The sequence below is a fragment of the Paenibacillus sp. FSL R7-0345 genome (assembly GCF_038595055.1).
In the GTDB taxonomy this organism is placed as follows: Bacteria; Bacillota; Bacilli; order Paenibacillales; family Paenibacillaceae; genus Paenibacillus_AQ.
In genome coordinates, this window is sequence record NZ_CP152002.1 from 315,514 (window position 1) to 546,199 (window position 230,686).

199 protein-coding genes, 1 tRNA gene and 5 riboswitches (2 of these 205 running past the window's edge) are annotated in these 230,686 nt (G+C 53.3%); of the genes, 134 read left to right on the plus strand and 66 right to left on the minus strand.

Going from position 1 to position 230,686, the window contains the following annotated elements:
- On the minus strand, nt 1-503 hold the beginning of the coding sequence (locus tag NST84_RS01355) for an SWIM zinc finger family protein (protein WP_342566317.1). Its footprint begins 1,126 nt before the window's first position; the window shows 503 of its 1,629 coding nt (coding positions 1-503); its start codon is at nt 501-503; its stop codon lies beyond the left edge, outside the window.
- A 361-nt stretch (nt 504-864) separates the two neighbouring features.
- Between NST84_RS01355 and NST84_RS01360 the strand changes: the two genes are divergently transcribed.
- The 6 genes from NST84_RS01360 to NST84_RS01385 all read left to right on the plus strand — a co-directional run bounded on the left by NST84_RS01360 (nt 865) and on the right by NST84_RS01385 (nt 7,684).
- The gene (locus NST84_RS01360) at nt 865-3,186 is read left to right on the plus strand and encodes a helix-turn-helix domain-containing protein (RefSeq protein ID WP_342563888.1); all 2,322 of its coding nucleotides are present in this window, start codon (nt 865-867) and stop codon (nt 3,184-3,186) included.
- Between the two features lie 183 nt (nt 3,187-3,369).
- On the plus strand, nt 3,370-4,332 hold the full coding sequence (locus NST84_RS01365) for a tripartite tricarboxylate transporter substrate binding protein (RefSeq protein ID WP_342566318.1): 963 nt from the start codon (nt 3,370-3,372) through the stop codon (nt 4,330-4,332).
- 52 nt (nt 4,333-4,384) lie between these two features.
- Nucleotides 4,385-5,389, plus strand: coding sequence for a 2-keto-3-deoxygluconate transporter (kdgT, locus tag NST84_RS01370; RefSeq protein ID WP_342563889.1), 1,005 nt, complete (start codon nt 4,385-4,387; stop codon nt 5,387-5,389).
- 232 nt (nt 5,390-5,621) lie between these two features.
- Nucleotides 5,622-6,209 (plus strand): Ada metal-binding domain-containing protein, encoded by a 588-nt coding sequence (locus tag NST84_RS01375; RefSeq protein WP_342563890.1) that lies wholly within the window; start codon nt 5,622-5,624, stop codon nt 6,207-6,209.
- The gene (locus tag NST84_RS01380; RefSeq protein ID WP_342563891.1) at nt 6,190-6,798 is read left to right on the plus strand and encodes a methylated-DNA--[protein]-cysteine S-methyltransferase; all 609 of its coding nucleotides are present in this window, start codon (nt 6,190-6,192) and stop codon (nt 6,796-6,798) included. Before NST84_RS01375 ends, NST84_RS01380 begins: the two co-directional genes overlap by 20 nt.
- On the plus strand, nt 6,779-7,684 hold the full coding sequence (locus tag NST84_RS01385; protein ID WP_342563892.1) for a DNA-3-methyladenine glycosylase: 906 nt from the start codon (nt 6,779-6,781) through the stop codon (nt 7,682-7,684). The genes NST84_RS01380 and NST84_RS01385 overlap by 20 nt, the downstream gene beginning before the upstream one ends.
- Before the next feature lie 29 nt (nt 7,685-7,713).
- Here the strand turns inward: NST84_RS01385 and NST84_RS01390 are convergent, their stop codons facing one another.
- The 3 genes from NST84_RS01390 to NST84_RS01400 all read right to left on the minus strand — a co-directional run bounded on the left by NST84_RS01390 (nt 7,714) and on the right by NST84_RS01400 (nt 9,732).
- A complete protein-coding gene (locus tag NST84_RS01390; protein WP_342563893.1) occupies nt 7,714-8,520 on the minus strand; it encodes a hypothetical protein in 807 nt (268 codons plus the stop codon).
- 82 nt (nt 8,521-8,602) lie between these two features.
- Complete coding sequence (locus NST84_RS01395) at nt 8,603-9,196, minus strand: sigma-70 family RNA polymerase sigma factor (RefSeq protein ID WP_342563894.1); 594 nt, start codon at nt 9,194-9,196, stop codon at nt 8,603-8,605.
- Between the two features lie 110 nt (nt 9,197-9,306).
- A complete protein-coding gene (locus NST84_RS01400; RefSeq protein ID WP_342563895.1) occupies nt 9,307-9,732 on the minus strand; it encodes a VOC family protein in 426 nt (141 codons plus the stop codon).
- 116 nt (nt 9,733-9,848) lie between these two features.
- On the opposite strand from NST84_RS01400, the gene NST84_RS01405 reads away from it, so the two are divergent.
- Nucleotides 9,849-10,838: a YafY family protein gene (locus tag NST84_RS01405; RefSeq protein WP_342563896.1), complete on the plus strand. Its 990-nt coding sequence runs from the start codon at nt 9,849-9,851 to the stop codon at nt 10,836-10,838.
- Between the two features lie 56 nt (nt 10,839-10,894).
- Here the strand turns inward: NST84_RS01405 and NST84_RS01410 are convergent, their stop codons facing one another.
- Nucleotides 10,895-12,343: a PLP-dependent aminotransferase family protein gene (locus NST84_RS01410; RefSeq protein WP_342563897.1), complete on the minus strand. Its 1,449-nt coding sequence runs from the start codon at nt 12,341-12,343 to the stop codon at nt 10,895-10,897.
- 103 nt (nt 12,344-12,446) lie between these two features.
- Between NST84_RS01410 and NST84_RS01415 the strand changes: the two genes are divergently transcribed.
- From NST84_RS01415 to clpB, 4 genes are all read left to right on the plus strand, one after another.
- Nucleotides 12,447-13,001 carry a GNAT family protein gene (locus NST84_RS01415; RefSeq protein ID WP_342563898.1) on the plus strand — a complete coding sequence of 185 codons (555 nt, stop codon included), beginning with the start codon at nt 12,447-12,449 and terminating at the stop codon, nt 12,999-13,001.
- A gap of 216 nt (nt 13,002-13,217) precedes the next feature.
- A complete protein-coding gene (locus tag NST84_RS01420) occupies nt 13,218-13,688 on the plus strand; it encodes an Hsp20/alpha crystallin family protein (RefSeq protein WP_342563899.1) in 471 nt (156 codons plus the stop codon).
- Between the two features lie 170 nt (nt 13,689-13,858).
- The gene (locus tag NST84_RS01425; RefSeq protein ID WP_342563900.1) at nt 13,859-14,863 is read left to right on the plus strand and encodes a DnaJ C-terminal domain-containing protein; all 1,005 of its coding nucleotides are present in this window, start codon (nt 13,859-13,861) and stop codon (nt 14,861-14,863) included.
- A gap of 24 nt (nt 14,864-14,887) precedes the next feature.
- Nucleotides 14,888-17,530, plus strand: a complete 2,643-nt coding sequence (clpB, locus tag NST84_RS01430) for an ATP-dependent chaperone ClpB (RefSeq protein ID WP_342563901.1) — start codon at nt 14,888-14,890, stop codon at nt 17,528-17,530.
- Nucleotides 17,531-18,214: 684 nt separating this feature from the next.
- On the opposite strand, the gene NST84_RS01435 is transcribed toward clpB, so the two are convergent.
- A complete protein-coding gene (locus tag NST84_RS01435) occupies nt 18,215-20,065 on the minus strand; it encodes a glycosyltransferase (RefSeq protein ID WP_342563902.1) in 1,851 nt (616 codons plus the stop codon).
- A gap of 223 nt (nt 20,066-20,288) precedes the next feature.
- On the opposite strand from NST84_RS01435, the gene NST84_RS01440 reads away from it, so the two are divergent.
- The 8 genes from NST84_RS01440 (at nt 20,289) to NST84_RS01475 (ending at nt 26,961) form a co-directional block, all read left to right on the plus strand.
- Nucleotides 20,289-20,504 (plus strand): hypothetical protein, encoded by a 216-nt coding sequence (locus NST84_RS01440; protein ID WP_342563903.1) that lies wholly within the window; start codon nt 20,289-20,291, stop codon nt 20,502-20,504.
- Nucleotides 20,501-20,935, plus strand: coding sequence for a peptidylprolyl isomerase (locus NST84_RS01445; protein WP_342563904.1), 435 nt, complete (start codon nt 20,501-20,503; stop codon nt 20,933-20,935). Before NST84_RS01440 ends, NST84_RS01445 begins: the two co-directional genes overlap by 4 nt.
- 130 nt (nt 20,936-21,065) lie before the next feature.
- The gene (locus NST84_RS01450) at nt 21,066-22,679 is read left to right on the plus strand and encodes an ABC transporter substrate-binding protein (RefSeq protein ID WP_342563905.1); all 1,614 of its coding nucleotides are present in this window, start codon (nt 21,066-21,068) and stop codon (nt 22,677-22,679) included.
- An 85-nt stretch (nt 22,680-22,764) separates the two neighbouring features.
- Nucleotides 22,765-23,715, plus strand: coding sequence for an ABC transporter permease (locus tag NST84_RS01455; protein WP_342563906.1), 951 nt, complete (start codon nt 22,765-22,767; stop codon nt 23,713-23,715).
- A 4-nt stretch (nt 23,716-23,719) separates the two neighbouring features.
- Nucleotides 23,720-24,565 (plus strand): ABC transporter permease, encoded by an 846-nt coding sequence (locus NST84_RS01460; protein ID WP_342563907.1) that lies wholly within the window; start codon nt 23,720-23,722, stop codon nt 24,563-24,565.
- A gap of 15 nt (nt 24,566-24,580) precedes the next feature.
- On the plus strand, nt 24,581-25,591 hold the full coding sequence (locus NST84_RS01465) for an ABC transporter ATP-binding protein (RefSeq protein WP_342563908.1): 1,011 nt from the start codon (nt 24,581-24,583) through the stop codon (nt 25,589-25,591).
- On the plus strand, nt 25,588-26,505 hold the full coding sequence (locus tag NST84_RS01470) for an ATP-binding cassette domain-containing protein (protein ID WP_342563909.1): 918 nt from the start codon (nt 25,588-25,590) through the stop codon (nt 26,503-26,505). Before NST84_RS01465 ends, NST84_RS01470 begins: the two co-directional genes overlap by 4 nt.
- A 15-nt stretch (nt 26,506-26,520) precedes the next feature.
- Nucleotides 26,521-26,961, plus strand: coding sequence for a hypothetical protein (locus tag NST84_RS01475; protein WP_342563910.1), 441 nt, complete (start codon nt 26,521-26,523; stop codon nt 26,959-26,961).
- Between the two features lie 150 nt (nt 26,962-27,111).
- Here the strand turns inward: NST84_RS01475 and NST84_RS01480 are convergent, their stop codons facing one another.
- Entirely contained in the window at nt 27,112-27,951 is an 840-nt protein-coding gene (locus NST84_RS01480; RefSeq protein ID WP_342563911.1) for an SDR family oxidoreductase, read from the minus strand.
- Nucleotides 27,952-28,144: 193 nt separating this feature from the next.
- Here NST84_RS01480 and NST84_RS01485 point away from each other — a divergent pair, with 193 nt between their 5' ends.
- On the plus strand, nt 28,145-29,182 hold the full coding sequence (locus tag NST84_RS01485; RefSeq protein ID WP_342563912.1) for an AI-2E family transporter: 1,038 nt from the start codon (nt 28,145-28,147) through the stop codon (nt 29,180-29,182).
- 92 nt (nt 29,183-29,274) lie between these two features.
- Here the strand turns inward: NST84_RS01485 and NST84_RS01490 are convergent, their stop codons facing one another.
- Complete coding sequence (locus NST84_RS01490) at nt 29,275-29,667, minus strand: hypothetical protein (protein ID WP_342563913.1); 393 nt, start codon at nt 29,665-29,667, stop codon at nt 29,275-29,277.
- 259 nt (nt 29,668-29,926) lie between these two features.
- On the opposite strand from NST84_RS01490, the gene NST84_RS01495 reads away from it, so the two are divergent.
- The 3 genes from NST84_RS01495 to NST84_RS01505 all read left to right on the plus strand — a co-directional run bounded on the left by NST84_RS01495 (nt 29,927) and on the right by NST84_RS01505 (nt 33,293).
- Nucleotides 29,927-30,622 carry a response regulator transcription factor gene (locus NST84_RS01495; protein ID WP_342563914.1) on the plus strand — a complete coding sequence of 232 codons (696 nt, stop codon included), beginning with the start codon at nt 29,927-29,929 and terminating at the stop codon, nt 30,620-30,622.
- Complete coding sequence (locus NST84_RS01500) at nt 30,619-32,085, plus strand: HAMP domain-containing sensor histidine kinase (protein WP_342563915.1); 1,467 nt, start codon at nt 30,619-30,621, stop codon at nt 32,083-32,085. The genes NST84_RS01495 and NST84_RS01500 overlap by 4 nt, the downstream gene beginning before the upstream one ends.
- An 86-nt stretch (nt 32,086-32,171) precedes the next feature.
- Nucleotides 32,172-33,293, plus strand: coding sequence for a hypothetical protein (locus NST84_RS01505; RefSeq protein ID WP_342563916.1), 1,122 nt, complete (start codon nt 32,172-32,174; stop codon nt 33,291-33,293).
- 59 nt (nt 33,294-33,352) lie between these two features.
- Here NST84_RS01505 and NST84_RS01510 read toward each other — a convergent pair whose 3' ends face one another.
- Entirely contained in the window at nt 33,353-33,793 is a 441-nt protein-coding gene (locus tag NST84_RS01510) for a DUF6376 family protein (protein WP_342563917.1), read from the minus strand.
- Between the two features lie 394 nt (nt 33,794-34,187).
- Between NST84_RS01510 and NST84_RS01515 the strand changes: the two genes are divergently transcribed.
- The 6 genes from NST84_RS01515 (at nt 34,188) to NST84_RS01540 (ending at nt 39,726) form a co-directional block, all read left to right on the plus strand.
- Entirely contained in the window at nt 34,188-34,733 is a 546-nt protein-coding gene (locus NST84_RS01515) for a MarR family transcriptional regulator (RefSeq protein ID WP_342563918.1), read from the plus strand.
- Nucleotides 34,734-35,235: 502 nt separating this feature from the next.
- Nucleotides 35,236-36,690, plus strand: coding sequence for an aryl-sulfate sulfotransferase (locus tag NST84_RS01520; RefSeq protein WP_342563919.1), 1,455 nt, complete (start codon nt 35,236-35,238; stop codon nt 36,688-36,690).
- A gap of 37 nt (nt 36,691-36,727) precedes the next feature.
- Nucleotides 36,728-37,762 (plus strand): ABC transporter substrate-binding protein, encoded by a 1,035-nt coding sequence (locus tag NST84_RS01525; protein ID WP_342563920.1) that lies wholly within the window; start codon nt 36,728-36,730, stop codon nt 37,760-37,762.
- 59 nt (nt 37,763-37,821) lie between these two features.
- Entirely contained in the window at nt 37,822-38,598 is a 777-nt protein-coding gene (locus NST84_RS01530; RefSeq protein WP_277468903.1) for an ABC transporter ATP-binding protein, read from the plus strand.
- An 18-nt stretch (nt 38,599-38,616) separates the two neighbouring features.
- A complete protein-coding gene (locus tag NST84_RS01535) occupies nt 38,617-39,393 on the plus strand; it encodes an ABC transporter permease (RefSeq protein WP_342566319.1) in 777 nt (258 codons plus the stop codon).
- 96 nt (nt 39,394-39,489) lie between these two features.
- Nucleotides 39,490-39,726: a hypothetical protein gene (locus NST84_RS01540; RefSeq protein WP_039869189.1), complete on the plus strand. Its 237-nt coding sequence runs from the start codon at nt 39,490-39,492 to the stop codon at nt 39,724-39,726.
- Nucleotides 39,727-39,888: 162 nt separating this feature from the next.
- Here the strand turns inward: NST84_RS01540 and NST84_RS01545 are convergent, their stop codons facing one another.
- The 3 genes from NST84_RS01545 to NST84_RS01555 form a co-directional block, all read right to left on the minus strand.
- On the minus strand, nt 39,889-42,228 hold the full coding sequence (locus tag NST84_RS01545; RefSeq protein WP_342563921.1) for a UvrD-helicase domain-containing protein: 2,340 nt from the start codon (nt 42,226-42,228) through the stop codon (nt 39,889-39,891).
- Nucleotides 42,229-42,311: 83 nt separating this feature from the next.
- Complete coding sequence (locus NST84_RS01550; RefSeq protein ID WP_342563922.1) at nt 42,312-42,767, minus strand: Imm30 family immunity protein; 456 nt, start codon at nt 42,765-42,767, stop codon at nt 42,312-42,314.
- A 12-nt stretch (nt 42,768-42,779) separates the two neighbouring features.
- On the minus strand, nt 42,780-43,643 hold the full coding sequence (locus NST84_RS01555) for a Cof-type HAD-IIB family hydrolase (protein WP_342563923.1): 864 nt from the start codon (nt 43,641-43,643) through the stop codon (nt 42,780-42,782).
- Between the two features lie 198 nt (nt 43,644-43,841).
- Between NST84_RS01555 and NST84_RS01560 the strand changes: the two genes are divergently transcribed.
- Nucleotides 43,842-45,083 (plus strand): DUF445 domain-containing protein, encoded by a 1,242-nt coding sequence (locus NST84_RS01560; RefSeq protein WP_342563924.1) that lies wholly within the window; start codon nt 43,842-43,844, stop codon nt 45,081-45,083.
- 113 nt (nt 45,084-45,196) lie between these two features.
- Here the strand turns inward: NST84_RS01560 and NST84_RS01565 are convergent, their stop codons facing one another.
- From NST84_RS01565 to NST84_RS01575, 3 genes are all read right to left on the minus strand, one after another.
- Nucleotides 45,197-45,523: a P-II family nitrogen regulator gene (locus tag NST84_RS01565; protein WP_342563925.1), complete on the minus strand. Its 327-nt coding sequence runs from the start codon at nt 45,521-45,523 to the stop codon at nt 45,197-45,199.
- Between the two features lie 207 nt (nt 45,524-45,730).
- The gene (locus NST84_RS01570) at nt 45,731-46,831 is read right to left on the minus strand and encodes a glycosyltransferase family 4 protein (protein ID WP_342563926.1); all 1,101 of its coding nucleotides are present in this window, start codon (nt 46,829-46,831) and stop codon (nt 45,731-45,733) included.
- Nucleotides 46,832-46,914: 83 nt separating this feature from the next.
- Entirely contained in the window at nt 46,915-47,733 is an 819-nt protein-coding gene (locus NST84_RS01575; protein ID WP_342563927.1) for a hypothetical protein, read from the minus strand.
- Nucleotides 47,734-48,018: 285 nt separating this feature from the next.
- Here NST84_RS01575 and NST84_RS01580 point away from each other — a divergent pair, with 285 nt between their 5' ends.
- The 7 genes from NST84_RS01580 to yfcE all read left to right on the plus strand — a co-directional run bounded on the left by NST84_RS01580 (nt 48,019) and on the right by yfcE (nt 58,126).
- Nucleotides 48,019-51,558, plus strand: a complete 3,540-nt coding sequence (locus NST84_RS01580; RefSeq protein WP_342563928.1) for a PAS domain S-box protein — start codon at nt 48,019-48,021, stop codon at nt 51,556-51,558.
- On the plus strand, nt 51,555-52,175 hold the full coding sequence (locus NST84_RS01585) for a C39 family peptidase (protein WP_342563929.1): 621 nt from the start codon (nt 51,555-51,557) through the stop codon (nt 52,173-52,175). Before NST84_RS01580 ends, NST84_RS01585 begins: the two co-directional genes overlap by 4 nt.
- Nucleotides 52,176-52,301: 126 nt before the next feature.
- Entirely contained in the window at nt 52,302-54,260 is a 1,959-nt protein-coding gene (pulA, locus tag NST84_RS01590; RefSeq protein ID WP_342563930.1) for a type I pullulanase, read from the plus strand.
- 187 nt (nt 54,261-54,447) lie between these two features.
- The gene (locus NST84_RS01595) at nt 54,448-54,774 is read left to right on the plus strand and encodes a PadR family transcriptional regulator (RefSeq protein ID WP_342563931.1); all 327 of its coding nucleotides are present in this window, start codon (nt 54,448-54,450) and stop codon (nt 54,772-54,774) included.
- 4 nt (nt 54,775-54,778) lie between these two features.
- Nucleotides 54,779-55,753, plus strand: coding sequence for a permease prefix domain 1-containing protein (locus NST84_RS01600; protein WP_342563932.1), 975 nt, complete (start codon nt 54,779-54,781; stop codon nt 55,751-55,753).
- Nucleotides 55,754-55,987: 234 nt separating this feature from the next.
- Nucleotides 55,988-57,475, plus strand: coding sequence for a glutamate synthase subunit beta (locus NST84_RS01605; protein WP_342563933.1), 1,488 nt, complete (start codon nt 55,988-55,990; stop codon nt 57,473-57,475).
- 108 nt (nt 57,476-57,583) lie between these two features.
- On the plus strand, nt 57,584-58,126 hold the full coding sequence (yfcE, locus tag NST84_RS01610; protein WP_342563934.1) for a phosphodiesterase: 543 nt from the start codon (nt 57,584-57,586) through the stop codon (nt 58,124-58,126).
- Between the two features lie 196 nt (nt 58,127-58,322).
- On the opposite strand, the gene NST84_RS01615 is transcribed toward yfcE, so the two are convergent.
- The gene (locus NST84_RS01615) at nt 58,323-59,711 is read right to left on the minus strand and encodes a helix-turn-helix transcriptional regulator (RefSeq protein WP_342563935.1); all 1,389 of its coding nucleotides are present in this window, start codon (nt 59,709-59,711) and stop codon (nt 58,323-58,325) included.
- A gap of 216 nt (nt 59,712-59,927) precedes the next feature.
- Between NST84_RS01615 and NST84_RS01620 the strand changes: the two genes are divergently transcribed.
- The 20 genes from NST84_RS01620 (at nt 59,928) to NST84_RS01715 (ending at nt 78,003) form a co-directional block, all read left to right on the plus strand.
- On the plus strand, nt 59,928-60,956 hold the full coding sequence (locus NST84_RS01620) for an agmatine deiminase family protein (protein WP_342563936.1): 1,029 nt from the start codon (nt 59,928-59,930) through the stop codon (nt 60,954-60,956).
- A 26-nt stretch (nt 60,957-60,982) separates the two neighbouring features.
- Nucleotides 60,983-61,858, plus strand: coding sequence for an N-carbamoylputrescine amidase (gene aguB / locus NST84_RS01625; RefSeq protein ID WP_342563937.1), 876 nt, complete (start codon nt 60,983-60,985; stop codon nt 61,856-61,858).
- 228 nt (nt 61,859-62,086) lie between these two features.
- A complete protein-coding gene (locus tag NST84_RS01630) occupies nt 62,087-62,902 on the plus strand; it encodes a transporter substrate-binding domain-containing protein (RefSeq protein WP_342563938.1) in 816 nt (271 codons plus the stop codon).
- Nucleotides 62,903-63,017: 115 nt separating this feature from the next.
- Nucleotides 63,018-63,665 carry an amino acid ABC transporter permease gene (locus NST84_RS01635; protein ID WP_342563939.1) on the plus strand — a complete coding sequence of 216 codons (648 nt, stop codon included), beginning with the start codon at nt 63,018-63,020 and terminating at the stop codon, nt 63,663-63,665.
- Nucleotides 63,666-63,679: 14 nt separating this feature from the next.
- Entirely contained in the window at nt 63,680-64,402 is a 723-nt protein-coding gene (locus NST84_RS01640) for an amino acid ABC transporter ATP-binding protein (protein WP_342566320.1), read from the plus strand.
- Between the two features lie 155 nt (nt 64,403-64,557).
- Nucleotides 64,558-65,004, plus strand: coding sequence for a tellurite resistance TerB family protein (locus tag NST84_RS01645; RefSeq protein WP_342563940.1), 447 nt, complete (start codon nt 64,558-64,560; stop codon nt 65,002-65,004).
- Between the two features lie 123 nt (nt 65,005-65,127).
- Nucleotides 65,128-65,724, plus strand: a complete 597-nt coding sequence (locus tag NST84_RS01650) for a TerD family protein (RefSeq protein WP_342563941.1) — start codon at nt 65,128-65,130, stop codon at nt 65,722-65,724.
- Nucleotides 65,725-65,760: 36 nt separating this feature from the next.
- The gene (locus NST84_RS01655) at nt 65,761-66,336 is read left to right on the plus strand and encodes a TerD family protein (protein WP_342563942.1); all 576 of its coding nucleotides are present in this window, start codon (nt 65,761-65,763) and stop codon (nt 66,334-66,336) included.
- 22 nt (nt 66,337-66,358) lie between these two features.
- Nucleotides 66,359-66,940 (plus strand): TerD family protein, encoded by a 582-nt coding sequence (locus tag NST84_RS01660; RefSeq protein ID WP_342563943.1) that lies wholly within the window; start codon nt 66,359-66,361, stop codon nt 66,938-66,940.
- A gap of 100 nt (nt 66,941-67,040) precedes the next feature.
- Nucleotides 67,041-68,288: a TerD family protein gene (locus NST84_RS01665; protein WP_342563944.1), complete on the plus strand. Its 1,248-nt coding sequence runs from the start codon at nt 67,041-67,043 to the stop codon at nt 68,286-68,288.
- A 28-nt stretch (nt 68,289-68,316) separates the two neighbouring features.
- A complete protein-coding gene (locus tag NST84_RS01670; RefSeq protein WP_342563945.1) occupies nt 68,317-69,060 on the plus strand; it encodes a TerC family protein in 744 nt (247 codons plus the stop codon).
- 216 nt (nt 69,061-69,276) lie between these two features.
- Nucleotides 69,277-70,479, plus strand: a complete 1,203-nt coding sequence (locus tag NST84_RS01675) for an HpcH/HpaI aldolase/citrate lyase family protein (RefSeq protein ID WP_342563946.1) — start codon at nt 69,277-69,279, stop codon at nt 70,477-70,479.
- Nucleotides 70,480-70,555: 76 nt separating this feature from the next.
- A complete protein-coding gene (locus tag NST84_RS01680; protein ID WP_342566321.1) occupies nt 70,556-71,857 on the plus strand; it encodes a phosphoribosyltransferase family protein in 1,302 nt (433 codons plus the stop codon).
- Nucleotides 71,847-73,004 carry a cysteine protease StiP family protein gene (locus tag NST84_RS01685; RefSeq protein WP_342563947.1) on the plus strand — a complete coding sequence of 386 codons (1,158 nt, stop codon included), beginning with the start codon at nt 71,847-71,849 and terminating at the stop codon, nt 73,002-73,004. The genes NST84_RS01680 and NST84_RS01685 overlap by 11 nt, the downstream gene beginning before the upstream one ends.
- Nucleotides 73,001-73,834 (plus strand): HAD family hydrolase, encoded by an 834-nt coding sequence (locus NST84_RS01690; protein ID WP_342563948.1) that lies wholly within the window; start codon nt 73,001-73,003, stop codon nt 73,832-73,834. The genes NST84_RS01685 and NST84_RS01690 overlap by 4 nt, the downstream gene beginning before the upstream one ends.
- Nucleotides 73,831-74,886 carry an ATP-grasp domain-containing protein gene (locus tag NST84_RS01695; protein WP_342563949.1) on the plus strand — a complete coding sequence of 352 codons (1,056 nt, stop codon included), beginning with the start codon at nt 73,831-73,833 and terminating at the stop codon, nt 74,884-74,886. Before NST84_RS01690 ends, NST84_RS01695 begins: the two co-directional genes overlap by 4 nt.
- Before the next feature lie 33 nt (nt 74,887-74,919).
- Complete coding sequence (locus NST84_RS01700; protein ID WP_342563950.1) at nt 74,920-75,627, plus strand: hypothetical protein; 708 nt, start codon at nt 74,920-74,922, stop codon at nt 75,625-75,627.
- Nucleotides 75,628-75,638: 11 nt separating this feature from the next.
- On the plus strand, nt 75,639-76,739 hold the full coding sequence (locus tag NST84_RS01705) for a toxic anion resistance protein (RefSeq protein WP_342563951.1): 1,101 nt from the start codon (nt 75,639-75,641) through the stop codon (nt 76,737-76,739).
- A 244-nt stretch (nt 76,740-76,983) separates the two neighbouring features.
- The gene (locus NST84_RS01710; RefSeq protein WP_342563952.1) at nt 76,984-77,160 is read left to right on the plus strand and encodes a hypothetical protein; all 177 of its coding nucleotides are present in this window, start codon (nt 76,984-76,986) and stop codon (nt 77,158-77,160) included.
- A 45-nt stretch (nt 77,161-77,205) separates the two neighbouring features.
- Complete coding sequence (locus NST84_RS01715) at nt 77,206-78,003, plus strand: formate/nitrite transporter family protein (RefSeq protein ID WP_342563953.1); 798 nt, start codon at nt 77,206-77,208, stop codon at nt 78,001-78,003.
- Between the two features lie 123 nt (nt 78,004-78,126).
- Here NST84_RS01715 and NST84_RS01720 read toward each other — a convergent pair whose 3' ends face one another.
- Together NST84_RS01720 and NST84_RS01725 are read right to left on the minus strand one after the other, a co-directional pair.
- Nucleotides 78,127-80,433 carry a TPM domain-containing protein gene (locus NST84_RS01720; protein ID WP_342563954.1) on the minus strand — a complete coding sequence of 769 codons (2,307 nt, stop codon included), beginning with the start codon at nt 80,431-80,433 and terminating at the stop codon, nt 78,127-78,129.
- 200 nt (nt 80,434-80,633) lie between these two features.
- The gene (locus NST84_RS01725) at nt 80,634-80,777 is read right to left on the minus strand and encodes a hypothetical protein (RefSeq protein WP_167336675.1); all 144 of its coding nucleotides are present in this window, start codon (nt 80,775-80,777) and stop codon (nt 80,634-80,636) included.
- Between the two features lie 291 nt (nt 80,778-81,068).
- Between NST84_RS01725 and NST84_RS01730 the strand changes: the two genes are divergently transcribed.
- Nucleotides 81,069-84,185: an EAL domain-containing protein gene (locus NST84_RS01730; RefSeq protein ID WP_342563955.1), complete on the plus strand. Its 3,117-nt coding sequence runs from the start codon at nt 81,069-81,071 to the stop codon at nt 84,183-84,185.
- A gap of 80 nt (nt 84,186-84,265) precedes the next feature.
- Here NST84_RS01730 and NST84_RS01735 read toward each other — a convergent pair whose 3' ends face one another.
- Nucleotides 84,266-85,246 carry a GGDEF domain-containing protein gene (locus NST84_RS01735; protein ID WP_342563956.1) on the minus strand — a complete coding sequence of 327 codons (981 nt, stop codon included), beginning with the start codon at nt 85,244-85,246 and terminating at the stop codon, nt 84,266-84,268.
- 328 nt (nt 85,247-85,574) lie between these two features.
- Nucleotides 85,575-85,674: riboswitch (purine riboswitch) on the plus strand.
- A gap of 100 nt (nt 85,675-85,774) precedes the next feature.
- On the opposite strand from NST84_RS01735, the gene NST84_RS01740 reads away from it, so the two are divergent.
- Both NST84_RS01740 and NST84_RS01745 read left to right on the plus strand, forming a co-directional pair.
- Entirely contained in the window at nt 85,775-87,217 is a 1,443-nt protein-coding gene (locus NST84_RS01740; RefSeq protein WP_342563957.1) for an NAD(P)/FAD-dependent oxidoreductase, read from the plus strand.
- A gap of 136 nt (nt 87,218-87,353) precedes the next feature.
- A complete protein-coding gene (locus NST84_RS01745; protein WP_342563958.1) occupies nt 87,354-88,871 on the plus strand; it encodes a methyl-accepting chemotaxis protein in 1,518 nt (505 codons plus the stop codon).
- Nucleotides 88,872-89,019: 148 nt separating this feature from the next.
- Here NST84_RS01745 and NST84_RS01750 read toward each other — a convergent pair whose 3' ends face one another.
- Nucleotides 89,020-89,598, minus strand: coding sequence for a nucleotidyltransferase family protein (locus NST84_RS01750; RefSeq protein WP_342563959.1), 579 nt, complete (start codon nt 89,596-89,598; stop codon nt 89,020-89,022).
- A 182-nt stretch (nt 89,599-89,780) separates the two neighbouring features.
- On the opposite strand from NST84_RS01750, the gene NST84_RS01755 reads away from it, so the two are divergent.
- The 5 genes from NST84_RS01755 to NST84_RS01775 all read left to right on the plus strand — a co-directional run bounded on the left by NST84_RS01755 (nt 89,781) and on the right by NST84_RS01775 (nt 95,372).
- Complete coding sequence (locus NST84_RS01755; protein WP_342566322.1) at nt 89,781-91,442, plus strand: sensor histidine kinase; 1,662 nt, start codon at nt 89,781-89,783, stop codon at nt 91,440-91,442.
- The gene (locus tag NST84_RS01760) at nt 91,439-92,167 is read left to right on the plus strand and encodes a LytTR family DNA-binding domain-containing protein (protein WP_342563960.1); all 729 of its coding nucleotides are present in this window, start codon (nt 91,439-91,441) and stop codon (nt 92,165-92,167) included. Before NST84_RS01755 ends, NST84_RS01760 begins: the two co-directional genes overlap by 4 nt.
- A gap of 123 nt (nt 92,168-92,290) precedes the next feature.
- Entirely contained in the window at nt 92,291-93,556 is a 1,266-nt protein-coding gene (locus tag NST84_RS01765; RefSeq protein ID WP_342563961.1) for an OFA family MFS transporter, read from the plus strand.
- A gap of 254 nt (nt 93,557-93,810) precedes the next feature.
- On the plus strand, nt 93,811-94,422 hold the full coding sequence (locus NST84_RS01770; RefSeq protein WP_342563962.1) for a sigma-70 family RNA polymerase sigma factor: 612 nt from the start codon (nt 93,811-93,813) through the stop codon (nt 94,420-94,422).
- Nucleotides 94,383-95,372: a hypothetical protein gene (locus NST84_RS01775; protein WP_342563963.1), complete on the plus strand. Its 990-nt coding sequence runs from the start codon at nt 94,383-94,385 to the stop codon at nt 95,370-95,372. Before NST84_RS01770 ends, NST84_RS01775 begins: the two co-directional genes overlap by 40 nt.
- 446 nt (nt 95,373-95,818) lie before the next feature.
- Here NST84_RS01775 and odhB read toward each other — a convergent pair whose 3' ends face one another.
- Both odhB and NST84_RS01785 read right to left on the minus strand, forming a co-directional pair.
- A complete protein-coding gene (gene odhB / locus NST84_RS01780; RefSeq protein ID WP_342563964.1) occupies nt 95,819-97,099 on the minus strand; it encodes a 2-oxoglutarate dehydrogenase complex dihydrolipoyllysine-residue succinyltransferase in 1,281 nt (426 codons plus the stop codon).
- Nucleotides 97,100-97,154: 55 nt separating this feature from the next.
- On the minus strand, nt 97,155-100,022 hold the full coding sequence (locus NST84_RS01785; RefSeq protein ID WP_342563965.1) for a 2-oxoglutarate dehydrogenase E1 component: 2,868 nt from the start codon (nt 100,020-100,022) through the stop codon (nt 97,155-97,157).
- A 462-nt stretch (nt 100,023-100,484) separates the two neighbouring features.
- Nucleotides 100,485-100,570, plus strand: a riboswitch (cyclic di-GMP riboswitch).
- A 27-nt stretch (nt 100,571-100,597) separates the two neighbouring features.
- On the opposite strand from NST84_RS01785, the gene NST84_RS01790 reads away from it, so the two are divergent.
- Nucleotides 100,598-100,750: an anti-repressor SinI family protein gene (locus NST84_RS01790; RefSeq protein WP_342563966.1), complete on the plus strand. Its 153-nt coding sequence runs from the start codon at nt 100,598-100,600 to the stop codon at nt 100,748-100,750.
- 93 nt (nt 100,751-100,843) lie between these two features.
- Here the strand turns inward: NST84_RS01790 and NST84_RS01795 are convergent, their stop codons facing one another.
- The 10 genes from NST84_RS01795 to NST84_RS01840 form a co-directional block, all read right to left on the minus strand.
- A complete protein-coding gene (locus tag NST84_RS01795) occupies nt 100,844-101,185 on the minus strand; it encodes a helix-turn-helix domain-containing protein (RefSeq protein WP_342563967.1) in 342 nt (113 codons plus the stop codon).
- 150 nt (nt 101,186-101,335) lie between these two features.
- A complete protein-coding gene (locus NST84_RS01800) occupies nt 101,336-101,944 on the minus strand; it encodes a TasA family protein (RefSeq protein ID WP_342563968.1) in 609 nt (202 codons plus the stop codon).
- A 90-nt stretch (nt 101,945-102,034) separates the two neighbouring features.
- Complete coding sequence (locus NST84_RS01805; RefSeq protein WP_342563969.1) at nt 102,035-102,622, minus strand: signal peptidase I; 588 nt, start codon at nt 102,620-102,622, stop codon at nt 102,035-102,037.
- A 1-nt stretch (nt 102,623) separates the two neighbouring features.
- Nucleotides 102,624-103,787 carry a hypothetical protein gene (locus NST84_RS01810; protein WP_342563970.1) on the minus strand — a complete coding sequence of 388 codons (1,164 nt, stop codon included), beginning with the start codon at nt 103,785-103,787 and terminating at the stop codon, nt 102,624-102,626.
- A gap of 356 nt (nt 103,788-104,143) precedes the next feature.
- On the minus strand, nt 104,144-105,118 hold the full coding sequence (locus NST84_RS01815; RefSeq protein ID WP_342566323.1) for an aldo/keto reductase: 975 nt from the start codon (nt 105,116-105,118) through the stop codon (nt 104,144-104,146).
- A 56-nt stretch (nt 105,119-105,174) separates the two neighbouring features.
- On the minus strand, nt 105,175-105,405 hold the full coding sequence (locus NST84_RS01820) for a hypothetical protein (RefSeq protein WP_342563971.1): 231 nt from the start codon (nt 105,403-105,405) through the stop codon (nt 105,175-105,177).
- A gap of 108 nt (nt 105,406-105,513) precedes the next feature.
- A complete protein-coding gene (locus tag NST84_RS01825) occupies nt 105,514-106,068 on the minus strand; it encodes a PadR family transcriptional regulator (RefSeq protein ID WP_342563972.1) in 555 nt (184 codons plus the stop codon).
- A 12-nt stretch (nt 106,069-106,080) separates the two neighbouring features.
- Nucleotides 106,081-107,601: an MDR family MFS transporter gene (locus NST84_RS01830; protein WP_342563973.1), complete on the minus strand. Its 1,521-nt coding sequence runs from the start codon at nt 107,599-107,601 to the stop codon at nt 106,081-106,083.
- Between the two features lie 183 nt (nt 107,602-107,784).
- Complete coding sequence (locus NST84_RS01835) at nt 107,785-109,623, minus strand: diguanylate cyclase (RefSeq protein ID WP_342563974.1); 1,839 nt, start codon at nt 109,621-109,623, stop codon at nt 107,785-107,787.
- 255 nt (nt 109,624-109,878) lie between these two features.
- Entirely contained in the window at nt 109,879-110,466 is a 588-nt protein-coding gene (locus NST84_RS01840) for a DUF5317 domain-containing protein (protein WP_342563975.1), read from the minus strand.
- Between the two features lie 178 nt (nt 110,467-110,644).
- Between NST84_RS01840 and NST84_RS01845 the strand changes: the two genes are divergently transcribed.
- The 9 genes from NST84_RS01845 to NST84_RS01885 all read left to right on the plus strand — a co-directional run bounded on the left by NST84_RS01845 (nt 110,645) and on the right by NST84_RS01885 (nt 119,648).
- Nucleotides 110,645-110,986, plus strand: a complete 342-nt coding sequence (locus NST84_RS01845; protein WP_342563976.1) for a metal-sensitive transcriptional regulator — start codon at nt 110,645-110,647, stop codon at nt 110,984-110,986.
- A 48-nt stretch (nt 110,987-111,034) separates the two neighbouring features.
- Nucleotides 111,035-111,235, plus strand: a complete 201-nt coding sequence (copZ, locus tag NST84_RS01850; protein ID WP_342563977.1) for a copper chaperone CopZ — start codon at nt 111,035-111,037, stop codon at nt 111,233-111,235.
- Nucleotides 111,236-111,351: 116 nt separating this feature from the next.
- Nucleotides 111,352-113,805: a heavy metal translocating P-type ATPase gene (locus NST84_RS01855; protein WP_342563978.1), complete on the plus strand. Its 2,454-nt coding sequence runs from the start codon at nt 111,352-111,354 to the stop codon at nt 113,803-113,805.
- Nucleotides 113,806-113,833: 28 nt separating this feature from the next.
- Complete coding sequence (nfsA, locus tag NST84_RS01860; RefSeq protein ID WP_342563979.1) at nt 113,834-114,610, plus strand: oxygen-insensitive NADPH nitroreductase; 777 nt, start codon at nt 113,834-113,836, stop codon at nt 114,608-114,610.
- 697 nt (nt 114,611-115,307) lie between these two features.
- Nucleotides 115,308-115,544: a hypothetical protein gene (locus NST84_RS01865; RefSeq protein WP_342563980.1), complete on the plus strand. Its 237-nt coding sequence runs from the start codon at nt 115,308-115,310 to the stop codon at nt 115,542-115,544.
- A 704-nt stretch (nt 115,545-116,248) separates the two neighbouring features.
- Nucleotides 116,249-117,163: an ABC transporter ATP-binding protein gene (locus tag NST84_RS01870; RefSeq protein WP_342563981.1), complete on the plus strand. Its 915-nt coding sequence runs from the start codon at nt 116,249-116,251 to the stop codon at nt 117,161-117,163.
- The gene (locus NST84_RS01875; protein ID WP_342563982.1) at nt 117,160-117,903 is read left to right on the plus strand and encodes an ABC transporter permease; all 744 of its coding nucleotides are present in this window, start codon (nt 117,160-117,162) and stop codon (nt 117,901-117,903) included. Before NST84_RS01870 ends, NST84_RS01875 begins: the two co-directional genes overlap by 4 nt.
- 6 nt (nt 117,904-117,909) lie before the next feature.
- On the plus strand, nt 117,910-119,046 hold the full coding sequence (locus tag NST84_RS01880) for a sensor histidine kinase (RefSeq protein WP_342563983.1): 1,137 nt from the start codon (nt 117,910-117,912) through the stop codon (nt 119,044-119,046).
- Nucleotides 119,043-119,648: a response regulator transcription factor gene (locus NST84_RS01885; protein ID WP_342563984.1), complete on the plus strand. Its 606-nt coding sequence runs from the start codon at nt 119,043-119,045 to the stop codon at nt 119,646-119,648. The genes NST84_RS01880 and NST84_RS01885 overlap by 4 nt, the downstream gene beginning before the upstream one ends.
- 192 nt (nt 119,649-119,840) lie before the next feature.
- Here NST84_RS01885 and NST84_RS01890 read toward each other — a convergent pair whose 3' ends face one another.
- The 5 genes from NST84_RS01890 to NST84_RS01910 form a co-directional block, all read right to left on the minus strand.
- Entirely contained in the window at nt 119,841-120,674 is an 834-nt protein-coding gene (locus NST84_RS01890; RefSeq protein WP_342563985.1) for an ABC transporter ATP-binding protein, read from the minus strand.
- A gap of 100 nt (nt 120,675-120,774) precedes the next feature.
- Nucleotides 120,775-121,536 (minus strand): ABC transporter permease, encoded by a 762-nt coding sequence (locus tag NST84_RS01895; protein ID WP_342563986.1) that lies wholly within the window; start codon nt 121,534-121,536, stop codon nt 120,775-120,777.
- Nucleotides 121,533-121,823 (minus strand): thiamine-binding protein, encoded by a 291-nt coding sequence (locus NST84_RS01900; RefSeq protein WP_068723642.1) that lies wholly within the window; start codon nt 121,821-121,823, stop codon nt 121,533-121,535. The genes NST84_RS01895 and NST84_RS01900 overlap by 4 nt, the downstream gene beginning before the upstream one ends.
- A 51-nt stretch (nt 121,824-121,874) precedes the next feature.
- On the minus strand, nt 121,875-122,933 hold the full coding sequence (locus NST84_RS01905; RefSeq protein WP_342563987.1) for an ABC transporter substrate-binding protein: 1,059 nt from the start codon (nt 122,931-122,933) through the stop codon (nt 121,875-121,877).
- Between the two features lie 130 nt (nt 122,934-123,063).
- A riboswitch (TPP riboswitch) is annotated at nt 123,064-123,172 on the minus strand.
- 71 nt (nt 123,173-123,243) lie between these two features.
- Nucleotides 123,244-124,704 carry a hypothetical protein gene (locus tag NST84_RS01910; protein ID WP_342563988.1) on the minus strand — a complete coding sequence of 487 codons (1,461 nt, stop codon included), beginning with the start codon at nt 124,702-124,704 and terminating at the stop codon, nt 123,244-123,246.
- A 171-nt stretch (nt 124,705-124,875) separates the two neighbouring features.
- Here NST84_RS01910 and NST84_RS01915 point away from each other — a divergent pair, with 171 nt between their 5' ends.
- The 8 genes from NST84_RS01915 to NST84_RS01950 all read left to right on the plus strand — a co-directional run bounded on the left by NST84_RS01915 (nt 124,876) and on the right by NST84_RS01950 (nt 131,675).
- Entirely contained in the window at nt 124,876-125,313 is a 438-nt protein-coding gene (locus tag NST84_RS01915) for a pyridoxamine 5'-phosphate oxidase family protein (protein ID WP_342563989.1), read from the plus strand.
- A 178-nt stretch (nt 125,314-125,491) separates the two neighbouring features.
- Nucleotides 125,492-126,529 (plus strand): EAL domain-containing protein, encoded by a 1,038-nt coding sequence (locus tag NST84_RS01920; protein WP_342563990.1) that lies wholly within the window; start codon nt 125,492-125,494, stop codon nt 126,527-126,529.
- A gap of 95 nt (nt 126,530-126,624) precedes the next feature.
- Entirely contained in the window at nt 126,625-127,299 is a 675-nt protein-coding gene (locus NST84_RS01925; RefSeq protein ID WP_342563991.1) for a response regulator transcription factor, read from the plus strand.
- A complete protein-coding gene (locus tag NST84_RS01930) occupies nt 127,296-128,732 on the plus strand; it encodes a HAMP domain-containing sensor histidine kinase (RefSeq protein ID WP_342563992.1) in 1,437 nt (478 codons plus the stop codon). The genes NST84_RS01925 and NST84_RS01930 overlap by 4 nt, the downstream gene beginning before the upstream one ends.
- A 61-nt stretch (nt 128,733-128,793) precedes the next feature.
- Entirely contained in the window at nt 128,794-129,705 is a 912-nt protein-coding gene (locus tag NST84_RS01935; protein WP_342563993.1) for an ABC transporter ATP-binding protein, read from the plus strand.
- The gene (locus NST84_RS01940) at nt 129,702-130,418 is read left to right on the plus strand and encodes an ABC transporter permease (protein WP_342563994.1); all 717 of its coding nucleotides are present in this window, start codon (nt 129,702-129,704) and stop codon (nt 130,416-130,418) included. Before NST84_RS01935 ends, NST84_RS01940 begins: the two co-directional genes overlap by 4 nt.
- 1 nt (nt 130,419) lies before the next feature.
- On the plus strand, nt 130,420-131,160 hold the full coding sequence (locus tag NST84_RS01945) for an ABC transporter permease (protein WP_342563995.1): 741 nt from the start codon (nt 130,420-130,422) through the stop codon (nt 131,158-131,160).
- Nucleotides 131,161-131,309: 149 nt separating this feature from the next.
- Entirely contained in the window at nt 131,310-131,675 is a 366-nt protein-coding gene (locus NST84_RS01950) for a metalloregulator ArsR/SmtB family transcription factor (RefSeq protein ID WP_342563996.1), read from the plus strand.
- Nucleotides 131,676-131,736: 61 nt separating this feature from the next.
- Here NST84_RS01950 and NST84_RS01955 read toward each other — a convergent pair whose 3' ends face one another.
- Nucleotides 131,737-132,729 (minus strand): cation diffusion facilitator family transporter, encoded by a 993-nt coding sequence (locus tag NST84_RS01955; protein ID WP_342563997.1) that lies wholly within the window; start codon nt 132,727-132,729, stop codon nt 131,737-131,739.
- A 677-nt stretch (nt 132,730-133,406) separates the two neighbouring features.
- Between NST84_RS01955 and NST84_RS01960 the strand changes: the two genes are divergently transcribed.
- Both NST84_RS01960 and NST84_RS01965 read left to right on the plus strand, forming a co-directional pair.
- Complete coding sequence (locus NST84_RS01960; protein ID WP_342566324.1) at nt 133,407-135,716, plus strand: heavy metal translocating P-type ATPase; 2,310 nt, start codon at nt 133,407-133,409, stop codon at nt 135,714-135,716.
- 223 nt (nt 135,717-135,939) lie between these two features.
- Entirely contained in the window at nt 135,940-137,934 is a 1,995-nt protein-coding gene (locus NST84_RS01965; protein ID WP_342563998.1) for a methyl-accepting chemotaxis protein, read from the plus strand.
- Nucleotides 137,935-138,009: 75 nt separating this feature from the next.
- On the opposite strand, the gene NST84_RS01970 is transcribed toward NST84_RS01965, so the two are convergent.
- From NST84_RS01970 to NST84_RS01980, 3 genes are all read right to left on the minus strand, one after another.
- On the minus strand, nt 138,010-138,972 hold the full coding sequence (locus NST84_RS01970) for an L-lactate dehydrogenase (protein ID WP_342563999.1): 963 nt from the start codon (nt 138,970-138,972) through the stop codon (nt 138,010-138,012).
- A gap of 330 nt (nt 138,973-139,302) precedes the next feature.
- On the minus strand, nt 139,303-139,809 hold the full coding sequence (locus NST84_RS01975; protein ID WP_342566325.1) for a cytochrome c biogenesis protein CcdC: 507 nt from the start codon (nt 139,807-139,809) through the stop codon (nt 139,303-139,305).
- A gap of 179 nt (nt 139,810-139,988) precedes the next feature.
- Nucleotides 139,989-140,249 carry a GlsB/YeaQ/YmgE family stress response membrane protein gene (locus NST84_RS01980; protein ID WP_342564000.1) on the minus strand — a complete coding sequence of 87 codons (261 nt, stop codon included), beginning with the start codon at nt 140,247-140,249 and terminating at the stop codon, nt 139,989-139,991.
- Nucleotides 140,250-140,531: 282 nt separating this feature from the next.
- On the opposite strand from NST84_RS01980, the gene NST84_RS01985 reads away from it, so the two are divergent.
- Nucleotides 140,532-141,587: a lactonase family protein gene (locus tag NST84_RS01985; RefSeq protein ID WP_342564001.1), complete on the plus strand. Its 1,056-nt coding sequence runs from the start codon at nt 140,532-140,534 to the stop codon at nt 141,585-141,587.
- 73 nt (nt 141,588-141,660) lie between these two features.
- Here the strand turns inward: NST84_RS01985 and NST84_RS01990 are convergent, their stop codons facing one another.
- A complete protein-coding gene (locus NST84_RS01990; protein WP_342564002.1) occupies nt 141,661-143,961 on the minus strand; it encodes an alpha/beta hydrolase in 2,301 nt (766 codons plus the stop codon).
- Between the two features lie 377 nt (nt 143,962-144,338).
- Between NST84_RS01990 and NST84_RS01995 the strand changes: the two genes are divergently transcribed.
- The 4 genes from NST84_RS01995 to NST84_RS02010 all read left to right on the plus strand — a co-directional run bounded on the left by NST84_RS01995 (nt 144,339) and on the right by NST84_RS02010 (nt 147,648).
- Entirely contained in the window at nt 144,339-145,463 is a 1,125-nt protein-coding gene (locus tag NST84_RS01995; RefSeq protein WP_342564003.1) for a sulfate ABC transporter substrate-binding protein, read from the plus strand.
- 140 nt (nt 145,464-145,603) lie between these two features.
- On the plus strand, nt 145,604-146,443 hold the full coding sequence (gene cysT, locus NST84_RS02000; protein ID WP_342564004.1) for a sulfate ABC transporter permease subunit CysT: 840 nt from the start codon (nt 145,604-145,606) through the stop codon (nt 146,441-146,443).
- A 17-nt stretch (nt 146,444-146,460) separates the two neighbouring features.
- Nucleotides 146,461-147,324, plus strand: coding sequence for a sulfate ABC transporter permease subunit CysW (cysW, locus tag NST84_RS02005; protein WP_342564005.1), 864 nt, complete (start codon nt 146,461-146,463; stop codon nt 147,322-147,324).
- A 102-nt stretch (nt 147,325-147,426) separates the two neighbouring features.
- Nucleotides 147,427-147,648: a YezD family protein gene (locus tag NST84_RS02010; RefSeq protein ID WP_342564006.1), complete on the plus strand. Its 222-nt coding sequence runs from the start codon at nt 147,427-147,429 to the stop codon at nt 147,646-147,648.
- A 117-nt stretch (nt 147,649-147,765) separates the two neighbouring features.
- Here NST84_RS02010 and NST84_RS02015 read toward each other — a convergent pair whose 3' ends face one another.
- Nucleotides 147,766-148,074 carry a hypothetical protein gene (locus tag NST84_RS02015; RefSeq protein ID WP_342564007.1) on the minus strand — a complete coding sequence of 103 codons (309 nt, stop codon included), beginning with the start codon at nt 148,072-148,074 and terminating at the stop codon, nt 147,766-147,768.
- Nucleotides 148,075-148,335: 261 nt separating this feature from the next.
- Between NST84_RS02015 and NST84_RS02020 the strand changes: the two genes are divergently transcribed.
- From NST84_RS02020 to NST84_RS02030, 3 genes are all read left to right on the plus strand, one after another.
- Nucleotides 148,336-148,749, plus strand: a complete 414-nt coding sequence (locus NST84_RS02020) for a GNAT family N-acetyltransferase (protein WP_342564008.1) — start codon at nt 148,336-148,338, stop codon at nt 148,747-148,749.
- 79 nt (nt 148,750-148,828) lie between these two features.
- Entirely contained in the window at nt 148,829-149,461 is a 633-nt protein-coding gene (locus NST84_RS02025; RefSeq protein ID WP_342566326.1) for an NAD(P)H-binding protein, read from the plus strand.
- Nucleotides 149,462-149,872: 411 nt separating this feature from the next.
- Nucleotides 149,873-151,732 (plus strand): NAD(P)H-hydrate dehydratase, encoded by a 1,860-nt coding sequence (locus tag NST84_RS02030; protein ID WP_342564009.1) that lies wholly within the window; start codon nt 149,873-149,875, stop codon nt 151,730-151,732.
- Nucleotides 151,733-151,868: 136 nt separating this feature from the next.
- On the opposite strand, the gene NST84_RS02035 is transcribed toward NST84_RS02030, so the two are convergent.
- Both NST84_RS02035 and NST84_RS02040 read right to left on the minus strand, forming a co-directional pair.
- Entirely contained in the window at nt 151,869-152,324 is a 456-nt protein-coding gene (locus NST84_RS02035; protein ID WP_342564010.1) for a hypothetical protein, read from the minus strand.
- Nucleotides 152,325-152,350: 26 nt separating this feature from the next.
- A complete protein-coding gene (locus tag NST84_RS02040) occupies nt 152,351-153,250 on the minus strand; it encodes an SDR family oxidoreductase (RefSeq protein WP_342564011.1) in 900 nt (299 codons plus the stop codon).
- A gap of 156 nt (nt 153,251-153,406) precedes the next feature.
- On the opposite strand from NST84_RS02040, the gene NST84_RS02045 reads away from it, so the two are divergent.
- The 3 genes from NST84_RS02045 to sdaAA all read left to right on the plus strand — a co-directional run bounded on the left by NST84_RS02045 (nt 153,407) and on the right by sdaAA (nt 155,523).
- Nucleotides 153,407-153,823, plus strand: a complete 417-nt coding sequence (locus NST84_RS02045; protein WP_342564012.1) for a GNAT family N-acetyltransferase — start codon at nt 153,407-153,409, stop codon at nt 153,821-153,823.
- A 111-nt stretch (nt 153,824-153,934) separates the two neighbouring features.
- Nucleotides 153,935-154,645, plus strand: a complete 711-nt coding sequence (gene sdaAB / locus NST84_RS02050) for an L-serine ammonia-lyase, iron-sulfur-dependent subunit beta (RefSeq protein WP_342566327.1) — start codon at nt 153,935-153,937, stop codon at nt 154,643-154,645.
- Nucleotides 154,642-155,523, plus strand: a complete 882-nt coding sequence (sdaAA, locus tag NST84_RS02055) for an L-serine ammonia-lyase, iron-sulfur-dependent, subunit alpha (protein ID WP_342564013.1) — start codon at nt 154,642-154,644, stop codon at nt 155,521-155,523. Before sdaAB ends, sdaAA begins: the two co-directional genes overlap by 4 nt.
- A gap of 45 nt (nt 155,524-155,568) precedes the next feature.
- On the opposite strand, the gene NST84_RS02060 is transcribed toward sdaAA, so the two are convergent.
- The gene (locus NST84_RS02060) at nt 155,569-155,871 is read right to left on the minus strand and encodes a hypothetical protein (protein WP_342564014.1); all 303 of its coding nucleotides are present in this window, start codon (nt 155,869-155,871) and stop codon (nt 155,569-155,571) included.
- 167 nt (nt 155,872-156,038) lie between these two features.
- Between NST84_RS02060 and NST84_RS02065 the strand changes: the two genes are divergently transcribed.
- Nucleotides 156,039-156,233, plus strand: coding sequence for a YwbE family protein (locus NST84_RS02065; RefSeq protein WP_039869328.1), 195 nt, complete (start codon nt 156,039-156,041; stop codon nt 156,231-156,233).
- A 195-nt stretch (nt 156,234-156,428) separates the two neighbouring features.
- Here the strand turns inward: NST84_RS02065 and NST84_RS02070 are convergent, their stop codons facing one another.
- Nucleotides 156,429-157,244 carry an HNH endonuclease gene (locus NST84_RS02070; RefSeq protein WP_342564015.1) on the minus strand — a complete coding sequence of 272 codons (816 nt, stop codon included), beginning with the start codon at nt 157,242-157,244 and terminating at the stop codon, nt 156,429-156,431.
- A gap of 199 nt (nt 157,245-157,443) precedes the next feature.
- On the opposite strand from NST84_RS02070, the gene NST84_RS02075 reads away from it, so the two are divergent.
- From NST84_RS02075 to NST84_RS02090, 4 genes are all read left to right on the plus strand, one after another.
- Complete coding sequence (locus NST84_RS02075) at nt 157,444-157,917, plus strand: hypothetical protein (protein WP_342564016.1); 474 nt, start codon at nt 157,444-157,446, stop codon at nt 157,915-157,917.
- 60 nt (nt 157,918-157,977) lie between these two features.
- Complete coding sequence (locus tag NST84_RS02080) at nt 157,978-158,994, plus strand: LacI family DNA-binding transcriptional regulator (protein ID WP_342564017.1); 1,017 nt, start codon at nt 157,978-157,980, stop codon at nt 158,992-158,994.
- Nucleotides 158,995-159,094: 100 nt separating this feature from the next.
- Nucleotides 159,095-160,432: a glycoside hydrolase family 30 protein gene (locus NST84_RS02085; RefSeq protein WP_342564018.1), complete on the plus strand. Its 1,338-nt coding sequence runs from the start codon at nt 159,095-159,097 to the stop codon at nt 160,430-160,432.
- A 31-nt stretch (nt 160,433-160,463) separates the two neighbouring features.
- Nucleotides 160,464-163,907, plus strand: coding sequence for a cellobiose phosphorylase (locus NST84_RS02090; protein WP_342564019.1), 3,444 nt, complete (start codon nt 160,464-160,466; stop codon nt 163,905-163,907).
- Nucleotides 163,908-164,474: 567 nt separating this feature from the next.
- On the opposite strand, the gene NST84_RS02095 is transcribed toward NST84_RS02090, so the two are convergent.
- A complete protein-coding gene (locus NST84_RS02095; protein ID WP_342564020.1) occupies nt 164,475-165,671 on the minus strand; it encodes an IS256 family transposase in 1,197 nt (398 codons plus the stop codon).
- 118 nt (nt 165,672-165,789) lie between these two features.
- Here NST84_RS02095 and NST84_RS02100 point away from each other — a divergent pair, with 118 nt between their 5' ends.
- The 8 genes from NST84_RS02100 to NST84_RS02135 all read left to right on the plus strand — a co-directional run bounded on the left by NST84_RS02100 (nt 165,790) and on the right by NST84_RS02135 (nt 175,346).
- Nucleotides 165,790-165,942 carry a hypothetical protein gene (locus NST84_RS02100; protein ID WP_342564021.1) on the plus strand — a complete coding sequence of 51 codons (153 nt, stop codon included), beginning with the start codon at nt 165,790-165,792 and terminating at the stop codon, nt 165,940-165,942.
- 323 nt (nt 165,943-166,265) lie between these two features.
- Nucleotides 166,266-167,222, plus strand: a complete 957-nt coding sequence (locus tag NST84_RS02105) for an ABC transporter permease subunit (protein ID WP_342566328.1) — start codon at nt 166,266-166,268, stop codon at nt 167,220-167,222.
- A 19-nt stretch (nt 167,223-167,241) separates the two neighbouring features.
- Nucleotides 167,242-168,132: a carbohydrate ABC transporter permease gene (locus NST84_RS02110; RefSeq protein WP_342564022.1), complete on the plus strand. Its 891-nt coding sequence runs from the start codon at nt 167,242-167,244 to the stop codon at nt 168,130-168,132.
- A gap of 111 nt (nt 168,133-168,243) precedes the next feature.
- The gene (locus NST84_RS02115) at nt 168,244-169,944 is read left to right on the plus strand and encodes an extracellular solute-binding protein (protein ID WP_342564023.1); all 1,701 of its coding nucleotides are present in this window, start codon (nt 168,244-168,246) and stop codon (nt 169,942-169,944) included.
- 103 nt (nt 169,945-170,047) lie between these two features.
- Complete coding sequence (locus tag NST84_RS02120) at nt 170,048-171,943, plus strand: histidine kinase (protein ID WP_342564024.1); 1,896 nt, start codon at nt 170,048-170,050, stop codon at nt 171,941-171,943.
- Nucleotides 171,940-173,529 carry a response regulator gene (locus tag NST84_RS02125; RefSeq protein ID WP_342564025.1) on the plus strand — a complete coding sequence of 530 codons (1,590 nt, stop codon included), beginning with the start codon at nt 171,940-171,942 and terminating at the stop codon, nt 173,527-173,529. Before NST84_RS02120 ends, NST84_RS02125 begins: the two co-directional genes overlap by 4 nt.
- A gap of 29 nt (nt 173,530-173,558) precedes the next feature.
- Nucleotides 173,559-174,362, plus strand: coding sequence for an AAC(3) family N-acetyltransferase (locus tag NST84_RS02130; RefSeq protein ID WP_342564026.1), 804 nt, complete (start codon nt 173,559-173,561; stop codon nt 174,360-174,362).
- A 345-nt stretch (nt 174,363-174,707) separates the two neighbouring features.
- Nucleotides 174,708-175,346, plus strand: coding sequence for a histidine phosphatase family protein (locus tag NST84_RS02135; RefSeq protein ID WP_342564027.1), 639 nt, complete (start codon nt 174,708-174,710; stop codon nt 175,344-175,346).
- A gap of 255 nt (nt 175,347-175,601) precedes the next feature.
- Here the strand turns inward: NST84_RS02135 and NST84_RS02140 are convergent, their stop codons facing one another.
- Both NST84_RS02140 and NST84_RS02145 read right to left on the minus strand, forming a co-directional pair.
- Nucleotides 175,602-176,876 carry an MFS transporter gene (locus NST84_RS02140; protein ID WP_342564028.1) on the minus strand — a complete coding sequence of 425 codons (1,275 nt, stop codon included), beginning with the start codon at nt 176,874-176,876 and terminating at the stop codon, nt 175,602-175,604.
- Nucleotides 176,877-176,906: 30 nt separating this feature from the next.
- Nucleotides 176,907-177,812 carry a winged helix-turn-helix domain-containing protein gene (locus tag NST84_RS02145; RefSeq protein WP_342564029.1) on the minus strand — a complete coding sequence of 302 codons (906 nt, stop codon included), beginning with the start codon at nt 177,810-177,812 and terminating at the stop codon, nt 176,907-176,909.
- Nucleotides 177,813-178,036: 224 nt separating this feature from the next.
- Between NST84_RS02145 and NST84_RS02150 the strand changes: the two genes are divergently transcribed.
- Entirely contained in the window at nt 178,037-178,627 is a 591-nt protein-coding gene (locus tag NST84_RS02150) for a sigma-70 family RNA polymerase sigma factor (RefSeq protein ID WP_342564030.1), read from the plus strand.
- Nucleotides 178,602-179,753 carry a DUF4179 domain-containing protein gene (locus NST84_RS02155; RefSeq protein ID WP_342564031.1) on the plus strand — a complete coding sequence of 384 codons (1,152 nt, stop codon included), beginning with the start codon at nt 178,602-178,604 and terminating at the stop codon, nt 179,751-179,753. The genes NST84_RS02150 and NST84_RS02155 overlap by 26 nt, the downstream gene beginning before the upstream one ends.
- A gap of 87 nt (nt 179,754-179,840) precedes the next feature.
- Here the strand turns inward: NST84_RS02155 and NST84_RS02160 are convergent, their stop codons facing one another.
- Both NST84_RS02160 and serS read right to left on the minus strand, forming a co-directional pair.
- Nucleotides 179,841-187,727: a 5'-nucleotidase C-terminal domain-containing protein gene (locus NST84_RS02160; RefSeq protein ID WP_342564032.1), complete on the minus strand. Its 7,887-nt coding sequence runs from the start codon at nt 187,725-187,727 to the stop codon at nt 179,841-179,843.
- 712 nt (nt 187,728-188,439) lie between these two features.
- The gene (gene serS / locus NST84_RS02165; RefSeq protein WP_342564033.1) at nt 188,440-189,726 is read right to left on the minus strand and encodes a serine--tRNA ligase; all 1,287 of its coding nucleotides are present in this window, start codon (nt 189,724-189,726) and stop codon (nt 188,440-188,442) included.
- Between the two features lie 433 nt (nt 189,727-190,159).
- On the opposite strand from serS, the gene ssuE reads away from it, so the two are divergent.
- The gene (gene ssuE, locus NST84_RS02170) at nt 190,160-190,711 is read left to right on the plus strand and encodes an NADPH-dependent FMN reductase (RefSeq protein WP_342564034.1); all 552 of its coding nucleotides are present in this window, start codon (nt 190,160-190,162) and stop codon (nt 190,709-190,711) included.
- Nucleotides 190,712-190,912: 201 nt separating this feature from the next.
- On the opposite strand, the gene nrdG is transcribed toward ssuE, so the two are convergent.
- A complete protein-coding gene (nrdG, locus tag NST84_RS02175) occupies nt 190,913-191,428 on the minus strand; it encodes an anaerobic ribonucleoside-triphosphate reductase activating protein (protein WP_342564035.1) in 516 nt (171 codons plus the stop codon).
- Nucleotides 191,425-193,410 carry an anaerobic ribonucleoside triphosphate reductase gene (locus tag NST84_RS02180; RefSeq protein ID WP_342564036.1) on the minus strand — a complete coding sequence of 662 codons (1,986 nt, stop codon included), beginning with the start codon at nt 193,408-193,410 and terminating at the stop codon, nt 191,425-191,427. Before NST84_RS02180 ends, nrdG begins: the two co-directional genes overlap by 4 nt.
- Nucleotides 193,411-193,689: 279 nt before the next feature.
- Nucleotides 193,690-193,919, minus strand: a riboswitch (cobalamin riboswitch).
- 357 nt (nt 193,920-194,276) lie between these two features.
- On the opposite strand from NST84_RS02180, the gene NST84_RS02185 reads away from it, so the two are divergent.
- Together NST84_RS02185 and NST84_RS02190 are read left to right on the plus strand one after the other, a co-directional pair.
- Nucleotides 194,277-194,579 carry an MTH1187 family thiamine-binding protein gene (locus NST84_RS02185; RefSeq protein ID WP_342564037.1) on the plus strand — a complete coding sequence of 101 codons (303 nt, stop codon included), beginning with the start codon at nt 194,277-194,279 and terminating at the stop codon, nt 194,577-194,579.
- Between the two features lie 92 nt (nt 194,580-194,671).
- A tRNA-Thr gene (locus NST84_RS02190) sits at nt 194,672-194,743 on the plus strand.
- Between the two features lie 99 nt (nt 194,744-194,842).
- Here NST84_RS02190 and NST84_RS02195 read toward each other — a convergent pair.
- Nucleotides 194,843-195,841, minus strand: a complete 999-nt coding sequence (locus NST84_RS02195; protein ID WP_342564038.1) for a VanZ family protein — start codon at nt 195,839-195,841, stop codon at nt 194,843-194,845.
- Between the two features lie 53 nt (nt 195,842-195,894).
- Nucleotides 195,895-196,305, minus strand: coding sequence for a TetR-like C-terminal domain-containing protein (locus tag NST84_RS02200; RefSeq protein WP_342564039.1), 411 nt, complete (start codon nt 196,303-196,305; stop codon nt 195,895-195,897).
- 261 nt (nt 196,306-196,566) lie between these two features.
- On the opposite strand from NST84_RS02200, the gene NST84_RS02205 reads away from it, so the two are divergent.
- The gene (locus NST84_RS02205; protein ID WP_342564040.1) at nt 196,567-197,994 is read left to right on the plus strand and encodes an MDR family MFS transporter; all 1,428 of its coding nucleotides are present in this window, start codon (nt 196,567-196,569) and stop codon (nt 197,992-197,994) included.
- 54 nt (nt 197,995-198,048) lie between these two features.
- On the opposite strand, the gene NST84_RS02210 is transcribed toward NST84_RS02205, so the two are convergent.
- The 5 genes from NST84_RS02210 to nrdI form a co-directional block, all read right to left on the minus strand.
- Nucleotides 198,049-198,267 (minus strand): YuzF family protein, encoded by a 219-nt coding sequence (locus NST84_RS02210; RefSeq protein WP_342566329.1) that lies wholly within the window; start codon nt 198,265-198,267, stop codon nt 198,049-198,051.
- A gap of 156 nt (nt 198,268-198,423) precedes the next feature.
- Nucleotides 198,424-198,621: a DUF6199 family natural product biosynthesis protein gene (locus NST84_RS02215; RefSeq protein ID WP_342564041.1), complete on the minus strand. Its 198-nt coding sequence runs from the start codon at nt 198,619-198,621 to the stop codon at nt 198,424-198,426.
- A 218-nt stretch (nt 198,622-198,839) separates the two neighbouring features.
- Nucleotides 198,840-199,799 carry a class 1b ribonucleoside-diphosphate reductase subunit beta gene (nrdF, locus tag NST84_RS02220; RefSeq protein ID WP_342564042.1) on the minus strand — a complete coding sequence of 320 codons (960 nt, stop codon included), beginning with the start codon at nt 199,797-199,799 and terminating at the stop codon, nt 198,840-198,842.
- Between the two features lie 37 nt (nt 199,800-199,836).
- Nucleotides 199,837-201,921 carry a class 1b ribonucleoside-diphosphate reductase subunit alpha gene (gene nrdE, locus NST84_RS02225; protein ID WP_342564043.1) on the minus strand — a complete coding sequence of 695 codons (2,085 nt, stop codon included), beginning with the start codon at nt 201,919-201,921 and terminating at the stop codon, nt 199,837-199,839.
- Nucleotides 201,908-202,267: a class Ib ribonucleoside-diphosphate reductase assembly flavoprotein NrdI gene (gene nrdI / locus NST84_RS02230; protein ID WP_042172443.1), complete on the minus strand. Its 360-nt coding sequence runs from the start codon at nt 202,265-202,267 to the stop codon at nt 201,908-201,910. The genes nrdE and nrdI overlap by 14 nt, the downstream gene beginning before the upstream one ends.
- Before the next feature lie 402 nt (nt 202,268-202,669).
- On the opposite strand from nrdI, the gene NST84_RS02235 reads away from it, so the two are divergent.
- The 12 genes from NST84_RS02235 to NST84_RS02290 all read left to right on the plus strand — a co-directional run bounded on the left by NST84_RS02235 (nt 202,670) and on the right by NST84_RS02290 (nt 218,748).
- Nucleotides 202,670-204,277, plus strand: a complete 1,608-nt coding sequence (locus tag NST84_RS02235; protein WP_342564044.1) for an alpha/beta hydrolase-fold protein — start codon at nt 202,670-202,672, stop codon at nt 204,275-204,277.
- 1,112 nt (nt 204,278-205,389) lie between these two features.
- Nucleotides 205,390-205,482: riboswitch (cyclic di-GMP riboswitch) on the plus strand.
- Nucleotides 205,483-205,574: 92 nt separating this feature from the next.
- Entirely contained in the window at nt 205,575-207,461 is a 1,887-nt protein-coding gene (locus NST84_RS02240; protein ID WP_342564045.1) for a choice-of-anchor A family protein, read from the plus strand.
- 240 nt (nt 207,462-207,701) lie between these two features.
- Entirely contained in the window at nt 207,702-208,643 is a 942-nt protein-coding gene (locus tag NST84_RS02245; protein WP_342564046.1) for an alpha/beta hydrolase, read from the plus strand.
- Nucleotides 208,644-209,145: 502 nt separating this feature from the next.
- On the plus strand, nt 209,146-210,678 hold the full coding sequence (locus NST84_RS02250; protein WP_342564047.1) for an HD-GYP domain-containing protein: 1,533 nt from the start codon (nt 209,146-209,148) through the stop codon (nt 210,676-210,678).
- 210 nt (nt 210,679-210,888) lie between these two features.
- On the plus strand, nt 210,889-211,272 hold the full coding sequence (locus NST84_RS02255) for a NusG domain II-containing protein (RefSeq protein ID WP_342564048.1): 384 nt from the start codon (nt 210,889-210,891) through the stop codon (nt 211,270-211,272).
- A complete protein-coding gene (locus tag NST84_RS02260) occupies nt 211,256-211,819 on the plus strand; it encodes a Gx transporter family protein (protein ID WP_342564049.1) in 564 nt (187 codons plus the stop codon). The genes NST84_RS02255 and NST84_RS02260 overlap by 17 nt, the downstream gene beginning before the upstream one ends.
- A 19-nt stretch (nt 211,820-211,838) precedes the next feature.
- Nucleotides 211,839-212,702, plus strand: a complete 864-nt coding sequence (locus NST84_RS02265) for an ATP-binding cassette domain-containing protein (protein WP_342564050.1) — start codon at nt 211,839-211,841, stop codon at nt 212,700-212,702.
- Nucleotides 212,678-213,556, plus strand: coding sequence for an energy-coupling factor transporter ATPase (locus tag NST84_RS02270; RefSeq protein ID WP_342564051.1), 879 nt, complete (start codon nt 212,678-212,680; stop codon nt 213,554-213,556). The genes NST84_RS02265 and NST84_RS02270 overlap by 25 nt, the downstream gene beginning before the upstream one ends.
- Nucleotides 213,549-214,340, plus strand: a complete 792-nt coding sequence (locus NST84_RS02275) for an energy-coupling factor transporter transmembrane component T (protein ID WP_342564052.1) — start codon at nt 213,549-213,551, stop codon at nt 214,338-214,340. Before NST84_RS02270 ends, NST84_RS02275 begins: the two co-directional genes overlap by 8 nt.
- An 18-nt stretch (nt 214,341-214,358) precedes the next feature.
- Nucleotides 214,359-216,284 carry a U32 family peptidase gene (locus NST84_RS02280; protein WP_342564053.1) on the plus strand — a complete coding sequence of 642 codons (1,926 nt, stop codon included), beginning with the start codon at nt 214,359-214,361 and terminating at the stop codon, nt 216,282-216,284.
- Nucleotides 216,285-216,514: 230 nt separating this feature from the next.
- Nucleotides 216,515-217,825, plus strand: a complete 1,311-nt coding sequence (locus NST84_RS02285; RefSeq protein ID WP_342564054.1) for an aspartate aminotransferase family protein — start codon at nt 216,515-216,517, stop codon at nt 217,823-217,825.
- Nucleotides 217,826-217,863: 38 nt separating this feature from the next.
- Nucleotides 217,864-218,748 (plus strand): UbiA-like polyprenyltransferase, encoded by an 885-nt coding sequence (locus NST84_RS02290; RefSeq protein ID WP_342564055.1) that lies wholly within the window; start codon nt 217,864-217,866, stop codon nt 218,746-218,748.
- 996 nt (nt 218,749-219,744) lie between these two features.
- On the opposite strand, the gene NST84_RS02295 is transcribed toward NST84_RS02290, so the two are convergent.
- The 4 genes from NST84_RS02295 to NST84_RS02310 form a co-directional block, all read right to left on the minus strand.
- Complete coding sequence (locus tag NST84_RS02295; protein WP_342564056.1) at nt 219,745-220,725, minus strand: polyprenyl synthetase family protein; 981 nt, start codon at nt 220,723-220,725, stop codon at nt 219,745-219,747.
- A gap of 18 nt (nt 220,726-220,743) precedes the next feature.
- Nucleotides 220,744-221,193 carry a hypothetical protein gene (locus tag NST84_RS02300; RefSeq protein WP_342564057.1) on the minus strand — a complete coding sequence of 150 codons (450 nt, stop codon included), beginning with the start codon at nt 221,191-221,193 and terminating at the stop codon, nt 220,744-220,746.
- A 188-nt stretch (nt 221,194-221,381) separates the two neighbouring features.
- Complete coding sequence (locus tag NST84_RS02305) at nt 221,382-223,262, minus strand: FAD-dependent oxidoreductase (protein WP_342564058.1); 1,881 nt, start codon at nt 223,260-223,262, stop codon at nt 221,382-221,384.
- A 50-nt stretch (nt 223,263-223,312) separates the two neighbouring features.
- Nucleotides 223,313-224,221: an FMN-binding protein gene (locus NST84_RS02310; protein ID WP_342564059.1), complete on the minus strand. Its 909-nt coding sequence runs from the start codon at nt 224,219-224,221 to the stop codon at nt 223,313-223,315.
- A gap of 467 nt (nt 224,222-224,688) precedes the next feature.
- Between NST84_RS02310 and NST84_RS02315 the strand changes: the two genes are divergently transcribed.
- The 6 genes from NST84_RS02315 to NST84_RS02340 all read left to right on the plus strand — a co-directional run bounded on the left by NST84_RS02315 (nt 224,689) and on the right by NST84_RS02340 (nt 229,313).
- On the plus strand, nt 224,689-224,892 hold the full coding sequence (locus NST84_RS02315) for a CsbD family protein (RefSeq protein WP_342564060.1): 204 nt from the start codon (nt 224,689-224,691) through the stop codon (nt 224,890-224,892).
- A 54-nt stretch (nt 224,893-224,946) separates the two neighbouring features.
- On the plus strand, nt 224,947-225,213 hold the full coding sequence (locus tag NST84_RS02320) for a hypothetical protein (protein WP_342564061.1): 267 nt from the start codon (nt 224,947-224,949) through the stop codon (nt 225,211-225,213).
- Between the two features lie 141 nt (nt 225,214-225,354).
- The gene (locus NST84_RS02325) at nt 225,355-226,752 is read left to right on the plus strand and encodes an ATP-binding protein (protein WP_342564062.1); all 1,398 of its coding nucleotides are present in this window, start codon (nt 225,355-225,357) and stop codon (nt 226,750-226,752) included.
- Between the two features lie 117 nt (nt 226,753-226,869).
- A complete protein-coding gene (locus NST84_RS02330; RefSeq protein WP_342564063.1) occupies nt 226,870-228,144 on the plus strand; it encodes an MFS transporter in 1,275 nt (424 codons plus the stop codon).
- 41 nt (nt 228,145-228,185) lie between these two features.
- Nucleotides 228,186-228,848 (plus strand): oxidoreductase, encoded by a 663-nt coding sequence (locus tag NST84_RS02335; RefSeq protein WP_342564064.1) that lies wholly within the window; start codon nt 228,186-228,188, stop codon nt 228,846-228,848.
- Nucleotides 228,849-228,932: 84 nt separating this feature from the next.
- Complete coding sequence (locus NST84_RS02340; RefSeq protein WP_342564065.1) at nt 228,933-229,313, plus strand: RidA family protein; 381 nt, start codon at nt 228,933-228,935, stop codon at nt 229,311-229,313.
- 71 nt (nt 229,314-229,384) lie between these two features.
- On the opposite strand, the gene NST84_RS02345 is transcribed toward NST84_RS02340, so the two are convergent.
- A complete protein-coding gene (locus tag NST84_RS02345; RefSeq protein WP_342564066.1) occupies nt 229,385-230,143 on the minus strand; it encodes a tryptophan-rich sensory protein in 759 nt (252 codons plus the stop codon).
- A gap of 199 nt (nt 230,144-230,342) precedes the next feature.
- Between NST84_RS02345 and NST84_RS02350 the strand changes: the two genes are divergently transcribed.
- Nucleotides 230,343-230,686, plus strand: the 5' portion of a protein-coding gene (locus NST84_RS02350) for a TIM-barrel domain-containing protein (RefSeq protein ID WP_342564067.1). 2,104 nt of this gene lie beyond the right edge of the window; only the first 344 of its 2,448 coding nucleotides appear in the window; the start codon lies at nt 230,343-230,345; its stop codon lies beyond the right edge, outside the window.

A 230,686-nucleotide genomic window follows, 5' to 3' on the forward strand; every position in this document is an offset into this window, starting at 1 on the left:
CTGACATACTGGGGGTTGCGCACCGTGTGATCCAGCGGGCCTGCAAGCAGCTGCATATACTCGTGCCACTGGGCTACGGTTGCCCCGGGAATCAGCCCGCTGAGCTTCTTCATCAGGGCGCTGCGGCTCCCCTTATCTGCCGGATCAGCCACGCCGGCCTTGGGACGGCTTGCTGTAGCCTTGGCATTGGCAAGGAGTGCTACAGACCGTCCTTGAGCATGTGCAAAGTGCATAAGCACTGCAGCCATATGCTTGCAGGGTCCGTCTACCGGGCAATCACAATAGCTGCCCGAGAAATGATCGAGACTGATATAGACATGGTATGCTTCTCTGCCCTCAACCAGTGCCCTCATCTTCCGGGGCTCACTGATCGAGAACGTCTGAACGCGGTTCTGTTTAAAATATTGAAATCCCCGTTTCAGGGTCAAATCATCGAAATAATGGGCCGCATCCGAAATGAGCTTTTCCCATTCGGCCTCATCCAGGGCATAATTTGGCTGCATCACAATCGGTCTCCTGTAAGTGAAAATGTGTTGTTCAAAATAAGAAAAAATCTGCTTCTCGCTGTTCTTTGTCTTTCTCTCAGAAACGTGTGCAGCCTCTTTAGGACGTCGTAGCCGTTTCTGCCAGCTTAGCGTTCCCCCATTATACCATCTATGCGAGAGTTGCCTGTTATCTTTCACGTACCTTTTACAGAGTGCCGATATGTGTATTTTTCAATAATAAAAGCAAATCTATGACAATTTAATTTAAATTTTTAGAAAAGACGCCGGATATGACATGCCCCATATTGCAGCACGGCTATCCATGCTACTCTAAGGTTCTGAAACTTAAGGGAACTAGCGGAAGGATGAAGCTGTAAGTATGCTGAGATTCAAACTGAAGTACCTGCTGAACAACAAACAGAACCGGCTGATTCTGTTTCTAACCATAAGTGTCTCACTCTGTATTACACTAATCGGCTTGTTCTCCTACCGGGAATACCGCCAGGCGCTTGATACGGAGCTGAACACGCCGAACGTCGAGCTGCTGCAGATTAATGTGGATGTGACGAACCGGGCGTTCCGGGAGGCGGACAACAAAGCGGTCGACCTCTCCTTTAATCCGGCTGTGCTGGCGTTCCTGTCTGCAGATGCGGATCATGCGGCGGAGGCGGCCGCGCAGCCGCAGAATGTGCTGAAGGCGCTGGTGTCGGAGCCGGACATTCATGCAATCAGCGTCATTAATTTTCAGGAACACTCCGTAGTGTCAAGCCGGTATGGCTACAGGTCCGACTGGGAGGAAGCGCCGGAGCATGACTGGAGCGGATGGCTGGAGGGAATTAAGGAGAAGCCGCTTCTAATTAAAAGAAGGCTGTACACCGGTTCCGATACACAGCTGAGCAATACGGAGCTGCTCTCCCTGGCCCGTCCGGTCGTCCGGAACGGGAACGTTACAGGGGCGGTGCTCATCGATCTTGATTACGATACGCTTTTCTCCAAGATGTACACCCATTTATCCAGCTACCAGTTTGTATACAATCTGGAGGGGGAGCTGATCTATCCCAAGATTAATCTGCCTGTGCCGCTTGAGGATATGAAGGATGTTCTGACGGAGATCGATGTAAGCCCGTTTGCCCATGTCAAAATAAAAGGCCAGGCTTATATGGCCAACCAGGCTTTCTCCAATGTCACCGGCTGGCGCCTCGTTTCGCTGGTTCCGATGGAGCAGCTGCTGAAGAATGTAACGACAGCCCGCAATATGATGCTGTCGCTGTCGCTGATCTCGATAGCTGTCGGCTGCTCTGCGATCTACTATTATAACTTCGCCGCTTTCCGGCCGCTCAAGCGGATCAACCGGCTGCTAAGCCCTGAGCAAAAAGGGGGAGGGCACGGCAATCTCTACGATCTGGAGCCCGTCATAGGCAAGCTGGTCGGCGAGTTCCGGAGCAAATCGCTGGTGGCTGACTGGAGCCTCCCGGAGCTGCGCTCCAAATTCCTCGGGGATCTGATTCTCAGGAATATGGGCAAGCAGGAGACAAAGACGAAATGGGAGCATTATTTTGCCGGCTGGCAGCAGGGGCCTTTCGAGCTGCTGGTTATTTCCATCGACCGCCATTCACAGTGGGCGGCTGCTTATACAGAGGAAGACCAGCAGCTGCTCAAGTATGCGATGAACAATATGGTATCCGAATTCTTCAGTTCATCCTGGCGGACGGTTACGGCATCACCGCGCAAGGATAGCCTGGTTCTGCTGCTTCAGTCCGCCGAAGGGGAGAATGCGCGGAGTCTGTACGAAGATACCCTGAAGCTGGTTGGCATTGTGTCCGATGTGCTGGGTATATCCGTGTCTGCCGGAATCGGTTCACAGGCAGCGCTGATTGGTCAGGCTGCCCGCTCCTATACGGAGGCGGAGGTCGCTTTATCTTACCGTCTGTACGACGGATACGGGCGTGTCCGCCTCTATTCCGGGCTGGAGAACAAGCCTGATGAGAGCAGCACAGCAGCCGATGACACCTGGCAGCAGGAGGTGCTGCAGGCCCTCAAAAGCTCAGACGCCGCTACCGGGAGCCAGCGGGTGCACAGATGGGCATCAGATGTACGCAAGAGAGGTCTTCAGCCGCAAAAAATGATCCGCATGCTGGATGATCTGCTGGAGGAAATTATCCGCATTGCCGCCGCAGGAGGACATGCTTTGCCTCCGGAGCTGGCTGACTATACCATTCACCAGGTGTCTACACTCGATTTGACGGATATTGAAGAGATGCTGTGCCGTATCATTGAGCAGATGGCGCATGCACTGGAAGTGCACCGGCAGTCCAAGGAGTATGTGCTGGTGCAACAGCTGATTACTTATATGGAGGAGCATCTGCAGCATAATATTGGCCTGCAGGATATCGCCGCCCATGTCAATCTGGGGGTCTCCTCGGTCAGCAACCTTTTCAAGGAAGAGACCGGAACGACCCTGTATGACTATTTGACCAACCTTAGAATCGGAAAAGCCTGTGAACTGCTGCAGGGCAGCAGCCTGAAGGTAGCGGAAATTGCTCAGCTTGTCGGCTATCAGAATGAGAACAGCTTTATCCGGGTCTTCCGGAAGAGCAAATCCATTACACCGGGGAAGTACCGGGAGAACAGCAAATCTTCCAATCAGTATGCAGATCTGCCAAAACCGCATGGTTCCGGCATTTCTGACGATTCAAAATAAGATAATACGATTGCTGCATACCCTCTGAATGCTTTAAAGTTCTATTTGAGAAAACTTTCACATCCCCGCACGCTGCGGCTGATGTGCAAAAAAATTCAGGGGGTGGAGGACTGTATACAGACTAAGAAAGAGGGATAGCCGTTGAAACGGACAACAAAGATCGCGTTAGGAATAGCAGCAGTTATGATAGCTGCACTTCTCTTTATCGGAGTTCGCATAACCGGATACCGGGGCGACAATGGCGTCAGTGCCGATTTTCCCGATAAACCGATCACACTGATCGTACCTTATGCTGCCGGCGGGGGAACAGATACAACCGCGCGGGCTTTGGCTAAGGCTGCTGAGAAGGTGCTTGGACAGCCGGTAATCGTACTCAACCGGACAGGCGGCGGAGGTTCCGTCGGACTGATGGAAGGTGCGAATGCTAAGGCTGACGGCTACACGGTCACTTTTTTGCCGGCGGAGCTGACGATTCTGCCGCATCTGGGACTGCTGCCGATTACTTATGAGAAGTTTAAACCGATCGCCCAGACAAATTTTGATCCTTCCGCCATTACCGTAAGAGCCGAAGCGCCATGGCAAACTGTGAATGAATTTCTCGACTTTGCGAAAGCGCATCCAGGCGAATTGAAAATGGGAAACGCAGGAACGGGGAGCATATGGCATTTAGCTGCCGTAACATTGGAACGGGAAACCGGTGTGAAGTTCGCCCATATCCCCTTTGAAGGTGCGGGGCCGGCTGTCTCTGCTTTGATGGACGGCTTTGTCGATGCGGTACCTGTAAGTCCGGCCGAGGTGAAGAAATATGTGGATGAAGGAAAGCTGCGGACACTGGCAGTCAATGCCGACAAGCGCTCAGAAGCGCTGCCTGATGTGCCCACACTGGAGGAACAGACCGGAGTACATGTGAACTTTACCGGTACATGGAGAGGGCTTGCTGTACCTAAAGATACGCCGGATGCCATTTCGGAGCTGCTGGCAGAGGCCTTTATTAAAGGGACGGAAGACCGTAACTTTCGTGAAGCTATGACAATGAACGGGCTTGGACTGCTGGTTAAGGACGGTAAGGCGTTCTCGCGGCAGCTCAAAGAAAGCGATGATTTATTCTCACGGATGATCCCGGAGCTTGGACTGAGCCGTAACTGAGATGAAGGTGCGGCCGGGCAACAACATAAGATGAAGGGTATGATTAATTACTATGAAAATTAAAAAGACGCTCGACCGGATCCCCGGCGGCATGATGCTGGTACCGCTGTTCCTGGGGGCGATTATCCACACGGCCTTCCCTAATGCGGGCGAATATTTCGGCGGTTTCACCAAGGGGCTTATGACCGGTACGGTGCCGATCCTTGCTGTATGGTTCTTTTGTATGGGCGCAGCGATTGACGTGCGGGCGACTGGAACGGTACTGCGCAAATCCGGAACACTGGTATTGACCAAAATTGCTGTGGCCTGGGTTGTGGCCCTGATTGCCATTCAGTTCCTTCCTGAAGGCGGCGTTAAGAACGGCTTCTTCGCCGGCTTGTCAGTGCTCGCTATTATCTCGGCGATGGATATGACCAACGGCGGCTTGTATGCCTCCATTATGCAGCAGTACGGCACCAAAGAAGAATCCGGCGCGTTCGTGCTGATGTCCCTGGAATCCGGCCCGCTCGTAACCATGCTGATCCTCGGCAGTACCGGTGTAGCTGTGTTTGAACCGCATGTATTTGTAGGCGCTGTACTTCCATTCCTGGTCGGCTTCCTGCTGGGTAACCTTGACCACGACCTTCGCGCTTATTTCGGAAAAGCGACACAGACCCTCATTCCGTTCTTTGGCTTCGCACTCGGCAGCTCGATTGACCTTGGCGTCATTCTGGATACAGGCCTGCTGGGTATTCTGCTCGGTCTCACTGTTATTGTGATTACCGGTATTCCGCTGATTCTGGCCGACAAGTACATCGGCGGGGGCAATGGTACAGCAGGACTGGCCGCATCCAGCACCGCCGGAGCAGCTGTCGCGAATCCTATGCTGGTGGCTAACCTCAAGCCGGAATTCCTGCCTGCGGCCGAAACCGCAACAGCGCTTGTAGCCGCATCCGTTATTGTGACCTCCATTCTGGTTCCAATCATTACGGCTTACTATTCCGATTATATGAAGAAGAAGAAACCGCCGGTTGCAGAGGGGCCTTCTGATGTTGGAGTACCGAAAGCTGCTATTTAATTAATTCTTATAACAACGATAATAAAACACTTCATAAAATGAATCTATTTGCTGAACAACCCTCCGTACGCATAATGGCGTGATGCGGAGGGTTCTTTTTGTGCCCGGTTACCCCCTGTTAAAGTTGGTACAGCCGCTTCAGCCTGCACTGTCGTAATCTTGCTCTCCTGTTCCCGAAACCTGCATAAGCGGAAAACAATCGTTTATACTGGCGGTATGAGGTGATGTGATTATGGAGCAGGCATTATTTGAGCGTATTTATGCATCAGTGGTTAACCGCGAGCCGACTTATGACGGCATTTATTATACGGCTGTACTTACGACCCGTATCGTCTGCCGCCCCTCCTGCCGGGCCAGAACACCGAAGGCGGAGAATGTGGAATTTTATACGTCTTTGGAAAAAGCGGCCCGGGCGGGCTTCCGCCCGTGCAAGCGGTGCAAGCCCGAGGAAGGCGGCGTACTCCGCCCGGATGCGGTACTCGCTGCCCGGGCAGATGAGGTGATGGAGGCGCGGCTGGCTGAGAAGCTGACGCTGTCTAAGCTGGCAGAGGCGCTTACTGTCAGCCCGTATCATCTGCAGCGGACGTATAAGCGGGTAAAGGGCTATTCCCCGGCTGTAAAGCTGGACCAGCTGCGGTCGGACAAAGCCTGCAGGCTGCTGGCTCATACGGATACGCCGATTGCTGAGATTAGCAGAAATGCGGGCTTTGCGGGCGCTTCACATTTTGCCGCCTGGTTCACGCGCAGGAACGGCCAGTCACCAACGGATTACCGTAATCAATTTAAGGGAGGGATTGCTCATGAGCGGGATCACGAATAAACCGGGAACAGCCGGAAGCCGGAGGAATGCTGCTGCACAGCTGGTCATCCTCTATCATCATAACGTGACTCTTGGGGGCAGAGCATGGACATTATGGGCCAGCGCTAAGGGACTGATCCGCGTGTCCTATGAACAGGATCAGGGGCAGCTTCCGGCAGGCTGGCTGAATCTCCATGCCCCTTCTGCACGGCTTGAAGAGAATGCAGAAGTATTTGCGGAGATGGGCGTTATCGGTCTGCTGGAACGCTATTTTGCAGGCGAAGCTGTCAGCTTCAGCGGCCTGCCGCTGGACCTGTGGGGAACTGCCTTTCAGCAGGAGGTCTGGAAAGGGCTGCTGCAAGTTCCGCACGGACAGCTTGCTACCTATAAGGAGCTTGCAGTACAGATCGGCCGCCCGCTTGCGGTGCGTGCTGTCGGTGCCGCTAACGGACAGAATCCGGTTCCGGTTATTGTACCGTGCCACCGGGTCATCGGGGCGAACGGCACCCTGACCGGCTACCGGGGCGGGCTGAAGCTGAAGCAGGAGCTGCTGGCGCTGGAGGGAATCACACATGTGGGGGCGAAGGGTCATGAACGATTTGCTTTTTGAGCTGCCGTTGCCGGATTATTTTGATTTAAACGCTTGTCTGGCCTATATGCACAGGTCGCCGCTGGAATGCCTGTTCCGTCCGGACGATGAAGGGGTTAACCGTCTGTTTATTGTAGGGGGAGAGAGGCTCCTGATCCGGCTGACAACGGCGGAGGAACAGCCTCGGCGTCTGCAGGTTACACTGCTGAGCGGGGCTGTTCCGGGAGCGGAGGCCATAGCCTGGCTGGTCCGCTATATCGTGGAATGGTTTGATCTGGACCGCGATCTGGCCCCGTTCTATGAGCTTGCGGGACGGGACCCGCTGCTGCAGCCGCTGACAGTGAGCGAGCAGGGCCTGCGGATTATCGGCATTCCCGATCTGTTCGAGGCCTTGTGCTGGGCCATTCTCGGCCAGCAGGTTAACCTGGCGTTTGCCTACAGGCTCAAGCAGCGGATCACGGCCGAGTATGGCGCTTCACTTGAATATGAAGGACATACGTATTATCATTTTCCCGCACCTGAGGTGTTTCTGACGGTCACTCAGGAGGAGCTGTGCAGCCTGCAGCTGACCCGTAACAAAGCGCGGACGATCCTGGAAGTCGCTGCCCTTATCGCCGGAGACGGTCTAAGCCGGGAAGAACTGCTGGCCCTGCCGTCGCCGGAGGCAGCGGAAGTACGGCTGCTGAAGTTGCGGGGGATCGGCCCCTGGACCTCGCAGTATGTGCGGATGCGCTGCCTGCGCGATACCACTGCCTATCCGGTAGGCGATGTAGGGCTGCAAAACGTGGTCAAATTCCTGACCGGCATGGACCGCAAGCCTACGCCTGCGGAGCTGCTGGAGCTGGCGGTGCCCTGGAAGGGCTGGGAAGCCTATGCGACCTTTTATTTGTGGCGGGCGCTTTATTGAGCTAAGCTCCCGCTGACCGGGTCAGTTGCTTATTTCAGCAGCGGCTCCGCCAGCCGGACCATCTCTTCCTTGCTGAATAACTGCCCGCTCATCTCGTCGAGCTGGTACAGCAGGTATTCTTCCCGGCCGGGAATTTCAGCCGACCATGTAAGAGTATTACCGCCCTTGTATCGGGTGTAGATCAGCTCTGTGCCGCCCGCAGTCAGCTTCTCCGCAGTAAAATCAACCTTTTCATCTACATACATGGTAGGAAGGGCGGCGGTTTTACTGATCTGTACAGTAACTTCCTGCTCTCCTTTCCGGTAGGAAGCGGTCAGGGTGAGCAGTTTGTCTGACAATCCGACCGGCAGCAGGGCATAACCCTTACCCGACTGCTCTGCCTGCTTGCGCAGCTTGTCCGTTATCGCTGCCGCTTCTTCGGGGGCAGGCTTGATCGGCTCATATCGGGCGGAGGCGCTATGGAAGGTATAACCGTCAGGAAGCTGCTCTGCAAGGCCGAGGCCGGTCTCCTGTCCGCCCAGTTTAGCCTGTAGCACAGACCAATCGCCATAGACTACCGGTTTGGAACGTGTATCGGTTACCCCTTCCGGATTATGCGCAGTCACATAAATAATCGCCGCCGTACCGTCCTGGAGCAGCTGCTCCCCAAGCTCTCTGGTGTAATCAAGCCGCTGAATGACTTCCTCCTGCTGTACAGGGAATTCTGCGACCGGCTTTACCTGGTAAGTCAGCTCCCCGTCCTTATTCTTCAGGCTCTGGTAATGCACGGCTGCAAAACCGGAGGAGGCCGTCAGCAGCAGCCCCGCCATAACCAGTACGCCTACTTTATATTTCATGAAAAATCTCTCCTTTGTCTGCTTGGCGGCATATAAACGCTCCATCACCCTGCCGGACACATCCATTTCTGCTGGCGCAGCCTTAAGAAGGATGTCTCTCAATTCCTTTTCGCTGTAAACCGGCATAGCGGTCCTCTCCCTTCGCATTTGCATAGTATTTGCGGAACTTCTCCGCACTCCGTTCATACTTTTTCCGCAGCCGGGCGCTGTTCTGCTGCAGAACCAGGCTGATATCCTGATAGCTCATTTCTTCCACAGAACGCAGGATCAGCAGATTCCGTTCCTCTGCCGACAGCTTGGCCATAGCCCGCTGAACCTTTTCATCCAGATATTTGTCTTCGATCTGCCGGTCTACCGGCCTGTGCTGCGTCTCATCTTGATAGAACAGCTTGAGCGCCTTGCCCAGCTTCCGTTTGCGGAGCACATCGATGCACTGGTTGTAGGCGATTTTGTACAGCCAGGCTCCAAACGGCACTTCCGGATTATACTTGTCCAGAGAGCGGTAGGCCTTGAAAAAAACCTCCTGTGCGCTGTCCTCAGCCTCCGTATATGATCCGAGCATGTGGCAGCAGTACAGGACAATCTGTTTCTGGTATGCGAGAACGATACTCTCAAATCTGCCGGTATCCCCGGCCAGAACCCCGTCCACTGTGCGCTGCAGTTCTGTATTCTCCAAGGCTGTTCACCTCCTTTCAATCTGTACAACGGAGCAGGCAGCGGGAATGTGACATTTTTGCAGAAAAAGAACCCGACAGCCAAAAGGGCTGCCGGGTCTGAATAACAATTTTAGCGCTGCCGCTTCGTGAAAATCTGGAATGTAACGCCGAACTTGTCAGTCACCATGCCATAGGCAGTGCTGAAGTAGGCCGGCCCCAATTCAATGTCCACCTGCCCGCCTTCTTTCAGTACGTTGTACAGCTGCTCTGACGTTTCCGCGTCATTTGTGGAGATACAGAGATTGAGGCCGTTGCCCGTCTGCCGCGTCTGCCCCGGTTCCAGGTCGGCTACGAACATTGTGGTTTCACCGATACGGAGCACGGAGTGGGCAATACGCGCCATATCTTCTTCGGACAGGGGTACATCGTGATCCAGCGGGCCTTCCCCCACAGTCTGCATAAACAGCAGATTTGCGCCAAGACTCTCCTGATAAAATGAAATGGCCTCGCGCGCTGTTCCCTCAAGCATTATAAACGGATTTACTTCTATATTCATATAAAATCGCTCCTTCTTGCGGTAGATTTGCCCGTCCATCCGGGCTATGCTCTTATTGTAGGTTATAATAGTGACAACTATTGTCATAATAAAATAAAAACAACGGAGATCATACCATGTCCAAATCGAAACGGCTGCTCGACCTGATGATGACAGTCAACCGCAAACGTAAATTTACCGTCAGGGAGCTGGCCGATGAATTCGGCGTATCCACCCGGACCATCCTCAGGGATTTGCAGGAGCTGGGTGAGCTCGGCGTGCCGCTTTATTCAGAGGTAGGACCCCACGGGGGCTACCAGGTGCTGAATGAACGGATTCTTCCGCCGATTGCGTTTACGGAGGAGGAGGCGGTGGCGATTTTTTTTGCCAGCCATGCCCTGCGTCATTATGAGTATCTGCCCTTTAAAGAGGCATCGGTTTCAGCATTGCATAAATTCTATCATTATATGCCCGGCGATGTACGTGACCGGATTGATGAAATGAAGAACCGGATTGATTTCGTGACCCCGGCGCGCCAGGCCGAGTTTCCCTTCCTGTCAGTCCTGCTGGAGGCGGCTATAGATCAGAAGGTGCTGCTGATCGGCTATGAATCCAGAGGCGAGCGCAGCCTGCGCCCGGTGCAGCCGGTCGGCATTTATGCCAGCAACGGGCTGTGGTATTGCCCGGCTTATTGCTTTTTGCGCGGGAGTATCCGGGTATTTCGCTGTGACCGGATTGATGCTGTTAAGGAGCAGGCATCAGGTTATGAGCCGCTTGATCTGCGCCGGGTGCATCTGGGGAACAGGCATGAGTATGCGGCAGAGCCGCAGGCGGGCGTACAGCCTGATGGGACGGAAGCACAAAAAAGCCGGACTAAGGTCCGGCTGTACGCAGAGCTGACGGCTGCAGGTATGCAGGCCTGTGAGGCTGAGCTGTGGGCGGCGCCGCTGCTGCACAGCCGTGAGGGCGGGTCCGGCTGGCTGGAGGGGGAGGTTCCGGCGCAGGATCTGCGTTTCTTTGCCCGGTTTTTTACCGGGCTGGGCAATGAGGCGACCGTCCAGGAGCCGCCTGAGCTGGTAAGTGAGCTGAAGGCGATGCTGGAAGAGATGCTGCGAAAATACAGCTGAGCGGCCGGCAGGACCTCATGCTCCTGATTAGGAAGGCGGCAGGCGCTGCGAACTTCTCAGCCCAGCCATACCTCGGCCAGCCGGCGGATGCCTTCGCCGATCCGCTCCTCCGGGATTGCCCCGAAGCCCAGAATGAACTCAGGCGCATCGTTCCTGTGCGCCTCCGCTCCGGATTCACCCCACCACGTATACGACATCGGGGTCACACGGATTCCGGCGGCTGCAGCGGTCTCTGCCAGCCGGCGTGCATCAACGCTGCTGACCAGCCGCAGCAGCAAGTGAAAGCCGGCGCCCTGGCCGCGGACTGCTGCATGATCCCCGAAGTATAACTGAATGGCCTGCAGCAGGGCCTCATGCTTTTTCTGGTAGAGCAGCCGCATCCGCCGCAGATGTCTGGCGAAATGCCCGCGCTCCATAAAAAAATGCAGGGCAATCTGGTTCAGCCGCGAAGCGGAATGCTCAAGGTAGAGCTCCCTTGCGAGATTACGGTAAGCCGGCAGCAGCTTCTCCGGCAGCACCATGTAGTGTACACAGAGAGCCGGGGCAACAGATTGGGCGAAGCTGCCCATGTAGATCACCGGGCTGTTCTCCATAAGACCCTGCAGTGAGGGTACCGGTCTGCCGTGGTACCGGAATTCACCGTCATAATCGTCTTCAATGATATAACCACCCGTAGTTGCGGCCCAGTCCAGCAGGGCATGACGCTTGGCGATGGACATAATCATCCCGCACGGAAACTGGTGGGAGGGAGAAATGTATACAGCTCCTGCACCGCTATCACGCAGCTGTTCTATATCAAGCCCGTCCTCCTGCAGCGGAACTGGGATGATCTCATAGCCGTTTCTTGCAAAAGCAGCCGGCAGCAGATGATAGCCCGGATCTTCAATGCCGAGCCGCCGGTTACTGCCCGGCAGTATGTGGCCCAGCAGCGAGCAGAGCAAATGCTGGTCACCGCCGATTACGACCTGCTCCGGCAGGCAGTGCAGCCCGCGGAACTGCCGCAGATGGGCGGCAATGCTGGCGCGCAGGGCCGGCTCCCCCTGAGGGTCGCCATACTGGAGCAGGTCGGGATTAGCGAGCTGCTCCTGGAAGAGGCTGCGCCAGATTTTGTGGGGAAACAGCGAGAAGTCATTTTTGGAAATGTGAAAATCATAAACGTACTTTTGCGGGTCACGGGGTGTAATCGGCAGGACAGCTTGAATCAGCATCCGGCTTTGGCTTTCGGGCGGGTCAGCAGCAGCTTCTGCCCCGCTAAAATCATGCATTGGCTGAACACTAAATCCGCTGCGCGGCCGGCTGGCGATAAAGCCTTCGGAAACCAGCTGCTGGTAGGCCAGCTCAACGGGAGTGGCGCTGATATACAGCTGTCCGGCCAGGCTGCGGATGGAAGGCAGGCGTGTATCCGCAGGCAGTGTGCCGCCGAGAATCTCTTTTTTGAAATAGTCATACAGCTGTATGTAGTACGGGAGCTTCCCGTCATCGCTAAGCATGGGGTTTATCAGCATCCGTTTCTCCCATCTGTCCTTTGTAATTTACCCGTTTTGTATATTTTATAAAATACAGATATGGAATACCATAGAGCCAGTAAATGAGACAGGGGATGGCATAATGGGAAGACATTCAGGTTTATTGACAGGAGAACGGGTATATCTGCGACCGCTTAACGGAGAAGATGCTGAGCTGTATTATCATATGTTTTTTGGAGAGGAGACACGCCGGCTCACAGGAACGCAGCGGCATATCACTAAAGAGCAGATTTCTGCTTATATTGACCGCAAAGCGGGCGATGACAGTGCAGTGCTGCTGCTCATTTCCCTGAAAGAGAACGACGAGGTTATTGGTGACATTGCCATTCAGGATATGGACCGGGGCAACCGGACTGGCCATCTGCGCCTTGCGATCGGTGAAGAACGTCACCAGAATCAGGGATTCGGGCGGGAAGCGCTGCTGTTAATGCTGGAATACGGCTTCGGTATTTTGAATCTGCACCGGATTGAGCTGGAGGTCTACAGCTTTAACAGCCGTGCTGCCCATCTATATGAGAGCGCTGGTTTTGTGCGTGAGGGCGTGCGGCGGCAGACGCTTTTTTATAACCATGAGTACCATGATGTTGTAATGCTGGGCATGCTGGAAAGTGAATACCGGGAGCGTTATCTGAAATAAAGTCTGTAAATAGGTCAAATAAGGTCAAATAGGTTGAGCGGTAAAAATAACCTTTGAAAAATAAGCCGAAATGCCGGAAATTCCCGGTTTTTCGGTTTTTTTGGGTTTTGAAATGGTGCAGTGGGGGACGCTATAATAAAGCCATAAGAAAGGTCAAACAAAGTCAAAGTAAGTACAAAAAACACAAAACAAAAGTCAATGAGAGGAGAATGGAACATGTTTGATTTGGTCCCTTTTGGAAAACGCAGAGATGATGCATTTGGTGCTTTGGCAAAGTCGTTACATGATGTATTTAATGATGAGTTTTTTGCCCCGATGACCGGCAGCAGCGCCCTGTCTTTCCGGACAGATATCCGCGAGAGTGAGCAGGCTTATCTGATTGAGGCTGAACTGCCGGGCTTTGGTAAGGACGATATCGACATTGATTATGCCAGCCCCTACTTGACGATTAAAGCGGTGCGCAAGGAAGAGAAGAACGAGGAAAATGACAAGCAGCAGGTTGTGCGCCGGGAGCGGCGTTATGGTGAATATGTCCGCCGTTTCTACGTGCAGGATATCAACGGTGATGACATCCGGGCTTCGCTGAAGGACGGGCTGCTGCGGCTTGAAGTGCCTAAGCGGCAAAAAACCGCCGGCAAGCGGATCGAAATCCAGGATCACAGCAATTCCGGAACGGAGCTTCAATAAGCTGTTCAGTCCGGTGGAGTGCTGAAGCTGTATGGGGCGGCTTCACCTGGCTTTATATATAGAAGTCTATACGAAGGCGCATTGTAGTGGGATACCGGCTATGATGCGTCTTTTATGAATACCATAGATGGATAAGATGCAGAGTCTTTTTTTGAAAGGAGAGGATTCTCTTGGCGGCCAAAAATTACTATGATGCGCTTGGCGTAAGCAGGCAGGCAAGCAAACAGGAGATTAAAAAAGCTTACCAGAAGCTTGCAAAGCAGTGGCATCCCGATGTGAACAAGGCCCCGGAGGCGGAGGCCAGGTTTAAGGAGGCCGCGGAAGCCTACGAGGTGCTGGGCAATGAAGAGAAGCGGGCGGCTTATGATGAGGAGCTGCGCTACGGGGCATCCGGGTTCGGCTCAGCCGGGGGCCGGCGGACCGGCGGTCCGTCATCAGGTGGCGGGCAAGGCCCTTTTGGAGCAGGCCGGGAGTCTGCGTTCAGGGCCCGCGGCGCTTCTGCTTCCGGCAGCGGGATCGACGAGGATGAGCTGTTCGGGATGTTTTTTGGCAGCCGGGGAGCGGCGGACCGGGCGGGCTTTGATTTTTTTAGCGGAAGCGGCGGGGGCTTCGGCTTCAGCGGCGGCGGACGCGGTATGGCGCAGGCCCGGCTGGAGATTACGCTGGAACAGGCTTATAAAGGCGGCAACGTGAATGTTCAGGCCGGCGGCCGGGAGGTGGCGGTCAGTATTCCGCCGCGCTCACCGGAGGGAACTGTGATCGGGGTGCCGGGCGCGGCCGGCCAGAGTGAGGAGCTGCTGATCGTTCTGCAGCTTGCTCCGCATGATATTTACGGAATCGAGGACGGGGATCTGCTCGGCACGGTCGAGGTTGCGCCATGGCAGGCAGTGCTTGGCGGGGAAGCCAGAGTGCCGCTACCTGACGGCAGCAGCATTAAGCTGAAGATCCCGGCCGGAACGGCAAGCGGCCATACGCTGCGCATTCCGGGAAAGGGACTGAAGCGGCAGAACGGCACGAACGGCGACATCCTGTTCCGGATGGAGATTGTCATTCCGGCGGGTACGGACGAAGCGGAGAAGGCGCTCTACCGGAAGCTGGCTGAAGCCAGCAGCTTCCAGGCCGGAGTGAAACACGGAAGCAGCGGAAAACGGCGGCAAAAAGCGGCCACGGGCTAAACATAAGAAAGGTGATGAATATATATGGATTTTAACAAGTTAACACAAAGGCTGCAGGAAGCGGTCGCTGCAGCACAATCGCTGGCGGCTGCTGCCGGGCATCAGGAGATTGACAATCTCCATCTGCTCAAGGCGCTGCTCCAGCAGCAGGAGGGACTGCTGCCAAGGCTGCTGCAGAAGCTGAATGTTCCCGCAGCCGAGCTGCTGCGTGGTACAGAAGAGCTGCTGCAGCGGAAGCCGAGCGTCAGCGGGTCGGGCGCAGGCACGATGCGGCGCTACGCATCAGCCTCGCTGATTGAAGTGCTGGAGCAGGCCGAGAAGGAAGCGGCCGCGATGCATGATGAGTTCGTGGCTGTGGAGCACGCCGCACTGGCGATGGTTTCAGACAACGGCAGCGCTAACCGGGAGCTGCGCGGCTTATTTACCAGCCGCGGAATTACACGCGACAAGCTGTTGTCAGTGCTGGCGGAGATCCGCGGCCATCAGCGGGTGACCAGCAGGGAGCCGGAGGCCACCTATGAGGTGCTGGAGAAGTACGGCCGTGATCTGGTCGCCGAGGTGCGCGCCGGCAAAATTGACCCGGTCATCGGACGCGACGGCGAAATCCGCCGGGTGATCCGCATCCTCTCCCGTAAAACGAAGAACAACCCGGTGCTGATCGGGGAGCCGGGGGTCGGGAAGACGGCGATCGTTGAAGGGCTGGCCCACCGGATTGTCCGCCGGGACGTGCCGGAGGGATTGAAGGACAAGACGATTTTTTCACTGGATATGAGCGCGCTGGTTGCCGGTGCCAAGTACCGCGGGGAGTTTGAGGAGCGGCTGCAGGCGGTGCTCAAGGAAATCCGCGAGAGCAACGGCCGGATTCTCCTGTTCATTGATGAGCTGCATACAATCGTAGGCGCAGGGAAGACCGAAGGGGCGATGGACGCCGGTAACATGCTGAAGCCGATGCTGGCCCGCGGAGAGCTGCATTGTATCGGGGCAACCACACTGGATGAATACCGCAAGTATATCGAGAAGGACCCGGCACTGGAGCGCCGCTTCCAGCAGGTGCTGGTCAGCGAGCCGGACGTTGAGGATACCATCTCCATTCTGCGCGGGCTGAAGGAACGGTTCGAGGTACATCACGGGGTCAAAATCCATGACAGCGCCCTGGTTGCCGCCGGTGTGCTGTCGAACCGCTACATTACGGACCGCTTCCTGCCTGATAAGGCGATTGACCTGGTGGACGAAGCCTGCGCGATGATCCGCACCGAGATCGATTCGATGCCGGGCGAGATGGATGAGGTCACCCGCCGCCTGATGCAGATGGAGATTGAAGAAGCGGCGCTTAAGAAGGAAACCGATGATGCCAGCGCGCGGCGGCTGGAGAGTCTGCAGCGTGAGCTGGCAGACCTTAAAGAGAAGCATTTGGGCATGACAGCCAGTTGGGAAAAAGAGAAATCGGCCATCCAGGGCATCCGTGACCTCAAGAAGAAGCTGGAGCAGGCCCGCAAGGAGCTGGTCGACGCCCAGGAGGTTTACGACCTGAACAAGTCGGCCGAGCTCAGCTACGGCATCATCCCCGAGCTGGAGAAGCAGGTGAAGGCTGCTGAGGAAGCAGCGCAGCAGGATCAGGAGACCCGGCTGCTGCGCGAAGCCGTGACCGAGGAGGAGATCGCCGACATCGTGTCCCGCTGGACCGGAGTTCCGGTCAGCAGGCTCGTCGAGGGCGAGCGGGATAAGCTGCTGCGGCTGGAGGAGACGCTGCATGAGCGGGTCGTCGGTCAGGAGGAGGCCGTCTCGCTGGTGGCCGACGCCGTGCTGCGTGCCCGGGCCGGAATCAAGGACCCGAACCGGCCGATCGGCTCGTTCCTGTTCCTCGGGCCGACCGGGGTCGGCAAGACCGAGCTGGCGAAGGCGCTGGCGGTCTCGCTATTCGACCGCGAGGACGGCATGATCCGCATCGACATGTCGGAGTACATGGAGAAGCACAGCGTCTCCCGCCTCGTCGGTGCGCCTCCGGGCTACATCGGCTATGAGGAAGGCGGCCAGCTCACCGAGGCGGTCCGCCGCCAGCCGTATACAGTCGTCCTGCTGGACGAGGTCGAAAAGGCCCATCCGGATGTGTTCAATATCCTGCTGCAGCTGCTTGATGACGGGCGGCTGACCGACTCGCAGGGCCGGATCGTCGATTTCAAGAACACGATCGTTATCATGACCTCGAACATCGGCTCACCGCATCTGATCCAGGGAACCGATGACAACGGTGATCTGACCCAGGCGGTCAAGGACCGTGTAATGAAGGAGCTGAGCGGCCATTTCCGTCCGGAGTTCCTCAACCGCGTGGACGACATCGTCATGTTCAAGCCGCTGACGATGACGGAAATCGGCCAGATTGTCGTCAAGCTGGCCGACGGTCTGCGGCTGCGCCTGGCTGAGCGCGGCGTCGGGCTGCTGCTGAGCGATGCCGCCGTACGATTCATCGCGCAGGAAGGCTTTGACCCGGTCTACGGGGCGAGACCGCTCAAGCGGTTCATCCAGCGCAGTCTGGAGACGCCGGTCGCGCGGGCGCTGATCGCCGGGGAAGCGGCAGAGGGATCGGTGCTGGCTGTCGATGAAACAGACGGCAAGCTGAGTGTGGAGATCCGCCAGCCGGAGCCTGCTGGTGCTGCGGGCAAGGCGTGAGCGGGCAGTATGTGGCTGGCCTGTTTGATCGCGGTGAATATGTGCGGCTGCCCGGCTGGTGAAAGCAGCGGATGTGTGCGGCTACCCTACTAGTGATAGTTGCAGATATGTGAGCTGTCTGGCCGGAGAAAGTGCCGGATGTGTGAGCTGCCCGGCTGGTTTTCGTAGCGAATATACACGATAGCCCGACTGGAGAGCCGCCTCAGGCTGCGGGCCGGGAGCTGGATTAGCGGGATTTTCGCGGCATGGGCTTACTGCCCTGTTTACCGCTGGCGGATAGTTGGGCACTTGGACAAACGGAGGTAGTCAGCATTTCAGCAGTCTCCATATGGAATAGCTGCACTTTGTACAACTAAACAGGCTGGAACCCCGGCTCTTTCAGATATAACTGCACTTCGTGCAGCTATTCCTGGAGTTTTCAGCCCAAAAAGCCCGTTTGCGGATTTTTAATTGCACAAACTGCAATTAAAGGACGCTGCGGGCTTGTTTTGGTTAGGAATAGTTGCACAGAGTACAGTTAATCTGCAGATTAGGATGATCGGCCAGCCGAATTAAGCGATACGTGGCTGACCGCGCCAGTCTCTATAGGGCAAAGTTAGTTTATAAAGCGGCGGATTAGCCTTTGGGGTTTTTTCAGCGCCTCCACCGAGCACCAGCTCACATAGAGCCAAGATCAGTCCAACGTTACTCCACCCAAGGAATCAGCTTAGGCTGCTGATCGAGAATGGACTGATACTGTTCCTTCCAGCCGTACTGTCCATCGGGGTCCAGCAGCATGTAGCGCAGGTATTTATCAAGCCGGTATTCCGGCCTGGACCAGCCCAGATGCTTGAGCCGCAGGTTGCTGAGCTGATGGGGCAGCTCAAAAATATTCTCCGGCAGCCGGCCGCAATGCTGCGGTGAGGTATTCCATACGTAGGTGAACTCCTCGCGGTAACGCAGCAGAAACGGCCGGTAGCTCTGGTGGGACCGCCAATAGTGATCCTCACGGTAATGATTATCGTCCCAGAAATCATACAGCCGGAAGCAGAACAGGTCGCAGGCCTCCTCCTGCAGCAGCAGTTCGATGTCTGTGGCAAACCGCGCCTCAAAAACCTCATCGGCATCGAGGCTTAAAATCCAATCGGGGTTGGTTTTAACGACTTCCTCCCACTGCTGCATCCGCAGATCGGCTTCATTATGGAACCTGGAGACATCATTACGCACCAGATGCAGCGGAATGCCGTGCAGCACCTCACGGCAAATATCCGCCGTGTTGTCGGTGCTGCCGTCATCGATAATGACGGCCTCGTCAATATATTTGCGGTGCTCCTGCAAAACCTGCCGCAGGAAGCGCTGGCTCTCGTTTTTGACAACCATCGTCAGCGTGAGCTTGGGCCGCCGGGCTGCCGCCGTCCCCTCCGGGCGGCTGTCAGCCGGGAGAACCTTGCGCAGGTGTACTTCCGCCTCTGCAGCAGTCCATACCCCGTCAGCCGATCCAACTCCGCCATCCGCCTTGTCCCCGCCACCGTCTGCCGCACCAGCTCCATCATCCGCCTTCTCCCCGCCGCCGTCCGCCGCACCAGCTCCGCTATCCGCCTTGCCCCCGCCTAACGTATCACCGCCGTGGGCTGCACCAGCTCCGCCCTTAGCCGCTTCACGCCCTGCATCTTCCATGCTGTCGCTACCTACAGCCGTCTCACGTCCCGCTTCTTCCACACTGGCCCCGCCCGCCCCAGACTCTGCAGTCGTCTGCCGGACATAAGCCGCGACCTTCGCCAGGTCGCTGTCGCGGTACAGATGCAGCGCCGGGTAGTGGGTGTCCACATACAGCGGGATGCCGAGGGCGGCGGCGCGGATGCAGAAATGGCGGTCCTCGCCCCAGTAGGAGATGTTGCGGATCATATCATAGCTGACCCCGGAGCTGATCGCCCGGCGGCTGATCAGGGTACAGGCGCCAAGGCCGCCGACCTCATAGATTCCCGGCAGCTGCAGCTTGGCCAAAAAGCTGTGAAACCGCTGGTTGATCTCCGCCTGGCTGGGCTTTTCCCCGGGCAGGATCTCCCACTGGTTGTATTCATCATGCATCCAGACCTGCGGCTGCAGAATGGTCCCCGGCTGCCACTGGGTCCAAAAGACCTCTGAGATGATATCCTTTCCCGTCCCGATCAGATGCAGCAGGGTATCCGGGTGGAGGATCAGATCGGAATCGATCAGGAACAGATGATCATAGCCGAAGGCTTCTGCCCGCCGGATCATCAGATTTTTGAACCCGGCTACCTTCCAGACCAGATCAGAGTTCCAGTAATGCGTGGTGTCATTGCGGATATAGGCATCATGAAAGCCGGAGGACTGCAGAAACACCTCACTGCCGGCCGGGGCGAACTGCTGCAATAGCAGGCTGGAGGCGCTGTCCCCGTTGTCATCGATAAAATAAAAATCGAGTGTAATCCCGTCACGCCGCAGGCGCAGCAGCGAGCTCAGGAAATGCTCCAGCACTTGGGGCTTTTGATGAATCGGGCTGCCGATCAGCACCCGGATCTTCGTCTCACTCATAACCTGACACTCCTGTGCAGGGTCATCATAATCGAACATCCCCCTGTATATGCAAATAGATGATATGAAATATATGTATTCAATATATTGAGAGAAGTACTAGACTAAACCAGATTTTTTACAGATGTAAGGAAATTTATGGATTGGTGCTTTGTGAAGGGCTGTTGTACAATACCGCATAGACAGATACAAACCTTGCATATGAAGTGGGAGGAGTGGGGAAATGGAGCAGTCATCACCCCTGAAGGTGGAGCAGCTGATCAAGCTGCTGCTGGCGATGAATCCGCGTGCCGAGGTGTACTGGCATGATGCCGACGGGCAGTACAGGGCGCTTTTGGATGAGGACATAGAAGAGATTTACGCACCGGAGAAGGCAGCCAAGACGATCGTTCAGTTCGGCAGCCCCCGCCAGCCCCGGCAAGTGGAGGATACCCTATGAAGCGGGCGGCAATTACCCTGGAAAAGGGGCAGGTTATCGGGCTGGAGCTTTATGAGCAGGATGCACCCGGGACAGTGGCCAATTTTGAAAAGCTGGCGAACAGCGGTTTTTATAACGGTCTGACCTTTCAGCGGGTAGTCCGGGGATTCGTAGCTCAGGGCGGATGCCCGGATGGTACGGGACGCGGCGGTACAGAGAAGATTCCCTGCGAAACACACAACAATCCGCATAAGCATGTGCGCGGGGCGCTGTCGATGGCGCATTTCGGGCCGAATACAGGCAGCTGCCAGTTTTTTATCTGCTATGATGCCTTTGATTATCTGGACCCGTGGCATACGGTATTTGGCGGTGTGACCGATGGCATGGAGCATGTGGACATGCTCAGGCGCGGGGACGTTATAAGGGAGATCCGCGTATGGGAGAGTGCCTGAAGTCAGCATGCCGTGGGCTTTTGATTTAATTTACATTTATGAAAAAATCAATCATTGTAATTCCGAGTATTCCGATATATAATTCAGAAACAGAAAGTGATATTGCTCACAACATGGAGGAGAGAGAGACATGAAAAGAGGGTTATCTGGAATTGCCGTTTTAATGCTGTTAACATTTTTGATTAGTGCATGCTCCGGCGGAAACAACGCGGCATCGAACAATACAAGCGAGACACTGGCGGCTACTGAAGCAGCTGCCAGCACAGAGCCGAAGGACGGCGGCAGCCTGATTATCGGGGTCGCTTCCGATCCGCAGGTACTTAACCCGAACTACGCAGGTGACCGTGTCAGCCTGACTATTGACCAGGCGCTTTACGCGCCGCTGTTCCAGGTGAACAAAGGCGAGAAAACCTTTTACCTGGCAGAAAGCCTGACCCCTTCGGAAGACAACCTGACTTACACACTGAAGCTGAAGGATGGTCTGACCTGGCATGACGGTGAGAAGCTGACTGCTGATGACGTGGTATTCACGATCGACAGCATTCTGGACGAGAAGCAGAACAGCTTCCTGCGCGCCAACTTCCTGATTAACGACCAGCCGATCACAGCTACCAAGGTCGACGATCTGACTGTTGAGTTCAAGCTTCCGCAGGTTAGCCCGGCGTTCGAAGCCACACTGGTTCAGGTATCCCCGATTCCGAAGCATGTCTTCGAGAACGAAGCCGACATTGAGAAGAGCACCAAGAATGCTGCTCCTGTAGGCTCCGGTCCGTTCAAGTTTAAAGAGTACAAAGCAGGCGAGTACCTGACCCTGGAGCGTTTTGATAACTACTTCGGCGGCAAACCGCATCTGGATTCCGTTACGTACCGTATTGCCAAGGATGCCAACGCGGCTAACCTGGCCCTGCAGAACGGCGAAATCAACGTGCAGTACCTTGATCCTAAAGATGTAGCTACGATTCAAGCGACTAACAATTTCGAAATTCTGCCTTACAGCGAAGGACGTCTGGCTTATCTGATGTTCAATTCGAACAGCGATACCGGCGCCCTTGCCAAAAAAGAAGTCCGTCAGGCACTGTCCCTTGCCCTGAACCGCGACGAGCTGATCCAGACGGCTTACACTTCAAGTGAATATGCGGATCCGGCCCACTCGTTCCTGACCCCGGATGCCCTGTATTTCACAAATGATGTAACAACCTTTGATAATGACACTGCAAAAGCGAAGGAACTCCTGGCAGCTGCCGGCGAAAGCAGCCTGAAGCTGAGATACATTGTACAGAGCGGCAACAAGGCCCAGGAAGCTATCTCCCTGTATGTTCAGCAGAAGCTGAAGGAAATCGGCGTTGAGGTTGAACTGCAGAACATGGATTCCTCCGCATGGGTACAGAAGTTCATCGACCTGACAGCTACTGACTATGAGCTGGCGCTGACCGGCTACATTATGGGTTATGACCCGGATGCTTACCGCATTCTGTTCACTACCGGCGCTTCTTCCAACTACTCGCATTACTCTAATGCTGAAGTTGATAAGCTGTTGAACGAAGGTGCTGGCGAGGCGGACACAACCAAACGCGGCGAAATCTACAAGCAGGTTCAGGAAACCATTGCTGCAGATGCACCGATCTATCCGATCGCTTATACTAAGACTGTTGTGGCTGTATCCAAAAACTACGGCGGCATCGACGAAGCTGTCCTGAAGCCGGTTGTTATTTTCGAAGACCTGTCCAAAATCTATCAAAAATAAGTTCAGTCCAAAATAAGCACGGCGAAAATAAGCTGGACCTCCTCCAGCTTATTTTTTTGCCGATCATGAGCTGGGAGAATTACGTATGAGACAACTCATCGTCCGCAGGCTGGCGCAGACCATTCCGATGCTGTTTTTCGTATCGGTTGTCTGCTTTGCCATGATTAAGCTGGCGCCGGGAGATCCGGTGCTGTCCTTTGTTACACCTAATATGCATGCCGATGACATCGAGCGGATCCGCCATAACCTGGGTTTGGACAAACCGGCCTATATTCAATATTTTATCTGGTTAGGCGAGCTCGTTCAGGGCAATTTCGGCTATTCCCTGGTTAACCACCAGCCGGTGCTGGATCAGATTCTGGAGCGCCTGCCTGCTACAGCAGGCCTGATGGGCAGCGCAATCGCGCTTGCCGTGCTGCTGGCGGTTCCGCTCGGCCTGATTGCCGGAGCAAACCGCAACCGCTGGGTGGATAAGCTGGTCAATCTGATCGCTTACATCGGGATTTCCGTTCCGCTGTTCTGGCTGGCGATTCTGCTGATGTACCTGTTTGCGATCAAGCTGCATCTGCTGCCGAGCATGGGCATGCGTACCATTGGCGTGGAGTCCGCTGTTGACGTGCTGAAGCACGGCATACTGCCCTGCACTGTCCTGGCCTTCGGCTTCCTTGCAACCTATGTCCGCTATATCCGGTCCAGCACAATCGGCCAGCTGAAGGAAGAATATGTGCAGATTCAATATGCCTTCGGATCAAAGAAATCAACGATCCTGTTCCGGCATGTCCTGAAGCATGTTCTGCTGCCGGTGATTACACTGCTCGGTATGTCTATGGGCGACCTGGTAGCCGGAGCGATTGTGACGGAGACGGTCTTTTCCTGGCCGGGTATCGGCTCACTGGGAATGACGGCTGTCCGGGGGATGGATTATCCGGTCATTATGGGCATTACACTGTTCTCATCGCTGATGCTGATCATCGGCAATATGGCCGCGGATATTCTCTACAGCTTTGTAGATCCGCGCATCAAATTAAAGGGGTGACCTCATGAATCGCAGTAAATGGAAAAACTTGCAGTCCGAGCTGTTTACAAACGGTCTGGGTGTCGCCGCGCTCGTTATCTTGGTAGTCTTTACACTGGGGGCGATTTTTGCCTTTCTGTCCGGGTATGATCCGAATGCAATGGACGCAATGAACAGACTTACACCGCCGGGCAGCACCCACTGGTTCGGAACGGATGACTATGGCCGCGATTATCTGGCGCGTGCGCTTTACGGCGGGCGTGTCTCCCTGCTCGTCGGCTTTGCTTCTATGATTGTCGCCACCGTAATTGGTGTAGCCGTAGGGGTCATCAGCGGCTATTTTGGCGGCTGGCTGGATAATCTGCTCATGCGGATGCTGGATATTATCATGTCAATTCCTTCCTTTCTGATTCTGCTGCTGCTAAGTGTGTTCCTTAAGCCTAGCGTCGGCAATATCATCATTATTATTGCCCTGCTGATGTGGATGAGCGTGGCCCGGGTCATCCGGGCGGAGACGCTGACGATCAAGGAACGTGAATATGTGCTGTACGCCAAGGCCTCCGGCCAGAGCGCTTCGGGTATCATTTGGCGGCATATTCTGCCGGGCCTGATTCCGGTAACGATTGTCGGGGCAACGAACAACATCGCTTCAGCCATTATGATGGAATCCTCACTGAGCTTCCTCGGCTTCGGTGTGCAGCCGCCGAACGCCACCTGGGGCAGTATGCTGAACAGCGCGCAGGGCTATATTGCCCAGGCGCCTTATCTGGCGCTGTTCCCGGGGCTGATGATTCTGCTGACAGTGCTGAGCTTTAATGTGCTGGGCGATATTTTACGGGTCGGCTTTGAACCTAAGCTGATCCGGAGATAGGGGAGTGAAGACATCATGAGTGAGCGGCTGCTCTCTGTTGAGGATTTGCAGGTTTCGTTCTCCACCCGTGACGGGGAGAACCAGGCTGTGCGGGGTGTGAGCTTCCATATTAATGCCGGCGAAACTGTCGGGATTGTCGGGGAATCCGGCAGCGGGAAGAGTGTTACAGCCAAAGCGATCATGTCGCTGATTACCCCGCCGGGCCGGATTACCTCCGGCAGGATTCAGTTTCAGGGCAAGGAGCTGACGGGTCTTTCCGAGAAGGAATGGCGGAAGCTGCGCGGCAACCGGATTGCGATGGTCTTTCAGGACCCGATGACCTCGCTGAATCCGGTCAAGAAAATCGGCCAGCAATTAACGGAAGTCATCCGCAGACACCGCGGATTAAATAAAGCGGACGCCAACAAGGAAGCGGCTGAAATGCTGCGGCAGGTAGGCATCCGTGACCCTGAGCAGCGGCTGAACCAGTATCCGCATGAATTCAGCGGCGGGATGCGCCAGCGGGTTATGATCGCAATGGCGCTTTCCTGCCAGCCGGAGCTATTGATCGCTGACGAGCCGACCACGGCGCTGGACGCGACCATTCAGGCGCAGATCCTCGATTTGTTCAAGGAGCTGAAGGGTAAGTCGGATACTGCAGTCGCGCTGATCACCCACGATCTCGGTGTGGTCGCACAGGTCTGCACCCGGGTTGTCGTCATGTACGGCGGACTGGTCATGGAGGAGGGGACGGTCGAAGACATCTTCTACCGCCCGCAGCACCCGTACACACAAGGGCTGCTGCGCTCGATTCCGAAGCGCGGCGGCGGCTCGCGCGAGCGGCTGATCCCGATCGAGGGCACACCGCCCGATCTGCTGAATCCGCCTCCGGGCTGCCCGTTTATGGAGCGTTGCCCGCATGCCTTTGAGCGCTGCAGCCAGCGCCCGCCGGTGACCGGGCTGTCGCCCGGACACCGCTCGATGTGCTGGCTGGCGGCTGGCGTGCAGCCGGCAGCGCCGGCTGTGGAAGGGGGCGTTACACGGTGAGCGAAAGTAAGATATTAGTTGACGTAAATAATCTCAAAAAGCATTTCTCCAAGGGCAAAGACCTGCGCGGACGCGATACATCTGTGCTGAAGGCTGTGGACGGCGTAAGCTTCCAGATCCGCCGCGGAGAGACCTTCGGGCTGGTCGGCGAGTCGGGCAGCGGCAAGTCAACGGTCGGGCGCTGCCTGCTGCGGCTGTACGATTATACGAGCGGTGAAGTATCCTTTGACGGGCAGCCGCTCGGACGCCTGGGCGAGAAGCAGCTGAAGCCTTTCCGCAGACGGATTCAGTCGATTTTCCAAGACCCTTACTCTTCGCTGAATCCCAGTCTGAATGTGCTGGATCTGATCAGCGAGCCGATGAAGATCCATGGCGTATACCAGGGAGACGAGCGTAAGGAAGCGGTAGCCGCGCTGCTGGAAAAGGTGGGCCTGAAGCGGGAGCATCTGTACCGCTATCCCCATGAGTTCAGCGGCGGGCAGCGCCAGCGGATTTCCATTGCCAGAGCGCTGTCGGTAAGGCCCGAGTTCGTCGTCTGTGATGAGCCGATCTCGGCGCTTGACGTCTCCGTTCAGGCCCAGGTGGTCAACATGCTGGAGGATCTGCAGGCCGAGTTCGGGCTGACCTATCTGTTCATCGCCCATGACCTGTCGATGGTCCGGCATATTTCCGACCGGATCGGCGTTATGTACGGCGGGCGGCTGGTTGAGGTAGCGGAGAGCGATGAGCTGTATGACAACCCGCTCCACCCGTACACTAAAGCGCTGCTGTCCTCCATTCTGGAGACAGATCCGCTGAAGGCAACAGAGCGGATTCATCTGGACGGCTTCTCTGTCTCACGGGGCGAGGGCGAAGCAGCACCGCTGCAGGAAGTAAGCCCGGGCCATTTTGTAGCTTACGATTTCAAGGAATAAACAGGAGGTAATGAGATGACGGAATCAGTGAATAAAGTCAAATTATCGCAATGGGATGCCTTGCTGCTTGAATCGTTGCGCGGACAGGGCTGGACGGATGAGCAGCTGCTCGGGATCACATCCGCAGCAGAGCTGCCGGAGGATAACAGCCCGTTTGAATTCGATTATAAGCAGCTGGCTGCTTTTGCGGCAGAGAAGCCTGAGGAGTACCGGAAGGCAGTAACTGAAGGTTATCAGATCAAATACAACACCATCCGCGGCATCCGCAGCTGGATTCTGGTTGCGCTCGGCAAGGAGCCGAAGCTGGAGCTGGAGGAAGGCCGGGAAGCGGTTGAAGCGGAATTGACTGCCGATGACAGAACCCGTGTCGAGCAGGTTCTGTCCTTCGGCTGGTCGATCAGTCCTGCCGATCCGCAGGCGGACGGTATATACCGGATTGAACCGGTCCAAAGATAAATAGCATCATTAACAAACGAACGGCCCTCCGGCATCATGCCGGGGGGCTGTTTATATTACATTTCTGTTGCGGGTACAGGAAACAGGGATAATCACAGCACCACAAGCATGAAATAGACTAAGGGATGGAAGCGGTGCAGTCCCTCATAACTACATATTCAGCTGAATCTTGCGGGTGCTGAGCACACCGTCCAGTCCGGTAGGGTCTGCGCTTACTTTATGAGCCACAAAGGCTTCTGCCCGCTCTGAAGTGCGGATCCGCACCGGCTTGGTCTCCATATGCACCAGCTCCCACATGACTCCGGCTACCGACTCTGCCGTCTGCGGCTCCACATTACGCTGCAGAAAAGCCGCGGTATAGGCATCGATTACCGGCTTATACTCATCCTCCAGAATACCGCCGCTGCCGGCCACTTGACCCATTACCGTATTGGTGAATTCTGTTGCGATTGCCCCGGGTTCAAGCAGGGTTACATCAATGTTGAACTGCGGCTTGTAGTAGGTAGCCAGGCTTTCGAGCAGTCCTTCCACTGCAAACTTGCTGGCACAGTAAATTTCGTTCATCGGCTGGCCGACAAGCCCGCCTACGCTTGAAGTGGCGACGATATGCGCATATCCGCTTCTTTGCAGCAGCGGAAGCGCCGCCCGGATCGTGTGCATCACTCCGTAGACATTGGTGTCGAATACACGCTGAATGTCTTCCGCCGGCGCCTGGCCGAGGGCACGGAGATAGCCGAAGCCGGCGTTTGCGAACAGCACATCCAGTGAGCCCTGCTCCTCCGTAATCCGGTCAATCACGCTCTGGATGCTGGCCGGATCGGTAACCTCCAGCTGCACAAAATACAGATTCTTTTCTCCACGGTACAGCTCCTGGTCGCGCTCCTGATTCCGTGTCCCGGCATAGACAGTCCAGCCTTCCCGGGCGAACCGCAGCGCTGTGGCCAGTCCGATTCCTGAGGATGCACCGGTAATGCAGATGATTTTGCCCATAGTCTTTTTGCCTCCTGAATGTAGGTTGAGAAACAAATTTTTACACATTGTAGCACAATGCGTGTGCAGCTTTCTTAAGTTTACATAAAGACTGCATTTTCGCGTATTTTTGCGGACACCTTATGTTGTAGGATCGTTTTCATTACGGTAGACTATAATGGAGTCTATAGTTGTAAGCGAATGGAGAGGAACAATGGAAGTGTTTAAGCGTTACTACGCAAATTTGACGGTCCGGCGCTTTGGAATTCTCGTGCTGATCGGTCTGCTGCTCTACAGTATCAGAGATATGCTTAATCTGGTGCTGCTGACGTTTTTGATTGCTTATGTGATGAACAGCTTTCAGGTGCTGCTGACAAAGCGCATCAGCAAGTTTATCAAAGTGAACAGCAAGGTCGTTATTGTTGTTCTATACTTGGCGCTGATTGCGATGATCGTGCTTGCCCTGGTTAAATATTTGCCCAAAGTGTTCGAGCAAGTCAAGCAATTAACGACTTATTTATCGAATCTAACTTCTGATGACATCCCGCAAAACCAGATTACCCTGTACCTGTTCGATATGCTCAAGGACCTCAATTACCAGTCCTACCTCAAGGGCGGAATCGATTATGTGTTCAAAATCAGCAACTGGGGTACCACCTTCGTATTATCCACCATTCTGAGCTTTGTTTTCATTCTGGAAAAAGGCCGCATTGTCAGCTTTACTTCCCGCCTGAGAGAGAGCAAGATTTCCTGGTTCTACGTCGAGCTTGAGTATTTCGGCAAAAAATTCATCTCCTCCTTCGGCAAAGTCATTGAGGCGCAGATCCTGATTGCGCTGTTCAATACCGTTTTCACTGTTGTCGGATTATGGATTCTGGGCATGTTCTTTTCACCGTTTCCGTATCTGTTTGCACTTTCGATTATGATTTTCCTGCTCAGCCTGATCCCGGTGGTCGGCTTTGTCATCTCGCTCGTCCCGCTCTGTATTATCGGTTATAATATCGGCGGACTGGAAATGGTCATCTATGTACTGGCCATGATCGCTATCCTGCACTTTATGGAAGGCTATTTCCTTAATCCGAAGCTGATGTCCTCGAAGATGAACCTGCCGATGTTCTACACGTTTGTCGTGCTGCTCTTCTCGGAGCATTACATTGGCGTATGGGGACTGATCCTGGGGATTCCGATCTTCGTCTTTTTCCTGGATATCCTTGAGATTACCCGCGACGAGCCGCCGAAGGTGTTGAAGTAACCAGAAGGAAGCAGCATATATAATAAAAAAGGCAGCCCCCCAAGCAGAAACCTGCCGGCGGGCTGCCTTTTACATATTCATTAACAGAAAGATCAGCCGAAAGTGGTGGTGATGCTTTGTGTTACAAGCTCTCTTAATTCGGCTTTTTGGGCTATGTACTGATCAGCCGTTATGCTGCCGCTGGCCAGACGCAGATCGAGCTGTTCCGTCAGCTGTGCGACCTGCAGGTCAACGACGCTGTCCACATTGCCGCCGTTCTCGGCTGCGATATCCTTCAGGGATTTGCCTTCATAAAGTGACTCATACAGCTCTTCATCGGAGGACTGGTTCAGCGCGTCCAGAAGCGCATCCTTATCAGCCGCAGGGGTCGAAGTGGACCATTTGGCTACCGGAGAGGCCAGGGCGGCGGTTCTGCCCCAGGTTGTTCCTCCAAAAGACATGGCGACAATCATTGTCCCGACAATCATCACTCGTTTTATATTCATGTAAATATCCTCTTTTCATAGTTAATTATATCGGCAGGGGGTTATAGGCTGGGTCGGTTAGGATAAGTATGCTTAAATGCATTATAACCGGGAAAGCTGAGGCTAAGCTTAAGTCCGGTTAAAGATTACCTAAATCTTGGCGGTACGTTTTGGACGGCGTGCCGAACCAAGGTATACTATCAGCAGGAATGCAGAACAGCTATTAAGAGAAGCAGGGCCAGATAGTAAATAAACCATAAGGGTAAGGGGTGAACCGCCCGTGAATAAAAAAGTACTGGTTGTCGACGACGAACAGAGCATTTCCAGCGCAATTGCCTACGCACTCCGGCGGGAGGGCTATGAGGTGGATACGGCAGGTGACGGCGAGGAGGCGCTCTCCAAGGTGCAGACCTTCCGGCCGAACGCCCTGGTGCTGGATGTGATGATGCCGAAGCTGAGCGGCTATGATGTATGCCGGCGGCTGGAGGACCGCGATGATATCGGCATTATCCTGCTGACGGTCAAAAATGATATTGTCGATAAAATCGTCGGCCTGGAGCTGGGCGCAGATGATTATATGACCAAGCCGTTTGAAATCCGCGAGCTGCTGGCCCGGGTAAAGGCGCTGCTGCGCAGGCTGGAAAAGAAGACCGGTGAAGCTCCCGCCGAGCTGCTGGAATACGGGGAGCTGCGCGTTTATCCGGAGCGGCGTTCCGCTGAGCTTAAGAAGGAAGAGCTGGAGCTGACGCCAAAAGAATTCGATCTGCTGCTGCTTCTGCTCTCCCATCCGCAGCGCGTATATATGCGTGAGGAGCTGCTGGAGCAGGTCTGGGAGATGGACTATGCCGGCGGTACCCGCACGGTGGATATCCATATCCAGCGGCTGCGCAAAAAGCTCGGCGAGCCTTACCAGAACATGCTGCAGACCGTGTACGGGGTCGGCTATAAGGCGGTGCCGGCCGGGAGCTACTCATGAGATTCAGCATCAAGCTGAGATTCAGCCTGTTCCTGGGGCTTCTGCTCATTCTGGCGGTCAGCGTGCTGAGCTATTTTGTGCTGCGCGGGGTGGAGCGCAATGAGCAGACCCAGGCCGAGGCTTCGCTCGCCCAGCATGTCAAAACAGTCAACCTGCGGGTAAAGCAGGCCTACTACACCGGCGTGCGCCTTGAGCCGCAGCTGTTCCTGCAGCGGCGCGGCCGCGAGCTGGCCGCCGAGCTGGCCGGCTTTACCGGCCTTGAAGTTACGCTGTACGATGCGGAGGGCGAGCAGGTGGGAACCTCGGCGCAGGGTGTGGCTGCACCGGGCAAACCCGCAACGGCCGATGCGCTGGCATATGCGCTGAAGAACAAGATTGCTTATCAGAGCCAGGGGGATAAGCTGCTGTATCTGGCTCCGCTGCAGGGCCCCGAGGCGCAGATGGGCGTGGTGCAGCTGCAGTATCCGCTGAAGAATGCGCAGGATTTCCAGCGGACGCTCCGCAATCTGTTCCTGACAACCGGTGCTGCCGTGCTGCTGCTCAGCTTCATCGCAGGCTATCTGTATTTCAGCCGCGCGGCGGCCGCGATCCGCCGGCTGAAAAGGGCGGCGGAATCGATCCGCCGCAGCGAATACATCTCCGCCCCGCCGGTAAAGCGCAAGGATGAGCTGGGCGAGCTGGCGGAGGGGATTTATTTTATGAGCCGGGAGATTGAGTCGAGCATTGCCGCCAAGGATGAGGAGCAGCGCAAGCTGCAGCTGGCCGTAACGAAGCTCCAGGCGCTGGAGCAGCAGCAGAAGCAGTATATCGGTAATATCAGCCACGAGTTCAAGACGCCGCTGACCTCAATCAAGGCTTATGTGGACCTGCTCAATATGTATGACGATGATCCCAAACTGCTGTTCGAGGCCAAGACTAATATTGCCAAGGAGACAGAGCGGCTCTATGAGATGGTTGATAAAGTGCTGCAGCTGACTGCGCTGGAAAAATATGATTTTGAATCACAGGCGGAATTGTTCGAGGTCGCCGCAGGACTGCGGGATATTTGCGGGCGGATGAACGGCAAGGCGGAGCGGTTTGGGTTAACGCTTACTCTGGAGGCAGAGCCTGCCCATATCTGGACCGACAAAGAAAGCTTCATGCATATCTTCATCAATCTGATCGACAATGCAATCAAATATAATGTTCCGGGCGGGGCAGTCCGTCTGCACAGTGAGGTGCTTGGGGACCGGGTGAAGATTACGGTCAGCGATACCGGGATCGGCATTCCGCCGGAAGCGCATGACAAAATTTTCGAGCCGTTCTATACGGTCAACCGTGACCGGGCCCGCGCATCAGGCGGTACCGGACTCGGGCTGTCACTGGTGCGTAATCTGGTGGAGAAGCAGGGCGGCAGCATTGTTCTGCTGGAAACGGAGGGTACGGGGTCGGCGTTCCTGCTTTCTTTTCCATTGGTGAAATAAAGTTTACAAGTTGGAAACATCCTGCGGCGGTTTAGAAATAACTTTAGGGTATTCTAGGTGCAACAACATTGTAGGGGGAAGCGATCATGAGCAGACAAGCGGGCGGCAGGCTGGGTAAGGCGGGGCTGGCTTTACTGGGCACAGCTGTTGTGCTGTCGATGACGGCATGCAGTTCAGGAGAGACGGAGGCGCGGCAGGTCGTTGAACAGGCGGGTACCAAGATTACAGTCATGGATAACACCAGTGAATCGGTATATACGAAGCTGCAGCTGGAGGGCATCGACAAGGTGGAAGGCATGCGCAGCATGGACTGGGTAAGCGAGGACGTCATTGTGATGGATAAAGAGAACCGCAGTCTTGCTCCGCAGATGATCGAAGGCACGGAGCAGTACCCGCATAACCTTTATTTGCATAATCTTACTACCGGTGAGGATACTCCGCTGCAGGAGGGGGGCCAGAATTATGGTGCTGCACAGGTGTCTCCCGATAAAAAATATGTTTTTTATAAAGAAACCAATGAGATGATAGGTCCCGGATATATCCTTGGTTTGGAATCCGGCTCTCCAGTCAAGGTGGATGAAGCGCCGTTCCGGGTGGAAGAAGGAGAGTGGGCGGACGACGGTAAGGTTATTTTTCCCGGCATGGATGGGGTTATTTACAAAACGGATGTGCAGGGGGTAAAAGAAACCGTAGTCGATTCCGGTGTACCGTATGTGCATGAGGTGGTTCAGTCGGGCAGTATCCTGTACTATGTGACCGGAGAAGATATGCAGCTGACCGCCTATGACACAGATTCCAGGCAGTCGAAGGTGCTGAAACAAAGTGTGGTATGGGTTGTTCCCTCTCCTGACGGCAGCAAGCTGGCGATTGTGAAGCGGACGAAGCCGGGCGAGATGGTACTGGTGCTCTGTGACAGTGAGGGCAATGAACAGACGGAGCTTGCCTCCGGCCAGCAGGTGTTCGGAACCAGCTGGTCTCCGGACGGCAGCAAGCTGGCTTATTCGTTAACCGCCGAGAACCCGGGAGATGACCCGAACGGGGTATTCATCAGCGAGCTGGAGAGCGGGGAACAGACGCAGCTGCTGGGGGATATTGAAATTGCCGACCAGCTGCGCTGGAGCCCTTCCGGCAAGAAGTTGCTGGCTTCAGCCGCCGTACTTAAGGATAACAAATACGTGTCCACGACTTATGTGATTAAGCTGTCATAGTTAAAAGAAAAGCGCTCCGGCAAAAGCATCTGCTTCTGCCGGAGCGCTTATTTATGCTGTTATTGCGGAACCAGCTGGCTGATTTGCTTCAGCAGACCGTTAATCTGACCGATTGTTTCCGGGATTCCTGTTGATTCGAAGGCGGCTTTGCCTTCTTCGAGATTGGTTGCGGCCTGATCCAGTCCCTGCTGAAGCTTATCGTTATAGCTGACAATGGACTGGTGCAGATCGGCTGCATATTCCGGAACCTGGAGATTGGCGTAATCAGAAATCTGTTCCTTCAAGGTATTGAGACGGTCCGTCAAGGCTTCTCTGGCCTGCGGATCAGCGGCTGCATCTTCAGCCAGCGAATTCATTTCCTGTCCGAATTGCGTTAAGGTCTGCATGTAAGAAGCTGTATCGGAGGTGAATGTAACGGTATCCCCGACCTTCTCGGCCAACCCGCAGCCCGGGACAATCAGCAGAATGAACAGCAGCAGACTTAGTCCGTATTTCTTCATTTGCTTCACTCCTCTTTGGTATCGTTAAGTCAGGCTTACTTTAGTTCATACGTCTTGCCGGCAGAGCGGGTTACGGAAGGCCACATGAAATTACGGTGAAAAAACGATGATTATAAGTTAAGAATGAGAGTTAATTAAATTCTTACTTGACAGGTGGGATTAAAGGGGTATATGATAGCACCAATCCTTCACCACTAATTAAATGAACAGTGAAATAATCACTTGAGCCGATTGGACCGCCAAAGGCTCCCGCAGTACTACCCTATGGAGGGAGTCTGCCGGGAGCCTTTTTTTTGGATATTCGGGGTCCCCGCAAAGTACCTGAGTTAGCTTCCTTGTACAAGCGGCACTTTGTGGGGTTATTTTGTTGGATATAGAGGAAGGCAGGGATGGTATGACAGATGAGCAATGGGAGCAGCTGGAGGAGGCTGACTATCTGTTCCGCAGAATGGTGCGGAGATTCGTTAAGGAGCGCGACCGCGTAAATGTGGAGGGCATTGCCCTGCCGGGCATGCTGATCCTGAACAAGATTATCCGGGACGGGGAGCAGCGGCTGGGCGATCTGGCGGAGCAGCTTGATTTCACTTCCGGTGCGATCACGGCGCTGAGTGATAAGCTTGAAGCCGGCGGATTCACTGTCCGCAGGCGGAAGGAAGATGACCGCAGGACGGTGCTGCTGGATATTACAGCAAAGGGCAGGGAACTGGTTCAGCGCAATAAAAGCGTTGGGGAGCGATGTATCACGCTTCTGTTCGCGGGCTTTACGGAGGAGGAGCTTGCCCAGCAGAGCCGCTTTTTTGAGCGGATTACCCGGAATCTGGAGGGATTCTCGGATACACTGCTGGAGCTGGCCAAACAAAAGGCCGAAGCGCCCCCGCCTCCCGCTCCTGAACAGAAGCCGCGGAGAACACCGCCGGATAATAAGTATTTGAGTTACTGATAACAACGATAAATTGACATGAAAGATAGAGTATATGCTGCAAAACTAAGCGCAGGCTAGAGGGTGTTTTTCCGAAGGCTGCTTGGAGTTTGGAGAGTGTCAGCACAGAAATGTTGATTGGCTAATCAGTGGAAATGGGCGTTGGAGTCGGAATTGGAATTGCTCCATAGGATTGCTTGCCAAGCAAACTAAGTGGAAATATGTCATCTATTTCCCGGCAAACGGTTCTGAATAGGAGTTTAGGTGGGAAAAAGCTACTTAATTCTGCTATTTCCCGGCTTGCGGGAGGTTTGCGGTCTAAATAAGTGCCGATTTTCCACTTAATCCTCACAAATGGTATGAAGCTACGGAATTAAGTAGCGAAAATCCAACTAGATGTTGCTTCTGGAGGCCAATAGGGAGCTTATGCTCACAAAAAACTAAGCACATGCTTCCGAAGCGAGTTTTGTCAGAAGTCCATCCAATGAAGTATACCAAACAAAACTTTTAAGGAGAGATAATCATGGGACACTCAACTATTTACCCGACAGGAGCTACTGTATACAACCCGGCCAAGGCATGGAGCGGTTATACCGTCTATCAGGCAGGCGAGGAAGGGGTCGTGCTGATTGACATGAACGGCAAGGAGGTCCATCTGTGGCAGGGCCTGCTGGGCTTTCCCGCCAAAATCCTCCCAGGCGGCTATGTGCTGGGCAGCACAGGCAGAAGAGACCCGAAATTCGGCATTCAGGACAATGTCGATCTGGTGCAGGTGGACTGGGACGGCAATATAGTCTGGAAGTTTAATGGTTATGAGCACATTGAAGACCCGGGCTATGAGCCGCTGTGGTATGCCCGCCAGCATCATGACTATCAGCGCGAAGGCAATCCGGTAGGCTATTATGCTCCGGGCCTTGACCCGCAGGTGCATAGCGGCAAGACGCTGATCCTGGCTCATAAGAACCTGCATAACCATGAAATCTCCAACAAAGAGCTGCTGGATGACACGATCCTGGAAGTGGACTGGGACGGTAAAATCATCTGGGAGTGGAAGGCCAGCGATCATTTTGCCGAGCTGGGCTTTGACGAGGCGGCGCGCAATGTATTGTTCCGTGATCCGAATACCCGCTCCTTTGGCCATCTGGGCGGCGGCGTAGGCGACTGGCTGCATATCAACTCGGCTTCCTACGTAGGCCCGAACAAATTTTACGATAACGGGGATGAGCGTTTCCACCCGGACAACATCATCTGGGATGCGCGTGAAGCGAACATCATCGCCATTACCGACAGAGCAACCGGAGCTGTTGTTTGGCGGCTCGGACCGGACTACTCTCTGCCTGAACTGAAGCATATCGGCTGGATTATCGGCCAGCATCATGCCCATATCATTCCTAAGGGCCTGCCGGGCGAAGGAAATGTGCTTGTATTCGATAACGGCGGATGGGGCGGGTACGGCCTGCCGAATCCGGCATCGCCTTTTGGCCAGAAGAATGCTGTGCGCGACCACTCACGGATTCTGGAGATTAACCCGGTTACTTTTGAAATCGAGTGGCAATACACCTCGGCAGAGGCCGGCTTCTCCGTCCCTACGGATTCTTACAAATTCTATAGCCCGTATATCAGCTCCGCCCAGCGTTTGCCGAACGGCAACACACTCATTACGGAAGGCTCCAACGGCCGCCTGTTCGAGGTAACCGCAGAGCATGAAATCGTCTGGGAATACGTCTCTCCGTATACAGACCGCCGCAATACCAATATGGTGTACCGTTCTTACCGCGTGCCTTACGCCTGGGTTCCGCAGCTTGCGAAGCCGCAGGAAACAGAGATCGAACCGATTGATGTAACAACCTTCAGAGTACCGGGTGCAGCGCCAAAAGGCTCGGATTCTGTAGTAAGTGTAGCTACCACCCTGCCGTTCGTGGAGGGAGCCGCATGCGTGGCAACATCAGATGAAGGCGTGCTGCAGCGTAAAGGTTAGCCCATAGCCCATTAATATAACGAAGAGGTGAATCGTCTTGAAAAAATCAGGAACCTGGTACGGATCCGTTGTTCTGCTCTTATCCCTTTCCCTTGTTACTATCCTTTCCGGCTGCAGCTCCAAAGGTGATGCGGCCGCGTCCGGAGAGGCAGGCGGCAGCCAGCCTGCAGCCCTGAAGATCAAAATCGCCGACACCAACACCAATCCGGTGTTCCGGGTGGCGGCGGACAAGGGCTTTTTCAAAAATCATAACATTGATGCGGAAATTGTCACCTTTGCCTCACCGGCTGAGGGGGTAAACGCCCTGTTCATCAAACAGGTGGATGTAGCTTACGGCGCGGACTTTCCGGTGCTGAACGCGGTATCCAAGGGCGGGTATTCTATCATTGCTTCAGCGGGGCAGGCCACCGATCAGGCGGCTGCAGCCTGGAAGCTGTACGTAAGGGATGATATCCAGTCGGCGGCTGATCTGAAAGGCAAGAACCTCAGCTTCATCCGCGGCACTTTTATCCCGTACCTGTGGGATGAATACCTGAAGGAGCAGGGCGTTGCGCTGAGTGATGTGACGCTGACCGGACAGGGCGGTTTTGACGAAGCTTTTATTGCCCTGAAGCAGGGGGATATTGATGCAGCCTGGGTTATCGGATCGGCGCTCGTTGACAAGCTGGCGGCTCTTGAGAATGTGCATGAGCTGAGCGATATGTCCAAAACACCGGTACGGCTCGGTATGGGCATCGTGAGCAGTGACGATTTCATTTCAGCTAACCCGGATGGGATCGGCAATTTCCTGGCGGCGGTTGATGAAGCATCGGCCTATGCCCAGGAGCATCCTGAAGAAGTGGCTGACCTCATGTATGACGAAGTGAAGCAGCCCAAGGAAAATACACTGAAGGATCTGCCGCTCAATCCATGGATTATCGGCTTTACTCCCGCTGCTTATGACAGCCTGGCCGGACAGAAGGAATATATGATCAGTGCGGGAATCATCGAGAAGGATTTTGACCTGAAGGCTACGATCCATCTCGGCCCGCTTAAAAAAGTGCTGCCGGATACCGTGACTTACGGAGAGTAAAGAGATCAGTTAAACGAGAATTTTAACCACCCATTTAAAATGTTCAGGAGGTGTCTTGGATGTCTTCACTATCCAACCGTCACGCGATTCAGATCGAGCAGCTCCGTAAAAGCTACAGTGCCCAGACAACAGGGGACGTTCATTACATTATTAAAGACGTCAATCTGGTTATCAAAGGCGGAGAATTCTTCGTGCTGCTCGGTCCGAGCGGCTGCGGCAAATCGACACTGCTTAACATGATCGCCGGGTTTGTCTCCAAATCGGGAGGCAATCTGAAGGTGGACAATGTCGAGATTGACCGGCCGGGCAGAGACCGTGCGGTAGTCTTCCAGCAGGCGGATTCTTCCCTGTTCCCCTGGCTGACGGTCCGGGAGAATGTCGAGTTCGGGCTGCGGATGAAGAAGACACCAAAGGCCGAGCGCAAGGAGATATCAGACCGTTTCATCCAGCTGGTCGGCTTGTCCGGGCATGAAAAGAAGTTCCCGAAGGAGCTGTCGGGCGGCATGAAGCAGCGCGTGCAGCTGGCCCGGGTACTGGCGAATGATCCGGCCATTCTGCTGATGGATGAACCGTTCGGCGCGCTGGATGCGATGACCCGGCGTACCATGCAGAAGGAGCTGGTCAATATCTGGCGGGAGACGCATAAGACGGTTATTTTCGTCACCCATGATATTCAGGAGGCGCTGCTGCTCGGGGAGCGGATCGGCATCATGTCGGTCGGCCCCTCCTCCAACATCACGGATGTTTATGACAATCCGCTGCCTTTTCCGCGGGACGTGGCTTCCCCTGAGTTCTACTCGCTGTATAACAAGATTCAGGGTCATTTTGAAGAATAGATAAGGGTGTGACAGATGATGAAATGGGTGGAGAAAAAATGGGTCTCCGTCACGCTGCTGTGGCTGGCCGCTTTATGCATCTGGCAGCTGGGGGCGCTGATCTACGGTCCTGACGTTATTCCGGGGCCGTGGGCCACGCTGCAGGGCGGCCGCGAGCTGCTTAGTGACGGTACCCTGATGCAGTACATCGGGATCAGCTTTTACCGGGTGCTGGTGGGCTGGGTGCTCGGCAGCCTGCTGGCTGTTCCGGTGGGCCTGATCATCGGCAAAGTGAATATTATCCGGATTTTTGCCGAGCCGTTCCTGAACTTTATCCGCTTTATACCGCCGATTGCCTTCATCACCCTGTTTCTGGTCTGGTTCGGAATCGGGGAGCAGTCCAAGATTGCCCTGATCATGTACGCCACATTTTTTATCGTGGTGCTGAACACCCTAACCGGCGTGATGGCGGTGGAGGAGGACAAAATCCGCTCCGCCCGCAGCATGGGGGCCAGCGAATGGCAGATACTGCTGCATGTCATCGTTCCGGCGACCACGCCGTATATTTTCACGGGTATCCGCCTGGCAATGGGCACTTCCTATATGGCGATTATCGGCGCTGAAATGATCGCTTCAAACGAGGGTGTGGGCTATCTAATCTGGAACTCGCGGCTGTTTTTCCGGACGGACTGGATTTTTGTAGGGCTGTTCTGCCTCGGCTTCATGGGCTTCTTTACGGACCGGCTGTTTAACTGGTTTGGCCGCAAGGTGCTGTACCGGTATGGTGTGGTGAGTGTGGCAGCGCGCAAGCGTTAGCCTTGCTGGCTGCACCGGAGCGGCTTTCAATCCTGCATGCTATAATGTAAGGGCAACAGCACACAGCAAACGGGATTTGAAAGGGGCAGCAGCCTGATGGAAGTAACCGCACAGGAAGTAGCGGAGTGGATGGTCAAGGAGATCCGGTTCACCGGAACCCTGCACCAAACTGCCGCGATTGAATATGTTAAGGCCAACTTCGGCGAGCAGTTTGTGTTTGTGAACGAGAACGGAAACGCCTCGCTGGCCAAGGATGTGAAGAAGGCGTTCCGCAAGCTGCACGGCGGACGGATCGCCTGGGACCGCGATGCTTTTTTGTGGGCCTGGACGTAGCACAGCAAAAAGGACCATTGCCCGGTGCGGGCGATGGTCCTTTTGCTGTATGGGGCCTGTCTGCGGCGGCAGAGATGACGGCGCCTGTGAGTTAGGCCAACCGGCTATGCCGTGCCGCAGGTCGGCAGTCCGGCATGGCACAGACAATGGCCCGCCGATTGCTTATACAGGCACCTCACGGGTGCTCTTCTCCATCGGCGAGCTGCACAGCGGGCAGGGCTTGGAGGCCAGGTGGTCCTCCGCTCCGCCGGCCTTCATCCGGGTCCAGCCCGGACAGCGGGCGCCGGTACAGTTCCAGACGGGAACTGTATGGGTCCGGGCGTTTCCTGCTGCACCGGAGGTGTGCACCCTGGACACTCCGATTCTGCTCACGGAAACAGTAGAAGTCGTGGTGGCAGCAGGTCTGGACGGCGCAACAGCAGAGCGGAAGGCAGACAGCATGAAGCGGGACACCTCTGCCTTCTTGCCCCGGTGTCTGGCCGGAGAGCTGATGAACAGCTCCTCCCGCGCTCTGGTGACGGCGACGTAGGCGAGCCGGCGCTCTTCCTCCAGTGCGGCGGCACCGGAGTCGCTGCCTGCTCTGAAGCTGCCGGCGGCCGGCAATTTGGCAGCCTTGCGGTCCTTCAGCCGGTCGCCCTCGAGCGCCGAGCTATGGGGCAGGATGCCTTCCGAAGCGCCAAGCAGGAAGACAACGGGAAACTCCAGCCCCTTGGATTTGTGGATGGTCATCAGCGCAATCCGGTTGCCCTGCTCCTTTAGTCCGCTCTGGCGGCTTAATTCGTTGCGTTCAGTAATACTGGCAATGAACTCAAGAAAAGCAGGGACGCTGTCAAATCTTTCGGCCGAGGTTTCCAGCTCATCGAGCATTTCTTTCAGGGTCTCGCGGTGCAGGGTAGCCTGATGGCGTTCATTGGCTTCGATGAAGTAGTCATAGAAGCTGGTACGGATGCGGCGGATCGCCTGCAGCGGTGTCAGCACGGCGAGGCCCCGGATCAGCTCCAGCCGCTCGCGCAGCTTGGTGCCCTTGAAATCCTCCATCCCCGGGAGGGAGAGGAGATGAATCAGCGGGCCCTGCTTGGGCTGGACGGCTTCCATCCGCCGGATATGCTCCATGCCGGTTTCCCGGCTCATATACAGGGTCGGCAGGATACTCTCCATTGCGGCAAAATCGCGCCGGTTGAGTGACAGCCGCAGATGATCCAGCACCGGCAGGATCAGCCAGTGCTCGTACAGCAGCTGCCCTTCACCGTAATCGATATACGGAATGTCCCGCAACAGCAGCAGCTCCAGCACGGCCCGGTTGCTGCTGGAGGCCCGGTACAACAGGGTGAAATCGCGGTATTCCCTCTTACCGCTGCCGATTTCACTTAAGATATGCTCTACAATCTGCTCCGCTTCCTCGTCCGCGGTCTGCGGACGCAGATAGCGGGGCTGTGCGCCGCCGTTTCTGGCGGCCTGCAGCGTTTTGGAACGGCGGCGCAGGTTATGGCGGATGATGCCGTTGCCGAGACCGATAATGGCCGGGCCGGAACGGTAGTTGATATCCAGGGTGATTACCTTTGCCCCGGGATAGAGCTTTTCAAATTCCAGAATAAATTCACTGCGCGCACCGTTAAAGGAATAGATCGTCTGGTCATCGTCACCGACAACCATCAGGTTGTTGTGCGGGTAAGCGATCATTTTGACCAGCTCGTATTGCAGTTCGTTTGTATCCTGGAACTCATCGACCATGACGTACTGGAACTTCTGCTGCAGATCCTGCAGCAGATGGGGCTGATCAAGCAGCATTTTATAGGCAATCAGCAGCACATCATCAAAGTCCATTTTGTTATGATCCAGTTTCCACTGCTCATAGCGGGTTAGAATGGCCTTCATTTCCTGCTCGGCGGTGTTCGTTTCGGGAAGCGTAACGGCATCCCTCATATTCATCTTGCAGGAAGACAGCAGGGCCAACAGTGTTTCCGGCGGATAGGCATCCTTGGGCAAGCCCAGCTCCCGCATAATCTGCTTCAGCAGGATGTGCTGGCGGCGTGTCTCGTGAAAGATGTCCTGCCGCAGTCCCTGGCGCCGTAAAAAATAGAGGAAAAACGAGTGGAAGGTACGGGCCTGCAGGCGCGCGGCATCGCCTTCGGCGACACCCGGCAGCACAGCAATCCGCTCGCGCATCTCCGCTGCCGCTTTGCTGGAGAAGGTAAGCAGCAGCATCCGGCTGGGGGAAATCCCCCGCACGGACAATAAATAACCGGTTCTGCAGATCAGCACTGACGTTTTGCCGGAGCCTGCACCAGCCAGCGTCAGCAGCGGTCCTTCATGATGCCGTACCGCTGCAATTTGCGGCGGATTCAGCAGAATTCCGCCCTCCTCAAGCCGGCGGAAATAAGCGGCATCGCCTTCCCCCGGCTTCACCGTTTCACGGCTGGTCCGGGCTGAGGCAATTGCCGCCTGGGGTATACGTTCACCGCTTGCACCGAGCGGTATATTATGAAATAAAAGCTTGTTCATCACAGAATCACCTTCAATATAAGTCCATTAGCCAATCTACAATATAACACCGCCCTCCGCATATAGAAAGGCGGTTTTCCATTTTACTCTATTTTTCCAAGCAGATTGTTGATTTTACGCTCATATTGGCGGGGATGGTTCTCACGAATTTCTTCAAGCAGGAACACAAGTGCCCGCTTCACACGGGGAGACATGCCTTTGGCAATAGCGGTGTATTCCTTTCGGAACAGGCTGTCATCAAGAATCCGCTTATTAAGCACAATTGCCCAGCCGCGGGCAGGTTCAAGCATGTCCGGCAGCGATTCCAGCAGCTGGGTCAGGTACATTTCCATATGGCAGCTCTCGACAAAATGAACGAGGCCGAACATCATTTCCTCATGCTCGGTCTCATCGTCAAACACTTTGAAAATCTGCTGGATTACGGCATCCTCCGTATCACCGGCAAGACCCTCCAGCGCGAGGTCAAACAGCTCGCATTCCATCTCTGTCCGCAACAGCCGGTTGTTGTAGAGCTGGGCAATTCCCGGATACATGTTCATCACGGGCACCGCCTAGTTCTTATCCAGAAGATGCCGGATTCCTTCAGCGACGCCATGCTCCACATTGCTAAACGTAATGAAATCAGCGGTTTCCTTCAGCAGCTCAGCTGCATTGCCCATGGCAATTTTGTAACCGGCCCGCTCGAACATCGGCAGATCGTTGTAGCTGTCACCCATCACGGCCACCTGATCTTCAGGGATACCGTAATGACCGGCCAGCAGCATTACACCTGTTCCTTTGTTGGCATCCTTGTGATTGATTTCAATATTGCTCTCATGGGAAGCTGTGATGATCAGGCCGGGGATGGCAGCGAACCGGGTGGAAGCTTCCTTGAGCACGTCGCGGTTCATAGAGAAGGCCAGCGCCTTATAAATAGGATCATCTTCCCTGTTCCAGATTTCTTCCATGCTCTCCACATAAGTAACGGCGGCCTGCCGGAACTGCTTGGCGACCATCGCCTTCAACAGCCAGCCGAAGCCTTCAGGAATTTCTTCATCTTTAAGTTCCGCCAGCTTTTCCAGCCGTACACGCTTGTCCAGCTCTACATATACATTGTCCTTGGTATAAACCTCATAATAAAGCTCCGGAATTTCGTTCATCCAGCGCAGTACAGGGATAATGTCCTCCTTATCCAGCGGCCGGCTCGCCGCCTGTGAACCGTCCGGCAGAATCAGCAGCGCCCCGTTCATGGCAACCACAGGACAACTGAGGTCAGACAGCCGCAGCTGCCGCTCTGCATCCATATAAGAACGTCCGGTGGCAATCGCCACAATATGGCCCAGACTTTGGGCATGAATAATAGCCTCACGGTTCTCCGGGCTGATATTCCCGTTCTCGTTCAGCAGCGTTCCGTCCATATCAAGTGCAATCAGCATAGTGTTGTTCTCCTTTGTCTGTACATTCTAATCCACGCCTCTGGGACTGTGAAAATCATTTCCTGTATCTTATCATTAATTCTCTGCAAATTAAAAATTCATTTTTCATGAGCTTGCCGGAATTTCCGGAAAGGAGCCCGGCCGTGTTACAATAAAAGGCAGACTAATAATGAACCGCCGAAAAATGGAGGATTAATAATGAAATCCAGGAATTTAGCCACCATATCGCTTGTTATCATGGCATGCGGTTTTCTGATTACGCTGTTCTTGCCGGATAATATACCCTTTGAGCTGCTCCGCGGCGGCTTTGAGGCCGGTCTTGTCGGCGGGATTGCTGACTGGTTCGCCGTGACAGCGCTGTTCCGCCATCCGCTGGGACTCAGGATCCCGCACACTTCACTGCTGCTCAAGAACCGGGACAAGATTGTCCAGTCATTGATCTCTGCTATGGAAAATGAGCTGCTGAACAAGGAGAGCATTGAAAATAAGCTGCGCGGCATCCGTATTGTGAAGCTTGCCGGCGGACTGCTGGGCAAATTTATGTCCAGGAAGAAAGTAAGAGCGGAAATTCTGGAGCAGCTAAGCACCTTTGTGCTGCGCCTGCCTGTGGAACAGGCAGTGCCTTATCTGCAAAAGACTGCAGCGGACTATATCCGTGAAGCCGGGCTTGCTGATGCTGCAGACAAGATTGCGACCAGACTGATGAATGACGGCAAAGATATTGCTGCGCTGGACTATGCGCTGGAGGGTATCTCCGGCTGGACTGCCCGTCCGGAGACGCGTGCCATGCTGGGTAAGCTGGCCAGTGAAAAGCTGGCCGAGGTGAAGCTTGGCGGACTGAAGGGTATGGCTTTTCAGGCTTTTGTCGGCTTCGTGGATGCCGATATGCTCGGAGACATGCTGCAGGGGATGCTGCAGTCCGGTATCCGTGATTTCCGGGAGGCGGATAATCCGTACCGCGAGCAGATCATCCGGGAAATCCGGGTCGCCCTGTTCCAGCTGGTAAATGATGAAACAAAAATTGCCTCCCTCAAGGAATGGGCTGTAAGCGGCGTGCAGGGCGATGAGGCGGCTGTCTTCCTGCAGCAGCAGCTGGAGGTTGTCCGCAGCAAGGCAGTTGCCATGCTGGAGGAGGACCGGAGCAGCGGCGGCCGGAAGCTGTTCGGATTGTATGCCATGCTGGTCCGCCGCATCAGCAAGGAGACAGAGCTTATCCAGAGCTGGGAGGAGCGCATCCGTGCTTCGTTAATTGCGCTGGTGGAGGCCAATCATTACCGTATCGGTGTTCTGGTCAAGGAAAACCTGGATCAGATGGGCGATGACAGCCTGGTAGCCATGCTGGAGGATAAGGTCGGAAAAGATCTGCAGTGGATCCGGGTCAACGGGGCGGTATGCGGATTCGTTGTGGGTCTGGTGCTGACAGTCATTCAGCTAATTTGAGCGGAATAAGCAATAGCAGAAGGGACAGCAGGTACCTGGCGGCAGATGATCCGTCCGTCAGGTACTCAGCTGTCCCTTTAACGTTAATTCCTCTATTTTGAAAATAAGACAGGCTAGAGCAGGTTTTTGCCGTTGCTGATTGTGAAGGCTTCGGTTACAGGCAGTACAAAGATTTTACCATCACCGAAGGAACCATGTTCTCCGGTTCTCGCTGTTCTCATAATAATGCTGATGACATCGTCCTTCTCTTCCTCTTTAATTACGATCATCAGCATTTTTTTGGATATCTGATTGTAATGATTGGTTCCCACCTGGATTCCTTTTTGTTTACCGCGGCCAAGCAGATCCATCTTGCTGATGGAGGGGAAGCCGGCGAGCATCAGCTCTGCCATTACTTCATCTGCCTTTTCCGGTCTAATAATAGCCTTGATCATTAACATAAGAATGCACCCTTTCTACAGCGGATAATTGTTGTAGGGGGTTGCCAGCCTCTTGTTGACGGTACAAGTTAACACAGTCTGTTATTGGCAACGCTTACAGTAACAGTATAATAGCCGCTTCTGGGATTATCCTGCGAGAAGGGTCACAAAATCCGCTATACACATTGTCGCAAGTCAGAGGAGCAGAGCGTTCAGGCGGCTCCCCTGTCAGGAATGAAGCAGTGAATGGTACAGCTTCTCCAAACGATAGGCAGTGTGACGCCATTCAAAAGTGCGCAGAGCATCGCTGCGGCCCTGCAGCCCGATCTTTGCAGCCAGCGCCGGATGGCGGCCGATCTTCAGCAGCAGCCTGGCAAAGGGCAGGGCTTCCCGGTACCTTGCAGCCAGATAGCCATTATGACCGGAACGGATAATCTCCCTGATTCCTCCGTTGTCTGAAGCAATGACCGGCAGGCCGGAGGCCATCGCCTCCACGTTGACCAGCCCGAAAGCTTCGTGCCTCTGAGAGGGGCAGACGAAGCAGTCCACAGCCTGATATAAGCCATGAATCTGCTCATGGGCGATCTTGCCGGGAAAAGAAACAGACACGCCAAGTCTTCTGGCCAGCTGCCTGAGCTGGCGGATATATGCCGGCTTGCCCTGCCCGGCCACTATCAGATGGGCAGGCAGGCGTTTGTTCACATGATACATGGCCCGGATAAGCACCGGTACTCCCTTGCGGGGAATGACTCGGCCCGCGAAGAGTACAGTAAACACATTAGGCAGTCTGTATAGTCTGCGCAGATGCTGCCGCTCCTGCAGCTGCGCGGGCGCGAACCTGGAGAGGTCTGCCCCCAGCGGGATAATGCTGAGCTTTCTGTGTACTCCGGGAAAGCGCCTGGACAGCTTCTCCTGCAGTGACCGGCTGTTGACCGCAATACTGTCGGCGAAGGCCAGGCAGCGTGATGTTCTGTGCTCGGCCGGAACAAAGGTCAGAGAGTGGAGATACAGCAGCACCGGGGTATCAGGGTTTCGCTCTTTTACAGCGGCCATAAGCTGCGGGCGGTTATCAACCTGAATGATGTCGAAGGATTCCTCCTCCAGAAATTTAAGCACGGAAGCACGGTAAAGGCGCGGATTGCCGGAGGCCAGACGGATAATCCGCACCTGCTCCAGCTCGTCAGAGTAAGGGAGCTGGTCTGTTGTCCGGCTAATAACGGTTACTTTATGGCTCACGGCCAGAAGCCTGGCGATATTCCAGATGCAGATTTCTACAGAACCGTCCCCCGGCAGCGGAAACTGTTCCGGTGCAATGATACAGATATGCATAGATCAAGCCCCCCAAGCCGGCTGTCATAAGTCTCTCTATTACCATATGCACTCTGGCAGGCTGAAGACACCCTCCGGCCCAATCAGGAGCCGATCTGTTTGGAAGTTGCTGCAATAACAGCAGCAACCTTTTGTTCCAGTTCAATAATCTTCTGTTTGCTGACAGCTATTTGCTTGTAGCCTGAAACAAGCGAGGTGAGCGACTGTCCGGCAAGTGCCGGATTCTGCTTTCGGATGGCCGTCTTGAAGCTGCTGAAGTCGGCGGTAATCCGCTTGTTCAGGGCCGTGGCTGCGCTTTTCTGGGATTTAATGGATGTCTGCGGACTTTCAATGCCCGAGAGGGTGTTGCGGGCTGCCGTAATCTTCTTTGTACGGACCTCCTTGGCGGCTTTCAGCTTGGCCTCTTTGTCCCTGATATCCTGACGGGCAATCTGAACCGTAATTTTCAGTGCCTCCGCCTGGGTTTTGAGGACTGCATTCAGTGTCTTGTCCTTCAGCCCTTTAACCAGTGTAATCCGGCTGTTGAGGGCGCTGTACTGATCAAAAAGCGGCTGGTAACGCTCTTTGGTGCTGGTGACGGACGCGGCAAGCTTAGCCACGGCAGCCTGGTCAATCTCCGTGATTCGCTTGCGGACTGTAATGAGGGTCTGGGCATTGCCTTCATGCAGGACGCGGATCTGTTCTTCCCGGCTGTCATACTGTGCGGTCAGGACAGACAGCTCACTGTATTGGCTCTTCAGCCTGGTCCGGTCCTGGGCACCGGCGGTTGCCGCAGTCAGATCAAAGGCCGCCTGAATAGACGGGGTCAGCGCAACGGCTGCAGCAGCTGCCGTCCCGGCTGAAGACAATAGGGGGATCATCAGAACCATTACCGCCAGAAAGGTTAGCATACGCTTATACATCTTATTCCTCCTCCTGTCATCACTGTTATCCCAATACAACAAAGAAGCACCCGCAGTAAAGGCAAATAAGCCTTTATTACGGGTGCTTCCGGCGTAATAGGTCAGTAATGTAATATTATTCCACATAATAGAGAGAATATAAGACAATGTCAATATTTAAAATTTAGAATTTTTCCGCAAACCTGCTCTCTACATTTCTTCCGTTGTCCACTTGTCGTATACTGTAGAAAGAGTTGACAGAGAGTCTGCTAGGAGCCGGCTCGTGATGAAGGAGGCCCTGAATAAATGGATTACTTGGCAGAGAATCACAGTATTCTGGATCAAGCATTCATGATGTCCCCGGTAGGAATGGCTCTATGGGCCGTAGAGACGGATAAGTGGATTAAGGTTAATTCCGCGCTGTGCGATATTTTAGGCTGCACTGAAACGGATTTTCTCCAGAACACAGTTTGCGGCAGCCTGATTGCACCGCCTGCGGAGCAGGAGGGGCTGTCATTAAAAGAAACTATAGACCCGCGCTCACTTGCGCCGGGGGCTTCTTCTGTAAAAGAATTAAAATTCTACAGCCGGACAGGCCGCCCCTTATGGCTGTCCCTTACTTTTGTGCGTCCTGAAACCGGACAGGAATCCCCGCATATTATCGTGTATGCAGCGGATATAACGGACCGCAAAATCGCGGACCAGCTCACTGTAGACAGCCGTGATTTATACGATTTATTTATAAAAGATGATCAAAGCATGATTTCCTTTACCCAGCCGGACGGCATCCTGAGCTTTATTTCTCCCTCTTCACTAAAGCTTATCGGCTACAGGCCGGAAGAGATGATCGGCAGGAACCGCCTGGAGTTCTATCATCCCGACGACAGAAGGGAGATGGACCTGTCGGAAGGGCTGCTGGAGAATGCTGCCTATACCCGCCGTCTGCGCCATAAGGACGGGCATTATATCTGGTTTGAAACCTCTTTTCATGCTGTGCGGAATGAAAAAAATGAAATTACCAGAATTATGGGCATTGGCCGGAATGTATCCAGCCGCAAACAGAACGAAGAGGCTCTGGCTGCCGCGCAGAGAGTTGCCCGGATCGGCTCCTGGAGCTGGGATCTCATCAAAGGCAAGCTGGCCTTCTCGGAAGAGGTACAGCGTATGCTGCACTACAGCATCGGTTCAACGGATGTGAGCTACCACTCCTTTGCACAGCTGGTCCATCCTGAGGATCTGGCATCCTTGTATGAGGATGTGGAGCTGGCACTGAACCTGGGAGGGTCCAGTGAAGCCGCCTACAGGCTGATTCTGCCTGACAAGACCAGGCTCGCGGTAAACATACAATCCGATGTGATTTACAGCCCGGAGGGGCAGCCTGTCCGGATAATCGGGATGATGCAGGATATTACCGAAAGGCAGGAGATGGAACGCCAGCTTCGGGAGAGTGAGCGCAATTTCCGCCTGATGTCAGAGAATTCCCTTGACCTGATCTCGCGTCATGCGGTCAAGGACAGCGTGTTTCTCTACTGCTCGCCAGCCAGCCGTACTCTGCTCGGCTATGAGCCTGAGGAAATGATCGGTACCAGCGCCTATGATTACCTGCACCCCGATGATTTGCTGATGATGCAGCAAAAGATGGCGCAAAGCGCAGCGGCCAAATTTATTCCGCCGATTTCCTTCCGGTACCGCCACAAAAACGGCAGCTACGTCTGGTTTGAGACAAACAGCCGCTACATTTTTGATGAACAGGGGCAGATTACAGAGATCATTGCTGTCGGCCGCGATATAACTGAGCGCAAGCAGTTTGAGGCCAGACTGCAGGAGAGCGAGCAGCGTTATAAATCGCTGTTTGAATACAATCCGTCAGCTGTGTACTCCATGAATCTAAAAGGAGAATATTTAACTGCGAATACAATTCTGGAGGAGCTGACCGGCTACTCTCTGGAGGAGCTGATCGGTAATTATTACGGGCCGCTTGTACATGAAAAGGATGTCCAAAGGACGAAGTATCATTTTGATATGGCCCTCCAGGGCGTGCCGCAAAGCTATGATCTGACGCTAATTCATAAATCGGGGAAGCTGGTGGAAATCAATTCGACCAATATTCCGATTATTGTTGACGACAAGGTTGTCGGGGTCTTCGGCATCTCCCGCGATATTACAGAGCGCACCCGTTATACAGAGCAGATCGAGAAGCTGAGCAACGACTATACGCTAATTCTTAATGCGGTGTCCGAAGGCCTCTTCGGCCTTGATACGGAAGGCAGGGTGACTTTTATCAATCCTGCCGGAGCGCAGATGCTGGGCTTTTCCTATGGTGAAATTATGGGACAGCCGTATCTCGAATATATTCAGCAGACCGCGCTGGATGGCATTTATTCACGGCCGGAGGAGTCTCCCCTGATGCAGGCTGTGCGGGCGGGGGAATCGCTGCAGAGCAGTGATGCGGTACTTTGGCGGAAGGACGGGTCAAGCTTTTTGGCTGAGTATCAGGTGACCCCTTTGTTTGATAAGGGCGAGCGTATCGGAGCAGTTGTTGTCTTCCGTGATATTACCGATGAGCAGGAAATCATCCGTGCCAAAGAATCTGCTGAAAAGGCCGATCAGGCCAAATCGGAATTTCTTGCCATTATGAGCCATGAGCTGAGAACCCCGATGAACGGGATTATGGGCATGACCGACCTGCTTGCCGAAACAGAGCTCGATGAGGAGCAGCGCGGGTACGCTACGATCATCAGTGAGAGCAGCGCCTCCCTGCTGTATATTCTGAATGAAATTCTGGATTTCAGTAAAATTGAAGCCGGCAAAATGACGCTCGTCCAGGAGCCGGTCAATCTGGAATGGGTTATGGAAAGTGTCACGGAGCTGTTCCTGCCCAAGGCACGGGAGAAAAACATTGAGATGACCTGCCTGATTGCCCCGGGTGTGCCGGAAATTATTGTAGGGGATGCAGCCCGGCTGCGCCAGGTGCTGGTGAATCTGGTCAGCAACGCAGTCAAGTTTACCGAACAGGGATCTGTTGCTATTGCAGTAACTACGGAATACTGTACCAACCGCCACAGAATGACCCTGAAATTCAGTGTGCAGGATACCGGAATCGGCATTCCACCGGAGAAGCAATCCCTGTTATTCCAGTCCTTCTCCCAGCTGCATCCGGCTATCAACCGCAAATATGGCGGTACCGGGCTTGGTTTATCTATCTGTAAGCGTCTTGTGGAGCTTATGGGAGGAGCTATCGCGGTGGACAGCTCGGAAGGGGAAGGCTCCAATTTCTATTTTACTCTGCCTATGAAGGTTGATTATGAACCGGATAAAGAACCCGTGGAGACGGTGAAGGCGGAAGCGGAGGTTAAGAACCCTCTGAAAGCCGGTACTGCCGGCAGCGCTTCATACGCCTTGCCGGAGCCCGGGGGGACGACGCTGCAGATTTCCGGGGATCTGCCTGAGGTGGAGCCCAAATACGGCCCGCTGCGGATTCTGGTAGCCGAAGATCATCCGGTTAACCAGAGGCTGCTGCTGACCATGCTGAAAAAGCGCGGATATGCCGCCGACCTGGTAGAGAACGGCTGGCAGGCATTACAGAATGTGATGCAGCAGCCGTATGATCTTGTATTTATGGATGTGCAGATGCCTGTGATGAGCGGGCTTACCGCTGCAGCCAGAATCCGTGACCAGCTTGCGCCGGATAACCGTCCGTATCTGGTAGCTGTAACCGCCTTTACCCGTCCGGAGGACCGGGAGCGGTGTCTGGCTGTAGGCATGGAGGATTTCATCAGCAAGCCGTTTGCGGCTTCGGATATCGAACGTGTTCTGCAGGAGCGCCGGGAGCGGATTGCTTTATGAGCCGGTCTCCGCAGAGCCGCCGCCTCCTAGCAGCAGAACCTTATACCCAATGGGAGCCGGGCGTTCATTCGCCCGGCTCTGCCTGCGGGCCGGCCACGCTCGCGGCCATGCTGGAATACTGGCATACCCGGCAGGGGGCGGATTTTCTTCCCGGCAGCAAGCATTTTGGCACTAAAGCGGAACATATAAATTACATATACAGCCGGCATAGCGGGAGAGCCTGGGGAATGAGCGTAAGGAGCTTTGTCCGGGCACTTAACAGGTATATCAGGTCCGCTTCCGGGAAGGATGGGAGTAACGGCCGGCAGCATGCTGTGGCGGTATTCAATGATATTGAACGGTATAAAGCGGAGATTGATGCGGGCCGGCCGGTTGCACTCAAATTCGATAAATGGTTCAGCTTCCGCTGGCGGATGGACTTTGCCTATGACTATCACTGGGTGCTGGGTATCGGATATGAGGAGCCGGAGGGCGGCTCCGGGCCTGTGCTGATTGTGCATGATAACGGCCTGCGGCTTAGAGGCGGCGGCTACCGTCCGGGACAGGAGCGGAGTATTCCCTACAAGCCCAATGAGGCTGTTGTTACAATGGTAAGCCTCGATATTACCGGTTTTTAGCCATGCAGCTGATACAGCAAATGTACGAAATAAGAATCCTGCTAAAAAATCCTGTACAAACGTTTGCGCAACTGGGATAATGACGCTATAATTCCAGTTATTAAAGGGTAAAGGAGACAGGTTGCCTTGTCCGTACAAAAAGAAATGAAAGAACCGATTCATTATGGTGATCCGGCGGCTACGGGCGGAATTTCCGTGTTCGACCAGGATTTTGATAACCTCTTCAGTTATGACGGCAATGATCTTGGCCTAAGCTACACGCCGCATCATTCGTCCTTCTGTCTATGGGCGCCTACTGCCTTCGAGGCAGAAGTTGTGCTCTATGATACCTGGCAGGATGCCGCGGGTGAGCATTTGCCGATGACCCGCGAGGTGCGCGGCACCTGGAGGCTGAATGTATCCGGTGATCTGGAAGGCAAATTTTACACTTACCGGGTACGGGTCGGAGAGCAGTGGAATGAAGCGGCTGATCCCTATGCCCGGGCTGTCGGGGTTAACGGTGACCGGAGTGCTGTTCTGGACATGTCCAAGACCAATCCTGAGCGCTGGACGGAAGACAAGCCGCAGCTTGCTGATCCGGTTGATTCTGTCATTTATGAGCTGCATCTGCGTGACTTGTCGGTTCATCCGGCAAGCGGCATTGTCCACAAAAGCCAGTACCTGGGCCTTGCCGAGGATGGTACCCGCGGCCCCGGCGGAATCGCCACCGGGCTGGATCATATCGCCGGCCTTGGGGTGACCCATGTGCAGCTGCTGCCCATTTATGACTATGCCACAGAGAGTGTTGACGAAACAATGCTGGATCAGCCCCACTACAATTGGGGCTACGATCCCAAAAACTATAATGCCCCGGAAGGCTCCTATGCCACCAATCCTTATGCTCCAGGTGTGCGTATCCGCGAACTGAAGACAATGATACAGGCGCTGCATGACCGCGGTCTGCGCGTTATTATGGATGTTGTCTACAATCACGTCTATGACGGCTTCCGCGTTAACTTCACGAAGCTGGTTCCCGGCTATTATCTCCGCTACAAGCAGGACGGCACTCTGTCTAACGGTTCAGGCTGCGGAAATGATGTCGCCAGCGAACGGCTGATGGTATCGCGCTTTATTGTGGAATCGGTCCTGTACTGGGCGGAGGAATATCATATTGACGGCTTCCGCTTTGATCTGATGGGCCTGCTGGATATTGGGACAATGCAGGAGATCCGCCGCCGGCTGGACGACATGGACCCTTCGATTATGACAATCGGTGAGGGCTGGATCATGGATACGGAGCTGGCACCCGAGAAGCTGGCCAGCCAGAGCAATGCGGACGTGCTGCCGGGCATCGGCCATTTCAACGACGGCTTCCGTGATGCAGTGAAGGGCAATATTTTCCGATATGAAGAGCAGGGATTCATCAGTGGCCGGCTAGGCCTGGAGAAGGCCGTCAAGACCGGGATTACCGGGGGGGTGGTTCATGGGCAGGAATCCGGACAGTTCGCCGACGAGCCGCAGCAGTGTGTGAACTTTGTGGAATGCCATGATAACCATACCCTCTGGGACAAAATCGTGCTGTCGACCCAGGGCGAAAGCGATGGACAGAGAGCGGCAATGCACCGCCTGGCGTCAGCAATGGTGCTGACCAGCCAGGGTATCCCTTTCCTGCACGCCGGGCAGGAGTTTATGCGTACCAAGGACGGCATTGAGAACAGCTATAAGTCTCCGGCTGAGGTCAACTGGATGGATTGGGAACGCTGCGCCGCGCGTTCCGCCGATGTTGATTATATGAAACGCCTGATTGCGCTGCGCAAGGCACACCCGGCCTTCCGCCTGCGCACCGCAGAGGAAATCCGGACGCAGCTGAGGTTTGAGCAGGCGCCGGCCGGTACGATTGCGTATACCCTGCGCGGCCATGCCGGCGGGGATACGGCAGAGCATCTGTATGTGCTCTATAATGCCAATCCGGCCGGAGCTTCCCTGAACCTGCCTGCCCTTGGCGAATGGAGCATTCTGTTCGGCGAAGAGCTGGCAGCACAGCCTGCCGGCGGTAAGCTTACAGTCAAGGAAATCGGAATGGTTGTGCTTGCTGTGCAGCCGTAGCCATATCGTTATATAAGTTCTGATAAACAACGGATGTCACTCCTGGTAGGGGGGCATCCGTATTTTTTTTGAATTAAAGGCCTATATTATGGAAAACTACTTCACCTGTCGTAGTAAATGTGTTAAGATTCAATTACTACGACAGATAAAGTAATTTGTGATAACGAAACTTTTAGGAGGGCAAATCTTGATCAGCAGTGATGTTATCCGGGGATACAACGATACGCTTATTCTCTACATGCTGCTTGATGGCGAATCTTACGGATATGAAATATCCAAGAACATCAGGAAGCTGTCAGAAGAAAAGTATGTCATGAAGGAAACCACCCTTTACTCCGCGTTCACCCGGCTTGAGAAGAACGGCTATATCGATTCTTTTTTTCAGGATGAAACGTTCGGCAAGAGACGCACCTATTACCGCATTACCCCGCTGGGTCTGGCCTATTACAAGGAGAAGTGCGCAGAATGGAAGGTTACACAAGAGGTTGTTAACAAATTCATAAAGGAGCTGTAGCCGCATGGATACGATTGCCGGATATTTGAACAATATGTTCGCTTCCCTGCCCAGGACAGAGCAGACGTATAACCTGAAACAGGATTTACTCGCAAATATGGAGGAGAAATATCACGAGCTCAAAAAAGAAGGGAAATCGGAGAATGAAGCGGTCGGCATCGTCATCTCGGAATTCGGCAATATTGATGAGCTGATCGATGAGCTGGGCATACAGGCAGGGGGAGAGGATACACTGCTTCCGCTGCTGGGACCTGAAGATACGTGGAGCTACACAGTGTCTAAAAAGAAAGCTGGGCTCATGGTGGGTATCGGCGTAATGCTGTGCATTATCGGCCCGGCGCTGCTGGTTTTTCTGGTTACTCTTGCTGAATACGGCTTTTTACGCGGTGTGATTTCAGAGGATGCTGCCGGAATAATTGGCGTCAGTGTATTGCTGGTGCTGGTCGCTTTTGCAATCGGACTGTTCATCTTCAGCAGCAATATGATGGAGAAATATAAGAAGTGGGAAAAAGGGCTTAAGCTGCCCTACTTTTTACGGACAGAGCTTGAGCAGCGCAGCCGCGCATTTGCACCCACCTACACCTTGTCGCTGACCCTGGGAATTTGCCTTTGCGTTCTGTCACCGGTTCTGATTATTGTCTGGGCTGCAATCAATGAGGATACTGCAGGATACGGAGTATCCGTTATGCTCCTGCTTATTGCGCTGGCTGTCTTTCTGTTCATCTATTACGGAACGATTAAGGAGAGCTTCAGCTTCCTGCTCAAGGAAGGTGAATTTGCCGAGCTCCCTCCTGAAAAGAAAGAGGAAAGACGTGTCATGGGCTCAATCGCAGGCATTATCTGGCCGCTCGCTGTATGCATTTTTCTCATAAGCGGCTTTGTGTTTAACCGCTGGGACATCAACTGGGTCGTATTCCCTGTGACCGGTATTCTTCTGGGCATCTTTAATTCGGTATATAATCTTGTCAAAGCCCGTTAGGGTCTCTTGTAAACGGCTTTACCCATCCCCGGAATTTTAATTAAAAAAGTGACATAGCTCATTTAGGCAGTAAAGGATCGATGATACTATATAGGCACTACTTTGCTGCTTTACAGTATCAAATGATCAGCCGGTGACAAAGAGTAACCATCTTTTTGGCGCCGAATGGGCAAGAATGCCGCTTCTATGATGTTGACCGGCGGCCAATCAGAGAAACTCGGAGGATGACTAGGAATGGGTAAAGCAACCGGATTTTTGGAATTTCAGCGGCAGACGGCCGCGGAGTGCGAGCCGCTGCAGCGTATTAAAGACTGGAATGAATTTTTGCTGCCAATGGATGAAGATAAACTGAAGGAGCAGGGCTCCCGCTGTATGGACTGCGGAACACCGTTCTGTCATGTGGGGCGCCTGCTCTCCGGGATGGCCTCCGGCTGTCCGCTGCATAATCTGATTCCCGAATGGAATGACCTGGTATACCGCGGCAACTGGCAGGTTGCCCTCAAGCGGCTGCATAAGACGAATAACTTTCCGGAATTTACAGGCCGTGTCTGTCCTTCCCCGTGCGAAGGCGCCTGTACTGTAGGGATGAACGGCAGCCCGGTCACAATCAAGACGATTGAACGCTCAATTGTAGACCGCGGCTTCGCCGAGGGCTGGATCGTTCCGGAGCCGCCGCTGGTGCGCACAGGCAAACGAGTAGCCGTTGTCGGCTCCGGGCCGGCCGGACTCGCCTGCGCCGCCCAGCTGAACAAAGCGGGTCACACGGTAACTGTCTACGAGCGGGCTGACCGGATCGGCGGACTGCTGACCTACGGGATTCCGAATATGAAGCTGGATAAGAAGACCGTTCAGCGCCGGGTGGACCTGCTGGCTGCTGAAGGCATTACTTTCGTAACCCGGACCGAGATCGGCAAGGATATTGCCGCCTCGCAGCTGCAGGAGGAGAATGATGCCGTTGTGCTGTGCGGCGGCTCGACCCAGGCGCGTGACCTGCCGATTGAAGGCCGCGAACTGCGCGGGATTCACCAGGCGATGGAATTCCTGACGCTGAATACGAAGAGTCTGCTCGATTCCGGCCTGGCTGACGGTGAATACCTGTCTGCGGCAGGCAAGGATGTAGTTGTCATCGGCGGCGGTGACACAGGTACTGACTGTGTGGCCACTTCCATCCGCCACGGCTGCCGCAGCGTGATCCAGCTGGAGATTATGCCGCAGTCCCCGCTGACCCGCCAGCCGGGCAATCCTTGGCCGGAATGGCCTAAGGTACTGAAGGTAGACTACGGACAGCATGAGGCCGCGGCTTTGTATAAGGAAGATCCGCGCCGCTATCTCGTTTCCTCGAAGCGTTTTGCCGGCGATGACGGCGGGCATGTGCAGGAGCTGCACACTGTGCGGATTGAGTGGGTCCGTAACGAGCAGGGCCGGATGGTGGCCCGGGAGGTGCCGGGCAGTGAGGAAGTGCTCAAGACACAGCTTGTGCTGCTGGCGCTGGGCTTCACCGGACCGGAAGATACACTGCTGGATCAGCTTGGGGTTGAGCGTGACGAACGTTCCAATGCCAAGGCAGAATTCGGGGTACAGGCAACCAGCGTTGAAGGTGTATTCACAGCTGGAGATATGCGCCGCGGACAGAGCCTTGTGGTCTGGGCCATTCAAGAGGGCCGTCAGACTGCCCGTGAGGTTGACCGCTACTTGATGGGGGCTTCCGATCTGCCGAAGTAAATTGAATAGTAAGCTGATTGACAGGACGCCTGCGGCGTCCTGTTTTGCGCTTGGCTGCATAGGGAAGTAAGATAAGGTAAAAAGAAGGCATGAAGGGAAGGTTATAACATGAAATTAATGTTTATCTCCGATATACACGGCTCGCTGCACTGGCTGGAGCAGGCACTGGCCAAGGCTGAAGAGGAACAGCCGCATACGCTTGTGATCCTGGGGGATTTTTTGTACCATGGTCCGCGTAATCCGCTTCCTGAGGGATATGACCCGCAGGAGGTTGCCGCCCGGCTGAATGCGTACGGCAAGTCGCTGGCCGCTGTACGCGGTAACTGTGATGCCGAGGTTGACCAGATGCTGCTGCAGTTTCCGATGATGGGTGATTATGTGCTGATCCTGCATGAAGGGCGGAAGATTTACGCCACTCACGGCCACGGATTCAGCATAGACCAGCTGCCTCCGCTTGCCCCGGGGGATGTTTTTATCCAGGGGCATACCCATCTGCCGGTAGCAGATGTGAAAGAGGGCATCTATGTGCTGAACCCGGGCTCAATCGCGCTGCCTAAAGAGAATAACCCGCATTCCTACGGTATTTTAGAGGACGGGAAATTTACGGTCAAGGATTTTGACGGTAATACAGTGAAGCAGATCCAACTGTGAAGACACATGTCCGGTCAGCTGAGCCAGGACTACAATGTTTCATCCAGTTATAACGAGCACGCAAAAAAGGGAGCTACGCGATAAACGCGGCTCCCTGACCTGAATCTAGCCCCCGGCACCATGGGTCAGAGGTTTAAAGATAGCCTCAGTTGTGTTGATTCCGGCATACGCCGGAAAGGCAAGGATGAATACAATACTAGCTGCTGACAACAATAACGCCATCTTTTTCTTCATTGATCCTTTGCACCTCGCTAATCGAAATGGTGTATTTTTGAATTTGTTCAGGTGATGCCGACTGCCGGTATTTCTCAAATAGAGCAACACATTTAACAGTAATGGTGTCATTCCTAATACTAACAGATGATTCCAAACTATCTAATAAGAAACGGAAGCCATTTTCGAAATTATTATGACGCAGATAATAAACGGCCAGTTCGGCCTGAAAACGGGTATACCGGTCACCGGTCAGCTGCTGGGTGAATTTCCCCAGGCGGCTGTGCTGTTCCCTGTAAGACAAAAAGTCCTTAAACTGCTCCAGGATCCCGTCAACATTGAAGTTATAACGGTTGGCGGCCTGCATAATTTTGAACAGGGCGGGAAAAATTTCGTTTTCTTTATTTTCCACATAACGTACGTATTCGGGAAGGACTTCTATATGACCTGCCATCAGACGGTACAAATACTTATTGGCGGCTGACCATTCCTGGAACTGCTCCATTACCCGCTGCTCTTCCGGCGTGTAAGGAGCCTTCACCCAGCTCATATCGGCATACAAAGAAGCATAATGCAGAGCCTTACTGTAGTTGCCCAGCTCATCAGACACAAGCGAACGCAGTAAGTAGGCATATAATATATAGTAAATCAGCGGCCGGGAAGGCTGCTTCTGCCCGGAGTCCTTCTTGAAATGCTTGTACTGCAGGCTGGACTTTTGCCCCAGCAGCTCGGCAAGCTCCTCCACCTTGTTCCAGCGGTGCATGGAGGCGAAGACATCAGCCAGATGCTTTAGTGCATCAAGCTGGTCAGCTTCATCCAGCCGCTCTATATAAGGCTCAAACTGATTCGCGGCATGCAGGTTGGATTCATGGTTCTCGCCCAGCCCGATGGTAAACAGCCTATACCGGCAAAGGGCCAGACGTTCGGAATGCTGGAAGCGTTCACCCTCGGCCACGCTTTCATACATCAGGGCAGCAGCGGCCAGCCGCCCCTGGGCGTACAGCTCCTCTGCGGTATCAAACAGCATTGGAGCATAAATCAGCTTGTCCATAATATGCTGGACTACGCGGTGAATTGCCTCCAGCTTATCCAGTTCTGCACAGCGCTGCAGCAGCGGCCCGATCCGCCGCCAGTCCGGAGCACCATTAATAATGTAATTGTCAACGTATAGTTCGTAGAAATACCCTTCAGGCAGGTTCATGGCTAGAGTAATCCGGTCCAGCTGCTGCATGGCAATTGGTCGGTGGCCTTGAATGACATTGCTGAGAGTACCGGAATTCATCCCGGACCGCGCGGCAAATTTAGATATGGTTAGAGCTTCTTGCTTCATATATTCTTCAAGCTCTGTTAAGATCGTGGATGCAGCTTCCAAATGATAACCACCTTTCACGCTGTGGGACCGATAATAAATATACATCTTCCAGTATTATACATAATCTAACGTTGGTCAATATTAGAGTACGGCGTATATGTGAAAACCTGCAGCTTTCTGCCAATTGAGCGTGTCCTTATATTATTGTATGATGGGTAAGAAGCATTTTTGCAAGTGCAGGCTGCTTCAAATATAACTGACAGAGGTATCTAACGAATGTATCCTAAAGAATTAAACTATACAATGCCGGCGGAGTGGGAAAAGCATGAACGGACCTTTATCTCCTGGCCGGTTCAGGCCTCCATGGTGTTCCCGGACAATTATAAATCCGTGAGTGAGGGTTATGCTGAGATTATAAAGGCTATTGCCGAGTTTGAGCCAGTTACAGTAATTGTAAACCCTGAGGAGCTGGAAGCGGTAGAGGCTTTTAATCTTGGTGATAATGTTACATTGCTGCCGGTGCGGCACAATGATGCCTGGCTGCGTGATAACGGGCCGACCTTTGTGGCAGCTGCTGACGGTAAGCTCGTCGGTGTGAACTGGAAGTTTAACGCGTGGGGCGGCAAATATATGCCGTGGGATCTTGATGATGAAGTGGCGCCGCAGATTCTGGATTCGCTGCAGGTTGAGCGTTTTGATGCACCGCTGGTGATGGAGGGCGGCTCTATTCACACGGATGGCGAAGGGACGCTGATCACAACCGAAGAGTGTCTGCTCAACACTAACCGTAACCCGGAGCTGAGCCGGGCGGAGATTGAGGAGTATGTACGCCAGTATACCGGTGCAGAATCGATTATCTGGCTGACCCGCGGCCTCAGCGGTGATGAGACTGACGGCCATGTTGATAATATCGCCTGCTTCGCAGCACCGGGGAAGGTCATTATCCAGGTCTGCGATGATCCGCAGGATGAGAACTATGAGATTACTCAGGAAAATCTGCGTATTCTGGAGAATACAGTAGACGCCAAAGGGCGTAAACTGGATATTGTCCGGATTCAGCAGCCGCCGCGTGTTGACTATGAAGACAGCCGGCTGACACTCAGCTATCTAAATTTCTATTTTGTGAACGGCGGCATCATTCTGCCGGTGTTCGGCGGTACAGCAGCAGAAACGGACAAACTTGCCGAGCAGCAGCTCGCAGCCTTGTTCCCTGACCGCAGAATCCGTACTGTGAATGGAATGGCCGTAATCGGCGAAGGCGGGAATGTACACTGCACCACGCAGCAGATGCCTGTACGTCATTAACTGAATTTTGCAAGGAGGACTGAATAGTGAGAAAAGTAAAAGTAGCCGCAACACAAATGAGCTGTTCCGGTGACATTGATGAGAATATCCGCAAGGCTGAGGTTTTGGTAAGAGAGGCGGCGGCACAGGGTGCACAGATTATTCTGCTGCAGGAGCTGTTCGAGACCCCGTATTTCTGCCAGAAGGAGAAATCCGACTATTACGCATATGCCACCGAGCTTGAGAACAATAAAGCGGTGAACCATTTCAAGGCGATTGCGAAGGAACTGCAGGTAGTACTTCCGATCAGCTTTTATGAGAAAAAGAACTATGCCCGCTACAATTCACTGGCCGTTATTGATGCCGATGGTACCGTGCTCGGTAAATACCGCAAGAGCCATATTCCTGACGGTCCGGGATACGAGGAGAAATTCTACTTTAATCCGGGTGACACCGGCTTTAAGGTCTGGAATACGCGCTATGCCAAAATCGGCGTAGGGGTATGCTGGGATCAATGGTATCCTGAAGCAGCACGGGTAATGAGCCTGATGGGCGCTGAAATTCTGTTCTACCCGACTGCCATCGGTTCAGAGCCGCAGGACGGTTCGATTGACTCCAAGGATCACTGGCAGACCTGTATGCTGGGACATGCAGCTGCTAACCTTATTCCTGTCATTGCCTCCAACCGGATCGGCGAGGAGAGCGACGAAGACTCCAGCATCAACTTCTACGGCTCCTCATTCATTGCCGGCCCGCAGGGTAACAAGATTGTTGAAGCAGGACGCGATGAGCAGACAGTGCTGGTTAGCGAGTTTGATCTGGACGCGCTTGAGGTCGGACGGATTGAGTGGGGCATTTTCCGTGACCGCCGCCCTGAGTTGTACCGGATGATCGCTTCTTATGACGGTGATCTCACTTTTTAAGCAGAAACGAAGCTACACAAGGCTATGGGGCTATCTCTCCGGAGGTAGCCTTTTTTTGCGTTCATAACAGAATAAATGCAAAAAGAAGTGTGCGAACCATATAAATGTTACAAAAATCCGATAACATGTTATGTAATATAACATATAAAAGAAAAGTTAATTGTCATAATTGCTTTAGTTTGATAAAATCGCTTTAAGTATTTTACAAAAATAGTAGGGGGATTGAATATGGGGATCGGTAAAAAGGTGTTCATGTCAGCTATGGTTGCATGTTCTATGCTGGCAATGGCGGGTTGCGGCTCAAATAATGAGGCCGGCGGTAATGCAGCTGCAGGTGAAAGCATCAAAATTGCCACTGATGCAAGCTACGCGCCAATGGAGTATATGGATACGGACACAATCAAGGGGTTTGATGTTGATTTCCTCAAGGCAGTAATGGAAGAAGCGGGAGTGAAGTACACTATCACCAATACCGGCTGGGATACCATGCTCACAAGCGTGCAGCAGGGGACGGAATATCAGGCCGGGGTGTCTTCGGTATCTATTACAGATGAGCGGAAGGAAACCTATGATTATTCCATCCCTTATTTTGAATCTACCAATATGATCATGGTGAAGGAAGGCAGTGACATCAAGAGTGCGCTTGATCTAAAAGATAAGGTTGTTGCCGTACAGGGGGCGACGACTGCGGATACGCTAATGAGCGATATTATGGGGGTCGACAACACTAACCTTAAGCGCTTTGACAGCAACGCGGTGGCACTGATGGAGCTGAATGCAGGCGGTGCGGATGCGGTAGTGGCTGATATTGCAATCGTAAATGAATATATCAAAAACAACCCGAAGGAAAAGCTGACCGGAATTCTGGACAAAGAGAACTTTGGTTCCGAGTACTACGGTATCTTGTATCCGAAGGGCAGCGAGTGGAAGGCGAAGCTCGACCCGGCCATCAAGGCCGTTATCGAAAACGGTAAGTATGCAGAAATCTATCAGGCATGGTTCGGTGAAGAGCCTGATACGGCAGCACTGCTGAACGCGGAGTAAGAAATACCTGGTGAACATCAAAGCGTGCGTAATGATTGCTATTGCGCATGCTTCTTTTTTTGAAAAGAAGATCAAAGAGAGAATAGAAAGAAGCAGAAGAGAAGGGACGAGTTCTATGGATTTCAGATTTGACCTCATTGTTCATTATTTACCGGTCTTTTTAAGAGGAACACTATTTACGATAGGGGTATCGGTAGTCTCTATCCTGATCGGCTCTATTCTGGGACTGGGCATCGGATTCGGCAAAATGGCCCCGAAGGCCATTTACCGCTGGCCATTTCATTTCTACATCAACTTTTTCCGGGGAACGCCGCTGTATGTACAGATTCTGATTGTGCATTTCGGGCTGATTCCGGCTTTTTACGGGACCACCAATGTGCTGATGACCTCGTTCGTAGCGCTCTCTTTGAATTCTGCCGCCTATTCTGCAGAGATTTTCCGCGCAGGCATCCAGTCGATTGATCCCGGACAGCGCGAGGCCGCCTTGTCACTGGGCATGACCAAATGGCAGGCGATGCGGTTCATTATTCTGCCGCAGGCGATCAAGCGGATGGTTCCGGCCTTCGGGAATGAATTTATCGTTCTGGTCAAGGATTCGTCCCTGCTGGCCCTGGTAGCGGCACCGGAAATTATGTTCTGGAGCAATACCATGAAAGGCCAGTATCTCCGGATCTGGGAGCCGTATCTGACGGCAGCCCTTATTTATTTCGTGCTTACCTACTCCCTCAGCAAGCTGCTCAATTATATTGAACGGAAGGTGTAACTTGTATGGAGCCTATCATCAAAGTTAGACATTTGAATAAATTCTTTGGAAGTCACCAGGTGCTGACGGATATTAACGCTGATATTCGCAGCCGGGAGGTTGTGGTCGTTATCGGGCCTTCGGGTTCAGGCAAGTCGACCTTTCTGCGCTGTCTTAACCTGCTGGAGCAGCCGCAGAGCGGCGATATTATTATTGAAGGCACTTCCTTGATGGATAAAAACACGAGGATTAACGATATCCGTACAGAGGTTGGCATGGTGTTCCAGCAGTTTAATCTGTTCCCGCACAAAAAGGTAATCGAGAATATTATGCTGGCTCCGGTACAGGTGCGTAAGTGGCCTGCGGATAAAGCGCGGCAAAAGGCGCTGGAGCTGCTGCAAAAGGTTGGGTTAAGCGACAAAGCAGAGGTGTACCCGGCTTCACTGTCCGGCGGGCAAGCGCAGCGGGTGGCTATCGCCAGGGCGCTGGCGATGGAGCCCAAGATCATGCTCTTTGATGAACCGACCTCAGCGCTTGATCCGGAGATGGTTGGTGAGGTGCTGGCGGTCATGAAGGACCTGGCCCGTGAAGGAATGACGATGGTTGTCGTTACGCATGAAATGGGTTTTGCGCGTGAGGTAGGGGATCGCGTCCTGTTCATGGAGCAGGGTGTGATTGTGGAGGAAGGTGCGCCTGAGCAGTTGTTCGGGGGCCCGTCCCATGAGCGTACCCGTGAGTTTCTCTCTAAAGTATTGTGAAAATCTGTCAAACTAGAATATTGCTATTCAATCGGTTATATTAGAGTGGTAGGCTGAATGCCGATGAAATTAGCAAATATCTGTCGAATGACGGAGAGGAGGCTCTCTGCTATCTTTTGTTTATCATAATTCCGAAATGATAGAAGGAGAATACAATGAGCACATTTAAAAACTGGTTGAACACCACCAAAAACGGACTAACTGAACAGGTAAAGAAATTTAAAAATAAAGACTTCATGAATGCGGTGGTTGCGGGCTGTGCCCTGGTAGCTGCTGCTGACGGCAAGATCGAGGAAACCGAGAAAAACAAGATGGCCGGCTACATGAACCTGAGCAATGAGCTGAAGGTATTCGATATGAGAGACGTCATTAACCAGTTCAATTTCTATGTCAGTAATTTTGACTTCTCCCCGGAGATCGGCAAGCAGGAAGCGCTTAAGGCGATCGGTAAATTTACCGGCAAGCCTGAAGTCGGACGCGTTATTGTAGGCGTCTGCTCCGCAATTGGAGCTGCTGATGGTGACTTTGACGAGAACGAGAAGGCAATTGTCCGCAATATCTGCGGTGTGCTGGGGCTTAATCCCGGCGAGTTCAGCCTCTAGGACGCGCAGAACTTTTATTGGATTCGTATGAAACGAAATGAAATGCAGCCCGTATCACTGATAGAACATCCTCATGCTAGATTTGCAGGCTGTGATTCTTTTTGGGAACGGAGGTATTTTGAATTGGCTGGAATTAATCTTGTAAAAGGACAGAAGATTGATCTTACTAAAGGAAATGCCGGACTGACAAATGTTGTTGTAGGCCTCGGCTGGGATCCGGCTGAGCCTGCCCGCGGATTCTTCGGAGTGAAGAAACAGGCCAATGTGGACTGTGATGCTTCGGCGATCCTGCTTAGCGAAGGCGGCAAGCTGGTGAGCAAAACAAACCTGGTATGCTTCCATAACAAACAGAATCCCAATAATTCGGTTGTTCACTCGGGTGATAACCTGACCGGTGACGGTGACGGTGATGACGAACAGATCAAGGTAAATCTGAAGGCGATTCCTTCCGATGTGCACAGGGTTCTCGTAGTAGTTAATATCTATGATGCTGTTAACCGCAAGCAGGATTTCGGAATGATCAAATCCGCGTATATCCGGATTGTTAATGCAACCGGCAGCAACGAGCTGGTACGGTTCAATCTGACAGACAATTATACCGGCTTTACGGCACTGATCTGCGGGGAACTCTACCGTCATGGCGAAGAATGGAAATTTGCAGCCATCGGTGAAGGTGCCCATGCAGCACATATTAATCAGCTGGCTGAACGATACATCTAAATGTAATTCATTCTAATAGAAGAGAGGTTTTTATCCATGGCAATTAACTTATCCAAAGGGCAAAAGATTGATCTGACGAAAACGAATCCGGGCTTGTCCAAAATTAAAGTAGGTCTTGGCTGGGACACCAACAAGTATGATGGCGGCAAGGACTTTGACCTTGATGTTTCCGTATTCCTGACTAATGCAAACGGTAAAGTGGATAAAGAAACCAACTTCATCTTCTTCAATAACAAGCAGAACGAGAACGGCTCTGTAGTCCACGCCGGAGACAACCGCACCGGCGAAGGTGACGGCGATGATGAGGTCGTCGATATTGACCTGAAGAACATTCCTGCGGATGTTGAAAAGGTAGCTTTCACTATTACAATTTATGAAGCTGAACAGAGAAGCCAGAATTTCGGACAGGTCTCCCGTTCTTATGTGCGTATCGTGAATGAGGAAACCAATGTAGAGCTGATCCGCTTTGACCTTGGCGAAGATTTCTCCATCGAAACCGGCGTGGTTGTCGGCGAACTGTACCGCAATGCGGGCGAATGGAAATTCAGTGCAATCGGCAGCGGCTACAAGGACGGTCTGGCCGGCCTTACCCGCGACTACGGGCTGCAATAAAACAGGAAAGAGGGTTTAGCCAGTGACAATCAGTCTTTCCAAAGGACAGCGGATTGATCTGACCAAGACCAATCCGGGTCTGACGAAAGTTGTAGTAGGGTTGGGTTGGGATACAAACCGGTACAGCGGGGGCAATGATTTTGACCTGGATGCATCTGCGTTCCTGTTGCATGAGAATGGCAAAGCCAAAGGCGAAGATGACTTCGTCTTCTATAACAATCCGAGCGGCGGCGCAGGTGCTGTAACACATACCGGTGATAACCGGACCGGTGCCGGCGACGGAGATGATGAACAGATTATTGTTGACTTCAGCAAGGTTCCGGCCCAGATCCAGCGGGTCGGCATTACGGTAACCATCTATGATGCAGAGAGCCGGTCCCAGAATTTCGGGCAGGTCTCTAATGCATTTGTACGCGTGGTTGACGCTGTAAGTGAACGCGAAGTGCTGCGGTTCGATCTTGGAGAAGACTTCTCCACAGAAACGGCTGTTGTATTCTGTGAATTTTACCGCCATGGTGCGGATTGGAAGTTCCAGGCGGTCGGCAGCGGCTTTGCCGGCGGACTGGCAGCATTATGCCGGAATTATGGGCTGGATGCGCAATAGTAATGGCAGCTTTGTCGCTTCAAAGGCGGGATCCCCAGTGATCCTGCCCTTTTTAAAATATTGAATCTGTAAAGCTAACGTTCAAAGGTGGCCTAAGCATATGAGCATAGAAGCAACAAAGGGTCAGAAGGTAGATTTGACGCGCGGAAATCCCGGACTCCGGTCCCTGATCGTAGAAATCAGCTGGCGCGCTTCGGCAGATATGGAGATTGACGCTTCTGCTTTTTTGCTGGGGGCAGATGCTAAGGTTAGCGGTGATGATGATCTGATCTTTTATAATAATCCGGTTACACCCTTTATCCGCTATAAGGATATGCCGGCCAGCGGCTCAAGCGGCTTGAAGCATTTCGAAATTGAACTGGACCAGGTCCCCTCTGATATGATGAGGATCGCATTTGCAATCACCCTTTATAATGGTGAAAGCCGCAGGCAGACATTCGGTCAAATGAGTGATGCCCAGTGCCGGATTCTCAACCGGATCACCGGCGAGGAAATTATGCGATGTAATCTTGGAAATCATTTCTCTGTGGAAACGGCTGTTGTAGTAGGAGAATTATATAGATATAACGCAGACTGGAAGTTCAGTGCTGTTGTAGCCGGTTTTGAAGGCGGACTCAAAGCATTGTGCGGAAATTACGGGATTGAGGTAGAGGACGAGCCAGCTCCTCCCAAAACGGAAAACCCGCCGCCGCGTCAGGAACCTGTGCCGCCTCCCCCACCTGCAGCTCCACCGGTCCCTCCCCTTAACCTCAATCTGAAAAAGATTGAACTTAAGAAAAAGGGCGATTCTATTAATTTGAAGAAATCGGCTTCCGGCCTGGGAGAATTATTAATTAATCTGAACTGGACCCAGAGGCAGGGCGGAGGCTTGTTTAGCCGTAAGGGCGGTGTGGATCTGGATCTGGCCTGTCTGTATGAATTAAAGAATGGCGATAGAGGGGTTGTTCAGGCGCTGGGCAACTTATTCGGAAGTCTTCAGCAGCCGCCTTATGTGATGCTCGATGGCGACGACCGGACCGGCTCGGTCAAATCGGGTGAAAATCTGCGGATTAACGGCAGTAAGGTAGCTGAATTCAGAAGGATTCTGATCTTTTCATTTATCTATCAGGGAGTTACCCAATGGTCTGAAGCAGATGGTGTTATTACAATCCGTCAGGGCGATGGGCCGGAGATCATCGTGAATCTGGATGAGCATGATAACCGCAAGGGATTATGCGCGATTGCGCTTATACAAAACGTTGGGGATGAGACGTTCAGTATCGAGCGTGTCGTGCAATATTTCAGCGGCCACCGGGAGATGGACCAGGCCTATGGCTGGGGATTGAACTGGGTAACAGGCAGTAAATAATTGATATTTTTCCGGAGGCGCATTATGAATGAGTTGGCTAAGCGAGTTTTTTAGAAGCATCAGTGACAATTATGGTCACTTCTTTTCCTGGGGCGATATAGCGGCGACGCTGTCTGATCCGGTCAGCTGGGGGATTATCGGCAGTCTGGTTCTGCTGGAGGGCCTGCTCTCTGCCGATAACGCGCTTGTCCTGGCGGTTATGGTACGGCATTTGCCGAAAGAGCAGCAGAAGAAGGCACTCTTTTACGGTATTTTGGGAGCCTATGTGTTCAGGTTCCTGGCGATCGGGCTTGGAACCTACCTGATTGAGTTCACGCTTGTCAAAGTTTTGGGAGCCCTGTATCTCTTTTATATCGCATATAAAGGATTATTTAAGGGCAGCGGAGAAGAAGGACATACGCAGAATAAAGGCGCCTCCTTTTGGAAGACGGTCCTGCTTGTTGAATTAATGGATATTGCTTTCAGTATTGATAGTGTTATCGCAGCCTTCGGTCTGAGCAGTGAAGTATGGGTGCTGTTCCTGGGCGGTATTCTCGGCGTACTGATGATGCGCGGAGTAGCACAGGTATTCCTCAAGCTGATTGCAAAATTCCCTGAGCTGGAGCAGGCGGCATTCCTGCTGATTGCTATTATTGCCGGTAAGATGCTTGCGGGAGCCTTCGGATATGAATTGCCGCATGCCATATTCTTCACCGTTCTGATTGCGGTCTTTGCGGGAACCATGCTGTATAGTTCCGCAAAGAAAAAGAAGGAGATTGATAAACAAGCTTAATAGTCAGAGCTTCGGGGGCAGGAGGCCTTCGCAGGGAAGGTGCAGGCCTCAGCGTCCGGTAATCGTATATGTAATAGTGTAGCCATTGCTTGTATTTGAGAAAGCCGGCAGCCGTCCCCGACAGGACGGCTTAACCGGTTCTGCAGTTCTCTATAAGGAGAGGCTATTCTGTTATTGTTTTGCCTCGTTTTGCACAACTATTAGGGGGAACGGCCTTTGAGATATTTCGATTACCTGACTAAGGAACAAGAAACGTCATTATTCTACTCTCCGCCTGTTTCGTTTAATCAATATACCGCCAAGGATTTATTGGCTTATGCCGTAGGTGCAGCGCTGTATATGCCCGCCACCCGCTCCAGTGTGGCCGAGGACATTCTCAAGCTGAGGGCATCAGGTCTTGTGACTGTCATTATAGATCTGGAGGATGCCATTGGCGACGGGGAAGTCTGTTTTGCTGAGGAGTCCGTGATCAGGCATTTGTCCTTCCTGTCTGCTTATGCCGAGAATGAGCCGGATCCCCTAAACAGCCTGCCGCTGATCTTCATCCGTGTGCGGAACCCTGTACAGCTGCAGCAACTGATTTTCCGGCTGGGACCGCTGGTTACGATGCTTACCGGTTTTGTCTTCCCTAAATTTACGGCTGAAAACGGGGCCGATTTCTTTGAAGCTATCGCCGATTACAACAGTTCACGCAGCTATAACGCGCCTGTCCTGTACGGCATGCCGATTCTGGAGAGTGCCCCGATTATATACCGGGAGAGCCGGCCGGGCAGCCTGCTTGCTATCCGTGATCTGCTGGATGATTACCGTGATTATGTACTGAATGTAAGAATCGGGGCAACTGATTTCTCCAGTCTGTTCGGCCTGCGCCGCAGTCCGGAGATCAGTATCTATGAGCTTGCACCGGTCCGGGACTGTATCTCCGAAATCCTCAATATATTCGGCAGAGTAGAAGAGGGATATGTTATTTCTGGGCCTGTATGGGAGTATTTTGGCAATAAGGGCCGCCGCAGTCTCCTGCCTCCGCTGCGTCAGCTGCCGTTTGAAGAACCCTTTGGGCGGCAGACGCGTGAGGTAAGCCGCGTTTCCAGTGCCGTTGACGGCCTGATCCGTGAAGTGAAGCTGGATAAAGAAAACGGCATTGTAGGCAAGACGATCATCCACCCGTCCCAGCTGAGACCTGTACAGGCCATGTATTCGGTCATGCATGAGGAATATGTGGATGCCTTGAGTATCATCGAGAGCAACGACGGTAGCCGTGGCGTGTTCAAAAGTGAATATTTTAACAAGATGAATGAAATCAAGCCGCATTTGAACTGGGCGAAGCGAATTTTACAACGATCTCAAGTATACGGGGTGTTACATGAAGAACAGCATTTTACCTACCTGCTACCCGAAAACGAATATACACACGTTTAATATTGTCGAGAATCTGCAGGTTACGGTAACCGAGACGTCCAACCCATTTCAGATGCCGGTTGATTCCCTATTTTCAATGGCAGCCCGGATTAATAAAAAGCGTTCCTTCCTTTTTGTCAGCAAGGTGCTGGGCAAGCATATCCCGGTCAATCCTTATACTCCGCTGCTCAGCGGCGCGGTGCTGGGGCTGCTGTTATACCGTGAAATGGGCGGGGAGGGTGCCGGAATCCTAATGGACAAGCTGCTGGATCAGGCGGTGCATGGCCTGATTCATCCGCAGCATGCTGAGGAGGCTTACCGTGAGCTGCTGGCCGCCCGGCTTACGCTTCCGCATCCGGTTGTCTTTATCGGCTTTGCAGAAACCGCTACGGCCTTGGGCCACAGTATGTACAATATTTTCGCCGGCGGAGCGTCATATATTCATACTACCCGTGAGGATATACCGGACCTTGCTTCGGTAATCAGCTTTGAGGAGGAGCACTCCCATGCGGTGGATCATCTGTGTTATGCACTCCGCCCGGAAATGCTGTCTGGTAGTGAACCGGTAATTCTGGTCGATGACGAGATTACAACGGGCAATACAGCGATCAATATCATCCGTGATATTCAGGCTAAATTTCCGCGCAGAGAGTATGTGGTAGCTTCGCTGCTGGACTGGAGAAGCCCTGCCAATATTCAGGCCTACCGCGATTTGGAGCGGGAGCTGGACATTGAGATCACTGCATTGTCGCTGCTGCAAGGGAACATCGAGGTAAACGGGGTACCGCTGCTGGGTGCGGATGCCGGCAAGGACGGGAACGATACAAACGATGGAGTACCAGTGGTAACTACTTATGTGACAGACGGCCTGGATCGGCTTAAGGTCAGCTCTGCTGATTCTTGCGGAGAGATCAATACTTCCCCTTATCTGAAGCTCAGCGGGCGTTTCGGCCTTGATTCAGGTGATAATGCAGCCATTGACCGGGAGGTTGCCGCAGTGGCGGTACAGCTCCGTTCGCTGCGTGAAGGCAGCCGTACGCTGGTAATGGGTGTCGGCGAGTTTATGTACCTGCCGATGCGGATTGCGGCGGAAATGGGGGAGGGGGTAAGCTACCAGTCCTCCACCCGCAGCCCGATTCATCCGCAGCACAGGCCCGACTACGCTGTGCACAGTGCAGCAGGATACCCGTCAGCCGGTGATCCGGCAATCACTAACTATATTTATAATGTCGAGTATGGCCGGTACGATGATATTTTTGTCCTGCTTGAACGTGATGTGCCTGTGCAGCGTATTAAGCCGATGACTGATATACTGAGGGGGCTGGCTAGAAGCAAGGTGCATCTGATTGTACTTGCCCCCCGGCAGGAAGCGGAGGGAGCGGCAGATGATGGAAACTGATATTAGAAGCTTCATGTCTGGCCCGAGAATAGCTCCACCCGTTCCTCTGGGCAGCTATCCTCCGTCTGATGTTACTTTTCTGCTGAAGGATCTCAGCGATGTGTCACTGGAGCTGGGGACGGCTGAGCGGGAGAAGGCCATTCAATCCGGAGTGAGCTATTCAGAGATGCTGCCGGTGGAGTATCAGCCTACCGAGCAGTACATAAGGCTGTTCCGGGAGACGCTGGAGGAATCCGCAGCCAAGGTGGCGCTGGCCGTCGCCGTTGTCTCGGAACGGATTGTTGCCAGCCGGGGAACGGAAGGCACCGTGCTCGTTTCCCTCGCAAGAGCCGGTACACCGGTTGGCGTGCTGATCCGCCGGTACATTGCTGAAACGTACGGGACAGAGCTGCCCCACTACAGTGTATCCATTATCCGTGGTAAAGGACTGGATATAAACGCGATCCGCTATATCCTGCAGCAGCGCGGTACGGATGCCAAGCTGCAGTTCGTAGACGGCTGGACAGGCAAAGGTGCAATTACCAGGGTGCTGTCCGAATCCTGTGCAGACTTTTACAGCAAGTACGGGATCAGGCTCAGCGATGATCTGGCTGTGTTGGCTGACCCCGGACACTGCTCAGGAACCTTCGGAACCAGAGAAGATTATCTGATTCCCAGTGCCTGCCTTAACTCTACAGTTTCAGGCCTGTTAAGCCGCACAGTGCAGCGGGATGATCTGACCGGTCCTGAAGATTTTCACGGAGCAAAATTCTATAAGGAATGGCTGGATAACGACTATTCCAATGTCTTCATAGATGCAATTACACCTTATTTTACTTCTGTCAGGGAAGTGGCGGTTGCCGCTGCCGAGGAGATGCAGGCTTCGCCGCCTGACATCACATGGCGTGGGATGAACGATATTGAGTCCCTACAGGCACATTTCGGAATCGACAACATCAATTTGATCAAGCCGGGTGTGGGTGAAACGACCCGGGTGCTGCTGCGCAGAGTACCCTGGAAAATTATTGTCGATACTAAAGACAACCCGAATCTGCGCCACATTCTGCTGCTTGCGGCAGAGCGGAACGTTCCGGTTGAGGAATACCCGGGACTGGCCTATTCCTGCTGCGGAATCATCAAGCCGCTAAAGGGAGGGGAGACAGCATGATCTATGCCAGTGATCTGGACCGCACACTGATATATTCGCTCGGTGCGCTCGGTGTACCCGAGGATACTCCCGGGCTTGTGCCAGCGGAGATTATTGAGGGAGTAACAAGATCTTACATTTCCCTCAGCGCGCTGGAACTGCTGCAGGAGCTTACGAAGGACATTATTTTTATGCCGGTGACCACCCGCACCATTGCGGAGTACAAGCGGATTAACCTGTTTCAGGAGACGCTGATTCCTGATTACGCGGTTACAAGCAACGGCGGCAATATTCTCGTTAATGGCGTGGTTGACCAGGAGTGGCGCAGCCATATCGGCAGGCTGGTCATCCGGCATTCGGCTGAAGCAGAGGAAGTGCGGCAGATTGTCCGGTCTGTAGTCCGTGAAGAATGGATTATCAGCGAGCGGTACTGTGACGAGCTGTTTTACACCTATATGGTGTACCGTGACCTCCTTCCGCTGGATGAGATTAATCATATGTCCGCGCGTCTGCACGGGCTGGGCTGGAGAGTATCCCTGCAGGGCCGGAAGCTGTATGTGGTGCCTGAGGCTGTTAACAAAAGTGATGCCATCATCCATGTGCGGCGCACAGTCCGCTCAGAGCCGATGGTAGCCTCTGGTGATTCGCTGCTGGACAAAAGCCTGCTGGAAAGTGCCGACTACGCTATCGCCCCCTGCCACGGAGAAATATTTGCCGAGCAGCAGGTGACTCAAGTAAAATTAAAGTATCCGTTTACGGAATGCAGAGGCGTCTTTGCAGGGGATGAAATTATGCGTTATGTGCAGAAGATATATCATAATTTATCGACATTGGGAGTTGGGCCGCAATGAAAAAGGTAAATATTTATTTTAACCGCTGGTTTTCCGTGGCTTATCATTATATGAATCTCATCCGCAACAATGAGGATGGCGTGCCGGTGCAGGTTTTTGCCACCCATCCCGATATTAAGCACATGTCGCTCCAGGGCGCTGATATCGCCGGAACGGAACCTGAGGTTACAGGCATCGAGTATGTTCAGTTCTGCGTGGACTTCTGCCGCCGCAATGAGATTGATATTTTTATTCCCCGTCTGCACATGATGGATATCGCCCTGCATGCAGCGCAGTTTGATGCAATCGGCACGAAGGTGCTGGTCTGCCGTGATCTGGACCTGCTGGAAATGATGCTGGATAAGGGCAAGTTCTATGAAAAGGTTAAGGAAACGGGGATTATGGAAATTCCCGAGTACCATGTAGCCAGCACTGCGGAGCAATTCAAGGCAGCGTATGAAGACCTGGTTGCCAAGGGACTCCGGGTCTGCTTCAAGCCGACCGAGACGGAAGGGGGCCTCGGCTTCCGGATTATCAACAACAGCCGCAGCCCGCTGCAGGAGCTGTTCGGTTATGTGACCCAGCATATTTCCTTTGACGATGCTTACCGTATTTTGTCCAGTGTGGATTCCTTCCCGGAGCTTATGGTAATGGAACTGCTTGAAGGCTACGAATACAGTATTGATTGTCTCGCCGATGCAGACGGCAGGCTGCTGGCTGCGGTTCCCCGGCGCAAGGATACCGGACGCCTGCGGGTAATGGAGCATATTCCGGAGCTGGAGCATATTGCCCGCCGGGTAGCGGAGACGTTCAAGATTCCGTTCAACTATAACATTCAGATGAAGTATGGCGGCGGCGTTCCCAAGCTGCTGGAGATTAACCCCCGGATGTCGGGCGGCCTGCATGTCTCCTGTCTGTCAGGTATTAACTTTCCTTATCTGGCTGTCAAAAGCGCACTCGGCGGCCAAGTTGAGCCTGTCCAGTTTGGAGAGGACGTGCTTGCAAGCCATATTGAGCAGCCGATGATTATGAAAATCTTCGCTGAATCCACCATTCCTGATGCTGTGAATTAAGCGAAATGCAGCAAGCCTGCAAGAGGTGATGAGATGAACACAAAGTCTAAAGTGTTGCTGTACGCGGCGGCCGGCTATGTTGTGGCTGTGCTGACCAGCAGCTTTTTACCGGAGCTGGTCTCGCTGCTGCTGCCGGTAGCGGGTGCCGGAGCCGGCCTGATGGGCGGCAAGCGCACGCGGATTAATCTGCCGGCGGAGGTGCTTCCGGCCAGTCAGGTGCAATCAGCGGCTGGCCCGGACCCGGTGTCCGAGCCGGCACGTCCTGCAGCAGGGAGCGCACCCGGAGCCGGAGCCGCACCGGCGGCTGCGCCGGGAAGAGTACCTGCTGAACCTGCTGTCCAGGGAGAGTTCGCGGCAGTTGTAGAGTATCTTGTCATTCTGGAAGATATGATTATTTCGGAAGGGCAGAAGGATACACTGGACAATGAGATCGTCGAGAAATCTCTGGCGCTCTTCGCCAGAGTACAGCGTGTGATTCCGCTGCTGCAGGAGCTGGGCAACGGTGAAATTAATCATACGGTCCGCAGACTGGTGATGAAGGACCTGAACGGGGTCATCAACCCGTTTCTGCGGCTCGGCGGCGAAGCCAAAACGAAAAACCGGAGAATGCTGCTGAACGGTCTGCGGGATGTCGATTCCAAAATATCGGAAATCGCTTCTACGATCGAGCATAAAGACCTGATGGAACTTCAGACCAAGGCGGAACTGATTCATCAACGGTACAGCAGTTCCGAATTATAGGAGGGAAACCCATGTCCACGCAGTTAATTCAGCTCAAGAAAGAGGATGAGCAGAAGGTAGTCGAGGAAGCCTCGCAGTTAATTGAACAGGTAGCCAAGACCGATACCGTCGCCCTTGACACTTTGATGGATGATATCGGCAAGCTGGGGGTTAAGACACAGGAGAAGGCCGGGCAGACCCTGAAGCTGCTGGACCGTCCGGTCAATGACCTTATGTCAGGCAAGCGTGTTGAAGTACCGAACATGATTATGAAGCTGCGCAATGAGTGCGAGAATCTGCAGCAGAGCAAGAACGTCAGCTTTTTCGGAAAAATGCTCCGCAAGAGCCCGCTGAAAAACTATGTATATAAGTACCAGTCTGTACGCACGAATATTGATGCCATCGTGACCGGCCTGCGCGACGGCCGTGATACGCTTGAAGAGAGCATCGTCAACATGCGCCAGCTGAAGCGCACTTCAATGGAGGAAATCTACAATCTGCAAACCAAGATCGCCTTCGGCAACAAGCTGAAGGAGCTGTTCGAGGTGGAGATTGCCAAGCCTGAGAACGAGTTCCGCAAGGCTTATCTGGAACGCGGCCTGCGCAAGGTGATGGTCCGCATCCAGTCGATGACCGAGATGATTCTGCTCTATAACCAGGCGATTGCCGCTACAGATATTATTAATGACAACAATGACAAGCTGATTGATTCGGTTAACAACGCCATTGATAAAACCTCAAATCTGATCACCGTCTCTGCAATGATTGCCATGTCGCTGGCTGATCAGGAAAATGTCATTTCTGCGGTTGAAGCGACGAACAAGACGATTGAGGATCAGTTCAAAGAGAATGCGCGGCTGCTGCGCACCACAACCGAGAAGACCACAGAGCTGCTGTCCAAGCCGTCGATGTCACTAGAAGCAGTTAATCAGGCGATCGGCGATCTGCTGAGTGCACTGGATACTTCCGAGCAGTCCAACCGCCGGATTATCGAGAGCTGCCAGGATTACACATCGAAGATGACGACGATCAATACGCAGCTTAACAACCGTCTTGGCTTGAACGAAGCCTCCCAGCCGCAGGCACTGAAGCAGGCGGAGAATGACAGCCGGCTCAGCAGCTTTTTGAATTAACGTCTGTAAGAACGCGATATCGTTACAATGAGGTCCGCCGGGATGACCAGCGGGCTTTTGAAAATATCAGAAGGTGTAAACTTGCAGATCTATACAGATCTGATATTTCTCGCAGAAACGGTTGTCGCCTTTTAAGGACGGGGAAGCCGTTTCTACTTGATACCGCTCATAATCCCCCTTTTCCCGGCATAAGTTCTTACGGAGAAACGGGGGTCAGCGGATGATACTGGGATGTTTAATACTGGTGATGATCGTCGTTGCCAGCAGCAATAAGGCAGAGTCTGTAGCCGGGCTGGATGAACCGGAGGGTGACGGCAGGCGAAGCAGGGGGGCTTTTTACCGGAGGACAGAACATTTATTGTGGTTTCATGGTTCAAGTCATTTCCAGCGGTTTATTGGGTATAATAACCCGGGGCTGTAAACAGCCGGGATAACTGCTGAAAATACAAGCTTATGCGGAGGTCATATGGAGAACGAGGCACTGCTGCAGGTTGAAAAATTGGCACTCAAGAAACAGAAAATTTTTGATCAAAGTGTACTGCGTTATATTGCCAGGGCGATGCTGGCCAGTATGTTCATCGGCTTCGGGGTTATTGTAGCCTTCAAAACAGGAAACTTCTTCTATATGGAGCATTCACCGATGACCTATCCGATGGCCGCCATTACCTTTGGTGCTGCGATCATTCTGATTTCCTACGGCGGCGGGGACTTGTTTACCGGGGATACCTTTTACTACTCGTATGCTGCCCTGAGAAAAAAGCTGCAATGGACCAAGGTTGTCCGCATGTGGGTAATCAGCTATATCGGGAATATTCTTGGCGCGTCTGCCTTTGCACTGCTGATTTTTTTGACGGGACTGTATGATGATTCGAATGTTAACAGTTTTCTGCTGAATGTCGTAGCCCATAAAATGGAGGCACCGGCGCTTCAGCTGTTCTTCAGGGCCATTCTGTGTAACTGGCTGGTCTGTCTGGCGTTCTTTGTGCCGATGTCCATGAAGCATGACGGGGCCAAAATGTTCGCAATGATGCTGTTTGTCTTCTGCTTCTTTATTTCCGGTTATGAACATAGTATTGCTAATATGTGTACTTTTGCGATAGCGCTAGTGCTGGATCACCCTGGTACGATTTCTTGGGGTGGTGTAGTGCACAATCTGGTGCCGGTTACTCTCGGTAATCTGATCGGCGGCGGTGTGCTGATGGGTGTTATGTACTATTATGTGAATAAGCCGTTTCTGGACAAGGACCCTGGGGACTTGCACTAGTATCTCGTAATATCAAAAGACTCTGCTCCTGTTATCGGAGTAAAGTCTTTTTTTTGCGGTCTATAACACTGAGCAAAAAGCCCCCGCGCTTACACAAGCAGCGTGAGGGCATTTATTATGATTTTACCACTTGGAGCCGCCGGAATTGCGGCCTGATTTGCCGCCGCCCCCCCCGCCCCAGGAAGAGCCGCCGGAGGAACGGCCGCCACCGCCGCCCCAGGAGGAGCCGCCCGAGGAACGTCCGCCGCCGCCGAAGCCGCCGGACGAAGGCGGGCCGGACATCCGGTTGCGGGCCTGCTCTCTGCGCTGGCGCTCCATCATCATCGCGAGCTGTGCCTGCCGCTCCGCTTCCTCCTTCTGGCGGACGAGCCGGTTCGCTTCTTCGACGAAGGAGGAGATCTGGGAGGCATAGGAACGGCTCAGCGTCTCCAGTTCATCCAGATTGTACGGGCGTGCGGCCAGCCGGGACTCAAGCTGCCCGTATTCCGGCAGCAGGCTGGCCTGGAATCGGCTGTGCCCGCCAAGCCCTCTGCTCTCCAGCAGCCGCCGGGCCGAGTCCGCCCGGCCCAAGCCCTCCTGGAAGAGCCGTCTCACGCCTTCCAGCCGTTCGTTCAGCTCATCCAGGCTTTGCGCGACACTGCTGAACTGCCGGGCGGTCTCTTCCTGCAGTGTGAGCAGGCGGTCGAGTCCGCTGCGCGCATTGTCGTACTCCCCGCGCTCGTCACTGGTCCACGTCTCGAGCTGCGGCACCTCAGCGGCGCCCTGGCGCAGCCGGGCGCCGCTGGAATCCAGCACCTCGGCGAGGCTGGCGAGATGCTGCTCGGCGAACCGGGTGCGGGCTTCAGCCAGCCGGCTCTGCAGCTCATTACGCCGCTGGGTCAGACCGCTCCAGCCGCTGCGAAGGGTCTCCAGATCATGCCGGTTACTCTGGCGGATCTGTGCCTGCCTTTCCGTCATGGCAACCGCCTCCTGGAGAAGCATATCCATGGATGCGGCAATGCTGCGTACCTGATCCATATCTCCGCTGCGCAGCGGCGCCTGCAGGGTCTCCGCTGCAGAGCGGGCCTGATCAAGATTGTCGTAAGGCTTAACCTTCATATTGTGCAGGGAATTCTGTTCAATGATTCCGGCAATCTTCGTCCGGGCCGCAGAAAGAACACCCGGGAAGCCCTGAAGCTTATCATCGTAGACGTCTACATCGCGCAAATCCTGCTCGATCCGTTCCTGCTGCGCCTGTGCTTCTTCTGTAATATTTTGAGCGGCGATCGGGTCAAACAGCTCAAGCTGATCCGCTTTCGCCGTTGCTTCAGCCAGCTCTTTCAGATCCTCGGCAATTTCCTGCAGCTCATAGCCGGTGTCTTTAACTGCATCCTGCAGCTGGCTGCCGAGCTCAGGAGCATCATTCTTCAGCTCGGTGATCTGCTGCTTCACATTGCGGTCGGCATCACTGATGACGGCAATCTGCCGCTCCTCTTCTTCGAGCCGGGTGCGGAAGATGGTCGTGGTCTGCTCTGCCTGGCTGATTGCCGATTTGAGCGCAGACAGCTGATAGACCGCCGGTAGCGGGCTGCGGCCTGTGCCTTGCAGCGCTGAAATTTCTACCAGCTGGGCGTCCAGCCGTTTAGAAATGCCTGCAACCATCTCGCCTGTCTTACCCTGCACGATGCCCTGAAACGGCTGCAGTGTCTCAGTTGCCCGGTTCGTTCTTACGAGCAAATCACCCAGCTGATCCTGAAGCACGCTGAGCTGTTTACGGCGGCGCTGGCCGGTGATCAGCACATACAGCACCAGCGCCAGCAGTGCAGCACCGGCAGCAATTGCCCCGACGGTCAGCAGCGGAAGACCGGAGCTTGCACTATCTGAGCCGCTAACCCCGCCTGCGCTGCCCGAACCTCCTGAGCCGCTAACTCCGCTGCCCGAGCCGCCTGTGCTCCCCGAACCGGCCCCGCCGCCCTGCTTACTGCTGAGGGACTGCAGCTCTGTAATCAGTGCGCTGATTCCACCCGCAAAATCACCCTCTCGGGCAGAGGGGATGAAATACGCATCAACAATTCCGGTAATCGCGGCGCTGCCCGTTCCCCCGCCCCGGCTCTGCGACCAGGCGTTAATGGCATTCTGCAGTGAGCTGTTGATGAAATTAAGCTCAACCTGCTGGTCGCCTGCAGAGATCAGCAGCAGTATATCTTGAGCGGACAAGCTCCAGCTGTCATATACATCGCTTGCAAAATCGGTGGCATCCGCGCCGCTCAGTGAGTCTATAGTTAATACGTGAAAGGTATAGCGTCCGTCTGCGGCGGTCCCGGCAATTGCTGCTGCCTCCTGTGAGGAGAGCATTCCGGCTTCATCGGTAACTAATCCCTGCTGTGCGGGGAGTCCGGCAGCCTGAACTCCGGTGATCCACAGTACGCTGAGGATCAGAAAAAGAGACATTATTTTTTTCAATGTGAGCACACTCCGTTCAAAGGGACTATGGCCCGGTTTATTATTGTGATTATACCCTATTACGCAGGTGAAATCCCAACGGTGCAGTACCGGACAACTTTCAGCAGCATATTTATCGCCATCCGCGAAGCCGGATAGACAAAAAAACCGCACTCCCCTAAACGGGAATGCGGTAATTGGCGTGTCTGCTATCTGGTTTGCAGGCAGAGTATATATTGCAGGCGGGATTTGATTTCCTTTTGCCATTTCAGGTCTCCGACTTTTACGGCAAGATTGAGCAGATCCAGATAATCGTCAACCTGTAATGCTGTCCGGGTAGTGGCTGCGTTCATGGGTGTTCAGTCTCCTTTGGCTTTCAATATAGTGAAGTGGATGAATGTTTATTTTTTCAATAATGATAATCATTATCATTGATTATTGTTATTATCCACATTTTGCTCTCAAAAAGCAATATAAAATTATAGGGTCTGCCTTTTTTTCTTGAAAAACAGTCCCAAACATGAACTGAGTTGCACATTTTATCACATTTAAAGAAGGAATGAGCAGGAACCCTACCATATTTTGTCGAATGAAACTGGATACGAAAGTCTTATGCTGATTTTTTGGGAAGAAGGAGAATTGCAATGAAGCGGTGTAAACTTTTGCTTCTGATTGGCATCTTGCTGATGCTGGCACCGCCTGCTGCCGCTCACGCTGAAAGACAGGATATTAAGTACCAGGCAGAACTGGATTACCCGCCTCTCAAGTACATCCAGAACGGTTATCTGACCGGCTTTGATATTGACCTGACGAGCCTGATTTTTGAGAAGCAGGAGTATCTGATTCACTACAGCACCGGAGACTGGGAGCAGACCTACAAACTGCTGACCGGCGGGCAGATCGACACAACCGGACTTATGGCTGTGACTGAGCAGCGGAAGAAGGATACTCTGTTCTCCACCCCAGTATTCAAAAGTTACATCTCCATCTATTCGCGGCAGGCACTTAAAGACAGGGTGACGGTGGATACGCTGGAACGTTACAAGATTGGTGTAGGCAAAAGCCAATATACTGCAGCTGTGCTGCAGAGCAAGGCAGGCGTTGCAAATTACATAGAATACCCGACTGTACCCGCTGCACTGGAAGCTCTCGTAAAAGGTGAAATTGACCTGCTGTTTGAAAATCAGGGGGTTGTCGACTACCTGATTGTTGAGCGGGGACTGACCGGCAATATTATCCGTAAAATGAGTAATTTATACCCGGTGGATGTGGCTTACGGCGTTAGCACCTCGTCTCCGGAGCTTGTCCCGTATATTAATGCAAGACTGGAACGGCTGCAGCGTTCAGGGGCGTTTGAAGAATTATATCAGCAGTATTTTTTCACCCATTCCGCCGGTTATACTGCGATGATTAATGACCGGATTATTTTTGGGATCGTTATCGGGCTCTCTGTGCTGCTTTTCGGCGTTGTATCCATCAGAATGTACATCCGGCGGCTGAGACGGACGATTCACTCCGAGCAGGAGTTTTTTGTGGATGTGATTGAGCATACCGGGATGATTGTGTGGGCTGTTGCCAGGGATAAGCGGGTCATACGCTTCAACCGGTTCGCGGAGAAGATGACCGGGCTGAAGGAACAGGATGTGCTTGGCAAAAAGCTCGACGAGCTTCCCGGGCTGGACGGCGATGTCTCGCTGCTCCACGATCTGCTGATCAGGGCGCTTTATCAGGATTTTGTCAATAATGTAGAGCTGAAGCTGCCTGAGCACTCGCCGGAGGCGCGGTATTTCTCGATCCGGACCACGCTGATCAAAGGGATGGACGCCCAGGATGAGGATGTCTATCTGCTGGTCGGACTGGATATCGATGACTGCAAGCAGAATGAGCTGAAGCTGCAGCTTAGCTATGAGGAACTGGAGTCCACCTATGAGGAACTGACGGCGACGGAAACGGAGCTGCAGGAGCAGTTATACAGGCTGAGCGTGAGTGAGCGCCGGCTCCGCCTGACCTCTGAAGGCTCCGGAGCCTATATGTGGGAGCTGGACTGGAAGACCGGGTTCTACAAGCTGTCGGAACGCTGGTACGAGGTCATGGGGTACACGGAGGATGAGATTAACGGGATGGAAAACGGAGTGCTCAGCATTATTCATCCGGATGACCGGGAACAAGCCGACAAGGCGAGACAGGAGCACTTTAGCGGGCAGACTCCGGTTTATGAGACCGAATACCGCATGCGGACCAAAGACAATCACTATATCTGGTTTGAAGTTAGAGGCAAGTCCATTGTTGACCCTGCGGATAACCTCAAGCTGTTCAACGGCTCGCTGATTGATATCAGCAGGCGCAAGCAGGCGGAATTCAAGCTGAGTAACAGCTATCAGGAGCTGGAAGCGACGTATGAACAGCTTACAGCGACACAGCAGGAGCTTGTGGAGCAATACGACATGCTGCTGGAGAATCAGAAGAACATGCACAGGCTGGCCTATATGGATTCACTCAGCAATCTGCCGAACCGGGTTTCCCTTCTGGAGGCGATGGAAAATTATTTCCGCCGGCCGGGCGGCAAAGCAGCGCTGATGTTCGTTGACACGGACAATTTTAAATATATCAATGATACACTGGGCCATAAATCCGGCGATATTCTGATCCGCAAGGCAAGTGAACGGCTGATGTCGCTTGTCCAGGATAAAGCAATGCTCTCCAGGCTCGGCGGTGATGAGTTTGTCGTCTTTATCGAGAATGCTGAAGACCGTGAAGCGGTGCTTACGCTGGCAGAGGATATTATGCGGGCTTTCCGCAGACCATTCCTGATCGGGGAGAGCAACCTGTATGTATCGGTCAGTATTGGTATTTCCTTTTACCCCGAGGACGGGGAGACGACAGAGGAAATTCTCAAGAATGCCGATGTGGCGATGTACCGGGCCAAGGAGGAAGGCAAGGGAACCTACGTTATCTATGACAAGTCGATGCACACTGCATTTAATGAACGGATGCATATTGAAAAGCATCTGCGCAGCGCAATGAACAATAATGAATTTGAGCTGCACTATCAGCCGCAGGCGGATATCAAGACTGGCCGGATAACCGGCTTCGAAGCCCTGATCCGCTGGAACAGTCCGGTGCTCGGGTTCGTGTCTCCACTCTCCTTCATCAAGGTTGCCGAGGATTCCAGGCTGATCATTTATATCGGGGAATGGGTTCTGCGGGAAGCCTGCAGCTTTATGAAAAGCATTCATGAGCGCACCGGCCGGCTCTATAAAATATCCGTTAATATTTCTATTATCCAGCTGCTGCAGGATGACTTTGTAGATATAGTGCTGGATAGCCTGGAGAAAAGCGGGCTCGCGCCAAGCTGTCTGGAGCTGGAGATTACCGAATCCATTTTCATGGAGTCGTTCGAGAGTACAGTCAGCAAGCTGGAGTTCCTCAAGTCGCGCGGTATCCGGATTGCCCTTGATGATTTCGGGACCGGCTATTCTTCACTGAGCTATCTGCAGCAGCTGCCCATTTCTACGCTCAAGATGGACAAAATCTTTATTGATTCCCTCGCCGATCAGGCTTACAGTGCATCCTTTGTCCAGACCATTATTGTACTTGGTCATAAAATGGGGCTGGATGTGGTGGCTGAAGGGGTAGAGGATGCCAGCCAGCTGACGTTCCTCAATGAATCGGGCTGTGATAAGGTCCAGGGCTACCTGATCAGCAGACCGGTGCCGCCGCGCGGGGTATGGGAGCTTCTGGAGCTGCAGAAGCCGGAATGATTGCTCCCGCCGCGGTTAAAGAGAATAAAACGGATCTGCGTACTGTACGCAGATCCGTTTTGCTGTAAAACAGACATAAATTATTGCAGAACAATCCGGTTTTTACCCGTTTTTTTGGCTTCGTACAAGGCGTCATCCGCCTGCTGAAAGGTAGAGCTCTTCGTGTCACGTACCGAGAATTCATGCATTCCGATACTCACGGTTACAGACCCGCCGTTCATTTCCTCAATCGGCATAGCGGCTATGCCGGTCAGAATCCGCTCCATAATCTCCCTTGCCTCCTGCAGCTCCTTGGCGGTCAGAATGACTACGAACTCCTCTCCGCCGTAACGGGCAGCAAAGTCATCGGTGCCGATATGCTTCAGAACTACAGCGGCTACCTGCTTGAGGACAATATCCCCTACCCAGTGTCCGAACTGATCGTTCACTTTTTTGAAATTATCGATATCCAAAACAGCCAGCTGCATCGGAAAAGGGTTGCTCTGCTGATGATCAATCAGCCAGCCCAGGTATTCGTGAAACGTCTTGTGATTGTACAAATCAGTCAGCGGATCAATCTTCGACAGCCGGTCCATAATGATGTTCTGGATGCGCAGATCCTGCTCTGACTTCGCGGATTCCTCAAGCGACTGCATGAGGTCGCGACCGCGGCCGATAACCCCGAATCCGGCCAGTGCAGTACCGGCGAAAATCAGTGCAATCATAATGTGCTGAATCCGCAGCGTATATTCGTACTCCGGCGTATTTATAAACAGCATAACGATGTAGAGCAGACAAATCAGCGAAGATGCCTTCATATAGCTGCTCTTGAGGTAGATCATCGATACAAGCAGGGGAAGCAGCATAATGAGCGGCTTGACCTCATATTCGGCAGTTAAGTTAGTGATAATCAGGATGGCATAGAGATGACTGGCGACAACAATCGAGAATTCCGAGAACACCGTTTTCCACCTGTAGATTGCCTCCAGAATGAGAATCAGGACAAGAATGAAGGAATCGGGAATCAGCACATGGATGACAAAATAATGTCTGTCTGTAAATTCAGGTCTATGGCCCCACATGGATAGTGAGATGAAAAGCTGACTTGCCAAATATACCAGGAGAACCATCCAAAAGGTATTGAGGAGTACCCGGTTCCAGTAGCTTTGGCGAGGAGTTGGCGGCGGGATGTGCATAGATATTTCCTCATTTCCAGTGGCAATATAACTATATATTCGACAAATATCCCTCTGATCCTCCCATTTGCCGTGAACAATATAATGTTCGTGTTTTAGTGATTTTATTATTAATTATATCCTTATAAATTTGTATATATAATTAAAACACGAATTATTTAAGGACAACACTCTTGACACATTCGTCTCATTTCTGTAGAATTCCTATTGGCTCATAAAATAAATTGAAGCTGTTCGTATATCCCCGGAGATAAGGTTTGGGGGTTTCTACAGGGAACCGTAAATTCCTGGCTACGAATAGGATGCATTTTGCATACCTATGAAGAGCCGGGATTTTTTGTGTGTTGCGCTATCATATCGCAGAAACGGCGGCTGAGAAGTCAGCGTTTCTTCCTGGGAGGAACAAGAGAACAGATGAGTAAATATGATGTGATTGTTGTAGGTGCCGGCCCGGCCGGAATATTTGCCTGTTATGAACTGACCCTCAAGGCCCCTGAATTGAAAATATTGCTTGTAGATAAAGGCCATGACATTTACCGCCGCAGCTGTCCGATCCTGGAGGAGAAAATCAAGCTCTGTCCGCCTGCCGCCGGCCGCAAGGAGTTCGCCGGCTGTCTGCCGGCCTGCTCCATTACTGCCGGGTTCGGAGGCGCCGGAGCTTACAGTGACGGCAAATTTAATATCACAACTGAATTCGGCGGCTGGATGACCGACTATCTGGCACCTTCAAAGGTGCTGGAGCTGATCGAATATGTGGATGCCATCAACCTGGAGCATGGTGCAACTCCGGCTATTACCGATCCGACAACGGACAGTATCCGCAGTATTGAGCAGCGCGGGTATGCCGCCGGTCTTAAGCTGCTGCGGGCGCAGGTCCGGCATTTGGGTACTGAGCAGAACCTGGAGATTCTTAAATCCATATATGAATATTTAAAGACACGGATTGAAATGCAGTTTAAGACTGAGGTACAGGACATTATCACTGTCAAGGAGAACGGAGCCCACCGGATTACGGGGATAACGCTCAAGAACGGTGATATCCACGAAGCAGATCATGTCATGATTGCCCCGGGCCGTGACGGCTCCGCCTGGCTGACTGAGGTGCTGAAGAAGCGCCGGCTCAAAATGTACAACAATCAGGTCGACGTGGGTGTCAGAGTTGAAACGTCCGATGTGGTGATGCGCGAGATTAACGAGCATTTGTATGAAGGCAAATTTGTGTTTAATACATCGGTCGGTACCCGTGTCCGGACCTTTTGCAGCAATCCGTCCGGCCATGTGGTCGTAGAAAATCACAGCGGGGTCATGGCGGCCAACGGTCACTCTTATAAGGATCCGGCGCTTGGCTCCAAGAATACGAACTTTGCCCTGCTGGTGTCGCATACCTTTACAGAGCCGTTTGATAAGCCTAACGAGTATGCCCGGGAAATCTGCAAGCGGGCGAATGACCTCTCTAACGGCGGTGTAATTGTCCAGAAATACGGCGATATCCTGCGCGGGCGCCGTTCTACGGAGACCCGGATTAAGGAAGGGTTCCTCGAGCCGACACTAAAAGAAGCAGTTCCCGGTGACCTGGGCCTCGTCCTGCCTTACATTACCATGAAAAGCCTGATTGAAATGGTCGAGGCACTGGAAAAGGTAACCCCGGGCATTGCCTCTGAGCACACATTGTTCTATGGCGTAGAGGCGAAATTCTATTCGGCCCGGCCGAAGCTGACAGAGCAGCTGGAAACAGAAATTTCCGGACTCTACTGCGGCGGAGACGGGGCAGGCATTACCCGCGGACTGGCCCAGGCAGGCGCTGCAGGGGTATGGATTGCCCGCGGCATGCTGGAGCGTGTCGCGGCTTACATGTAACATGTACTATCAGGCTGTCTTTTTGCAAAGCTATTGCAGAAGGACAGCTTTTTTTTTATTAAAATTACTTCCTTTATTTAACTACACTGATATAATGTTAGAATACATAACATAATAGAGTGGAGTGGAAGTACAAATGCGAGTTCACCGGGGTAAAAATGTTCTGGTCGGTCTGCTGTTACTGGCCGTGGGTCTATACGGGTTATGGATAGACATTCATTGGCTGCATAAGCTGGTATATCTGGTGCTGATGGCGGCGCTTGGCGGGCTCGCATGGAATACATACTGCAGAGAAAGGTATAGAGACGGACTGCTTGAAGAAGCGCGGGATCAGGTTGAGGGGCTAGGCAATGAGATCGTGGTTACCTCAGACAGGCTCTACGGTGCGCTTGAAGAGATCAGCCGGCATACTGAAGGCCTGCAGCAGACAGCAGATTATTCACATGCTTACGAGGTGGACCTGCAGATCCGCAGCAATGAGGCGAAGGCGAATCTGGAAGGCGCTTTCTCGACGATGGGCGGTGTAGCTGAAATGACCACGCATATCAAGGCCTTAACGGAGCGGCTGGGAACAGGTATGCTGGATGCGCGCCAGCGAACAGCGGAAATGGTCCACTCGTTAGAGAGTACCGATGAGGTTATGGCTGAGCTGCAGGAGAGAAGCGGGGACATGCAGGATAAGTTCACTGCACTCAGCAGTCACATTGCCATGGTCGAGGAAATTAACTCCTTAATTGTAGGGATTGTTAATGAGACCTCGCTGCTGGCGCTGAACGCTTCGATCGAAGCGGCGAGGGCCGGAGAGCAGGGGCGCGGGTTCGCCGTGGTGGCGGCCCGGATCAGGCAGCTGGCAGATCAGAGCAGAAGCTCGGTGGAACGCTCGTCAGAGGTGCTGCAGGATATCAATAACGGTGTCCGGCAGGTATTGGAATCTGTGACTAAGGAGCAGAAGGCCGTTTCCCATGGTGTACAAGAGGTAGCTACGGTAAAGCTACGGTTGTCCGATGTATCGGCGAGAATTGAAGAGGTCGGGGCTGCCGTTACGGATACCGTTAATGCGGCTTCCAGACAGGGCGGATTAATTGAGGCAGCAACAAGTGAGCTGCGTGGTGCTGTCGGCATCGTGAATGAGACTATTGCCGGAGTGGACCTGACTCTGGAGCAGGTGACCCGGCAGCGGTCACAGATCGGCCAGCTTAATGAGATCAGCGCCAGTCTGCTGAGTGAATCGCAGGCTCTACAGCAGTCCGTGAGCCGGATTGCCGGACACGGAGCTGCTGACACAGGCCGTTACACAGCCCGGCTGCAGGAAATGCAAAGCCTGCTGCAGGAGCTTGCTGCCAGACAGGAGCTGGTTGAGACGGATACGGCAAGCCATGGCAGTGTGCTGACTGCCTGTATGAACAAAGTGCCCGAGGTGCAGGCTATCTGGTCCAACCGGACGGACGGCACATTTATTTTCTCCGAGCCGGCTGCCGGGCTGATGAATGCAAAACGCCGGGATTGGTACAACGGGGCGATAAATGAAGGCGAATATGTCTCCTCACCGTATGTCTCAGCGATTACCAAACGTTCCTGCATTACCTTGTCCAGGGCAATCAAGAATACCCGGGGAGAGACAGTTGGTGTAGTCGGGATTGATCTGGCGGTATAAGGAAGTATCGGGGACAGTTACGTGAGTGGCCGTTCTTGCCGGCAGGTGCGTCAAAAAACAGGTATGAAAGGTATAATAGCAGCAGCCGGCCCTGGTTGATGGGCCGGCTGCTTTTTGCATCAAAGAGTAAGGAACTGCATGGAAGCTGCTAACTCCCGGCTGCTTTAACAACCTGCAGCAGAGGCCAGACCGCCCGCCAGTTCTTTTTGGCTACCCGCTGCTCATACACGCTTTGAAGCTGAGGGGTAGCCGTGAAAAATGGAGACGGCCGGACGACCAGCCCGATAGCATCCCTGATCCCATGAGGTGCGGATAAGCGCAGACCGTCTTGCGGGGTCAAGGCCAGTCCAAGCGCAGTTGCGGTTTCCGGGAAATGTGCCATTCCATCCGTAGAGGAAGTATATGGCGCCAGGCCGTTAATAACATGCATTCTGGCCTGGTTTTTTACGGACCAGGGGACGGAACTGTCTATTTCCCGCAGCCGGGCTTCCCGGATCTTTTCGGTTTCCTCACGCAGATCATCCGGGTCGAAATAGATTACGTCTACATCGGCAAGCGGTGTCTTGCTGCTGAAGCCGTGCTGGAGATCCCACACCTTGGACCGCACAAATCCGGCGCAGACCCAGCAGTCCGGCAGCCCGAGAGTGCTCACGGCAGCCAAAATATCCATCATCCAGGGGTCTTCTTTTACAGCCTGCAATAAATCCTGCTCATTATTAATACGCAAATGAAAGGAACCTCCTTAACTTGATTCAGCCGGACAAGGAGCCGGCAGGCTCATAGCAGTAATCCTTTTATTATAAGACTTGAGAGGGGCGGCGGATATGCTGAAAGCGGCGATGTCAAATTGCTAACAGGAAGGGGCACACTCTATAATGTACCTTTAGATTGACCATTGGAGGCGTGATTGTGCATTATAACCTGACGATTCTGCTGCAGCTGTTTGAGCGGGCGGCGCTGCTGCTGATGTGCCTGTTCGTGCTGACCCGGCTGCCGCGGTTTAAGGAGATTTTTATTAAAGGAGCGTATGCTCCGCAAGAGCTGGCTATGGTGACCGTAGTGTTTAGCCTGTTTGCCATTATGGGGACTTATACCGGGATTAATGTGGAAGGTTCTCTTGTGAACGTGCGGATTATTGCCATCGTAGCCGGCGGTATTCTTTTTGGACCCTGGGTAGGTATGATTACCGGGCTGATCTCCGGCGTACACCGGTTTCTAATTGATATCGGCGGTGTGACTTCGGTGCCCTGCCTGATTACAAGTATTACAGCAGGGGTTGTATCCGGTGTGATCTACCGCCGCACTTCGCCTGAGAAACGCTGGATTGCCGGCATTTTGGCTGGAATGGTCTGTGAAGCATTGACGATGGTACTGATTCTATTGATGGCGAATCCGGCTTCACTTGGGGCGGAGATCGTGTCGAAGATTGCTTTTCCGATGATAGCCGGTCAGATTTGTGTCGGGTTTATTGTCATGCTCGTGCAGAGCGTGGAAGGGGAGAAGGAACGGATTGCCGCTAAACAGTCCAAGCTGGCGCTGGATATCGCGAACAAGACGCTGCCGTATTTCCGCAACATCAATCCCCAGTCGCTGCGGATCATTTGCGAGATTATTAAGGAGGATATCGGGGCTGATGCGGTTGCGATTACCGATACCGGCCACATCCGTGCTTATGTCGGTGTTGGTGAGGAATATTATACCGAGACGGACGACATCATCAGTGAAGAGACGAAGCAGACCATCAGCAGCGGGGAAATCACGATCCGTGATGATGATACAGAATATATGAACCGGGCGATTCGCTCGCTGATTATTATTCCTTTGAAGGAAAAGGGTGAGGTGACGGGGGCACTGAAGATTTATTACACCAAAGCCCACAAAATCACCTATTCCCTGCAGGCGATGGCTGTCGGTCTCTCCCAGATTATATCCACACTGATGGAGGTGTCGCGGGTCGAAGGGATCAAGGAGATGGCCAATAAGGCCGAGCTGAAGGCGCTGCAGACCAGCATCAACCCCCACTTTCTCTTTAACGCGCTGAATGCGATTGCCTCCTCCATCCGAATCGATCCAAGCAAGGCACGGGAGCTGATCGTCAATCTGTCAGGCTATATGCGCTACAATCTGGAGCTGACTGACGAATTCATCGACATCCGGCGTGAGCTGCAGCAGGTTCAGCAGTATGTGGAGATCGAAAAGGCACGGTTCGGCAGCCGTCTGGCGGTGGAGTATGAGATCGACGAGGTGGAGGTGCGTATTCCGAGCCTGATCATTCAGCCGCTTGTAGAGAACGCGATTGTTCATGGCATCCTGAAGATAAGAGGCCAGGGTACAGTAACGATTTCGGTAAAAGACTTGGGGAGTGCCGTGCGGGTTGGCATCACCGATACCGGGGCGGGCATCAGCGAAGAAACGATTGAGCGGGTCTATAGCGGCAGCATGCCGGATAACAAAATCGGACTATACAATGTGCACCAGCGGGTGAAACTGATTTACGGCCAGGGGCTGACCATTCACAGGCTGAAGCAAGGGACGGAAATTTATTTTGATGTCAGAAAGGAGCGGCAATGAGAGCGATAATCGTAGAGGATGAAGTGCTGGCCAGGCAGGAGCTGGCTTTTTTGATTGGAGCACACAGCAGCATACGGATTGCCGCTGAGTTTGAGGACGGGCTGGATGCGCTGAAGTACCTGCAGACCGAGGAGGTGGATGTGCTCTTTTTGGATATCAATATTCCGTCAATTGACGGGGTGCTGCTGGCCCAGAATATCAGCCGGTTCTCTGTTAAACCCTATATCGTATTTATCACCGCCTACAAGGAGCATGCCGCCGAGGCATTTGAGATCGAAGCCTTTGATTATATTCTGAAGCCCTACAGTGAAACGCGGATCAAGGCCATGCTGCGCAAGCTGGAAGGAGCGTATGCCGCACGCGGGCGTCAAAGTGAAGAAGAGCCGGTGAAGCTGAGCGACAAGGTGAATTTGTGGAAAAATGAGAAGATTATCGTCGTCGATGCCGACGAAATCTATTATGCTTCGGCGCAGGAGAAGACTACGAGCGTGATCACCAAGGGGGAGGAGTACAGTATGGCACTCAGCATCAGCGAGTTTCACAGCCGGCTGCCGCAGGACCGCTTTTTCCGCTGTCACCGTTCGTATCTCGTGAATCTGTCCAAAATTAAGGAGATCATCCCCTGGTTCAACAATACTTACCTGCTGCGGCTGCGCGATCTGGACTTTGAAGTGCCGGTCAGCCGGAGTAAAGTGAAGGAATTCAGGCAGATCATGCGCATCTAGCGGCCGTTCATTCCCCGTTACTGTCATCTCATTCCGGATTTCGCTCAAGAAAGCGCTATTTCGCTACAATAAAGAGGCAAAGAAGACCTCGCAGCGACTTCAGAGAGAAAGAAGGAATAGTTCATGACTACAACCATGCCAGGACATAAAAAATGGCTCATCGTGCTGGGTACAGTAATTATGCAGATGGGTCTGGGGACAATCTACACCTGGAGCCTGTTCAATGCTCAGCTCGTCAACAAGTTCGGATGGGAGCTCAGCTCTGTTTCGATAACTTTTTCCATTACCAGCTTTGCCCTGGCCTTCGCGACGCTGTTCGCGGGGAAACTGCAGGACCGGTTCGGCCTCCGCAGACTGACCGCTTCCGCCGGGATTATGCTGGGTCTAGGTCTGATCCTGAGCTCGCAGGCCAGCTCCCTGCCGATGTTCTACCTGTTGGCCGGGCTAGTAGTGGGTTATGCGGATGGTACGGCGTATATAACCTCGCTGTCCAACCTGATTAAATGGTTTCCCAAGAATAAGGGCCTAATCTCCGGCGTGTCTGTCGGCGCATATGGTACAGGCAGTCTGGTCTTCAAATATATCAACGGCAGCCTGATTGAGTCTCAAGGAGTATCCGGCGCTTTTCTATACTGGGGCATCATCGTTATGATTATGGTCGTCATCGGCTCGATGCTGGTGAGAGAGGCTCCAGTTCCGGCTCCGGCTGTGGCACAGGCGGTCTCCGGCAGAACTTCTGCCGCAGGCGGTACAGTGATTCCAGCCAAAGACTATACGGTAAAAGAAATGCTGCGCACCAAGGAAGCTTATCTGCTGTTCGTCATCTTTTTCACGGCCTGTATGAGCGGTCTTTACCTGATCGGTATCGTCAAGGATATCGGCATGACGCTGGCTGGTCTGGATGTGGCGGCTGCGGCTAATGCGGTAGCGATGATTGCCATCTTCAATACGGCCGGACGCCTGATTCTCGGCGCATTGTCCGACCGGATGAGCCGGCTGAAGCTGCTCAGCATCACCCTGGCAGTGACTGCTGCAGCGATGTTTACCCTCAGCTATGCTACCTTGAATTACGGGCTATTCTTCACTTGTGTAGCAGCCATTGCATTCTGTTTCGGTGGCAACATTACCGTGTTCCCGGCCATCGTCAGTGATTTCTTCGGGCTGAAGAATCACAGCAAAAACTACGGTGTGATCTATCAGGGCTTCGGAATCGGCGCATTGTCTGGTTCGTTCATCGCGGCGCTGCTCGGCGGGTTCAAGCCTACCTTCATCATCATCGGGCTGCTGTGCGTCCTGGCCTGCCTCATCGCAGTGTCCCTGAAAGCGCCGGGACAAAAGCAGGAAAGAGAAAAGGGAATGAGCCTGAAGCCTTCACGGCCTACGGCTTGACCATATATATCATCATGTCGGCTTAAGAAGGATACACAAAGAGAAGGCTGCCCTTTTATGGAGCAGCCGGTTAAAGAGCTATCCGCTTCCCGTTCAGGGGGCGGATGGCTCTTTTTTTTGAATGAATAAAAAGGAATCCAGGGCCGCCAGGCGGAACGGTATAAATTGAAGAAAGCAATGGGCGGAAAAATAAATTCGCAGAACAGGCACTTTTTGGGAGCGGCCAAGTGTTATAGAGATATACATGGAAGGAGGTGCTGGCAACGTCACAGGAGCATTTGCACGATAAGGAGCAGGTGGAGGCTGTAGTCGCGCAGGTCCAGCTGGGCAACAGGGAAATCTATGCCTGGATCGTCGGACAGTTTCAGCAGCCGTTGTACCGTTACTGCTGCCGTATGCTGGGTAATCAGCAGGATGCTGAGGATGCAGTGCAGGATATTTTGGTTAAAGCCTACCAGTCTATCGGGAAGTACAGGCAGGAGGTCAGCTTTTCCGCCTGGCTGTACCGGATTGCGGGCAATCATTGTCTGAATCTGCTGCGCCGGCGGCGGATGCAGGAGCGTATCCTGCGCCTGTTCCGGCCGGAGACGGTGAGCGAAAGTGCGGAGCAGCGAATGGAAGCGCGGATATTCAGTCCGGATCTGGGCGCGGCACTCGCGTTATTGTCACCGGAGGAACGGAATATTCTGGTGCTGCGGGTTTTTGAGGAGTTGACCTTTCAGGAGATGGGTCAGATTCTCGGCAGCAGTCCAAATGCGCTGCATAAGCGGATGGAACGCATTAAGCGAAAGGTCAGGAATACGATGAAGACAGAGGAGGGGATCTCTTGGAACGAGCCGGAATCCATAGCGGGTACCAAGATATAAAAGCAGCCGCAGTCCATGAGGAGCTGCTGCCGGGCATTAATGTGACTGATCAGGTCATGGCGCGCATACGGGAAATAGAGCCTGTACGGAGACGCAGCGGAATCCGGTTTGCCGGCAAAACAGCCGCAACCTCAGGGATGCTTGTTGTAACACTGCTGATTGCAGCATCAGCTTATGCAGCCTCGGAGTATATTCAGATCCGCAACAAGGCGGGAGAGGTTAAGATACAGCATTTTGTTAACACAGAAACAGAAGAAGAATGGTTAGCGAAGGGGGTATCCTCTTACTCTAAGTATGAGCAGAAGCTGATGAATTTTGCTAAGCCAGGTGAGCAGCTTGTGTATTTTGTTAGAGGAGAACCCATCTCTGAGGGTACAGGAAGACTGCTGCAGTTTGCATATAAGGAGGAGCGGATCACGGCGTATGCTGCTTTTCTTAGTCAGATGAAGGCGAAGAGCTCACCTTTGATTTTGCCGGAGACAGCCGGAGGGTACGATTTTAAGTACGGCGAAGTATGGCCCCTATATCCTGCCAAGGATGTGACAGATTACGACCCGGTCTATCAGCAGGCACTGGATGAATTGATCGGAGAGGCCAAAAAGGATAAAACGCGCAATTTATTTATGAAGGTAATGCCCTGGACCGAAACCGGATCGCTGAGTGTGCAATATAGGAAGGGCGGGGCATACATCAATCTCTCAGCTTTTATGATGAACGGCGGCAACATGACGGTTCCCCAGAAGCCTGCGGATAAAGCGGAGAAAATCAACGTAGGGGGCAGGGAGGTCATCTACAATTATATCGATTACCAGCCGAAATCATTCTTTTTCCTGACCTGGTACAATGAGCCGAAGGACGCGTATGTTCAGCTGAGCTCCTGGGGCGACCGGGTGCTTACGAAGGAGCAGCTGCTTGAGCTGGCCGGGGAGCTGATTAAGGGCGGGTTGTAGTGGGAGAGTTGAGCGGTTTGCAGGGCTGTGAAAAGAAAAGGATGGTAAGGGTAACCTGGTTCCGCTTGCGGCGGGCCGGGTTATTTGAATGAGTCGCCGGAGGTCTGTGCGGCAGCGGGGATATAGCTGGTACGCAGGTAGGGCGTTGACGGTTGATGAAGGAGCAGGTTGGAGTGGCCTCCCCGGGATTGGCTGCCGACGGGTGGAACGGGGTAGTTCAAAGGGAAAAATCCCTTTGAATGGGCTCATGGAGAGAAGAGTGAAGAAGAGTAGAAAAGGAGGCAGGAACATTGGAATGTTCCTGCCTCCTTTTGTTATATAGTGTGTAACTGCCGGTCTGTTTAGAGAGCGTTCAGTTATGATGAACAAACAAGTTAGTCTACCGTTGAGCTGAAGCCAACAGTGTCCAGGCATCCCGAGCGAAAACTGCTGCTGTTGCTGGCGGCTTACCCCTCCAGCAGCAATGCCTCCGGATCTTCCAGCAACTCCTTAACCTTAACGAGGAAGCTGACCGCCTCTGAGCCGTCTACGATCCGGTGATCGTAGGACAGGGCGATGTACATCATCGGCCGGTTGACGGTTCTTTCTTCGTCCAGGGCGATCGGGCGCAGCTGGATCTTATGCATGCCGAGAATACCGACCTGCGGGGTATTCAGGATTGGCGTAGAGAGCAGGGAGCCGAATACGCCACCGTTCGTGATGGTAAAGGTGCCGCCCTGCAGCTCCTGCAGGCTGAGCGTATTGGCGCGGGCCTTGGAGGCGAGCTCGACAATCTGCCGCTCGATTTCCGGGAAGCTGAGCCGGTCCGCATCGCGGACGACAGGAACGACCAGGCCTTCCTTAGCAGAAACGGCGATACCGATATCGTAGTATTTCTTGATCAGCAGCTCCTCGCCGTCAATCTCTGCGTTCAGCAGAGGATAAGCCTTGAGCGCGCCGATGACGGCTTTGCTGAAGAAGGACATGAAGCCGAGTCCGACATCATGCTTCTCTTTGAAGGCATCCTTCCGCCGCTTGCGGATGTCGAGGATGGCGGTCATGTCCACCTCGTTGAAGGTGGTCAGCATCGCCGCCGTCTGCTGCGCTTCGACCAGACGGCTGGCAATCGTCAGCCGGCGGCGCGACATGCGCTTGCGCTCGACGGCTTTGCCGTCCTGCGGCGCTGCTTTAGCCGCAGCTGCGGGCTTCGCCGCAGCCGGCGCGTCCTGCGGCGCCGGTGCCGCTGGCGCAGCGGCCGCCTGGCCGGCTGCGCCGTGGCCGTTCACATCGGCCTGGGCAATCCGGCCGATGGGGTCGCGGGCAGTGACCTCGCCGAGGTCGATGCCCCGCTCCCGCGCAAGCTTGCGCGCCCCCGGCGTAGCCAGGGCCGCAGTGCTGCCGGCCGCGCCTTCGGGAGCGGCCGGAGCCGGTGCAGCGGCAGCAGGTGCCTGCGCCGCCGCAGATGCAGCGCTGCCCTCGCTTGCGCTGCCGCTTTCACCAGCGCTGCTGGCGCCAGCTGCGCCAATCACGCCGATCGCTTCGCCGACGGCTACGTTCTCCCCGGCCTGGCGCAGGATGACGGAGATTACGCCATCTTCCTCGGCGCTGATCTCCAAGTTCACCTTGTCGGTTTCAAGCTCAGCCAGCACATCGCCCTGACCGACAGTGTCTCCTTCTTTTACCAGCCACTTGTATATCGTTCCTTCGGAAATAGACTCGCCCAGATCGGGTACTTTAATTTCGGACACAGGCCGTTACCTCCCCAAACTTAATAGTTTACATTATCACGATACCGTCATCCGATCAGGAGGACGGTACAGGCGCTTGTACTTGCGAGTTCGATTTCAGGGCTTCTGTAACGATGCGACGCTGCTCGAAGGTGTGGACATCTGCATATCCGCTGGCCGGGCTGGACCGTTCCGGACGGCCGATATACCGTACATTGACCTGCTGAGGCGAGATATCGCGCAGCCGTGGCTCGGCGAAGCTCCAGCCGCCCATATTCTTCGGCTCCTCCTGTACCCAGACAATCTCCTCCAGGGAGGTCAGGCTGTTCAGGTGTGCCGCAAGCTCGGCCTGCGGGAACGGATAGAGCTGCTCCAGACGGAGGATGTGCAGCCAGGAATAGTCGCGGCCGCCAGCCGCTTCCAGCTCGGTCTGCAGATCGATCGCTACCTTGCCGCTGCAGACAACCAGCCGCTTCACTTCAGCCGGCTTGCTGCCCAGCAGCGGTTCCGGAAGGACGGCCTGGAAGCTGCCGGAGGCAAGCTCCGCTCCCGGAGACGTGCTGCGGGTGTTGCGGATCAGGCTCTTGGGAGCCATAATCACCAGCGGCCGGGCATCCGGCTGTCCGCACATGGCGGCCTGGCGGCGCAGCAGATGGAAGTACTGTGAGGCACTTGATAAGTTCGCTACTGTCCAGTTCTCTTCAGCTGACAGCTGAAGATACCGCTCCAGCCGGGCGCTGGAGTGCTCCGGCCCCTGGCCTTCGTAGCCGTGCGGCAGAAGAATCGCCAGATTGCTGCGCTGTGTCCATTTGGCCCGTCCGGCAGAGATGAACTGGTCGATGATGACCTGGGCGGCATTGGCAAAATCACCATACTGTGCTTCCCAGATTACAAAGGTTTCCGGTGCGAACACATTATAGCCGTACTCATATCCGAGCACTGACGCTTCTGACAGCGGGCTGTTGTATACCCCGAAGGAAGCGTTAGAGGATCTCAGCTGATGCAGCGGGGAGTGCAGTGCTCCGGTCTCGCTGTCATGCAGCACCAGATGGCGGTGGGCAAAGGTGCCGCGCTGCGAATCCTGGCCGCTGAGCCGGATCGGCGTGCCGTCCTTCAGAATCGACGCGAAGGCCAGCGTTTCGGCCAGGGCCCAGTCGACCCGTTCCCCGTCTTCCAGCGCATCCTTACGGCGCTGAAGAATCCGTTCCAGCTTAGGGTATACCTTGAACCCGGCAGGTGCAGTCAGCAGATCCTGATTGATCTCTTTCAGCGTGCTGAGCGGAACCGCTGTCGGGCGCTGAGCCTTGGATTCAGCCTCAAGCACAACCGATGTTCTGGCCCCGCCATTTTTATGCTTGGCTTCCTTCATGGATTCAAAGGCCGCCTGCAGCACACCTTCTGATTCAGTGCTCATGCGCTGTACTTCTTCCGCTGTAAGGATCTTCTCGTCCTGCAGCCGCTGGGCATACAGCCTGTATACCGTCGGATGGTTGCGGACTTTGCCGTAAACAACCGGCTGGGTTGTCTCCGGATCATCCATTTCATTATGGCCGTGACGGCGGTAGCCGATCAGATCTATGACAAAATCCTTCTTGAACAAATTGCGGTAAGCACTCGCCAGCCGGACAGCCGAAATGCAGGCCTCCGGATCATCGGCATTCACATGCACAATCGGGATTTCATAGCCTTTGGCCAGGTCGCTGGCATAATGGGTGGATCTGGAATCTTCGCTTTCTGTGGTGAAGCCAATGCGGTTATTGACGATAATATGCACGGTTCCGCCATTCTGATAACCCTTTAATTTGCCGATATTGAGTGTTTCCGCAACAATGCCCTCGCCGGGAAAAGCAGCGTCGCCGTGCATCAGCACAGCCATAGCCTTGCTGGTATCCAGCTTCGGCAGGCCCGGTGTGCTCCGGTCCTCCTGCGCAGCCCGGGTAAAGCCCTCGACGACCGGATTAACAAACTCCAGGTGACTCGGGTTGTTGGCCAGTGTAATGCGTGTGCGTACCGTTTCTCCCTGCCGTACAGCGCGGTCAGCACCGAGATGGTATTTGACATCCCCGGTCCAGCCGTAGTTGATGCCCATCGAGCCCTCGGAAGGGAACAGCTCTTTATTCGGAGAATGATGGAACTCTGAGAAAATAATATCATAAGGCTTGCCCAGAATGTGAGCCAGTACATTAAGCCGTCCGCGGTGCGCCATCCCCATGAGAATATGCTCCGCACCGTCATGTGCGGCAGCGCGGACGATTTCATCCAGCATCGGTACCAGGGCATCGTTGCCTTCGAGGCTGAAACGCTTCTGGCCGACAAAGGTTTTGTGCAGGAAGGTCTCGAACTGTTCTACCTGGATCAGCCGTTGCAGCAGCTCTTTGCGCTCATTGTTGTTCAGCGGCGCGGGGGAGCTCAGCGATTCTGCCTGGCTGTTAAGCCAGCGCAGCTCCTTCTCGTCATGCACATGCCCGAACTCATAGGCAGTTGTCTGGGTGTAAGCCTGAAGCATCCGCTGAACAGCGTCCCAGGCGGTTTTGACATCACTCGGTGCATTCTCCCAGATCAGCGAAGCTGGCATAGCCATAAGATCCTCGCGGGTGAGATCATAGGTCCGGAAATCAAGCCATTGGGCCATCGGGTTCTCCCCGCGGTCAAGCGGATCGATATTGGCGGCACGGTGGCCGTGTATACGAATGTTGGCGATCAGCTTGGAGGCTCTTACTGCCTTTTTCAGCCACTCGGCATCTCCGGTTACAGCAGGCAGCGGGGCCTGTTCCGGTAACGGTGCCATCGGGGGAGGGCCGGATGCAGCAAAAAGATCGCGGTAATTAGGTTCCACTGAAGAAGGATCATTGATAAACTGTTCATACTTGTCTTGGATATAGCCCAGATTCGGTCCGTGATAATTGTTCCAAACGGATTCATTATAGGGTCCTTTGGCTGCCATGAATACATCCTCCTAACGGATGAACCCCACATGCGCCAGAAAAAGCACCAGCAGCTGGCAGGGCTGATATGATTGCGGTTTCATTTCTCCTCTATTGTGCTACTTTAACGTCTGCTAATCAATTCATACTTTGTGCTATTCCGTTCGCAAAATGGTATGATTCAGACCATAATTCATCCAGAACCACTATAAATCCCGAACGCTGATTGGTTCTCTGAAAAGTGGGTAAATAAGTCTATGTTTCCTTCTGGGAAAATAGGTTGAATAGCAAGCTATATTTAGGTCATAGCTCACAGTTTTCATATAGTTTAATCAAAATACTACAAAATGAATCGTTTGTTCTGAAAATATTCCTATAAAATATTTCCAACAATCGACACACTTTTTGTGCAGGGTACTATATAATGTTATTGCAGATAGCGTTTTCATACATTTATAAGCCAGATCCTTTCATGTAAAGGGTCCAGTAAAGGGTAAACCTGGACGAAAGACAGGGGCACAAAGTCTCGGATCTAAAGTAGAAATACTATGATGGCCGGACTGCCTGGGGACGCACAATCTTAGGAGGAGATTTCTTGGATAAGTCCAACCAGGGGAATGTCGGAGAATTGCAGACGGGTGATCTGGATCTGGAATGGGTGTACTTAATGATGGCAGCCAGAAAGGCCGGTCTCAAGGTGGAGGAAATCCGCCAGTTTCTGAGTGAAAGAGCTTTGCAGGCGATGTAAGCAGCGGAACATCCGGATGGTACATACAAAAAAAGGCACAGCGAAGGAGGCTGTGTCCTTTTTGTATGTCCGGGAGGGGGAACCTGCAGCAAATTAGTCCTTCTGCTCAAGCCGCCACTTCTGATAGTCCAGAAACTCCTTGAATTCCCGCTTGCTTATGCCTGAAGCCATAGCTTCCTGTACGAGACGGAACCATTCCCCATCAAGTGAAGCTTCCTGCACTTCTGCCGGTTCACCGTACAGCAGAACATGAATGGATACCTGGAGCGCATCAGCCATCTTCTCAATGAATTGGATGGAGGGGTTGGATTGAATATTTCTTTCCACATTGCTAAGGTATGATTTCGCCACGTCAGCCTTATCCGCAAGCTCGGATAAAGACAGACCCTTCTCCAAGCGGAGCTGATGAATGCGACTTCCTAAATGTTCCGGCACAGTTAAACGTCCCTCCGCACTTTTTGTTAACAGTATAGCAAATTTTCGCAAAACGGACAAAAATCACGCAAAAATAAGAAAAGCAGCATATTCTGACCCGCTGGTGCGGAATCAGGATGTGCTGCTTTTTTGGATACAATCTGCTATAGCTTAGTAGTTAACGGCTTTTGTCTGCTTGGCTTCGAAGTTCCAGGTCAGCTCCAGGCTGTCACCTTGGAAATAGTTCTGGTCCTGATTGTTGTCAACAAAGACAAAGCGGACTTCAAAGCTGTCGTCGGTACCGGCTTTGATACCTTCGGCTTCTCCGAACAGGAGGTTGAACAGGCTCTTGTCCTGAAGATCCGGATGGAGGTTTTTCAGTTCATCCAGTGTTTTTTCGTAGACGACAGTCTGCCCGACATTCGGAAGCCCTTTATCAAGATTGGTCAGGAATTGAACTTTGATAAATTTGGCCAGGTCATTATTGCCGTTATTTCCGCCTACATCCACAATTCTGGTGCTTGTATTCAGGAGGATGGAGCCGATATTGAGTGTACCGCTATTTTTCAGCTTGAATTTTTTGGTGATGGAGTCGCCCGGCTTCAGGTTGCTGATTGTAACTCCGACACTAGGATCGGTAGTCAGATCGAGAGTACCAGCTGCGAAAGTCTGCTGATGCTGGGCAGTATCGCTGAAGTAAGCGAACGTACCTCCGCCGATTAAAGACAAACCAAGAGCTGCTGATGCTACGCCAAGACCCAGTGTTTTTTTGATACCCATCATAAATTCCTCCTCGGATTGTATAAAATTTTTGGCCAAAATGTATATTGTATCTTCCGGTTCGTAACCGGAAGCGGACAATCAGACTTGTTACTGCGGTGAATCACTGACAGGGGGGGCAGGAGGAAGTGCGGCGTTCTTTTTTTCGAGTGCCATAAGCGCTTTCCAGGAGCTGTACAAGGCATAAGACAGAAGCAGCAGGCCCGGTACAATCATCAGCAGCACACTGCCGGCTTTGGAGACGGCAAAGTTCATCGCGTATCCGATATAGGGAACGGTGATGCCGGTGTATTCAGCGATGACGTTGGCGGATTGAACAGGTGCTGTATCCGCAGCGTCATTGTTATCCCCTTTTGTCCGGTATATGGCCTCACCGGTGGTACCATTGACAGTGGCCTCTACAATGCGGTGGGTAATCAGAATATTGTCTTCACTCATAAAAGTGATTACATCGCCTGCTTTGAAACGGTTCATATCACCGCCGGGCTTCAGGGCAACGATTGATCCGGTCTGAATATCCGGCTCCATCGAGCCTGAGAGCACTGTTTTAATCTCGTATCCGAAGAAGGCTGGCTCGCCGCCCGAAGCTTTGGACAGGACTACGGCAGCTACGAGTACGATAAATATCATCAGTACAAGGGTAGACAGAAGACTGCTGATTACTTTTTTGAACTTCATATTATTCTCCACCTTTAATATTTTGGGCTTCCGGAGGCTCTGTTGCGGCCGGGTCAGCTGAAGCCGGGTGTTCGGCAGGCGGTGCTTCCGGGCTTAAGGCTTCGGGCTCCGATTTTACCGGAGATGCCGGAGATGCTGTGTCAGGTTCCGAAGCTTCTGGTGTGCTCACCGGCTGCACAGGCTTTATGTCATCTGGAGCACCGGATTCACCGGGAGCATTTGTTGCAGCCGGATGATCATCAGTTGCTGCAGGAGCGTCTTCCTGCTTCGGTTGTTCTTTAGGGACAAGCTTTTCTTCTTCTGCCTTTTTCAGCGCCTCCTGCTCTTCAAGCTTCCGGGTCCGGGTCTGATTAATCATTTCCCGCTGCTGCTCAAGCCGGGCGATTTCGGAGGAGGTGCTGCTGAGTGCGCTGTTCAGTTCGTTATTGAAGCCTTCATATACGGAGGTTAGCTCATTGGAGATTTGGCCGTCCTGCTGAAAGGCAATCAGGAACGGTAAGGACTGCTGCGGCGCTTCGCCTAATGTGCCGGACTGTCCGTAAACTGCATCGGTAACCTGCCGTTGGGTGAAAAAGAGATCGTTATCACGGATCGACTTCAGATAGCGGATGATTCCGTTTAAAGAAGCGTTAAGTGATTCGGAAAGTACGCCGCTGTGAGCGATGCTGTCCTGCAGATCCGTCAGAATCTGGTCATCCTTTATTTCCAGGCAATTCGAATCGAGATTCAGCATGTAGCCTCCAATGACTGCGAGTGCTGATGCAACTGCATTCAGCTCGCGGATCAGCTCATTCCAGGTTTGGATATTATTATTCAGCTGCCCAGTGACCGCTCCTGCCTCACTATGAAGAGCAGATAGACGGCTGCCCAGTGCCTGCTCTGCGGCATCCAGCTCTTCCAGTGACATGGCTTCTATTCCGGAGATGTCCGCCGGGCTTCCCGCAAGGCTGTAGCCCTTCAGGGAATTCATTAGGGTAACGGCTTTGAGAATATGTGACTTGATCTCAGTAAGCTGCTGGACCACTGAGCTCGGGAAAACGGAACAGAAGGTCAGGGTTTCCGTTTTTTCCGTCGTATCGCTGAATCCGCCGTATGTGCTTCCGATCTGCTGAGAGGTATACAGCAGCAGAATAGAGACGGCAATCCCGGACTGAAGGGTGCGCAAGCCGAGCTTGCTGTTTTTCTTAGAGCGTTTTTTTGATGATCTGGGTAACAGAGGAATACCTCCCCGCAAAGTACCAAATTCGTTTGTTCGTTATTTTAGTTCGTTATAAAGAACATTTCTGTAATGAAATCATACATCCGTCGGATCAAAAAGAAAAACACCATTTTAGGCGTTTTGTTCTATATAACGAACAATTTTGTTGATTAATCTCTGCTTATCTCTTATTTACGCTTGTTTTAGAAATATATTCTTAATAAAGAACAAAGGTGTGAACAAAAAGGCATAAAAAACCGGCTGCACAGTCTGCAGGCCGGTTAACGGGTGAATCTATTGTTATAAAGATATAGCAGGCATAATTAAGGCAGTTTCTCACCGCGTGAGCTGATATACAGCTCGTACCATTCCTTACGGGTCAGCTCAAGCTGGTCTGCCCCCGCGCAGGCGGCAATCCGCTTAGGATTCACAGTGCCGATGACCGGCTGTATGGCCGCCGGATGGGTCATCAGCCAGGATAATACGATGGCTTCAGGGGTGGTGCTCTTCTGTTCGGCGAGCGAGCTGACCATTGCTGCTGTATTCACTACGCTCTCCGGCTGTCCTTCAAGGGAACGTCCGCTGAAGCTGCCCTGGGCGAGCGGGCCCCAGGCCTGCAGCTGGATATTCTCCATGCGGCAGTATTCTACCGTGCCTTCAGGAAAGGTAATGTCTTTCCACGGCTCACGGTTCACGCTGACCATCGCATCAAGCCAGCTGATCTTGGCCAGGCTCATATGAAGCTGGTTCACGATAAACGGCTCATCGCAATAATGCTGCAGCAGCCTGATCTGGGCGGCGCTCATATTGGAAACGCCGAAATGGCGGACTTTACCTGACTGTTTAAGCTGGTGCAATGCCTCGGCAATCTCCTCAGGATCCATCAGCGGGTCGGGCCGGTGCAGCAGCAGAATATCAAGATAGTCTGTACCGAGACGGGATAATGTGCCATCAACACTCTTCAGGATATGCTCCCCGGAGATATCAAAGGTATTGCTGGTATCTCCCGGTTCAATTAGCCTGATGCCGCATTTGGACTGGATAATCATTTCCTCACGCAGTCCCGGCCGGTCCTTGAAGATTTGTCCGAATACCTTCTCCGCTTTACCGCGGGTGTAGATATCGGCATGATCAAAAAAATTAATGCCGATGGATAATGCGGCTTCAACCGCCTCATGACCCTGCCGGATGTTATCTGCGGTCAGCGGCTCATGATCCCAGCCTCCGCCAAGGCCCATACAGCCCAGGGCGATGCGGCTGGCCGGGATACCCCGGACATTAAGTGGCAGCGTTTTCAGCAAAATGAATCCCTCCGTCTAAATGGAATTACAGTTCAGGGATTATTGTACACCTTTTAGAAACCGGTATGGTACTTTTTGTCACTGGAGGAGCGGTGCTTGGTGCCTTCCTTATCCTTTTCCTCCTGCTGTTCCAGCGTAAGGTCCTCGACCGGAATCGGATCGACATGCTGCTCGCTTTCATGCAGGTCAAACAGGCTGGGCTGGTCTGTCGGGTATTGCTCAGGATGGTCACGGTTGTCTCCTTGCAGCTTATTGTCCTTCAATTGCTCTTTTTCCTTATCCATGTTATTCCCCTCGCTCTCATGAATTTGCAGTTTGCACGTTAATACACGCAATAGAGTGTTATTAAACAGCAAAGAGGCCCGCCGGGGCCCCTTTGTCCAAAATATATTTTATAGTGACAACGGTGTTCCGTAGTCGTTCAGCTTACGTGCCTTAACATCTGCGTAGAGCCGCTTTAACCACTTCAGCTCAGTAAGGTTGTGTTCATACCGCCCGTACATCAGGTGCAGCGCCGAACGGGGGACAACTGAAATATGCTCCTCATATACCTGATAGGCATAGTTGACCTGATGCTGGGTTTCACGGATGCGTTCCTCCAGTATCTTTTCCACCTTGTCCTGGTCTATATATCGCGAAAGCGCCAGAGCCATATACAGGGGATGGAAGACCAGCTCCATCTTTTTGATCTGCTGCAGAACCAGCTGCTCGAACAGGGCTTTTCCTTTACCGGTAATCCGGTAAATGGTTTTGTCCGGACGGTCATTGCTGCGGATGGTCTCCACAGCCTCGATATGCTTCTCCTGCGCCAGCTTGTCGACAGCGTAATAGAGCGAGCCCATCTGCAGCTTCATCATTTGGTCGTACATCCGCTCTTTCATGATGAGCATGATCTCATAAGGGTGCATATCTTTCTCCTGCAGCAGGCCGAGGATTACCATCTTCATCGACATCTCAGGTTATCCCCGGTCACTGGAAGGCTGTGCTGTCTTCGGCTTAAGCGTAAGCCGGTCTCCCGGCATGAGCAGGACAAAAGCAACACCCAGTGCTGCCGGAATCAGCGCCCACATGAAGGTGTGCGAGATGGAGTCCGACAAGGCGCCTGTAATCTTTTCGAGTACGGCAGCCGGAATGCCGGCTCTTGCTTCCGGTGTCAGCGCTGCCTGCGGATTGCCGAAGGAAGCAGCCTGTTCACTATTGCCGAAGGCACCGCTCAGGCTGTCTGTAAAGCTGTTGCGCTGGATAATCCCGAAGATGGTAATCCCGAGCGTCATGCCCAGCGAACGCATGAAGGTGCTTGTGGATGTCGCTGAACCGCGCTGGCGCATATCAAAATGATGGATCGAAGCCATGCTGAGCACGGAGAAGGAGAAGCCGACACCGAAGCCGGTCAGCAGCATGAAGATGTTAAGCATCAGACGCGAAGTATCCGGCGACAAGGTGCTCAGGCAAAAGACTCCGGCCAGGAAGCAGACGGCCGACAGTAACATGATGTTGCGGAAGCTGGTCTTGGTAGTCAGCAGCCCGCCGGTCTGGCTTCCGAGCACGGTGCCGATCATCATCGGCATCAGAATCAGCCCGGAGTTAGTGGCCGAGCCGCCGTTAACACCCTGCACAAAGATGGGAATGTAGACAGTAGCTACGATAAAAGTAGAGCCGTAGAACAGCCCAATCAGGCTGCTGGTCGCAAACAGGCGTTTGCCGAACATCGCGAACGAAATCACCGGTTCTGCCGCGTAACGTTCAATAAAGATGAAGGCAATCAGCAGAACGGCAAAGCCGGCGAACAGGCCGAGAATTGTAGCGGAATCCCAGGCGTATTGATTGCCGCCGAGCTCAAGCGCGAACATCAGGCAGATGATCGAGCCGACAAGCGTAAAGGCGCCGCCCCAGTCAATCCGCTGCTTGGCATGAGAGACGGATTCTTTATAAGACGTCATTATCAGTGCAAAAGCTACGATACCGATCGGCAGATTGATGTAGAACACCCATTGCCAGCTTAAGTAATCCGTGATGTAAGCACCCAGAAGCGGACCGATTACGCTGGAGATCCCGAAGACGGCACCGAAGAGACCGGTCAGCTTGCCTCTTTTTTCAGGCGGATAAATATCGAACACGATGGTGAAGGCAATCGGCATCAGCGCACCGCCGCCAATCCCCTGAATAGCCCGGTAAATACTGAGCTGGGTAATGCTGCTCGCCGTACCGCACAGGGCCGAGCCTGCCAGGAAGACGATCAGTCCGAAGATAAAGAACCGTTTGCGCCCGTACATATCGGACAGCTTGCCGAAGATCGGGGTACCGGCCATTACCATGACCATATACGCAGAGGTAACCCAGACGATTTTATCGAGTCCGCCAAGCTCGGATACAATGGTGCCCATAGCTGAGGCTACAATGGTATTGTCCATCGCGGACATCAGAATACCAAGCAGCAGGCCAACCACTACGAGCTTTAAATTGCTTTCTTTAGTATGCATGCTTCGCAGGCTCCTTTTCTTTTAGTTCTGGAAACAGACCTTATTATATTCAAATTTGAATAGGGTAGCAACCTTTATTTTCAAGGCATTCAATAGAGAGTATAGGCGTATTGGCCGGGTTGTATGCGGGGATTGAACAGGAGGGCTGCCGGTAAAAAAAAGCCGGCCGGAGACGGCGAGGACTTACATCGCCGCAATTCCGTGCCGGGGCTCTCTGGATTCAATATAGTTAATAAAAAGCTCGGTAAGCTCAGGGTCGAACTGGCTTCCGGCACAGGCACGCAGCTCTATGACCGCTTCCTCAAACGATTTGGTCGGCTGGTACGGCCTTTCAGTAGTCATTGCATCAAAGGAGTCGATAATCGTCAGCATCCGGCATAGACGGGGGATTTCCTCGCCTTTGAACCCGTAAGGATACCCTTTGCCGTCGTAACGTTCGTGGTGCAGCTCAATGTAAGGTGCGAGCTCCTTGAACTTGTCATTGGTGAGCGCCATTTTTTTGCCCCAGGTGACATGCCATTTGACCATTTCCCATTCCTCGGGCTCCAGCTTGTCTGTTTTGTTGAGGATGCTCCACGGAATCTCCAGCTTGCCGATGTCGTGAATCAGTGCGCCCAGGGTGAAATTTCTTTTGGATATGGCATCCATCTCCAGTATTTCGCTGATATCCATGGCATAACGGAAGACACGCTTGGAGTGGCGGAAGGTCTCCATATCCTTATACATGAACAGATTGAGCTGCTGCTCAATATCCCGTACATCCTGGCTGAAATCAAGCTCCTGCTCCAGCGGTGAATGTTCTCCGTAAGTATGCACGGTATTCTTGCCCTGGCGTTTGGAGTAGTAGAGTGCCTGATCGGCATGGTCGACTAGCTGTGATTTATCGTGAATGTCGCTGCTGCTGGCAGCAATACCGGCGGAAAAGGCGAGGCAGCCGAGCGGAAAAATCTCAACGCCGTTAAAGCGGCTGTTGTTAAGCTTTTTGCGCAGCAGGTCAATGTAAGTGCGGGCCTGCAGGCTGTCGTAGCCGGGCATAAGCAGCGTGAACTCCTCACCTCCGTATCGCGCAGCAATCGTGCCGGACTTTTGGGATTCTGATTTGAGCAATTCCCCGACAAAGGAAATCAGCTTGTCCCCCTGAAGATGCCCGAAGTGATCATTATATTTTTTGAAGTCGTCAAGGTCGATCATGGCCAGCGACAACGGCACGCCGGTAGACCTTGATTTCTGAATTTCCTGTTCCAGAACTTCCTCGAAGTAGCTGTGGTTGAACAATCCGGTCCGCTGATCCGTGTTGGCCCGTTCTTGAATGCTGCGGTACATGGAGAACAGCTTTTTGAATGATTGACAGAGCAGCACCGCCAGGCACATGTAGAGCAGCAGCCCGAGAATCTGATTATGATAGACCAGTACAGTCAATACGAGGGAAAGCACTAAAGTACACAGATAGACGAACATTGCATCTTTAATCATATCTTTGATTGTTTCGTATAACGTAGCCCGGTATAAAATGTAATAGTACAGGACGACGAGCAGGGTATTCATAAAGAAATAAACAGCCAGCACCAGGAGATACGTGAATAATTGCGTGTTAATGAGCGCACCGGGAGTTCCCCCGAGGTATTGGAAGCAGGCTGCAGATACGATAATCATGATACTGTAGATGAAAAAATTGGTCAGATGCTTCCACCAGCGTGTGCCCCGGTCAATGATGGCGAAGAACAGGCAGTTCAGCAGCAGTACGGTCAGTGTAAAGCCGGGTCCGAAAATAAAAATGCAGGCGAGATAAACCGAAGAGTCCAGCGACTGCTCGTTGCCTTCCGGCGGGAGCTGGATCATAAAGAAGTTAAGCACCAGGCAGGCGCTGGTCATTGCATAGACCCAGACCCAGGTGGATGTGGAGTAGTGAAGGAACTCAAAGCGGTTCGTATATGAAAAAAGCCCCATGCCAATCAGGCAGACAGACAGTGCGTACATGTGCCCTGAATCCAACGTTGCAGCAAAAGATTTAAGTTTAGCCATGAGGACCCCTCTTTACATTATCAAAATATTCCTTTGTACATAATAATGGTTTTAGGAACAAATGAATAGCGGTAATGTAAAGAAACAGGCGGAATAGCCGCCTGTTTCGCTTGGAAATCATTTTATAGTCCGCCGATTTTGAAGCCCGAAGTCAGAGCAACAACTACGGAAGCTACGATAATAGCGTTGAATGCAAGACGGGAATATTTAATTTTTTTCACAGGTAACCCTCCCTTCATTTAGTCAATTAGCGGCTTATCCCTGCACATCCGGCTGAGGTTTACGGGTTGTGGCGGCAGGTGTCATGATATTGATGATGAACAGGAAGATCCCGAAGTTCATAACCACATCGCCAATGCTGATAGCCTGCGTACGCGGATAAGGGCTGGACAGCGGGATAATATCGCCCAGAAAAGCTAAACGGGTCGAAGCATCAAGCAGATAGTGCTTGGTTACTGCGTCACCGCTCTTGAGCATGTCCAGATAGATCGGGTCCAGTACGGACGCCGCCTCGTAAGATACCGGCATTCTCCCTCCGTTGACAAGCATAACCAGAAAATTCAGGAATACGCCTATCATAATCAGCCAAAATCCTTTGTTGTGCCGGTTCAACCATAAAAAAATCAGCCCCACCACATACACAGCGATATAAACATATCCGCTGGCTGCGGCTACAGTGGACGACCGCTCCTGAATATAAAACATAAAAAATTGGAATACCAGCAGCAGCGGGAAGATCCAGCCGGACTTTAGCCGGATATTGCTGAACTGGACGAGGCCGTGCTTCAAGCCGCCTCTGAACAAGCCGACAATTAAACCGATAATAATACCGTCATAAACCATTAAGCTGACTACCTGCCTTATGAATATGTAATGTAAATATGTAAAAATTTACTGTGCTTCATGGATAGTTCGCTGTCATTCAATGAAAAACCTTTTTATTGCATAAAAATTTTTCTCGACATACCCTATGGGGGTATGTTAAGCTGATTTTGCAGCCAGGATACGGGGAGGTATGGAGATGGCACCCAAGGAACAGAAGCATTCTTCTGCAGCCTGCGACAGCAGCTGTCATACGCCGGGCGAACGCAAGAGCCATCATTCAGAAGAATTCAAGAATGGACTGGCTACCCGTCTCAACCGGATAGAAGGGCAGATCCGCGGAATCAAGGGCATGATTGAGCGCGATACCTATTGCGATGATGTGCTTAATCAGCTGGCCGCTGTACAGGCTGCACTCGGCGGAGTCGGAAAGCTGCTGCTCGAAGGGCATATGCGAAGCTGCATTGTTGAACGGATTGAAGCCGGAGAGCATGAAGTTATCGACGAGCTGCTGATTACAGTCAACAAGCTCATGAAATAGGGCATAAAAGGTTAATTGCCGCAACAACATTTTATAGGAGGGTTTGCCATGTCAAACGTAACTTTAACTGTAGAAGGAATGTCCTGCGGACACTGTGTCAGTGCCGTAGAGAAAGCTGTAAGCGGTCTGGGCGCTGCTGCCAAAGTAGACCTGCAAGCCAAGCAAGTGGCAGTAGAGTATGACGAGAGCAAAGTAAGCCTGAACACTATTAAAGAAGCTATCGAGGATCAGGGATACGACGTGGTATAAGCCGGATTCCGGCAATAAAGGCCTGGAGCCGGGATCTGTAATGAGATCCGGTGGCGTCCAAGCCTTTTATTTTTCTTTAAATTATACCCTATAGGGGTATGGGAGGTGCTTGATACATGGAAAAGAGTTCAGAAACAGGCTTGCAGCAGACAACGCTGCAGATTACAGGCATGACCTGCTCCGCCTGCGCAGCCCGGATTGAGAAGGGGCTGTCCCGGATGGATGGGGTGTCGCGGGCCAATGTGAATCTTGCGCTGGAGCAGGCGACGGTCGGCTTTGATCCTGCGGTCGCGGGGCTGCCGCAGATTGAGGAGAAAATCCGTTCGCTCGGTTATGATACGGTTAGGGAAGCAGCGGATTTTGATATTACGGGCATGACCTGTGCCGCCTGCTCGGCGCGGATCGAGAAGGTGCTAGGCAAGATGCCCGGGATTGCGTCGGTGAATGTGAATCTGGCGCTGGAGACGGCGCATGTGGAATATTCGCCGGGCAATATCAGTACGGCGGATATTATGGAGAAGGTCAGCAGCATTGGTTATAAGGCGTCACTTAAGCGGGACCGGGGGGAGACAGTGGACCAGCGTGGCCAGGAGATTGTACGTAAACGGAATAAGTGGCTGATCTCGGCGATCCTGTCCTTCCCGCTGCTGTGGGCGATGGTTGGCCATTTCTCCTTTACCTCCCGGATTCCGGCTCCGGATCTGCTGATGAATCCCTGGTTCCAGCTTATACTGGCGACTCCGGTGCAGTTCATTATCGGCTGGCAGTTTTATGTGAGCGCCTATAAGGCGCTGAAGAACGGCAGCGCGAATATGGATGTGCTTGTCGTGCTGGGTACCTCCGCCGCGTATTTCTACAGCTTGTATCTGACCATAGATTCCCTCGGGATGAGCGGCATGAACCACACCGTGGATATGTACTATGAAACGAGTGCAGTGCTGATTACGCTGATCCTGGTGGGTAAATGGTTCGAGGCGCTGGCCAAAGGCCGTTCCTCGGATGCCATCCGCAGCCTGATGGGGCTGCAGGCCAAGACCGCGCTTGTCATCCGCGGCGGTAACGAGATCAGCATTTCTATAGAAGAAGTTATTCCCGGCGACATTGTACTGGTGAAGCCGGGCACGAAGATTCCGGTTGACGGCCAGGTGCTGGAAGGATTGTCCTCTGTGGATGAATCGATGCTAACTGGCGAGAGCATTCCGGTGGAGAAGAAGCCGGGCGACGCCGTCATCGGAGCCACGATTAACAAAAACGGGATGCTGAAGATTGAAGCCCGTAAGGTAGGCCGGGATACTGCCCTGGCGCAGATTATCCGGGTGGTTGAGGAGGCGCAGGGCTCCAAGGCGCCGATTCAGCGGATTGCCGATGTGATCTCCGGTATTTTTGTACCGATCGTTGTTGCTGTTGCAGCTCTGACCTTCTTCATCTGGTACCTCTGGGGGGCACCCGGACAGTTTGCCGACGCACTGGAAAAAGCGATTGCCGTGCTCGTCATCGCCTGCCCCTGCGCGCTTGGTCTGGCGACACCGACCTCGATTATGGCCGGCTCCGGACGGGCTGCCGAATTCGGGATTCTCTTCAAGGGCGGCGAGCATCTGGAGGCTGCGCGGGATATTCGGACCGTTGTGCTGGATAAGACCGGTACGGTAACGAGCGGCAAGCCGGTGCTTACGGATATTCTGACGACTACCGGCATCGCAGCGCACGGCAGGGAGCTGGCGGAGAACCGGCTGCTGGCGGTTACGGCAGCGGCTGAGAAGCTCTCGGAGCATCCGCTCGCCGAGGCTATTGTGGCCGGTGCTGCAGTCCGCGGACTCACACTGCCGGCGGCAGAGCAGTTCCAGGCGGTACCCGGCCGGGGTATTTCGGCGGTTGTTGACGGAGCGGCGGTGCTGGTAGGAACCCGCCGGATGATGGAGGAGAGCGGCGCGGATACCGGCCCCTGGAGCCAGCTGATGAGGAAGCTGGAGCAGGAGGGCAAGACGGCGATGCTGGTGTCTCTTGATGGAAGCATAGCCGGTATTGTGGCGGTTGCCGATACGATCAAGGAGACTTCCAAGGCAGCGGTAGCCAGGCTGCATGAGATGGGCATTGAGGTTGTCATGATCACTGGTGACAACAAGCTGACTGCCGAAGCGATTGCGCAGCAGGCCGGCATCCGTACCGTGCTGGCGGAGGTGCTGCCCGAAGGCAAAGCGGCAGAGATCCGCAGACTGCAAAGCGGCGGCGTGAAGGTTGCCATGGTCGGCGACGGGATCAATGATGCGCCGGCGCTGGCGACAGCGGATACCGGGATGGCCATTGGCACCGGTACGGACGTTGCCATGGAAGCAGCGGACATTACGCTTATGCGCGGCGATCTGATGAGCATCCCCGACGCCATTCTGATGAGCCGCAAGACCATGCGCAATATCAAGCAGAATTTGTTCTGGGCGCTCGCTTACAATACAATTGGGATACCGGTAGCCGCACTGGGCTTTCTGGCACCGTGGCTCGCAGGAGCGGCGATGGCCTTCAGCTCCGTGTCGGTTGTACTCAATGCGCTGCGGCTGCAGCGGGTGAAGCTGTAGCCGGCGGCAGGAATAAGGAGCGATAACGATGAGTAAAGAACCAACTAATGCAGGCAGTACCGATAATGAAACCCTGTCTCTTTTAATGAAGCATGCCTCTGTCCGCCAGTTTCAGGACACGCCTGTAAGTGATGAGCAGCTTGCTGCCATTATCGGCGCGGCACAGATGGCGTCCACCTCCAGCAACGTGCAGGCTTACAGCGTCATCGCTGTGACTGATGCCGGGCTGAAGGCACAGCTCTCGGCACACTCGGGCAACCAGGCCTATATCGAGCAGTGTCCTGTGTTCCTGGTGTGGTGCGCTGACCTGTACCGGCTGCGGGAGACAGTGCGTCCGCATCTGGGCGATGCAGAAACTTATGAGGACACGACAGAGAACCTGATCGTTGCCACCGTTGACGTTGCCCTGGCGGCGCAGAATGCGGCAATCGCTGCCGAGTCCCTGGGCCTCGGAATTGTCTACATCGGCGGCATCCGCAACAACAGCGCCGCTGTATCCGAGCTGCTCGGCCTGCCTGAGCTGGTCTATCCCGTGTTCGGCATGTGCCTGGGCACCCCGGCCGGAGAAGCCGGCCTGCGCCCGCGCCTGCCATTGTCTGCAGTGTTGCACTACAACGGGTACGACAAGGAGAAAACCGCAGCCCAGGTCGGGATCTACGACAAGGTGAGCAGTGAGTACATGCATAAACGGACCGGCGGACAGAGCAACGCCCCTTGGTCTGCTATGATGGCCAAGCGGCTGGCTGAGCCTGCCCGGCTGCATTTGAAGGATTTTCTGCAGGAGAAGGGCTTTATGAAGCGGTAACCTCTGCTGCTGTTCCAAGGCGGATTACCGTGGTGTTGGCAGGGATGAGCGGATTTGTATTAAAAGCATGGTGTACCGGCGCAGCCGGGGGACCATGCTTTTTTGTGCTGCCGGCGGGAGAGGTGGCAACAGACGGGGGAGGAGCCAGAAGGGCCCTTGATTCGGCTAAATTGTCTTGGCGTGCGAAATGAAAGGCAAAAATGCCTTTAATTCGAGCTAAAGTGGCTCAGTGCGTGAAATGAAAGGCAAAAATGCCTTTGATTCGGGCTAAATTGGCTTGGCGTGCGAAATGAAAGGCAAAAATGCCTTTGATTTAGCCCAAAGTGGCCCGGCGCACGAAATGAAGGGCAAAAATGCCTTTGATTCGGGCTAAATTGGCTTGGCGTGCGAAATGAAAGGCAAAAATGCCTTTGATTCGGGCTAAATTGGCTTGGCGTGCGAAATGAAGGGCAAAAATGCCTTTGATTCAGCCCAAAGTGGCCCGGTGCGCGGAATGAAAGGCAAAAATGCCTTTGATTCGAGCTAAAGTGGTCCGGTGCGCGGAATGAAAGGCAAAAATGCCTTTGATTTAGCCCAAAGTGGCCCGGCGCACGAAATGAAGGGCAAAAATGCCTTTGATTCGGGCTAAATTGGCTTGGCGTGCGAAATGAAAGGCAAAAATGCCTTTGATTCGGGCTAAATTGGCTTGGCGTGCGAAATGAAGGGCAAAAATGCCTTTGATTCAGCTCAAAGTGGCCCGGTGTGCGGAATGAAAGGCAAAAATGCCTTTGATTCGAGCCAAAGTGGCCCGGCGCACGAAATGAAGAGCAAAAATGCCTTTGATTCAGCCCAAAGTAGCCCGGTGTGCGGAATGAAAGGCAAAAATGCCTTTGATTCGAGCCAAAGTGGCCCGGCGCACGAAATGAAGAGCAAAAATGCCTTTGATTCGGGCTAAATTGGCCCGGCGCACGAAATGAAAGGCAAAATGCCTTTGATTCGGGCTAAATTGGCTTGGCGTGCGAAATGAAAGGCAAAAATGCCTTTGATTCGGGCTAAATTGGCTTGGCGTGCGAAATGAAGGGCAAAAATGCCTTTGATTCGAGCTAAAGTGGTCCGGTGCGCGGAATGAAAGGCAAAAATGCCTTTGATTTAGCCCAAAGTGGCCCGGCGCACGAAATGAAGGGCAAAAATGCCTTTGATTCGGGCTAAATTGGCTTGGCGTGCGAAATGAAAGGCAAAAATGCCTTTGATTCGGGCTAAATTGGCTTGGCGTGCGAAATGAAGGGCAAAAATGCCTTTGATTCAGCCCAAAGTGGCCCGGTGCGCGGAATGAAAGGCAAAAATGCCTTTGATTCGAGCTAAAGTGGCTCAGTGCGTGAAATGAAAGGCAAAAATGCCTTTGATTCGAGCTCAAAGTGGCCCGGTGTGCGAAATGAAAGGCAAAAATGCCTTTGATTCAGCTCAAAGTGGCCCGGTGTGCGGAATGAAAGGCAAAAATGCCTTTGATTCAGCTCAAAGTGGCCCGCCGCCTGCCTGATTCCTCTTCCCCCGCCGCAAGGTGACAATTGTCAGTCCATTTCAGTGACAGTCCTTACTAATGTCAGTTCCCTGCCTCCAGTACTATAGGAGTATAAAGTTTAAGGATGCGGGGGAACGGACATGGAGCATGTAATAGAGATGGAGCAGGTCAGCAAGGCGTACCAAGGCAAAAAGGCGGTGGATGGCATCAGCTTCAGCGTCGGCAAGGGGACGGTGACAGCAATCCTGGGACCGAATGGAGCAGGCAAATCAACGATGCTGGCGATGCTGCTGGGTCTGACCGAACCGGCAGAGGGACGGATCACCGTGTTCGGCAAGCAGCCCGGGCACAGTGCGGTAAGAGAAAAAACAGGAGCTATGCTCCAGGAGGTAAGCGTGATGGACCGGCTGAAGGTGCATGAGCTCATTAAGCTGACCCGGAGTTACTACCCGCAGCCAATGGACACGGAGGTGCTGTATAAGGCGACGGGACTGGCAGAGTCCGACCTTAAGCGGTACGCGGAAAAGCTGTCCGGCGGGCAAAAGCGCAGCCTGGGCTTTGCCCTGGCACTGGCCGGTGACCCGGATCTGCTGTTTCTGGATGAGCCGACAGTGGGGATGGATGTAGCGGCGCGGCGGAAGTTCTGGGAGACGGTGCGCGGACTGGCCGCCGGGGGCAAAACCATTCTGTTCACCACGCACTATCTGCAGGAGGCGGAGGATATAGCGGACCGGATTCTGCTGTTCAGCCGGGGAACACTGGTGGCAGACGGCACTCCGGATGAAATTAAATCACAGCTGGTGCGCAGCTCGCTGTCTTTTCTTCCGGCAGGAGACGCCTCCAAACTGCTGGTACAGCTTCGGCAGCTTCCCTCTATTAATGAAATCAGCAGCAGGGACGGCCGGATTTATGTGACTGCGGAGAGCACGGACGAGGCGCTGCGGGATCTTTTTACCGGAGGACTGGAAGTGAAGGATGTGAGGATTGATCAGGGCCGGCTGGATGCGGCGTTTGAACAACTAACCGGAAACCCGGGAGAGGCGGAACAGCAATGAATAAGAACCTGTTAATGAACCAGTGCAAGGCCGAGCTGCTGCGAATCGTACGCAATCCGTATTTTGTATTCTGGTCGCTGCTGATGCCGATCCTGTTCTATTTTATTTTTACCAAAGTGGTGAACACGGGAACCGATGATGTCAGGCATTGGCAAGCGCATTACCTGATGTCGATGTCAGCTTTCAGCGTAATGGGCTCGTCGATTATGACGCTGGGCATCCGGCTGGTGCAGGAACGTACCCAGGGATGGAACACGTTTATGCGGATTACACCGCTGCCGGCTTCAATCTATTTTCTCGGAAAAATGTTCGGCCAGACCATTATGCATCTGTTCTCGGTTTTGTGTATTTTTACGGCGGGTTATCTGATCAACGGGGTGTCGCTCAGCGCGGCAGAGTGGCTGTTCAGCGGGCTGTGGATTGTACTTGGTGCACTGCCGTTTATGGCGCTGGGAACACTGGTCGGCCTGATGAAGCGGGTAGATACGGCGAGCGGGGTCAGCAATGTGCTGTATATGGTGCTGGCGCTGGCAGGCGGGATGTGGATGCCGCTGGAGATTTTGCCTAAGTCAGTGCAAAGAATCGGGCAGTGGCTGCCCTCCTATAATTACGGGGACGGGGCGTGGAGACTGGTGCAGGGAGATCATCCGCAGTGGGGCGGAGTACTGATATTGCTCGGATATCTGGCAATCTTTATGCTACTATCGGTATATATCCGAAAAAAACAGGAAGCGGTGTAGCGGACAATGGCACGAAAAAAGTTTTATTTGTTCCCGCAAAGGTTCGGGGCATTTCCTTATGTATGGCTGCTGTATCTGCTGATGCCGGCTTTCAATCTGCAGATCGAGCACGGGTGGAAGCTGCTGCTGGGCGTCTGTATGCTGGTACTGTTCGCCGTGACATATCAACAGCTGTATTGGGCAGGCAGCGGGAAAGCTTTTCATCTGTGGCTCGGGCTGCAGCTGCTGCTGATTGTCGTGCTGAGTGTATTTTATACACCTTATAATTTTTACCTTGGTTTTTATGCTGCTAATTTTATCGGCTGGTACACTGACAAAAAACTGTTCAGGCCCGCTTACGCCGTATTTGCCCTGTCCATACTGGTACCGCTGCTGATAGCTGTACAGGGAATGGAACTGGAGAATCTGGTATTCCTGGTGCCTTTTCTGCTGATTATGCTGGTGTTTCCCTTTGGGATCCGCTCCCTGAGCAGCAACCGGTTGCTGGAGCGTAAGCTGGACCAGGCCAATGAAGTAATTAAGGAAATGGTCAAACGCGAGGAACGGATGCGGATCGCCCGTGACCTGCATGACACGATGGGCCATACGCTATCGCTGATCACTTTGAAAAGCCAGCTTGTCGAAAAGCTGGCCGCTAAAGACCCTGAGCGCGCCCAGGCGGAAGCCCGCGAGATTCAGCGCACTTCCCGCGCCGCACTGCGGCAGGTGCGGGAGCTGGTATCGGAGATGCGCGCCGTTTCAGTGGCTGAGGAGCTGGCCGAAGCAGGAGAGATGCTGCGGTCCGCTGAGATTGCCCTGGATGTGGAAGGCGATGTATCCCTGGAAGGAGTTTCTGACCTGTCGCAGAATATCCTGAGCCTCTGTATTAAAGAGGCGGTAACCAACATCGTGAAGCACAGCGGAGCCGACCGGTGCAGAATCTCAGTTGAGCTGCCGGCAGGCAAAGTGCAGATTACAGTTGAAGATAACGGGGGAGGCCTGGGACGGGCTGGCGGGGGACACCGCGCGGGCAACGGGCTGAAGGGGATGGCTGAGCGCCTGTCGCTGATTGAAGGCAGTGTGACGCTTAATGCCGGTGATTCCGGAGGAGCAGTCCTGACCGTCGTTATCCCGAGAATTGTGAAGGAAGGAGTGACTGCATGAAGATAAGCGTTGTTATTGCTGAGGATCAGCGTCTGTTGCGCGGAGCGATGGCTTCGCTGCTGGATATGGAGGATGATATCGAAGTCGCGGGAGAGGCCGGAGACGGTGCGGAGGCACTGGCATTGATTGAACGCGTCCAGCCTGATATCTGCCTGCTGGACATTGAAATGCCGCTGATGAGCGGACTGGAGGTTGCAGAAAATCTCAGAGAACGGATGGCTCCGACAAAAATCATTATCCTGACCACCTTCGCCCGCCCCGGTTATTTCGAGCGCGGCGTGAAGGCCGGAATTCAGGGATATCTGCTGAAGGATGAGCCGGTAGACAAGCTGGCTGACGCCATCCGCCGGGTAATGCAGGGCCATCGTGAGGTCTCGCCCGAGCTGGTCTTCGGCAGCCTGCGAGAGGAGAATCCGCTATCGGAGCGAGAGCGTGAAATTCTGAAGCTTGCCGGTGCGGGCCGGTCGGCCGGTGATATTGCCGGTGAACTGCACTTGTCTTACGGCACCGTGCGTAATTATATCTCGGAAATCCTCAGCAAGCTGGAGGTCAAAAGCCGGATCGAGGCGGTACGGCTGGCCGAGGAGAAGGGCTGGATCTAGGCAACAGCCTGGTGCCTGTGCTTGGTGCCGGAAGCTGCTCTCATATCCTTTTTGCAGAAGGGACGTATGTTTCTACAACGCACCTGTAGTCAAAAAAGCCCGGCCGTCCTGTTGTCACAGGCAGGCAGGGCTTTCTTTCTGTATATAAAAATTACGTTATCGCAGTAGTACAAGCCGTCGTCCGGCCTTTTGCTATATCCTGTTCTTTGCCTGCTCCTCCCGCATCCACTGGGAGAGCTGGCGTTTGAGCTGCAGAAATTCAGGCGTATCGGTGATTTCCTCGCGGCGCGGCCGCGGGAACGGGACGTCAACGGTATGAAGAATCGAGCCGGGCCGGCCGGAGAAAACATAGATCCGGCTGGAGAGCAGCAGCGCTTCTTCAATATTGTGGGTGATGAACAGCACGGAACGGCGGTTCTCCTCCCACAGCTCCAGCAGCCAGCGCTGCATGTCGCTGCGCGTCAGCGCATCGAGCGCGCTGAACGGCTCGTCAAGCAGCATCAGCTCCTGCGGAGCGAGCAGGGCGCGCAGGAAGGCGGCCCGCTGCTGCATGCCGCCGGACAGCATGTGCGGGTAAGCCTGCTCGAAGCCGCCGAGCCCGACGCGGCCGAGCCAGCGGCGGGCGTTCTCCCGCGCGGCTGCCTGCGGCTCGCCCTTCAGCTCACCCGCGAGCAGGACGTTGTCCTCTATGCTGCGCCAAGGGAACAGCGCAGGCTGCTGCGGCATGTAGCTGATCTCGCCGCGCTGCCCGGTAACAATGCGGCCGTTCATGCTGACTGTTCCGGTATCCGGCGCCTCAAGGCCGCCGATGATATGGAACAGGGTGCTTTTGCCGCAGCCCGACGGGCCGAGGATGGAGACGAACTCCTGCTGCCGGACGGTCAGGGACACGTCATTCAGCACGCGGGTCTCCTTGCGGCCGCGGCCGAACGTCTTGGAGATGCCGCTGACCTCAAGCGCGGGCGGCTGGGTCTGGGCAGCCAGGCGGTTTGCGGTGCCCGTGTTGTTGTCTGTCTGGTGATACATGGATCAACCTCCTTTCCAGGTGAGCTAAGAAAATCCAATTAGAATACCCGGGGTCGTCCCAAGAAAGCCAAAGACGGTTTTAAGACTGCCGGATCTGTCCTTATTCCGCTTTCCGCGGCTTCCAGCGAACCAGCCATCTTTCTGCCAGGGCGATGATGGCGAACAGTACAAGGCTTAGTAACACAATAATGGCAATGGCGACAAACACGTTATCCGTGCGGTAAGCCGATTTCTGCAGCAGCATGTAATAGCCGAGCCCTTTGTCCGCGCCGATCCATTCGGCGACGACGGCGCCCATTACAGCGTAAGTGGCGGAGATTTTGACGCCGGAGAACAGGGAGGGTAATGAGCCGGGCAGCTCCAGCTTGGTAAAGATCTGCCACTTGCTTGCACCGGCCATCTTCATATAGTTCATCATCATCCGGTCGCTCTGCGCAAGGCCGCCCATAGCAGCGACTGCGACCGGAAAGAAGCAGACGAGCGTAATCAGCACAATCTTCGGCAGCAGCCCGAAGCCGAACCAGATGACCAGCAGCGGTGCGAGTGCGATGGACGGCACATTCTGGCTGAGAATCAGCAGCGGGTACAGCGCACGCTTCAGCCAGGGCAGCAGATGCAGCAGCAGGGCCACGATCAGCCCGACGCCTGTGCCGATCGGGAAGCCGATCAGTGTAAGGCGCAGCGTAGCAGCGGTATGCGACCAGATGCTGGCGGCGTTATCTGCTGAAGACCGGGCAATCGCCCCGGGTCCCGGAAGAATCCACGCTTCAATGCCGAATGCGGATACGGCCAGCTGCCAGATCCCTAAAAACAAGACGACCGCCACTAAGGGCGGCCAGATTTGCCTGAAGTACGGTCTCAACGGTATTTCTCCGTCAGCTTGTCCATGCTGATGCCGTTCGGATTATGGGCGATTTTGATCTGGGAGATGACGCTTGGGCTGCCGGCTGCAACCAGCGCCTCATGCATCTGGCGGACAACCTCCAGCAGCTCGGTAATTTCGCCTTCCATTGTTGTTTCCAGCGGATTCACCTGATGTTTCACGCCGGATTGCTGGATCACTTCAATCGCTTTGTCTACATAAGGAATGGAATCCTCACCGTTTGGTGTTTTAGGGATTACCTGAATGCTTAACAGTGTGTTTGCCACAATAATCAACCCTCTCAGTGTATTGGAAATGCAGCTTGCTTCAAATTATATTTACTCCGCCGGCAAAAACTCGTTGGTAAACGTGCTGTCCACATCCAGCGGCTGATCCAACAGCTTCAGGCCGTACATCCAGTCGGCGTAATTCTGCCAGACTTCAGCCTTCTGCTCGCCCCAGCGGGCGGCATCGTCCGTATATTTCGGGCTCAGCCATTTCTGGCTGGCCAGGACAAGCTCAGGATCAAGCTCAGGTACTGCCTTGCTCAGGATGGCGGCTGCTTCCTCAGGCTGGTCGATGGCGTACTGGTAGCCTTTTGACGTAGCTTTCAGGAACGCTTTTACCAGCTCAGGCTGTTCAGCGATTTGTTTTTCACTGGTTGTAAGAACCGGAGTGTAGTAATCAAGCTGCGGCGCGTAGTCCTTGAGGTACAGCATATCCAGCGGCTCGCCGCGCAGCTCGGCCTCAATACCGGTCCAGGCATAGAAGATCCAGGCGAAATCAATGTCGCGCTTTACGGCAGTGAAATAGTCGGCTTCACCGATATTCACCAGCTTGACCTTCTTCACATCGCCGCCTTCCGGGTCCATGATCGCTTTCATCGCCGCTTCTTCAGCCGGTGATCCCCAGCCTCCGTAGGTTTTGCCTTCAAAATCCTTGGGTGATGTGATGTTACGGTCCTTCGGTGCTGCAAATCCTGAAGTATTATGCTGAATGATGGCAGCAATGGATACCAGCGGCACATCCTGCAGACGGGCCAGCGTCAGCGCTTCCTGGGCACTGATACCGAAAGCGGCTTCGCCTGAGGTCACCATCGTATCAGCCCCGGCCGCACCCGGCTGGACAATCTCGACGTCAAGGCCTTCTTCCTCGTAATACCCCAGTTCCTTGGCCGCGTACAGACCGGTATGGTTCGTGTTTGGCGTCCAGTCGAGCGCGACCTTGATCTTGGTCAGTGCCGCTGGGGCATTTGCGGCTGCTCCAGCGGATGCTTCCGGAGAAGCAGCTGCGTTCCCTCCATTACCTGCATTCGTTCCGTTGTTGCTGCCGCAGCCGGCAATGGCCAGGGCCAGTACACAGGTCAGGCTGAGCATTAAGTTTTTTTTGACTCCCATTTCTCTTTGTTCACTCCTTCCAGCAATCCCTAGTCTTCCAGTTTCTAAATCTGATATGCAAAAAAAGCGCCCCGATCATCGGGACGCCAGTCATTTGCGCAAGGTTGCAGGCTCCGGCCGCAGGGGACCGGGGAGCAGTTATGAATTCCTACGCTGGCATTATCCAGATCAGGTATAAGGGTCAGTATCTTGCGGGATACAATCTCAGCCGGCCAATTCCAGCACCCCTGGTTCTATGAAGTTATCGGGTATTGCTTATTCTACGCTGTATTATAGACGCACCGGCTGGGGTTGTCCAGTAGCAATCTCCCTACTCATTGGAGTAATACCGCTTTCTGCGGCGGCGGCGGATGCCGTTCCACAGCTGCTTCATTGTCAGGAAAAGGCTGACGGCAATCCCTGTAAACGTAAGGAACAGCGCGAAATACTCAAAAGGCGAATACTCTGTCATTTTGCTCCAGTCAATCGGTGCCTTCAGGTCCTCAATGACCTGGTTCATTCCGTAAATACCGCTGACAACCGTAAATACGGTAAGGATCATCAGCAGCGTATCCTGACGTTTAGCCTGAAATTTATCCTGGTACTGGAACAGGTCATCCAGCGTCATTTTGACCTCATCGAATAGGGCATCATTGCCGTAAACCCTCCGCAGCTGGAAAAAAATCTCCCGGCCCTGAGACTGCGAAATAAGCTCCATAAAATAGAATTTGGCCGAAAATTTATTTATGAGGAAGATCAGGCTCTCAATTTCATCGTAGTCACGGTTAATGCGCAGACGGGAGTGCAGATTGGACAGTTTCAGCAGCACAATTTTGTGGAAAATACTCAGCAGCAGCCCGTAATAATATTCGCCGTACATCTGGTTGATCAGCTTGGTGGCAGTTTCGGGTTTGGCTCTGCTCAGGCAGCAGAAGGTCTGCTCGTTGGTCATATAATAAGTGTCGGGACCCCATCGGTTGTAGGAATGCTCCCGGCAGTAGCCTTTGATATAATCAGGATCGCTTGCGCTCATATATGGATTGCCGCCTCCATCCAGACCGTCCAGCTGGGAGGCGCGGAATCTCAGCCGGATATCAAGGTCTTCTTCGTCCCCGTCAGGAACAAATCCGTAAAAGGCCTGAACCGTCATCCGCTCATCAACGAAAAAAGGCAGGGTTTCGAAATAGGCGCCATCCAGCTCTGACTGGTCCAAAAACGGTTTAAGGCTGGGTACGAGGTACTCGAACACAAAATCTTCGACCTGCTCATAGGATACGTCACCGTTATGAACGGAGGTTCCCTTATCCCGCAGGTTAGCGTCCTCCAGGGTACGGAACCGGTCGGCGAATTCCAGCGCTACGCTGAACGGCAGCTTATCCTCCTCAATGCGCACCCGTATGGTCACAAAACCCAGCTGAAACGGACAGAGAAATACATCAGTGGACAGCACCCGGAAAGCGATGGAGCGCCCCGGCATCTTAAGCGTACAGTCCAGATTGTTTACCTTGGAGAAGCGGCGGAAGGAATCCTTATCCTTCTCTCTCGGGAAGAGTACATGAGCGGCAAAGGGGAGATAGCTGCGCTCCATTTTTTCATGGGATACACAGTAGCCTTCCCCGTAATAGGCATCTTCAAGCTCCTTGTTATCCAGAAAAAAGCGCGTGAAGCTATCCTGCTTCAGCTGGCTGATCAGTTTATTGTCTTCGCCTCCCTTAATGGAGAAAGGAAAGATAAATTGCAGCAGTGCTGTATGTAGTTCCGGTTCGGTATCCGCGGATAAAAGCTTAGTCATAAACAGGTTCCACCTTATGTTCAAGATAGTAGTACATTATATTATTACCCGGATTCAATGTGAATGAAGGGGGTACACTATTGTAAGCACAATTTTTATGATAAATCCAAACTGCGAATGCGGGTATAGGAATTTATATCTGCATGATTTCTGAAAGGAGCTATCTTGTCAATGAATAATAATGAGCTGGAGCAGACGATCATCAAGACACTAGATGACAACAAATTCGGGTCCTTCGGCACGATCGAAGCCGGCAACAAACCTAAGGTGCGTTACATGGCGGTATTTCATGACGGACTGAATATTTACCTGGCTACTAATCGCAAAACGCATAAGGTAGAGGAGCTGCAGGATAATCCGAATGCTTTTCTGCTGCTTGGATATGAACAGGGCGGCGGCAAGGATGTATTGGAGATTGAAGCCAGAGCCTCCGTTACCAAGGACGACAGCCTGCGTTCCAAGGTCTGGAACAAATCGCTGGAGGAGTGGTTCAAGGGACCGGATGATCCGGATTATGTCATTCTGGAGCTTACACCTACACGGATTGAATATATGGGTAAAAATAAAGAGCACGGCGTCTGGCAGTCCGGAGTTACTTCAAGTAAATAAACAGGCTGTTCAAGACAATGAAGCAGACAGGTTTTGACAGAAGAAAAAAATCCAGCCACCCGCAGACTCCGGTCTTGGCGGGTGGCTTTTTGAGGATGCAGCAGCATAGTTGAAAATTGGTAAATCATGATATAATGGCTACACTAAGGTTCGACATTTGATGATAGGGAGGATGTCTATGAACTGTAGGGACTGCTCTGCGATAGAGCCGGTGGAGGATGAAGGGGAAATAAGGTTCCGGCCGTGTACCTTTGTGCTTGCCTCCGCCATAAGAGCTGCAGGCGTGGAGTTCACAAGCGTAAAGAATACAGGAAAGATTTCGTACACTTCCAGGGAAGCGCTGTTTGAGCTGCTGAAGCTGCTGGAAATTCTGCAGAGGCAGACGGATAATCAGCTAAAGCTGTGCATCAGCGGTAAGTCATGCAGCGTGACGGCAGAGCGGTGGGTCTCTTTGGAGCAGCTGGAAATAAGATTCGCCAATGACAATCTGATTTCTATCATTTCCAATCATGACTTTACCAGCCACATGCAGCCTATTGTCAATTTTGCCGAAGAGATCGTTGGCTTTGAGCTTCTGCTGCGGCCATTGCCTGAGGGTATTGCTTTTCAGCCTTATGAGCTGTTTGAAATTGCCCGGCAGACCGGGTTTCACGCTTTTCTGGACCGTGCCGCACGGATTTCAGCCATTGAAACGAGTGCAAGGCTGCTGCCCAGGGGCATCAAGCGGTTTGTTAATTTTTTGCCGTCCTCCATTTATAATCCTAATTTTTGCCTTACCCACACCTTTGAGGCCATCGAACGACTGGATCAGGACCCGGAGGATTTTGTATTCGAAGTGGTGGAGACCGAGAAAATCAGCAACATGGAGCATCTGCAGGCGATCTTTACCGAGTACCGGAGACAGGGGATGCGGGTCGCGCTGGATGATGTCGGCGCCGGTTATTCAACCGTGGAGGTTATGTCCAGTCTCAAACCGGATTATGTGAAAATCGACCGGAATCTGATCAGCTATTGCGATCAGGACGACCGCAATCAGAAGATCATTAAGGATATTATTAACCGGGCCGGGTCTTTCGGAGCCAGTGTGCTGGCTGAAGGTATCGAGCGGCGGGAAGAGTTCCAGTACTGCCAGGAGATCGGCATCGAGCTTGCCCAGGGCTATCTTTTCGGCAAACCGGAGGACAAGCCGCCGGCGCGTTTCGGATTTAGCGCATAATGAATCAAGTATATATTCCCCGGAGCGAATGCGGTTTATCCGCCGTCCCGGGGATTATTTGCGAACGGAGAAAATCAGGCATAGATGGAGGGACTATGAGTATTACATTGCTGTATGTGGAAGATGACCGGGAGATCGGCAGCGCTGTTTCTGCAGATCTGCGGGAAAGAAAGTATGCAGTCCGCTGGCTGGAGAGCGGCGAGGGGGCTGCGGAGGCTGCAGTTGGCTGCCAGCTGGCGATTCTGGATGTTATGCTGCCCGGACTTGACGGCTTTACAGTCGGACAGCGGCTAAAGCGGGCCTTTCCGAATCTCCCGGTTCTGATGTTATCTGCCCGTACCTCTATAGATGACAAGCTGCAGGGACTGGAGTTCGCAGATGACTATTTGACCAAGCCATTCCATCCCGATGAGCTGGCCGCCAGAATCGAAGTTCTGCTGAGACGTACCGGTACGGCCGATCCTGCTCCGCTTACCCTGAAACATCTTGTTGTGTATGAGGGAAACAATGTGATTCAGGAGGCGGCAACCGGCCGCGAGATCCTGCTCACCGGCAAGCAATTTCAGATTTTCACCTATCTGCTGCGCCATCTCGGGCAGATCCTGACCAAGGAGCAGATTTATGAGGCGGTCTGGGGCGAGGCCTATATCGAAGGGGATAAGACACTGATGGTACATATCCGCTATTTGCGCGAAAAGCTGGAGCTTGATCCGGCTTCCCCGGAGATTATTGAGACGGTCCGGGGAATCGGCTACCGGGTAAGGGCATGAGCAGGCGGAGGAGCCCGTTTGGACGCCAGCAATCCCTGCTGTCCCGCTATCTGCTGATCATTGTTGCAGCGCTGCTGTTTATCCCGGTCGGGATTCCGCTGACTTTTGCAGGCTATAGCCTGTTTAATCTCCAGACTGTTGAAAAACCGCCGGAAGAATACAAATTGTACTCCAATATCGGGGCCCTGGAAGAGCAGTGGCATCAGGAGGCGCTGGAGCTGTCCGGGCAGACGCCTGCAGCGGTTGACCGACGGCTGGAGGAACTAAGCGGCAGCTATCCGATGGCTTCCATATTCTGGGTGGACGGACAAGGGCGGACCCGAATGATTCATACGCCGGAGGACCCGCAGCTGCAGGAGCAGCTGGGTATAGACCGAATACCTCCGCAGTGGAGTGCGCCGGAAGCCATTGCCTTTATGAAGGAAGCGGCCAGGCAGGACCCGCTGGCCATTGTCGCGTTCGTAGGCGACCGTGCAGATGCCGGAGAGGGCTTTCTGGTTATGCAGATTCCCGAGAAGATTACCGAGGCCTACCGCTTTCAGAGCCTGGGCTCCTGGTATATTTTCATGCTGCTAGCCTTTTTTGCCTTGTTTGTGGCGGTGTCCTGGCTGTTCTTTACCGGAATCCGCAAGCGCCTGCTGCGGCTTCAGACGGCGATGAGCTTTCCGGGAGGCGAGGGACTTCCAGAACCGATCGCGCCCGGTAAAGGAGACGAAATCGGCCGGCTGGAGGAGGCCTTCAACCGTATGGTTGCAGAGCTGTCTGTGAGCCGCCGGCGGGAGGCAGAAGAGGAAGGGCTGCGCAAGCGGCTGGTCGCCGACCTGTCGCATGATCTGCGGACCCCGCTGACAGTAATACGCAGCCACCTCCATGTTCTGGGCAAGGAAGGGTTATCCCGGCGCGGCCAGGAGTCCATTCAACTAATGGACGAGCGGATCGAAAGCCTCAGCGGGCTGATTGATAATCTGCTATCCTACAACCTGCTCAGCAGCGGCCGGGTGACCCTGAACCCTGAGCGCAAGGATGTGTTGCGTATCGTACGGGAAAGTGCAGCTGCCTGGTACCCTCTTTGGGAAAAGGAAGGGTTCGAGGTGGATATCAGCCTGGAGGGGGAGCCCTTATACTGGATTGTCGATGAGAGCTGGTTCCGGCGGATTCTCGATAATCTTTTTCAAAATATTGTCCGCCACGCGCGCAGCGGAAGGTATGTCGGCATAGACATTGTGGTGCGTGAAGAAGGGCAGGCTATTGTCATCTCTGACCGGGGCCGGGGCATGGACAGTTCACCCGGGTCAGCGGGTGCCGGGCTTGGCCTGTCGATTGTTGATCTGCTGCTGAAACGGATGGAGCTGGTATCGGAGACAGACAGCTCTGCGCAGGGGACAACGGTTACAATCCTTCAGCTGCCGGAACGAAATTTAAACAAAATTTAAACTTGCTGCAGCCGCTGCTTTAACCTCGGGACGTTATAGTGGATACCGAGGTGAATGACTAATGAAATCAACTGTAATCAAAACGAGCGGATTAAGAAAAGTATATCGTGGCCGGGCTGCGGTGGAGCATCTGGAGCTGAATATCGGACGGGGGCAAATCTACGGCTTCCTCGGACCCAACGGCGCCGGCAAAACGACGACCATCCGCATGCTGCTTGGGCTGATCAAGCCTACTTCCGGAGAGATCGAAATCTTCGGCCGGGAGCTGAAGAAACACCGGCTGCAGATTCTGCGCAGGGTAGGCTCGCTCGTGGAGTCGCCGTCTTATTACGGGCATCTGAATGCAGTAGACAATCTGGAGGCAATCCGCCGGATTCTGGATGTTCCCAAGTCCCGGATTGCCGAGGTGCTCGATATTGTCTCCCTGACCGGTGAAGAGAAGCGGCCGGTTAAAGGCTTTTCGCTGGGGATGAAGCAGCGTCTGGGAATTGCCGCCGCCCTGCTGGGCAGTCCGGAGCTGCTGATTCTCGATGAGCCGACCAACGGGCTTGACCCGTCCGGCATTCAGGAGATCCGGTCGCTGATCAAGCGGCTCCCTGCGGAGCACGGGATTACAGTGCTCGTCTCCAGCCATCTGCTTAGCGAAATTGAGCAAATGGCCGATACCGTAGGTATTATCCGCCAGGGCAAGATGGTGTATCAGGATACGATTGCCCATCTGCAGGAACAGGCCGCCGGTGATCTGCGGCTGGCGGTATCCGAGCCGGAGGCTGCACTTGAGCTGGCGAAGCGGCGGGGCTGCGGCGGTTCGCTGCAGGAGAGCCGGATTGTTCTGCCGCGGATGAGCGATGCCCGTGTAGCGCTGCTGATCAAGGAGCTGGTGGAGAACGGGCACGCGGTCTACCGGGTGGAGGAACGGCGGCAGTCCCTGGAGCAGTTCTTCCTGCAGGTCGTTGAGGGGGGAGCCTCATGATGTGGCGGGCGCTGTCGGCGGACTGGCTCAAAATACGCGGCAAGGGCCTGTGGTTTCTTGTCTTTCTTGGACCGCTTGGCCTCACTGCGATGCAGGGGCTGAATTTTGGCATCCGTTATGATTATTTAAAAGGGCAATATCAGACGGATCTATGGGGCGGACTGCTCAGTAATGTAGCCGGCTTCGTGCCGATCGCCCTGTATCTGGGCGGTACGCTGATCTGCTCCCTGATTGCGAATGTCGAGCATCAGATGAGCTCGTGGAAGCAGCTGCTGGCGCTTCCGGTTTCACGCGTCTCCGTCTTTATGGCCAAGCTGCTGCTCTGCCTGCTGCTGCTGGCCTGCTCCTGTCTGCTGCTGTCTGCAGGGACACTCGGCCTGGGGCTGCTCCTTGGCTTCGGCTCCCAGCCGGTACCTTTTGCCGATATCCTGCGGCTTGGGCTGGCTTCTTACGCCGGTGCGCTGCCGGTCATTGCACTGCAGCTGTGGCTCTCCCTCTCCAGCCGCAATCAGACCTTTCCGGTAGCTGCCGGCATTACGCTGTCGCTGCTCAGTATCTTCTCCATGTACCTGTCCGAATGGATGCCGCTGACCTGGCCGGCCCTTGCCTGGGAGGCAGAGTCACCGTGGCTGTTCATCACAGCCGGCCTGCTGCTTGGCCTGCTGGTGATTCTGCCGGGAGCGCTGCATTTCGCGCGAAAGGATGTGGATTAAGATGCTGAGATTCTGGAGAATTCTCTCTGCCGAGAGACTGAAGCTGTCCAGGTCCTCTATCTGGCTGCTGGTAGTGATCAGTCCGGTAATAGCACTGCCGGTGGGAGCATTGGCCGATATGCGGCAGGACGGGGTGGCGGTATCCTGGCAGGTGCTGCTGAATGTCATGTCCCTGATGCATGCCCTGTTATTTCTTCCTGTGCTAACAGGACTGTTCGCGGCGCTCATCTGCCGGTCTGAGCATAGTGAAGGCGGCTGGAAGATGCTGCTGTCGCTTCCTGTAACACGAACATCGCTGTACCTTGCGAAGTTTACTATCATTATGCTGCTGCTTGCTCTTGTCCAGCTGCTCTTTCTGGCGGCGTTGCTGGGCATGGGGATGTACCGCGGGGCAGAGGGACCTGTACCCTGGCCGCTGCTATTCTCAAGCGTGCTGGGCGGCTGGTTTGCCTGTCTGCCGCTTGCTGCGCTGCAGCTGGGTGTCTCCCAGGGCTGGAGCAGCTTTGGTGCACCGCTTGCGCTCAATGTAAGCCTGACGATCCCCAATATACTGGTCGTCAACTCGGCTACGTATGCGCCTTATTATCCCTGGGCCCAGCCGCTGCTGGCTATGTCACCTTTTGGAGGGGACGAGTTCGGGGCCTTCGTTCTGCCCGCTCAGACGCTCATGCTGGTCGTGTCCGTCAGCCTGATCTTATTTCTGGGGGCCGGCCTGCTGGCCTTCCGGCACAAGGCGGTTTAAGCGGTTGCTAGCCGAAACCCGAAACCTCTCGTCCCTCCGGCTCTTCGGTTATCTCAATGGACATTGTCGGGAGTTTTTATTATAGTTAATCGTAGAGAATCTTATTAATGACCGGTGTGACCGGGAAGCTTGATTAGGAGGGCGGAAGCATGGAGCCGGCAGCACTTGAAGAATGCGATAACACCTGCAGCGGTTCGGAGCTGGGGCCGGAGACAGCGGAGCTCATTCTGCCAGACCGGGGAACCACGGACAAAATGGCCGAGATGTTCAAGGCGCTCGGCGATCCGACAAGAGTGCGGATGATCTACGCTTTATCGCAAAGAGAGCTGTGCGTGCACGATTTGTCCACTCTTCTTGATATGGGACAGTCGGCGGTATCCCATCAGCTCCGCTATTTGCGGAATCTGCGGATTGTAAAGCGCCGCAAAGAAGGCAAAACGGTATATTATTCGCTGAACGACGCGCATGTCGAGCAGATTTTTCTGCAGACACATGAGCATATCCGGCACGAATAGAGCAGCTGCATACAAGAAACCGTCCTTAGGGTTATCAGCCCCGGGACGGTTTCTTTTGCGTTCACACTTTTAAATCCTCATGCTGCATAGCGGAGTTTTCGACCTGCAAAGTTACATGCCGGATGCCATACTGCTGCTCTATAAGCTTGACGGCCTGCTGCAAAATATCCTGATGACTGCGGCTGTCCTCAATCAGCAGATGTCCGCTGAGCGCGTCCAAACCGGAGGTGATGCTCCAGATATGGAGATCATGGACATCCAATACACCATCGATGCCTAGGAGTGTAGCGCTGACAGCTCCGGAATCCACAGATTGAGGAGCACCCTCCATCAGAATGTGAAAAGCCTGCTTCACCACGCCCCAGGCGCTCCGCAGAATCAGCAGCGCCACAATTACGCTGATGATCGGATCGGCCATGTACCAGGAGAACAGCGACATAACCAGACCAGCCAGCAGAGCGCCGACAGAGCCGAGAGCATCACTGACGATATGCAGATAGGCGCTGCGGATGTTGATGTTCTCATGTCCGCTGCTCTTACGCAGCAGTGACCAGGCGCTTACAAGGTTGGCCAACAGGCCGATGGCAGCGATAATCATCATGGTGCCGCTGGCGACTTCAGGAGGGGAACCGATGCGCTGGAAGGCCTCCCACATTATAAAGCCGGAGATCACAAACAAGGTAACCCCGTTAAACAGGGCGGCCATAATTTCAAACCGGTAGAACCCGTAAGTATTTTTGGCAGAGGCCGGTCTGACGGCAAAAATCATGGCAACCAGGCTTAATGCCAGCGAAGCGGTATCACTGAGCATATGCCCGGAATCGGAAAGCAGCGCCAGGCTGTCGGTAACCAGTCCCCCGAAAAACTCGAGCAGCATAATGCCGCCGGTGATAATTAAGGCGATCAGCAGGCCTTTCCGGTCGGCCGGGGCGTGGGCATGGGTATGTCCGTGAGCATGACTGTGCTCATGAGTATGGTCGTGCTCTGTTTGATTGCTTTCAAGTGTATGGTCGTGCTCTGTGTGCTTATGTCCTTTAAGGTAACTATGCTGCATTTGGTTGTGTTCATTAGAGTTGCTGTGTTCAGTATATGTATGATCAGATGAAAAACGGTTTCCAGTTTGACTGTTACCTTGAGCATGTTCATTCTCTGTGCGGTGTTGCTCAAGGTGATGGGCGTCTTCGTTTATACTGACAGCTTCGTCAATTGAATCTTGCTTAAGAGCTGAAGGTCTGTGATTGTCATGGCGGGTATTATTCTGCGGCGAACTACTATTAGCTTTTCCGTTGCCGGGGTGGCGGTTTGGATTCATAAAAAAGCCCCTTCCTGGATTAACATATGAATAACTGCTCATATGTTAATCTTATCCCTGTTATGGCAGAATTACAAGCTGCCGTCAGTTATTATTTTTACTTAACTGCACTCTGTACAGCTAAAACGCCTATTTTTCTTAACATCAGCTATTTAACTGCACAGAATACAACTATGCTGATTACCATCTCGACAAGTTTGCACTACGGAAGATTGCTGGCCGCTAGATACTGAGGATTCGCAGTTTGAGCAGTGAGATAAATATCTTCTATATCATCACAGCAAATGGGCATATTATGCAGAATCTGCATTGACACTGTAAGTTTAAGGAGAATATAATGTGTTTAAGTTAACATATGAACAAATACTCATATATTGTTTTATCCAAGGGAGATGAGTCATTTGAGTACGGCTGACGGTATGGTGAAGCGCCAGTGGGTCCTTGACGGGCTGGACTGTGCAAATTGTGCGATGAAGATAGAGAACAAAGTTTCCAAAATCGACGGCGTTACTGCTTGTTCCGTTAATTTTGCTATGAAGACAATGACACTAGAGACCCCTGCTGATCAGGCAGACAGTATAAGCGAGCGGGCCCGGCAGACAGTAACAAGCCTTGAACCGCATGTGAAGCTGCGGGAGCTGAAGGCCGGAGGCGTCCGCACGAAGACGCAGCCCGGCACAGTCCGGGCAGCTCATGCCGACGGAGCCACCGCCCACGGACATGAGCACGCCCACGGCGACCATGGCCACGAACACGCCCACAGCGATGCCGATACGCACGGCCACGAACACACCCGCGGTGATGCCGATGCTCACAGTCATGACCACACGCACGGCGATGACGCCCATGGCCATAGCCACGATCACGGGGCCGGTGATACCCGGCGGATTATCCTGCGGCTTGCGGGAGGCGGCATTCTGGCCGCTGCCGCCATGCTGCTGCCGCTCGGCGGTGTACCGGAGCTGCTGCTCTTTCTGGCCGCTTATCTGATCGTTGGCGGCGAGGTCGTGTGGTCGGCGGCCCGGAATATTATCCGGGGCCGGGTATTTGATGAGAATTTCCTGATGGCACTGGCAACGATCGGGGCTTTTGCCATCGGCGAATATCCGGAGGGGGTGGCCGTTATGCTCTTTTACCAGGTGGGCGAGCTATTCCAGGGAATGGCTGTGAACCGCTCCCGCCGGTCCATTACTGCGCTGATGGATATCCGCCCGGAGTTTGCTTTTTTGAAGGAAGGCGGCGGGCTGCGCCGGGTATCGCCTGAGGAAGTAGAGATCGGGGATATCATTGTCGTGAAGCCGGGAGAGAAGGTGCCGCTCGACGGAACGATCCTGGAAGGCAGCGCTATGATGGACACCTCCGCCCTCACCGGCGAATCGGTGCCGCGTTCGGCAGAGCCGGGCAGCCGGGTGCTGAGCGGCTTTATTAACCGCAACGGTGTAGTTACGGTAGAGGTTACGCAGACGTTCGGGGAATCAGCGGTATCCAAAATTCTCGAGCTGGTGCAGAATGCAGCCGGCAACAAAGCCAAAACGGAGAACTTTATTACCAAATTTGCCCGGGCCTATACGCCGCTGGTTGTGATTACTGCGTTGCTGCTGGCGGTTGTTCCCCCGCTGGTGATCAGCGGAGCCACCTTCTCCGACTGGATATACCGTGCGCTGGTCTTCCTGGTCATCTCATGTCCCTGCGCGCTCGTCGTTTCGATCCCGCTCGGCTTCTTCGGGGGCATCGGAGCCGCATCACGCAGCGGAATTCTGGTTAAGGGCAGCAATTATCTTGAAGCGCTAAACGATGTGAAAATTGTTGTCTTCGATAAGACCGGTACGTTAACAAAGGGACAGTTCACTGTTACAGGAATATATCCGGCGGAAGGCTTTACGGAAGAGGAACTGCTGCGGACGGCCGCTTATGCGGAGAGCCACTCCAGTCACCCGATTGCTGAATCAATACGTGCTGCTTACGGGCAGGAGATTGAAATGGAAGCAACGGGGGACTATGACGAGATTTCCGGACACGGGATTTCGGTTAAGGTGGAGGGCAGAGCAGTGCTTGCCGGAAATGCCAGACTGATGGAGCGTGAGGGAATTGCAGCAATTGTACCTGCCCAGAGCGGGACTGTCGTTCATCTCGCAGTAGATCAGCGGTACGCCGGACATCTGATCATTGCGGATGAAGTGAAGGAGGACTCGCTGGCGGCGGTCAAGGCGCTTAAAGCACTCGGCATCCGCAAAACCGTCATGCTGACCGGGGATACCCAGACTGTTGCTGAGGCTGTCGGAGCCCGGCTTGGGATTGATGAAATCCATGCCGGCCTGCTGCCGCAGCATAAGGTTGAGGCGGTTGAACGGCTGGAGCAGGAAAAGGGCAAGCGGGAGAACATGATTTTTGTCGGCGACGGCATTAATGATACCCCTGTGCTGGCGCGGGCCGATGTCGGAATTGCGATGGGCGGGCTCGGCTCGGATGCAGCGATTGAAGCGGCAGACATTGTGATTATGACGGATGAGCCGTCGAAAATTGCTGCAGCGATCGGGATTGCCAAGCGGACACGGCGTATTGTCTGGCAGAACATTATTTTTGCCCTCGCGGTAAAAGGGCTGTTCCTGCTGCTGGGTGCCTTCGGGATTGCCACGATGTGGGAAGCTGTATTCTCCGACGTAGGCGTTACCGTACTGGCGGTGCTGAACAGCGTCCGCGCTCTGAAGGCTCCCCGAGGGCTATCTTAAATCCGTTTATAATTGTAATTTATTTAATGAATAAATATGAAAATAAGCCTGTTTAGATTCCATAATGTGGGTCTAAGGGCTTATTTTTTATATGAAATATAATGGAAATTGTCTGTTCTTGCCGATATAACAGTATAGATTTACAGCAATTGGAAGCTGCTAACTAATACTGCTGGGAGGACTAAAGGTGGAAAAAGAAGTGAAGCTTTGGACAAAAATGAAAATGAAAGCAAAAAAGAAAAAAACGGCCTCGATGCAGAAAAAATGGTCACTGATTCTGTTGGCCATATCGATTATACCGTTACTCGGATCAACCGTCTTTTTTACAACCTATTTCAGTAAGGTGACCAAAGAGGACAACGAAGCAATCACGGAAACCATCCTGGATATGAATACCACGCGGCTTAACGAATGGCTGATATCCAAAACCTCGGCTGTACAGGAGCTGATCTCCCTGCATCCCGAATTTGATACTGCAGACCCGCAGACGATTTTCCCGGCCATCAGGGTTCTTGAGGACAGCGACAGGCAGTCTGAAGGCTACAGCGTAATTAATGAAAACGGGCTGCTGACCAATATGCTGGGCTTAACGGCTGAGATGGGAACGGCGGACTATTTTATGAAAGCCAAAGAGACTATGCAGCCGGCTGTAGCGGATATGACCTACCTGGAACCCCTGAGTAAGTATGTAATTTCGGTAGTCGTTCCGGTTGCCGGAGCGGACAAACAGTTTGCCGGAGCGATTGCCTTCTCGGTTACCCCTGAGATGATGCTGGAAATGAGCAAGGATATCAAAGTCGCCGACAGCGGCTACGGATATGTTATTTCTAGTGACGGTACTTACTATGCCCATTACGATACACAGCGGATCGGGAAGAATATCGCGGAATACGCCAGCAATCCGGATATGAAATCGGCAGTGGACAAGATTCTGGCCGGTGAGAGCGGCTCGGAAACGTTTAAGGGTGAAGACGGGAAAGAGACCATTACGTATTACAAAACCGTGCCGGGCACGGACTGGAAGCTGGTGATAAGTGCCCCGGAAAGCGAAATTTATGCAAAAGTGATTTCGGCACAGATGGTGGCGGGTATTTTCTTCATTAGTGTAGTTGTAGTCGTTGTGTTGCTGGCGCTCTATCTGACCAGACTGATGGTAAAACCGGTTTCTGCGGTCTCCAAAGTGGTCAAACGGGTTGCAGAGGGTCATTTAAGTGAACGGGTACCTGTGACTTCAAATGATGAAATCGGCCAGATGAGCAAGGGCATTAATGAAATGATCGATTCCTTATCCGGTATTGTAGGAATGATTGATGCAGCAGTAGCTGAAGTGGCGATTTCTGCTAAGGGCTTGCTTGGATATGCCAATGAGTCCTCCAACACCTCGGTGGAGATTGCTGAAGTGATCAAGGAAGTGGCTCAGGGTATGGAAGAGCAGTTCAAGGGCTCGGAGCAGTCTGCACGGGCTACGGAGGAGATGGCGATCGGCCTGCAGCGGATTGCAGAATCTTCGGTTAATGTATCCGACCAGGCGGAAAGTGTGAACGTGGAGGTAGAAAACGGTTATCTGGGTATCCAGTCCACACTGGAGCAGATGCAGGTAATCAGTACGACGGCCGGCCAGACTTCAGAATTGATCGCAGCCCTTACCGAGCAGTCTGAGCAGATCGGGCAGATTGTCGATGTCATCTCGGAAATTTCCAATCAGACCGGGCTGCTGTCGCTGAATGCTTCTATTGAAGCTGCCAGAGCAGGTGAACACGGCCGCGGCTTCGGGGTGGTGGCGAATGAGGTGAAAAAGCTGGCTGAGCGCACGAATACGTCGATTGTGCATATTGTTGAGCTGATCCGGCAGATCCAGACCTCAACGGCAAATGCTGCTGCATCGATGGAGAAGAGCATTACGGAAATCGGTGACGGTATGGATAAAATGAACCATGTAGGCGCGGCGTTCGAGCATATCCGTTCCTCCATGCGTGAAGTTTCGCTGCAGATCCAGGATGTCTCCGCCATTAACGAGGAAATGTCTGCAGGGACTGAGGAGATTACGGCCTCCATTTCGGATATGCTGACCATTGCCAGAGCATCGGCGGAGAACTCCCAGCTGGTTGCTGAGGCATCTGTAGAACAGAGAGATCTGATGGGTAAGGTAGTTTCCGAAGCAGAGGGCCTGACAGCAATGATGGCTGAGCTGAAGGAAGAGGTCGGCAGATTCCGTTAAGCGTCTGTTATAAAAATAACCCCCTCCGCATACATCAATTGTGTGTGGAGGGGGTTATTTGTGCAAAGATAAGTTCTACACGGTTTCCTCGAGCTGCAGGCTTTCGATACCGGCACGGATGATGCCGCAGGAGGTTTTGAATTTAGCCGCTTCCTGCTCGTTAAGATTCAGCTCCAGCAGCTCCTGAATGCCGCCGCCGCTGATAATTGCCGGGACGCCGGTGCACACATTGCTTTGCCCGTACTCCCCGTCCAGGATGGCTGAGACGGCGATGATTTTGTGCTCGTCATTGAGGATGGAGCGGGTGATATAAGCCAGCGCGCTGCCGATCCCGAAATGGGTCGAGCCCTTGCGGGTGAAGATTTCCCAGCCCGCATCCTTGGTCTTGCGGGCCAGATCATCGAGATCGAGGCTGCTGAACCGCTCCCGGTGCTGCTCCATAATCTGCAGCAGCGGCTTGCCGCCGATCGTGACATGGGACCAGGCGACGAACTGCGATTCACCGTGCTCGCCGAGAGCATAACCGTTGACGCTGCGCGGGTCAATCGAGAACACCTCGGAGAGCAGCGTCTTCAGCCGCGACGAGTCGATGGAGGTGCCGGTGCCGATAATGCGGTGGCGCGGGAGGCCGGACATTTTCCATACCATATATGTGACGATATCGACCGGATTGGCAGCTACCACAAAGATTCCGTCGAAGCCGCCGGCCATAATGTCAGTAACGATCTCTTTAGTGATAACGGCCGCGGCGTCCAGCACATCAAGCCTTGTCTGGCCGGGCTTCGGATTCGCGCCTGCCGTCAGGATGACTACATCCATACTGCCGCAATCACCGGCAGTACCGGCATAGACCCTGGTTCTGGTTCCTGTAAAATCCATGCAGTGCGAGAGGTCAAGCGCCTGCGCCATGGCCCGGTCATAGGTACGGTCGACCATCATGATCTCATCGCATATGGCCTGATTGACCATGGAATAGGCACAGCTTGAACCTACATTTCCGGAGCCGACGATTGCCACTTTTCTCGATTTTGTTTTCAATTGCCTTACCCTCACTCTCTAAAAGTAAATACCCGGCTCCGCCTGTGGAAGCTGGAGGTTAAGTATATTTTCATTTTACCTGATCACACAGCAAGTTACCTGACATAGAAACGACTATTATAGGCCGCTGTGTGGCTCTTTTGTCACATGATGGGCAGAAGGCGCCGATAAACCAGGCGTTTGAATATAAATATTATATGCGGGCGATGTTGAGAAGGGATATAAGTTGACAAACCTGCAGCAAATTATCTGGCTCCGGTTAACCGCGGCATCCCGTATAATATAAAAGCATTCCCTATCCGGTGAGGATAAGAAATGCTTTTTGCAGGTTTAGCTCCGCGGCTGCGGAACACGGGTCTGCGGCGGAGACATCAGGGTATAGCGCTTATACATGAACACCCGCCAGTGAAGGATCATGCCGAAGGCCAGAATAAAGAACAGGCCGCCGGACTGCGGGACAGATACATACCGGTTGATGAATTCATGGAGCACGGTGCGGACAAGCAGCAGGCCGAGCAGTATAAAAGCGAAGCTCTTGGAACGCTGGGCATAAATCTGGCCTTCCCGTTCTTCAAATTTGGTGCTGCGCATCAGCGGATAAGCAAAGACGAACCAGCCGGCAAGAAACGCCAGCACCGCCCACCACCAGGGAAAGCGGACATCAGGTACCACGAACATGGCGAAGCCTGTGGACATGCCCAGTGGCGGAATCCATATTTTACGGAGGGTCACCGGCCGTTCGCTTGCCTTCAGACGGATAAAAATAACCATCAGCGCCATAAAAACCGCTCCCAGCGTGGAGCCTATATGCAGAAGCGAGGGATTGATATTGCCCATCATACACGTTCCTCTCTGTGATTTGTGTCACTTATTTCTACATTATAGCAGAAAAATCTTTGCAAACAGAATGCGGGGTAAGCCGATCCGCACAAGAAACCCGCCAGGAATATCCTGGCGGGTTTCTTGTGCAAATTATGCGTTATAACTGTATCAAGGGTTACCCTTGAATGCTCAGCTTAAGAGCGGCTGCGTCCGCCAACCGAACGCAGAATCAGGCTGACGATTGCAATCAGGATTACTGCACCGATGATGGATTGGAAGACATAGAAGTCACTGATTCTTGGTCCCCACTCGCCCAGCAGCATACCGCCGAGCCATGAGCCAAGGATACCGGCGATAATGTTACCGATGATGCCTCCCGGAATGTCTCTGCCCATAATTAGTCCTGCCAGCCACCCAATCACGCCGCCTACGATCAACATCCATAGAAAACTCATTTTGCTTCAGCTCCTTTTGTGTTTGTTCGTGTTACCTTCGATGGTTACTATTAACCTCAAGCAATGCGTTTAAACCATGTGGATAAATTTGTATTGACAAGCCGGTTTGTCTGTTTAGTGTGCCCTGAAAATGGCTGTTTAACAATGGTTATGTCCCGGGTATATAAACATGTTATATTGATTTAAGACGCTTAAAGCAGAGGCAATCTGTGCGCTACAGGGTAAATATTATGTGAGCAAAAGCCATTATAGAATGCAGTTTATTGTAAAGGGGAGACGGATATGAAGCAGCCTAATGAAGTGCTATTTTACATCGGTACATATAATACAAAAGAAAACGAAGCCATTTTGCTGGGAGCTCTGAATAAGGATACAGGCGAGATGCGGGTGCTGGGCGGAAACAAAGGGATTGAGAATCCATCCTATCTGGCAGTAAACAGCTCAGGGACTGTAGTCTATGCGGCAAGCGAGCAGGATGAAGGCGAAGTTCATGCCTTTTCCGTTGAGGCCGGCACGGGAGCGCTGCAGCCTCTGGGCAGCAGAAGCACGGACGGCGGGGCGCCCTGTTATGTCTCGGTTTCCCCGCAGGGTGACTACATATTTGTGGCCAATTACACCGGCGGCAATGTCAATGCCTTCCCGGTTCAAGCGGACGGCTCACTCGGGGAAATGTCCAGCCAGGTCAAGCATGAGGGCTCGGGAATCCGTCAGGACAGGCAGGATGCACCGCATACACACTCGATCATCCCGGACAGTACCGGAGAGCGGGTGCTGGTATGTGATCTGGGGATTGACCAGGTGCTGATCTACCGCCTTGAGGACGGCAAGCTGGTTACACACCGCGAGGTCAATCTGCCGCCGGGATCAGGTCCCCGCCATCTGGCAGTTCATCCGTCGAATCAATGGATCTATCTTATTAACGAGCTGAACAGTACAATAACGGTGTTTGCTAATAATGAACAGCAGGGCGATTTGAAGCTGCTGCAGAGCATCAGCTCGCTGCCGGAGCATTACCCGGCGGGCAGTGATGACACGGCTGCAGATATACATGTGTCACCGTGCGGACGGTTCCTGTATGCATCCAACCGTGGACATGACAGTATCGGACTGTTCTATATTAATGCGGAAACCGGCTTGCTGGAAGCGGGCGACTGGGTGATGTCGGGCGGGCGGACACCGCGTAATTTCGCCATCACCTCTGGTATGCTGCTTGCTGCCAACCAGGACAGCAGCAATATCGTTTCTTTCCGGATCGACAAGGAGAGCGGCCGGCTGATTCCTACCGGTAATGAACTGGAGGTTACTGCTCCGGTCTGCCTGGTTCCGCTGCCGGTATAGCAACAATAAGGGCCTCCTCTGCAGCCGGCTGCAGGGAGGCCCTTAAGCAATATTTATAGAGAATAAGGGCAAACTACTGTAATCTGCCGGGGGCTTCATCTCCAGTGTAGAAGCCGATATCATCCAGCATGATCCGGTCACCTTCCTCTTGCAGATAGAAGGTGATTTCGGTTAATTCACCGGGGTTAAGCGCAGGTTCTTCCTCCAGGAAGCTCTCAAAAGGCAGCTCATAGGTCTGGAATACAGCCTCTGACAGATCGCCGTATTTGCCGTCGCTGACCCGCTCCTCCAGCCAGGGGCTAATGGTGAACTCGGTCTGCGGCAGCGGAAGGATATCCATTACTTCATCCAGCGGCAGGCGGGCGCTGACATCATTGCTGTCAGTCAATTCAACCTCGACATCCGGAGCCGGAGCAGCGGCAGACGCACTATCAGATTCGCTGTCCTCTGCCGGCAAGTCGGCATTGCGGTTCGCCATGGAGAAGGTCAGCCCGGCTGCACCTGATCCGGCAAGCTCCCGGACTATACTGTCCTTAAGCGTAATGCTGTAGGAGCCTGCTTCATCTCCGGCATCGTGTTCAAGCAGAAGGCCGTATGTCGATTTGCCCTTGGACTCGCGGTCCTTGGCCGTTTCCTCGATCCATCCGAGACCGGTCACTGCGGCTGTACCGCCTGTCACCGTGTTCTTGTTGCGGTCCTCGTCGTAATTGGCTACCGGAATAAACCCGCCGCTCTGGAAGCGGCTGTAATAGGCTGTATCCGGCAGCCACTGCAGGCCGCTGCGGTAATCACGGAACAGGTCCTGATATTGGCTTTGCCCGTGCAGTGTAGCCTCCAGGAAGGCTGATACATATACCTTGGCAATCTGCCGCTGTTCATTTCCGTCCATAATCTGAGCCCGGTTTAAAAATAATCCGGCCGGCAGGGACTGGTCATACAGCCCCCAGTCCGTATTGAACTGGCTGTGGTTGGCATCGGCGATATAGAGTGAGCTCTTGAAGGCTGTTGATCCGCTGGTGTAGCTGGAACGTATATATTGCCGGTCCCCGTAGAAGTCATGCACATCACCGTCCCTTGCGCCCTGCAGTGTCAGATAGTTTACATCCTTTAGCCGGGCCTGCTGGTCGTCGATGGCTTTATCGGTCGGAGCCAGGGCAATAACGGAAGAGATGGTGAACTGGTCTGTTACTGCCAGTACAGGATCATCCTTGAACCAGCGCGATGCATCGGCAGCCATGGCGACCGCCTGGCCGCCGCGGCTGTGGCCCAGGAGGGCTGTTTTGGAATAATCGACCTTCTGGTAGAACGGATTTCCCGGCTGCTCCGCATAGGTTCCGATCTGCTCCAGATGCTTCAGAATCATCCACGTCCGCACCTTGAAGTCATTGTCAGGAATGCCGGACCAGGCCGAGTAATTGAGAAAGTTCTCATCCACCGAGACGGCGATGAAGCCGCGGCTGGCCAGCAGCTCACCCAGATAGGCGTAACCCTCCTCAGAGTAATCCTCCATCATGTGGTTGCCGTGCACCATCATCACAAGCGGGAAGGGGCCTTCTCCCTCAGGCATCCACACCTGGGCATTAAGCGGAAGCGCGTTGTAATCAAATCCCCAGAAAATCGTGCGCAGCTTGGGCCAGTTTTTAATGAAGGCTGAGGCATCGGCAGAAGCGGATATCAGGCCGACGTCCTTGCCATACCCGGCCCGGTGCAGGTCTTCTCCGCTCCCGTAAGTGAAGGGTTCATAGCTGTAGCTGCCCGGTGCTGCGGGGTCGGCTCCATGAACAGGAGTGACATCTCCGGCTGCGGCCGTTAAGGTGTCCGTTGCAGGCTGACTTAGTCCGGCGCCATAGAGCGGCAGCGGGGCCAGCAAAATAGCTGCAGCCAGCAGCACGCCAGAGACGGTCCGCCTGCTCCGCAGCAGGCCTGCCGATAAACCGCCGGCCGCTCCAATCAGAGCAGCAATGGCGGCAATGACCGCAGCTGCTTCAATTGCCAGACCTCCAAAGTACAGGATGAGCAGCACAGCTCCGTAGGTACTTAAGAGGGTACCGGCAAACAGCTTGGGAAAGCGGAAGCCGGCCAGCGACAGCAGCAGGGCCAGAAGGTTACCGGCGAGTGCCAGCACAATCGTTCCGGCTCCTGCGGCCAGTATAATATCCGCCGGGGTTCCCATACCTGTCGGAATACCCAGAACGGCAATAATAAAAGACAGCGTACATATTGTCCAGGGACCAGCCAGTGCCGTCCTCCATAATGTTGTATCGTACGCATAAGTCAGCATGATCCGTCTGCCCAGTTCCCCGAATATGCGCCTGATCAGCCGCGGTCTTTGCGGCTGGGGCAGCTGTGGAGCATATTCCAAATCCATTCCCATGTTTTATCCCCCATAAGATGTAGCAATAATAATACTTTACAGCTTTTGCAGCTTTGATAACAAGCGGGTCTTGCAGGAACAACCGCCATTTGCTTCCCGCAGAAAGAGCAGAGTACAATCTTGAAGCCATTTTGAAAAAAAGATTTGACAGGTGGCAGAGATTTCAGTATTATGTGTCTAAACCTACTAAACGGGTAGGAATAATTAAATAAAATGTTCTTACCGTACAGACGGAGGAGCGCCCGCTTGAAGCAAGCAGACACGTGTCTACACGACCGGTTTGACCTGCGATATGTGGGCATTCCTGCGTCTTTTTTTTCTACTACCATGAGCTTCAGAGGCATTTCTATATTAATAATTATGGGGGAGTGGTTGGAATGAAGAAAGGGATCAAGAAGGGGCTTCTCGCCGGATTTACATTAATGCTGACGGCAGGGCTCACTGCTTGCGGGAGCAACGGTAATACGAATAACAGTGCCAATTCAGCGGCCAATGCAGCTGAAGCAACGAATGCGGCAAATAATGCAGCTGCTACAGCCGAGGCGACCAAAGCACCGGCAAAAGATCCGGTGGAGCTGCTGAATGTCTCCTATGACCCTACACGCGAGCTGTATGAGAACTATAACAAGGCTTTTGCTGCTTATTGGGAGCAGGAAACCGGCCAGAAGGTAACCGTTAAACAGTCTCATGGCGGTTCCGGGGCGCAGAGCCGGGCGGTGCTTGAGGGGCTGGAGGCGGATGTAGTGACCCTTGCGCTTGGTTATGACATTGATGCGCTGGCTGATAAAGGGCTGATTAATGAAGGCTGGGAGAGCAAGTTCGAGCATAACAGCTCGCCGTACACCTCCACCATCGTGTTCCTGGTGCGCAAGGGCAATCCGAAGGGCATCAAGGACTGGCCGGATCTGCTGAAAGAAGGCGTGGAGGTTATCACTCCGAATCCGAAAACCTCCGGCGGTGCACGCTGGAACTATCTGGCGGCATGGGGCTATGCGCTGGATAACAACAATAACGATGAAGCCAAGGCGCAGGAATTTGTCCAGGAGCTGTTCAAGCATGTGCCGGTACTGGATACCGGGGCGCGCGGAGCAACGACAACCTTTGTAGAACGCGGCATCGGCGACGTGCTGCTGGCCTGGGAGAATGAAGCCTATCTGTCCATCAAGGAGCTGGGTCCGGACAAATTCGAAATCGTGAACCCGTCCGAGAGCATTCTGGCAGAGCCGCCGGTTGCCATCGTGGACAAAACCGTCGATAAGCGGGGAACCCGTGAGGTATCTGAAGCCTATCTGAACTATCTTTACACTGAGGAAGGCCAGAAAATCGCCGCAGAGAACTACTACCGCCCGACACTGGAAAGTGTGAAGGAGCAGTTCAAGGACCAGTTCCCGGAGATCAAGCTGTTCACCCTGGCCGAGAAGTTCGGTACCTGGAAAGAAACGCAGGAGAAGCACTTTAACGACGGCGGAATCTTCGACAAGATTTATGTGCCGGGAAGCTAATATAACGGATACTGACCGCAATAACCGGATGCCTCAGCCAAAGAGCTGGGGCATTCGTGAATGTACGGGCCTGGGGAGCCTGCTCCGTCAGGGAAGCTGATCGGCGGGCAAGCCGAAGGCAGGAAAGGATGGGTGCTTAGATGAATGTCATTTCTACGACTGCGGCACGGCGCAAGGTGCTTCCGGGCTTCGGCATTACGATGGGGTACAGTGTACTGTACCTGAGTCTGGTGGTGCTGTTGCCGTTATCTGCGCTGCTCATTAATTCAACAGGGCTGAGCTGGGCCAAGTTTTGGGATATTGCCACTGATCCCCGGGTGCTGGCCTCCTACCGTATCAGCATAGGTACTGCTGCAGCTGCAGCATTGGCGAATGCCTTTTTTGGCCTGCTGATGGCCTGGGTGCTGGTGCGTTATGAGTTTCCGGGCAAAAGAATGTTCGACGCTCTTATTGATCTTCCGTTTGCCCTGCCGACTGCGGTTGCCGGCGTTTCCCTGACCGCACTTTATTCCCAGAATGGCTGGATCGGCTCTTTGTTTGCGCCGTACGGCTTCAAAATTGCCTTTACCCCGCTTGGAATCACGCTGGCGCTGATGTTCATCGGGATTCCTTTTGTCGTGCGGACTGTCCAGCCGGTGCTTGAAGACCTGGACCGCGACATGGAGGAGGCCGCAGCAACACTTGGCGCAAGACGCGGCAGGACTTTTCTGCGGATCATTCTGCCCGAGGTGTTTCCTGCACTGCTTACCGGCTTCGCGCTGGCGTTTGCCCGGGGAATCGGTGAATATGGCTCTGTCGTCTTTATCTCCGGCAACATGCCGATGCGGACGGAGATTGCCCCGCTGCTGATCATGTCCAAGCTGGAGCAGTTTGACTATGCCGGAGCGACTGCGGTGGCGCTGCTGCTGCTGCTGATTTCTTTTCTGATGCTGCTGGTTATTAACCTGCTTCAGCGCTGGGCCCGCAAAACATCACGTTAGAATAAGGAGGAATGAACATGGCCGGAACTGTGCCGATGCATGCTCCGAAGCGGAGAAGCAGCACTGTCTCATCCGCAACAAATGAAAGCTCTATAGTAAAATGGGTGCTGATCGCTGCCGCCGGGCTGGTGATGCTCTGGCTGATTGCCCTGCCGCTGATCGTCGTGCTGACAGAGGCGCTGAAGCGGGGTTGGGACGTCTATTGGGCTGCGCTTACCGATCCAGATGCCGCTTCTGCTCTGAGGCTGACACTGCTCGTAGCGGCAATCACAGTTCCGCTGAATACGATTTTTGGCGTAACGGCAGCCTGGGCAGTGACCAAATTCCGTTTCCGCGGCAAAGGCTTTCTGATTACCCTGATCGATCTGCCGTTTGCCGTATCGCCGGTTATCGGCGGTCTGATCTTTGTGCTTGTGTTCGGTTCGAGCGGCTGGTTCGGCTCCTGGCTGAGCGACAATGACATCAAAATTGTGTTTGCCCTGCCTGGTATCGTGCTGGCTACGCTGTTTGTAACCTTTCCGTTCGTCGCGCGTGAGCTGATTCCGCTGATGGAGGACCAGGGCACGCAGGAGGAGGAAGCGGCGATTACGCTGGGTGCAAAGGGCTGGCAGATCTTTTTCCGCGTTACCCTGCCCAACATCAAATGGGGTCTGCTGTACGGCATCATCCTCTGCAACGCCCGGGCGATGGGCGAGTTCGGAGCTGTCTCTGTAGTATCCGGACGGATCCGCGGAGAGACCAATACGCTGCCGCTGCATGTGGAGATTTTGTATAACGAATATCAGTTTTCCGCTTCGTTCGCAGTGGCTTCGCTGCTGCTTTTACTGGCACTGATCACGATGATTATCAAAAGCTGGCTGCTGCGCAAAAGTGCTCATTGACAGGGTTTTGGTTCCGTGCTAAGTTAAAACATAGTATACTAGGTGGAAAAGACGGGATTTAGGCGGAGATAACCCCCTGTCCGGGGAAAGGGAGGCTGGAAAATGGCTAAGCCACTGAAGGTGGATGAGTTATGGCTATCACGAATTTCAGAACTGCTGGACAATATGGAATTCGGCTCTCTGCATATTGTAGTGCATGAGGGGCAGATTGTTCAGATGGAGCGTACGGAACGCAAGCGTTTCGAGAACAGCTCAGCAAATCCGCGTTACAGTGGGGAAACCGGAAGCCGGCGCACCGACACCCGTTCGGCGGGACGGGGATAAATGGAGCAGATATGCTTTTAAAGGCATGATTCTATTTCATAGACAGGAACAGAAACAGAGCAGCGTCCCTTCAATGTGAAGCGGAACCCTGCTCTGTTTTGCTGTAATTCTATAATGTTAGTACTGCGGTCTCCTGCGGTTGCCGGAGAGGCCTTCAACCAGAAGGACAATGGCGGTAATGGCGTGCATGATCCAGCCCACTACCGGAATAAAGGCTACTATTGAGGTAACGATCCCGATAACATTGCCGACGAACGGACCGCGCTCCCGCAGCAGGATAACAACAGCAGCCGCATGCAGCAGAAAAGCGATGCCCAGCGGCAGCCAGCCGTTAGCCAGAACGAATGCACCCCCGATAAACGGAATGGCCAGAAACGCCTCGTACGCGAAAGTCCCCCATTTGAATAATTTGCCCAGTGATGACATGATGGTTCACCGATCCTTTTCAAGTTATAGTGGAGCCTGATTCTGTTAGTATTCATTACCCGTCTGTTTGGGCTGGGAATAGGCTTTGATGTCTGTTGCGGAATTCTTTATAGCATACGTCTGATTTCGTGATCCGTTTCAAAATGAACCCCGGGCTTATCCGCCCTTTGCCTTGATTGCGGCTGCTGCTGTCGTATATATTGGTTACAGTGCAGGGGGCTGGCAGCAGACTCCTGTCAGAGAGCGGGGGGAAGATCAAGGATGAACGATGAATCCAAACCGGAAGTACGCCATGAGCTACCTTCAGTGGAGCAGTATCTGGCTCTGCGGGCAGAGGCCGGCCTGAGTCCGATGAGTGCGGCAGGAGCGGAGGCCGGGCTTCCGCGTTCCTGTTTTGCAGTTACGGTATATGACGGGGAGCAGCTGGTCGGAATGGGCCGGGTCACCGGGGACGGGGGCTGCTTTTTTCAGGTTACAGATATAGCAGTAAAGCCCGCTTATCAGGGCCGGGGCCTGGGAAAAGCGGTCATGCACGAAATCAGGCAGTTCCTGGATACCGTGCCGCAGCCGTCTTATGTCAGCCTGATTGCCGACGGGGAGGCCGCCAGGCTCTACGCGCAGTATGGCTTTGCTCCCGTTATGCCTGAATCGCAGGGGATGTTTCTGCGGCGTTAGGCGGAAGATAGATAGACCTATATAGATTGAAATGAAGGATAAAGCAGCATGCAGGCTGATGAAAGGTGAGGAAATAGAGATGGATGTAGTAGTAATAGGAGCGTCTGGAACCATTGGCAAGGCTATTGTACAGGAAGCATTAAAAAGAAAACATGAGGTAACCGCAGCCGTCCGCAATCCGGAGTCGGTGGAGCTGCAGCACGAACGTCTGCAGGTGGTACGCGTGGATGCGCTTGATCCGGCATCCGTTGCCGGAGCAGTAGCAGGGCACGGGGAAATTATCAGCGCCTTCGGGCCTGATGCGGGACAGGAAAATGACCTGCTTAAAGCGGCAGATTCCATCATTGAAGGGCTGCAGCAGGCCGGCGTGGAACGTCTGATTATTGTCGGCGGCGCAGGCAGCCTGAAGACAGAGTCGGGAGAATGGCTGATGGATACCGCCGGATTCCCGGAGGAGCTCCGGCCGCTGGCTGCAGCGCATGCGCATGCTTACGAAATCTACAGAGGCACGGAGCTGGATTATACCTACATCAGCCCGCCTGCAGCCATCATCTCCGGCCGCCGGACAGGTATGTTCCGGATCGGCCTGGACCGGCTGATTACCGATGAGGAGGGGGCAAGCAGCATCAGTGTGGAGGATTTTGCCGTAGCTGTGGTCGATGAGCTTGAGGAGGGCAACTTCAGCCGGGAGCGGTTTACAGTTGCGTATTAATAAATAGGCGGGACGGGAAGATGTTATTGCCGGCCGGAGGGGATTATCCCGCGGCACAGAGGGGTAAGACTTATTGCAGATGATGCTGTAAGTCTTGCCTTTTTTGATTTTTGTTTGGGATGAATTCACCTGCATTGCAATGTTTGTATGGGCTAGTTGGATTTTAGTCACTTAATTCCGCGAATTACGCTAAATTACTGAAATTAAGTGGAAATCTGCTGCTTATTTTGCGGCCAACATCCGTTTTAGGGTGGAATTGGAATAATGAAGTGACGTTTTTCCACCTAGAGTTTCTGAATCCGTTGTTAGACCGGGAAATAGATAGCGAAATTCCACTTAGTATATGGATTGAATGCCAAGAACAAGCCTGACTTAATGTTAGTCAATGAATCTGTTAAGGGGATGGAGTAAATGGATCTTGTCACGGCAGAGGAAATGCGGCAACTGGACCATATGACAATAGAGAAGCTGGGGATTCCGGCAATTGCGCTAATGGAGAATGCCGGGCGTGCGATTGCTGAGGAAGTCATTGCACTGTGCCGGCAAAAGCAGTATAACAGCGGTAACGGCTGGTATGGCGAAATGCGGCCTGGCCCGGATAGCCCAGTGGACAGTGATATTGTGCGCAGAGGCAGCGGTGGCGGTAATATTGGCGGCGGCGGGGGAATAGGGACCGGCAGCAATGGGAGCTGCGCAGGTAGTAGCTGGAATGTCGGTAATGGAGGAGGCGGAGCTGGGAGTGTAAATGGCGGTTTAAATACAGGTAACGGAGGAAACTGGACTGGGAGTGCGGGAGTGGGCTGGAGTGCGGGAGGCGGCGGTGCGCAGCCGCCGCAGGACTTTACAGTCAGCGCCGACCGGGCGCTGACCCTGGACACTGCCGCCGCCGAGCACTGGTTCATCCTCGCCGGCAAAGGCAACAACGGCGGCGACGGCCTCGCCGCCGCCCGGCACCTGCGTGAGGCCGGCTTCGCCGTCACGCTGGTGTACGCGGCCGCGCCGCAGACGCTGGCCGGGGAAGCCGCCGTGCAGCGTGACGCTGCTGCAGCGCTGGGGCTTCCGGCCGTCGTCCACGGCCGGGACCCTATCGACTTTGCCGGCTGCACCGGCATCGTCGATGCCCTGCTCGGCACCGGAAGCGCGGGAGCGCCGCGCGGTGCCTATGCGGAGCTGATTGCCGCAGCGAACGCCAGCGGCAAGCCGATTGTGTCCGCGGACATCCCCAGCGGGCTGGACGCGGACACGGGAGCGCTGCATGAGCCGTGCATACATGCAGCGGTGACGGTCTGCCTCGCGCTGCTCAAGCGCGGGCTGGTGCAGTATCCCGGCGCGGGAGCGGCCGGGCGGGTGGTGGTCCGCTCCATCGGCATCCCCGCTGCTCTGGCCCGGGAGGCCGGGGTGCAGGCCAGCCTGCTGACCCCGGAAGGGCTGCAGACACGTCTTGGGGTCGACGTGTCGCGCCGCCGCTCGCCCGAAGGCCACAAGGGCACTTACGGGCATGTCCTGCTGGCGGCGGGCAGCCTGCCCATGAGCGGCGCCGGTCTGCTCGCGGCACGGGCTGCGCTGCGGGCGGGCTGCGGTCTGGTGACCTGGGCACTGCCTGCAGCGCTGATGCCCTATGTCATCGGTGCCGCCCCGGAGGTCATGCTGGCTGCAGCCGGCGGCGGAGAGGACGGCACCTGGGACGCGGGGACGGCCGCGGAGGTGCTGCGGCTTGGCGGGAAGCGCGATGTAGTGGCCACAGGTCCCGGGCTGGGCCGGTTTGCCGGAGACAAGGAATGGCTCCGCATGTTATGGGAAGGCATCGGCAGCCCGCTGGTGCTGGACGCCGATGCCCTAAATATTTTGGCGGAATGTAACTATACAGAATGGTCCAGCCCGGATCGGCCGGTGATTCTGACCCCTCATCCCGGAGAAATGGCCCGGCTCGCCGGTGTGTCCACCCCGGAGGTGCAGCGTGACCGGATCGGCCTTGCTCAGGCTTATGCCATAAAGCACGGCGTAGTCCTTGTGCTCAAAGGATCACACACCGTCATTGCCTCGCCTGAAGGAGAGGTCTATGTCAACGCCACCGGCCATCCGGGGATGGGCACGGGCGGAGCGGGCGATGTGCTGACCGGAATCATCTCCGGCCTGCTTGCCCAGGGTCTGGGTGCCGTTCAGGCGGCCGCCTTCGGCGTGTACCTGCACGGGCTGGCCGGCGAGCGGGCGGCCGGCTCACGGAATCATCCATCGGCGCTGGTCGCCGGAGATATCATCGAAGCGCTATAAAACCGGTACTGCACAGGCCTGGGTATATGCACCGTTTCATGTTCGTGCAAGAGCCGACCTAGGGTACACTGCGAGGACCGGCCGGGGGCGGGCGGAGCCGTCCGCCCCCGGCCGGCCGCCGGAATCATCACTCCGCCTATTGCAGAATCAGGCAGAGCAGCGGCACGAACAGAGCGAATACAGGCAGCAGCAGCGGGTAGCGCTCGCCGGCCAGCTGGGCGAGACGGAACAGCAGCAGGACGCCGATGCCGTAGAGGCCGCAGGTCTGCGTATCTCCGCCCTGCTCCGCAGCCAGCCACAGGCCGGCTCCGAATCCGGCGGCAGCGTAGAGGATAAGTGAAGGAATGAGTTTGGAGGAACGGAACATGGACAGCAGGGCGTCGGCAATCAGGGCAGCAGGCAGAGCGTAGGCATAGACAGCATAAGGGACTGAGACCGGCCAGCCCTCCGGAACCCCGTTTGTATGCGGAAGTCCAAGCATTACAAGTGCCACGAGCATAAAGGTGAGGCCGGCAGCGGATAACTTGGACAAGGCGTACATGCCTGCCGACAGTCTTACAGAAGGCAGGTCATAGTCTTTGATTTTGTTCATCTGAAAACGTCCTTTCAGGTTTGTTATCAGCTTGTGACCATGTCTCCACCATTGACATGAATGCAGGTGCCGGTTACATAGGCTGAATCGGGACTGGCTAAATAGACATAAGCGCCTGCGAGCTCATAAGGCTGTGCCGCCCGCCCCAGCGGTGTATCGGTTCCAAATACGCTGACCTCGGCGGCGGAGTAGCTGGAAGGGATGAGCGGAGTCCATACGGGACCGGGAGCCACACTGTTGACGCGGATCCCGCTTTCGGCAAGTGACAGGGCAAGGGAGCGTGTGAAGGAGACGATAGCACCTTTGGTCGAGGAATAATCGATCAGCTCCTTATTGCCCTGGTAAGCGGTAATTGAGGCGGTGTTGATGATGGATGAGCCTTTTTTCAGGTGCGGCAGTGCGGCCTGGCTCAGGAAAAAGAACGGAAATATATTGGTCTGAAAAGTCTGGTACAGCTGCTCCTCCGTAATGTCCAAAAGACTGCGCTGCGGGTATTGCACCCCGAGATTATTGACCAGAATATCCAGCCTGCCGAAAGTCAGCACGGTCTGCTCCACCGCCTGAAAGCAATTGTGCCGGTGCCGTAAATCTGTCTCAATCCGCAGGCAGCGCCGGCCGAGCTGTTCGATGCGCCGTGCGGTGTCGCTGGCATCAGAGGCCTCGTACAGATAAGCAATGGCCACATCCGCCCCTTCCCTGGCAAAGGCGATAGCCGCCGCCCTGCCGATCCCGCTGTCCCCGCCGCTGATCAGAGCCACCTTGCCCTTCAGCCTGCCGCTGCCGCAGGTGTCCGGATCTTCACTGATCGGCCGCGGGCTCATCAGGCTCTCGAGGCCGGGCTGGCGGTTCTGGTGCTGGGGCGGAAAGGCGATCTTTTGTGTGCGGCATACCGTCTGTTCCCCGTAAAAGGGATAAGTTGGATTCATTGCGCTGTACTCCTCCTTGAGTGCTGCCGGTTTTGTATATTTCTATGCATCCGCCCAGAAAAGCGTGCGCTTCCGCCGGCATAAGCCGCGGGAACGGACTGGCGGTTATGCATTTTGCTGTACCTGAAATGAATATTAGAAAGGGTGAAATACAGAATGCGTTATCGGCCAATGGTAGAAGAGGATTACGATGCAGCCCGCAGGCTGTGGGAAAATACGGCGGGGATGGGTCTGAGCGATGCTGATTCGCGGGAAGGAATTCTCCAGTTTCTCGCGCGGAACCCGGGCCTGAGCCAGGTATGCGAGGAGGAGGACGGCACGCTTGCCGGCACCGCTATGTGCGGGCACGACGGACGCAGAGGATATATGTACCATGTAGCGGTCAGCACGTCCTGCCGGGGCAAGGGAGCCGGACGCGAGCTGGTATCCCGGGCGCTGGCGGCCCTGCATGAGGCAGGTATAGCAAAGTGCCATCTGATGGTGATCGAAGGGAATGCTTTAGGACGCGGCTTCTGGTCGGGAACCGGCTGGCAGGAGCGGGAGGGCCTCGTACTCTTTTCCCAAAATACATAATGAAGCTGCCGTACTTAGGTGACAATGAATGTAATAGTGTAGGTTCCGCATTCGTGCAGTATAATGTATAGGCAATTAATATGGCGAACTGGATAAAAGGTGATCAAAACAATGCGCTTCAAGGATGTATTCTCAATAATCGGGCCCGCTATGGTCGGCCCTTCAAGCTCTCATACCGCCGGCGCCGCGCGGATCGGCAGGGCTGCACGTCAGGTGCTGGGCGAAATGCCGCGTGAGGCGGAGGTTATTTTTTACGGATCCTTTGCCGCTACTTACCAGGGGCACGGGACGGACCGGGCGATTGCCGGCGGACTGCTGGATTTTGCTACAGATGACCACAGGCTGCCGGACTCTGTTGAACTGGCTGCTGAAGCAGGGATGGATGTATCCTTCCGGCAGGGAACGGGCCTGTTTCCGCATCCTAATACGGTTAAGCTGCGTCTTGTCGGCCGGGACAGCGGTACAGAGCTGACGCTGACCGGAATCTCGATCGGCGGAGGAAATATTGAAATTGTGGATATTGACGGCTTCGGCGTGAAGCTGACCGGCATGTATCCGACCGTGCTGATTAATCATATGGACTATCTCGGCGTGCTGGCCAGTGTTACGGAGGTCATGCGCAAAGGACAGTTTAATATCGGTCATATGTCGCTTGACCGCAAAAACCGCAGCGGTGCAGCACTCACCGTGCTGGAGCTGGATGAACCGGCAACAGCCGAGCTGCTGCAGGAGCTGCAGTCCCTCACTGCCGTGAAATCGGTCAAAGTGGTGGATCTGAACGGAGTCAAGCAAGAACAGAAAGGGAAGGAAAGCACATCATGAATTTTCAAACACTGAGCCAGCTGGCTGTATTATGTGAGGAGCGGGGACTCGGCATCGGAGCGCTGATGCTGGAGGAGCAGAGCGCGGAATCGGGACGGCCGCAGAGTCAGGAATTTGCAACGATGAAAGAGTATTACGGCGTCATGAAAGAGGCGGTCCACCGCGGCATGACCCAGGATACCACCTCGCGCAGCGGTCTGACGGGCCTCGATGCCCAGCGGGTGGGCGATTATAATACGGCTAGTGAGCCGTTACTGGGCGGACCTGCCGGGCAGGCAATGGCCTATGCGCTGGCGGTATCGGAAGTGAATGCCTCCATGGGGAGGATTATAGCCACTCCTACAGCAGGCTCCTGCGGCATTATTCCGGGAGTCTTTCTCAGCTGCCAGGAGCGTTTCGGTTGGGATGACGATTTTATGGTTTCAGGGCTGTTTGCCGCAGGGGCGATCGGGTATGTGATTGCCAATAATTCTTTTGTCTCCGGAGCGGAGGGCGGCTGTCAGGCAGAGGTTGGTTCAGCAATCGGCATGGCGGCCGGAGCACTGACTGAGCTGCGCGGCGGGACGCCCGCCCAGGCGGTACATGCCGTGGGATTGGCGCTTAAAAATACGCTGGGTCTGATCTGCGATCCCGTAGGCGGGCTCGTCGAGATTCCCTGCATCGTGCGGAACGGCTTCGGAGCTGTCACTGCACTCGCTGCAGCGGATATGGCACTGGCAGGCGTGCGGAGCGTGATTCCTTCAGACGAAGTGATCAAGGTAATGCTTGAAGTCGGCTCGGCCATGCCGGAGAAGCACCGCGAAACCGCCGGAGGCGGTCTGGCCCAGACCCCGACAGGCCGGCAGATTATGAAAGATTTGCGGAACAAGAAGGGGTAAGCGCAAGGTTTTCCGGTCGGCTGAGAACGGTTAGCTTAAAGCCATTTATAGCATACGGAAACGTTCCAGCTGCTCCAGCATTCCCTCGCGCCGGAGAATTTCCGGCTGCTTCGGCCCGAGCAGGTCGAAGTGGGGAAAAGGCCTGCGGTTATGGATATATTGCGCGGGAAGGCCGTTCTGCTCACACCAGCGGCGGAGACGGGGCAGGTCACTGCAGCCTACCTTGGTTACTGTCGTGATGCCCGGGAAACGGGGATCGATCCAGTAATGGGTCAAAAAAGCGATCTCCCCCCGCAGGACCGCCGTCTTCCACTGGTTCAGTTCTTCTCTGTTAATTCCAAAGGCCATAGCTGTCTCATCCACCTTGCAGGAGCGATTCTCCAGGGTATTGTATTACTGATTATGCTAAGTGGAATATCGCCATCTATTTCTGCTGATTTAGCCCATAATAGCGTTAATGGTTAAAAATAAGTGGCGATTTTTCACCTAATGCTGCTTACGAAAGGAGGCTTATCATGAACGGACAGGTTAGAGCGGACATCCGCCCCGGGCTTGAGGTCGATATTGTGCTGAAGCAGGATCAGGCTACCGGCAAGCTTACGCACGGTACGGTAAAAGACATTCTGACCAATTCCCCGCGTCACCCGCATGGAATCAAAGTGCGGCTGGCTGACGGGCAGGTTGGACGGGTCAAAAAGATTACCGGCTGATCATTCAGCTGCATATTGCAGAGCCGCCGGACTGCTGGTTTATAGACAAGCAGGTTCATAGCGGTTGCGACGGTCAAGTGTATCGCAGTGAACTTAATAACGCAAAAAGCAGTTACTAAAGCACCCGCTTTATCTCACTGTGCCCTCCGGCACGGCTGATATAAAGCGCTGGTGCTTTTTGTTGTGCTCACTCTCTCAGCGCCGCATGAACTCCTCCACATCCTTATCCGCCTTGGTCTGATTACACAGATTACAGGCGCAGACACAGTTGTCGGGAGTGGTATGGCCGCCTTTGGCCCGCGGCAGGAGATGGTCAATGGTGTCACCGTACAGGCCGCAGAAATGGCAGGTATAGTTGTCCCTTGTGAGAATAAGCTTCCGGAAATCCTTGTTGCTGTACAGGCGGCGGATGGTCCGGCGGTTGACTACAACAGCAGCACGCTCACGGACCAGTGTTACGGCCAGTTCCAGGTCAATCTCCTGGTGCCAGCGCCGTCCCTTGTCACTGTGGCCGCGCATCAGAATCATCCCCTTGTATGAAGGGACGAGCGCTGAATAATCCTCAGGCTCCGGCTTGGGCCACCCTGCCGCTGGAGGCTTACGCCGCTGCTCGCCCGGCCGCGGCCGCGGTTTGGCACGTTCACCCGGGGCTGCTGCGGTTTTGCCGTCCTTGATGCGTTCTGGCCGGGAATGAAGCTTAGGCTGGGCCGTTTTAAGGTCATGCTGCACGGCCGGGCCGGCAAGAACTGCCTTGGCCGCCTGCTGTGCAGCAGGCCCGGCAGAACCGCGGGCTGTTTGCCCGGTCTTCTTGGCAGCAGAAACGGCCGGGCCGGTTAGCCCCTGCAGCCCGCTGGCGGTGGTGTTGCTTAGGATCTTGCGGCAATCCCGGCAGGCACCGCGGCGGGATTGGCCTTTGGACCGCTTGCCCGTCCGTCTGCGGAATTCGGATAGCGGCTTATGCTGCTGGCAATATGCACATTGTTTGGAAACAGGCAGGCTGGTATCGGTCATAGGTAAGTTTGGAGAGACGCTTAGGCCGCGTCTGTCCGTTCCCCTTATTTTTAATTTATTCTCAGTATAACGTAAAGTACGGCTATACACACGGCGGGCCACAATACGCTTTGTTTTCCCCGTATTGTGATATCTGTCTCGGCACCCCGGAGGGAAAAGATGTAAAATTCATTAAAAATGGGAAAGGGGGAAGCAGATAATGGATCAGACGCATAAGAGGCCGGGTGCCGTTATTATTCTGTATGTGCTGCAGGCTTTTTTGGGAGTTGGAGCGGTTGGGGGCGGAGTGATGCTGCTGATTGATCCGAGCGGTGAAATGATGGGGATGCCGGTCTCGGTGCTGGAAAGATCGCCGTTTGACAGCTTTATGATTCCCGGTCTGCTGCTGCTGCTTATTTTCGGGATTCTGCCGCTTGTAGTGCTGTACGGGCTGGTAAAAAAGCCGGATTGGCAGCGGTATGCCGGGCTCGGTCCGTTCAAGGCGCTGCATCCTGCCTGGACGTTTTCACTGTATACTGGGTTCGGGCAGATTATCTGGATTATGGTCCAGACGTATATGATGAACGCCGTCTCTGTTGTTCATGTTTTCTATACCTGTATTGGCCTGCTTATTCTGGCTGTAACCCTGCTGCCTGCGGTACAAAAATATTTTATGCTGGACGGCCGTGCGTAAAGCAGTTAGAATGGCAGTGAACAAAAAAGGGCTTTCATAAAACCCTGGAGGTGAACCGGATTGACTACCATTTACGATATCGCCAAAAAAACCGGTTACTCCCCGACTACGGTATCGAAGGCGTTCAATAACTATTCCGATGTGCGTGCGAAGACCCGTGAGGAGATTCTGCGGACTGCCCGGGAGATGGGTTATCTGCCGAATGCACATGCCCGGACACTGACCACGAAGAAGTCATGGACCCTCGGTGTGCTATTTGTGGAAGGAACGGGAGCAGGCATCCGCCATCCGTTCTTTGGCGCGGTTATTGAGAGCTTCAAGCAGGTAGCTGTAGACAAGGGCTACGCCCTGATGTTCATTTCCAAGGATGTCGGCGGCAAACAGAGCGGGTATCTGGAGAATTGCCGGATTCATGGCGTGGACGGTGTTGTTGTGTTTCTCTCCGATTATGATGATCCTTATTTCCTTGAACTGCTGGAGAGTAATATTCCTATGGTTATTCTGGATTTTGAGACAGAGAAATCGCATACTGTCTGTTCGGATAACAAGGATGGAGCGATGCTGGCCGTGGATTATCTTACCTCCCTCGGGCATAGCAGGATCGCCCACATCTCGGGCGGAATGAACACGGTTCCCGGTAATCAGCGCCAGGAAGGCTACATTGCGGCAATGAAGCGGCACGGTCTTGAGCTGCGGGAGGAGTATATCGTCGAGGGTGAGTTTTATGTGCTGGAGAATGGCTATTCTGCTATGCAGAAGCTGCTGGCCCTGCCGGAGCGGCCGACGGCTGTATTTGCTTCCGGTGACATGCTGGCGCTCGGGGCGATGATGGCGGCAAAAGACAGCGGCCTGTCTGTACCTGGAGACATCTCGGTTATGGGCTATGACGATATTGAGCTTGCCCGCTATGTGACGCCTGCGCTGACAACCGTTAGGCAGGATACGGCCAGTCTGGGAATCCGCGCTGCAGAAATTCTGCTGGCTACGGTTGACCGCAAAGAGAACGGAATGGAGGCTATCGTGCTGCCTGTGGAAGTGGTTGTGCGGGAATCCTGTGCGCCGCCTGGTGAGAAATAAAGCATTTCACCGGGGCGCGGTTTTTTTTCGCAACAATCGAAACCGGTTTCGATTGTTGTTGGTCATGTGTTTCATACTTTATTTGAGGAGATGGGTTCAGATGGTGACTGTACAAACGACAGTAACAGCAAAAGAAACCGGAGAGCGCCTAAGCCGGCGGGAAGGCCTGGTGTTTGAGCAGAAGGTCAGCAGTCAGACAGCGGATATACAGCTTCATCCGGAGCAGGAGTTCCAGACTGTGATTGGTTTTGGCGGCGCTTTCACTGAAGCTGCGGCCTATACACTGTCGCGGATGAGCCCGGCCAGACGGACGGAGGTGATCCGCAGCTATTTTCACCCGGAGGAGGGACTCAGCTACAGCATGGGGCGTGTGCATATTCACAGCTGCGATTTTGCGCTCGGCAATTATACGTATGTGCAGGAGCAGGATACGGAGTTGGCCACATTCGATATATCCCATGACCACCAGTGGGTGCTGCCGCTGATTAAGGATGCGATGGGGGTAAAAGGAGGCCCCTTTACGATGCTGGCTTCCCCCTGGAGCCCGCCGGCCTGGATGAAAACAAACGGGGAAATGAACAACGGCGGCTCGCTGAAGCCGGAATATGCCGCTGTCTGGGCGCGTTATTACACGAAGTTTATCGAGGCCTACCGCAAGGAGGGCATTCCGGTTTGGGCAGTATCAGTACAGAATGAGCCGGCGGCGGTGCAGACCTGGGATTCCTGTGTGTACAGCGCGGAGGAGGAGCGGGATTTTGTCAAAAATCATCTCGGGCCAGCCCTGCATGCAGCTGGTATGGATGACGTGAACATCGTGATCTGGGATCACAACCGGGACATTATGATTGAGCGGGTCACCCCTATTTTGTCAGATCCGGATGCTGCGAAGTATGTGTGGGGCACCGGAATTCACTGGTACGGCGGCGAGGAGTTCGAGAAGGTGGCGAAGGTGCATGAGCTTTTCCCGGATAAGCATGTGCTGTTCACGGAGGGCTGCCAGGAGGGCGGCGTGCGTCTGGGGGAATGGTTCACGGGAGAGCGTTACGGGCGGAATATGATTGGCGATCTGAACGCTTGGACGGAGGGCTATCTGGACTGGAATCTGGTGCTCGACGAGACCGGCGGACCGAACCATGTGGGCAATTTCTGCGATGCTCCCATTATCGCCGACACGGTTACGGATGAGGTTCATTACAACAGCTCTTATTATTACATCGGCCACTTCAGCAAGTATATCGCTCCCGGTGCTGTGCGGATTGGACTGGATTCCACTGCTGACGGTATTCTATCCACGGCCTTCCGTAATCCGGACGGCAGTATTGCGGTTGTGCTGATGAACGGGAGCGATGAGGCGCGCAGCGTAACGCTTGGTCTTGGCAATGAGCTGGCCGGATGCCAGCTGCCGCCGCACTCTATTGCTACACATGTAATTTCGTAAGGCGTACATCCAAATTTCAGGAGGTTATGATATGAGCCGCTATTATTTTGATTCAGGCAATTTTGTAATGGAGCAGTTTCATGAAAATAAACCGTTTGCCAGCTTCCTGCCGGGGCTTGCCGGGCTTAAGGGAATCCCGATGTGGACGTTCTATGTGAACCGCGGGCAGGGGGTATGCGGCTTCGGGGTACGCGACAAAAATTCGCCGATCATGGAGTTCTCCCCGGCCAGCATCTCTTACAAGAACGTAGCATCTTCCGGGTTCCGCACCTTTATTAAGCTGGGGGAGCAGCGGGAGGTCTATGAGCCGTTCCAGTCCTCGCATCCGGACCCGGCGGTGAAGCGGAGGATGACGATTCTTCCAAACGGGCTGACGATTGAGGAAGAGCATACCGGACATGGACTGAAGACGGCGGTGCATTATTTTAATCTGCCGAACGACGATTATGCTGCGCTGGTGCGGCGGGTGGAGATTGAGAATACAGGCGGTGCGGAGCTGACTCTGGAGCTGCTGGACGGATTACCGGAGATTCTTCCTTACGGATCGGCGAACAGCGCCTACAAGGAAATGGGTAACCTGCTGCGCAGCTGGATGGAGGTTTACAATCTGGAGCATGGTATTCCGTTCTATAAGCTACGGTCCAGCACAAACGATGATGCTGAGATCAGCGAGATTCAGAACGGCCATTTCTATCTGTCTTTTACAGCAGAGGGGGAGCGGCTGCGGCCGGTTGTTGACTTCGAGGTGATTTTCGGGGCGAATACATCACTTGCTTATCCTGACCGCTTCGCCGTTCTCACGCTTGATGAGCTGCTTACGCAGCCGCAGTATCCGGTGAATAAGGTGCCCTGCGGCTTCAGCGGTGTTCAGCGGACACTGGCTCCGGGCCGCAAGCTGACGCTGAATACCATTATCGGGCATGTCAGCGACATCGATAAAATCAACCGCAAGGCCGACCGGCTCTGCAGCGACGAATATATCACCGGCAAAATGCTGGAAGCGGCTGAGCTGACCGACAATCTGACTGCGGATATTGCTACGCGCACTTCATCAGCTATTTTTGACGCATATTGCCGGCAGTCCTATCTGGATAATTTCCTGCGCGGCGGGTATCCGTTTCTTTTTGACAATGGAAAAGACGGCTTTGTTGTGCACCTCTACTCACGCAAGCACGGCGATATGGAGCGGGATTATAACTTTTTCTCGCTTGCTCCCGAGTACTATTCGCAGGGCAACGGGAACTTCCGCGATATGAATCAGAACCGGCGGAACGATGTGTTTTTTCATCCGCAGGTCGGCAGCTTTAACATCAAAATGTTCTACAGCCTGATCCAGGCGGACGGCTATAATCCGCTTAGTGTGCAGGGAACGAGCTTTGAGGTGCTGCCGGAGCATGCTGCGCAGCTTAAAGAGTGGATCAGGAGCGCTGCAGCGGATCATCAGGCTGAGCTTGCAGCGCTGTGTCTCGGCAAATTTACACCAGGCCAGCTGATTAATTACATCGCCGATCATCAGGTGCAGCTCAAGGCGGATGAACAGGAGTTTCTCAGCGGTGTGCTGGCCCTGTCGCAGCAAAATATCGAGGCCGCCTTCGGCGAAGGCTTCTGGAGCGATCACTGGACCTACAATCTCGATCTGGTCGAAGGCTATCTGGAGGTATTCCCGGATAAGCTGGCGGAGCTGCTGTTCGGGGATGAATCCTATACGTTCTACGACAGCCCTGCTTATGTGCTGCCGCGCAGCGAGAAGTATGTGATCAGCGGCGGGAAGGTGCGGCAATACGGCGCATTGCTCGAGGATGAGGAGAAGCTGCACCGGCTGCACCGCAAGGCCGGCGATACCCAGTGGCTGCGCACGGAAGGCGGCACCGGGGAGATCTACCGTACCAGCCTGTTCGTCAAAATGCTCTCGCTGGCGCTGAACAAGTTCGCGACGCTTGATCCATACGGCATGGGCGTGGAGATGGAGGGCAACAAGCCGGGCTGGAATGATGCGATGAACGGCCTGCCGGGCCTGTTCGGCTCCGGGATGAGCGAGACGTTCGAGCTCAAGCGGATGCTCGTGTTCATGCTGGAGGCGCTGGAGAGCCTAGGAATGCCGGAAGTAGAGGCCGCGCGGGAGCTGGCAGGGGCCCAGGAGCTGGAGGCAGTGCAGGGGTTGCAGGAAATACAAGGAGCACAAGGAACGCAAGTATTGCAGGGATGGCAGGAAGTACAAGGAGCACAAGGAGCACAAGGAGCGCAGGGCTTTGGGGAAATGCAGGATTTGCAGGATTCACAACCGGTGCAGGAGCTGCTAACGGGCTTGGAGGCTGCTGTCGGAACAGTATCGCTGCCCGTGGAAATCGCACTGCTGCTGGAACGGGTGCTGGGGGCAGTAACTAAGCTGTTGGCCGGCGGGCTGGATGACTTCGGTTATTGGGACACCGTATCTTCGGCGCGTGAGACTTACAGGGAGAGTATCCGCTTCGGCATTAACGGTGAGCAGGCTGCGGTAAGTCTGGCTGTCATCCGTGAAGCGCTGGGCAAATTCCTGGACAAAGTGGACGCAGGGATTGAGCGGGCGGTGGCGCTGGGCGGCGGACTGGTGCCGACTTACTTCCGGTTTGAGGCTGTGCGCTTCCAGCCGGTAACCGATGAAGCAGGCAAACCCGTGATCAGCGGCTATGGTTTACCCAAAGCTATCGTAGAGGAATTCGAGGCTGTAGCACTTCCATACTTCCTGGAGGGCCCGGCCCGCTGGCTCAAAACGCTGGACAGTCATGAGCAGGCCAAAGAGATTTACAGCAGGGTTAAAGGCAGCAGTCTGTTCGATCCGGTAACCTCAATGTACCGCACCTCGGTATCACTTGAAGCGGAAACACATGAGATCGGGCGAATCCGTGCCTTCACACCGGGCTGGCAGGAGCGGGAGTCGAACTTCCTGCACATGTCCTACAAGTATCTGCTGGCTCTCCTGAAGAAGGGGCTGTACGAGGAATTCTTTAGTGAGATGCGAACCTCACTGATCCCGTTCCTTGACCCGGCTGTATATGGACGCAGCACGCTGGAGAATTCCTCCTTTATCAGCACAGGCGGCAATCCGGACCCGCTGACCCATGGCCGGGGCTTTGTGGCCAGACTCAGCGGCTCGACGGCAGAGTTCCTGAGCATGTGGAGAACCATGATGGCGGGAGGCCGGATGTTTGCGTTTGAGGATGGCGAGCTGACGGTGGAGCTAACACCGGCGCTGCCGGGCTGGCTGTTCGACGAACAGGGCGAGCTGATGTTTACCTTCCTTGGCGGAACCGAAGTGACGTACCATAACCCGCGCCGGGCTGATACCTATGGCGCAGAGCGTGCGGTTATCGGGCAGCTTACGCTGACCTACAGCGACGGAAGCAGCCGGCAGGTTGACGGGGCGCTGCTGCGCGGTGCGGAGGCCGAGGCCCTGCGCCGGGGTGAGATCACCGCGATCCGGGCGGAGCTGGTGTAAAGTGTTTGAGGGAGGCCGCTGAGGCCTCCCTTTTTTTGCTGCTCGGGCGGCGGGCAGGCGAATTCGCCGAGGAATTCCGCCGCGAGCGCGCCCGGTGCGTAAATCAAAGGGGAAAATCCTACTAACTCAGCCCAAAGCGGCACGAACGCACTCAGTAGAGGGAAAATAGCATCTGATTTCGCGGAAAGTGTGCTGGTGGGCGAAATGAGAGACAAAAATGCCTCTGATTTTGCGGAAAGTGGGCTGGTGGGCGAAATGAGAGACAAAAATGCCTCTGATTTTGCGGAAAGTGTGCTGGTTGGCTAAATGAGAGACAAAAATGCCTCTGATTATGCGGAAAGTGGGCTGGTCGGCCAAATGAGAGACAAAAATGCCTCTGATTTTACGGAAAGTGTGCTGGTTGGCGAAATGAGAGACAAAAATGCCTCTGATCTGGTGGAAAGTGGGCTGGTTGGGGTAGCGTCAAGAAGTTTGTGTAAAAGAGCAGAAAGTAGCTTCTCGGGGTGCTCGTTAGTGAGTGTGGATGTTCTTTGGGGCGGGGGAACCCCGCCCCAAAGTACAAGGTAATCAGGCGGTTTGTTCCTGCCCATCCTGCGGCGGGTAGCGCTCCTCAAACATCTGGTTCAGTTTCTTTTTAACCTCCAGATCACCGAAGCCGCGAATCACCCGTTCGCTAAAACGTTCATTGTAGTCCATCACGTCGAGGTAGACAATTTTCTCTGCCGCATCCATATTTGTTAGACTGTTCATTGGCTTCAAGCGCTTGCGGATTTCCTTGTTCATTCGTTCAATCGGATTGGAGGTGTAGATCGCCTCTTTCACGAGTGCCGGATACTTGTAAAATGTCAGCAAGGTGGACAATTGTTCCTCCCAAGAACGCATTTCTTTGGGGTACAGCTTGCCCCACTTGGCTTTCACGGTGTCAAATGCAGCCAGTGCCAGATCGTGGTCTTGCGCGGTGTAGATGGTCTTCAGATCCTCAATGACTTCCGTTTTGTGCTGAATCCGGATCTTCGGAAAGGTGGAGCGAACCTTGTGAACGATACAGTGCTGTACATCGGCTTTCGGATAGGTCTCCTGGAATGCCGCATCGAGTCCCGGTAGCCCGTCAAATACACCCAGCAGCACTTCCTGCGCTCCGCGTTGGTAGAGGTCTTTTAACACCTCCCGCCAGCCATTGGCGCTCTCTTGGCCGCCTACGTAAAAACCAAGGATTTGCCGGTGCCCGTCTTCATCGATTCCCATCGCGAAGTAGACGACTTCTCCTTTGACGGTCCCGCGTTTAAGCTTGACGTAGAGGCCGTCCAGGTAGATCACGGAGTAGCGCTTGCTTAACGGACGTTTCTGCCACTGGTGGATGTCGTCGAGTACCGTAGCGGTAATGTTGCTGACCGTCGTCGGGGAATAATGGCTCCCAAACATGCTTTCAATAAAACGGGCTACATCCCGGGTACCCATGCCCGATTTGTACATCTGGATCACAGCCTCCTCCAGCCAGCCGTCTCGTCTCTGGTATGGCTCAAACAGCTGAGTCTGGAACTGTCCCTGACGGTCACGCGGAACCTCTAAATTCTCCACATTACCGTACTTTGTGTGCAGATTTCGAGTGTAATATCCATTACGGCTGTTGCGTGCACCTGCCTCATCGCTCGACATAAATGCCTGGATCTCCGCGCGCATGATGGACTCCATGTTGTCTTTTACAAACTGAGTGACAAGATTTTCAAATAGATTATTGAGCTGATTTTCGGGTAGAATAGTCATCGAGTAGGGTTCCTTTCTTGGTGGACTTCGCAATCCCGAGAATACCCTACTTTTTTGTTGCCTGACTAGGCTCCAAATCTTGGTACACAGACTATTTTACGCCGTCCTGGTTGGCGAAATGAGAGACAAAAATGCCTCTGATTTTGCGGAAAGTGTGCTGGTTGGCGAAATGAGAGACAAAAATGCCTCTGATCTGGTGGAAAGTGGGCTGGTGGGCGAAATGAGAGACAAAAATGCCTCTGATCTGGTGGAAAGTGGGCTGGTCGGCTAAATGAGAGACAAAAATGCCTCTGATCTAGCGAAAAGTGGGCTGGTTGGCGAAATGAAAGGCAAAAATGCCTCTGATTTCGCAGAAAGCGGGCTGGCCGCTCCTTCCAGGGCTGGATCGGCCAAACAGAAGCACCATCGGCCACGCCACTTCCCCCACCCGAAATTTGCGACCCCAAACCGGAAATTCGCTACCTTCCCCCTCGGGGTGAATGCGGTTACAATAAGCACATAGAGCAACATAAGCTTTTCACCACATTACAGAAAAAAAGATTTAGCTTGGAGGTCCATACGATGGAGAACAAAACAAGCGGCGGGGTTAGCCGGATGAAAAAACAGCCCGTTCCGGCCCTGATCGAAACCGGTTCAGGTCACACAAGGTCACTTTGGAAAAGGCTTCTGGCCCAAAAGCACCTGCAGACAATGGCGCTGCTAGGCGTGGCCTGGATGATTATTTTTAACTACATTCCGATGTACGGGATGATTATCGCCTTCAAGGAATATAACATCGTCAAATCCATTGCCGAGGCCCCGTGGGTGGGACTTCAGCATTTCCGGGAATTATATGAGGATGAGGACCTGAGATATGTCATCAAGAATACGCTCGGCATCAGTTTAATCAAGCTGCTGATCGGGTTTCCGCTTCCTATCATTTTTGCCCTGTTTCTCAATGAGGTACGTTCGATCCGCTACAAAAAAGCGATTCAGACCATCTCCTACCTGCCGCACTTTCTCTCCTGGGTCGTGCTGGGCGGCATTCTGGCAACGTGGCTTGCAGATGTTGGGATCATCAACAATATTCTGCTGGCACTGAACCTGATCGACAAACCGATTTCTTACCTGGCGGAACCAAGCTACTTCTGGACCATTGTTATTTCCTCGGATATCTGGAAAGAGCTCGGCTGGTCAGCAATTATATACCTGGCGGCCATTGCCGGGGTATCCCCGGAAATGTATGAAGCTGCTACCATCGACGGCGCCGGACGTTTTCAGAAAATGTGGTATGTCACGCTTCCGGCGATCCGCGGAACGATCAGCATCCTGTTCATCCTGGCGGTCAGCGGCGTGCTCAACTCCAATTTTGACCAGATTCTGGTGCTGCGCAACTCCCTTAACGACAGTGCCAGTAATGTAATCGACTATTACATCTACTATACAGGGATCGTCACCAGCCGCTTCTCCTATTCTATGGCGGTCACGTTGATTAAATCAGTCATTGCGCTGATCCTGCTGCTGATTGCCAACCAGGTAACCAAAAAAATCAACGACACATCGCTGTTCTAGAAGAAGGAGGATCTAAACCATGTTTTCTCTCAAACGCAAAACGATGGGCGAAGCCATTTTTGATATCGCCAATAACCTGGTCATGCTGTGCATCTGCTTCATCACCCTGTATCCGATCTGGTATGTGCTGATCAACGCCTTTAATGACGGCAATGACGCCATGATGGGCGGGATTTACTGGTGGCCCCGCATGTTCAGTCTGGAAAACTTTGAAGCGGTCTTTGCCAGCTCCGGCATTATGACGGCGATGGGTGTTACGGTAGCCAAGACGGTTATCGGGGTGGTCCTGCACGTATTCTTTACGGCTATGGTAGCCTATGCGCTGTCCCGCAAAAACCTGATCGGCGGAAAATTCTACATTCTGCTGGGTACCATCACCCTGTTCTTCAACGGGGGGCTGATTCCGACCTTCCTGCTGAACCGGGATTTACATCTGCTTGATAACTTCCTGGTCTATATTATTCCTGTCTTGTTCAGCTTCTTCGATCTCATTATCTTTATGACCTTCTTCCGGGAGATTCCCGAAGGGCTCGAGGAAGCGGCGTGGATCGACGGTGCCAATGACTGGTCCATTCTTCTGCGGGTGGTGCTGCCGGTATCCATGCCGGTTATCGCAACGATCGCGTTGTTCCATGGGGTGTATCAGTGGAATGATTATTTTGCAGGTATTATCTACATCAACAATCCGGATCTGCAGCCAATCCAGACGTATCTGTTCCGGGTAGTTGCCCAGTCCAGCTCCAACCAGATGATGGTCGCCCTGCAGGGCAGCAGCGTTACGAAGACCGTAACCTCACAGTCCATCAAGCTGGCAACAATGGTAGTAACGACGCTGCCGATCGTATTCGTCTACCCGTTCCTGCAGCGTTATTTCGTAAAAGGCATGATGATCGGTTCGATCAAGGGCTAATCAGCGGCCGTGTCCAATCAGGTAACTCCTCCGGAGGCTGCAGCCTGCTGCTTCCGGGGTTGAGCTTATAAAGGTAATCATTTATAACATTTTAGAAAAGGGGTAAATAGCATGGGCATGAAACGCAAGCCAAAATCTATGGTGCTGCTGCTCTTGGGACTGATGCTCGCGATGACGGCATCAGGCTGCTCAGGCAACAACAATGCCGGAGGCAATGCCAACGCAAATAAGGAGAACACCAATACGGCGGCGGCAACAACCGAGGCTTCGGCCGCACCAACGGCTGCTGCACCGTCGGGAGATGAGCCGGGCTGGCAAAGCGATACTTCACCGATCACCTTTGACTGGTATCTGAATTTCTCCTGGTTTCCAAATAAATGGGGTGTAGACCCGACCTCGCAATATGTAACGAAAAAGACCGGCGTCAACATTAACTTCATCGTGCCTGCCGGTAACGAAAATGAAAAGCTGAATACAATGATTGCTTCCGGCCAGCTGCCTGACTTCATAACCCTCGGCTTCTGGGAAGATGCGATCAAGAAAATGATCGAAGGCGATATGGTGCTGCCGCTCAACAAGCTGGCGGATGAATATGACCCTTACTTCTACAAGGTTTCCGATAAAGATAAGCTCGGCTGGTACACCCAGGAGGACGGCAATGTCTACGGTTATCCGAACTCTTCCTCCTCGCCTGCCGACTATGAAAAGTATGGCGCAAACTATGTATCCAACCAGACCTTCGTAGTCCGCAAGGATATTTACGAAGCGATCGGCAGCCCGGATATGCGCACACCGGAAGGCTTCCTGAACGCCCTCAAAATGGCGCAGGAGAAATTCCCTCAAGTAAACGGCCAGCCGCTTATTCCACTCGGCCTGCATGAGTTTACGGAGAACGGCAATGACTCCCTGGAAGGCTACCTGCAGAATTTCCTGGCGATCCCTTGGGAAAAAGACGGCAAGGTGTATGAACGCGAGACCGATCCGGAGTATGTACGCTGGATGAAAACACTCCGTCAGGCGAATCAGGACGGACTGCTGGCTAAAGACATCTTCATTGACAAGCGCGCTCAAATGGAAGAAAAAATCGCTCAGGGCCGCTACTTTGCAATGCTGTACCAACGTACAGATTTCGCTTCCCAGCTTGGAACGATCTACCAGAAAAATCCTGAGCAGACCTATATTGCTGTTGACGGACCTTCCAATACCGCTCTTGATCAGCCAACCCTGAACGGCCCTGGTATCTCCGGCTGGACAGTGACCCTGATCTCCAAGAACGTAAAAGACAAAGCACGCGCTATCAAATTCCTCAGCTACCTGAACAGTGAGGAAGGAAATAAAGATTTGTACCTGGGTGAAAAAGGCGTCAGCTATGATACAATTGATGGCAAGGACCAGTTCCTGCCTGAAGCATTCGCGCTGATGAACAGCGACCGCGCGGCATTCGACAAGAAATACGGCTCTTCCTTCACGTTCTGGATGATGCAGAACACGAACATTACCGACCAATGGGCTCCTAAATCGGTAGAACCGTTCAAGCAGCTGGAAGACTGGACCCGCGGTAAGGCCATTAACACTTCTGAGTTCCAGCTGATCGATCCTACCGGCAACTCGCCGGAAGGCATTGTCGCTACCAAGCTCAAACAGCTCCGCGGCAAAACGATGCCGAAGCTGCTGATGGCTTCCTCCGATGCCGAGTTCGATGAAATCTGGAGTGACTACCTCGCAAAGAAGGATAAAGAAGGCTTTGCGACCTTCGATGCCTACAGACAGACCAAGTATCAGGAGAACAAAAAGAAACTCGGTATGGAATAGCATAGAATAAGACCCAATTGCCCGCTGACCGCGGGCTTTTGGGTTGTTTGCTTCTATTTAACGCTTTTAATAACAGGTCTGATGCAGCCACGGGAGAGTGCGTATGCGTAAACGGATTAGAGAGCTTTGGAGCTCTTTCAGCTACTGGTGGGGGCGCAGATCGCTGCAGAGCAGGCTGGTGGCGGCCTATATTTTTATCATCCTCGGCCCGAGTCTGCTGGTCTCCGTGTATTCCTTCAGAACGATTAACAATACTTACGTCCGTGATGCCGTGGACAAGAACAATTACCTGCTGCAGATGGAGAAGCTCCACATCGTCAATCAGATTGAGGTGATGGAGCGGGCGGCGCAGATCGCGTATTCCGACTCGGCTGTACGAAGCTATCTCTCGAATGAGAGCGCTCTTACGTTAGGGGAGCTTGTTGATTTTAACAACACAACGTTTGTCAATTTAAGCCGGATTCAGTTGAATAACCCTGGCATCGAGCATCTGCGGCTGTACTCAAACAACGAGAGCATGTATGAGATCTGGCCGATTATTTTGCGCGAAGACCGGGTTTATGGGGAACCGTGGTACCAGGAAGCGCTGAAGCTGGAAGAAAGGGAGCTGTGGGTTTTTCAGAGCAATGATCCTGATGTCATGCAGCGCTACACCAATTTATTGACAGAGGGGCAGCCCAAGGTCTCTCTTCTGCGGGCAATCAGCATTCCGGCGGGCCATCATGTCGGAATGATCCAGGTCGATATGATGCTGAACAATTTTACACCAAAGACCTATACAGATGTGCGCGACAATCAGTCCCAGATGTTCATTGCGGATTCCGGCATGCGGCTGTTTACGCGCAATGACAACTCTTTTACAGAGAACTACACCCAGCTGGAAAAGGCCATTACCGAGCGGCTGAAGCAATACGGGGAGACCGGGGAATGGGATATTCATTACAAGGAGAACGGCAGCTCGTTCATGCTGATTCATACTCCGCTTGAGCGGATCGGCGCTTCGCTGATCAATGTGGTATCCATGGAAGATGTAATGAAGCATATCTCCCAGACCCGCAATCTGCTGATCGGCGCCAACATCGGGTTTATTTTTCTGGTTACGCTGATCGCTTATGTCATGAATGCCTTCATTCTCAAAAAGCTGCGGCTGCTGACCGAAACAATGAAAAAGGTGCGCAAAGGCGAGACCTATACGGGGCTTGCCATCCGCGGAGGCGGGGAGGTCGGGGAGCTGGCGCATCACTTCAACAAGCTGATGAACACGATTAATACACTGGTGGCCCAGGCCGTCCATAAGCAGGCGCTCACGAAGGAGGCCGAGCTGCGCACGCTGCATAATCAGATTGACGCACACTTCCTCTACAATACGCTGGAAAATATTAAAATGCTGGCGGAGATTGAGGATCAGCGGACGATATCCGATGCCTTGACCTGGCTGGGCGGGATGATGCGCTATAACTTTAAATGGACAGGCGAATATGTGAAGCTGCGCGATGAAATCCGCCATATTCAGAATTATATCGAGATTATGAATATCCGCTTTGAACACCCCATCCATCTGGAGTTGAACATAGATCAGGTTTATATGGAAGTCGAAGTGCTGAAAATGTCGCTGCAGCCGATTGTGGAGAACAGTGTGAAGCATGCCTGGAATACCGGCGGGGATGAGCCGGAAGGCCGCTGTATACGTATCGATGTGACCGAATCGGAGGGGGAGCTCTTTATCCTGATCGGTGACAACGGCTGCGGGCTTACGCCGGAGCGGCTGGCCGTCCTGCATGAGAGCATTTATGCCAAAGAAGAGCAGAGCACAGAGTTTTCCGGTGCGGTAACCTCAGGCTATAAAGCCGGAGGTATCGGCCTCAGAAATGTGCATCAGCGGCTGCAGCTGTTCTACGGCGAGGCCTACGGGCTGGAGCTGCAAAGCGAGCCGGGAAAGTGGACTACGGTCTTCATGACGCTGCCTAAAGTACTTTTGACGGGGGATAAAAGAGGATGAAGAAGCTGCTGATCGTCGATGACGAGAAAATGATCCGCCAGGGTCTTAAGGCAATGATTGAACGGGAATATCCTGCGGTTTATACGATTGGGCTGGCAGGCAACGGCCAGGAGGCGCTGGAGCAGTTCCGGCGGGAGCCGGCCGACATCATTATTACCGATATCCGTATGCCCGTAATGGACGGAATCACGCTGCTTGAACATTTATCGGAGGAAGTACTGCCGGACCGGCGTCCGGCCGTGGTCATTCTGAGCGGCCATGATGATTTTGAATATGCCAAAAGCGCGATCCGCCACCGGGTGAAGGACTACCTGCTGAAGCCGATCCGCCGCGAGGAGCTGTTCGGTATCCTCGAGCAAATTCAGCAGGAACGAAAGGCGCAGGAGAGCGGCGCAAGCCGGCAGGCGCTGGAAACCGAGAAATACCGCAAGGAGCTGCGGACCGCCCGCCTCCAGCGCTTGCTGCAGCAGCAGGATGTGCAGCCCGCCCCTGAGCAGCTGGAGGAGCTGGGAAGGCTGCAGCTTCCGTATATGATAGGCGTAGTAAACTATTATTACGGAGATGGTACGCGAATGAACGCGGGTGAGGTGCAGGGACTGCTGGAACGGCTGGCGGGGCCGCTCGAGCAGCAGTTCACCGAGATTCTGACCGACTGGGAAGGGAAGCTGGTCCTTGCAAGCGGGAAGGCTGAACCGTTCCTGAACCTGTACAGAATCGCAGAAACGAAGGAAAATAAAGGGCTGCTGATGGGTGTAAGCGAGCTGACGGGCAACCCGGAGGATGTTCAGGAATGCTATAGACAGGCCTGCCGTGCCCTGCAGTATACGTTTTTGACCCCCCAGTCCGGCTTTATGGAGTACGGGAGTATCCGTGCTGACCGGCTGAGCTTTCCCCTGCCGGAGGAGGAGCTGCGCAAGCTGCTGAATATGCTGGGGACCGAGCGGGAGAAGGAGATTAAGAGCCTGCTGGGGAGTATTTTTCAGACCGAGCATTTGCAGCATCTGGATCTGGCTTACGTGGAGAATGTGGCCCGCAGCATCAACGAACGTGTACTCGATGAGGTGTTCCGGGTGCACGGGGAGGCTTCCGTTGAGGTGCTGAAGCTATACCGTACAGTGGGCAATTTATATAATTACCGCCATTTCCATGACTATTACCGCGCGCTGGAGCATTTGCTGCTCAGTGTAAACGATTATATTATAGGAGTACGGTCTGCACATACCGAGCATGCCGATATGGAAGCGGCGCTGGCTTATATCGAGGAGCATTACGCGCGTCCCTTGAATATGGCGATGGTTAGCAATCATGTGTCGCTCAGCTATTCTTATTTCAGCGAGGCCTTTAAGGCCTATACAGGCGAGAGCTTTGTCATCTATCTCAAAAAAGTGCGTATCCGCCATGCCAAAGAGCTGCTCGCAAGCAGCCGTATGCTGAAGCTGTCGGGGGTGTCGGAGGCCGTCGGATTTGAGAACAGCAAGCAGTTTACCCGTGTATTCAAGGAGCTGGAGGGCATCTCCCCCGGAGAATACCGGATCAAGCTGCTGGGGACAGGCGGTGTAAGGCCGGAGGATAAGGAATTTTATTAAGGAATAGACGTTTGGAGGCAGGTGTCAAAGTGGAAGAAATACAAGGCAATCTGATTACTGTAGAGACGCTTGCGGCTGATTTCCGCAGGCTGGGTGTACAGGAGGGGATGACCCTGCTGCTGCATTCCTCTTTTAAGTCACTGGGCCAGTGGGTAGCCGGCGGCCCCGTGGCTGTTATTCTTGCCCTGGAGGAGGTGCTCGGGACGGAAGGGACCCTCATTATGCCGTCACAGTCCTCTGACCAGACTGATCCTTCCGGCTGGAGCAGGCCGCCCGTTCCGGAAGCATGGTGGCAGACGATTCGCGAGCAGATGCCTCCCTATGATCCGGACCTGACCCCGCTGCGGGGCATGGGCGTTATTGCGGATACGTTCCGCAAGCAGCGCGGGGTCAGGCGGAGCAGCCACCCGATTGATTCCTTTGTAGCCTGGGGGAAACACAGGGATTTCATTATTAACGGGCACGGGCTGGAATTCGCCTTTGGCGAGCAGTCGCCGCTGGCCCGGATCTATGATCTGCAAGGGCATGTGCTGCTGCTGGGCGTAGACAGCCTGAATAACACCTCGCTGCATCTGGCGGAATACCGGGCAGGGTATGCCGGGAAGCAGGAGGTCATTGCCGGCACACCAATGCTGGTTGAGGGGAACCGGCAGTGGGTACAGTTCAGGGACCTGAACTGGGATTCGGAGGATTTTGCGGCGCTTGGCGGGGACTTCGGCCGGGAGACCCGGCTAATCCGGCACGGCAACGTGGCGGCCTCGGCCGCCCAGCTGATGCCGCAGCGGGAGCTGGTGGATTACGGCGTGAAGTGGCTGGAGCGGAAACGGAAGTAGGCGGCGGAGCAGCAGGAGAGCATGGCAGCAGGATAGCTGTGCAAAAGGACTGAAGGGCTGAAGGGCTGAAGGGCTGAAGGGTAGAAGGGCAGCGATCGGGCAGCGGGAAGTCTGACCGCTGGCGGGACAGCTGACCGGTGGACACGTACGGTGGGAGCCGCGATAATTGTCAGGGATCATAGGCAGTCTGCGGGTTTCCAGCACGAACAGCGGTATAATTGAAGAAGTCTGCAGAGGGGCAGCGGCTGGAAGCCCAAATATTTCTGGAGTCACGGCTAATCCTAAAACATAAAAATCACTAGTTCGAACTATATTGCCCAAGGCAGGTTAAAGGAGGAGTTACCTATGGCAACAACTACGGTCTATTTAACCCGGCACGGCCAGACAGAGTGGAATGTGCAGCAGCGGATGCAGGGGCATCAGGACTCGCCGCTTACTCCGCTTGGGGTGCAGCAGGCCGAGTGGCTTGGCAAGGGGCTGCAGGAGGTGCACCTGGATGCGGTGTATGCCAGCTCCAGCCCGCGGACACTGCGGACTGCGGAGATCATTCTGGGAGAACGCAAGATTCCCGTAACCGCCTGCGACGAGTTCAAGGAGCTGTGCATGGGAGGCTGGGAGGGCTGCGAATCCTCAGCAATCAAGCTGGCCGAACCGGAGCAGTTCCGGTATTTCTGGGAAGACCCGGAGAAATTCGGTGTGGAGGGCAGTGAGACCTTCGCCCAGGTGCAGGAGCGGGCGCTGAACAGGCTGCAAGAGATTGTAAGTACCCATGAGGGGCAGACGGTGCTTATTGTGACGCACACAGTTGTAATCAAAGTGTTGATGGCCTACTTTGAAGCACGGCCGATGAACAAGCTGTGGGATCTGCCTTATATTCATCCAACCTGCCTGTGCCGGATCGACATCACGGATGGTGTGCCGGAGATATTGATGCATGGGGACATTAGTCATTACGAGTCCGCTGATGCTGTTATGGAATCGTAGGGATGCAGGCTGTGGCCTCTGAAATTCATTTGTTTCATTCACCCTCTGCGCAGGATAAACACGGAATTAAGTGACATTTTTCCACTTAGCAGCTCCATTCCGGGGAGATTACTCCTAAATAGATGGCGAAATTCCACTTAGGTAGATCAGCAAGGCCCCGGTAGGCTTATTTTCATGAAGCTGGATAGCTTTAGAATGCATTAATAGCTGTAACAGCAGGCAGTGCCCGTACACGGCACTGCCTGTTTGTGCTGCTTATTTGGCATGCTGTACCCGGCTTGCAGCCGGAACGCCCAATCGGGCTCCGGCCGCAAGCTGTGTCAGATCACCGTCCAGTGCCTTCAGGCCGGGGAGCAGCGCCGCAAGTCCGGCGCAGATGACCGGCAGCAGCCCGGCGGCCACGAACAACGCCGGAACCCCGTAGAATTCGGCAACCGCCCCGCCGGCCAAAGCGCCAAGCGGCTGCAGTCCGCCGCCGATCAGGAAGCGGATGGAATTCACCCGGCCCTGGTGGCTTGCCGGGACCAGTTGCCCGTGAAGAGCGGAGCTCAGGGAGCCGAAGAACGGTCCGAAGACGCCAGCCATGAATGCCGCAGCAAGGGCGAACGGATAGCTTGGAATGAGCCCCCACAAAGCGGTGACCAGCCCGATTCCGATCAGGCTGCCGAGCATGAAGGGCCGTCTGCGTCTGATCTCACCGATCAGCGAGACGATACTGATTCCGCTCAGGTAACCAAGCGCCGATGCCGTACCCAGGGAGCCCAGTGCGGCCGCATCACGGTGCAGCACTTCACGGACATAGGGGACCATCATGGTCCAGATGGCAACCGAGCTGAGATTGCTGACGGAGACCAGAACCATAATAGTCAGCATGGCCGGGAATTGCCTATAAAAGCTGAATCCTTCGGCGATTTCTCCCAGGTATTCCTGAAGGGAGAAGCGGCCGGCTACTTCCCGGGGCTTTGCCAGCTTCGGCAGGCTGAACAGAGTGGCAATGGCGGCTGAATAGCACAGCGCATTGATGCCCAGAGCCGGCAGCGCACCGCTGGATGCGGTCAGCACGCCGGCCAGCGCCGGCCCGAGCAGGACGGCGGCGCCCTTGCAGCCTTCGATGATTGCAAAGGCCCGCATCAGCTTGCGGTCGCCGGCTATGCCGGGGACGACGGCGGTTGCAGTCGGCAAAAACAACGCAGAGCAGGCACCGCTGAGCATTGCTGCAGCGAAGAGATGCCAGAGCTGCAGCTGGCCTAGAAGCCCCATGCCGAGCGGCAGGAGGATGGCCAGCAGCCGGAACGATCCGAGGCAGGCCATCAGGCGCACACGGTTCAGCCGGTCGGAGAGCGGAGATCCCAGCAGCCGGATGAGGAGCTCCGGAATGCCGGAGGCGAGCACAAGCGCACCCATGGCCAGCTTGGAGCCGGTCAGCTCATAGACCAGCCATTCCATGGCCAGGAGTCCGAAGGTATCGCCGAAGGTGCTTAAGGATATAGTCGCCAAAAGCCCGTAGTAACTGTTTTTTTGTTTGAACACGTGTAAATCTCCTTCCTTTCCTGATCCGGATCAGCTCTCCAGATACTTCCCGATTTGCTCCGGCAGCGCCTGCAGTGCCTCCAGCCGCAGGCTGTAAGAGGCCGTTTTGCCAGTGCTGTGGACGATGACCAGTCCGGCGGCGCGCAAGGCGATCAGATGGTAATGGATCGTGCTTTTGGACAGGCCCACCTGTTTGACGATTTCAGTGAAGCTCAGCTGCCGGCTGGTCAGCAGCCGGAGGATATACAGCCGCGTCTCATCGGACAGCGCCCGGGTAAGCCGCAGAAGCGCCGCAGGGGGACGTCCTTCCTCCGGAGGAAGCACATCACAAGAGTAGCTGGTGAACACAAACTCATCATAAAAAGCTGTAGTAACGAGCGGCCGGGGATGATATTGGGGAATAAGAATGACCTGCTTCAGCTGCTCTGCCGGATACAGGCGCATGCCGGCAGTTGCCTGTTCATAAACCTCCATGTCATTCCCGCCGCCGAGCGTCTTTCTCCGGCTGTCTGCTTCGCTCTGCAGTCCCGCAAGAATCCGCGGATCAATACCGCTGAAATAGCGGGCATCCCATTCGCGCAGCATCTCTGCCGCTCTACTGCGCAGCTCAGGAAGATTGGCAGGGACGGATTGGCCGAAACGTCCGGAAATCTCAAATAACTCCCCTGTTGTCAGCTCCTCAAACCAGCTTAGAAATCCGCTGACCGTCCGCTCACCCGGACAGCTCCAGATATAGGGATTCAAATTGAAATCCTCAGACAGGCTGATAACCTCCCGCATCTTCTGAAGCTGTACCGGGGCGAACCGGTCTTGCACTTCACGGACCCATAGCTTACCGGCATCCATGGCATTATGATTCTGTTTGTATAGAAAAGCGTTCAGACTGGCGATACATTCATACATAGGTGCAAAATCGACTTCAATACAGTAGCCCATAGGGAGTTCCTCATTTCAAAAGGTAGGGTAGATAATACATTTACTACTTGTTCTATAAATATAGAACTAAACCATGGTTTTATTATATGCGAACTAAAATGATTATTCAAGCGATAAGAATACATTTGATGCATTCGTCTGCAGCAGATTTTAAAGCCAACTTTTTAATCATTGTCACAAAACGCAGCTTTTTCAGTTATATAGGCATAGAGAGGGGGGAGTTTATGAAGGAGCCGGCACATACCGGGAGAAACAACCGGGAAGAGGAGGCGCTAGTAGTCATCGTGGAGCAGGTCCGGCAAGGCGATGTGCAGGCCTACAGCCTCATTATTGAGCATTTTCAGCGGTCAATTTATTTGTACTGCTATTATCTGCTGGGAAGCCGGGAGGAGGCGGAGGATGCCGCGCAGGATATTTTTCTTAAGGCGCTGGAGCATATCGGCGGTTTCCGGCACACCGTCTCTTTCTCTGCATGGTTGTACAGGATTGCGCGAAACCACTGTACAGACCTGCTTAAAAAGCGGAGTAAAGGCTTCAAACTGTTCGCCATGTACAGGCAGCAGGCTGAGACCGAGGGAACCGGGCCCGCGCTTACAGACAAGGTTCATGAGCTGCTGGCCCGGCTGAATCCTGAGGAACGGCAGATTTTGCTGCTGCGGGCGCTCGAGCAGTACAATTTTGAACAGATAGCGGTTATTGTAGGCATGAATCCGGCCAGAGTCCGCAAGAAATATGAGCGTCTGCGGGACAAGCTGGGCCGGCCAAAAAAGAAGGGGGAGATCAGGTTTGGTGAACCGCACAGTGATAGAGGATAGTGAATTGGGCCGGCTTGAGCAGATGATCCGGGACACTCCTGCTGAGATTGATCTGACCCGCGGGGTTATGGACCGGTATGACCAGAAGCGGAGGCAGGTGAGCCGGGAGGCAGCGTCAGGGCGGCGGGGATGGCGGAAGCCAGCTGCAGCGGTGGCGGCGGCTGTACTGATCATGGCTACTGCAGCAGGAACCGGACTGATTTCTCCGGCGGCGGCAGAAGCATTGCGGCAGATTCCCGGAATGGAGCGGGTATTTCAGCTGGCCGGGGACCTCGGGCTGCGGGCTGCGGATGAGCAGGGCCTGTATAACAGTCTGGTAGTAAGTGATACGCATGGCGGTGTCAGCGTGGCTGCGACGGCGGTGGCTTTTGACGGGATAAGGGTCTCGGTCGGTCTTGAGCTGACAGCCCCGGCATCCGCCTCCGGAGCAGAGTCGCAGCCGGAATCCTTGCAGGAAGCCATGACTGACGTTGAGCTGTCGGTTAACGGGCAGCCGCTGAACGACTACGCTCCTTATGGCAGCAGCATCGGCCTTTTCCTTTTCCCGATTCCGGATAGTGATAAGCTGGTGCTGGAATTTTCGGATCTGCGCAATCAGGGCGGGCAGGCGTTTCCGCAGCAGTTCGCGCTTGGCTTACATTTTAAAATGGTCGGGGTAGAGGAGCCTTTCCTGCTTGATATACCGGTAGAGCTGAACACCCGGGACAATCTGGTGCTGGCACCCGCGGCTGCACAGCATTACGGGAATATCACGATGCAGGTGGACAAGGTTGAGCTGACACCGGTGACAACCAATATAACGACCCGGCTGGAGCTGGACGGCATGACGATATCCGAAATGCACAGCAGCGGCGGCAGTATCGGATACGATCTGTTTGATGATCAGGGGAACAAAATCCCGATGCTGTCAGGAAACGGGACGAGCGCTACGGGCGGCAATGTGTTAATTGAGGACTCAAGGTTCGCGCCACTGGCGTCTGTACCGCAGTCAATAACCATAAAACCGTATCATTTTGTATACAAAGCGAACAGTATCAGTGAATTTCAGCTCGATGCCCAGGGGAAAGTGAAGGTCGAGTATATTCCGGAATTAGAAGCTACTGTACCGGTAGCAGCGGCTAAATAATATTTTTGCGTCAAAAAAAAGAGGCGGCCCCCGCCGGATGTTATCGACATCCGGGTGGACCGCCTCTTTAAATGGAGTTACAAGGGTTTAGTTGATAAAGCCAAGCGCCAGCAGGGTTTTCTCCAGCATTGTAGCAGCTTCCGCGCGGGTTGCTGATTTCTGCGGAGCGAACGAGCCGTCCGGCTGACCCTGGATGATGCCCTCAGCAGCAATTTCAGCTACAGCTGCCTGAGACCAGGCAGGAAGGGCAGCGGCATCGCTGAATTTGGCCAGCGCCGCAGGATCATTGTTCAGTGACTTGCCGGTATACTTCATGGCTTTGGACAGGATTGCAGCCATCTCCTGACGGGTGATCGGGCTGTCCGGCTTGAAGCTGCCGTCTGTATAGCCGGTGATCAGCCCCGCAGCAGCCGCTGTGTATACAGCATCCGCATACCATGCACCTGCATTGACATCACTGAAGGTAGTGCCGCTGCTTGCTGTTGCCAGACCGAGCGAGCGGGTAATCAGGGCGGCGAATTCTGCGCGGGTCACCGATTGTGAAGGTGAGAAGGCAGTATCGCTTGTTCCGGTGATAATCAGCTTGGACGCCAGCAGATCAATCGCTGATTTTGCCCAGTGGCTGGTGATATCTCCGAATGTCTTGCTGGACTGGACAACAGTGTAATAGCTGTTGCTGTTACGTTTGATCGTAACTTCCGTAGTTCCGTCGGCCAGGGTAGTGATTACGGAAGGCACGAACGAGAGCTTACCGGTTACCGGATCATAGGAGACAGCAGTTGCATTGTCCGGATTTAATCCTTGAGTTGCTTTAATCGTGCGGCTTACGTAGGTGCTGCCGAAGCTGTTCAGCGGTACGCTGTTATTACCGGCCTGAGCGGAAATGGAGAACTCAATTACCGGTGCTGCCAGAGTAACCGAACCTGCTTGTGCAGCTACTGCCTGATTCACACTGCCCAGCACAGCGGTGCTGGCTGGCAGAATGGATACAGTGATCGTAAAGTCGTTTGTGCCGAGTTGTGCGGCAAGTGCAGTTCCGTTCACAACGCCGAGCGGAAGCGAGTAAGAAGCTCCGTTTGTTGTAGTAAAGGTAATCACTGCTGCCGGATTAGCTGCGGCCTGCTGAATCAATACGCTGGCTGGAAGTACAGCCTGTGCTCCGCCTGTTGTAGAAGTCAGCGGGATGACCAGTTCATTGCTGCCTGCAGGCAGTGCAGCAAACTGGGCTGTCAGTGTCGCAGTTGCAATGGTTGTTACCTGCGCAGCAGCCGGTGGTGCCGGTGTAGCTGTTGCTGTCGCAGTAGGTGCTGCTGTTGCCACTGGTCCACCACCGTTATTGCCCGGCGTTGGAGTCGGCGTAGGTGTAGGTGTAGGCGTTGCACCCTTCAGATCCTTAATGCGTCCTTCTGTACCGATGTTCACTGTCTTCAGCTGTGCCAGATAGTCTGTGAAGACTTCATAATCCGGCAGGTACAGCTCGTAATAACGTCCGTCTGCCTTTGCAGCTGCCAGGGAACGGTAGAAGTCACCGCCGCCTGCCATAAAGGAGTTGGTGGACAGGATGTAGTAAGCCTTAGGGTCGATGGCGGTGTAGCTGCCGTCAGCCTGCTTGATGTCTACAGAGACGATGCGCTCGCCGGCCTGTTCAACAACATTGGTTGTAGCATTAACGATTTCCGCTTTTTTGGTGGAATCGTAAGTGTAACGCATGCCTGAGACTTGAGCGAAACGTCCCTGGTCACTTTCCAGTCCGCTGACGCCGTTCTCCAGAGCAGCGATAATTTCCTGTCCGGTTACTTTCAGGGCAACCAGGCTGTTGGAGAATGGCATTACAGTCAATACTTCACCAAGGGTGATTTCGCCCTGATCAATACCGGCGCGGATACCGCCGCCGTTCTGAATGGCTACGTAGCCTTTGATGGAGGACTGCTCAGATTCAGGGATCAGCTTGCTTACAAGTTCCTTGGCCTTGACGTTGATACCGTCGGCAATCAGGTTCCCGAGGTTGGTCTCTTCATTACGGACCACACGGGTCAGCTTGCCGTTGATCATCCGGTCATAGACCAGCGGAACTGCAGTGTCGCCGACTTTGGTCTGACGGATTTCTGCCAGCTGAACATCATACTTGGCCAGCATTTCTTTGGCCGCAGCGTCCTCAGCATATTTTGTCGTATCGATCAGCTTACCGTCATACTTCGTAATTACGCCCTCATCGTCGAAATTGACATCGAGCTCACCGAGATACGTGCCGTATTCACCGGTCTGTACAATCAGTGTAGGCTCAGTGTTTTCGTTGAAGACGACCGGAGCATCCAGCTTGGTGTGGGTGTGGCCGCCGACGATCACGTCGATGCCCGGAACCTCTACAGCCAGCTTCTGGTCAACATTGTAACCCAGGTGGGATACAGCGATGATCTTGTTGATACCCAATGTCTGCAGGGACTTCACTGCGTTTTCGGCGCTGGTTTTGTAATCCTTGAAGGCGATGTTGTTGCCCGGAGAGGACAATCCAACGGTATCTTCTGTAGTCAGAGCGAAGATCCCGATTTTCTCACCGTCTACTTCTTTAATTACAGCAGGGTAGATATGACTGTCTTCCACCGGAGTAGCGTTATCCGAACCGCCAACCTTGTTAACAAAGATATCCTTCAGCTCGTTCTCTTTCGAAGTAAAGTCGATATTCGAGCTGATGAACGGGAAATCGGCCGCGTCGATGAAGGTTCTGAGTGTCGGCAGGCCTTTATCAAACTCATGGTTCCCGAAGGTCATGGCATCATAGCCGATGTAATTCATAAATTCCAGATCGGCAAGACCTTCAAACTTAGTGAAATAGAGCGTGCCGGAGAATACATCCCCTGCATCAAGCAGGATGGAGTTGCCGGTGCGTTCCTGTTTGATTGCCGTCATCCGTTTAACAACGGTTTCCAGATGGCTGTGTGTATCATTCGTGTGCAGTACTCTTAGCGAGAAGTCCTTCTCTGGAGCAGCACCCTTCAGATCCGTAATGCGTCCTTCTGTACCGATGTTTACTGTTTTGAGCTGCTTCAGATAGTCTGTGAAGACTTCATAGTCCGGCAGGTACAGCTCGTAGTAACGTCCGTCTGCCTTCGCAGCTGCCAGGGAACGGTAGAAGTCACCGCCGCCTGCCATGAAGGAGTTGGTGGACAGGATGTAGTAAGCCTTAGGGTCGATGGCAGTGTAGCTGCCGTCTGCCTGCTTAATGTCTACAGAGACGATGCGCTCGCCGGCCTGTTCAACAACATTGGTTGTAGCATTAACGATTTCCGCTTTTTTGGTGGAATCGTAAGTGTAACGCATGCCTGAGACTTGAGCGAAACGTCCCTGGTCACTTTCCAGTCCGCTGACGCCGTTCTCCAGAGCAGCGATAATTTCCTGTCCGGTTACTTTCAGGGCAACCAGGCTGTTGGAGAATGGCATTACAGTCAATACTTCACCAAGGGTGATTTCGCCCTGATCAATACCGGCGCGGATACCGCCGCCGTTCTGAATGGCTACGTAGCCTTTGATGGAGGACTGCTCGGATTCAGGGATCAGCTTGCTTACAAGTTCCTTGGCCTTGACGTTAATACCGTCGGCAATCAGGTTCCCGAGGTTGGTCTCTTCATTACGGACCACACGGGTCAGCTTGCCGTTGATCATCCGGTCATAGACCAGCGGAACCGCAGTGTCGCCGACTTTGGTCTGACGGATTTCTGCCAGCTGAACATCATACTTGGCCAGCATTTCTTTGGCCGTAGCGTCCTCAGCATATTTTGTCGTATCGATCAGCTTACCATTGTAGGTTGTGATTACACCCTCGTCGTCGAAATTGACATCGAGCTCGCCGAGGTACGTGCCGTATTCACCGGTCTGTACAATCAGTGTAGGCTCAGTGTTTTCGTTGAAGATAACCGATTTATCCAGCTTGGTGTGGGTGTGGCCGCCGACGATCACGTCGATGCCCGGAACCTCAACAGCCAGCTTCTGGTCTACATTGTAGCCCAGGTGGGACACAGCGATGATCTTGTTGATACCCAGTGCCTGCAGGGATTTCACAGTGTTGTCGGCGCTGGTTTTGTAATCCTTGAAGGCAATGTTGTCGCCTGGTGAGGACAGCCCTACCGTATCTTCAGTAGTCAACGCGAAGATCCCGATTTTCTCGCCATATACCTCTTTAATTACGGACGGATAGATATGTCCGTCTTGGACTGGAGTATCTTTATCCGAACCTCCAACCTTGTTAACAAAAATATCCTTCAGCTCGTTTTCTTTGGTTGTGAAATCAATGTTGGAGCTGATGAACGGGAATTCCGCTTCATCGATGAAGGTTCTCAGTGTTGGCAGCCCCTTATCGAATTCGTGGTTCCCGAAAGTCATGGCATCGTAGCCGATATAGTTCATAAATTCCAGATCGGCAAGACCTTCAAACTTAGTGAAATAGAGCGTGCCGGAGAATACATCCCCTGCATCGAGCAGGATGGAGTTGCCGGTGCGTTCCTGTTTGATTGCCGTCATCCGTTTAACAACGGTTTCCAGATGGCTGTGTGTATCATTCGTGTGCAGGACTCTCAGGGAGAAGTCTGCATTCAGGTCAAGCTGTGCCAGAACCGGATCATGGTCGGAAACTCTTCCGCGTGATTCCGGGAAATCGGCATTCAGATGCACGACATCAATCTCGGCGGACGCTGTCAGGTTTTTACTTACCAGCAGATGGTCCAGCACCTGAGAGTTGCCGTCGTACGTGTAAGTGTAGCGTTCGTTCAGCGGCAGCTTGTCGATCAGATTATCGAGCTCGTTGCCTTTAAGAATGGTTGCTGTCTGAGTGAACTGGAAATCGTTAAGATCGCCAAGAGCAACGATGTTCGCAGCAGGATTAGCTGTCAGAACCTCTTTTACAAAACCGTTCACTACTGCAGCAATGTTATGCCGCTGGGTCTCACTTGAAAGCACAGGGGGCTGTACATTTCCGAAAGGACCGTTATCGCCGGATTTGGAGTTGAAGTGGTTGGCGATGACAATAACTTTTTCACCGTTAAATTCAAACTGGGCCGCAAGCGGTTTACGCGAGCTGGCAAAAGCACTGTTAGCCGGGTCGATTCTTCCCGGATTGTAAGTCAGCTCGTCAGCAGTGACGTCGTAGCCGACAGCCTGTGTAGCAGAACCTTTTTGGCCGTTGATGCTGTCAGCCAGTTTAACTCTTGCGGCATTATAGAGGAAGCCGACCCGGATATTTCCGCCCGGAGCCCCGCCGTCCGCGTTATTTACCGGAGCAATATCTACATACGTGTAAGCCGGGCCTCCAGCTGCCTGGATCGCCTGAATCAGCTCGGCTGCACTGGCTTCAACGTTACCGTTGTTGCCTTCACCATCGCTGTCCTGCATTTCAACAACGCTGATGATGTCCGGTTTTTTCATATTTACTGTAATGGATTCGGCCAGCTTCTGGATCTTTGCTGTTCCTACGCCCGGATAGTAGTTCTCAATGTTGTAGGAAGCAATCAGCAGCTTGTCTTCGTCTACAGTGATCGTTGAGGTTTCTTGCTTGAACGTGCTTGTTGTGATACCCGGCAGGCTTCCGTTACCCGGAATAACCTTGTAATTACCGTTGTTGTAGCCAATTACACCTGTAATATCACCATTGAATTTGTCGCCTGTACCGACTTCCTGTCCGGGATCGCCATAAGCAATCAGGAGGCGCTGCGGATTCAGGTTATCCAATCCTTTCAGGACAAGTCCTCCGGCTGGAGTTACGACGTCCTGAGGTGTATTTTCTACTCTTACAGGGATGTTATAAAGCAATGAATTCCCGCCGCCGCTGGTCCAGTAAGGACTGATAATGGTCGGGCTTGGCAGGGTAACGCGCATGCCTTCAAGGGATTCGTAGAAATCAACCGCATCTTCAGAAGGCTGGAACACTGTCAGACCGTCATTATCGATGATGGAGTCCGGAATAACCCGTCCGCCTGCGCCAAGCACTACAGCTGCCGGCAGTTCTACATCCTTCGCAATGGTCTTGATGGAGCTGAGCGTAATTTGGGTGGAAGTCAGGTTGCTGCTGCTTCCTTCATTGTACTCGGAGACAAGACCCGTAACCGCCACATGATCCCCGATTGCAGGCTTCAGGCTGGCATTGGTGCTGTATACGAAAATCCCTTCCGAGGTGTTGATGTTGTTGTCAGGCTTAGGATCCTGGATGAAAAAGCCTTTATAATTGCCGTTTGCAAACGTGTATCCAAGCTCTGTAACGATACCCTCTACATCCGTAACCGTCTGTCCGGCAAAGCTGGAGGTATGGGATTCGCCCTGAATGTCATGGATACGCGGCTGTCCTGAAGCTTTGTATTCAAAAGTGTAGACTTTGCTGGTCTGGCCGCCCAGTACGGCAACTGCCTTGATCACAATGTCTTTGTCGACAGTGATTGGTGCTGTATACAGCGGGCTTGCTGCTGTCGGTGTAGCACCGTCAAGGGTAAAGTGTACTGTTGCGCCTTCAGTAGGGCTGGAGAGCGTAACCTGTCCGCCAATGATGATTGGACCCGCACCCGGGCTGGCAATGACGGAGAACAGCTCCTCTACCAGACTTTCGGCACCCAGCGGAATGAGCTGATAAGTCGAGTTAAATTGCTCAATTACACCTGTAATCTGGTCAAAATGCTTACCTGCCGCCAGCTGGGAAAGGCCGGAGTAGATAGTGAATGTCTGATTGCCCTGGCTGGCAATGACAGTACTTCCGTCTTTACTGTTGATGGTTACATCCTTGAGCGTGACGAGCTGAGCTTCATGAGCTTCACCGTTAGCGGATGAAAGATCTGCAGCGGTGATCAGCTTGGGAGCCGGAACACCTGCATTTGCAGTGATTACCTTATAAGTGAGGCCGGTAACCGGTTTGAGCTCCTGCAGGTTGCTATAGATATCCATAGCGCCTTGAACGTCTACGAGGTCTCCAACTTCAGCAAATGCCGGGAAACCGTACAGCACGATGGCTGCATCCTTGTCCTGGATGTACATTTTAGCGCCGTCGATGCGGGTTACAACGCCTTCAGTCCACACATTGTCGCCTTTTTCCGCAGGTCTTACAGCGGCGATATCCTGTTTCGTCAGGATGGTGTAGTCAAAAGTGGATACCGCGCTGTACACCTCTTCTGCGACAGAGGCATAGGCCTTAATCGTCGTCGGCGCGCTCAGCTGGATAGGTCCGCCGACCGGCAAGTAGGCGGCTGGAGCGTTGTCTATGTAAACTGCAGCATAGACCGAAGCGCCTACTGTGGCGGTGTTAAGGGATACAGTAGTACCCGCTGGCCAGGCGTTTGGCGCTGGTGAAGCGGTTACGGCTTCTACAGCCTGCTTGATGCCGTAGCTGCTGTTGCGCGGGTCGGGAGTTTGGACTACAAAGTCGTTAGCGTTGTTGTCCGTGTCCAGGCCGCGGCTGTCAGCCGGAGCACTGTCGGCAGCTTTGCGGATAGCGGCAGTGATATTGCTAAGGGCTTTGGTAGCAGTTCCCTCAACATTGGTGGCTGTTCCATAGCCGACCAGATCAACTGTTACATCAGCGTTGTTTACTAGGTCAACTTTCCCGTTTGTTCCGCCCATCAGTATTGTTCCGGTCACATCAGGGGTCGGAAGATTCTTGGTGCCATTATCACCGGCAGCTTCCTGAATCAGGAAGTACCCGTTGGCAGCGATTGTTCCGGTTAACGGAGTGATATTGGAGGTTTGCGAAAAATTGCCTGTCGCGCTGGCATATCGAACCTTCCATCCGTCGAGGTTTACCGCCTTATCAGTAGGATTGTATAATTCAATGAAATCGTTCTTAAGTTCTGCGGCGTTGCTGCCAGTACCGTTGCCGCCACCGCCGTAAACCTGTGAGATTACAATATTACTGTTATCTGTTGCTGCCTGTGCAACTTGTCCGGCAGGCATTACGATGCCGATCAGCATCAGCATTGCCAGTCCTGCGGACAGCCATTTCTGCATCCTGTGAGAAATAACCATTACTCTAAACCCACTCCTCTCAAAACTATGATTTACAACCTAGTAAGTGTAACATCCGTTTGTTAAATGAAAGGTTGTCTCACATGAATATATATTAATTCTGTATTAAATAAAATTAAAAGGCCGAAAGTTTATATATAATGCACAAAAACAAAGGGATATGTAGTGAAAATCTATGAATGCTCATACTATTTTTCATTCAGAATTAAAATGAAATCAATGATTTTGTAAACTTAATGTTATGATCATGTAATTTGTATGTGAAAATATATGTTGGATTTGATGTTTGGAGTGTAAACGGCGGAACCTTATATTATTTAAATCAATCTAAATCTCAGGTTCTGGTGTCGGAGCGGATAGTTGTAGTTTGTGCAGCTAAAAGCAGCGGAAATTAGCTTTTGCCTCATATAAGTGTATTTGGTGCAGCTAAAATAGCCCGAAACAGACAAACGGGGCTTTTTATCGCTTTTTAAGTGTACAGAGTGCAGTTAAAGGAAGAAATGAGCGGGAAACGGCCGTTTTAGTTGTACAAAGTACAGCTATGTGGGCAAAAGGGGAGGGGTAGCAAGGAGGAAAACCAGATAGCCAGAAAAGCAGCAGAGCGGCGTCCTGTGAACGCTCTCTGCTGCTTTTTATTGAACAACTTATCCTAGTGCTAGTGTGTAAGGCAGCTCATCACGCTGCCCTATGGCTGTTACACCTGCGGTACTTCAAGCCGCTCCAGGCCGTTCATGTATTTACGCAGCGCTACCGGAATATAGATCGATCCGTCCTCCTGCTGGTGGTTCTCCAGCAGCGGGATGAGAATCCTTGGCGTAGCGACTGCGGTGTTGTTCAGCGTGTGGCAATACTGCAGCCGGCCCTGCTCATCACGGTAGCGGATGTTCGAGCGCCGGGCCTGGAAGTCATGCAGATTCGAGGCCGAGTGGGTCTCGCCGAATGCATCCCGGCCGGGCATCCAGGTCTCCACATCGTATTGCTTATGCGTCTTTAACGACATGTCGCCGCTGCAGACTGCAACGATGCGGTAAGGCAGCTCCAGCAGCTGCAGAATATGCTCGGCGTTGGTCAGAATCTCCTGCAGCATCTGCTCCGAGGCTTCCGGCTCGTTCCTGCAGAAGACGACCTGCTCAATCTTCGAGAACTGGTGCACCCGGTACAGGCCGCGCACATCACGTCCCGCCGAGCCGACCTCGCGGCGGAAGCAGGCCGACATTCCGGCCAGCCGCAGCGGTTCTTCCAGCTCCACAATCTCATCGCTGTACAGCGAGACCAGCGATACCTCCGATGTGCCGGCCAGCCAGCGGTTTTCGCCGTTCAGCTCGTAGGTCTGATCCCGCCCGCCGGGGAAAAATCCCGTCCGCTCCAGCGCCTCCGGACGCACAATCACCGGCACATCCATCGCGGTGAAGCCGCGCTCGGCCAGTACATCCAGTGCCAGCCGCTGCACGGCGAGATGGAGATTGAGCCCGGCGCCCTTCAGCACATAGCTGCGCGGGCCGCCGGCTTTGACGCCGCGGGGGATGTCGAGGATGCCGTGCAGCTCGCCAAGCTCCACATGATCGCGCAGGGCGAAGCTGAACTCCGGCAGCGTTCCGCAGCGCCGCAGCTCAACATTCTCGCTGTCGTCCCTGCCGATCGGCGTGTCAGCCGATACGGGATTGGGGACGAGCAGCTGCAGTTCGCCGCAGCGGCGCTCCGCCTCTGCCAGGTCCGCTTCGAGCGTGCCGAGCAGGGCATTAAGCGCACGTACCTGCACCTTAGCCTGCTCACCGGCAGCAGGATCGCCCTGTCGCAGCAGCCGCTCGACCTCCTTGGTCAGCGTGTTGCGCTCCGCACGGTGCTGCTCGGTTTCGCGGCGCAGCGCCCGCCGTTTGTCGTCCCATTCCAGCAGTTCATCCAGCGGGAAATCGACTCTTTTCCACAGTGCCGTATTTCTCACAAGCTCTTGATTTTCCCTGATCCAGTTCATGTCCAGCATACCGCATTCGCTCCTTTTGTCTTAAAAAAATACAAAAAACGCCCTCATCCATGGGACGAGGAGCGTCAGCTCGCGGTGCCACCCAGGTTGACCGAACTTGCGGAAATACAGGCTTGCAGGAGGTTCGGTCCTCTTTGGTCTTCGCGGTAACGGGCGAAACCCGGTGAACTTAGGGAACAAGAAACTGCTCCGGTCGCAGACGCCTCACGGTTGGATGCCGGTCATTGGCAGGGTTGCAATATAGGTTTGCCGCTCATTATATCTCAGGAAACGGTCATGTGCAAGCAGAAGGATCAAAAACGGGCTTTTAGAAGCGCATTTTGAGGTTTGACAATATTCCGTCCTTTTTGATAGGATTATTAATAATTTAAAATATTTCGGACCGCGGTAAGCGGCATATTCTCTTATAAACAATAACGGAAGAGGTGCAGATGTGGCCAAAATAGTTGTCATCAACGGAACGCCATCCCTGGTATCGCGGATTAACGCGGTCATTGAATATGCAGAGGCGGATCTGCGCGGGCGCGGTTTTGAAGTGGAGCGGATTAATGTGGCCGAGCTTCCGGCAGAGGACTTGATTCATACCAAGTTCGAGAGTGAAGCGATTGTAAAAGCTAACGGGCTCGTGGCTGAAGCCGACGCGGTAATCGTAGTTAGTCCGGTTTATAAGGCTTCTTATACAGGGGTGCTGAAAACATTCCTCGATCTGATTCCGCAAAAAGGCCTGGCCGGCAAAATCGTGCTTCCGCTCTTCATGGGCGGCAGTCTGGCGCATCTGCTGGCAATCGACTACTCGCTGAAGCCTGTATTGTCTGTGCTGGGTGCACGGCACATTCTGGGCGGCGTGTATGCTGTCGACTCGCAGGCTGTGCGTAACGACCAGGGTGTCGTTGAACTGGCCGACGAGCTCAAGCTGCGCCTGAACAGCGTGCTAGAGGAGCTGGCGGAAGAAACTGCAGCGAAGGCAGCACGCAAAACGGTTTAGTCACGTTATCTATTGAAGCTGCTGAGATATGCAGCACAGCAAGAAACAACAGCAAAGCCCCGTATTGCCGGAAATCCGGCGGTACGGGCTTTTTATTTTTTTGTACGAGTATGTGAATCTGCAGGGAATCCGGCCAGCTTCAACGGAGTTAGATTTAACTCTTCTAAACAGGAGCTTGGCCAAGCAGCAATCTTTGCGTATCTACAGCGCCGCGGGCTGCCAATGCACAACCTCGTCGCGGCCCAGACTGGCGGGTATATTGATAATCCGCTGGTTGCTGCTTCCCCGGTAAGGGAGTGTAGTGTCCTTAAGCTCCTCGACGAACCGGCCGTCGATTACCACCTGGCACAACGCCAGCAGGTTCCATTCCGGCGAGCCGGGAGCTGCGGTCAGCTCCTCGTAGGTGTAGCCGGTGTAGATCCAGACCGGGAAGTCCGGCAGCACACTACGGAGCTCATGGATGAAGCCGCAGGCCTCATCCGCCGAGAAAAAAGGATCGCCCCCCGCCAGCGTCAATCCGTCCAGCAGCGGGTTCGCGGCCATCTCGGCGATAATCTCGCGCTGCCGCTCCAGTGTAAATGGTTCTCCAAAATTAAAATTCCAGGTCTTTGGATTGAAGCAGCCGGGGCAGCGGTGGCGGCAGCCGCTGATAAAGATAACCGCCCGCATGCCTTCTCCTTCATTAATAGACTCCGGATAGTAGCCGCAGATATTCATAGGTGCTTGATGCGGTCTCTCACTTCGGCCTGCTTGGCGGCATTGAAGCGGGTCTGGTAGTCGCCGGTCAGATATCCGGTTACCCGGCGCAGCCGGCGGATGTGTACGTCATGCTCATGAACGCCACAGGAAGGGCAATTGGTGCCGATAACCCCTTCATAGCCGCAGCCCGAGCAGCGGTCAATCGGGTGGTTAATGCTGAAATAGCTGATCTGCTGCTCCAGCGCGTATTTGATGATTTTGACAAAAGCCGCCGGGTTACTCCGTGCATTCCCGTTCAGCTCCACATAAGAGATCGCGCCGGCGTTGCAGTACTCATGGAAGGGAGCTTCCAGACTGATCTTCTGGGCTGCGCCAAGCTCATGATATACAGGAATATGGAATGAGTTCGTATAGTATTCGCGGTCCGTTACGCCCGGGATCGAGCCCAGCACCTTACGGTCCACCTTGGTGAATTTGCCGGACAGGCCTTCAGCCGGTGTAGCAAACAGCGTAATGTTCAGATCCAGCTCTTCGCTCTTACGGTCGCAGTATTCACGCATGTGGCGCACGATAGCTACCGCTTTGCCATGAACCTCCATATCCTCACCGTGGTGCTTGCCGTACATTGCCTTCATGCATTCGGCCATTCCGATGAAGCCGAGGGACAGACTGCCGTGCTTGAGCAGATCGCCCACGATGTCCTCGGGAGCCAGCGCCTCGCCGCCTTCCCATACGCCTTCACGCATCATAAAATCAGAAGCTTTAGCTTTCTGGGCTGCCTGGATCCGGAACCGGTGCAGCAGACCCTCCAGCGCAATGTCCATATAGTGGTTGAGATCATCATAAAAGCCTTCTTCATCAGCAGCCAGCCGGCGTCCTGTAATCGTGCCGTGGGCAAGACCGAGACGAACCAGGTTCAGCGTGTTAAAGGACAGGTTGCCTTTGCCGGAGCAGTGATTACGTCCAAAACGGTCACCGAGCACCCGTGTACGGCAGCCCATTGTTGCAAATTCAGTATCCGGGTTTGACGGATCATAGTACTGCAGATTGAGCGGTGCATCCAGGTTTGCAAAGTTCGGATACAGTCTGCGGGCCGAGCATTCAGCCGCCTTCAGGAACAGCTCATAGTTCGGATCGCCCTGCTGCTGGTTCACACCCTGCTTGCATTTGAAAATCTGAATCGGGAACACCGGCGTTTCCCCGCTGCCAAGGCCGTTCATCGTTGCAGTCAGCAGGGAGCTGATAACCAGCTGTCCTTCCGGAGTTGTGCAGGTACCATAGTTAATGCTTGTAAAAGGAATCTGTCCGCCCGAACGGCTGGACATCGTATTCAGGTTGTGAATCATGCTCTCTGCTGCCTGCAGGGTTTCGCTCTCTGTTTCTTTCTGGGCGAAACGGAAGGAGCGCGGATACTGCTCAGCCAGATCACTGCGGCTCATCGTGATATCACCGGCGATTTCGCTTGCTTCGCCTTCTTCGAAGTAGCCGAGGCCCTTGCGGAACAGCTTGGCGAAGGATTTGGTCACATAAGGTGCTAGGTCAAAATCAAGCTTGTTGGCCGATACACCGCCATATTGGGCATTCTGCTGGGACTGGAAAATAATCGCCACCAGCGACATTGCCGTCATAATTGAGTTAGGAGGGCGGACGCTGCCGTTGCCGGTGTTAAAGCCCTCGCGAAGCAGCCGTTCAAATGGAATGAAGATGCAGTTGGTTGTTCCGATCGCATATTGATCCAGGTCGTGTACGTAGACGACATTATCGAGCGTTGCCTGTACGAGCTGCGGCGGCATGGTGAAATTGCGGGCATACCATTTGGAATACTCACTGCCGAATTTACTCATTTTGCCGGAAAAGCTCTCTCCGTTCAGGTTGGCATTCTCACGCAGCAGATCAAGATCCGCGCTTTCGATAATATCCCGGCCCAAATGTATTAATTCTTCCAGAAGTACCTCCTGTGCAGCTTGTCCGCTATTGTACCGTTTCTCCAGCAGCGTCATATGTAACTCTCTCCTCTCGATAATCGTTAATCGTTCCTGCAAATGTATGGTTCAAATCTGTCCACTCTATACCCAGTAAAAAGACATCTCCCGCCTTGGAGGCGGAAAATGCCCGGATGCGTTCCAAATACCTTATCTTGTGCAGAAGCCGATAGCTGAAGGCGATAGTGCCTATCATCCTCAGGTATCGGCAGCCTTGTGTTGCCGGTCATCCGGCAAGGCTGAATCTGCTGCTGCAGGCCGCATGCGGACACCTCTCCTGTTCCTCGCAGGGGTGAATAGCGGTGCCCGGAAACAGGCAGGCCTCCTGGCTTCCGGTGCATCCAGCGGCTCCTTCCCGGGGGCTTGTCCGCCCTCAGTGGCATATGCCGGAGGATGTGCCCTGCAAAATATTGCTCACAGCGGGCACCCGGTTACAGTGGCGGGACCGCAGCGGTTTTGCACCGCGCTTCCCTATTAAGCTTGTACTCTGTTTACTAGAGTAAAGCACCTGCTTCCACTATATTTGGTTGATGTTAATAAAAATACCCCAATATATTGTGTTTGTAAACCATTATTTACAAACCCGCGCGGGGAGCGGCTTCAGACCGTTTACTCACAGGTGATCCACAACTAGTCCACAGGTAATCCACAGGCTGAGCATAAATCGGGGTTGTTATGATTCATAAATTGTCCGAAAAGCTGCCACAAAGACTTCATATCTCTAGTGATTCTGACACTAGTTTTACAGAGCGGAGCTTATGCATCCTGCAGGTTCTGCATAGAAGAAGAATGATGAACTTTTTGTGGCTAAAATTTGTGGGGGAGCAGCGGAGTTGCTACAATATAGTGAGGTTAAAGGAATCTAGGTCAGGAGGGATCTAACGATGGCTATTGGCGAAGTTACAGTCATTCCGATCGGTACAGGCAGCACCAGTCTTAGCAGTTATGTAGCTGATATGCAGCGTGTGCTGCAGACGGTGGAAGGAATCACCTTTGAACTGACCTCTATGGGAACGATTATTGAGGGCCCGGTATCCAGGATTTTGGCGGCTGTAGAGGCACTGCACGAGTCTCCGTTCAATGGAGGAGCACAGCGCGTATCTACTTCACTCAAAATCGATGACCGCCGTGACAAGCCGTCCACGAGCCGTAGCAAGCTGCAGTCGGTCAAACGGAAGCTGCAGTAAGAGAAGGGCTGGTGGCAGGATAAAAGGGACTTGGCGATTTTCGCCAAAAGTTGTATAATGTTTTTGTTTATGACGGGTATCCCAAGCTTCAGGCTGGTGTAGCTCAGGGGTAGAGCAACGCACTCGTAATGCGTAGGCCGGGGGTTCAATTCCCTTCACCAGCATGTTTACAAATTCAATTATGGCGCGGTTTCCGGGGGTTTCGGGGCCGCGTCTTTTTCTGTTTTCTACCATCCTTCTGCCCTTGCCCGAGTAAAGCCGCGCTATCCCCCGCCCAGCAACCGATGAATTCGTGCCGCCAGCTTTTGGCCGGCATTGGCTTCAATAAGCGTGACATCCCAGAATACCGCATTGGTTCGAGGGTCGGCAGTATCGTTAAAGACAGTAATCGTCAGCTCCTGCTTGCCTTCAAGCGGCACACGGAAGGATAGCGGCTGATTCTCGCCCGGTACGATATTGATATCCATGGAGTAAATCTCTTCTCCGTCGGAGCTGATAATGACACGGCTGCTGCCGCTGCTCGCCGCATTTATAACGTCGTCAGGGACGGCCAGATTACCGGAAAGCTCTTTGAACCGTCCATCAAGGCGCAGTGAGAACTCGTGGCTTCTCGGATTATCACGGCTGTATAGATTGACCGCCGGTTCGATCCGCTCCTGCGCTGCAGTGAAACCGGTGAGTCTTGGTTCCCACCTCACTTCGCCATGCTCAAGGGGGAGCTGGTCCAGCGCCATGATCTCACCGCGGCCATTATCAAGATAATGATTAAGACCGCTCACGCCGGAGTAAACGGCCAATGTCAATACTGCTCCGGAGAACAGCAGCTTGAGTAAACCTCTTGGCGACGTACGATCGCGGCGGACCAGCCGCTGGGCGCCATAGCCGACACTGGCACCCAGCGTATTAATGACAATATCGTTAATATCAAACGCGCCCAAATGGGTCACCATCTGGATCAGCTCAACCCCGGTAATCGCTGCTAGGAAGACTAAGAGGAACGGCAGGAACCGGCAGCGGATCAGCAGCGGAACCGCCAGTCCAAACGGTACAAATGCCAGATAGTTACCCAGGTTGAATAACCAAAGATTCGAAAAACCATCGCCCGGAAACCTCAGTGGAATACCGTCAAATACCAAATGATACCGCAAGCCCGTCTCTGGCAGAGCCGATGACCGGCTGAAGCCAACGAATAAGAAAAATAGAGTAAGGCCTGTATACAGCCCGAACCCGATCCAAGCGGCGGTCCTCGTCCCTTGAAGCATGATATACGACCTCTCCTTATAGCTAAATTTAGTGTCCTTGCAGGAACCCGGTATTACACAGGAATTGTTATATGCGCCGATCCCAGTCTCGAAATCTGTGAGAACAAAATAGCCATCTCCGCCGGAGATAAGTCAAAATCCCTTTGAATCCAGAACTGCATGGTCCCCACATAGGCGGAAGAAAGATACGCAAATAAATATTGATGTTTGACAGGAATATCTGCAGATGTAATCTGTTGATGATTTATGAGGTAGGCATTAATTAACTGCTGATTGATCAGCTCTGTCATTTGAAGGGAAAGATTAGTGTCGCCTCCAAAGCCCAGCAATCTTTTGAAAAAATGCTTTTGCTCAAGGACATACTCGAATGGGCGTACATAACCTGAGGGCGGATCAATAAAGGGCCCGCTGGCTTCCCGTACGGTTCCAAGCTTCTTAATAATGCTGTTGAACTGCTCCAGCACCTCATTTTTATACTGCTCATAGAAATCATGAATGTCCTGATAGTGCAGATAAAAGGTTCCCCTGTTTAATCCGGCGGTCTGTTTTTTCGTTCACTGCGGGTTCCTCTCCTGAATAAAATAGTATCTTTACTGATCATTCTGCAGCTTACCGTTGATTAATGAACATAACGATGATTTATGATCATCGACTTTTGTGTTGTTCTGATTATAATCAGCGGGTGAACGTTAATCAACACGCTGTTTAGTAAAAGGAGAGCTGATATGAATAGTCAGGACAAACAGAATGAGGTGTCTCAGCGGAGGTCGTTCATCCTTACCCTTATGGCTATTATTCCCGGAATGATGATGGTGATGATAGACAGCACCGCAATGAACGTAGCCATCCCCAGCTTGTCTAAGGATTTTGGAGTTTCCTTTAGCACCTTACAGTGGGTAATTACGGGTTATATGTTAGCCATGTCGGTTACGATTCCGCTGGCTGGCTGGTTCTCGGACAGGCTGGGTTCTGCAAAAGCGTACATTATAACCATTATCATGTTTGTTGCCGGATCCTTGCTATGTGCGCTGGCCCAGAATTCCTTGCAGTTAACGGTCTGCCGGATCCTTCAAGGGCTTGGTGGGGGAATGGTTCAGCCGATAGGAATGGCTATGATATTCCGCCTAGCACCGGAGAATAAGAAAGGTCAGGTCATGGGGATGCTGGGTATCCCGATGCTGCTGGCACCGGCCTCCGGACCGGTTCTATCCGGCTGGCTGTTAGAATCAATAGGCTGGCAATGGATTTTTCTCATCAATCTTCCTTTAGGAGTACTTACTGTTTATTTAGGGATACGTTATTTGCTAAAGGCGAATGTACTACGGTCGGTCCGATCCGCTTATAATAAGCAAACGTTAGATGTGGTCGGCTTTTTTCTGGCTCCTGTAGCCTTTGTTTTACTCGCTTTAAGCATGAATGTGGATGGCTCCCAATGGTTTCTTTGGTTATTGAGGGCAGTGAGTGTCCTATTGCTAATCTGGCTGTGGTTTCATGAGACGAGGCATCCGCAGCCCATTCTGGCTCTGCAGGCATTCAGAGAAGTTAGCTTTCGGAGAGGGATATTTGTAAGCTGGATTCAATATGCGGCTCTAAACGGGTCTCTGGTATTTATCCCGCAGTACCTTCAGCATTTTAAAGGATATAGCCCGTTTCAGGCAGGTCTGGTCATGAGTATGCTGGCCGTCACGTCCGGACTGCTTATGCCGGTTGGCGGAAGGCTTTTTGATAAGGTGGGTATACGCCCGCTTGCCGGTTTGGGTTTAGGGACGATATCCCTGGTGTTATTACTGCTTTCACAGTTAGGCCAGAACGTAGGAGGAGGAATGATTGGGGGAATGGTGGGGCTGCTCGGAATTGGAATGGGGCTATGCATGATGTCTCTGAATACCTATATTCTGCAATCCGCTCCTTCGGAGCTAATCAGCCGTGTTACACCTTTAACCTCAGCAAGCTCCAACCTGGTAATCCCTATTGCAATTGCTGGCTTGAGCAACTTCCTGGCATTCCGGGCTAACGCGCGGATAACGATGGCAGGCGGTAGTGCAGCATTGGCAGAAATGAAAGGGTACTCCGATACCTTCCTGTTAGCGGCTTGCATTGCTTTGTCTGGAGCATTATTCAGTCTGCGGCTGGGGTCGAAACGTCATTCGTAGTATTCGGTTATAAAGAAAAGAAAAAGAGCTGCCGAAGCAGCTCATTCAAGAAATTTATTCCGGCATGATCCAAACAATCTCACAAATGCGTACAAAGAATTTTCTGCCTCTAGTATCCAGTACAACGTGATCTGGCTTAACATCCATCACACAACCGCTGATTCCGCCGCGGGTAGTTTCCAGAACCACCTGCTTACCCCTTACGGACATTAAGGTTTCAACGACATATGGATCAACAGGATAGACAGTGATAGCATGTGGCATTGTGTACATTGGCTGATAATTATTCAAGGTTTTACCTCCCAATTGGTTATGCCTCATCCTATGCAGAAGCCCAACGAAAGAGCTGGGCGAGGGCCCATTTGGGAGCAGTCCTAAACGTTATGACACGAATACGACAAGAGAATACCTTCCAGCCTCTTATTTATTTTAAAAAAATGCTGGTAAAAAGAATAATAAAAAGATAATTAGTACGATAACACTGCTGATTCTGCTCATCATGAGATAGGCATCACTGGGCTCGGAATCACCTTTTACCATCCAGCCATAACGCATGTACCAGCCTGCAGCTGGAAAGAAAATATTCAGTACCGCAATTAGCACGAAAAGAGTAGCGAAGATCACCATTTTTACCAACTCCTTTAGTCATCTTACGCAGCCTGTGATTAAGAAGTTGCATATCGTGGGGGTTATTGATAAATTAGATGGCGATTTTCCATTTAAATTTTAGGTGAACATGTGGAGTTCCACACAATAAAAAAACCGCCGGGAATCCCCGGCGGCCTAAGGGGCGGCGACGCCCCTTTTTCTATGCATAGCTTGTGTTATTTCGTGCTTATTGCTGCTTAGAAACTAAAGTCCTCATCACGCAGCGGCTCCACGTTCAGCGCACGGACGTAGCCGTTGCCTTTTTTGGAGAAAAAGTCATGCTGCTTGGTGTGGGTGCTGATCCCGTTCTGGACGATCGGGTTGATCTCTTCCTCGCCAAAAAGCGGGTCGTGGCCGAGGTTCATCATCGCCTTGTTGGCATTGTAGCGCAGGAAAGTCTTCACTTCCTCTACAAGTCCGATTGGCGCGTAAATCTGCTCGGTGTATTGCTCCTCGTTGGCATGCAGCAGACGCAGCAGCCCAACGAGGGTCTGGTACACGTCACGCTGGTCGTCCTCGGACAGCTCCTCGAAAATCTCCTGTGCCAGCACGCCGACATAAACGCCGTGGATGCTCTCGTCGCGCAGGATCAGGTCGATGATCTCGCCGCTGCAGGTCATTTTGCCCTGGCCGGCCAGGTAGAGCGGGTAGAAGAAGCCGCTGTAGAACAGATAGCTCTCCAGCAGGACGGAAGCCGCCATCGCCAGATAGAGATCCTTGGGAGTCTCAATTTTTTTGTAATACTCGGAAATGGTCTGGGCCTTGAACTGCAGGAACGTGTTGTCCTCCACCCAGCGGAAGATGCCGTCGATCTCCTCAGTGGAAGCCAGCGTCGTAAAAATACTGCTGTAAGACTTCGCATGAATCTGCTCCATCATTCCCATGAAGCCGAGGACCGCCTTGCGCTGCAAGCCGTCTACATGCTCCATAATCTGCGGCATCCCTACGCCGCCTTGCACGGTGTCGAGCAGGGTAAGCCCGCCCAGCACCTTCATATAAGAGTCCTTTTCAATGTCGCTCAGCGTCAGCCAGGACATTTTGTCATCGGATAATGGAATTTCGTCGTCGGTCCAGAACTGCATAATATTCTGGTTCCAGAACATCAGCGAGAAGTCGTCGTCAGGACGGTTCCAGTTCACGGCTTGAATTGCGCTCATAATGGTCTAATCTCCCTTTCTGTAGCCGTACAGCCCTTTAAATCGAGCAGGTCAGGCATTCCTCGACGGACAGCTTTTTGGTGCGTGTGTAATACAGCGACTTCAGGCCTTTGTGTGCCGCATACAGGTAGCAGCGGGCCAGCTCCCGGGTTGTTACATCACTGTTCACGTGCAGGACGGTCGAGATACCCTGGTCGATATGGGGCTGGATTTCCGCAATCAGATCAATCACCTTGAACTGGTCCATCTGATAAGCGGATTTATAAAAGAACACATTGTCAGGCTGCAGATAAGGCATCGGATAATAGGTGGTCGAGTTAGCATAGGTACGGGTCTCGATCTGCTCTACAATCGGCATTACGCTGGATGTAGCATTCTGAATATATGAAATGCTCGCAGTCGGTGCAATCGCCAGACGGTAGGCATGGTACAGGCCGTTTTTCTTAACAGCTTCGCGCAGCTGCTCCCAGTCTTCCTGAGTAGGAATGTAGATGCCTGCGAACAGCTCCTGCACTCTGGCCGTTACCGGCTGGTAATTAATAGATACGTAACGGTCAAAATAAACCCCAGTCGCGTAATCAGACTCAGCATATCCGTAGAAGGTTTCGCCGGTTTCAGCAGCAATTTCCATACTCTTTTCAATCGAGTGGTAGTTCATGGTCATGAAGAACGTGCGGGCAAAGTCGCGGGCCTGCTCACTTTCATAAGCAATCTTGTTCTTAGCCAGGAAACCGTGCAGGTTCATTACGCCAAGGCCGACAGAGTGCATCTCTTTGTTCGCTTTAGCTACGCCCGGAGCATTGGAAATGCTGGTCATATCGCTGACAGCTGTCAGGGCAAGCATGCCCTCATGAACGGATTCGCGGATTTTGCCGTGCTGCATCACGTTCACGATGTTCAGGGAAGCCAGATTGCAGCTGATATCGCGGCGGATCGCATCTTCCTGGCCGTAGTCGTTAATCTCGGAAGTCTCCTGCAGCTGGAAAATCTCGGTGCAAAGGTTGGACATTTTGACCTGGCCGACATTCTTCAGGGCATGAGCCTTATTGGCATTGCTCTTGTTCATAATATATGGATAGCCCGATTCGAGCTGGATCATGGCAATTTTCGTCAGCATTTCGCGTGCGCTCATGGCGACTTTTTTCTTCACGCGCGGATCAGCGAGCAGGGTGTCGTACATTTCGTCGAGATCCATGTCGTCCAGATGAGTGCCGTATGCCTGGAAAACAGTATAAGGTGCAAATACATGCAGCGGCTGATTATCCTGTGCCAGCTTGTAGAAGCGGTTCGGCACGATCAGACCGATGGACAACGTCTTCAGGCGTGTCCGCTCGTCGGCGTTAATTTTTTTGCTGTCCAGGAATTCAAGCACGTCCCAGCCGAATATATTATAGTAAGCGGCACCGGAACCCTTGCGCTGGCCCATCTGGTCAGCATAGGAGAAGCCGTCTTCCATCAGCTTCAGGACAGGCATGATGCCTTTGGCAGCATCTTCAACACCTTTGATGGTCTCGCCGCGCGCGCGCAGCTTGGACAGATTGACAGCAACGCCGCCGCCGATTTTGGACAGCTGCATGCAGGTGTTCAGCACATAGTTGATCGAGTTGAGCGAGTCGTCCATCTCCAGCAGGAAGCAGGAAACCATCTCGCCGCGGCGGCTTTTTCCGGCATTGAGGAAGGTTGGTGTGGCCGGCTGCAGGCGCTGCTCCATCATGGAACGGGCCAGTGTGCGGGCAGTTTCAACGTTTCCGCGTCCCAGGTGCAGGGCTACTACCGCTACGCGGTCCGGATAATGCTCGAGGTACTGCTTGCGGTCATTGGTTTTGACGGCATAGTCTGTATAGAACTTGGAAGCCGCCATATAGGAAGGGAAACGGAAATCATATTCATGGGCGATCCGGTAGACATCCTCCATTTCAGCTGCGCTGTAACGGTCATACAGGTCTTCGTAATAATCGTTGGCGATCATATAATCAATCTTGGCTTTAGTGCTTGTAAAGGTCAAGCTGCGGCGCTCCACATCACGCATGAACTCCGCTACGGCCTCCTGGTCTTTATCGAGCTGGAAAAATCCGGTCTCGTCTCTCTTCATCAACATGTTATTCAATTCAATATGCCGCAACCCGGTTCACCTCCTGTTTAATTCGCTCCACATCGCCAAAAGTACCTGACAGCTCAAACTTGCCGACTACCGGCACATTATAGCGTTCTGCAATCAGGTCTGCGCTGTGCGCGTACAGCTCACCCCAGTTTTTATTGCCGCTCGCGGCAATGCCTTTCAGCCTGGAATGGTTCTTCTCCAAAAAAGAAGACACCTTCTCGGGAATCTGCCCAAATCCGGTGGTGTATGTAACAAGCACGTAAGGCTCGTCGATCGTCATATGCTCTTCGATTTGTACAGCAGGCAGCTTCAGCTTGTTGATAAACCGTCTGACATTGCCGGTTTTGGAATCGTAAGCAATCAGCATAGTCACTCTAACCTCCTATAACAATGGTTCTATTTATACTTTACTAACCGTACTCGGGTATTCCGCTAGGTATATGAGTTTAACTACTATATACACTACATTTAGGTGACTTCAATCATTTTACTACCATATGTTGAAAAGTCAAGCGAACAAAAGGACCTCTTTGCCCTCCTGAAAGCCCTTCAGAAACGGTAAGGCCAGGCCCCGTCTGCAATCTGATCTCTAAAATTTTATTCTATTATTTTTAATAGAGTCTGAGCTGCCGGCAAAAAGTGCCTTCACGCATCCGGTCCCCAAAAATCCATGCCCGATCCGTTCTCCGTCTATGGTACAAATCTCCAAAAGCTTTCATAATAACGAAAGAAACAACGCCAGAGATAAAGGTGAGAGGATGAAGGCCCGATGTTTGAAGTACAAGAATTGGACTGGCAGGGACGCCGGCTGACGGTATTCCTGCCTCCTTCCTATGCATTATCCCAAAAGCGTTATCCTGTTGTGTACCTGCATGACGGAGCTGCGCTGATGATGAATAACTTAAACTATATGTACAGGCTGTTCCGCGAGGGGCTGCTCACCGAGCTGATTGTCACCGGCATCAGCAGCTCTTCCCGAAATGATGATTATACACCCTGGCCTGAGTCTGCTGCAACCGAAGGAAGGCCGGATTTCGGCGGCCGCGGGCCTGCCTATCTCGATGAAATCGCTGACGGCATCAAGCCTTACATTGATTCCGTCCTGCGGACGGCTCCGGAGCCGGAATCCACCGGGCTGGCCGGCTATTCGCTGGGCGGCCTGGTGACACTGCTGGCAGCTTACCGCCGCCCGGATGCCTTCGGGCGGTTCGGCATGCTGTCCCCCTCCATCTGGTATGAGGGGATGCTTGGTTTTACGGAAGCTAACCCGCTGCCGGATGCAGGACAGAAGCTATACCTGTCTGTAGGTAACCGTGAAGGGGTATATAAGCAGAATATACAGAGGCACGCTGTAACCAGCACACTGCAGCTGTACCGTAACCTGCGGAGCCAGCTGGCCGATGAGCAGCGGCTGCGGCTCTCGCTTACCGACGGGGCGGCCCATGACCTTGTCTCTATGTCTGCGCGGTTTCCTGAAGCGCTGCAGTGGCTGTACGGGGCAGCTGATGAACAGCAGACAGGGGAGGTGGTGCAGCGGCCTGGTGCGGAAACTGAGATGATGTCGCAGGTCGGCGCCTGCCTGCTGCCTGGAACCGAGGTATGGGACATGACCTCGCTGTACAATGGCCTGACCTACCGGGTCTTTGTCCACCTTCCGCTGAAGCCTCCGCCGCCGGAAGGCTACCCGGTGCTGTACACGGTCGACGGCAACGCCTATTTCGCTTCGCTGAATGATGCGATGCGGCTGCAGACCCGGCATCCGCGGGGGCTTCCGTCCGGTCTGGTGGTATCCATCGGTTATCCGGCAGACGGGCCGTTTGTGGCTGAGCGGCGCTTCAGGGACCTGACCGTGGCGGATGTGCAGCCCGGGCTGCGTCCCGACGGCTCGCCCTGGCCGGTGAACGGCGGGGCGGATGCCTTTCTCGATTTCATCGAGCTCGAGCTGATGCCGCTGATCGGACGCAGATACAGCGTGGATCACTCCCGGGCGGCGCTGTTCGGGCATTCGCTGGGCGGCTTCTTTACCCTGTATACGATGATCCGCCGCAGCGGGCTGTTCAGTACCTATATCGCCGGCAGTCCGTCCCTCTGGTGGAAGGGGCGGGTGCTCTTTGATCTGCTGCCTGAGCTGGAGGAGAAGCTGCGCAGCGGGGAGCTCGAATGCTCCCTGATGATCGGCATCGGCTCGGAGGAGGGTGGCATGCTGGAGGATGCCAGGACATTCTATGAGCGCCTGGTCCCATATACCGGCAGCGGGCTCAGCCGGCTGTCCTATAATGAAATCCAGGGTGAAGGCCATATGTCTGTACTGCAGCCGTTGTTCAGTCCGATGCTGCGCTTTGTTTTTGCGGCAGAGGGAGCGGAGCTCTGTATTTGAGCTGCTGGGAATCAGTTTCATTTGAACTGGACCCGGGTTTGCTTTATATTAGTAAGGGAGCAGAATTCCGGATTCATGCAGACGTAGGCTAGAATCACACAATTGATGCAGCGCGGAATCCGAATTGTACCGGGTTCCGCTTTTTTTTCTTCTATATATAGGACAAAATTTGTACTGGTATAGTGGTATGTATCTGTTATCCCGCGGGTATCTTTTAATTATAGAACAGGAATCAGGAAGGAGTGTATGCAAAGGAAATGGGCAGTCTCCTTATTGCGTGGCTTTGTATGCTGTGTTTATTTTTCACCTTCAGAGATAAGGTGAGCCGGAGAATCCTTTATCCTGTAGCGCTGGTTGTTGTGCTTGGCACTTTAGGCTGCTGGACTATTTTAATGTAATTTTCAGGTGTCTATCAGCTGATTTTCAGGTTGATCCTTTATATTAGAACTACCAAACACCCCCCAGTGTTATATGGTACCCTGCAGGTCTTGTCAACTCCCATGACAAGGCCTTTTTGCTGCACAAAATTAACAAAAATCATCAATGGTGTGATATTTTTCACAATAAAATGTTTAGAATTGTTTTATATTGAATTTGAAATACTGAAGATAAGAATAAACCTGCTGAAAAGGAGCATGATGATGAATCACGAAGGAAGTCTCCGCCGCGGTCTGTTGTTTGGTCTGGTTTTAAGTATCCCGCTTTGGATGTCAATGATCGGCTGGCTGCAGCTGCTCTAAAATACAAGGTGCAAGACGGTCAGCAGGTTATCTGCGGCAGTCTTTTTTACTTGGCTGTTGAGTATAATATCTAAGGCGGTACTAGTAGTTCAATTCTACTAGAATTAAACATTTTGAATATATTAAATTTAAAATAAAAAAAGAGAGTATTCCGGAGTATAAAAGAGGATTACTTTGATAATAGATAGAGTTATATAGGTTTGTTACTGAGAATCTTCCATACAGGCCATTTTCCCAGAAAATTCTAATATTATTGCCAAATTATTATAAGGAATAGATTGACAATATAGAGGATCAGGGAATACACTGAGTTTAGTGCTAAAGTAACAAATGTCATAGACTAGTTATTACAATTTAAATTACATACTTTCTCATGTATAATCGCAAACCGCATGAAAGTGCGGGACGCAAAGCCAGGAGTCTACAGCCTCGGGAGAAGAGCGCTATGATCGTCCGGCCGCCGTGAAGCTTGTCTTCCTGGCGGCTTTTTTGTTGTTTTCAGGCGGGGTGCTGCTGTAGCCAAGCTTTAAATTGTTATCTTACGGGAGGAATTATTAATGAAACGTAAATCCGTATTGAAACTGTCCTTTGCTTTGGCTATGGCTGCTGTCCTGCTGGTTGGGGGTTGGCTGACTGCTGCCGGCCAGGATAAAATAAGGGCCGACAGCACACCTCTTCCGGGCATTGCGGGCAAATACAACGTATTCGTCCTTGGTGATCTCAAAGGCTACCACAGTGATTCTGAAGGCAGAATGGCGGCAGGCGGTAACATTACGCTTTCACAGGGCGGATATTCGGTAGGCCACAGCCTGAGTAACGAGGAGCGTTCCGAAATGGATTCGCTGGTTGCGGGCGGTAACCTGAACTACGAGATGGGGGAAGTAAACGGCAGCGCCGTTTATGGAGGTACATATACAGGCTCAGGCAAGCCTAGAGGCGGTACAGGAACCCTGCGGCAGGAAGCGAACGTTATTAACTTTGTCTCGGAATTTGCCTTGCTTCGTACGAAATCCCAAGAGCTTGCAGCTCTGACGGTGAACGGCAAGACTGAAGACAGCTATGGAAATATTAAACTGACTGGTACCGATCCCGTACTGAATGTATTTTCGGTTTCCGGCAGCGTGCTAACGGGCGCCAATGAGCTGCGGATCACTGCTCCGGCAGGATCAACTGTAATTGTTAATATAGACGGCAGCTCTGTCACATTCAAAAACGGGAACGGGCTGACAGGGGTCAGCCAGAATAAAGTGCTTTATAATTTCCCGCAGGCGACTGCCCTGCGGCTGGAAAGTATCGGTGTGATGGGCACCGTGCTGGCGCCGAATGCGGCGATTACCTTTAATAACGGGCAGATTAACGGCAGCATGTATGGCGCCTCACTGGAAGGCAGCGGGGAATTCCACCATAAGCCGTACACCGGCCGTGACAACGGAACACCAGCTACACCAACACCAACACCAACACCAACACCAACACCAACACCAACACCAACGCCGACAGTAACACCAACACCAACACCAACACCAACGCCAACGCCGACGCCGACAGTAACACCGACGCCAACGCCGACGCCGACAGTAACACCGACGCCAACACCGACGCCGACAGTAACACCAACACCAACACCAACACCAACACCAACACCGACGCCGACAGCAACACCGACGCCGACAGCAACACCGACGCCGACAGTAACACCGACGCCGACAGTAACACCGACGCCGACAGCAACACCGACGCCGACACCGACACCAACGCCGACAGCAACACCGACACCGACGCCAACGCCGACAGCAACACCGACACCAACGCCGACAGCAACACCGACACCGACACCGACACCAACGCCAACGCCGACAGCAACACCGACGCCAACGCCGACGGCAGGGCCAACAAGCACGCCAACACCGGTTCCTACCACTGCAGCGACACCGACGCCAACTCAGGGGACGCCGGCAACGGCACCGCCGGCAGCAACACCGACAACCGGAACTCCGGTGACGACTCCAACAGCAACAAACGCCGCCACACCGGCTCCGACCAGTATCGTTGCTATCCCGGGGGGCACCGTACCGACACCGTCAGGCCCGACAGTCATAGGCACGATCGTAACCGATGAAGAACTGGCTATTGATGATAATCCTGTACCGCTTGGTCCGGGGCCTAGTGCAACGTCGGCTGTAGGAGGTGTAATAGCCGTGCCGAAGACTACACCTGCGCCAAGTCCGACAGCCGGACCTGGCCCCGAGGATGAAATTGTGCTTGATGATGAGATTCCGCTGGGCAGCGTAACGGATCCAGGCACTACAGTAAAGGCAACGGCAGCTGCTACATTGCCTCAGACCGGAGAAAACAGCCCGGCTCCGTATTATATTACAGGTCTGACGCTGGCCGCCCTGGGACTGCTGCTGAACAGAACCAGAACCGGCAAACGCAAAAGCTAGACAGTAAAAGTGCGGTGGATGGAAAGGTTCATTCCGCCGGGATACCTTATAGGCTGCTGCCGGAAGGGTTATAGCTCCGGGCAGCCTTTTTTGGTCGTAAAGCATTTTAATGCTTTCGGGGTCTCAGCAAAGTCCCTGAGTCAGTGTCCATGAGAGGCCCCACTTTGTGGGGTTATTCTATGCCGCTTTTCGTGGCGCCTGCCAGTTTAATATCTATATAAATGCAAGGAGGCGATATCTATGTGGTTGATCATAATAGCGGCAGTTATTATAGTAGCGGCCGCAGCGCTGCTCTTTGCGGGCTTTTTCTTTTACGGAGTGGCAATCAATCGTGCGCCGAAGGAGTTTTTGGCCAGCAGTCCGGACCTGAAGCTTGATCCGCCTGTTGCTGGTGCGTCCTGGGGGGAAGGGGCCGAGTGGGTTTCCCGCCAGCATTTCCGGGATGTCCAGCTGGTGTCGGATGACGGCCTGCAATTAAAGGGTTATCTGCTGCTGTCGGAGCGTGCAGAAGGCCGCACTGCGATTATTGCCCATGGTTATTCCGGTAAGGGAAAGGACATGGGGGCTATCGCCAAACTGTACTATGAGCAGCTGGGCTATAATGTACTGCTTCCGGATGCGAGAGGTCATGGACAGAGCTCGGGGAATTATATCGGATTCGGCTGGCCGGAGCGCCGGGATATGGTGAAATGGATTGATTTCGTAAGGAAAGAAATGGGACCAGAAGCCCGGATTGTGCTGCATGGGGTATCGATGGGCGGAGCAACCGTGCTGATGACTTCGGGGGAAAAGCTTCCGGCGCAGGTTAAAGCCATCGTTGAAGATTGCGGGTACAGCTCAGTGAAGGCCCAGCTATCCTATCAGCTCAAGCGGATGTACCGGCTCCCGGGGTTTCCGTTTGTGCAGTCCGCCAGTCTGGTTACCCGGATCAAAGCAGGTTACTTTTTCGGTGAAGCCTCAGCACTCAGACAGGTGCGCAAAGCAGAAGTGCCGATTCTGTTTATTCACGGGGATGCTGACAAATTTGTACCCTTTTACATGCTGGAGGAACTGTATGAAGCCTGTAATGCTCCGAAAGAGAAGCTGATTGTGCACGGGGCGGGACATGGTCTGGCTTATGATACGGATAAGGCGGGGTATGTGGCCAGGGTAAGTGATTTTGTGCGGCGGTATGTACACTGATCCGGAAAATATCCCTGAAAAGTAGACGTGCCCGATATCCGCCTGCTGGCGGTTACCGGGCACTAATATGTTCCACACATGGCCTGCATTAGCAACGTATATGCAGCTAAACCATGTCTTATAGGTATATTTCATCCCCCGCCGTCAGTGAGTGTAACGGGTGTCAAAAGTTCCTTGTTATTTCCAGCAGCCGTATGGCGAGATAATCCTTCCAAAACGATAAGAGCCCTACCTCTCTCTTATCCTTGCGGCTCCGAGGCCGCGCCAGTGTGAATCGGAATGCTATGTTCGAATTTGATCTCATAAAAAGGAAGAGTGATGCAAGAAAACGTAAGAATTTGTGTCCAAATTGCCGATAATAGTAAGAAGTAAAACAATCGGCCTGACATCTTCTTGAAGGGGATACATATACACCTAAACAAATATTCCTATATTATATCACGAAATATATATAAGTGCAAATATAAATAGGGACTGGGTAAGACCGGGGATGGGGGAGCAAATGAATATATACGGGGCATTTTTGAGAAAGCAGATCAGCAATTATTTATTCGGCTCCGTTGTTGCGGTCATGGCGGTTGGAAGCCTGATCCTTCTTTCTTCTCTGGAGATCAGTGTCGTTGAGTACGGCCGGCTGTTAATTGTACTCCTGCTCTCCTTTATTATAATGGCAGTTACGGAAATAAGCGTGTTTCTGAGGCAGCTCAGGCCGATCCGGACAGCAATGCTGGAGGCTGAGCCTTCACTGGATGTCCTGGAGAAGGCGTACCTGCATACCCATCAGCTGCCCCGGCATGCAGTAATGCGGATTCTTGGTCCTCATCTTCTGGGATTATCCCTGCCTGCAGCGCTGATGACCATGTGGATGATTCACAACGGCCTGCTTTCATTACCGTATTTTTATCTGGTGATGGCTGTTATCGGAGCTATTATGGTTGCCAGCATGCATGCGCTGATCGAATTTTATCTGACCTGCTCAGCGATTATCCCGCTGATTAAAGAATTCAGAAACCGGGCAATGAAGCTGTATAGTGTAGATTTTTCTCTGGAGGGGCATGTTTTTGTGCCGATCCGCCCGAAATTCCTGATCAGCTGCATGCTGATCGGTACATTTCCGCTGTTCCTGTTTATAATGGCAACCCACATACGCATGAGCAATACAGGAAGCGGTATGCTGGTCGGCTTTCAGAACTACTGGGCCTGGGCGGGGATGGTGCTGCTGATCGGCACCCTTTTTTCATCAATTGCCGCCCTTCTCCTGACTAACAGCGTGCAGCATCCGATTAACGAGCTGTATAAAGCAATGAATAATATCAGGGACGGACAGCTCCTGCAGGTGCAGGATGAATATTCCGATGAATTTTCCAAGCTGGTCGCCGGCTTCAACATGATGGTGCGCGGACTGCAGGACCGTGAGCAGCAGAGCCGTCAGCTGCTGGACAGTTATTTTACAACGCTTGCCGTAGCGCTGGATGCCCGCGATTCCTATACGGCAGGCCACTCGCTGAGGGTGGCGGAATATTCGGTTATTATCGGACAGCTGGCCGGTCTGACCGGACAAAGCCTCGACGATCTGCGCAAGTCGGCGCTGCTGCATGATATCGGCAAAATCGGCGTGCCTGACAGTATCCTGTTCAAAGAAGGCAAGCTGACGGACGAAGAATTTGACATGATCAAGAGCCACCCGGTGCTCGGGGAAAATATACTGCGCCAGATTGAGCCGGTTGAGAAAATGGCCCCCTATCTGGAAGGGGTGCGCTCGCACCATGAACGCTATGACGGCAAAGGTTATCCTGACGGGCTGGCAGGCATCGCTATACCGCTTCACGGCAGGATTATTGCAGTCGCTGATGCCTACGATGCGATGACCTCAGACCGGCCCTACCGCAAGGGTATGGAGCATGAGCAGGCCTTGGCCATTCTGGAGAATGGCCGTGGCAGCCAGTGGGACCCGCAGTTTGCCGGGTTATTCCTGACATACTTCGGCAAAAATATAGACAAGGAAAAGGAAGATTATCCGGAGCGTGCGGGATAGCCAGAATGTTATACCTGCTTGACCGGACGCCTGCCCTTTCGGCGAAAGCGGATACCATCCAGATTCTGGAGGTATCCGCTTCTGCGTGCGTGCCTATTTTGTGAACAGCTGTGTAAAACCGACAATTAACGACTACATTCATTGAAGGATTATGGGCAGACCGTTATAATTATTAAGTCTGGTTTTTAATTAAAAAATAAGGAGAATTCTATGAAACGCGCAGACGTACTGCTTATTTCCATCGTGCTGATTGCTGCGCTTGCCTTCCTCGTGCCAAGATGGCTGGGCGATGACAAAGGCGGGCCTGGCAAGAATCTCGTGGCCAATATAACAGTGGACGGCAAGCTGTTCAAGACCGTGCAGCTCACAGAAGAAGAACAGAGCATTGAAATCCGCACAGAGCGGGGCTATAACCTGTTAAAAGTACATGACTACGGGATCGAAATGTATGAAGCGGATTGTCCCGATCAGGTATGTCTCGGCTTCGGCCGGATTACCCAGCCCAAACAGACCATCGTCTGTCTGCCGCACCGGGTACTGGTAGAGATTGCGGGGCCTTCAGAAGGAGATGAAATCGATGGCTATGTCCAGTAAGGAGTCGGCGACGGCGCTGAAAAGAACGGTAATCATTGCGATCTTTTCAGCTGTTGCCGTAGTGCTTAGTATAGTGGAAGCCCAGATTCCGCTTGCCGGAATGGGGCTGATGCCCGGCGCCAAGCTGGGCTTTGCCAATATCATGATTCTGACCTGTATCTACTTTTTACGCGGGCGCGACGCCTTTGTGCTGGTGATTCTGAAGACACTGCTTACAGCATTCCTGCTAGGTACCTTTTCAAGCCTGCTCTTCAGCCTCTTCGGCTCCCTGCTCAGCTTTGTGGTGATGTTCCTGCTTGTCCGTTTCAGCGGCAAAAGGCTGAGTGTCATCGGAATCAGCATCGCCGGCGGGCTTGCCCATAATACCGGACAGCTGCTGGCGGCATCCATGGTATTTAATTCGGCTAGTATTCTGTACTACCTGCCGATCCTGCTGATTACAGGGATTGTGACAGGGATTCTGGTTGGCTTTGCAGTGCGTTATCTGGTGGATTCACTTTCAAAGATTTCGCTGTTTGAAGAGTTTTTGGACGGACGGAGCCACTAGCTGCGGAAGGATGACGAACATGAAGGAAACTTACATTGCAAGTGAAGGCGGAGAGGCAGCTACAGTTATCTCTCTGGAAGGGGTAGCGTTCGGGTATGACCCGGAGCACCCGATATTGCACAACATTACGCTGTCTGTTCCCCGGGGGCAGTGGGTAAGCATTGTGGGCCCGAACGGCTGCGGCAAATCAACGCTTGTTAAGCTGCTGAATGCCCTGCTGCCTAAAAGCGCCGGTGAAATTGTGGTCTGCGGACAGCGTCTAGAGGAAGAAACGATCGGATTTATCCGCGGAAGCATTGGCATGGTTTTTCAAAATCCGGATAACCAGTTTATCGGTGCTACCGTAGAAGAGGATATCCTGTTCGGCCTGGAAGGGCTCTGTTTATCCTATGAAGAAATGGACGAACGCCTGAAGCTGTATACAGAAAAGCTGGGGATCAGCCATTTGCTGTCCAAACATCCGGGTGAGCTGTCCGGCGGCCAGAAGCAGCGGGTGGCGATTGCCTCCATTCTTGCTATGAAGCCAGGCATCGTCATCTTTGACGAGGCCTCTTCCATGTTGGATGAGGGCAGCCGCAATGAGCTGCTGGAGATTCTGCAGGGACTGCGCAGTGAAGGCTACACCATCCTGATGATTACGCATGATGCCGACGAGATTCTGGCGTCAGACCGGGTACTGGCTCTGCACGGAGGCAGCCTGGCGGCAGATTTAACGCCGGAAGAGCTGTTCCGGGATCAGGAGCTGCTTGCCACATGTCATCTGCGTGAGCCGTATCCCTGGCAGCTTGCCCGTGAATTGCAGCGTATTGGCATCAAGACAGATGTCCCCGCCAGTGAAAAGGAGCTTATAGATACGTTATGGCCATACAACTACAGCAAGTAAGCTATACCTACGCTGACCGGAGCCTGTGGAAGCAGACGGCGCTGCATGATATTGATCTTGGGATTGCCCAAGGAACCATGGTTGGCATTGCCGGGGCAACCGGCTCCGGCAAGTCCACGCTGCTGCAGCTGTTCAACGGGATTCTGAAGCCGTCCAAGGGGACGGTCAAGGTACTGGATGTTACGATTCAGGCGGGTGAAAAAGCGCCGAAGCTGCTGCCGCTGCGCCGCAGGGTCGGTCTGGTCTTCCAGTTCCCGGAGCAGCAGATGTTTGAAGAAACGGTCGAGAAGGATCTGATCTTCGGACCGCTCAATTTCGGGATGAGTGCCGAAGAAGCCAAAACACGCGCCCGCCGGGCGATGACTGACATGGGGCTGGATCTTGACCTGCTGGAGCGCAATCCGTTCCGGTTAAGCGGAGGCCAGATGCGCAAAGCAGCTATAGCTTCTGTACTGGCGATGGACCCGGAGATTATTGTTCTGGATGAACCGACAGCGACGCTGGACCCGCTGAGCCGGGCTGAACTGATCGGACTGCTGGAGCGGCTCTGCCGTGAGCAGGGGAAGACGATTATTATCGTAACCCACCGGATGGACGAGCTGCTGCCCTACGCTGACCATTGGGCGCTGCTTAAGGAAGGCACGCTGGTCTTTCAGGGGAGCGGCCGGGAGCTTGCTGCAGACCCGGATATTCTGGAGCGTTGCGGCCTTAGTGTACCGCACTCCCTCCGGTATTGGCAGGCGGTTGCACGGCGGCTCGGTCTGGAAGGCGAGCAGCCTTGCCTGACTGCCGAGAGCCTGGCCGAGCGGATATCTTTACTGCAGGCTGAAGGAATGGAGGATGGCCATGAATGAACGTCTGCTGCTTGGACGCAGCATAGAGACCGGCTCCTGGGTACATAAGCTCGATGCCCGGTCCAAAATAACCGGAATGCTGCTGTATCTCGCCATTATTCTGCTCTCACACTCCTGGGCAGCGATGGGGCTGCTGGCCGTATTCTCCGTTTCGGTGATGCTGTCGACGCGCATCCCGCTCAAATATTTTATTAAATCGGCTAAGCCGTTACGGTTCTTGATGCTGTTTATTTTTATTGTACAGATGCTATCGGTAAAAGAAGGTGAAGCCTGGCTGACGTTAGGTTCCTTTTCGCTGTATGAGGGCGGCCTGCGGCTGGGGGCTTTTTCCGTAATCCGGATGTTGTTTCTGGTTACCTTCACCTCGCTGCTGACGTTTACGACAACTCCGGGCAAGCTTAATCAGGGGCTTGAAGGTATTTTGTCCCCGTTCAAGAAGCTCGGGCTGAAGCCCGACCGGCTTACGATGATGATCGATCTTGCGCTGCGTTTCATTCCGACGATTCTTGATGAATCGCAGATTATCCTGAAGGCACAGGCCTCCCGGGGAGCAGATCTGAAGGAACTGCCGCTTAAGGAAAAGGGACGGATGCTCATATCGCTGCTTGTACCTGTAATCACAAGCGCCTTCCGCCGGGCGCAGGATCTGGTCTATTCCATGGAAGCCAGAGGCTTCCGCATGGATGCTCCGCGTACCAGGTATCACCGTCTGAGGTGGGGGGCAGCTGATACTTTATTCGTCGTAATGTTCATCATCATGGGAGTTGCAGTAGCAGTACTGTAATATTAGGAGGAAACAAGCATGGCACGTTATTTTAATGGCAGGGAAATTGAGTTATTGGCACCGGCAGGCACGTTTGAAATCTTCAAGGAGGTCGTGCAGTCGGCTTGTGATGCGGTTTATTTTGGCGGACCGGTCCTGAATATGCGGATGATGCGCAAAGGCTACAACCTGTCGCATGAGGAGATTGCCCAGGCACTGGTGATGGCCCACAATCTTGATAAAAAAGTTTATGTTACCGTCAATAATCTGTTCAGTGAAGAAGATGTGGAGGAAGCCAGAGAGTATCTGCGGTTCCTGGACGAGGTTCAGCCGGATGCGCTGATTGTGCAGGATATGGCTGTGCTGGAGCTGATCCGCGAAATGGGGCTGACGGTACCAATTCATGCTTCCGTTATGATGAATGTCCACAATCTGGAGATGATCTACGCGCTGCGTGATCTCGGGGTCACCCGGGTAGTTACTTCCCGTGAGATGGATCTGCAGACAGCAAAGCTGCTGGGCCAGAGAAGCGGTATGGAGCTGGAGTATTTTATTCACGGTGATATGTGCTCAGTGCACGGGGCCAACTGTTATTTCAGCTCCCAGGTGTTCGGGATGAGCAGCAACCGGGGCAAATGCATGAAGCCTTGCCGCTGGGATTACCGGATTAAGAAGGACGGCTATGTTTTCCCTGCTGAATATCCGCTGGCGGTCAAAGATATGTTCATGTATGAGCATCTGCCGGAGCTGATCGAATCAGGAATTACCTCGTTCAAAATTGAAGGCCGGATGCGCGACAAGGAATTTATGGTGATGCTGGCCAACAGCTATGGCGAAGCGCTTGACCGCTATATCGATGATCCGCTTGGATTCGACCGCACCGTAGATTCCAAAACGCTGTACAACAACCGCAAACGTGACTTTTCCACCGCATATGCTTTTGGCAAGCCGGGATTATCGAATATTAACCGCCGCTATGAGGGGACAGGGAAATTTTACAGTACAGGAAAAGTGTTCAGTACCCCTACTGCAGAGCGGGAGCTCTCTGAGAGCCGGGTAATTCAGCTCCGTGAGCGGATGGCCGAAGGCAAAAAAGAACAGGCAGCCAAACCTGAGCTGGCCGTGCGCGTTAACAATATGGAACAGGCCAAGCTGGCGCTTGCGATGGGTGTAGAGCATCTGTATCTGCCGGGCGATGTGTTTGAACCGGATCTGCCGCTGACCAAACAGGATATTAAGGAACTGGGTGCGCTAAAAGGGGAGACGAAGCTGTATCTGGGGATGCCGCGGATGATGACGGAGCTGCATTTTGACCAGTTAAGCCAGCTTTTGAGTGGTGAACGGCTGCCGGTAGACGGTTTGCTGGTTACGAATCTGGGGGCGATCCGCCGCTTTAAGGATATGGGCTATCCGATGATCGGGGATGTGAACCTCAACGTGTACAACCATCTGGCTGCAGAGCTGTATACCGGACTTGGGCTGCAAAAGCTGACGGTTTCGCCTGAGATGACTTTGGAGCATTTTGCCGGCTTTACCTCCCGCTGTAACCTGCCGCTTGAAGTAGTTGTGCATGGCACACCGGCACTGATGTATATGGAGCATGACCTGTTCGAAAACACTGAGGTTATGGAGCCGATCGGCGAGGAAGATAATATATTTGTCAGCAATGACGTGCTTGTGCTCAAAACAGACAAAGGTGAAAATCCGGTCTACCGCGACCAATACGGACGCTGCCACCTGCTGTTCGCCAAAGAGCTGTGTTATCTGCCGATGCTGGATGAAATGAAGGGCCTTGGAATCTCCACCTTCCGGATTGAAGGAGCTACCTACAGTATTGAAGAGCTGCGTACCATTATCTCAGCTTACCAGGCTGCTATTGGCGGCAAGGGGAATCAAGAGGATCTGCTGGGTGGGCTGAAGCCGGTGTATGCCGGATATACGTTGGGCTCGCTGCAGTTTAATTAATATTTCAAATTTAAAATTATAGGGTTAAGCTTTTTATTTTGCCAGAGTCCAGAATTTCAAGTGACATTTTTCACAATATCTGAGGTTTGAAAGATTAGCAATCTTCTATCCATATCCAGGTCTGCAGACGATATAATAGTTGGTAAAGCAATAAGAACGGATCTGCCGTCCTGAACCAGGGCGGTATCCGGTTCTGCACAGAATTCATCGAGTGAAAGCGAGGCTTCTTTATGGAACAGACATCATTTATCGGCAGAGAGGCTGTAGCCGCCAAACGCAAGCAGTATTTCTATCCCTGCACCGCACACTTTTACCGGGATGCCCCGCAGATTGTCCGCGGAAGCATGCAGTATGTTTATGATGAGAACGGCAAGGAGTATACGGATTTCTTTGCCGGGGTTTCAGTAGTCGCCTGCGGCCACTGCAATCCGGCTATAACAGACCGGACTATCGCCCAGCTTCAGCAGCTTCAGCATACGTCGACCGTATATTTGACCCAACCCAATGTAGATCTTGCGGAACGGCTGGAGGCGGTGCTTCCGGGGAATCTGCGGCGCAGCTTTTTCGTGAACAGCGGCTCTGAGGCGAATGAGGGAGCTTTGCTGCTGGCCAGAATGCATACCGGACGCAAAGGATTTATTGCCCTCGAAAGCGGTCTGCACGGGCGTACCAATCTGACGATGAGCGTGACCGGGCTGCAGATGTGGCGGACGGATAACTATCTGGACGAGGATGTTACGTTTATTGAGCGTCCTTATCATCCTGATCTGACCCTGGAAGAGGCGGCTGAGCGTTCGATTGAGAGTCTTAAGCGGGTACTGGAAGAAAAGGGTGATACCATCGCCGCGATGATCGTTGAACCGGTTCAGGGCAACGGCGGCATGATTATGCCGGCTCCTTCGTACTTCCGTGAGGTCAAGGCGCTGCTGGAGCAATACGGCGTGCTGCTGATCGACGATGAAATCCAGACCGGCTACGGCCGAACCGGCGCTATGTTCGCAATCGAGCATTTCGGAGTCGTTCCAGACATTATCAGTATGGCAAAAGCGCTCGGTAACGGCGTGCCGGTCGCAGCCTTCGCCACGACAGATGAAATCGCAGCTTCGCTGAACCGCCCGTCAGCTTCCACCTTCGGCGGCAATCCGGTCTCCGCAGCTACGGCACTGGCCGTGCTCGATTACATCGAGAGTGAGCAGCTGCCTGGGCGTGCAGCAGAGCTGGGCGGACGGCTGAAGACCGGGCTGGAGCAGCTGCGTGCAAGCTATCCTGCGCTGATCACTGACGTGCGCGGCACCGGCTTCATGCTTGGGGCCGAGCTGGCCGGCAATACTGCAGTCAGTGCTGCAGAGCTGACCGATGATGTGCTGGAAGAGTTGAAGGACCGCGGCTATCTGATCGGCAAAAACGGCATCGGCCGCAATGTTCTGGCCTTCCAGCCGCCGCTGGTTGTTACAGCAGAGAATATAGACGGGCTGCTTGAAGTGCTGGGTGAGGTGCTGCTGCAGGCCTCCAGCCGCTTGTCTGCCGCTGTGCAGGCTTAAGCGGCAGACACAGGAATCAAAGGTAAAGGACGAATGCAATGGTTATTATGAATGCTTTTAAAACGGCGGCGCTGAAGCTGAAGATGTTCAGTGAGCTGGTTATGTTCTCACATACGCTTTTCTCTCTGCCGTTTGCTGTCATCTCGATGGTATGGGCCGCCGGAGGGTGGCCTTCCGGGCATATGATGCTGTGGGGTCTGATTGCCCTGATCGGGGCGCGCAATGGCGCCAACGCCTTTAACCGGCTGGTGGACCGCACCTTCGACAAGCAGAATCCGCGGACGGCGCACCGGCATCTGCCGCAGCAGCTGCTGGCGGAGAAGGAAGTTATTCTGTTTATTATTATCAACTATGCCGTGTTTATCGTTGCCTCCGGCATGCTGAATATGCTCTGTCTGATTCTATCGCCTGTAGCGATTGTCCTAATTTCCAGTTACTCGTATACTAAGCGCTTCACGTTCCTTAGCCATCTGTATCTGGGCTTTGTCATCGCCTCCGCGCCGATTGGCGCATGGTTCGCTGTGACCGGGAATATTGCCTTTACGCCGTTCGTGATCGGCACGGTCGTTATGCTGTGGATTGCAGGGTTTGACATCATTTACGGCACCCAGGATATCGAGTTTGACCGGCGGCACGGCTTATGGTCGATCCCCAGCTTCTTCGGGTTGAAAAACGCGCTGCTCATCTCCAAGGGCCTGCATTTCATCATGGTCATGCTGCTGCTCTTCTTGTACCTCTGGCGCGACCTGGGCTGGATGTATCTGGTCGGTATCGGCATCGCGACCCTGCTTCTGATGACGGAGCATCAGATCATCAAACCGTCGAACCGGAAGCTGATGAAGGTGGCTTCTTATAATTTGAATCAGGTGATTAGTATGGTGATTGTACTGTGCACGCTGATTGATTATTTTTATGTTAGCTAGGGGCGCGCTCGGTAGGGGAAGCTGGCTGGTGTGCTCGCCTTCACGCTCGGTGGGAAGGCTCTGCTGCGAGGAATGTTTGGACTTCCGGCCGCTGTTATGTTTGGATTTCCTTATTTAAACCGCTGTCCGCGGTAGAAATCCAAACATAGCTTATGCTTCCGATGCTAGCTTTCCTTTGGAAAGCTTTCAGGCGGACGCTCCGCTCCTCCAGTTCCAAAATTCCTCTCCGCTCGCTCTCACCTCACTTGGCTAACAACAAAAAGACAACAGGCCAGCCCAGTTTTGGGGGGCAGCAAGGGCGCGTAAAAGGCTGGCTACGCGCCCTTTTTGCTGTACCCCGAACCCCGAACCCCGAACCCCGAACCCCGAACCCCGAACCCCGAACCCCGAACCCCGAACCCCGAACCCCGAACCCCGAACCCCGAACCCCGAACCCCGAACCCCGAACCCCGAACCCCGAACCCCGAACCCCGAACCCCGAACCCCGAACCCCGAACCCCGAACCCCGAACCCCGAACCCCGAACCCCCAACCCCAACCCCAACCCCAACCCCTCCAAAAGATCAAACCAACACCCTCCTGCTAAACAACGCTCACGGGCGCTGCGCTGCATTTGCTGGTTTAGTAGAAAGAGGTAAGTTGAGCTCAAATTCCTCTGAGATGCAGGTCCCGAGTATCTAAGTGGATTTTTGCTAACTAAATCCCCCGTTTTTCGAAAATTGTAGCTAATAGGTGGAGAATCAACACTTAGTTTAGCTGGCAATTCCCTTTTGACGCAAAAGAGATCATATTAAGTGTGCTTTTACCATCTATTATCTTATTTTCAGAAGTTTTTGGAGAATTAGATGGCGAATTTACACTTAGTTGATCGTCGCATCTCTCCGCATCCCCGAAAGCACTAAAATACAAAAAAAAGAGCCCGAAGGCTCTTTGGATATTAGTTAAAAATTTACACGTTTAAGGCATAGCATAATGTGTTTATACATACATGAATATCTCAGTAATCGCGGCCGGCAAAATACTGCAGCAGGGTCTGCAGATCGGCATGAGCCGGATATCCGGAGAGCTCCTGCACGATCGCTGCGGCCTGGTCCAGATAGCTCTGGCTGACCTCCGCAGTCCGGGTAAGGGCATCGCTCCCGGTGATGAGATTAAGTACATAAGTAACCTCTGCTTCAGAGGAATCAGGGCCGATCTTGCGGATCGCGGGAGCGAGCGCAGGGTCCTGAAGGGCAAATAGGACAGGTAGTGTTACCTGGCCATGCCGCAGGTCACTGCCGGCAGGCTTGCCCAGCTTCTCGGCAGACTGGGTGAAATCAAGCAGATCATCCTGGATCTGAAAGGACATGCCCAGCGCTTCACCAAAGCGGTACAGGAGCTGTGAGACCTCTTCGGGGCTCTCTGTGGAGAGTGCACCAACCCGCAGGCAGGTAGCCATCAGCATCGCTGTTTTGTTAAGTGATTTCTCCAGGTATTGCTCAAGCGTCAGGTCATAATCGAAGGCATGCTCCAGCTGCTGGTATTCACCAAGGCAGAGCTGGGCAGTAGCTACGGATGAAAGGTCATGAACGTAGCGGTTTTTGTCTCCGGTATATTTACTTAACAGCTCGATGACTCTGGCCGACATATAGTTGCCGATGTGAACAGCAGAGAGTACGCCGGTCTTTACATGCAGGGCGGCCCCGCCGCGCCGCAGCTCGGCATCGTCGATAATATCATCATGAATTAAAGAGGCAGCGTGAATAAATTCAGCAGCAGCAGAGAGCTGCAGCGTTCTGCGTCCGGCAGGCTTACGGCCGAACCGGCCGCCGACAATGACCATCAGCGGGCGCAGGCGTTTGCCGCCGGAGCCGACCAGCTCCAGAATGCTCTGGGCAAGCTGCGATTTTTTGGGAACATCCTTATCACGGGCCACTAGATTTTCGATTTCGCGGTTGATTTCATTCAGGTCTATGTTTAAGGCTTCATGCAGCTTCATCTATCGGATTCCCACCTGTCAAATGGCTTTGCTTGTGCGGCTTCGCTGTTTGCTCTCCTGGAGAAGGAATTCATCAATTCCAGCCGCCGGATTATACTCTGCGAAGTCTTCATTTGAACGTCTGATCTGCATTTTCTTAATGGATGGAGCCAGATAGGCGACCAGATCCAGCTCACGGCATTTCACTGCGAACTGCAGGTAGAAGCTGTATAAATAATCTCCGTCCAAAATGTTGCGGGTAAGGTCGGGGTGATGTGGGACGCATTCCATATGACGCTGTGCTGCCATAGTAAGAATGCTATAAATACCAAGCAAATGGAGTTTACGGTCATATTCCAGATCATGGCGTTCCAGTACCGCGAGCATCCGCTCACATTCCGCCGGAGAGAGGTCCAATTGAATACCGGCGATTTTAGACATTTCAGCCTGTAATTGCCGGAAAGTATCTTCAATGAGTTGTCTGTTCATTAAGTATCTCTCCTTCATGTCGGTTTTGACGGAAGCATCCACCGCCCTGATTATCCCTACAAAACCAATCTTTAAAAGCTTATTAAACAAGGAGAGTAATGTGTCCCAGGGACACATTACTCTTGAAAGAATCTTATTCAACTGTAGCACATATGCGCTGTGCATTGTTAAAAAGGTGTGAATTCAGATCAGTCCGTGTACAGATACCAGCGTCGTACGAGCGGAAGTCTCTTCCACTGCTTCTTGAGCCAAGGCAGAACGTAGTAGTCCAGACCGAAGATGCTGCCGGATCCGCCGATAGTCGCAATTGCTGCTGCAACATACCAGAGCATTTCCGTCGATGCCATTTGACTAGACCAGATCATAACCGCCATGGCGATCGTTCCGATCGAAGCGATAGCTGTGAACAGACCGACAATAAGCATTACACCGAAGACGATTTCGGCGCAGACCATACCGATTTGGAACCATTTAGCAAGGAAAGTATAAGTACCGTCATTATTGTAGAACATCAGATCCATGAACCAGTTAGTCATGTCATGTACGAATCCTGGAACCCAGAGAGCTTCTACCGCTTCTTTGGCAGTGGATACTGCTGAAGCTGCGGATTGGGCATCTACAGTTGTCTTAACGGCATCAACAGCCACACTGGCCGAAGAAGCAGCATCTGTAGCGAATGGAGCGGCAGGAATCAGGAAAATCTTATCCGGATCTTCCCAAATCTTCTTAAGCTTATCGATACCTTCATACAGCCACATGCCACCGAGCAGAATACGCAGCGGAACGAGCCAGAAGTTAGGCGAGCGCTTGGAGAAGTGACCGCCCACAAAGCTCTTGCGGTTCTCCACATGGAAGAACTCGTGCATCATGTAAGTCCATACTTTGTTAAAACCTACCACTTGAGAGAGGTAGAACATGTTGATAAAATGTTTGGACAGCATAGCCATAAAGCCGGTAAGCATAAACAGCTTGCCTGGAAGACCTACGTTCGCTACGCCGTAGCGGCTGCCGATGGAAACCATCGTACCGTGGAATCCCGGTTTGTAAGCCTTTTTGGCGGTACCTTTAATATCAGCTTCGATATTTCCGGCAACCAGCGGAGCTGCCTGTTCAGCATTTTCAACCATTTGCGGTACAGGACGGGTTTCGCCTTCAGGAATGAAGAAGATGTTATCCCCGACAACATATACATTCTTGTGATCAACGCTTTCGAGGTGCTCATTGGTAACGATACGTTTGCGGCCTTCCTGTTTAACTTCGAGATTGCCTACGATTTCGGAACCTTCAACACCGGCAGTCCAGACAATGGTCTGAGCTTCAACAACGTTTTTCTCGCCGAGAGCAACACTGCCTTTGCCCACTTCGGTGATTTTAGCGCTGGTTACGATTTCCACGTTCAGCTTGCGCAGACGGGCTTCAGCCTTTTGAATCAGCTTATCCGGAAGAATCGGCAGAACCTTAGGAGCCATATCGGCAACAATCAGGCGCACATCGGAAGGATCGATATAGAACTCTCTGCACAATTCATCGCGCTGCTCAGCCATTTCACCGACCAGCTCGACACCGGTGAAGCCGGCACCGATAATAACGAAGGTCAGCATTGCACGGCGTACAGCCGGATTTTTTTCTTTAGCCGCTTTGGTGTACATATCGCGGATTTGACGTTTCAGCGCTACAGCGTCGTCATAGGACCAGAAGGAGAAGGTGTTCTCTTCAGCACCAGGAATTCCGAAGAAGGTCGGTTTGCTTCCTGTGCCGATTACCAGGTAATCATAAGCATAAGTTGCTTTATCTGATTTAAGCTTCTTGTTCTTGAAATCAATATTGCTTACTTCGTCAAGAACTACATCAACTTTAAGACCTGCAAAGATTTTCTTCAAATCGATCTTAATTGAATCCTCAGGCGCGCGGTTCGCTGAAACCTCATGCAGCTCAGTCAAAAGAGTGTGATAGGGATTCCGGTCGATCAGTTTAATTTCTACATCTTTGTCGTTCTTAAATTTCTTTGCCAGTTTCTTAGCCGTGAGTACGCCGCCGTAGCCGCCGCCCAAAATGACTATTTTCTTCAAGAGAAATTCACCTCATTCGTCTGATTAGCTGCAAGAGGAGAGCGAATGTATTATTTCGCGCCTTCGAGTGCTTTTTCTGCAAGTGTAAAGTATTCGCCTACGTGGATGGATACACCGGAAATAGCGTCAGTTTTGCCTTCAGCGTCCAGGGCAGGTGCTGTACCTTTATTTTCAAGGAAGTACTTTTCAGCCAGTGCGATTTCTTCGTGCCATTCAGCAGAAGCGCCGCCGGCTTTCATGCCATATTTGCCGTCAACGGAGTATTGTTTCTTGTCGTCGCCAGCAGCATTTACACCGCTGAAGTTAACAGCTACAACATTACCGTTAGCTACAGTAAGGGCAACAGTGGATTTCCAGCCGGAATCAGCATCCATTTCGCCCTCAGCTGTGTAGCCGCCGTCTTTGTAAGGACCAGCTTCAGCAGGGCCGGCAGCAATAGCAGCCTGGGCAGCAGCAACAAAGTCATTTACGTGTACGGATACGCCGGAGATAGCATCGGTATGTCCTTCTGCATCGACAGTGATAGCAGCCGGATCTTGTTTTTCAATCAGGAATTCTTCAGCTTTAGCAGCCTGTTCGTGCCATTCAGCTTGAGCGCCGCCTTTAGCAACGAGGCCGTAGTTACCGTCTTCGGAAACTTTCTTTTTCAGATCGCCTGCATTTTTAATGTTAAAAGCGTTCCAGTCAGCCTTGGTGATCTTACCGCCTTCTACAGTCAAGAGTGCATAAGTCTGCCAGCCTGTTTCAGCATCAGCATCAATAGTACCGAAATAAGTGCCGTCCTGGTATTGACCAGCTTCGGCCGGAGCATTGGTTGCTGTTTCAGTTGCAGCTGGTGCAGTTGTTTCTGCAGGTGCGTTGGTAGCAGCAGTGTTAGCGGCATTGTTGTTGTTTCCGCAGCCTGCCAGCAGGGTGCCAAGAACCAGGGCGCTCGACAAAATTACAGAAGCTTTTTTCATTTGTGATGACCTCCAAATTAGTTTAAAATATATATATTAAAATGTAAAACATTTTAATAGACTTGGAAGTGACATTTATCACGTTATAAATGACAAATGTCACTCTTATTATCGGCATTGGCTTCATTTTGTTGCAGTACTATGACACTTATCAGTAAACAAAAGGGAAAATTTTAAACATCTTCTTTCTGCTCCGAAGGCATTTTAGCATATTAGAACGCTCATACATGTGAAAATAATCACTTAAACCTAAATTAATTTATCTATACGTAATTTATCTATGCCTGGATTATATCAAATTTTAAAAGATTTGAATACCTCTTATAAAAGACTATTATGTGACAAAATCCGACGCTCCCAGCCAGCCGTTCCAGTTTCATAGCCGGCGCCGCCGGGTAATTAAAGAATAGCACGTTAAACTCTGAACATACCTTACAACTACAGGGAAACTAAGGAGATGAACATGTATGGACAGCAACGTATTTAAAGGGAAATGGATGCAAATTAAAGGTGAGGCCAAGAAACAGTGGGGCCAGCTCACTGACGATGATCTTAATGTAATTGACGGAGAAAAAGATAAATTGATCGGCAAATTGCAGGAACGCTACGGCCACACGAAAGATCAGGCTGAAGAGGAATACCGGAACTGGGAGCAGTCTGTACGCAACTAACGGTTGCTGTTCGGTTAATTAGCTAGTCACATTCGCATGAAGAGGCGGTGTCCCATGTACAAGTCGACCGTCGTCACCGGCAGGATTATTGAAGTGCAGGCAGATCGTGTGCTTACCCAGCAGGGTGATATGTTCTGTACCTATAATCCCCGGTATTATAAGTTTCCTGATGCAGAGCCATGGACACAGGCTGAATGTGAGCCGGACAAGGTGCCGGAACCTGTTATTGGAAAAATAAGCGGACAACAAGTGCCGAAACGGCGCTGGAATCCGGTGTGGCCTTTATTTTCGCCTCAGAAGAAGAGTGCAAATCGTATATGATTTGCACTCTTCTTCTTGTTATGCGCACTTAATATTAGTATACATACGTACAGCGCGTTAGAACTGTATTTTTATGAATTCAAGGAGCTAATATGATAGTATGGACGAGAAGCTGTTTATTCGAGCTGTGGGAGTGAGGCAATGGAATATCTTAAAATCTTTTTTGTCAATACAGCGCTGCTGATAACATTGGCTTATCTGGGCAATTTAATATATAAGCACACTATTACATATGCGCCTGAACGGGTGAAAAAGATATGCTGGGTTCTTGTGGCGATTTTTGCCGGCTGGATCAGCTCGTTTTTCGGATACAGGCTGGACGAGAATGTCATCTTTGATTTGCGAATTGTGCCGCTGATCATTTCCACCCTCGCCTATCCGCAGCCGTTTATTCTTATATTGATTGGTGTGGGAACCGGAATTACGCGGCTGACCTTCGGGGTAAACGAAGCAGCGATGGCCGGCGTTATTAATCTGTCTATTCTGGGATTTGTCTGTGCTGCTCTCAGCCTGTGGGTCAGCCGTTCTAATACAACACTCCGCTTCAAAAGACTGACGGTAATCCTTATAGTCAACCTGGTCAATACGGTCAATATCCTTATTTTCGGCGTCATTCCGGACCGGATCTATCTGTCGGATATTATGCCGGTCACGCTGGCAGGCGGCCTGGTCCTCAGTCTGCTGTTTGCGCTGATTATCCGTGACTTCCAGCTGGAGCTGCTGCGCAATGGCCAGATTATCCGGGCCAACGAGCTGCTGTCCGCCCAGACCGAGGAGCTGCACAAGAATAAGATTGCCCTGGAGGAGCGGGCCAAGCAGCTGATGCTGGCTTCGCAGTACAAATCAGAGTTTCTGGCTACGATGTCGCATGAGCTGCGTACACCGCTGAACAGCATCATCAACCTGTCGCAATTAATAGAAGAAAACAGTGACTCTCTAAGTCCGGAGGAAACCGGGGAATATGCCGGCATTATCCACCGCTCCGGTGAGGATCTGCTTATGCTTATTAATGATATTCTCGATTTGTCCAAGGTAGAGGCCGGGAAGCTGGATATCAGCAAGGAGGACCTGAGTGTCAGTGAAATTTCGGAGCTGCTGGTCCTGCAGTTCAGTGTAGCCGCCAAACTGAAGGGGCTGGAGTTTAAGGTTGTGAGTGAAGCAGCGGTTCCGGAAATCATACATTCCGATCCGCAGCGGGTGCAGCAGATTCTCCGCAACCTGCTGGCTAATGCAGTTAAGTTTACTGCGGAAGGGAGCATATCCCTTAATATCCGCACGGTAGAGCAGAAGGACGGGGCCCTGTTACGTCGCTGGATCGTATTTGACGTGCAGGATACCGGCATCGGAATTGCCGCTGAGAAGCATGATATTATCTTCGAAGCCTTCCAGCAGGCGGATGTGACAATCGGCCGCAGATATGGGGGAACCGGACTGGGCCTGTCCATCAGTAACGATCTGGCAAGACTTCTGGGCGGATTTATCACCCTTCATAGTGAAGAACAAAAGGGGAGCCGCTTCTCACTGTATCTGCCTCTGTAGCTGCAGTTTAAGCGGTTTCTGCACTTCCAACTTTCTTTGTGACTTTGCTGTATTGACTTGGAACTATTGCCGAGTAGAATGGAGCCAATGCCGCATCGAAGGAGTGTTACCACCCCCATGAACATCATGAGAAACAGGCTGCCCGGAACTCGTACCAAGCGTATCCGTAAGGCTTCCGTCCACCGCAACAATCTGAAAATTGCTACAATTGAAGGAATCCCCTCAACGATCTTTCAAGTGCTGCTGCAAGGGCAGTTTCTGACGGGATTTCTGCTCTATTTGGGAGCCAGCTCAAGCCAGATCGGATTTGTGCTAGCGCTTACCACACTGGTCAATGTTGCCCAGATAGGTGTGGCGTTTCTGATTCAGAAGCTGCCCAGCCGCAAGTGGGCGATGGTCCTTTTTACCGGAATGCACCGTCTGCTCTGGGGAGCTACAGGACTGGTCCCGTTTATTTTTCCCGAGAAACATTGGGTTACAGCTTTTGTAATATTGTATACAACCGCATTTATATCCAGTACAGCAGGCGGAATGCTGTGGAACTCCATGATCAGCGACCTTGTTCCTGCACGGGTGAGGGGACGTTATTTCGGAATCCGCAATACGCTTTTGAATGCGCTGGGCAGCCTGGTGATGTATGGCGGAGGCGTTGTGCTGGACCGTTATCCCGGCGGGCATGGCTTTCTCATTGTGTATATTGTTGTATGGGTTTGCGCGATCGCCAACATTGCGGTCTTCTGCTTTTATCCCGATGTCCCGTTTGAAAAATCAGAGGAGAAGTTTTTCCTGCCGATGTTCAGGAAACCGCTTCACGATAAGCTGTTTATGAAGTCAACGCTGTTTCTCGCCGCCTGGCTGCTGCTGCAAAACCTGACTGTCCCGTTATATTCATACGTTATGCTGCAGCTGCTTCATATTAACTATCAGACGCTTTCGCTGCTCAATGTATCACAAACGGTGGTCATGATGGCAAGCTTCTATGTCTGGGGTAATCTGAATGCCAGGTACAGCAATAAACGGCTGCTGCTGTGGACACTGCCGATCATTGCACTGTCCTCGCTGATGTGGGGCATGCTGTCCGTGCTGCCGATGCTGCCGGTGCTGTTTGCAGCGCATATTATTTTTGGTATGGGCGTCGGGGGCTTTAACCAGCTGGCGTTTAATTTCATTATCGGTGATACCCCGAAGAAGGAGCGGCCGATGTACATGGCGATGTATGCGGCGCTAACCGGACTCGCGGCCTTTTTCGGTCCGCTGCTCGGGGGTAAAATATATGAGTGGATTGTGGACTGGCCTAACTGGACGCAAATTTACGGTATGCAGATTGTTGTAGGAGTGCTGATGATCACGCTGGCCCTGCTGCTGGGGCGCCGGGTACTTCGGGATGAATAACAGCAGCATCATGCTGTAAATAACAGGGGGGAGAGGTCGGAATGACGAGGATAGCAGTAGTTTTGGGAGCCACGGGTCTGGTCGGTGAGGCGGTTACACGCGAATTGCTTGCAGGGGATTGGGCTGAGGTGCGTGTGCTTGTCCGCCGCAGGCTTGCGCTGACCGATTCCCGGCTGAAGCAGGTTATAGTGGACTGGGAGCAGCTCGGGCAATACAAGGAGCAATTCGCCGGAGCGTACGCTGTTTTCTGCTGCCTGGGTACGACAATTAAACAAGCCGGCTCGCAGGAGCAGTTCGAACGGGTAGACCTGCATTATCCGCTGGAGGCAGCCGCGCTGGCCAAAGCAAGCGGAGTGAAGCAGTTCCTGGTTGTCTCCTCCATGGGGGCAAGCGCGAAATCCGGCAATTTCTACATCCGGACAAAAGGTCGGGCTGAAGACGGTCTGGCTGCCGCCGGCTTCCATGGCCTGCATATTTTCCGGCCTTCCCTGCTGCTGGGTGAACGTGCGCAGTTCAGGCTGGGTGAACGTGCCGGGGCTGTGATCATGAAGGCGTTTGATTTTGCAATGGTCGGCAAGCTGGCCCGCTACCGGGCTATTCCGGGTGCCAAGGTGGCCAAGGCTATGGTGAATATCGCGCTTGCAGATACAGGCGGGACACATATTTACACTAATGAAGTTATTCATGTCATCGGCGGACGCTGACAATCAGGAAAGTTTGCAATACACAGAGCCGAGGACTTACAATGGGACATAATCATTTGTACATAATGACAGGAGGAACAGATAATGAGTAAGAAACAAATCGCGACAACAGCGGCACCAGGCGCAATCGGACCGTACAGCCAGGCTATCGCAGCCGGCAATTGGGTATACACTTCCGGACAGCTTGGCTTAAACCCGGAAACCGGAGAACTGGCAGGAAGCGTTCAGGAACAGGCCCGCCAGTCACTCAGCAATGTAAAGGCGATTCTGGAGGAAGCCGGCGCATCGATGGATCAGGTTGTAAAAACCACAGTATATCTGAAGGACATGAACGACTTTGCTGCTGTTAACGAAGTGTACAGCACTTTCTTCACTGAGCCTTATCCGGCCCGCAGTGCAGTAGAGGTTGCCCGCCTGCCTAAAGACGGTCTGGTTGAGATCGAAGCAGTAGCGCGCAAGAAATAAGAATCAAGACAAACCCGCTGAACCGGTTAAACCGGGACTGCGGGTTTTTTGTGCCGGCAGGCTTTCGCAGGTTAGGCTGTTCTGCGCCGCGGCGTAAGCGTCAGCCACAGGCTGTACAGCAGGAGGAGGCCGGCGGCAATGGAACCGGTGAGGAAGACATTCTCTGTATCCCGCTGCTCCAGGGCGATAGCGATAAAGGCCCATACAAACACCAGCGGGAAGATGCTGTCACGGTACGGGTAGCTGACCAGTACGGCAAGCAGAGTGCCGACAATCAGCATAATCACCGCCCATACCGTACCGTCCAGGCCGAACCCGCCCCAGTCATTCTTTTTCAGCACGACAGATACATTGACAATAGTGGCGACGGAAATCCAGCCGAGATAGATACTGAACGGCAGGCGGATCAGCCAGTTTTCGCCCGTGGTCGGACGGTCGATCAGTCTGGTTTTGCGGTAAACGACAATCAGGGACACCAGCAGCAGCACCATTGCGGCGAGTGACAGCTCGATGTATAAATAATGCCACAGAATCAGCCAGCTCATATTAAAAATACAGCTGAGGATGAACCAGATGCCGATGGACTGTACCGAATCCCTGGAGCCGGTGCCGGAGCGGAACTGGTAGATAACAAACCCGGCCAGCAGCAGATAAATGAGTGACCAGATGGAAAAAGCGTAGCCGGCCGGAGTAAGGTAAGTATGATATTTGTCGGAAATTTCACCGGTGCTGTTGCCGCCAAGCGGCAGTGCTACAGACAGGGTGTTAACCAGGATAACCCCGAGGAAGAACAGCAGATTCCACCACTTAAACGGATTGTTACGTGTCATAATGAATTCACTCCCAGCTTCGTATTTTTCTTATGTGAGGTCTTGACCTAAATAGAATATACCCGCTTTATCTGCAATTCAGACTAACTTTAGCAAAAAAATGACCTGCAGGTCATAAAATTAACGGATAGCCTGCCGTAAAGTGAGGGTAATATGTATTTATTACAAGAAGGTGCACGTAAGGAGGGGGCAAGCGAAAATGGAGAGCAGTGAAGCAATCCGCCCGGAAAAAATGGGCCCGCTGGTCATGACGGAAACCTGGAATACCCCGGGGAGTGTGGAATCCTGGGAGCGTTCGGAGAGTATTTACATTGTCCGCGGTGAGTGTGCAGGCATCGCCTTTTTCTTTTTAAATGATGAGACTTTCCGGATGAAGCTGTTTCACGGTGAGGTGCCGGATCTGACGACAACGCCGGCTGTACTGGCAGAAAGCTGTATCCCGCATCTTTTTCCGGTGGAGGAGAATGAAGACCAGCTAATTTTTACGACAAGCAGCATCAAGCTGATTATAGAAAAGACATCCTTTATGATCCGTGTGGAGAA

Coding starts and splice junctions, on each gene's coding strand:
- nrdF (WP_342564042.1), bottom strand. CDS start 199,799: ATGAGCGCAATTCAAGCCGTGAACTGGAACCGTCCTGACGACGACTTC.
- NST84_RS01620 (WP_342563936.1), top strand. CDS start 59,928: ATGTATCCTAAAGAATTAAACTATACAATGCCGGCGGAGTGGGAAAAG.
- NST84_RS01945 (WP_342563995.1), top strand. CDS start 130,420: ATGCTGAGATTCTGGAGAATTCTCTCTGCCGAGAGACTGAAGCTGTCC.
- NST84_RS01480 (WP_342563911.1), bottom strand. CDS start 27,951: ATGGGCAAAATCATCTGCATTACCGGTGCATCCTCAGGAATCGGACTG.
- NST84_RS01520 (WP_342563919.1), top strand. CDS start 35,236: ATGGGACACTCAACTATTTACCCGACAGGAGCTACTGTATACAACCCG.
- clpB (WP_342563901.1), top strand. CDS start 14,888: ATGGATTTTAACAAGTTAACACAAAGGCTGCAGGAAGCGGTCGCTGCA.
- NST84_RS01870 (WP_342563981.1), top strand. CDS start 116,249: ATGGAGCATGTAATAGAGATGGAGCAGGTCAGCAAGGCGTACCAAGGC.
- NST84_RS01445 (WP_342563904.1), top strand. CDS start 20,501: ATGAAGCGGGCGGCAATTACCCTGGAAAAGGGGCAGGTTATCGGGCTG.
- NST84_RS02255 (WP_342564048.1), top strand. CDS start 210,889: ATGAAACGCGCAGACGTACTGCTTATTTCCATCGTGCTGATTGCTGCG.
- NST84_RS02030 (WP_342564009.1), top strand. CDS start 149,873: ATGGATCTTGTCACGGCAGAGGAAATGCGGCAACTGGACCATATGACA.
- NST84_RS02300 (WP_342564057.1), bottom strand. CDS start 221,193: ATGAACAGACAACTCATTGAAGATACTTTCCGGCAATTACAGGCTGAA.
- NST84_RS02110 (WP_342564022.1), top strand. CDS start 167,242: ATGTTTTCTCTCAAACGCAAAACGATGGGCGAAGCCATTTTTGATATC.
- NST84_RS02115 (WP_342564023.1), top strand. CDS start 168,244: ATGGGCATGAAACGCAAGCCAAAATCTATGGTGCTGCTGCTCTTGGGA.
- NST84_RS01420 (WP_342563899.1), top strand. CDS start 13,218: ATGTTTGATTTGGTCCCTTTTGGAAAACGCAGAGATGATGCATTTGGT.
- NST84_RS01700 (WP_342563950.1), top strand. CDS start 74,920: ATGAACACAAAGTCTAAAGTGTTGCTGTACGCGGCGGCCGGCTATGTT.
- NST84_RS02135 (WP_342564027.1), top strand. CDS start 174,708: ATGGCAACAACTACGGTCTATTTAACCCGGCACGGCCAGACAGAGTGG.
- NST84_RS01510 (WP_342563917.1), bottom strand. CDS start 33,793: ATGAAGAAATACGGACTAAGTCTGCTGCTGTTCATTCTGCTGATTGTC.
- NST84_RS02285 (WP_342564054.1), top strand. CDS start 216,515: ATGGAACAGACATCATTTATCGGCAGAGAGGCTGTAGCCGCCAAACGC.
- NST84_RS01825 (WP_342563972.1), bottom strand. CDS start 106,068: ATGAAGATGGTAATCCTCGGCCTGCTGCAGGAGAAAGATATGCACCCT.
- NST84_RS02250 (WP_342564047.1), top strand. CDS start 209,146: ATGAATATATACGGGGCATTTTTGAGAAAGCAGATCAGCAATTATTTA.
- NST84_RS02020 (WP_342564008.1), top strand. CDS start 148,336: ATGAACGATGAATCCAAACCGGAAGTACGCCATGAGCTACCTTCAGTG.
- NST84_RS01690 (WP_342563948.1), top strand. CDS start 73,001: ATGATCTATGCCAGTGATCTGGACCGCACACTGATATATTCGCTCGGT.
- NST84_RS01975 (WP_342566325.1), bottom strand. CDS start 139,809: ATGGGCAATATCAATCCCTCGCTTCTGCATATAGGCTCCACGCTGGGA.
- NST84_RS01950 (WP_342563996.1), top strand. CDS start 131,310: ATGGAGCCGGCAGCACTTGAAGAATGCGATAACACCTGCAGCGGTTCG.
- NST84_RS02340 (WP_342564065.1), top strand. CDS start 228,933: ATGAGTAAGAAACAAATCGCGACAACAGCGGCACCAGGCGCAATCGGA.
- NST84_RS02040 (WP_342564011.1), bottom strand. CDS start 153,250: ATGAATCCAACTTATCCCTTTTACGGGGAACAGACGGTATGCCGCACA.
- NST84_RS02245 (WP_342564046.1), top strand. CDS start 207,702: ATGTGGTTGATCATAATAGCGGCAGTTATTATAGTAGCGGCCGCAGCG.
- NST84_RS01600 (WP_342563932.1), top strand. CDS start 54,779: ATGGATACGATTGCCGGATATTTGAACAATATGTTCGCTTCCCTGCCC.
- NST84_RS01925 (WP_342563991.1), top strand. CDS start 126,625: ATGAGTATTACATTGCTGTATGTGGAAGATGACCGGGAGATCGGCAGC.
- NST84_RS01855 (WP_342563978.1), top strand. CDS start 111,352: ATGGAAAAGAGTTCAGAAACAGGCTTGCAGCAGACAACGCTGCAGATT.
- NST84_RS01695 (WP_342563949.1), top strand. CDS start 73,831: ATGAAAAAGGTAAATATTTATTTTAACCGCTGGTTTTCCGTGGCTTAT.
- NST84_RS01555 (WP_342563923.1), bottom strand. CDS start 43,643: ATGCTGATTGCACTTGATATGGACGGAACGCTGCTGAACGAGAACGGG.
- nrdI (WP_042172443.1), bottom strand. CDS start 202,267: ATGCTGATTGCTTACGATTCCAAAACCGGCAATGTCAGACGGTTTATC.
- NST84_RS01890 (WP_342563985.1), bottom strand. CDS start 120,674: ATGTATCACCAGACAGACAACAACACGGGCACCGCAAACCGCCTGGCT.
- NST84_RS01930 (WP_342563992.1), top strand. CDS start 127,296: ATGAGCAGGCGGAGGAGCCCGTTTGGACGCCAGCAATCCCTGCTGTCC.
- NST84_RS02315 (WP_342564060.1), top strand. CDS start 224,689: ATGGACAGCAACGTATTTAAAGGGAAATGGATGCAAATTAAAGGTGAG.
- NST84_RS01760 (WP_342563960.1), top strand. CDS start 91,439: ATGAGAGCGATAATCGTAGAGGATGAAGTGCTGGCCAGGCAGGAGCTG.
- NST84_RS02125 (WP_342564025.1), top strand. CDS start 171,940: ATGAAGAAGCTGCTGATCGTCGATGACGAGAAAATGATCCGCCAGGGT.
- NST84_RS01500 (WP_342563915.1), top strand. CDS start 30,619: ATGAGATTCAGCATCAAGCTGAGATTCAGCCTGTTCCTGGGGCTTCTG.
- NST84_RS01570 (WP_342563926.1), bottom strand. CDS start 46,831: ATGCATATCTGTATCATTGCACCGGAACAGTTTCCGCTGCCGGGGGAC.
- NST84_RS01845 (WP_342563976.1), top strand. CDS start 110,645: ATGGCACCCAAGGAACAGAAGCATTCTTCTGCAGCCTGCGACAGCAGC.
- NST84_RS01805 (WP_342563969.1), bottom strand. CDS start 102,622: ATGAAGTTCAAAAAAGTAATCAGCAGTCTTCTGTCTACCCTTGTACTG.
- NST84_RS01655 (WP_342563942.1), top strand. CDS start 65,761: ATGGCAATTAACTTATCCAAAGGGCAAAAGATTGATCTGACGAAAACG.
- NST84_RS01645 (WP_342563940.1), top strand. CDS start 64,558: ATGAGCACATTTAAAAACTGGTTGAACACCACCAAAAACGGACTAACT.
- NST84_RS01875 (WP_342563982.1), top strand. CDS start 117,160: ATGAATAAGAACCTGTTAATGAACCAGTGCAAGGCCGAGCTGCTGCGA.
- NST84_RS02240 (WP_342564045.1), top strand. CDS start 205,575: ATGAAACGTAAATCCGTATTGAAACTGTCCTTTGCTTTGGCTATGGCT.
- NST84_RS01385 (WP_342563892.1), top strand. CDS start 6,779: ATGAACGATTTGCTTTTTGAGCTGCCGTTGCCGGATTATTTTGATTTA.
- NST84_RS01865 (WP_342563980.1), top strand. CDS start 115,308: ATGAAGGGCAAAAATGCCTTTGATTCAGCTCAAAGTGGCCCGGTGTGC.
- NST84_RS01910 (WP_342563988.1), bottom strand. CDS start 124,704: ATGACTAAGCTTTTATCCGCGGATACCGAACCGGAACTACATACAGCA.
- NST84_RS01455 (WP_342563906.1), top strand. CDS start 22,765: ATGAGACAACTCATCGTCCGCAGGCTGGCGCAGACCATTCCGATGCTG.
- NST84_RS01530 (WP_277468903.1), top strand. CDS start 37,822: ATGTCTTCACTATCCAACCGTCACGCGATTCAGATCGAGCAGCTCCGT.
- NST84_RS01720 (WP_342563954.1), bottom strand. CDS start 80,433: ATGTCTCTTTTTCTGATCCTCAGCGTACTGTGGATCACCGGAGTTCAG.
- NST84_RS02070 (WP_342564015.1), bottom strand. CDS start 157,244: ATGACCGATACCAGCCTGCCTGTTTCCAAACAATGTGCATATTGCCAG.
- NST84_RS01515 (WP_342563918.1), top strand. CDS start 34,188: ATGACAGATGAGCAATGGGAGCAGCTGGAGGAGGCTGACTATCTGTTC.
- nfsA (WP_342563979.1), top strand. CDS start 113,834: ATGAGTAAAGAACCAACTAATGCAGGCAGTACCGATAATGAAACCCTG.
- NST84_RS01465 (WP_342563908.1), top strand. CDS start 24,581: ATGAGTGAGCGGCTGCTCTCTGTTGAGGATTTGCAGGTTTCGTTCTCC.
- NST84_RS01505 (WP_342563916.1), top strand. CDS start 32,172: ATGAGCAGACAAGCGGGCGGCAGGCTGGGTAAGGCGGGGCTGGCTTTA.
- NST84_RS01960 (WP_342566324.1), top strand. CDS start 133,407: ATGGTGAAGCGCCAGTGGGTCCTTGACGGGCTGGACTGTGCAAATTGT.
- kdgT (WP_342563889.1), top strand. CDS start 4,385: ATGAAAATTAAAAAGACGCTCGACCGGATCCCCGGCGGCATGATGCTG.
- NST84_RS02330 (WP_342564063.1), top strand. CDS start 226,870: ATGAACATCATGAGAAACAGGCTGCCCGGAACTCGTACCAAGCGTATC.
- NST84_RS02260 (WP_342564049.1), top strand. CDS start 211,256: ATGGCTATGTCCAGTAAGGAGTCGGCGACGGCGCTGAAAAGAACGGTA.
- NST84_RS01460 (WP_342563907.1), top strand. CDS start 23,720: ATGAATCGCAGTAAATGGAAAAACTTGCAGTCCGAGCTGTTTACAAAC.
- NST84_RS01390 (WP_342563893.1), bottom strand. CDS start 8,520: ATGAAATATAAAGTAGGCGTACTGGTTATGGCGGGGCTGCTGCTGACG.
- NST84_RS02335 (WP_342564064.1), top strand. CDS start 228,186: ATGACGAGGATAGCAGTAGTTTTGGGAGCCACGGGTCTGGTCGGTGAG.
- NST84_RS01705 (WP_342563951.1), top strand. CDS start 75,639: ATGTCCACGCAGTTAATTCAGCTCAAGAAAGAGGATGAGCAGAAGGTA.
- NST84_RS01985 (WP_342564001.1), top strand. CDS start 140,532: ATGAAGCAGCCTAATGAAGTGCTATTTTACATCGGTACATATAATACA.
- NST84_RS02205 (WP_342564040.1), top strand. CDS start 196,567: ATGAATAGTCAGGACAAACAGAATGAGGTGTCTCAGCGGAGGTCGTTC.
- NST84_RS01400 (WP_342563895.1), bottom strand. CDS start 9,732: ATGAATATAGAAGTAAATCCGTTTATAATGCTTGAGGGAACAGCGCGC.
- NST84_RS01980 (WP_342564000.1), bottom strand. CDS start 140,249: ATGAGTTTTCTATGGATGTTGATCGTAGGCGGCGTGATTGGGTGGCTG.
- NST84_RS01880 (WP_342563983.1), top strand. CDS start 117,910: ATGGCACGAAAAAAGTTTTATTTGTTCCCGCAAAGGTTCGGGGCATTT.
- NST84_RS01630 (WP_342563938.1), top strand. CDS start 62,087: ATGGGGATCGGTAAAAAGGTGTTCATGTCAGCTATGGTTGCATGTTCT.
- NST84_RS01715 (WP_342563953.1), top strand. CDS start 77,206: ATGGAGAACGAGGCACTGCTGCAGGTTGAAAAATTGGCACTCAAGAAA.
- NST84_RS02180 (WP_342564036.1), bottom strand. CDS start 193,410: ATGACGCTGCTGGAGAAACGGTACAATAGCGGACAAGCTGCACAGGAG.
- NST84_RS01745 (WP_342563958.1), top strand. CDS start 87,354: ATGCGAGTTCACCGGGGTAAAAATGTTCTGGTCGGTCTGCTGTTACTG.
- NST84_RS01955 (WP_342563997.1), bottom strand. CDS start 132,729: ATGCAGCATAGTTACCTTAAAGGACATAAGCACACAGAGCACGACCAT.
- NST84_RS01785 (WP_342563965.1), bottom strand. CDS start 100,022: ATGGCAGCCAAAGGACCCTATAATGAATCCGTTTGGAACAATTATCAC.
- NST84_RS02235 (WP_342564044.1), top strand. CDS start 202,670: ATGTTTGAAGTACAAGAATTGGACTGGCAGGGACGCCGGCTGACGGTA.
- NST84_RS02060 (WP_342564014.1), bottom strand. CDS start 155,871: ATGGCCTTTGGAATTAACAGAGAAGAACTGAACCAGTGGAAGACGGCG.
- NST84_RS02265 (WP_342564050.1), top strand. CDS start 211,839: ATGAAGGAAACTTACATTGCAAGTGAAGGCGGAGAGGCAGCTACAGTT.
- NST84_RS01765 (WP_342563961.1), top strand. CDS start 92,291: ATGACTACAACCATGCCAGGACATAAAAAATGGCTCATCGTGCTGGGT.
- NST84_RS02090 (WP_342564019.1), top strand. CDS start 160,464: ATGAGCCGCTATTATTTTGATTCAGGCAATTTTGTAATGGAGCAGTTT.
- NST84_RS01560 (WP_342563924.1), top strand. CDS start 43,842: ATGAAATCCAGGAATTTAGCCACCATATCGCTTGTTATCATGGCATGC.
- NST84_RS02310 (WP_342564059.1), bottom strand. CDS start 224,221: ATGAAAAAAGCTTCTGTAATTTTGTCGAGCGCCCTGGTTCTTGGCACC.
- NST84_RS01435 (WP_342563902.1), bottom strand. CDS start 20,065: ATGAGTGAGACGAAGATCCGGGTGCTGATCGGCAGCCCGATTCATCAA.
- sdaAA (WP_342564013.1), top strand. CDS start 154,642: ATGAATTTTCAAACACTGAGCCAGCTGGCTGTATTATGTGAGGAGCGG.
- NST84_RS02045 (WP_342564012.1), top strand. CDS start 153,407: ATGCGTTATCGGCCAATGGTAGAAGAGGATTACGATGCAGCCCGCAGG.
- NST84_RS01575 (WP_342563927.1), bottom strand. CDS start 47,733: ATGTATAAGCGTATGCTAACCTTTCTGGCGGTAATGGTTCTGATGATC.
- NST84_RS01965 (WP_342563998.1), top strand. CDS start 135,940: ATGAAAGCAAAAAAGAAAAAAACGGCCTCGATGCAGAAAAAATGGTCA.
- NST84_RS01585 (WP_342563929.1), top strand. CDS start 51,555: ATGAGCCGGTCTCCGCAGAGCCGCCGCCTCCTAGCAGCAGAACCTTAT.
- NST84_RS01380 (WP_342563891.1), top strand. CDS start 6,190: ATGAGCGGGATCACGAATAAACCGGGAACAGCCGGAAGCCGGAGGAAT.
- NST84_RS01920 (WP_342563990.1), top strand. CDS start 125,492: ATGAACTGTAGGGACTGCTCTGCGATAGAGCCGGTGGAGGATGAAGGG.
- NST84_RS01680 (WP_342566321.1), top strand. CDS start 70,556: ATGGCAGCCCGGATTAATAAAAAGCGTTCCTTCCTTTTTGTCAGCAAG.
- NST84_RS02295 (WP_342564056.1), bottom strand. CDS start 220,725: ATGAAGCTGCATGAAGCCTTAAACATAGACCTGAATGAAATCAACCGC.
- NST84_RS01735 (WP_342563956.1), bottom strand. CDS start 85,246: ATGTGGGGCCATAGACCTGAATTTACAGACAGACATTATTTTGTCATC.
- NST84_RS01915 (WP_342563989.1), top strand. CDS start 124,876: ATGAATAATAATGAGCTGGAGCAGACGATCATCAAGACACTAGATGAC.
- NST84_RS02160 (WP_342564032.1), bottom strand. CDS start 187,727: ATGCAGAAATGGCTGTCCGCAGGACTGGCAATGCTGATGCTGATCGGC.
- NST84_RS02010 (WP_342564006.1), top strand. CDS start 147,427: ATGGCTAAGCCACTGAAGGTGGATGAGTTATGGCTATCACGAATTTCA.
- NST84_RS01415 (WP_342563898.1), top strand. CDS start 12,447: ATGGGAAGACATTCAGGTTTATTGACAGGAGAACGGGTATATCTGCGA.
- NST84_RS02290 (WP_342564055.1), top strand. CDS start 217,864: ATGGTTATTATGAATGCTTTTAAAACGGCGGCGCTGAAGCTGAAGATG.
- cysW (WP_342564005.1), top strand. CDS start 146,461: ATGGCCGGAACTGTGCCGATGCATGCTCCGAAGCGGAGAAGCAGCACT.
- NST84_RS01440 (WP_342563903.1), top strand. CDS start 20,289: ATGGAGCAGTCATCACCCCTGAAGGTGGAGCAGCTGATCAAGCTGCTG.
- NST84_RS01995 (WP_342564003.1), top strand. CDS start 144,339: ATGAAGAAAGGGATCAAGAAGGGGCTTCTCGCCGGATTTACATTAATG.
- NST84_RS01580 (WP_342563928.1), top strand. CDS start 48,019: ATGGATTACTTGGCAGAGAATCACAGTATTCTGGATCAAGCATTCATG.
- NST84_RS01375 (WP_342563890.1), top strand. CDS start 5,622: ATGGAGCAGGCATTATTTGAGCGTATTTATGCATCAGTGGTTAACCGC.
- NST84_RS01405 (WP_342563896.1), top strand. CDS start 9,849: ATGTCCAAATCGAAACGGCTGCTCGACCTGATGATGACAGTCAACCGC.
- copZ (WP_342563977.1), top strand. CDS start 111,035: ATGTCAAACGTAACTTTAACTGTAGAAGGAATGTCCTGCGGACACTGT.
- NST84_RS01665 (WP_342563944.1), top strand. CDS start 67,041: ATGAGCATAGAAGCAACAAAGGGTCAGAAGGTAGATTTGACGCGCGGA.
- NST84_RS02100 (WP_342564021.1), top strand. CDS start 165,790: ATGAGAGACAAAAATGCCTCTGATTTTGCGGAAAGTGTGCTGGTTGGC.
- NST84_RS01940 (WP_342563994.1), top strand. CDS start 129,702: ATGATGTGGCGGGCGCTGTCGGCGGACTGGCTCAAAATACGCGGCAAG.
- NST84_RS01800 (WP_342563968.1), bottom strand. CDS start 101,944: ATGGGTATCAAAAAAACACTGGGTCTTGGCGTAGCATCAGCAGCTCTT.
- NST84_RS01360 (WP_342563888.1), top strand. CDS start 865: ATGCTGAGATTCAAACTGAAGTACCTGCTGAACAACAAACAGAACCGG.
- NST84_RS01535 (WP_342566319.1), top strand. CDS start 38,617: ATGAAATGGGTGGAGAAAAAATGGGTCTCCGTCACGCTGCTGTGGCTG.
- NST84_RS01725 (WP_167336675.1), bottom strand. CDS start 80,777: ATGAACGCAGCCACTACCCGGACAGCATTACAGGTTGACGATTATCTG.
- NST84_RS02085 (WP_342564018.1), top strand. CDS start 159,095: ATGGTGACTGTACAAACGACAGTAACAGCAAAAGAAACCGGAGAGCGC.
- NST84_RS02275 (WP_342564052.1), top strand. CDS start 213,549: ATGAATGAACGTCTGCTGCTTGGACGCAGCATAGAGACCGGCTCCTGG.
- NST84_RS01635 (WP_342563939.1), top strand. CDS start 63,018: ATGGATTTCAGATTTGACCTCATTGTTCATTATTTACCGGTCTTTTTA.
- NST84_RS02280 (WP_342564053.1), top strand. CDS start 214,359: ATGGCACGTTATTTTAATGGCAGGGAAATTGAGTTATTGGCACCGGCA.
- NST84_RS01670 (WP_342563945.1), top strand. CDS start 68,317: ATGAGTTGGCTAAGCGAGTTTTTTAGAAGCATCAGTGACAATTATGGT.
- NST84_RS02320 (WP_342564061.1), top strand. CDS start 224,947: ATGTACAAGTCGACCGTCGTCACCGGCAGGATTATTGAAGTGCAGGCA.
- NST84_RS02210 (WP_342566329.1), bottom strand. CDS start 198,267: ATGTACACAATGCCACATGCTATCACTGTCTATCCTGTTGATCCATAT.
- NST84_RS02035 (WP_342564010.1), bottom strand. CDS start 152,324: ATGAACAAAATCAAAGACTATGACCTGCCTTCTGTAAGACTGTCGGCA.
- NST84_RS01905 (WP_342563987.1), bottom strand. CDS start 122,933: ATGGGAGTCAAAAAAAACTTAATGCTCAGCCTGACCTGTGTACTGGCC.
- NST84_RS01820 (WP_342563971.1), bottom strand. CDS start 105,405: ATGGATAAGGAAAAAGAGCAATTGAAGGACAATAAGCTGCAAGGAGAC.
- cysT (WP_342564004.1), top strand. CDS start 145,604: ATGAATGTCATTTCTACGACTGCGGCACGGCGCAAGGTGCTTCCGGGC.
- NST84_RS01830 (WP_342563973.1), bottom strand. CDS start 107,601: ATGCATACTAAAGAAAGCAATTTAAAGCTCGTAGTGGTTGGCCTGCTG.
- NST84_RS01410 (WP_342563897.1), bottom strand. CDS start 12,343: ATGCTGATAAACCCCATGCTTAGCGATGACGGGAAGCTCCCGTACTAC.
- nrdG (WP_342564035.1), bottom strand. CDS start 191,428: ATGAATATCTGCGGCTACTATCCGGAGTCTATTAATGAAGGAGAAGGC.
- NST84_RS01450 (WP_342563905.1), top strand. CDS start 21,066: ATGAAAAGAGGGTTATCTGGAATTGCCGTTTTAATGCTGTTAACATTT.
- NST84_RS01490 (WP_342563913.1), bottom strand. CDS start 29,667: ATGAATATAAAACGAGTGATGATTGTCGGGACAATGATTGTCGCCATG.
- NST84_RS01545 (WP_342563921.1), bottom strand. CDS start 42,228: ATGAACAAGCTTTTATTTCATAATATACCGCTCGGTGCAAGCGGTGAA.
- NST84_RS01835 (WP_342563974.1), bottom strand. CDS start 109,623: ATGGCTAAACTTAAATCTTTTGCTGCAACGTTGGATTCAGGGCACATG.
- NST84_RS01740 (WP_342563957.1), top strand. CDS start 85,775: ATGAGTAAATATGATGTGATTGTTGTAGGTGCCGGCCCGGCCGGAATA.
- NST84_RS01935 (WP_342563993.1), top strand. CDS start 128,794: ATGAAATCAACTGTAATCAAAACGAGCGGATTAAGAAAAGTATATCGT.
- NST84_RS01885 (WP_342563984.1), top strand. CDS start 119,043: ATGAAGATAAGCGTTGTTATTGCTGAGGATCAGCGTCTGTTGCGCGGA.
- NST84_RS02195 (WP_342564038.1), bottom strand. CDS start 195,841: ATGCTTCAAGGGACGAGGACCGCCGCTTGGATCGGGTTCGGGCTGTAT.
- sdaAB (WP_342566327.1), top strand. CDS start 153,935: ATGCGCTTCAAGGATGTATTCTCAATAATCGGGCCCGCTATGGTCGGC.
- NST84_RS02150 (WP_342564030.1), top strand. CDS start 178,037: ATGAAGGAGCCGGCACATACCGGGAGAAACAACCGGGAAGAGGAGGCG.
- NST84_RS02120 (WP_342564024.1), top strand. CDS start 170,048: ATGCGTAAACGGATTAGAGAGCTTTGGAGCTCTTTCAGCTACTGGTGG.
- NST84_RS02270 (WP_342564051.1), top strand. CDS start 212,678: ATGGCCATACAACTACAGCAAGTAAGCTATACCTACGCTGACCGGAGC.
- NST84_RS01685 (WP_342563947.1), top strand. CDS start 71,847: ATGGAAACTGATATTAGAAGCTTCATGTCTGGCCCGAGAATAGCTCCA.
- NST84_RS01485 (WP_342563912.1), top strand. CDS start 28,145: ATGGAAGTGTTTAAGCGTTACTACGCAAATTTGACGGTCCGGCGCTTT.
- NST84_RS01605 (WP_342563933.1), top strand. CDS start 55,988: ATGGGTAAAGCAACCGGATTTTTGGAATTTCAGCGGCAGACGGCCGCG.
- NST84_RS02185 (WP_342564037.1), top strand. CDS start 194,277: ATGGCTATTGGCGAAGTTACAGTCATTCCGATCGGTACAGGCAGCACC.
- NST84_RS01565 (WP_342563925.1), bottom strand. CDS start 45,523: ATGTTAATGATCAAGGCTATTATTAGACCGGAAAAGGCAGATGAAGTA.
- NST84_RS02215 (WP_342564041.1), bottom strand. CDS start 198,621: ATGGTGATCTTCGCTACTCTTTTCGTGCTAATTGCGGTACTGAATATT.
- serS (WP_342564033.1), bottom strand. CDS start 189,726: ATGCTGGACATGAACTGGATCAGGGAAAATCAAGAGCTTGTGAGAAAT.
- NST84_RS02095 (WP_342564020.1), bottom strand. CDS start 165,671: ATGACTATTCTACCCGAAAATCAGCTCAATAATCTATTTGAAAATCTT.
- NST84_RS02065 (WP_039869328.1), top strand. CDS start 156,039: ATGAACGGACAGGTTAGAGCGGACATCCGCCCCGGGCTTGAGGTCGAT.
- NST84_RS02025 (WP_342566326.1), top strand. CDS start 148,829: ATGGATGTAGTAGTAATAGGAGCGTCTGGAACCATTGGCAAGGCTATT.
- NST84_RS02015 (WP_342564007.1), bottom strand. CDS start 148,074: ATGTCATCACTGGGCAAATTATTCAAATGGGGGACTTTCGCGTACGAG.
- NST84_RS02345 (WP_342564066.1), bottom strand. CDS start 230,143: ATGACACGTAACAATCCGTTTAAGTGGTGGAATCTGCTGTTCTTCCTC.
- NST84_RS01540 (WP_039869189.1), top strand. CDS start 39,490: ATGGAAGTAACCGCACAGGAAGTAGCGGAGTGGATGGTCAAGGAGATC.
- NST84_RS01475 (WP_342563910.1), top strand. CDS start 26,521: ATGACGGAATCAGTGAATAAAGTCAAATTATCGCAATGGGATGCCTTG.
- NST84_RS02325 (WP_342564062.1), top strand. CDS start 225,355: ATGGAATATCTTAAAATCTTTTTTGTCAATACAGCGCTGCTGATAACA.
- NST84_RS02145 (WP_342564029.1), bottom strand. CDS start 177,812: ATGGGCTACTGTATTGAAGTCGATTTTGCACCTATGTATGAATGTATC.
- NST84_RS01365 (WP_342566318.1), top strand. CDS start 3,370: ATGATAGCTGCACTTCTCTTTATCGGAGTTCGCATAACCGGATACCGG.
- yfcE (WP_342563934.1), top strand. CDS start 57,584: ATGAAATTAATGTTTATCTCCGATATACACGGCTCGCTGCACTGGCTG.
- NST84_RS01550 (WP_342563922.1), bottom strand. CDS start 42,767: ATGAACATGTATCCGGGAATTGCCCAGCTCTACAACAACCGGCTGTTG.
- NST84_RS01990 (WP_342564002.1), bottom strand. CDS start 143,961: ATGGGAATGGATTTGGAATATGCTCCACAGCTGCCCCAGCCGCAAAGA.
- NST84_RS02075 (WP_342564016.1), top strand. CDS start 157,444: ATGGATCAGACGCATAAGAGGCCGGGTGCCGTTATTATTCTGTATGTG.
- NST84_RS01730 (WP_342563955.1), top strand. CDS start 81,069: ATGAAGCGGTGTAAACTTTTGCTTCTGATTGGCATCTTGCTGATGCTG.
- NST84_RS02105 (WP_342566328.1), top strand. CDS start 166,266: ATGAAAAAACAGCCCGTTCCGGCCCTGATCGAAACCGGTTCAGGTCAC.
- NST84_RS01840 (WP_342563975.1), bottom strand. CDS start 110,466: ATGGTTTATGACGGTATTATTATCGGTTTAATTGTCGGCTTGTTCAGA.